Genomic DNA, 230,686 nt, shown 5'->3' on the forward strand with positions numbered 1-230,686 from the left:
GTACACCTAGCTCAACTAAATATTGGATTACAGTTTCCATGAATACTGTTGGACCACATACATACACTTCTGTACCAGGAACTAGGAATTCCTCGATTTGCGCTTTTGTAATATAGCCGTCTAAATCTGAATAAACCGCTTTATATTTACCGTCTGTCGCTGCAACGTTTTCTTCGATTGTTTCTTTAAATGCCGCTACATTTTCGTTTCGTGCACATTGGATAAATGATGCTTGGCGTCCTTCAATTGTTTTAAGCATTCTTTGTAATGGTGTCACACCAACACCACCGCTGATGAATAGAACTGGGCTTTCATTTTCCACTAGTGTGAACACACCTGCAGGAGCACTTACATCCACTTTAGTACCGATTTCTGCGTTGTGTAGGAAGTTAGAAACAATTCCGTTAGGTGTTACATCATCTTCACGTTTTACAGAAATGCGGAAATAATCTTCCGAACCGTCTGTTAATGTATATTGGCGGTTCATTAAGTATTGTTCGCCAGGTACTTGTGTGCGCAATGTAATGAATTGTCCTGCTTTGAATGGAGGTAATTTATCGCCGTTAACTGGTTTTAAATAGAATGATTTGACTGCTTCGCTTTCTTCCACAACTTCTGCAATAATAAATTCTTTAAATGCGCGCCAGCCTCCAGCATTTTCTGTTGCTTTATATAAATCTTCTTCAACTGAAATGAATACATCTGCAATTACGCCGTAAGCTTTACCCCAAGCGTCGATAATTTCGTCTGTTGCTGCATCTCCAAGAACTTCTTTGATCGCTTCTAATAAATATTTTCCGACAATCGGATAATGCTCCGGTAAAATACCTAAACTTACGTGTTTATGTGCAATTTGGACAACAGCCGGAACGATTGCCTCCAAGTTATCGATGTGAACTGCTGCTGCATATACCGTGTTTGCTAAAGCTGTTTGCTGACGATCTTTCTTTTGGTTTGTATGGTTGAAAATGTTTAGTAATTCCGGATTTTCTCTGAATAAGTTTGAATAGAAAGTTTTAGTAATTGCTAATCCGTGTACCTCCAATACAGGTACTGTTGATTTAATAATATTAATAGTTTGTTGTGCTAACATACATTGCACGTCCCCTCAAATTTGGTTGTCTGTTTCTTGCAACATCAATATACTGCTAAAAAAATACTAAAGCAATATCAAAAATACATCTTTAACAGATCTGTCACAAACATATATCAAAAATACATCTTTAACAAAATGGACACAAAACTATATAATGAATTCATCGATAAACATAAGCCGTTCTATTCGAACATTTTTGTTAAAATGTTATACTTAAGTTGAAGAAAGATGGTGAACAGCGTGCGGTTAACAGTATATACAGATTATTCTTTACGTACGCTCATGTATTTAGGTGTACGGGGCAGAGAAAATTTAGTTACGATTCAGGAAATTGCTAATGCATATCAGATTTCAAAAAATCATTTAATGAAAGTAACCCATGATTTAGGGAAACATGGCTATATTGAAACGATTCGCGGGCGCGGTGGCGGCATACGTCTGGCACTTGAACCTGAACAAATCAATATCGGTGATGTTGTCCGTAAAACAGAAGATGACTTTCACCTTGTTGAATGTTTCAATCCGGAAGGGAATCTTTGTAAAATATCACCGGAGTGCAGGCTGAAATTTGCTTTAAACGAAGCATTAAAAGCATATTTGGCTGTGCTTGATACCTATACATTGGCGGATGTTCTCGTATCGAAAGACATTTTAAGTGAATTATTCGGCATTACCCAAACTAGTAAATAGCCATTTACTAGTTTTTATATTACCTGAAAATAAGATAATAAAGAGGGAAGCTATGAAAAAGACAGTTTTTATTACAGGTGCGACAAGCGGTATTGGGCGCATTATTACAGAAATGCTCGTAAAAGAAGGACATACGGTTTATGCAACTGGAAGAAATGACAGTGCCATTAACTATTTAAATGGGATAGGGGCGGTTGCCTACAAAGCTGATTTAAGAATTCCATCTCATATTGATGAAGTCGTATCGCAATTACCGACAATCGACATCGCCATTTTAAACGCCGGATTAGGTTATTTTGAAAGTGCAGTTGATTTAGCAGACCAGGAAATCGACCAGATGCTCGATGTAAATGTTCGTGCACCGATCTACTTGGCAAAACGTCTGGCACCGGCAATGATTGAAAGAAGGAATGGTCATTTTATCTTTGTCGGCTCACAGGCAGGCAAGGTCGCTACGAAAAAAGCGAGTGTTTATGCAGCGAGTAAACATGCAATTACCGGTTTTGTGAATGGCCTTCGTCTGGAGCTGGCAGAATACAATATACACGTTACCGGAATTTATCCGGGACCAATCGATACACCGTTTATTCAGAAAGCCGATGCAACAAATGCTTATAAAGAAGCGATCGGGAAATTTCTGTTACCGCCTGAAAAAGTCGCTAAAGAAGCTATCCATGCAATCGGGAAACGTCCGCGGGAAGTGAATCTACCTCGTATTATGAGTGTAACGAGTAAATTATATGCCGTAGCGCCAGCACTTGTAGAATTTGTCGGCAAAGGTTTCTTTAATAAGAAGTAAGTGTGAGAGCATTCGATTTTTCAGTCATAAAAATTGATATGCTCTCTTTTGTAATCTGCTGCAATTAATAGCATATTTATGCATGAACGAGAGCTTAGGAAAACTTCCTCAATGAATGTTTTTAGATTGTATGAAAAAGTGAAAAAATTTATATAAATGCAGTTGCGTTTATTTTTATAACGTGTTACTATTCGTGTATAAACTATTAATTAAATGTATAAACATACATCATTTGGGGGCAATTAACATGGCGAACAAGAAAGTCGTATTGGCATATTCAGGTGGTCTTGATACATCAGTAGCAATTCCATGGTTAAAAGAACAAGGTTGGGACGTAATCGCAGTCTGTCTTGATGTTGGTGAAGGTAAAGATTTAGATTTTATCCGTAACAAAGCACTTCAAGTAGGTGCTGTTGAATCATATATGATCGATGCAAAAGATGAGTTTGCGGAAGACTTTGCATTAATCTCACTGCAAGGCCACACTTGGTATGAGCAAAAGTATCCATTAGTTTCTGCTTTATCTCGTCCATTAATTTCTAAGAAATTAGTAGAAATCGCAAATGAAACAAATGCTGATGCAGTAGCACACGGTTGTACTGGTAAAGGGAATGACCAAGTACGTTTCGAAGTTTCGATTAAAGCATTAAATCCGGACCTAGAAGTATTAGCACCTGTACGTGAGTGGGGCTGGAGCCGTGACGAAGAAATCGAATACGCGGCAAAACACGGTGTTCCAATTCCTGCAACAATCGATTCACCATTCTCAATCGACCAAAACTTATGGGGCCGTGCAAACGAAGCTGGCGTAATGGAAGATCCTTGGGTTGCACCACCAGAAGAAGCATACGGCTTAACAGTTTCTTTGGAAGAAGCACCGGATACACCGGAATACGTTGAAATCGAATTCGTTGAAGGTAAACCAGTTTCTATTAACGGTATTCAAATGAAACTAGCAGACTTAATTCAAGAATTAAATAAAATTGCCGGTGAACATGGTATCGGCCGTATCGATCACGTTGAAAACCGTCTAGTTGGTATTAAATCTCGTGAAGTATACGAAATTCCAGGTGCAAAAGTATTATTAACAGCGCATAAAGAATTAGAAGATATTACATTAGTAAAAGAATTGGCTCATTTCAAACCAATCATTGAACAAAAACTATCAGAAATTATCTATAACGGTCTTTGGTTCAACCCGATCCGTACAGCTCTTGAAGCGTTTTTAAAAGAAACGCAAAAGTATGTAAACGGAACAGTTCGTGTAAAACTTTACAAAGGCCATGCAATTGTTGAAGGGCGTAAATCTCCAAATTCTCTATACTCTGAAGAATTGGCGACATATTCAAAGCATGACCAATTTAACCATGCTTCTGCTGTAGGCTTTATCGAATTATGGGGTATGCCAACAGTTGTTGCATCAGAAGTAGCAAAAAGCACAAAACAAACAGTAAATAAATAATTAGATATACGGTTAATGAAGTGAGCGATTCGGAACCCGAGTCGCTTCTTCTATTATTAGGAACATTAGTTGAGGAGTGAGAGTACTATGGCAAAATTATGGGGCGGTCGTTTCCAAAAGTCTGCAGAAAGCTGGGTTGACGAATTCGGTGCATCGATTGGCTTTGATCAGCAGTTAGTGTTGGAAGATATTGAAGGTTCTGTAGCACATGTCACAATGCTTGGTGCACAAAATATTTTACCAAAAGAAGATGTCGAGAAAATTCTGGACGGCCTTGCACAATTAAAAGTAAAAGCCGAAGCGGGTGAACTGGAGTTTTCAGTTTCAAATGAAGACATCCATTTAAATCTTGAAAAAATGCTGATTGATTTGATCGGTCCTGTTGGCGGGAAGCTTCATACTGGACGCTCACGTAATGACCAGGTCGCAACAGATATGCACTTATTCTTAAAAAAACGCGTACCTGAAGTAATCGGTTTAATCGAACATTTCCAAAAAACGATTGTCGAGCAGGCAGAGCATAATGTGGATACGATTGCACCTGGCTACACGCATTTACAGCGCGCACAGCCAATTAGTTTTGCCCACCATTTAATGGTGTACTTCTGGCAGCTGCAACGTGATAAAGAGCGTTTTACAGAATCGATGAAACGCATTGATATTCTGCCTTTAGGTGCCGGGGCGATGGCAGGTACAACATTCCCGATCGATCGCTTGAAATCGGCTGAACTGCTTGGCTTTGCAGAAGTGTATGCCAATTCAATGGACGCGGTAAGTGACCGTGACTTTATCGTTGAATTTTTATCGAATTCAGCACTATTGATGACACACTTATCACGTTTTGCTGAAGAAATCATTATTTGGTCTACGGATGAATTTAAATTTATCGAGCTGGATGATGCATTTTCAACGGGGTCATCCATTATGCCACAAAAGAAAAATCCGGATATGGCGGAACTGATTCGTGGGAAAACAGGCCGTGCATACGGGAACTTAATGGGTCTGTTAACAGTTTTAAAAGGTACGCCGTTAACATATAACAAAGATATGCAGGAAGATAAAGAAGGCATGTTCGATACGATGGAAACGGTATTAGGTTCACTGAAAATCTTCGAAGGTATGGTTCGTACGATGACGGTCAACAAAGCGCGTCTACACAGTGCGGTACATTCAGACTTTTCTAATGCGACAGAGCTTGCGGATTATTTGGCGACAAAAGGAATGCCGTTCCGTGAAGCGCATGAAGTAACAGGAAAGCTTGTATTTACATGTATCCAGCAAGGAATCTACTTACTGGATCTGCCATTGGAAGAAATGCAGAAAGAATCAGCATTAATTGAAGAAGATATTTACGCAGTACTTGCACCGCAAGCTGCTGTGAGCCGACGTAATTCATTAGGTGGCACAGGTTTTGAACAAGTGGCACTTCAAATTCAAAATGCGAAACAGCTATTAGTCTAGCAATAGATGATGATGTCCTGTAAAAAATTTTTACAGGGCATTTCTATGAGACTCGTCTTGAACGCCGTGGAAGGGACCCGATTTTACCGGTGGCGTTAATGCGTCAGCCAACTTATTTACTAACATTACTGTTAGGTCTTCTATCTGGTGCGATGCTTGCAGCAATGATTTTCATTCCAGCTTTCTTTGAGCAAGTATTGGGCATTAAATCCGAGCATGCCGGGTACTGGATGACATCGCTTGCACTGGCTGCAGGTGTTGGGGCAGCGGTTGGCGGTATTATAGTAGATAAAAGAGGCCCGGTTTTAGCAGTACTGCAGTTGGATTGATTTTAAAACCAATTCAAAAAAAACATTGGAAATTTAAAAAAGTGTTTTAGCTTGAGCAATTTGGGGTAATTTATCTTTAGACTCATGCAAAGCTTGTGTGGGTGTGAAGTCTCTCCCCCAATAGTAGACTTACAAAAAGTGTCCTTTTGCGCATAAAAGGGCATTTTTTGTTGTCTAAAAGCGATGCATTTGTTTTTGGGTAGTCTCAAATTAGAATATTCACAATGTTTTGCGTTATAATTAGCATCAACAGCATGAAACTTTTCATTAAAATTTACGTAAATACTAGTAATACATAGAATGGGGGAATCGAACATGGCTGAAAATCCATTATTTGAAGATTTAAATAAACGTGCTGAGCAAGAGCCGGCACAAACGACTGATATTGTCGAACAACCACAAAAACAACTTGTTTCGGAACAGGAGCTTTCTCAAATCCGTCAGCGTCAAGAACAGCTAAAACAACAGCCGCAAGTTCAGCAGCTTGCAGAAAAAATTGACGTGAAAAACCAAATCGCGGTTCTCGAATTCGGTAAAGAAACGGCTCAGGGTATTTCAACGTTTTCAGACCGTATGCTCGCTACAATTAAACAAAGCAATTTGGAGAAATCGACTACATTACTGAACAATTTAAATAAAATTATGGACCGCTTTGATCCCCAGGATTTCCATGAGGAGCAGAAAAAAGGCTTCCTGAAAAAGCTGTTCTCAAAAAGCAAAGAGCAACTGGAGCGTATTTTATCCAAATATGACACGATGAACAAAGAAGTCGATGTCGTTTATAACGAAATTCAGAAATACGAAGTGGAAATGAAACGAAACACCGTACAGCTGGAACAAATGTATGATGAAAATTTAAACTACTTCCATACGCTAAGCGAGCATATTGCGGCTATCGATATTAAAGTAAATGATTTACGTCATCAGCTGCCAGCATTGTCGGCAAGAGCGGATTCCGGTGACCATGAAGCGATCATGGAGCTTGAAACAGTTACACGCGGAATCGAGTTATTGGAGCAACGTGGCTACGATCTTGAAATGGCGCAGCAAGTATCATTCCAGTCCGCACCGCAAATTCGTTTAATGCAACAAGGGAACAACCATTTAATCGGAAAAATCAACTCGGCATTCGTGACGACAATTCCAATTTTCAAACAAGGTCTGATCCACGCCGTTACAATGCAGCGACAAAAGCTTGTTTCGGATTCGATGGCAGAACTGGACCGCCGTACGAATGAAATGCTTGTACGAAACGCAGAAAATGTCCGTCAGAACTCGGTGAACATTGCTCGTCAGGCAGGCAGTCCGAGCATCAAAGTCGAAACAATCGAAACGACTTGGAAAACGATAATTTCCGGTATCGAAGAAACAAAACAAATTCAGGCAGAAACAGTGCGCAATCGTGAAGAAGGACGTAAGCGTATTGAACAATTACAGCTTGAATATGAAAAATTAAAGAGCATGTAATCAAATAAATTATTCTTACAGGCATCGAGTATCCTTTGCTCGATGCCTTTTATCATCTTTCGGTACACATTAGGGGGAGTATTATGCAAGTTTTAAGTCGCAAGTTTACAGTAGCGCTCATTTCTACATTTATTTTCAGTTTTCTGTTAGCGCTTATCGTTACATTGACGGCAAGCGAACAATATTTAACTTTTAGCATGACCGTGCTGACATTTATCGTATTAAGTGCACCAATGTTTCTCGTTGTAGGGGTTGCAGTATCTTTTCTGTTTGAAAATAATCTGCGTTCCACAAAAATGAAATGGTTCAGTTATATTGTTATTGGCGTGGTATTTACGGTTCCATACGCCCTTTACTTTTTTGAAAATGCCAATCTTTTAATATTTTCAATTGTAGGAGGGTTGGGGGCTGCCATCTATTGTGGCATACACCTAATATTCGAAAAATATATATTCAAAAATACGGATTAACATTCAATTTAAAAGCTTGTTATATTAGGCATACAAGTCGTCTAAAATTTCCTCTTGGTGATTAATTAGGGGTGAATTTGGTGAAATTGGGTAAATAACAACAAAAGAAGATTTACACAAGTATTGCCATGAGGGAAAGGAAGACAAAGATGGAAAAGAACTTAATGAAAATCGACGAATTTCTTAAAATGCCGAAAAGTGTTATACGCAGAGCAAATGAACGTGACGTATTGAGTATAAAGAATGAATTGCTTATATTAATGAATGAAAAAAATGATATGTATGATAAAGCACATATTCGAAAATTAATTAATGAAATTCAATTTTTAAATGTGTTTGTTGTAAAGGATGATTTTGATAAAACCGTATTTTCCTACGAACCTCCAAAGTACGCATCACCCCGTGTAACGATTAAAGAAAGTGGCTGGATCGAGTTAATCAAATAATAAGTACTATATTCCCAACAATGGAATCATGATAAAATTTTATTATGAATAGAGCGTTGGAAGAAGGTAGTATTAGTGGAACGATTGAAAGGCATAGCGATGATTATAGTAGGTTCGATGTTTTGGGGGGCTACCGGTCCGATGATGGAATGGCTCCTGCAAAAAACGGCCATGACCGCTGAGTTTATGCTTGCAGTAAGATTAACGATTGCAGGTATTTTAATACTTAGCATTGTAGTTATGCAGAAAAAATCGGTATTCTCCATTTGGAAAAACCGGAACCATTCCGTCCAATTACTTATTTTCAGTGTGATCGGAATGGTAGGGTTACAATTTACGTTTGTAAAGACGATAGAAGTGAGCAATGCGATAATTGCAACACTATTGCAGTTTTTAGCGCCAATCTTCATCGTCATCTATACATCGGTTATTGGGAAGGTTCTTCCACCAAGCAGTCAACTGATAGGTATTTTCGGTACGCTTGTCGGGCTGTTTCTATTGCTGACAAATGGCTCGGTTTCAGGGTTACTTGTGAGCAATGAAGCGCTTGTTTGGGGACTGCTGTTAGGATTTACGTATGCATTTTATACACTGTATCCTGTTCGGTTAATGGCTGAAGTAGAGGTAATCATTATTATCGGCTGGGGTATGATCATAGGCGGGCTTATATTCTCGGTAACGGGGCAGCTTTGGAAACCGGAGCAATGGCTGTTGCTGCTGAATCCGGTAAATGTTATCATCATTATTGCTACGGGCATTTTGGGATCCTTCGCCTATATTTTATTTTTAACAAGCCTGAAATACATATCACCAGTTGAAACGAGTATTTTATCAAGTATCGAACCATTGACGGCAATGGCGATTTCCGTTTTCTGGCTCGGTGCCACATTGTATAACTGGCAGTATGTCGGTATTTTATTAATGCTAGTATTTGTCGCCTATTTATCAATTGCCGGGAGCAAAAAGTCTCCCACTTCGAATGTCTAAGTGAATGTCACTTAGGCATTTTTGGGTATAGAAAACGAAGGAGGCGTTGTTATGGAAGCATTCGATTTTTTTACATTGCATGAAAAAGATATTAAAGATGATATTAAACGCTTAGTATTGGCCGATTCACCTTCGCAAAACAAAGAGCTGCTTGATCTGTGCAAAGATGTACTCCAGTCGATGTTTTATGACTATTTTCATGTAAAGGCAACGGAATATACGATGGAGCATAACGGCAATCATCTCCGCTTTGAAATGGGAGAAGGAACCGAACAGATTTTAATGATCGGTCATTATGATACCGTTTGGGATAAAGGGGCCTTGCCGTACCGGGAGGAAGAAGATAAAATTTTCGGTCCAGGTATTTTGGATATGAAATCAGGTCTCGTCAGTGCTATCTGGTTTTTTAAATATGTTCAAAAAATGAATCTGCCTTTGAAACGTCGAATTGTTTTTTTCCTGAACAGCGATGAAGAAATCGGAAGCCCTACATCCAGAGCGCTAATTGAGGCAGAAGCGAAAAAATCAGTGGCCGCATTTATACTGGAGCCTGCTGTTACCGTTTCGGGCGAACTGAAAATTGCACGGAAAGGCACTTCCAGATATTTACTGAACATTCGAGGGCTTGCATCGCATGCGGGCAATAATCCGCGAGATGGTGTCAGCGCGATTACTGAAGCAGCAAGGCAAATCCTGAATATTGATGCGCTCAATGATTACGAGAAGGGGACAACGCTGAATGTTGGTATGGTGCAGGGCGGCGGCAAATTGAACGTCATCCCCGACGAGGCACATGTAGGGGTTGATGTCCGATCGGTCACACGAACAGAGCAGGAACGTATCGACGATTATTTTGAAGAGCTTAAACCATATGATCAGCGTACGAAAATCGAAATCGATGGGGGAATTAACCGGCCTCCGATGGAACGTGATGAAGACAGCGAAGAATTGTTCGAAATTGCACAGGAAGAAGCCGAGGAACTTGGATTTGATGTGGATGAAGCGTCAGTCGGCGGTGCAAGCGACGGCAATTTTACTTCGTTATACACGCCGACATTGGATGGTCTTGGACTAGTTGGGGACGGTATTCACGCAGAACATGAGCATATTTTAAAAGAACATATCATTGAACGTTTCGCACTTTTGACGAATACATTGTTGGAAGTTGTGAATGAGATTGAGATGGAGGGAAATCGGGATGACGGCTGAAACACTGGCTCACTTGATGGAAGAATCGAATCGTACGGTCTTGCTGACAGGTGCGGGGATGTCGACTGAATCGGGCATACCGGATTTTCGCTCGTCAACAGGCTTGTGGCAAAATATTGATCCGCGTATTGTTGCCTCTACAGAAAGTCTGCAAAAGAACTATGAACAGTTCCGCAAGTTTTACCAGATGAGGATTACCGCACTAGACAACTGCAAACCGCATCAAGGACATCTAATATTGGCGGACTTCGAAAAGCGCGGACTTGTTTCGCTTATCGCTACCCAAAATGTCGACCAGCTTCATCAGCAGGCAGGAAGTAGAAATGTAGCGGAACTTCATGGAAATATCGTGTCAATCCGCTGTCAAAAATGCGGAAAACCCCATGGAAAAGAGCAGTTTTTGAATAACAGTATGTGCACATATTGTTCGGGAAAATTACGGCCTAATGTAGTACTGTTTGGTGAAACATTACCGACGGAGGCATGGGACCGTACGCTACATGAAATACACGAGGCAGACCTTGTTATTGTGATTGGGACAAGTTTGGAAGTATACCCTGTCAACCAGTTGCCTAGCATGTCTAGAGGGAAGCTCGTCTATATCAACCGTGAGCAAACATCCACTAGTGCACATTATTCGTTTGACTTAGTGTTGGAGGGGACGGCCGGTGAAATTTTGACGGATGTTCATCGAGAGTTGGGGGATTTTAAAAAGTTATAACAAAGCCTGTATGGAAAATGCAGGCTTTTTACTTTGGCGGTAGTGGAAAGCCTGAAACAACAAACTGCAAATTTACAAACATTTACCCAAACACTCATTTATAATAGAAATAGTAATTATATCTTAAGGAGAACATTAAACATTATGCAGTTATCTATTTACACGAAAAATCCGCATGCGAGAGCAATTTCGCATTTACTGGCGAAAAATCCGGCAACCGTTTATGAACGTAAAGTAAAAGGGCACGCGGTACGATTTGTTTATCATAAAATGACAGATGACGAATTATTCGCTTCTATCTTTGTTACACCTGATTCATTGGCGCTTGTAAAAGACAATGAAGCATTTGATATTACCCATTACATTAATGACCGTGAATTTGCTGTAAGCACTATTTTCTTATCGCTTATTCGTTCAGCTTTAGGCACAGCGCTGAACGGAAAACCTAAGGAAGAATATATAAAATTTGCAGCAATGGACTTTCCGTTTACGTTTGAATTTGGTCCAATTTCATCAAGGCTCACAGAGGAAGAAATTCGAAATTTATGGGAACCGTTAGGCTATGAAGTAACGATCAACACAATGGCGGACGCTAAACGTGCACGATTCTTAACGCTTGCAAGCACCATTACTTTAAAGAAAGCACTTCAACAAATTTTTATATTAATACCGGTTATGGATGACTATAAACATTATTTTATTGATGAAACAGAGCGGGAGCGGTTGGAAAATTACGGAGAGGGCTGGCTTGAAGCTCATCCGATGCGTGAGTTTATTTACAAAAAAGCATTGCGCTTTAAGCAATTGTTCATGACAGAAGTGAATGCGCAAAAAGTCGACAAGCCATCTTTAAATACCCGGCGCTATGAAACGATTGCCGGGACAGTTAAAGCATTAAAATCTAAAACGGTCATCGATATGGGGGCAGGAGAAGGAAAATTATCGATGCTTCTTGCGCAAATTGAATCAATTACAAAGCTGTACAGTGTCGATCCTAGTACTCATGCACTTGCTAAAATGCAAAAACGATTTGCCGATCAGCAATTTGCCGCGACACCTATTATTAAGTGGGGATCACTTTACTATGAGGATCAAGAGTTAAGAGAGGCGGATGTATTTATTTTATGCGAGGTAATAGAGCATATTGATGAGGAACGACTGCCTCAAATTATGCAGCTCATTACGCAAAACTACACGCCAAAGCATTTAATTATTACGACACCAAACGCTGAGTATAATACGGTGTACGAACTTGAAAAAATGCGCCACGATGATCACCGCTTTGAATGGGACCGCAAGCAGTTTCAGGCGTGGTGTAAAGCTGTTGCGCCAAACTATGACTTACAATTTGAAAAGATCGGTTCTGTACATGAACAATATGGCGCTCCTACTCAAATGTGTATCATGACAAGGAGAGATTCACATGCAATTTAAACTTCCAAACGGGGCCATCGTACTTTTAATTGGGCCATCAAATAGTGGGAAATCCACATTACTGCAGTCACTAGTCGATTCAGGTCAGCTCCTTGAAAGCGAGATTATTAGCTCTGACTACTATCGTCGGCTAGTAGCGGATATAGATTTTATCGATTTTACAGCTTTATCAAAAGATGATGAAGATATTGTTTACGAAGAATATCAGCGCATTTCAGAGCAGGCGTTTCATGCGCTTCATACAATTGTGGAAGCACGTGCAAAATTAAATAAAATATCGATAATTGATGCAACAAATTTACGCGGCTTTGAACGCTCTAAATATTTTGAAATGGCTAAGCGTAATCATGTACCTGTTTTAGCGCTTATTTTGAATACACCAAAAGAGCAGCTGCTTGCACGTGATGTGTTGCGTGATAACCCTAGAGGTCGTAAACGCGTGCTTCAGCAATTTAATATGTTGAACTATGAGTTGAAAGCAATAAAGAAAGAACCCTTTGCCAAAATTTATAAAATAAATGACGAAAGTGTCGAGATAGTGCGTGAACCGAATAAGCTTTATTTAGAAATCGAAAGCGGTTTTGATATTATCGGGGATATTCATGGCTGCTATGACGAGATGCTTGTGCTCTTGAAGGATCTTGGCTATGAGCAGCGCGGCAATGTATATGTTCACCCAGCTGGACGCCGGTTAATTTCTGTAGGCGACATTATGAGCCGTGGTCCTAAATCAATTGAAACGATGCAATTTTGGTTAAATCAGATCGAAGCAGGATTAAGCTATATGACAGACAGTAATCATGGCTGGAAAATAGCGCGCTGGCTAGAAGGGAAAAACGTTACTCTTAATCATGGGGATGAACTTGTCGAGCAAGAATTTAACAAGTATGCAAAAGTCCATGGCGAAGAGGCTGCTAAGGCACTAAAAGAACAATTTGCTAACATGCTTTTAAAGGCACCGTCACATTATATTTTAACGAAAAATAATATGACAAAAGCTGTTGTTACACATGCCGGCATAAAGGACCATTATATCGGTAAAGAATCTAAACGGATTTCGGATTTTTGCCGTTACGGTGATATTCAGCAAACAGAAGACACCAGTAAACCTGTTCGCGGGGACTGGTTCTCGCAGCATAAAACGAGCGAACTGATTATTTGGGGACATGATGTGAAAGTACAGCCGTTTAAAGCAAACCGAACAATTAATATTGACCAAGGTGTTGTATTTGGCGGGGAGCTTACGGCATTTCAATATCCTGAGCAGACATTAAAAAGTGTAAAAGCATTCGCAAACTATGCCGAGAATGAGGACAATCCTATTTTAGAGGCGAAAAACAAGAGGTTCAGCCCGCCGAATGTTGCACAATTTATAAATGGCTTTGCGGTTCATACAACGAGCGGGGATCAAATAATCATCCCGAAAGAAAATGCATTAGCAGCAATGGATACATTTTCTCTCTATACATTGCCTTTGGAGCAAATAATATACATCCCGCCAACAATGAGTCCAACACCACAAACATCAGCATTACCGGATTACTTGGAACATCCTGAAGAGGCGTTTAATTACTATAAGAAAAACGGTATTCAAAAAATGATTGCCCAGAAGAAGCATATGGGTAGCCGCGCTGTCATCTTTATTGCAAAAAATAAAGAAGTTGCAAAGGAGCTCATTAATAGTGATAGCCTGGGTTACATTACAACGCGTACGGGTCGCGCCTTCTTTGAACAAAAAGAGCAGCAACAGATGGTGGAGAAAATTCATGCTGAGCTAGTCGGTAAAAATTACTTCGAGCAATTTAATACAAGCTTCGTCTTAATGGACGCCGAAATTTTACCTTGGAATTTAAAAGCACAAAGATTAATCGATCAACAATATGAAACGGTCGCTGAAAATGCGTTGATGGATCGCTATAAAATCATCGAAAAGTTAAAAGCAACAGAGCATGTGGACGTGACGAGCTGGTTGGAGGAATTTACCGATAAATATAAGAATGCTGCACGCTTCGATGCGGTTTTCAAAAACTATTGCTGGCCAACAAATGAACTTTCAGGCATACATATAGCACCGTTCCATATTCTTGCACACAGCTCAACGACAAATTTCCACCAGCCTCACAGCTGGCATATGAAAATGAATGCGTATTTGGCTGAAAACAGCTCGCTATTTATAGCGACAGAATACCGTTTGATCGAAAGCGAGCAGGATGAACAGGAAGTAATGAATTGGTGGAAGGACATGACTGAAAATGGTCATGAAGGCATTGTTATTAAGCCATTCGATTTCCTCGCTTATCATAAAGGGAAATTATTGCAACCAGCTATAAAAGTGCGCGGCCGTGAATATTTACGCATCATTTATGGCATGGACTATACAACTGAAGACACGATGAAGAAGTTAAAACAACGGAACCCTTCCCGTAAAATGAAGAACGCTTTATTGGAATTTAAATTAGGGATAGAAGGTATTTCACGCTTTGTAAGTTTGGAAAGCAGCAACCGTGTACATGAATGTGCACTTGCCACACTTGCGTTAGAAAGCGATACAATCGATCCGCGTTTATAAATTCTTAAAAGATTCCCTTCAATTCAGCTAATTGGATTGGAGGGATTTTTGTTTTGCTGTAAGACTGTTTAGTGATACGGATAGCAAGAAGAAATATGGTTCACTTTATATTAATATACAGGTAGATTTTCCACTATAAGGAACTTATTTGAAATTATTTCGTTATAGTAACCAGAACTTTTAATATATGAATCGATACAAAAGGAGTGTAGAAAGATTGAAAAAAGCTATAATTTCAGGGGTTGTATTGTGTTCATTCCTGTTAGGTGGATGTAATAATATCGAGGTAATAGAAAGCGAGCAGGAAGTTGTAGTTTCTTATAAGACCTTATTTGCCGAATTACAAAATGAACTAATAAAATCGATTACAGAGCTAACGGAACTTGATAGTGATGCACTCGCAATAATGATAGATGGTGGCGGGGGTGAATCAACAGTTGCAGTAGGCTTCCCAAAGGATTCAAAAATTGAAGGTACGTTGATTCAACAAATAGTAGAAGATTCAATCAAGAATATTTCTGAAACAGAAACAACTAGCGAAGAGAGTATGAAAATAACTATTAAAATCGAGAAATACTAACAGATTAGTTCTTGGTTGTTATAAAAGTATAAGGGGGCGTGAAGTTGTTTAAGTATGGGTGCAAATTATAGCTGGTAGAGAGATTATTAATGGGCATGAGATTAGCTAACTCGATTACTTCGTATATGCAGATAAATTTCAGCCTTTCTTTCCTACAATTATGATTGTAAGTGTCCTCTATATTCTTAGTGTAACTGGCCATTTACTAGCTAAAAGGAGTTCTAAATGGGTAATTGGTTACAGTGGATTAATAGGTTTTATACTCTTATTATTTAGTAGTTTGTTTTATAGTTCCACAAGTATGGGAGGTAGTATTTTTTTCTAGATTTCTTCAATAAGCGGACTTTTATTTATCGCAATTGCAGGTTTACTGTTTAAGTTGCATAGCACTAAAATGTTAAGCGAGGTTAAAAAATGCCAGTAATTCTAACAAGTGTTTTTTCGGCAATCATCATCTTTATTACTATTTTTTCTATGATTAAAGTTTTAAGTATAGCTTATAAAAGAAAAGAGATTTCTATGACAAAATATAGAGTATATGCAGCTTCTTTTATAGTGGCAGGAATTATAATTGCTTCAATATTACCTTTTGGCAATCAAAAAATATACGAAATAATCCTCTGATTGCGCCTTGTAATTAAGTATAGTGAATTCCAGATTGGAGCTGGTTAAAGAGTGAAGTTATTAATACCTATGAATGAAAATGCATACGATGTATACGTAAAAGATAAAATAAAGAGGTATGCTCTTACTCTTGAAAAAAATGTTTTTGAAATAATAGATGAACCTTCTTTTGTTAGAGCGGAAAAGGCGATAAAAGGATATTTGCCAAATGGATTCAACACTGAAAACCATGAATTCTATAATATTATAGAAAATGGAAAAGTGGTTGGTTTTGTATGGATAAAAATAGTAGAAGAAAACAAAAGTGCCTTTTTATATGAAATCTACCTCAAAGAAGAGTTTCGCTCTAAAGGGATTGGGAAAAAGGTGATGACTGAACTTGAATCCCTTTTAGCTGTTCGTAAAATTGCTTTTTTTAGATTACATGTTTTCGGAAAAAATGAACATGCAATAAATTTATATAATAACCTTGGATTTCAAGTAGCAGGTATCAACATGTATAAAGAAATAGACAAATAAATAACTATTTTAATCTGTGAGTTAATTCTAATATAGGGAGGGGTAGTCATTAGCCCAGCAGTGATTATTGGATTATTTATAGTTACAAGCGGTGTCCTTGCTGTTAGCTTGCTAGCTTTTATTTTACCTAGAAAAGTGAGAAAGTTTATTTGGATTTTATTGATTATTTTTCTAATAGGTTATTATAGCTATTACGGAGCGATTAGGCCGTTTATAATACAGAATCAAACGCATCAGGCTATCGAGGTATTAGAAGAACATTTAAAAGAGAAGTATCCTGAAGATTCCTGGAATATAACCGATACGGATCAAACTATTATAAAATCTGCCATATTTCTTCATGTGATTTTTGAAAGTGAACCAAGAATAGTTTATGAATATAAAGTTAAAGACATAATAATAAGTCAAGAGGATATATGGACTGTAGCAGGCAGTCCTATTGAAGAAACAGATTTTGATCCACAACATAAAGAATGATCTCTTACTTAAAAAAATGTCAATTTTTATACCAAACTATCAAACTAGCGTGACAATCTGTAAGAAGGTGAGTAATAAAACCAATGAGTCAGCATATGGATACAAAAATTTTGTATTATAAAAAATTTAAAGGTGAAGAAATGCCTATTGATTACATTAGTTGGGCTAACAGTATGTTGGAAAACGAAAATTCTACAACATCCCTAAATATCCTTGCTTCTTTGAGAGAACCGTTAAATATTTTTGAAATTGAAGAATATTTCAAAAGAGCTTTGGGTGAATTAAGTATGAAGGAGCCTACAAATGAAGAATGTGCTAAACACTACATACGTAATTTATTGAAGGAAATATTAAATGATAAAAATAATGCAATAAACTTAGCATATGAAATATATGAAGTGGTGCGCGAACACTTCTTTAATGAGGAGTTAGAGATATGGTATATATGGTATGAAATAAGTGAAATGATAGACGACTTCCGATATGGAGATAATTCAAGAAACATCGCTCATGAATTCCTAATTGCCATTATTGTACACGAAACAAATAAACAATTAAGCTTGGAAGCTGATCCTAGAGGAGTTACCGTAAGCGTTCAAAAATTGTCTAATTGAGGTATCAATGCCTATAAAGTTTTATATTATAGGCTTCTTCGATTGCCCTTCGCACTCACTTTAACTCATTGGAGTACACAATACAAATGTCTTGGTAAAACTCTTCTTCTGATTTTTGGGTACAGCTATCTATACACCTAGCCATACTATTTAAAAAGGTGACACCCCTATTTACTTTTTCTTTTAATCTTCATTTGTTATTTCAACTAATTAGATTTATGGACATTCTTTTTTACAGAAAATTTGATTTTATTGTACTATTGTAAATTTAATGGTTAAACTAATGGTGAAATAAAAAGTGTTAATCAAATTGGAATTGGAGGTTACAATTCACAATGTCAGCTAAAAAACACTCTTGGAAAAGTTATTTATTTTTAATATCAAGTGTATTAGTTACAGCAGCTATGTTTCTATTAGATCCAATAGCTAGAGCAACTTCTGAAACACTTACGCCAGTGATTCTAGCATTTATTGGTCTTGGCACAATTTGTTCTATTGTGTTGGCTATTTTCTGTTTTCGTACTTTAAATGAAAAAAAGACTTTACCAATATTGGGTTTGCTTTTTACTAGTTTAAATGTTATTCTAATTGTTTCGTTTTTATGGATTGGTGCAAATATAGCATAGAACGGAAAGCTAGGGAGTTACCCTAGCTTTTCTTTTTTTAGAGATAACATCCGTCAATTACCTTTGCACCCCGAATGCCATTCCGAATTGTTGTATCCCCAGGACCTGTTTTATTTGCAGCACAATCAAGGAACCCATCATGGCAAACGCATCGCTCTTTGCCTTTCTTATTCCCTGACCAAGCATCATGAGTTAAGCAGCACCTATCAAGTTCGTTAATCGCCTTTCCACCACCTGCATTTTCCAAGCGCCACAGTACTTACCGCAATGTTGATAGGTTTGTTTTTCAAAAGTACAGCAAGTACCCTCTTTAATACAGGAAGCTGGATTCTAAAACGGTGTGATTTTATGTTCATTACCCTCCATTACCAAAGGGAATTGTTCAGAAATCTGATCATCCATTGAGGTAATACCATCAGAATAGACTGCCTAAGTCAAATCTCCATTAACAAATTTTTTATAATAAAGGTTTTGGTTTTCAAGTTGCCAAATTTGAACTACAAAGCCTTGTTCATTTGTCTCTACATTTGTATAAAGAGAAAGTAAAACTTTCAAATTCTCATCCACGACAAGTAATTTTGATGCTTCACTTACTTTAAATTCACCTGGGGTACCCTCTTAACATCGGTATAAAATGCTGTATAAGAAATATCAAAAGAATAGGCATGAAACGTTGATATAACAACATTCGTGCCTTACTGCTGTATTCCCATTCTTTTATTTGGAAACGTTATTATGATTGAAGGTGTGTAAGCGTATATTCCATAAGAGGATATATTCTCCCAGGTATAACTGTTGATTCAACATAAATTATTCTTTTTGCACCCATCTTTAAGTAAAATTCATACGCGTTTGGATCGCTATTAAAATGGAAGCTACTTAATTCAAATTCTTCCGCCTTCAGTAAAATATCTTTCCATAATAATTTCCCTAAGCCTTGTTCAATGTATGTAGGGGCAACAAATAAGGTTTCTAATTCTTTCGTTTCTATACACAAACAATAGAACCCTTTGATAGCCTTATCATCTTCTAGCAGATAAATAACTTTAGACTGGATATCATCTACAGTAATTGTTAAAACATCTTTCCATGCATTCATAAAATCATCTGAATAACCCCAATAGCCTTTTGCTTTAAAAGCTATATCCGTCAGTATCGCTGCATCCTCGATATTTGCTTTTCTTATCTTATTCATAACTTATTCCTCTTGATTCATATTTTCAATATGTTGCATTCATTGCAATCGACAAAACTTTATCTTGATTGAAGGAATGGGCTAAAAATTTCACGCACCAAACATTTAATTAAGTAATTGCTTTGTGATTGCTGCTGCGCCTAAAGGCAAGCTGCATGCCAGTGCAAGCCCACTAATGATTTTAAGTATTTTCTTCATCGTTTAGTCTCCTTTATTTTGAAATGCCTCGTACAGACGGAAAAAACGAGAAATAGTTTCAATATATTTTAGATTTTTATGAAACGCCAATATCCCCATATATGTCAGTCCTTGAATTAGAATGGTACCTTGTCATTATCTGGCGCTTTCCTTGAATAAGGAAAGGGTCTTTTTTTATTAAAAAGCCACACATTCATTTAAGAATAATTGAGGAAAATTTTGGATAATAGTTGTAAAATGGTAAAGGAAAGAGAGTGTTTAGTTATAAAAGGGGGATTCAAGTTGTCATATTTTAAAGTAATCGTTGATGGAAATTCTAAACAAGGTTTAACGGAAAGAGAACAACTAATTTTAAAAAATTCAATTTTACATTTTTCAGCAATGACAAATGCAATTATTACTGGCGCAGGTGTAAAGTTAAACCCGCCAGATGAAGGTACGCTGGGGATTACTTTTGCATATCCTGAAGCGCTAGATGCTGAAAAGGAAGTTGAAGTTCGTGAAAGTATTGTTAAAAGATTGAACAGCTTTTTTGTATTGTCAAATCTTAAGTTAAATGCAGTTATTATTTAAAAAACATTCTTCAACAATCAGGCGGTTACAAGATATCGGAGTTGCCTTGTTCTTTTGAATAAAAATTTTAGGAGGAAAAATGAAAAACAAAAATACTCTAAAAACGATCAACTGGGTAACATTCATTATTATTTTAATGGTCGGAATTTTTACAGCCGGCTTTACGCTGTATGAATTAAATACACAGGTTGCCTTTGGTGAAGAAGGGCAGTCTCGTGCAGGATTTCGTTGGGGGACATTCCACATAATCCTCTTAGTTATAATACTATTGTCAGCTTCCTTTTTAGGTTTTGCTTGGAAATTCTTATTCCCATTTAATATGCCTATTGCAATAATAATAGCTGGTTTATGCTATCAACTATTTTTCCTTACGTTCACTATCGGATGGGTCGGTTTAAATGGGACATTTGGCTTCCTTATAGCATTTCTGATTGGAATAATATTAATCATTTCTTATTCAGTTTTCAATTTACTTAAAATCCGTAAGCCAAGTGAAAGTTAAGAGGGTATTATTATGGGCGGAGATTCTATTGTTTGGCTGGTTATAATTTTGTCTCTTTTAATTTGTGATGGAATAGCAGTGTATTTATACCGTAAAAAAAGAATCCCTTTATGGGTTTCGGCAATTATTATAGCCCTTTTAGTTCCAGTGATCGTTTATAGTTTTGTTTCTTTAGGAATTGATTATTTTAAAAGAACCAATACCGATCCGGATAATACAGGAGAAGGAATCGCCTTTGCAGGAGGATTTATTGCAATAGTACTGGCATTCAATGCAATAGTTATATTTGTTATCGGAGTTATTTTAAATATCTACACTTTCATTAGAAAGAAACATTGGAAAGACTAACACAATTAAATCGGGGTGTAAAAGTGAAAACTCTAAGGAGGTAAATTAGTGAACTCGGACAATCTAATAATAACTCAATATCAACCAAAATATGCTGAACAGACAGTGGAGATGTGGCGAGAAAGTAAGGAACGGGCTATAGGTCAGAAAGAAATGCATACCTTTGAAAGTCATATATATTTTTTGAATAATATATTGCCTGAACATTATCAAATAGAGGTAGTGCTAATAGATGACAAAGTAGTTGGTATGATTGCCTATAATGAAAGGGAAATCAGCCAACTTTATATTCATACTGATTATCAAGGATTTGGTATAGGTTAAACATTACTTGATAAGGCAAAAGAACAGTCGAGTGGGAAACTAACATTATATACATTTGAGGTAAATGAAAACGCGCGGCGATTTTATGAAAAGAATGGCTTTAACATCAAATCCAGAGGGCACGAAAATGAAGAGAATTTACCTGATATTCTTTATGAATGGATTTCCAATAAATAATTTAATAAAGAAAATGGGGTGATAGTTTGTTGAGAATAATTTTTTCAGTAATATCGGCACTTCTATGTTTGGTATTAATTTCATTATTTAACGAAATGCCTTTTCGTTTGGAGGAAAAGATTTTTAACTTAATTGTTGCTCCTAATTTATACTTACCATTTGGATTAGGTGTTTTAGGATTTTTATTTGCCTTGTTTGGTGTGAAAGGCTATATCAGAATTACATTACTAGGATTAAATATAGTTGGTTTGGTTGGCTATCTTGTTATATTTATAATGGCAACAGTGGGTTTTCAAGAACCATAAGATCTTCTAGTTATAAACTAAATTAGCTTTGTGTTATGTAAGCACTTTTTTCAGTGAGCGTTTCCTCGATTAATGGCCCAATTTATAAAAACCATTTATACGCAAATGTGTATACAAGTAAAAAATAACCAAGACAATGCCTTGGCTATTTTATATTTCCATACGGAATGCACATAGGTGTTCCATAGATCGGATCCTCTATAATCTCGCAATTCAGTTGAAAAACGTCTTGAACGAGCTTTATTGTGAAAATGTCCTCAGGTTTTCCTTGTGCATATATTCCTTTATTGACGAGGGCAATAATATTGGTAGCATAGCGGCAAGCCAAATTGATGTCATGCAGTACCATAACGATTGTTCGATTTTTTTCTTTGTTCAACTTGTATAATAAATCTAATACTTCAATTTGATGGGTGACATCTAAATAGGTTGTAGGTTCATCAAGTAAAATAATATCTGTTTGCTGTGCCAAAGTCATCGCAATCCATGCACGTTGTCTTTGTCCACCTGAAAGATTATCAACTTCGATATCTTTGAATTCCGTTAAACCTGTGGCAGCAATCGCTTGTTCAACAATTAGTTGATCCTCATTAGACCATTGTTTGCGCCAGTTCTGATACGGAAAGCGTCCTTGCTTCACTAATTGTAGGACGGTTAAACCTTCAGGTGCCATTGGCTGCTGCGGTAAAATGGCTAGGCTCTTAGCAGTATCTTTTGCGGACAATTTCGTAATATCCTCATTATTTAAAAAGATGGATCCGCTTTGCGGTTTCAATAATCGGGCAATGGATCTTAGAAGTGTAGATTTCCCGCAACCGTTTGCACCAATTAATACGGTGATTTCTCCTTTAGGCAAAACTAAATCTAAAGGCTCGATAATAATTTTTTCACCGTAATTTAACTGAAGCTGCTTTGTTTCAATCATTCTTATCAGCCTACCTTTTTTGCATTTTAATTAACAAATAAATAAAGTAAGGAGCTCCTATTGCTGCAGTAAAAACTCCAGCAGGAACAACAATAGAACCAAATAAGCTCCGTCCGATTGTATCAGCAAGGACAACTAGTATCCCACCGATACAAGCTGATGCAGGAACTAGCGAGCCAAAGGATGATCCTACTAATTTACGAGCAATATGTGGAGCCATTAATCCTACAAACCCAATTGTACCGGCAAATGAGACTGCACTCCCTACAAGAGCTGTACATAAAAGTAACAATGCCAGTCTAGTTTTTTGCACATGCTGTCCTAGGCTAGTTGCCACGTCATCACCAAATTGCTGTAAATTTAAATGGCGAGTAACGAGCAGGGTAATAATGAACAGGCAAGTGACTACGGGAATAATTATTTTCACCTGTTGCCATGTTGCACTATTCACACTTCCGGTAATCCATACATTTGCTTTGCTTGCCTGATAAATCGGGCCGATTAGCATTAATACGGTTGTTAATGCCTGCATCAATGAAGCAATACCAACCCCGATCATGACGAGCCGAGTCGCTGAAACACCATTTTTCCAAGCTAAACTGTAGACGAGTAGTGCCGTAGCTAAAGCACCAATAAACGCGGCAAACGGCATCCATTCTATACTTACAGTTAGTGAATTGTTAGCATCGCTAAATAGTGCCAAAAATGCAACAACTGCTGTGCCTGCACCAGTTGAAATACCGATTACATCTGGTGAAGCTAAAGGGTTACGAATAATTCCTTGTAAAATTGCACCTGAAATTGCTAACGCCATCCCGGCAAATAATGATATAAAAATTCGTGGCATTCGAAATTCCTGAACGATTAATGTGTCAAATGCAAATCCATTGCCAAAGAGTATTGCAACAACTTTAAGCGGAGAGATAAAGGAATCACCAATCGATAAACTCAAAATAAACGTTAAAGCAACTAAAAGCATTAGTATTAAAAGCTTTTTTACAGTGCTTAAATCTACTAGTTGTGAAAAATAATTTGATTGTAAGTTCATTAACTTTTTCATCCTTTATTAAATCCCTTTCTCGCTATATATACAAAGATTGGCGTACCAATTATGGCAGTCATGACACCTACGGGTACTTCTTGTGGCATGATGATATAACGTGCACCTAAATCTGCAAACAGTAATAATATTGCTCCAAGAAGTGCAGCTAACGGTATATACCATTGATGTTCCGTTCCAATTATTTTGCGTGCAATATGCGGTATGATCAAACCGATAAAGCTTATTGGTCCAGCTATTGCAACTGAACCTCCAGCTAGTAGCACAACGATTAGTACAATTAATAACTTGGTTCTTAAAACATTCAATCCTAGCCCTGTTGCGACATCCTCACCTAAAGACAGCAAATTCAATTGCTTCGCCATAATTGCAGTAATAATCCAGCCTATAGCAAAAAAAGGCAGTACTACCCATAGCATTTGGAGATCCCTTCCTTGTACAGATCCCGCAAGCCAAAATAATACCTGATCGAGCTGTGCTTCATTGATCGCTAACAACCCTTGAGTGATGGAATAAAACAATGCACCCAGGGCAGTCCCAGCTAAAGTCAAGTTCATAGGCATCATCTCTCCATGACCAATAGAACTAATCGCTAAAATACTAAGGGCAGATACAGCCGCACCTAAAAATGCTATTAATGTAAAACTAAAGAGACTTGTCATTTGTAAAATACTTATAGCAAGTACTACAAATAAGCCAGCGCCAGCATTGATTCCTAAAATACCGGGAGAGGCTAAAGGATTTCTTGTCATTGTTTGAAGCAAAGCACCTGCAATTGCAAGGGAAGCCCCAACAAAAGTGGCAATAAGCGCCCTAGGTAACCGATGATTAATGATAATGATATGTTCATTACTTTTGTTGAAATGGAAAAATGCTTCCCAAGTTGTATGCAGATTAGTATTAGCATAGCCGTATGTAATACTTAGCACGATTCCTATTATCATCACAATAAAACCAAATAATAATAGAATTACTTTCGATAAGTTACTTTTCATCATATGAATTCCTTTGAGTAGAATGAATATTTAAAAAATATTGTTGACAGAAGATTCCTAGTCAAATATGATTTAAATTGTTAGAAAATGATAATCATTATCAATTATATGTTGGCACAATAATACTAACATACATATCGGAGGAAAAAAAGTATGAAAATATCATTTAGTAAAGTCTTAGGAATTTTATTACTGTTAACAGTTTGTGTTCTAGCTGCATGTAGCGATTCAGAAAAAACGCAGGAGGTAAGCGGTGCGGAGCCAGCAGAGGGGAAATCTACTTCATATACAGTACAGCATGCGATGGGTTCTACATCTATTACATCAACACCTGAAAAAATCGTCGTACTAACAAATGAAGGTACAGAAGCATTACTTGCTTTGGGAATTAAACCGGTTGGCGCGGTATCTTCATGGTCAGGTGAACCTTGGTATGAACATATTACAGATCAAATGGATGGAGTAGAAGTTGTGGGGCAAGAAACAGCAATCGATTTAGAAGCGATTGCTAAGTTAAAGCCAGATTTAATTATTGGTAATAAAATTCGTCAAGAAGCTGATTATGAAAACTTAAGTAAAATTGCGCCGACTGTTTTTGCTGAAACATTAACAGGTCAATGGAAAGATAATTTCTCATTATATGCAGAAGCCGTTAATGCTGTAGATAAAGGCAAAGAAGTATTGACGAATTATGATGCTAAGATTCAAGAAACAAAAGAAGCTTTAGGAGATGCAACAAATCAATCTGTTTCTGTTGTTCGTTTCTTATCAGGCACTTCTAGAATTTATTTCACAGACTCGTTTTCAGGAGTTATTTTAGAAGAATTAGGCTTTAATCGCGTAGAAGAGCAAGCGGATTTATTTACTAATGACAATCAAATGGCAGTAGAAGTTGGTAAAGAATTAATACCTCAAATGGATGGAGATTTGCTATTCTACTTTACTTATCTGCCAACAGGCGACGATTCCGCATCTGCAACAGAAGCTGAATGGACAGCTGATCCATTATGGAAAAATCTTAACGCAGTAAAAAATGGAAAAGCGATTAGCGTGAGTGATGCTGTGTGGAATACAGCAGGCGGCATTTTAGCTGCTCAAAAAATGCTCGAAGAGATTCAAGAATTATTAGCTCCTTAATACGATAAAGCAGACGTTTAGAATTGATTATATTGCAATTCTTAACCGTCTGTTTTTTTATTTAGGCTGTAGTTAAACATGCTTGGTGAAGCTATTTGAAAAAAATTACAAACAATTAGAGGGATATAGCCCCTTCTTATCTAATCATTATGTAATATCTACACTGAAAGGAGCAGCGCAATTGTATCAATATTTTAATAGTTTCGTCATTCGAGAAGGTACTGAAGGGATTCCAGCTGATTTTGTTGAGTCCTTGTTTAAAGACGCAGGATGGGCAAAAAATATTCCATCGTGGCAAAAAGAAAAGTACTCACTAATCTTTAAAAATTCAACTTGGGCATTTACTGTTTGGGATAATGAGAGAATGATTGCGATGGTTAGAGTGATATCCGATCAAATCATGGCAGCGAATATTATGGATTTAGTCGTTTTATCAGAATATAGGGGCAAAGGGATAGGTAAAAAACTTGTTGAGTTATGTATTCAAAAACTTCCGCATGGAGATTGGTTTGCCCACACTTCAGCAAATAACTTCAAATTTTATGAGGGATGCGGAATGGAAGTGAAAGATTTATCAACCCATGGGACTTGTGTCTATTATGGTTATATCCAAGCAAGGAAAGATGGACACCGATAAATAATAGCCATAATTGTGAAGAAACATGGAAATGAGGCGGTTTCGATAGAGAATGTTATATGGATAAATGGCAGCCATAAAGAGGATAACCGTATTTTTGATTCAGAGTTTGAAGTGGAAGAATGGGCGCGAGCGTTATATCCAGATTTTGCTGCGTACTTAAGTGACCAAACGAATGTAGGTTATGCAACACCTGATAAGAAAGTAATTAACTACTTAGCATTTCTTTTTCCTACATGGATTGATTATATCAATTTGCAAGTAGGAATCTGTACGGGGAAAACAGAAATAAATGGTCAAATCATTTATAAATATGGACGGTGAATTTATAATTTCGAGCGCAATTCTTTTATAGGAATTGTGTTTTTCCGTAATATGGTGAAAATTCGAATTCAGGTAAGATACCATTTGAAACCGAAATACAAGAAGCATTGGATAGTCTAGTGGAAGAATAATTAGGGAGCTGATCTGTTGATTATAATGATAAATGGAGCATTTGGCGTAGGCAAAACTACAATTGCAAATAGGCTACTAAACGAAATTGAAAATAGTATGATTTTTGACCCGGAAGAAATTGGTTACATGTTAAGAAATGTTATTCCCATTGATATCAAAAGAACTGAATCTGTTAAAGGAGACTTTCAAGATCTGGATTTATGGAAAGAGTTAACAGTTGATATGGGGAAGAAGTTAAGTACTAAATATAATATCAATCTAATCGTACCAATGACAATCAGAAAAATAGAATACTTTGATTACATTTACAACGGATTTAAAAGTATTGATGAACAAACCTATCATTTTTGTTTGAATGCAAGTAAAGAGACAATTTACGAAAGGTTAAGACTACGTGGTGAGGAAGAAGATAACTGGTGTTTTCAACAAACCGATAAATGCTTAGAAGCATTCAATCAATATGATTTTGGAGAGTACATAGATACTGAAAGAAATAGTATCGATGAAATAATAAAAGATATAAAAGGAAATTTAAGTCTTCTTTAAATTAAAGTATATCGATTAACAACTACTGGAGGAGGTGTACTCAATTGCTGCCATTTAGTGTTGAAGAGATTCCAAGTGAAATATACATGTTTCTTAAAAAGGTTAATTCAATGAGCTTTCCACGACAAGGTTATACTTCCAATGTTGGATTAATTGAAAATGATCAAGGGATTTATGCACTCAAGAGAACTAAGGGAGAGTTAAACTGTGCTTTGCTAAAACGAGAAGTATCGGTAATTAACTGTTTGACTCAAAAAACAAAATTACCTATTCCAAAGGTGAAAAATTTCGTTGAACAAGTATCCGTAAAGGAATCTTGGGCTCTTATTGAGTTTTTAGAAGGGGAAACTGTACGATCCGCTTTATATAACGAAAAAAGTAAGGAGAAACGGCAGGAAATAATATATAACTTTGGTAAACTCTTGTGGCAAATTCATTCAACACCTTGTCCTGCTGAACTAATAGGTAAACTTCCTTGGATCGATGAGAGGTTATGTCAGGCAGAATTTAATTTCAGAAAATATCATGTGGACGGAACTGGGGAATTATTAGAAAAAATCAAATCTATTAAACCGAAAGAATATAATCAAACACTCATACACGGGGATTTTACAATTGATAATGTTTTAGTCAACAACGGCAAAATTACAGGCGTAATAGACTGGGGTGGTGGTGCATTCGGGGATCCAAGATATGACGTATCATTAGCTATACGCCCTAAACCCAATGCCTTTGAGGATGAAATAGATATACAAATTTTCTTTGAAGGGTATGGGGACAAAATCATTGATGATAATGAGTACGATTATTTTGTAAATGGGTTATATGAGTTTTTTTAATTATGCTGTGCTTAATAAATAGGCACGGTTCTATTTGGGAGGATTGTTGAGAAATTTGTCGGAGAATTGGATATATATGTTAGAATAACAATGATATGATTTTAAGAATAAACTGAAACTTAACAGGAAACTGAAGGTTAAATAAATGTGAGGTGATAATATGAAATATACTTGTCCTTGTTGTGGCTATAAAACGTTAGATGAAGAACCTCCGGGAACATATAATATATGCAGTATCTGTTTTTGGGAAGATGACGGAGTTCAATATGATGACCCAGATTATGAGGGCGGCGCAAACACGCCATCTTTACGAAAAGCACAGAAAAATTACCTGTTATTTGGAGCTTGTGAAGAAGGGTGTAAGGAGTTTGTTCGAGAACCAAATGATAAAGATGTAAAAGAATTTAATTGGAAACCATTATAGGTAAAATTACTTTCTAATATAAAGGGATATATTGGTAAATTAAATAGTGTAGCAAATCCGTGGCAACAGAAAGATGATGGAGAAATTATCGAAAAGATGATTCAAATTGGAGATTACTTTCAGGATAAGCGCTAACTTATTCTACGTAAAGGATGATGTTATTATGGAAATGTTATATCTGGTAGGTGCTTTATTGTTCTCGATCTTATGGTTTCTAAATTTGGTTCAGCTCTTAGAAAAGTTACATCAAGGGAAAAATATACATAATCAAAAGATATTAGGCTGTGTTTGGAGTGCTTGTTTAATTTTGTTTATAATCATTACAACATCTATAGTTTTATAGCACTTTAAACTGATAGAATATGAATTTATTAGTATCGTAGAGGTGGCTGCCGGAATAGCTAAACAAAGGTAACGATACTGATTCGCAGGTCAGGTCAAACAGTTAACGCTGCTATTTGACCAATGGAAAATAATTTTACAGAGAAAGGCGGGAGAACGTCATTTCGGAAAATAAGAGAGCGATTATGCTGTTGGAGCAAAATAATTATGATGAAGCCTTTTTACTATTTAAAAAGCTGGTAAGAGAAACACCTTCTGTTCAAAGCCTTAATAATTTGGCATGGTTTATGCTGCGTGAAGAAGAGAACCGAGATGAGGCAAAGACATTATTAGAGCAAGCACTTGTCCTTAACCCACAGTCCTCATTTCCATATATGATGCTCGGTGAAATCGCCTTACATAACAAGCAAGACATGGAAGCTAAAAACTATTTACAGAAAGCACTCATGTTTAACGAGACGGAGGAAGCGACCTATAATTTAGCAATGGCGCATTTTCAGCTTGGTGAGTTTGAGCAAGCAGCGAAAGCCTTTTCTCGCTGTATGGGTGATTCAGGTATGACGCAATTACACGAGGTCGTATCTTGGCTGTATGCAGGTCATATTGATAAGGCAAAGGCGCTTTTAGCCAATTGGAATGATGAAGCGGATGATTACACGGGTGCCATAGAAATTGCAGATGTTTACATAGAACTTGGTTGTTACAATGAAGCACGAGCACAGTTTGAAAAAGAATGGAACAATTATTATATTTCACCTTATAGCGTCAGTCGCTATACGTATACGTTGTATAAATTAGAGGACTACGACGCTTGCAGAGCAATCATCCAACAAGCAATCCAACAGAATAAAGAAGAACAAATTGATGAACAGCAAAGTGAGCTAGATGAGCATTGGACAGCGCAGGATCGTGACGAGTACATAATTGAATTAACCGAACAGCAACAAACCCTCGAAAAGCTATGGCAGTTTTTAGAAAACGAAGATGTGCCTCCTTTTGAATATGATATATATCCTATTGGCGGCTGTCAGCTATTTGGTTGCATGCAGCATGGCAATCCTGAATACGAAGAGGTGACAAATTAATTAAGCACTATTTTTACGAATTACATTGGTACTTACAAGGAGAAATCTTTAGGCAATAGAGTCCGGGGTGCATAAAATTTAAGCTATAAAACTGGCTAGCAACCAGTAGTGATTTAATATGTTAGTTGAAATGGATGGGTATGATCAGCAAGTGCTGTTATCTGGACCAAGCTATACATTAGGGCAGTTAAACAAATTTTATAAACAAGCAAAAAAGCAGGCATCCTCAAGCCCAGAAATTGCGAAGTTTATGTGTTCATATTATCAATTTAGCCGAATTCCGTATGATGCAACGATTCAGGTTGCGTTTGTGATTGATACGGATACAGGGAGGATTTATTCACCGACATATTAACCAATTTATATACTATCCAACAAAATACGCGAATCTGTATTAAGATTCAGCGCTCGGTTTCATTATAGGGTTATTTGACAACAATCCAAACAGAACATTCTTTTAAGGGAAATGGAACTATATTATTACAATTCATGTCTATATTAGAAATGGAAGTAAAATGGTTTGGAGGCAATATTATGTGGATATTAATTGGTCTTATTGCAATAGTAGCAACTTTTATAAACCTGTATATGTACATGACAGGTAAAGATTACAAACTAGCGATGGCAATGGGATTATCATTTACAGCACTTACCCTCTGTGCCGAATACACGCTGATTTCGGATTGGGTAGAGGTAAAAGATTGGGCGGCTATAGAAGATGTAGTACCAGGTATGGAAAGGGCATTATGGTTTTTAACAAGTGTTTCTATCTTGTTGAATATAGCACCGATATTTCTAGAGCGAAAAAGAAACAAAAACAAATAGCCTAGTTCTACAATCGGCGCTCCTCTACACAATGTATTGGATAGCATAAAAAGATTTTAAAAATCTTTTATGCTATTTTTTTTCACAAATCACCGGAGACCAAAACCCATCTTTCTTTATCGCCACTTCTTCCACTTGATCAAAGTTTTCAAAGCATTTCTCAATAATAAGTTCATTTGCCTGATGATTCTTATAAATTTGGTTAATTGTTATACCGCCAATAGTTAGAATAAGGATACTTCCAACTAATGCAATGGCCATATTAAGTTTATTTTTATTCAAAGACTACCTCTCCTTTCTTATAATTCAATTTTAACATTATCAAGTAATTTATTTAGAGGGAAAATTTGAAGCGGTGTTTAGTATTGTATTGAAAAGACTAGCAAGGGGTTTATTGTAGTGTTTTATAGAATTTAATACTGTCGAAAATTTTTATAAGAGGAGTTAGAAGAGCATGGGTAATGGAGACGGTTTAGAAATTAAAATTGCAGCAATTGAAGATAGTAGCGCAATAATAAAATTATTAAAGCAGTTAGCTCAATGGATGAAGGAGAATGATATAAACCAATGGCGGTATTTATTAGATGGTGATGATGAAGAAATCAAGCAAGCTATTATAAATAATGAAACTTACATCGTATTGAAAGAAAAGGACATAATAGCAACTTTTTCACTATCATCGAAACAAAGTGAATGGGATAGACAATTATGGGGGAGTGAAACTAAGTTATCATCCCTTTATTTGCATAGACTTGCAATAATTCCTGCTTATATGAAAAAAGGTATTGGTAAAAGTATTTTGATGTGGATACAAGAAAATGTGAGTGACAAAGAATTACTTAAGTTAGATTGCGTTGCGAATAATGTCAAACTAAATAATTTTTATAAAAGTAAAGGATTTAAATTTATTGGTGAAACTGATGGACATAGTAAATATCAAAAAAGGATTGGAGAGCCTATAAATAAATTAATGGAATGATAAAAAAATATAAGGAGCTAGAAATTAATGCTAGATAAAGAACTTTATAATGCTGTAAAAGAATTAGTGGATGTGAGATATCCAAGTGGTTGGGGAGGTGCAGCAGCGGTTCGTGTTGGAGATGGATAGATTTATATAAGTGTGTCACCAGAAGTGATCAATGATTCAACAGCTCTTTGTATGGAAACGGGTGCTATTTTAGAAGCGCACAAATTTAATAGAAAATTTACACATAGTCTTTGCTTAGCTCGGGAAGATGAACATTCACCATTAAAACTACATTCACCTTGTGGTATCTGCCAAGAACGCTTATTTTACTGGGGATCTCAAGTTCAGTGTGCGATTTCAAGTGATACAGAAGCAATTATTTTTAAAACATTAAAGGAACTGCAACCTTACCATTGGACAGATACATATTACGATGAAATGGTTGAACATTGGCAGCAATTATTGTTACCATACAACGCTTTCTTAGGATAATAAAAAGTTTGAGGAAACCCGTGTATGGATTTCCTCTTACGACGTATTGCGGTTAGGGACTATAAAATAGCTTTCCTAATGCCTATCAAAACGACTTAGTTATTTCTCTTTTGTATTTAATATACATATTTAAGGAGATTAAACCGAAAATAAGCATTAGCCATGGAGATCCGAATCTTGTAATGGCAAAAGGTGTTTCGAATAAGAGTGCACTCCAAAAATCAAAGCCATTTTTGTTCCATAACCCTGGTGTATAATAAGCCTCTTTAAGAGTGATAAACTGGGTTGAATTTTGGAATACACAAAATGTAATAAAAAGGGCAAAGCATGCGTATGCTCCATATATTTTGCTGAGCCGTTGAAAGTAGTGTTTTATAGAGGAATGATCGGAAAACAGGGAATCGTCTTTATTAGTTGGATTTAACCAATACTGTAACGTCGAGAACCGTGTCCCTCCCACATGTATCCAACCAAAATCCTCAAAAAATGCTTTGTATTCCTGAAATTTTTGTTCAGATGTGAATGATTGGCAATCTAATCGTAAAATTTGTTCTTTATTTGAAGTTTTTTCAAATGTATAGACATAAAGGGCATTTACACGTTTTAATTGCCAGCCTTTTTGAAGCATGTTATTTAACCATTGTTCTTCTCTTTGAGCGTTCGAAAATAATTTAAGCATTTTCATTATTAAAACCTCCTTCATAAAGTGAAAGAATATGCATGAATCGTCTTTTTTCAATTTCTAATATCTCTAAGCCCTCATCCGTAATCCGATAAACTTTTCTTCGAGGGTCGTTTGAAGGAACGAGCACAATCCAGTTGTACTTCAATAAATTTTCAATAGCACCGTACAAAGTACCTGCAGCTATCCGTACCTCACCTTTACTCATCGTTTCAACCTCTTGCATAATTGCGTATCCATGCAAATGCGTTCTCAAAGCGAGTAATATATAGTGCATCGTTTCTGTTAAGGGTAATAACTTATGTCTTTTCATTACAACGCTCCTTGCCAACAATTTACAGTTGAACTTTATTTTATTATATACAGTCCAACTATACATTTCAACTGTATAAATAAACTAATAAGTAAAGTGCGTGAAAGTGCATGATGTACCGAGATTTATTGTAGGGGTAGTTTCTTTTAAATTAACAGCAGGTATTAAACTTTTTCTATAGAAGTATATTTCTATACATAAAAATCGAATTTGTAGAGGTGAGTGGGGATGTTAATTAAGCCTGAAAAATTACAGCCGGGGGACCAGATTGCTACAGTAAGTCCCTCATGGGGTGGTGCAGGTGATCCAGCACTTAAATGGCGATATGAACAAGGGGTAAAGAGATTGGAGGAAGTGTTTGGACTCGAGGTAATACCAATGCCGAACAGTTTGAAAGGTGAGGAATATCTTTATCAAAACCCACAGGCTCGAGCAGAGGATTTAATGACGGCATTTAAGGATGAACAGATTAAAGGAATTATTGCAAATATTGGGGGAGAAGATAGTATCCGCCTACTCCCTTATATTGATTTTGATGTCATACGCAAAAACCCGAAAATATTTATGGGTTACTCTGATGTAACCATTTCTCATTTATTTTGTCATAAAGCGGGAATCTCTTCATTTTATGGTCCTGCAGTCTTAACCGATTTTGCTGAAAATGTGAAGATGGATCCTTATACAATTGAGATGGTAAAACGGACACTATTCTCAAATGAGATAATTGGTGAGATTCAACCTGCAAACGAATGGACGAGTGAGCGTTTGGAATGGTTAGAAGAAAATAAAAACTGTCGCCGAAGTATGCGGAAAAATTCAGGTTATGAAGTACTTCAGGGAATGGGTGTAGCGCAGGGATATTTAATAGGCGGTTGTACTGAAGTTTTAGAGTTTGCTAAGGGAACTGAAATTTGGCCAGAAAAAGAATATTGGGAAAATAGTATCCTTTTCTTTGAAACATCTGAAGAATATCCTGAACCCAATCTTATTAAATATTGGTTACGAAATTACGCAGCACAAGGCATCTTGCAAAAAACAAATGGGATCATTTTTGGTAAACCGCAGGATGAGAAGTACTATGAGGAATATAAAGTGGTAATTCTTCAAGTAATGAAAGAATTTAATTTAGAAAATCTGCCGGTACTATACAACTTGAGTTTTGGTCATACAGAACCAAAATTTATTTTACCTTATGGCGCTAAAGCAGAAATTGACTGTGAACAGGGGAAGTTCAAAATTTTAGAAAGTGGCGTTAAATGAACTAACTGTAGTAAAACGTTAAAAGGTACGAATGTTGATCCAACAATATTCGTACCTTTCTATTGTTTAAAACAGACATTTTGTGGGAGAATTGAGTTTGTTTCGGTATATTAAATGCAAGGTAATTTAAAGAATACTATATTTTTTATTTTAACGGTTGGATTAATAGAAATATCACATGTTAGTGAAGGGAGGATCTATGGGGAGTTTTAATACTTTTAAAGACAAACGTTACTGGATTCTTTTAGTTCCTTTCATAATCATATTAGTCCTATACATTTATTTTACTCCAAGTTATATGCTTGAAAAGCCGTATATTTCATCACTTTCGATTCTTATTTTTCCGACATTATTTTGGTCTACATATCATCTTTGGAAATACTTTGGAGATATAAAGAAGAGAAATGATATGGAAAGTTGAAGCGACTTGTAATTTGTTTCAGATATCATCGGAAAAGCTTGTACGAATTTTTAATATAGTAAGCATAAATAGCCCCCAACGTTAGATGGGGGCATGATGTTATTGCCGCTTTTTCGTTTTCTTATTATTAAGTCTCTCGGCAGCTGTCAATGGTTCATTTGCTAGTTCGTGATCAAGCTCCCTAGATAAATTCTTTCTAATTGCTTGTTCATCACTTGTGCTGCGATTGTTTTTATTGTTAGTACTCACTATATACACCTCCATGATGGTAGTTTGCCACGTGGTGTCATGAGTATGCATTTTAGTTAAAACTATCATATCACTGCATTTTATATTTAAAACATTAAAATAGTCTTTGTGAAGTTGTTTTAATTTACTGCGCTAGCTATAGGAGGGAATGACACTTGGAAAAAGTAAAATTTGGGGTGATTCTTGGGATTTTTTCGATGTTACCGGTAATCCTAAGCGTATTTTATTTTTATTCTGTACGAGTGCCGAACACTGATATTTATAGGACAATTACAGTGTTAACCATTTTATCTTATGGGTATTATAACTGCTGGAATATCTTCATGGATATTAAAGGGACGCCTAAGTAGATAAGTAATCGGATTAATTGGAATTATCGCCAATCTTGCGGTGTTAGCTGTTGCATTTCTTTTAATATTAGCTATGAGGATAAGTGAACCATGACTTTATTAGGGGGTACGAATGAGAAAAACGACGATACTGCCTTGGACAGAAGATTGGGTAAAACAATTTGAAAAGGAAGAAAAAATTCTTAAAATTATTTTTGGAAATGAATTACTTGAAATTTACCATATTGGCAGTACTACTATTCCAACTATCGGGTATGCAAAGCCTGTTATAGATATTTTGATTGTTGTAAAAGATATTGAAAAAATTGATTTATATGATGAAGCAATGATAATACAGGGATATGAACCAAGAGGTGAAAATGGAATACCAGGTAGAAGATATTTTCCAAAAGGTAAGAATAATAGAACACATCATATTCATATTTATCAGGATGGACATGAAAATATAGATATACACTTAGATTTCAAGGAATACTTACTCCATTTTCCAGAAGACGCAAAAAGTTATGGGGAATTAAAATTAAAATTAGCGAGACAGTTCCCGAATGATACGCATCAATATCAGGATCATAAACAGGATTTTGTTAATGGATTGGTTGAAAGCGCAAAGAACTGGAGCTCTCTAAAAAAGAGAAATAAATTATGAGTAAAAGTAGAAGCCAGTTTGATTAATCAAACTGGCTTCAAGTTATTTTACAAATCAGCACACAGTACAAAACTATTTAACGAAAGAAGGGGCTTTGATTGCTCCTTCATTAAATAGGCATAACTTTGGATTAAGGACTGAATTTTAGTCGGAACTTCCGAAAATTCATTTAGCAAGTAATTGCTGTAATCGACTTCCCATGATCCGTCCTGCAAATAGCTGGCATCGACTGTTTTCTCAACATTGATCGAAAAGGCTTCGCTAAGCATAAGTTTCTTTATTTGCGTTTTATGAAAGAGATTTTGGATATTCCCTTCATTTTCTGTAAATGCTGTATAGAGCGCCGCAATATTGGCTGCACAAAAATGGGCACGCTGAGCGTCCGATGTATAATCGATGTCCCATTCAGCAAAACAGATTCGATCTGCTACTTGTTTGATTTTTTGCAAATAATTCTTTAGTAGCTCAATACTTTCGAAATACCATGAACAATGGGATAGAACGACGACATCAAATTTCTTGTTGAACTCCATTTGCAAAAAGTCGGTTTCGTAGTGGAAATCGATTCGCTGTCCTAATGGGGATTGTGAAATCGTTTCTGCTGCTTCACCTAATGTGATTGGTGCACCATAATCAGTTGATGCAATATCGATGGCAACAATATGTCCTGTTTCTCCGACGGCATCTGCTAATACAATAGTTGTGTCACCTTGACCGCATCCAATTTCAAGTACTTTCATGCCTTTCTTAATTTGAAAGGTTTTTACTAGCTCAATACGATGTGTTAATTGTGTACGTTGTATTGTATCGTCCCCGATAATTTTCATGCAGTTTAATAAATGTTCCAATGTTTTTCAGCTCCAATAATGATTGATTATTGAGCCAATTTTTCAGCTCAATATTAATTCTGAACGTTCAACCATTTCTCTAACATCAATTCATCGACTCCTTTTCAATAATTCTATTAAAACATTGCATGGAGTCAGTGGACAATAGTTATTTATTAACAAGGGGAAATTTAAATTTTTTTACGTTTACAATGAAGAAATTTGTTTAGACTCCTTAAAAACCGAACATTTATATTGAAATTAAATAAAATATTCGTTTTATGGTTGACAATGTTTTCATTGTTTTGTAAAGTAACAGATGTCGAATGATTATTATAAAAAACACGAAAAATGTTCGTATTTAGGAGTGTAGTGAAATGATAGATACAGTTTTTGATTATGAAGATATTCAATTAATCCCTGCAAAGTGCATAGTGAAAAGTCGTACAGAGTGCGATGCAACAGTAACTTTGGGTAATCATACATTTAAACTTCCGGTAGTTCCGGCAAATATGCAAACAATTATTGATGAGCAATTAGCTGAAAAATTAGCTGCAGAAGGCTATTTCTATATTATGCACCGTTTCCAACCTGAAAAGAGAGCGCAGTTTATCCGTGATATGCACAATAAAGGCTACATTGCATCGATTTCTGTTGGTGTAAAAGATGAAGAATATACGTTCATCGAAGAGCTGAAAGATGCTCAGCTTGTACCGGATTATATTACAATTGATATTGCACACGGTCATTCAAACCAAGTCATCGAAATGATCGGTCATATTAAAAAGCATTTACCGAACAGCTTTGTTATTGCAGGAAATGTCGGTACTCCTGAAGCAGTACGTGACCTAGAAAATGCAGGTGCGGATGCGACAAAAGTTGGGATTGGTCCAGGTAAAGTTTGTATTACGAAAATTAAAACTGGCTTTGGTACAGGCGGCTGGCAATTGGCAGCGCTTCGCTGGTGTGCAAAAGCTGCTTCAAAACCGATTATCGCGGACGGCGGTATTCGTACACATGGCGACATTGCCAAATCAGTGCGTTTCGGTGCATCTATGGTAATGATCGGTTCACTATTTGCAGGTCATGAAGAATCACCTGGCCAAACAGTGGAAATCGACGGCAAACAAGTGAAAGAATACTTCGGTTCTGCATCGGAATTCCAAAAAGGCGAGCGTAAAAACGTTGAAGGCAAAAAAATGTATGTCGACTCAAAAGGTTCGATTTTTGATACGCTAACTGAAATGGAACAAGATCTGCAGTCATCAATTTCATACGCAGGTGGTAAAACATTATCTGCGATCCGTAACGTTGATTATGCGATTGTTAAAAATTCAATTTTCAATGGCGATAAAATTTAATTTTATATAGCCTGCTTAAAAAGATAGCTATGGCTGATTTCAACATCAATACGCTAAAGTGAAATTTAAATTTTCTGATAATAAGTGTTGACATTTTATTTCATTGCCGGTAAACTTCATTTCAAGGTAATATCTAGGCAATGATTGGAAGTAGTAAATAGCTTGTATACTTTAAGAGAGCCAGTGGGTGGTGCAAACTGGCAGATACAACTGTTGAACTCGTCCATGAGCTACGACCCGAAATTAAGTAGGGAAGTCGGAAGTCTCCGTTAAAAGACAGGCAAACTATTTGTCGTTAAGTGGAATGTTTCAGCAATGGACATTCAATTTAGAGTGGTACCGCGAGTTTAACCTCGTCTCTATGGGATTCTTCATAGAGGCGAGTTTTTTTATTTTTATTTACTGTTTTTAAATCATTTGAGAAGAAAAGGGGTTATGAGAATGAGTAGAAAAATTTGGGTTTTTGATACAACATTACGTGATGGTGAGCAAGTGCCCGGGGCTAAACTGAATTTATATGAAAAAGTGGAAATTGCCCAGCAGTTAAAAAAGCTCGGTGTTGATATTATTGAAGCCGGATTCCCAGCGTCTTCACAAGGTGATTTTGAAGCGGTAAAAGCTGTGGCCCAGAAGGTTGGCCAAAATTCGAATATGATGATCACTGCACTTGCCCGTGCTGTTAAAGATGATATTGATTCAGTATATAATGCAGTGAAATATGCCAATAATCCAATGATCCATATGGTTTTAGGGACATCCGATATTCATGTGGAGAAGAAGTTCAGTAAGTCGAAAGACCAGATTCTGCAAATCGGGGTAGATGCAGTAAAATATGCGAAATCGTTACTGCCACAAGTACAATATTCAACGGAAGATGCATCCCGCTCTGATTTTGAATACCTTTGGAAAACGATTGAAGCAGTCATGAAGGCCGGCGCTACGATGATCAATGTACCGGATACAGTCGGGTATGCCGAGCCGGAACAGTGGGGCGAGATGATTGCCAAGCTGAACTACCGAATGAAAAACCTGGACGATTCTGTACTGCTTTCAGTGCACTGTCACAACGATTTAGGTATGGCGACTGCCAATACATTAGCGGCAATAAAAAATGGTGCCGATAAAATAGAAGTGACGATGAATGGTATTGGCGAACGTGCCGGAAACGCGGCATTAGAAGAAGTTGTTATGGCGATTAAAACGCGCGGGGACGTTTATGATGTGTTTACAGATATTAATACGAAAGAAATTATGAATACGTCTCGCTTAGTTTCAAGCTTTATGGGACTTGATGTGCAAGTGAACAAAGCGATTACAGGTGACAATGCCTTTGCCCATTCATCAGGTATTCACCAGGACGGCTTACTAAAATCACGTGATGCATATGAAATTGTTCATCCGGAAGATGTAGGCCTAGATGATATGGAACTAGTATTAACAGCGCGCTCTGGTCGTCATGCAGTGAAAAATGCGCTGTCTAAACTTGGATTCGATGATTTCACGGACGAGGAGTTTGAAGGTATTTTTGAAAGCTTCCTGAAATTAGCTGATTCAAAAAAAGAAGTTTACAACCATGATTTATATGTCATTGTTGAAAGCTACTACGAAAAAACTGATAAGAACAATCCAAATAAGGAATCGTACTCTGATCAGTTTTATGATATTGAAGACTTACAGATTATTTCAAACGCTGCCTTCCCGTCTGCCAGCGTAAAAATTCGCCGCGGAGAAGATGTCTTCAAATCAAGTGCGGTCGGTTCCGGTCCGATTGACGCTCTTTACTCAGCCATTGCGGATGTTACAGGAATCAAGGTGAAGCTTGTTGAATACAACATCAGCTCCGTATCACGCGGCCAAGAAGCGTTAGGGAAAGTAAAAATAATTATTGAATACGGCGGAGAGAAATATATCGCAAAAGCAGCAGATACTGATATATTAAAAGCTTCTGCAATGGCCTATATTAATGCTGTAAACAGTGTCATCGTCGCAAAAATTGCCCCGCAACCAGTAACGACGACAGCTACAGTATAAACAGGTTGAAGTGAAAATTACAGGCAGTCCAGATTTTACGAAATGTAAAGTTTGGATTGCTTTTTTATTTGTAATGCTACTGTTGTTTACCGGCTGCACTGAAATGAATCCGACCTCACCAAAAAAAGTAGTGCCATTGACGAATCAATTGGCACTACTTAATTAAAACTATATTATTTATTGAACTGTTCTATTAATAGTCGGTAGCTGTTCAAACGCTGATCGATTGTATATAAATTACAGTTGATCATCGCTTCATCAAAGCCGTAATATGCCTGTTCTTCTTTAATCTGATTCGCAACATCTTCGGCAGAACCGATCAGCATTAACGAACGGTTTTCTTCCAAAATCATTTTATCCATCTCAGTAAGCGGATAGTCATTTGCTTCTTCAGGAGAAAGTACAGTCAGGAGCTTACCACGCATTAAATTCAGGCGGGTAATTTGCATCGGCATCGATAAGTATTCCGCTTCTTCAGCCGTTTCAGCTACACTGATTGCATAAGTCGTAATAATTTGCGGCTGTTCCATAAAGTATGAAGGCTGGAAACTGTTACGGTATGCATCGAAAATCCCTTTAGACATTTGTCCATTGAAGAACTGGGCAAAGGAATAGCCGACACCCGCTTCCCCAGCTTTTTTCGCACTTTGGCCGCTTGATCCAAGCAGCCAGCTTTGCGGAAGCTGTATTTTGAAAGGAGCGGCTACAACATTATCATAAACCGCTTCACCTGTACGCTGTTCATTCATTAAACGTAAAATGACTTCGAGTTTATCATATTGTTCCGTCAGGTCAGGTCTGCGTCCACTTGCAAGCGCGGTCATTGCGGGCATATCCCCGCCTGGAGCGCGGCCTGCACCGAAATCTATACGACCTGGTGCCAATGCTGCCAATGTTTTAAACACTTCAGCCACTTTATATGGAGAATAATGCATCATCATAATGCCGCCCGTTCCTACACGGATACGCTCTGTTTTCGCAGCAACATAGGCAGCTGTTACTTCAGGAGCGGAGCTGGCAAGGGAAGTTGTATTATGGTGCTCTGCAAACCAGATTCGTTCATAACCGTGCTCATCACCAAGTTGGGCAAGCTTCACTGCATTAGCTAGTGCTTCGGTTGATGTCATGCCTTTGGAAATAGGTACTTGATCTAATATACTAAGTTTCATTGAAATTCACCTCAACTGTTCGTTACAGTTTACGATAACGAATTGAACGGCAAATGTAAAATTATTGGCCTCTCGTATAGGCCTTAATGATCGCAAGACGTTCGCGGATACGTGATTTTGTGTTGACGACTTTTGGAGTAGGGGCTGCCACCACATCTGCCTTTAGACCGAGTTTTCGTGCGAGAATTGTCGCACGTTTCAAATGGAAATCATTTGAAATAATCGTGATGCTCGCTGTATTTTCGGGCAAAAGTTTTTTTGCGAACAACAAATTTTCATAAGTCGTTGTAGACTGATCTTCCAATAAAACTCTATCTTCAGCAATCCCATTTTTGATTAAATAGTCAGCCATGACCGATGCTTCTGTACGATCTTCATCAGCACCCTGACCACCTGTAACAATCGCTTTTACAGTGGGATATTTTTGTAAATAATCCACTGCTGCATCTAAACGGTTTTTTAGTGACTGGGAAGGGATGCCGCCTGGTTTCACTTTTGCGCCTAAAATGACAACATATTCATTTGAACCGTCTGCCTCATTTTTTAATGCTGCATTCATTTCATAGTCAAGCCAGTAGAAAATTAACACGAGTATAATTAGAATAAATAATAGTGCAAAAATAATTCTTTTCAAAAAAATCCCCCCTTTATATAGTATACGATGCATAAAGGGGGAATGTTTCGCTATTACGGAAGAATTATGAAATGGCTTCTTTTTCTTCCCTTATGACTCTACGCTGTTGTCGTACTTGTACGGATAAGTAATTGATATAGCGGATAAAAACGTAAAATACAATAATTGCAGAGAAAGTTAATTGAAAATAAAAATACGTTTCCAGCCAATTTGTAGACAGCCCATTTTGCCCGAAATAATGAATGACACCATAAGTGGCAGTAGCAGAAATAACTAAAGGGAATGTAAAGGCAGCATAACTTGGATAAAAAGGCAGCTGTAATGCACTCGGTAATTTCGACAGTACTAAAAGATACAATATTTGCGCGACAATGAATAATGTCATGACAATACCGAATTGACTTTCAAACTGCTGGAAATAAGCAGCTAAACTGATCGAAGCGGGCGCGGTTAAAATCGTCAACATCGGAATCGTAGGCACCGGCAAATCTTTTCTAATAAATATACGGAAAATTAGAATTGGCACTAACACAATAAAAGAGCATATCGCGAAAATAACAATCGCTTTTGTGAATACGCCTGATAGATCACTCGCTGTTAAAGGCATAACTGCTGTTCCGACAAACATAATAAGCCAGCTTGGATAAATATCCGAAATCGAAATCCGTTTTTTCCAAATAAATGTTCGAATGAAATAAAAGATAATAAAGATTTGAGTCGTTGCAGCAAGAATCCAGATCATATGTATAACGAATTCACTTACACCGTAATAGTGCAAACCACTACTTATCGATAAAGTCCCCATCGTAAAAGTGGGGGATACTGACGCAATAATCGGGTTTTGCATTTCTGCAAGGATACTGGAAAATGCAAAAATCAGTTTTCCAATGACTAATAGAAATAAAAAGATTCCTATAAAAAAACAGACGTGACCGAAAATTGCTTTGTCCATGCTTAAAAATAAATTTCCCAATGAAACCAGTCCGAGCATTAGCCCACTGATTGGAATTGGGACTATTTGAAATAAATTTCTCACAATGGCCTCCAAAATATAACAACAATGTGCACAAACTATGAAAATATTCATGAAATGTACACATTGATTCTACTAACTCTATTCTACTGCGTAATTTTTAATCCGACAACCGCAATAATAATAAACGAAATAAATAGAATTCTCTTCCAGTCTTTGGATTCGTTATATATAAACATACCTACAAGGGTGCCGCCGACTGTACCGATCCCTGTCCATACAGCATAGGCAACTCCCATAGGCAATTCTTTCATTGCCATAGAAAGGAGCGAGAAACTGATAATAAAGGAGCCAATTAGAAATGCATAGGAGCCGAGTGACTTTTTCTGGGCAACCTTGTTCATTCCGATTACACCGCCGACTTCAAAAAGTCCGGCAAAAATTAAAAATACCCAAGCCATTATGCATCCCTCGCTTCTTCCGGTTCATTTGAAATGAGTTTTAACCCGATGACACCGATTAATAATAATCCAATAAAGCCGATTTTCGTTAAGCTGAACGGCTCGTTGAAAATGACCGTTTCCGCAATGACTGTACCGGCAGTACCAATTCCCGTAAACACCGCGTAAACGGTAGCAACCGGCAGTTTCTCCGTTGCGATAATTAAAATATAAAACGATATAACGATCAATGCGGCAACTCCAATCCATAGCCACACTGTATTTGCGTATTTCAGTCCCATTGCCCAAACAATTTCAATGATGCCTGCCAATAGGACGAGTATCCAGTATTTTGTCATGATGTCTACACCTCAGCTCTTATTCCTCTATAAAATATTGTCCATCCCGCCTGCAAACGTTTTTCACACCGTTCACTGCCGCCATAAAGCATTTCGACATACAGGCTATCAAGCAAAGCCAAAAAGCCGATTGCTGCTTCATTCGCTGATACGGACAGTTTTTGTTCTTTTAAATATTCCGTGAATAGCCTTTCTAATTCGTCCAAATAAATGTACGTTTGTTCACTTAACTGCTGCTCCAAATGTTGCGGCATTAAGAAAATCGAACGCATGAAAAATTTAGTTTCAGCAATGGACTCAAAGCGATGTTGAAAAGACTGCAGAAATGGCAGCAATACTTTTTCGACAGGAAGATGCTGATGTTTTGCGATAAATTCTTTTGCAAATAACAATTCAGCTTCCATTGCCTGTTTCGAAATCGATAAATAGAGCGCATCTTTACTTTTAAAATACGTATAGATCGATTGTTTCCGTATTCCTACTTCTTCCGCGATCTGGGCCAATGATCCGCCGCTGTATCCGTGTTCGCTGAAATTAAGCAGAGCGGCCTGTATTATTTTCTCTTTAGTCATGTTATCACCTTCCTGACGTTCGTAAGGTAAGGGTAACAAAAATTGATTGCGATTGCAAACGAGTTGGATTACAGTGGTTAAAAAGAGGTGAGGACAATGGAGCGTTGCAGTTGGGTAAAGCTGGATGAACCTATCTATGTGAAATATCATGATGAAGAGTGGGGCGTACCTGTTTATGACGACCGGAAGCTATTTGAAATGCTCTGTCTCGAAGGGGCACAGGCAGGCTTAAGCTGGTTGACAATATTAAAAAGAAGAGAAGGGTATTTAGCTGCATTTGATCAGTTTGATGCGGAAAAGATTGTACAATACGATGAAGAAAAACTTGAAGCATTAAGAAATGATGAACGCATTATCCGCAATCGGCTGAAAATCAAAAGTGTCGTCACAAATGCCGAGAGCTTTTTAGCTATTCAAAAACAATACGGCTCCTTTTCAAACTATATTTGGTCTTTTGTTGATGGTAAGCCGCTGACAAATTCATGGGAATCATCCGAACAAGTACCTATTACGACAGAAATAAGCGACCGTATGAGCAAGCAGCTGAAAAAAGACGGTTTCAAATTTGTCGGCAGCACGATCTGCTATTCCTATATGCAGGCAGTTGGCATGGTGAATGACCATACAACGAATTGCCACTGTTTCAAAAGGTAAAAGAAGGGGCGGGCTCCAACTGGAAACGGACGCGGAGTTTCTGACCCCAATTTTTATAAATAAACGATTTGAGGATTATATACTTGAAAGTTGGGATTAACAAACAAGAACTGAGGATTAAGCATGAGCAAGTGAGGATTATATAGCTCGAAGTGAGGATTATTTTGCTGGAACTGAGGATTATAATGAGTAATAAAAGAAGTTTTTTCAAATTATCTCCTCTGAAATTTTTAATCTACGCGTGCACGTTAAATCGAATTAAAACAATAAATGTTGAAAAAGGGATACAGTTAAAATAATTGCAGTTAAAGTTCCTGCGGATAATAAAGTGATCATCTTTCGTCTATCAACCTCTTTAATAGGTTTTATAGCTTCTTTAGATACCGTAATCCATATTACAGTTGATACTATGGCTAGTACTATTAAAGCTTCATTGGCCATAAATAGTTCCCCCAGTAAATCTAGTTTTTTATCGCTTGTTCTACATATGCTAAAAAATTATTATAGTTGGACTTACCTTCAAAATATAGCTTCACTTCATAGATGGGGCACAATACGTTATCCATTTTTTTAGAATAAAGAACAGATTCATCTTCAACACTCGATACATAATTATTTAAATGTACGGTATTTGCTTTTACTGAATTAAAATCAAACCAGCGATAATGCCCGTCTTTGTGATTTTTTATTACTTCGCCTAAATAGGCACCGATACGTGTGATGAAATTATCTGAGTGCTCTTTTAAAAGCTGCTGTCCAAATTCTGTATGGATTAACCGTTCAGCGTACTCATTGACGAGACGAACACTATCTATTGAATAATCCAAATTAGCTTTTGTTAAATGATCCTGATCCCATTGATCTGGTGAAACATCTTTAAATAACAATTCCGCGTTAAATTTCTTATCATTTTTAATTAGTTTAGGTTTTAAGAAAAACATAGTTTCCACCTCATCCCCAATCTGAACTGTTGACCCCAATTATATCAGTTATACATAAAAAAAAGACAAAACATTTTTAGTCGCACTAAAAATGTTTTGTCTTCTCTTTTTTTAGTTTTGCCTTACTTCACAAGCATTGCAGGGCATTGGACGCGCTTCATCACTTTATGTGATACGCTGCCTAGCACCATTTCCTGAAGACTGTTTAAGCCGCGACTTCCGATCACCACTATATCGACATTTTGCGTGTTGGCAAATTTGATGATTTCAGGTCCTGGTGAGCCGTGAATGATTTCCACTTTATAACGGACTTGATGCTCATTGAACAGTTCCTCGATCGGCACGAGCTTTCGACGACGTTCCATGTAAAGACTTTCGATGGAGCTTGAATGCAATACATCCGTTTTCGCTTTTTCCATATCGATGATAAAAATGATTGTCACCAATGTTTCAGCATTTATTTGGGCTATTTTTAAAGCTTCTTTTGCCGCACGTATCGAGTTTTGCGAACCATCAGCGGCCAGTAAAATATGTTGATACATAAGCCACCTCCTAATCGATTAATGTCGTACCGGTTAACTTCTTCAATAGCTGTTTACTTGATTCATCAATATTCAAGTAGGTTACTTCTATATTTTTCGCTTTCAACTGGTCTTTCACCTTCATTAAAGCACCGATTGCCGAGTCATCCCACACTTTACATAGTGAGAAGTCGATGACAATTGATGACTGCTCCTCTTGAACAGTTTTGAAATAGTCAATAAAACCTTCCGTTGAAGCGAAGAATAGTTGCCCTTTGACAAAGTATGTTTTCCCTTGCTGTGAAATACTTACACGTGAGATTTCGTTTACGAAAAACAGGGCGCTGACAATAATACCGGCTACAACACCTAACGCTAAGTTATGTGTATACAGGACAACCGCGATTGTCAGAAGCATAACAAACACATCTTTTTTCGGTGCTGTCACAGCATATTTGAATGATTGCCAGTCAAATTGGGTAATACATACAACAACCATTACACCGGCAAGTACCGGCATTGGAATTTGAACGACATAATCGCCCAATACGAGTATTAAAAACATTAAAAATACACCAGCAACAAATGTGGAGAGTCGGCCACGTCCGCCGGATTTTACGTTAATAACAGATTGTCCGATCATCGCACAGCCGGCCATACCACCGAAGAAACCGTTAATAACATTGGCGATTCCTTGTCCGCGCGCTTCTTTATTTTTATCGCTTTCAGAAGCCGTCATATCATCCAAAATGGATGCAGTCAGTAATGATTCGACCAATCCGACAACAGCCAGAGCCAATGAATACGGTAAAATAATCATTAACGTTTCAAAATTAAACGGAATATCCGGAATTAAAAATGATGGCAATGACTGTGTAATTGTTCCCATATCTCCGACTGTATTTAAATTAAAGCCTGAATAAATAGCTACTGCCGATAAAATAACTACGGCAATGAGCGGGGCGGGAATACCCTTAATGACAAAAGGAATTAAGTAAATAAGTGCAATTGTCGCCAGAAGAAACGCCCACGTAACGAAGTCGCCGCCAATAAAGTGCGGTGTTTGGGCCATGAATACCAAAATCGCCAATGAATTCACAAAGCCGATCATGACCGCATTCGGGATAAACTTCATCAGGCGTGCAATTTTCAGCATTCCGAAAATGATTTGGATAACTCCAGTTAAAATTGTTGCAGCGAGTAAATACTGCAATCCATGGTCTTTTACAAGAGAGACGATAACGAGGGCCATCGCTCCTGTTGCGGCGGAAATCATCGCAGGACGACCACCGACAAAGCTGATTGTTACAGCGATTACAAATGAGGCATAGAGTCCGACCATCGGATCTACACCAGCTAAAATTGAAAAAGCAATTGCTTCAGGGATGAGGGCCAGTGCGACAACAAGTCCTGCCAGCACATCTGAGCGTACATTCCCAAACCATTGCTCACGGATATTGTACATATATTGTGTAGCTCCTTTTAAATATTCTTCTACTATAATAGCACGCAAACAATGTTTAGTAATAGCAACATTATGATGGATTTTAATTTCCTTAATAAAATTTCCATGTGTTAATACCTAGTCGACGTTTTATTGATTAAGTATGAGGAACCAATTATTTCGATTTTCGTAATTACTTCTCCAAATGGAAATCACTGCGTTTATAATAGAATAACAATTGTTTGTAAAGGAGTGACCCGTATGACTGAGCGATTCAGCGAACAGCTAAACAACTTTGTTGAACATAATCCGTTGGAACAATTAATTGAACGGTTAAAACCTTTGCATAGTATTCTGTCTCGAAATAGTTATGTAAAAGATACGACAACCCGTTTAAAACAGATTATAGATGATGCAAACAGTCAGCCAATCGTGCTCTTTCTCGGAAAAGAGCGGGTTGGGAAAACGACAGTAATCAACAGCTTAATCGGCAGAAATCTGCTGGAAGACCGCCCATCAGAACCGACGAAGACCAATACATTTTTAAAATACGGTGATAAGGAATATATAAAAGCCGTATTTTCAAATGGCATGGAAGTGACACTTAATATTGCCGAACTCTCATTTTTTACGATTTCAAATACGGAAAGTGCCCAATTAATTCGTAAGCATCTGGATTATTTAGAGGTATATATAACATGTGAGCTGTTAAAAAAAGTGACAATTGTCGATTCGGTTGCGCTCGAAGCAGGCGCAAACAATACAGCATACTTTTCACCAGCTTTATTACAGCGCTGTAATGAAGTTTTCTGGGTTCTGCAAGCGGGTTCACCGGCTACGGAAACTGAATTGAATTTTATCGAAAAGCTGAACAAAATGGGGATTACTGCTCATTTAGTCGTAAACGGGATTGACCGGGTAGATGTGAAAGTGGAAGCCTTTCTTGATATGGAGAAAGAACGTTACGGCTACTTTATAGGGGAGGATGTACCGGTATCGGCTTTACAGGCCCAGGAAGCACGTAATACGAACAGTACACAGCTGCTTATTGATTCCCGTATTACACTGCTATCTCAACTGATGTTTCAGCTAATTGATAACAAGCAAAAAAAGACGCGCCATATAACGGAGCGATTTATTCAATGGCTGGAACGTCTTCGTGTCGAAATTAATACAATTCCTGCAAGAGAACCGTATGTATCGGCATTTGAAAATGTCATACAGCATCAAAGTAATTTTAATAGCGACCCAGCCCAATTCCAACAGGATAAGGCGCTCATCAACTCACTAGACAAACAATATGAATCGGTCAGTAAAGTGTTCAAAGAAGTACAAACTCTTTTTCAGCTGTTACAGACACTGGAAAGCCATTCCTATTTACGTGATCCGATCATCGATATGTATGAGGAAATGGCGGTACTTTATCAAAAAAATGTGCGTGATTACCGAAAGTTGCATGTAGAATACTCTATTGAGCATGGACAACTTGAAAATCAGTTCAAAAAACAATCGGGGATGACGCTCACATTCCCGTTAGAAGAGAGTGAACTTACACCACTTTTGTCCAAGCAAATTCAAACGTTGAATAAAATCCAGAAAAATTGTGAACAGAAACTGGTGTTTATTAAAAAATACGAGCAATTTGTTCTGGAAAAACTGGGTGCAGTACAAAGCCGACTAAACGAGCTGGTGAAAAATCGGCTATTATCAATACACAAGCAGTTAAACGAATTGGAAGAGCAACGGATTCGCGAACGGTCCTATATAACAGCCTCTGTAAATAAACTTGCTGAATTCAATTGCATTGCCGAAGCGCAAAGCTTTATAAAAGATGCGATAGAGCCTCTATTACTGGAAAGAATTTTGCCGATTAAAGAGCAGGAAAAAGGGCAAATCCAACAGACGATTGATCGTATTATAACGGTTGATTATAGGTATGAAACACCAATTCCAACAGAACCGGATGAAATGTTGGCACAGCTGAATTTGAAAGAAAAATACCAACTATTTGAGCTGCGGTTAACTGAAGAAGATATAGTATCGGATATTCCGGAGTTACCAGAAAAAATTGAAATCTAAAAAATTGGCTGCGCGGGATTTTATCTCATGCAGCCATTTGCTTTTTCACGGTGTCGTCCTTATAAACAATAGCCTTTCCAATACAACGTTTTTATGAGAAAATTGTACTCGCAGAAAGGAAGTATTTAAATGAATACAATTTTTAAACCTCATGATGAATGGGAACCATATATTGATATCGATCAACATGGTAAGCTAACTTTATCTAATATAGAGTTTACAACAACAAACTTATGTAATATGAGATGCTCGCATTGTGCAGTAGGATATACGTTATTAACGAAAGAATTACCGGCCATCCCGGCAGACGAAATTATTCGGAAACTGGATGAGGTTGAATCCTTACGAACAATGAGTTTTACAGGTGGAGAACCATTACTAACTAAAAAGGGAATTAAGGATAACCTGTTACCGCTATTGAAATATGCGAAAAGCAGGGGGATTAAGACACAAATTAACTCCAACCTTACTTTACCGATTTCTCATTATGAACTGGTTGCACCTTATTTAGATGTCATGCATATTTCGCACAACTGGTGTGATGAAAGAGAATTTGTTGAAACAGGATTTGCAATGATGGAGAAAACGCCGTCAGTTGAATATAGAGGGAACTTATATCGCAATATTTTTGACAACGCAAGAGAACTATCAAAAGGCGGCATGTTCGTTTCCGCAGAAACAATGTTAAATCGCAACACGGTGCCGTTTATGGAGAAAATCCATCATGAAGTAGCCAATGAAATGCAATGTAAACGGCATGAGATTCACCCGATGTATGCAAGTGATTTCGCTGAAAGTTTAGAAACGATCGGTTTGGATGAATACAGAACAGTTATCAATGAAATCCTAGATTACAGGAATAAAGATATTTGGGTTTTATTCGGAACATTGCCGTTCTATCCGTGCAGCCGAGATGAGCGCGATATCGCATTAATCAACCGAATCAATAATGCACCGAATACGACAATGAGAAATGATGTTGACGGGCGTTCAAGAATGAACCTGAATATCTTCTCAGGTGATATTTCGGTTACCGATTTCTCGGATGACGGTCAGGCGTTCGGTAATATTAAAAATGAATCATTAACTCAAATATACAAGAGATGGCTCGATTCAAATATTTCCAAATCAATCAATTGTCATTGTCCTGCTGTGAAGTGCTTAGGGGCAAACGTCATTGTTAAAAATATGTATTATCCGTCTACTGAATTTGTCAGTGGGATTGTGAAATAAATAATTTAAATATAGCAATCTATCCATATGTGGGTAGATTGTTTTTATTTTTTGCTTCGCCTACAATGAAAAACTACCTGCAACTGAAAAAGCCGCAGGTAGTAATGCAATTAGCTGATCTCATCCAAATTCGATGAAATTTCGCTGTTATTTTCACTGTAAAACTTTGAACCAAACGAGTTGTCGACCATTGTTTCGGACAGATAAATTTTTGAATAGTTGACCGCTTGGATATTAAAGTCAAACTTCGCATTTTGGATAATGCATTTCGAAGCATGGAGAACCGATTTGTTTTGAACAAATATATCGGATTCATGTCCCTCAATAATCTGTGTTGCGTTCAGCTCAACTGAAGATTCGGAGTCAATCCATAACTGGGAATACATATGATTGGAAATGAATGAATCCTGAATCAACGCCTCTGCATGGTTTTCAATAATTAAACCGTTACGCTCTCCTTCCATCAACTCGCTGTCTTTTAACACAAGAGAACTGTCATTGATGATGATTTGCGGCATTTTATGACACGAAATTTGGCTTTCGATAATGTGGACCGATGTATCTTTCATCGCCACAATTCCGTTCGTTTCGCCACCGCTAATCTGGGAATGCTGAATTGTTGCATTCGTATTGCCGACCATTTCAATTTGAATTCCCGTACCATCTTTAACAACCGATTCGGTTACTTCAAGCTCGCATGCATCCATGACAAAGATACTTTTGCCGCCGATTAATTCGCTTTGATAAATCGTGACCGTACTGTTGTTTTTCCCGGCTATATGTGCCAGATCATTATGATTGAAATGGCAATTGTCCACAGAAGTTTTTGCATGATTGACCGCTAAAATGCCATTGCCTTTATTTTGATGAACCGTCGTATTTAATAGGAATAATTCCGCCTCCATTACCGTTAGCGCCGCATTTTTATGACCTGTAATGGTACTGGAAACTATTGAACACGAAGCACCTTTTTCTGTATAAACCCCAATCTGTTTTCCTTCCTGAATTGTCGCATCTTTTATTGTACAAATGGAGTTTTCGGTAATGAAAAGCTGCGGCAGCACATTATAGGCAAACACCGTACTATTGAAGTTGGCGATCGACTTTTCCTTTATATGAATCCCGACGCCTTGGCAGCTGTATACTTCACAGTTCGTCATATTAAGGAAAGACTCGAGCAATAGCTGGACATTTGCAATTTTATGAAAAGCAACCAGTGAATTCTCGATCATTGCTTCAGAATAGTCCCGTAAAATAATACCGGATTCATTGCCGTATTGAATTTGGCAATCTGTCACGTTTAGGGAACTTCTTTGCATCCAGATTTGGGGAAGGTGATGGTGTTGAATTGCTGTTTTCGTTAAATGAATGTTTGAATGGTCTGATGCATATATACCATTACCTTCGCCGTGCATTACTTCGCAGGCATCCATTTCCAATAAGGCATGGTCCTGGATAATGAGCTGTGTGCCGGAATGGTGCTGGACTTTCACACGAGTTAAATATGCCTTTGCATTAGATTTAACCCAAAGTGCCTGGTTTGCTTTTGAAAGGGTACAGTCTGTTAAATGAAGCGTTGAGCTTTCCGCTAATATATGGACCTTTTTATTGTTTTCAAAATGACAATCTTCAAAATGGGCTGCACTATTGTAAATTAATGTGACGGCTGCATCCGATGCATCCTTGAATACCGTGTTTTCACAATGTAATGTTCCGCCGTTCATTGCTAACAGTACATTCGTACGTCCACCTTGAATGACGCAGTTTCTTAATATAATTTCACCTTCGACGTAAATTTGCGTTGCAGGTTGAATCGTCATGTTCTCAAATGTGACTGCCGCAGACTCAGCGATCACGATAGATCCTTTTAAGCAGACAGTTGCATCCTTTTGTGCTGCAACCGTTCTGTTTTCCTCAAAAGTTAAAGTTTCTTTATATGTCCCGGATGCAACGATAATTTCATCAAAGCGCGTTGTTCGCTGCACAGCTTTTTGAATAGTTTTAATGCGTGAAAAAATTGAAGAAGACACTCTTACTAACGCCATACGATTCCTCCTACAAAACATGCTATATGTAATATGTTCACGTAAAATAACAAAATTAATCATTTGCAACTTAAATTGTGTAAAAACATGAAAAGATTTTTTTCATATGCTCTTACTAAAATAGTGCAAAGTCACCTGAAATATTCCTAGTTATTTATAGGAAGAAATGTAAGAGGCAAAGGTTTAAAAACCGTACAGGACGTGTAACGTTATAAGGAGAGGATTATATAAATGTGCGGGTAAACGGATTCACGGAAAAAGGGAAAGGTGGTCAATCAATGTGTGAACAGCTGCAAACAATTCGTCAGCAATTGAATGAACGTTTTTATGATCGGGAAGAAGAAATTGAAGCATTATTAATTGCCTTATTATCAAGGCAGCACCTTTTATTTATCGGTCCGGCGGGGACGGGGAAAAGTGTGTTATCGTCCATGCTTGGTTCTATTGTAGAGGGAAGTCATTGTTTTCAGCATTTATTGACACCTTTCAGTACGCCTGAAGAATTGTTTGGTGTCCTTTCTTTAAAAGATTTGGAGCAGGGAATTTATAAACGGAATGTAACTAATATGCTGCCGGAAGCACATTTTGCGTTTATTGATGAAATCTTTAAAGCAAACTCCGCGATTTTGAATTCATTGCTGACTCTAATCAATGAACGAATATATTATAACAACGGGGTTCCGATTGCTTCTCCACTTTTGACGATGGTCGGTTCATCCAATGAATATATCGAAGAAGGGGAAGGGCTGGAGGCATTATTCGACCGTTTTTTGCTGCGCTATGAAGTAAATTATATTCGTGAAGAAGAAGCCTTTATTGCAATGCTAAAGGACGACAGGGAAAAGGAAGTATCGAAAATAACGTTGGACGAGCTTTATGAACATCAGCAAAAGACGAATAAGGTTGCCATTTCGGATACGATTTTTAAAGTACTCGCTAAAATTAGGCAGGCACTTCAAGATGAAGGCATTCGTCCGTCCGATCGACGTTTTAAACAGTCACTGTCGGTTCTAAAAGCGAAAGCATATTTAGACGGGCGGACAGAAGTAATCCGGGAAGACTTGTCGATTTTGACGAATATCTTATGGGAAACGGTTGAACAAAAATCGTTAACAGAACAAATCATTAAAGAAGTGGCCTTTGATACGGTCGAAGCGTTTATTCACAGGACATCGACCGAGTTTGAGATGATTATTTTAACTGCGAGAAATGCGATGCTTCAAAAATCTCCGTTTGCTAAATCGGAGCTGAGTCAACTGCTCCTGCAGGGGAAAACATTATTTATGGAAGTACAAAATATGAGCCGTCAAATTCCGAGTCGCCCGGAATTAAACAGTCTAAAAACTGAAATGCATAAACAATTGCTTCGAATAACTTCAGATGTTATCGGATTTTAAAGAATACAGAAGGTGGGATGCTTTTTGAGTGAGAACATACATGTAATCTACAGCCGAACGGTTTTTGAGGGCAGCGCTGAGCAAAAGGCACGGTTTAATGAATTGTTGAAAATGGCCACTTTGTTGAATGACAGCTGCATTGCAGGAGAAAAAATTGTTCCCGGCTTTACGAATATCATTGGGGATTGCTGGCATGCTTTCTATTATAAAGCGCCTGTATTAAACGAAAATGCATTGCAACTGGATAAAATGCAATTTGATTTTATGAAAGAGCTGCTGAAAAATGAAGAATACATCCAATGGCATGAGCTGACAAAGGGTGACGAGCTATTAAGTGTCCTTACTTCTGTCAGCATTGCAGAACAGCTTCTTAAAAGCTTCCAATATTATGAGGAGCAAAAAAATCCATTTCAGATCGAGCAGCTGGAAGCTTTTCAAAAACAGCAGCAAATGTCAAATGTGACAAATGATTTACCGGAAAAAAGGGAATATTTAAAGCAGTTATCCAAAACATCAATCGGCATGATGCTGCAGCAAAATAAAAAGACTATTCATCACACAAAAGCTGCGGTCATGAAAGTCGGGACGATGGACGGCAAAAAAATGGATCAAGTACCTTTAAGCGATCAGTTTAAACTGGCAAGAATGATTAGCGAGCGCAAGGAATTGCATAAAATTGCCGAATTAGTCGGCCGGTTTAAAAAAATTGCGACAAAAAAGCAGAAGTCCAAACAAGATGAGACGATCCAGCATCAATCGGTGACTTTTGGGCATGAGCTGTCCCGACTGTTGCCGGCCGAATTGGGCAACTATATGCTCGGACATAGCAAGCTCGATTTTTTAAAGCGGTTAAGCGAGCAGCAAACACTTGTTTTTAATAAGAAGGGAAAAGATCGGCAAGGAAAAGGACCGATCATTGTGTGCATGGATGAGAGCAGTTCCATGACATCGATTAAAGCCCAAAGTAAGGCGTTTTGTATTGCTTTGCTGAACATCGCTAAAAAACAGAAAAGAGATTTTGCGATTATCCCTTTTGCAACAAATGTAGGGGAAATTAAATTTTTCAGAAAAGGTCAGGCAAAGACTCAGGATCTCATTCAGTTCAGTGATAGCTTCATCGGTGGAGGTACAAATTATGAGCTGCCATTACGAGAAGCATTGAAGCTTCTAAAGAAAAGTGAATTTAAAAAAGCGGATTTGCTGTTCGTAACGGACGGGTCCAGCTTTTTACCATCGCGTTTTATAGAAGAATTCGCGCAAACAAAAAAGCAGAAGCAGTTTGAATGTACTTCAATTGTATTAACAAATTTATTCAATACTGTCGATCTGAATGTTGTAGACCGATTTTCGGATCGTGTTATTGAAGTAAATGAATTATTTGAAGCAGAAGATGCATTTGTTTTATAAAAAACGGGTATATTCAGAAGGTGTGCGTCTATTAGAAAAGCTTTTACCTAGTCAAATGATCGTACGTCTCTTACAATATTGTTAGGCATTTGGTTAGGAGGCGTCTTTTTGTTAGTGGAAGATTATGAAAAGTTTTTTGAAATGACGACGGAAGAGCGAAAACAATCTATTCAGGAGCATCCGTCGATATTGAATGATTTACTGGAGACAATTGGTCATGAAGAAGCAGCAATCCGTGACCAGCTGAATTATCGTCTGTTCATTTTGCTGTTGTCGGAAAATGCACTTGGTGAGGCGGTTATTGCCGATTTTGTGAGCAAACTTTCTTCAACAGACGGTTTACTTTATAATATCGGTGAAAATGGGACAATTTCCGTTTTCCAGCGTTCCTATGCGGCTCTTTATTTAGCGGCAATCGTGAATGCCGATCGACAGCTTGCCATTTTAACGAGTGAGCAGTTGGAGCTGCTTGCACAAAATGCGGTGGCATTGTTAACGAAAGAGCAGGATTTGCGAAGCTTCGTCGATACGAAGTCAGGCTGGGCACATAGCGTTACAAATACAACCGAGTTAATTAACGCCATTATTGCGCATCCGCTTTATCCAATCCGCTTCACCGCCCAAATATTGCAGGCAATTCGCGCAAATATTTGGAAGGGCTATGTATTTGTCGATGACGAAGAAGAACGTTTCTGCAATATCATTCAGGCATTGTTAGCCAAAAAGATTGACGAAGAACTGTTCATCGAATGGTTTGAACAGCTGTTTGACCAGCTGGAAATGGTCGCCTATGAGCGCGGCTATGATGCACTTTCGTTTAAAGCGAGAACAAACCAGCTGAACTTGGCGAAAACGCTTTACTTTTATTTGAAATTTGCCAATCGGAATGAAAAATTACGCAGTATTGTGTCAACTTTCATTCAGCGCTGGCTCAAATTAAACTAATACCTTTATTTTAGTACAATAATAAATATATTTAACAGATGTACTAAAAAAGTATGCCTTTTTAATGCATGATGAAATTGTTCAGGAAAACAGTGTGAGAAGAACTTTCTGACAAAGTAGGATTTCTAAATGTATTGCAGAAGAAAATGGCATTTCCGATAGGTCATAATTTTAACTTATCGCAAAAGATAATAATAATGCAATTTACTTATGTATGAATGTGCGCTATTATTGACTGTGGAGAAAAGAGCATTACAACCTTTTCAATTAAGAAAAACTAGGGGGAACACAACATGGCAAACTTACACAACAGTCGTTCGACTTTTGAAGTTAACGGTAAAACTTATAACTATTTCCGTTTAGCTGCAATTGAAGAAGCTGGTATCGCAAAAGTATCACGCCTACCTTATTCAATTAAAGTATTATTAGAATCAGTATTACGTCAATACGATAACTATGTAATTAAAGACGAGCATGTTAATGAATTAGCTAACTTCGGTAATCACAATGCAGATGCTGAAGTACCATTCAAACCTTCTCGTGTAGTATTACAAGACTTCACTGGTGTTCCAGTAGTAGTTGACTTAGCTTCATTACGTTCTGCAATGAAAGAAATGGGTGGAGACCCAGCTAAAATCAACCCTGCAATTCCGGTTGACCTTGTAATTGACCACTCAGTACAAGTAGATAAATACGGTAACGCAGCAGCATTACAAGCGAACATGGATTTAGAGTTCGAGCGTAACGCTGAACGTTATAACTTCTTAAAATGGGCTCAAACTGCTTATGATAACTTCCGCGCTGTACCACCAGCAACTGGTATCGTACACCAAGTTAACTTAGAGTACTTAGCTCCAATCGTTCACGTTAACGAAACAGAAGAAGGTTTAGTAGCATTCCCTGACTCAGTAGTAGGTACTGACTCTCACACAACTATGATCAACGGTATCGGTGTTCTAGGTTGGGGTGTTGGTGGTATCGAAGCTGAAGCTGGTATGTTAGGTCAACCATCTTACTTCCCAATTCCTGATGTTATCGGTGTTAAATTAGTAGGCGAATTACCAAACGGTACAACAGCTACTGACTTAGCATTAAAAGTAACTCAAGTATTACGTGCTCGTGGTGTAGTAAACAAATTCGTTGAGTTCTTCGGACCTGGCGTACCTGGTTTACCACTAGCTGACCGTGCTACAATCTCAAACATGGCTCCAGAATACGGTGCTACTTGTGGTTTCTTCGCAGTTGACGAAGAATCATTAAACTACATGCGCTTAACTGGCCGTGACGAAGAGCACATTGCTGTTGTTGAAGCTTACTTAAAAGCTAACGACATGTTCTTTGATGCTGACTTAGAGCCAGTATACACTGACGTATTAGAAATTAACCTTGCGGACATCGAAGCAAACCTTTCTGGTCCTAAGCGTCCACAAGATTTAATTCCTTTAACTGAAATGAAACGTGTTTACCGTGAATCAGTAGTAGCTCCACAGGGTACTCAAGGTTTCGGTTTAACAGAAGAAGAATTCTCTAAAACATCAACTGCTAAATTTGCAGAAGGTGACTTAGAAGTTCCTGCTGGTGCTGTAGCAATCGCTGCCATCACTTCTTGTACAAACACATCTAACCCATACGTATTATTAGCTGCTGGTTTAGTTGCTAAAAAAGCGGTTGAGTTAGGCATCAAACCTGCTAAGTGGGTTAAAACTTCATTAGCACCAGGTTCTAAAGTAGTAACTGGTTACTTAGAAGAGTCAGGCTTACAAGACTACTTCGACCAAATCGGTTTCAACACTGTAGGTTACGGCTGTACAACATGTATCGGTAACTCAGGTCCGTTATTACCTGAATTAGAAGACGCAATCAAATCAAACGATTTATTTGTAACTTCTGTATTATCAGGTAACCGTAACTTCGAAGGCCGTGTACACCCATTAGTAAAAGCTAACTTCTTAGCTTCACCACCATTAGTTGTTGCTTACGCTTTAGCGGGTACTGTAGATATCGATCTACAAAAAGACGCAATCGCTGTAACTCCAGAAGGCAAAGAAGTATTCTTCGCTGATATCTGGCCATCAACTGAAGAAGTTAACGAAGTATTAAATAAAGTTGTAACTCGTGAATTATTCCAAAAAGAATACGAAACTGTATTCACTGCTAACGAAGCTTGGAATGCAATCGAAACTTCAACTGAAAACTTATATACTTTCGATGAAAAATCAACTTACATCCAAAACCCACCATTCTTCACTGGTCTTTCTAAAGAGCCAGGTGCTATCCAAACATTAGCTGGAATGCGTGTAATGGCTAAGTTCGGTGACTCTATCACTACTGACCACATCTCTCCTGCAGGTGCAATCGGTAAAGATACACCAGCTGGTAAGTACTTAATCGAAAACGGTGTTGCGATCCGTGACTTCAACTCTTACGGTTCTCGTCGTGGTAACCACGAAGTAATGATGCGCGGTACATTCGCTAACATCCGTATCCGTAACCAAATCGCTCCAGGTACAGAAGGTGGTTTCACTACTTACTGGCCAACAGGCGAAGTTGAGTACATTTACGATGCTTGCATGAAGTACAAAGAAGCAGGTACTGGCTTAGTAGTATTAGCTGGTAACGACTACGGTATGGGTTCATCTCGTGACTGGGCTGCTAAAGGTACATTCTTACTAGGCGTTAAAACTGTAATCGCACAATCTTACGAGCGTATTCACCGTTCTAACTTAGTAATGATGGGCGTATTACCATTACAATTCATGGCTGGCGATTCAGCTGAAACTTTAGGATTAAAAGGTGACGAAACAATCGACGTTAACTTAACTGATGATGTTAAACCACGTGATATCCTAACTGTAACTGCAACTTCTCCAGAAGGAAAAGTAACTGAGTTCAAAGCGTTAGCTCGTTTCGACTCTGAAGTAGAAGTAGACTACTACCGTCACGGTGGTATCCTGCAAATGGTATTACGTGCTAAAGCTGCACAACAATAATTCCATTCTATAACATGAAAGACAAAGTCAATTTCGGTTGGCTTTGTCTTTTTTTGTACAAAAAGGACCTTAAGAATGTATTTTTTGTTAATTAACAGTAAAATTTTCCGGAAAATGTAGAAATTTTTATAATATTTCGTTACTATCAAAAGGTAGGTTAAAAATATTGGGGGGTCTTTTGGATGAAGAAAAAAAGAATGTATTCGGCAACAGCTCTAGCAGCATTTACGGCAGTTGCTGTAGGAGCAACAGGTGTTATGGCAGAAGAGACAATTTTTACGGATGTAACTGTTAGCCATCCATATGCAGAAGGGATCAATGCTTTAACCTCTGCAGGTATCGTAAAAGGATTTGGAGACGGTACTTTTAAACCAGATGCAACGGTTACTCGCGGACAAGCTGCGAAAATGATTGCGGGTGCTCTTAAACTTGATACAACTAATGTAAAAAATCCTAACTTTAAAGATATTAAAACGTCAAACCAGTATTATAGTCAAATAGCGGCATTAGTCGCTACTGGATTTGTAAATGGTTATGAAGACGGCACATTCCGTACAGCGGATAAAATTACACATAATCAATTAGCTAAAATTTTAACGAACGTTTCTGCGGTATATCCGATTGATGCTACGGCTTTATTAACAGAGGCTAAAGTTGTATTCAACCCTACGAAACAACTTACTCGTGGTGAACTTTCTAGCGTATTGGCAACAATGCTTGCAGCAGCTGCACCAGCACCACAACCTGAGCCACAGCCTGAACCAGAAACAAACAATTATAAATTATCCATCATGCATGTGAACGATACTCATGGACGTGTTGAGGCATTTCCAAAATTAATGACGGCGGTTAATGAACAACGCGCAAAAACACCGGATGCGCTTTTATTGCATGCGGGTGACGTTTTCAGCGGAACTTTATACTTCAACGAATTTGAAGGACAAGCAGATCTGCCGTTTTTAAATGCATTGAAATTTGATGCGATCACATTAGGAAACCATGAATTTGACTTAGGTTCTTCACCAGAAGGACATAAAGCATTAGCAGAATTCATTAAAGCTTCACAATTCCCGGTTTTAACGGCGAATGTTGACTTTACAAAAGACAGCCTGTTTACAGGTATGTTCTCGGATTTAGTTTCAAGCGAGCCAGAAAACGGCAAGATTTACGCTGGTATGGTTAAAGAAGTAAACGGCGAAAAAGTCGGGATTTTCGGTTTAACGACAGCTGAAACAAAAGACATTGCTTCACCAGGCAGTGTAGCATTTGAAAATTATATCGACGAAGCGAAAAAAGCGGTAAAAGCATTTGAAGATATGGGTGTCGATAAAATTATTGCTTTAACACATATCGGATTTGACGATAACCCTGCATATGACAATGATCAAATTCTAGCAAAATCAGTACCTGGAATTGATATTATCGTAGGAGGTCACTCACATACTGAGCTTAAAGAACCATTCGTAGTTGATACGAACACAGTTGGTGAGAAAAAGGACGCAACATTAATCGTTCAAGCGAAAGAGTATGCTGGTTTCCTAGGTACAGTAAATGTTGAATTTGACGAAAATGGTGTCATCGTTAAACATGACGGTCAATTAGTTGAAATCGGTAAACTTGCAGATGACGCTGAAGGTTTAAAAATGCTTGCTCCATTTAAAGAGAAGGTGGACGCAATTTCTAAAGCAGAAATCGGTGTTACTTTAGCAGAAGAATTAGTAAGCCCTCGTGCATCAGACGATAATCCAGTGAGTGTACGTAATAGTGAAACGGTATTAGGTAATATCATTACAGACGGTATGCTTGCAAAAGCGAAACAGTATACGGATAAAAAGGTTGTAATGGCATTGCAAAATGGCGGCGGTATTCGTTCTGCAATTCCTGCTGGCAATATTACGACTGGACAAGTTATTACAGTGTTACCGTTTGGTAATACATTAGCATTAATGGATGTTACAGGTGCTGAATTAAAAGCTGCATTTGAACACTCTGTGAAAGATGCTCCTAAAGAGAATGGCGGATTCCTGCATATCTCAGGTGCTAAACTAGAATACGATTCTTCTAAAGAAGCGGGTTCTCGTGTGGTTTCATTAAAATACTATGATGAAGCAACAAAAGCATATGTAGATGTAGCGGATAACGAAACTTACACAATTGCTACAAATGCTTTCACAGCTAAAGGCGGAGACGGCTTCAGCACGTTTGAGAAAGCATATGGAGAAGGCCGTGTAACAGACTTAGGTCTATCGGATTGGGAAAACTTAAAAGAGCAATTACTATCAATGAAAGAAATTAAGTTTACTACTGAAGGCCGCATTGTAGATACAGCTGCGCCAGTAGAAAAATAAGTCAACAGCTATACCACTAATTTGGGCAACCATTTTAGTGGTTTTTTTATTTATTTTTTTTTGCAAAAATCATTGTGTAGTCTGCAATAAGCTGGTTTGTCAGTAAATGGCTGCAATTAGCACTGTTTGCTACAATTCAGGCTGTATTGGTTATGGTATTTACATTAGTCGTATTACAGCTGTCGGTAGATCATGTGGTGAAATTTATTTTATTCGGAATTTTTGTCAGCATTGTTTTCATGTCGATTATTTTCTTCCTTGTATCGGTTGCAGGCAATATTGGGCGATTTATCGCACTTGTACTGGCTGTCGCACAATTATCGATTACAGGTTCGAATTTACCGATTCCGATGCTTCCTGAAAATTTACAGGCTGTATGTGCATATTTACCGTATACGTATTCAATTTCAGGATTTAAATCGGTTATTTCTTTCGTTATTATCCTCAAATGCTTAACCCTTATCATTCATTTAGTCGTTGCTTCTGTATTGGCACTGATTGCATTTTTCGTAAGCTATAAATCTCTAACGTCGAAGTACACACCGGAAGTACAGCCGACTGCATAACAAAAAAGACCCATCTACTCTCAAACTATAGAGTGACGGGTCTTATATTGTTGAATTAAAATTCTACGTGAGCAATCATGCCTTCTTCATCATCAATATCAAGAGTAATACGCGCTGACATTGAATCACGGCCAAGCTGCTCATCAATATATAGGCGAAGTGCCATGATGAAGTTCACAGAGTTGTAAACTTCCAGTTGTCCGTTGTAGAAAGCTTCCGCTGAATAACCGGCAACATCATCATACATCAGCTCTGCTTCCACTTCTTCAGGTGCTGTGTTTTTGAATTTTGCATGGAACAGACAAACGGCATTAATTAAATCTTGTTCAAGTAATGTTAGTTTTTCCACGAATCAGTAACCTCTTTATCTTTTTTGCGTTTGATTAACTGGTAAATCTTCACTAGGAAGAAGACTATCGCCGCAATTGCTGCTACGTTGATTAACAGGCCTAAAATGTTACCTAACATACCCATGCCGGCAAATAAGCTACCGAATAGTAAACCGGCTAAACCACCAAGCATTAAGCCTTTCATTAAGCCGCCTTTGTTTGATGAAGCTGTATTTGAATCATTTTTTTTCGTTGTATTGTTATTTTGTTTTGTTGTTGTCGGGTTTGTTGCATCATTATTGTTTTTTTGAATATTAGTATTGTTATTGTTGCTGTTGAAGCCTTTTTTACCTGACTTGTAACCTTTTGCTTCAACTGACTGTGCATCATTAGCAAATAAAATCGTAGTCCCTACACTTGAAAATACAAGTGTGAATGCTAATAAAACTGCTGATAATTTCTTCATGTTTCTCCCCCAATTAGTCTATTTATTTACTTTATCAGTATATCAAAAATTCATCTAAATAGAAAATGAAAACACTTTCAGCAAATAATACAAGCTTTGCGCGAAAGATAACATTTCTTGTGAAAATCACAAAAATTATTGTATTCATAAATATGAAACTGTAAGATGAAATATAATTTAGACGAAAATTCTGAATTTACATGAGTGTGTAAAGAATAAACGTCGAATAATTAAGTTGGGGGAATAAATGATGAGTAAAATTCGCATTGGTATTGTAGGTTACGGAAACTTAGGTCGAGGCGTGGAAGCAGCAATCAGTCAAAATGCTGACATGGAATTGGTAGCTGTATTTACGCGTCGTGATCCTGCTTCAGTTGCCATCCAATCACCAAATGTACCGGTTTATTTAGTGGATGATGCACCTAATTACAAGGAACATATTGATGTCATGATTTTATGTGGTGGTTCTGCGAAAGATTTACCTGAACAAGTTCCGCATTTTGCACAATGGTTCAACACTATCGACAGTTATGATACACATGCAAAAATTCCGGAATTTTTTGATGCAGTTGATGCTGTTGCACAAAAAAGTGACACTGTTTCGATCATTTCAGTTGGCTGGGACCCGGGGCTATTTTCATTGAACCGTCTGTTAGGTGAAACAGTTCTGCCTGAAGGAAATACATATACGTTCTGGGGTGACGGTTTAAGCCAAGGTCACTCAGACGCAGTACGCCGTATTAAAGGTGTAAAAAATGCAGTGCAATATACCTTACCGATTAAAGAAGCGGTAAACCGTGTGCGAAATGGTGAAAATCCTGAGCTGACAACACGTGAAAAACATGCCCGTGAATGCTTTGTTGTATTAGCTGAAGGTGCAGATGCAGCAACGATCGAAAAAGAAATTAAAGAAATGCCAAACTATTTTGCTGACTATGATACAACAGTGAACTTTATTACAGAAGCAGAATTTACAGAAAATCACCAAGGTATGCCACATGGCGGATTTGTTATTCGTTCGGGTCAATCAGGCGAGTCAGACAAGCAAATTATGGAGTTTTCATTAACGCTTGAATCAAATCCGATGTTCACATCAAGTGTTCTCGTTGCCTATGCACGCGCTGCATACAAATTACACGCAAAAGGAGATAAAGGTGCAAAAACTGTATTCGACATTCCGTACGGTTTATTATCACCAAAATCCCCAGCAGATTTGCGCAAAGAATTACTGTAATTTCCAAACGAGCGTCGTCTAATAAATTTAGGCGACGTTTTTTCGATTTTTGCTAGACAAATCGTCGATAAAGTCTTTTCTTTCACGGTTTAGCAACGTAGAATAGAGAGGTTAAGTCTCTGAAAGATGGTTGTCCACATTAGAGCGAGTTAAAATTCCCTCATGAATCTGAAATTACAGCAGATTCTATGGTATACAGAAAGGATGTTTAATGTGCAGGATAAGCGTTTTAAAATCGCACATAAAGAAGCACTGATCGGTGTCGTGCTTGTTATCATCAATTTTGCAATCTGGTTCGGATTTGCATATGGGCTCGGTTCGGGTGACCCGCTGGAGTATGATTACGTATTCGGATTCCCGGCATGGTTTTTCTATAGCTGTATCGCAGGAACAATTTTCATGATTATCGCAATCTGGCTCGCGATGAAGCTTTTCTTCAAAGACATTTCACTTGAGGAGGAGGACGGGCAAAAATGATACATTGGTCAGTCATTATACCATTACTCATATTTTTAATTATCATTTTTGGCATCGGTATTTGGGCAAATCGCCAAGTACGCACATCTAATTCTTTTTTACAGGAATATTTTTTAGGCGGACGCGAAATGGGCGGGTTCATCCTGGCGATGACGATGATGGCGACATATGGCAGTGCCTCAAGCTTTATCGGGGGACCGGGTGTTGCCTATAATACAGGACTTGGATGGGTTCTGTTAGCAATGGCGCAGCTGCCTGCAGGTTATTTTGTGCTAATGGTGCTTGGCAAGAAATTTGCGATTGTTGCACGCCGTATTGAAGCCATTACACTAATCGATTTTTTAAAGAAACGCTATGATAGCCATACGATTGTTATTTTATCGGCAATCAGCATCATCATTTTCCTTTTTGCATCAATGACTGCGCAATGGGTAGGTGGTGCACGTCTGATTGAATCGTTGACAGGACTTTCCTATACAACCGCATTGCTCATTTTTGCGGTAGCCGTTTTGGCATATGTAATTATCGGCGGTTTCCGGGCTGTTGCGTTAACGGATGCATTGCAAGGATCCATAATGATTGTTGGTACAGTTATCCTTCTTATTGCAACGGTCATTGCCGGTGGTGGTGTTGACACGATCATGCAAGGACTGGTAGCAGAAAATCCGAATTTAGTGACGCCATTTGGTGCAGAACAAAATCTGACACCATTGTATGTATCAACATTTTGGATTTTAATTGGACTAGGTGTCATCGGTTTGCCTCAAATTGCAGTCCGTGCGATGAGTTACAAAGATTCGAAAAGCTTACATAAAGCAATTCTAATAGGTACTATCGGAATCGGGACAATCATGTTCGGCATGCATTTAATTGGTGTATTTGCTCGTCCGGTTATGCCAGGAATTGAAGTTGGCGACAAAGTAATGCCGTTGCTGACATTGGAAGTGCTGCCGCCGGTACTGGCAGGAATCGTACTCGCAGCTCCAATGGCAGCCATTATGTCGACGGTTAATGCATTGCTGATTCTAGTAAGTTCAACAGTTGTAAAAGATATTTATTTAAACTATATCAATCCGAAAGCAAGCGATTCACAAATTAAAAGCCGCAGCTTCTGGGTGACAAGCATTATCGGGATAGCGGTAGTTATTTTCGCTGTTAAACCACCGGAGCTATTGATCATGCTGAACTTGTTTGCGTTCGGCGGATTGGAATCAGCCTTTTTATGGAGTGTCGTATTTGGACTGTACTGGAAGAAGGCTAATAAATACGGGGCAATCAGCTCGATGATTGTCGGCCTGACATTATATATTGTCATCTACCGCTTTGCGGAAAATATTTATGGCATGCATTCCGTTACAATTCCAATCATCGCTTCACTTATTACATTTGTAGCAGTAAGTATTATTGCGCAAAAAATGAAAAAAATAGAAGATTATCATTTCTAATAGCCAGAACCGTTTTAGGCCTGTATGATAGAAGAAACAGATATTTTACTTCACCAAAAAAACAACATTTTTCTCTGTGAGAAAGATGTTGTTTTTAGATTAGATACCAATCTCTTATTTGACGTTATAAGCTTATTATTGTAAACTAGGTTACATAAAGTAACTTAATAAAAATCAAAGGTGATCAGATGAAACAATTAATGGCTATTTTAGAAGATAAAATTCAGCTTGTCCGTCGTGATGATCTGCAAAATATTGCAGTAGTCGGACCGGTAAAGCTACCTATAAGACAAGAAAATTTAGAAGCGACGTTTCAATGGTATTCATGGACGACTGTTGAAAAAAATCAGACGAAAGAACAGGTAGTAGAATCTGTATCGTCAATGCATTTAGCATTTGGCCAGCAGTCTTCTGTACTTGTATATGGAGATTTTGCCAACCAGGATGATGCATTGATCCGTATGCACAGTATTTGTCATACAGGTGATATTTTCGGTTCACAGCGTTGTGACTGTGGCTATCAGTTGCATGAATCGATGAAGATGATTGTCGAGCATGGCTGTGGCGCAATCTTTTATTTAGCGGATCATGAAGGGCGCGGTATTGGGCTGTTCTCAAAATCACTAGCTTACCTATTGCAGGAAGAAGCGTATGATACAGTGGAAGCCAATCATGCACTCGGATTTGAAGATGATGTCCGTTCATATGATGATGCAATCCGTGTACTACAGGTGCTTCGTTCAAAACCGGTAACACTTATTACGAACAATCCGAAAAAGCTTGCAGCGCTGCAGGAAAACGGATTACTTGCGGATGGCCATATACCTTTATGGGGCGGCCTGACGGAAACGAATGAACAGTACTTGAAAACAAAAGTAGAAAAGTCTGGGCATATCGGGATTGTTGAAAAGCTAACTGTGTAAGGAGAATTTCGAATGAAAACTGATCAGGACTATATGCAACTTGCGCTTAAAATGGCGGCAAGTGCCAGAGGGAATACAAATCCAAATCCGTTAGTCGGTGCCGTTATCGTAAAAGATGGTGTCATCGTCGGTACAGGACTTCATCGAAAAGCAGGGGAACCCCATGCAGAAGTACATGCGGTGAACATGGCAGGCGAGCATACAAAAGATGCGACCATTTATGTCACACTGGAACCGTGTTCGCATTACGGCAAAACACCACCTTGTGCGAAGCTGTTGAAAGAAAGTGGATTTAAGCGCGTCGTCGTTGCCACGGAAGATCCAAATCCTGAAGTAGCAGGGCGCGGTATTCGTCTTTTACGGGATGCGGGAATCGAAGTGGAAGTCGGTGTGCTTCAAGAGGAAGCACAAAAGCTGAATGAACGCTTTATTCATAATATGCTGACAGAGCGTCCGTTTGTAGTTGCGAAATTCGCCATGACACTTGACGGCAAAATCGCGACATATAGCGGACATTCGCAATGGATTACAGGTGAAGAAGCACGTGCGGATGTCCATGAATTGCGTCATGAAGTGGACGGGATATTAGTAGGTGTTCAAACAGTTTTAAATGACAACCCGAAACTGACTACACGTCTAAAGGATGATCGGCAAGGTCGTAACCCGATTCGTGTAGTCATGGACAGTACTTTAAAAACACCGGTTGATGCGCATATTGCAGATACGACCGAAGCTCGTACAATCATTGTTACTTCACTTGATTCAGATGCTGTAAAGGCACAGCAACTGGAACGTAACGGTGTTGAAATTATTCGGGTGGAAAAAGATTCAACAGGCTTGAACATAGAGGATATGTTGAGTGCATTATATAAAAAGGGCATTACGCATCTGCTTGTTGAAGGTGGCGGCAATGTGAACGCATCATTTTTACGAGGCTGCTTCATTGACCAGTATATGGTATATGTTGCTCCGAAAGTATTGGGAGGGAAAAACTCCATTACGCCGTTTACCGGATCTGATGTGGAAACAATCGATTTGGCAAGCCAGCTTGAATTCGGCGAAGTCACTCGCATCGGGGAAGATTTGCGTATAATAGCCTATCCAAAGAAGGCTGGTTTACATGAATAGAAAAGTGGATGTTTGCATTGTAGGTGGTGGTCCGGGCGGTGCACTGCTTGCCAATATATTGGCGAAAAATAATGTGTCGGTTCTTTTAATAGAGCGGACTAATGACTTTGCGAAGGCATTCCGCGGGGAACATTTAAATGAGGAAGGCGAGCGGATTCTAAAACAGTACGGGCTTTTTGAACGAATTGAACAGCTCGGTTTGCTGCGTATGGAAACATTGGAATATTGGATGAGCGGTGAAAAGTTTAAAACAATTGAACCGGATCCGGCTGTAGGCCATTTAGGCATCCATGTTCCGCAAGCTCATTTGCTTCAAGCGATTATCGAGCAGGTAAAAGGCTATCCAACTTTTAACTATTTATTGAATACGACGGTTAAAGAGCTTATTCAAAACAAGCATGGACAATATACTGCTGTTCGTGCTAAACAAGGTGATGCTGATATTACAATTGAAGCACAGCTGATCATTGGTGCGGATGGGCGCTATTCAACAGTGAGAAAATTAGCGGATTTGGATGTAACGATTCGTGATCATGGCTATGACTTGCTTTGGGCGAGAATACCGGCACCTGAAAATTGGACTCCTTCGATTAAAATGGCCTTAGTTGACGACATGCAAATTTCCTTATTTACGCAGGCAAAAGGATTTGTCCAAATCGGCTGGAATATCGAAAAGGGAAACTTTCCGGAATTACGCAAACAGCCGTTTATACCATTTATAGAAAAGCTCATAAAAGCATTTCCTCAATTGGCACCTGTCGTACAGGAGCACATTCAGTCATGGAAAGACTTTGTGCTGCTTGATGTATTCAGCAGTACGACCGAACAATGGGGAAAAGAAGGTGTCGCATTAATTGGGGATGCTGTTCATACGATGACCCCGACAGGCGCTTACGGATTAAATAGTTCGTTAATGGATGCCCATGTGCTGGCACAAATGCTGCTGGAAAATGAGGAATTTGATTTTGTTAGCTGTGCAACGGCACGAAAAAAACAAATCGAAAAAATTCAGGCTATACAAATAGAAAAAGAGCAAAAGTTCCATGAAGCTTTTCTCGTATTAAGTTAGGTGAGATATATGAAATTTGGTTTTGATATTGATGATACGTTAATCGATTTACGTCGACATGCATTTCATTTATATAATAAGAAATTGAACAAGACGATCAGCGAAGATGTTTTCGATACAATCCCGACTATTGAAATTCACGCACCATTTGGATTAACAAACGAAGAAGGCAACCAAATGTGGAGAGATACGATGGAAGAAATCTACTTTACGGACTGTCCAAGCTTTGAAGGGGCGAAGGAAGTTTTACATGCTTTGGCGGATGAAGGACATGAAATTTATTATATAACGTCTCGTCCGAAAGGGTATTGTGAAAAAACCCGTGCATGGGTAAAAGCACAAGGATTCCCGGTTGTTGATGAGCGTTTTTACTGCGGAATGGCAGACCATGAGAAAATCGATATCATCAAAAGTTTGGAACTTGACGTATATGTAGATGATAAGCCGGCTGTATTAAATACATTGACGGGAAGTACAACAAAAGTTATTGTGAAAAATCAGTCTTACAATCAGGCAGTAGAATATACGCGTCTTACATGTTGGGCCGAATTCAATAAACTGATCGGTTATGCCTCGGTGTAATCGGCAGAGAAAATTCCCGGAGCTTTTCCGGGAGTTTTTTTATACAAAAAGTGAAAATAGTTTGAATTTTTTCCTTTCAAGTGAATGAATATGTGGTATTGTTAACAGTGTATAGACATACCGGTTGGAGGATTTTACTATGATAACACAACAACATTACGAAGCAAGCATTCATTACAATGGGATTATATTACTTTCGGCTTACTTACAACGCCAGTATGTATATCGTACAATTCAAGTACGTCTGAACGGAGCAAGTGAAGAACCGTTAATTAAAGTGAAAAATATGCTTGAACATACAGAGCTGATGCTCAATATTTTTGAGGAATCTAAAGATCTGATGGATGGGCAACGCAATAAACTTAAATCATTTGCAGATGAAGTAGCCCTTTTGATGCAAAATTATATTAAAGAAAATCCGGATTTTAAAGAGCGTCTAGCAGTTGTCGGCTCAACACTTTATTCAGAGCAGCTGATGAATAACGGAATTATTAAACTCGGCTATATTTTCAAGCAAAATATTGGCAAAGATTTCCCGGCACGCGTTAAGTTTTATGAAGAACGTACAAAGGTAATCGACGTGATGGTACAGCTCGTATCGGAAGGAAAAGAAATCGAAAAGGGCATGCAGGACATTTTAAACAAGTGGTATGACGGCATCGCCAACCAGAAAAAAGGCATTATGGAAGATTTATCGAAAATTAATGAAATGCTCGATTTTAAAGCAGAGTAATAAAAAGAACACCTTGCCGGTATAGGCAAGGTGTTCATCTGTTTATGCGCGTTCGAAAAATACTTTATCGATATTGTATTTTGACTGGAATTGATTGATCGCATATGTTTCGTAAATTTCACGTTCCATTGGATCTTCAATTTCATATACTTCAATTTTGTGGATTTCAGCACGGTGGTTTTTCATTGGAGATACATTGTCTTCAAAATGCTTTTTAATACGCTGACGGATTTTACGTGCTTTCCCTACAAATAAAAGCTCGTTCTTTTCATTGTAGAAGAAGAAGATTCCGCCTTTATCACGCGTAATTTTATGGAAATCAATAAATCCGAAGTATGGAGTAATTTCCACATCACCTGGTTTTAACACTTGTTCGCGTTGACGAATTACTAAATCTGGTTTTGGCATTTCAATTTTAATCAAACTGTTCACGTCCCTAAATTATTCTAAAAGTTTATTTTACACGATAATACAGTAAATAGCTATTGATATAGTAGTCCAAGCATTGGAGAATTAAAAAATAAGCGGGGATTTTACCGTTATTTTCAAAAGAAAAGGCACTACTAACTATATAATTATACAGATTATCCGACACAAATGATTAATTAATTAAATCATCCCTTCGAACAAAACAAACGCTATAAAAATTTTACCTACTCTTAAGTTAATAAAAAAACATGTTTAACAATCATAGGTCAAGCAGAAAACTCTAACTTATAAGCTTGTTTGGATAGATTTTGAATTTTCGCTTTCTTTTTCATGGAAGATTGCTTATGGTAATAATAGTTTGTTCAGCAATAAAAAATTATACATATAAATTTTAAACAGCAGTTTCAACAGAGAGAAGGAATCGTATGCAAAAATTTAAAGGTGAGTTGCTCATGCTCATTACCGCTTTAATGTGGGGAAGCGGTTTTGTAGGAATGGCAAAAGGTCTTGAACATTGGACTGTATTTCAATTGATGGCGGGAAGATTTTTATTGGCTTCCATTATTTTAAGTTTCATTTTCTATAAAAAATTAAAACTTATTTCAAAGTCTGTATTATGGAAAGGTGCAGTTCTTGGTGCAATCCTATTTATCGCGTTTGCATTGCAGACAATGGGCTTGGAATATACAACAGCTTCTAAAAATGCATTCCTGACAGCGATTAATGTCATTATTGTTCCAATTATCGCTTATGTCATCTATAAAAGAAGAATTGATCGGTTCGAGTTTATCGCAGCTGGTGTGGCAGTTGTCGGAATCGGATTTTTATCATTACAGGATTCGCTGACGATCAATATCGGCGACTTCTTATCGATACTTTGTGCAGTCGGCTTCGCTTTCGATATTTTTTATACAAATGTGTTTGTAAAAGCGGAAGATGCTTTAGCGCTGACGATAGTTCAGTTTTATACAGCGACTGTACTCAGCGTAGTAAGTGTCATCATACTAGGCGAAGTACCTACGACTTATACTTCAGAAGGCTTGGGAATCATCGTTTACTTGGCAGTATTTTGTACTGCTGTTGCGTATGTATGTCAAAATATCGGAATGCAATATGCAAACCCAACGAAATCTGCCATTATTTTATCGACAGAATCATTGTTCGGTACTATGTTCTCTGTGCTTATTTTAAACGAACTTTTGACAGGTCGTATGCTTGTTGGATGTGTCCTTATCTTCTTTGCGATATTGTTTGCAGAAGTCAAACCGACCTTTAGACGAAAGAAATCTTATGTTTAACAAACAGACATTTTAAGCAATCACTAATATAGGATGAATAGTATAAAAAAACAAACTAGACTTTATGTTTAGAAAATTCAGTTTAATTATATAATCAAACTTTTATCTGTATATAAAAATACATCCATTAAATCTTTATTGAGATAATGGATGTATTTTTTATTGTGGTCTTTATATAAAAGTTAATAATTTATAATTAAGTTCGATCATTTATAATAAAGTTTGATAAAAAACTGTATGGAATGCTATTTTCTTATTCCACTGTCGGGCCATATAATAGAACAACATTTTTATAGGGGAGCGTCAGAATAATGGGGATTTACAACGTTAAGAAATATACTCCATTTTAAACAAGTTGAAGAACATACAAGCAAGCGTAAATACAGCTGCATCAACCATTAGAGCCATTTGTATAAAATACTGCATAAATTAGGTACCACAAAAAAGAGACAAACTTTCATTTGGAAAGGTTGTTAAGATTTTTGTAGGCTATATATTTTCTGAAATCTTTCGTTTCGTTGCTGCTATGATAAATAGCGTTTTGCTGCGGCCAGATCCATTACTAATAGCAAGAACAATAGAAGCGTCCAACAAAGAAAAGCATGAGAAAACACATCAAGCTATTATTGAGCAAGTTGAAAACAGAAGAGGCATAATTGTAGGTGCGACAATTATGGTTCTCACTCAAATTGTAATGGTAGCTATTATTACAATGACACCTGTTCATATGCGGCATCATGGGCATAGCGTAGGGGAAGTTGGTCTTGTTATTGGTTTTCATATAGGCGCCATGTATCTGCCTTCCCTGGTTACTGGTATCCTTGTTGACAAATTGGGACGTACTACTATGGCGATTACTTCTGAAATTACGTTGCTTGTGGCGGGTTTAACAGTAGCATTAGCACCAGGAGATTCCATGGTTTTCCTAGTGATTGCACTTTCTCTACTTGATTAGGATTGGCCCCTTTTGTTGAATAATATTTTTTCTTGGGGAGTGTTAGAAAAGATACAGATTTTTAACGATAAAAAAAATGATATACAATTTTTTATGCAAATTAAAAACACGCCCAGCAGGTATAAAACCTGCTTTAGTATCGTTTCAGCGCCTTGCATAAAATCCCGTATAACCAATGTTCCAATAAAAAATCGGTAAACGCTACAACAACAACAACGTTTACCGATTTTTCATTGCCCCCAAACTTTTATTTGGGAACGTTATTATGAATGAACATATATAATAACATCTATTAAGTGAATGCTTAATAATTTATATTTAGAAATAACAAAACATCAATAAGTTTCGATATTAAGAATAAGTAAAATTTGTACTGTAGCATATACTTTCTTTTAATGCTTTCGTAATTCATGCAAATTGAAGTCATTACTATTAATTTCAAGTATACTTACTTTTTCAAGCCCGGTAATATTAGATCGATTGCTAATCTATAAATATTTTTTTGCTCCTGTGGGGTGCTGTAGCCGAATAAATCAATGTGATCCAGCGATGTCATAAAATTGAATAAAAGTACTGCAATATCATCTACCTGCAATTCATTTTTAAATTCACCACTCTCAATACCCTCTACCAGAATATCTTTTACAATTTGAAATTCAGGCTCGTACAATTTTATAACAGCATCATAGTTATTTTTATTTGTTGCCACAAAATATTCATGTAATGTGTTCATAATCGGTTTTTGCACAACTAAATTATTTAAATCTGCCCAAATATACAGCTTCTTTTCAGCAGAATGTTCCGCTTTAGACATCATAGTCCAATTATGAAGAAATCCATTTGAAACTTGTTGAATACAATATAAATATAATTCCTCTTTATTTTTAAAATGGTAATAGATTGTACCTTTACTCAAATTCGTTTCGTTTTTTATATCTGCCATGGATGTGGCGCTATAGCCTTTTTGCTCGAAACATTTCGTTGCAATATCAACAATGAATTGCTTCGTATCCTCGCTATTTACTCCGGTAGGTCTACTCATTTTGTCTCCAACCTTTTTTCTTTATCATAGCGTATTTTATTTTATATCGCGAGTTAATCGGACGAACGGTTGTTAATTTTTAGTTTTGACCTTCAAATATTATTCTAATTATAATTAATTGACCGTTCGTCCGAATGGTGTTATTGTTTTTTCGAAGGGAGCGAATGAAATGAATGAAAAAGTAATCATTATTGGTGGAGGCGTAGCAGGGTTAGCAATGTCGTTATTTTTGAAAAAAGCTAATATTGAAAGCGTTGTGTATGAACAGGCAAAGGCATACGGCAAGGTGGGCGGTCACTTCGTCATGCACCCAAGCGGCATTGCGATGATGGAGCTACTAGGTTTAGGCGAGGAGCTTATGAACAACAGTCATACATTAACGGATTTCGATGTGATGGATAAAGACAACAACTCGGTATTCGGAGAAATGGAACAAGAGCGAGAGGGTGAACTGGTGGATATGCCAGTATTCGTCAACATTACACGTTATCATTTAATTGACGTATTATATAAAGAAGTACAAAAGCAAGGGATTGACGTGCAGTTTAATAAGCGATTAAAGCAGTTTACGCAGGACGTTGAGCAGGTTGTTGTGGAATTTGAGGACGGTACAGAAGCGATTGGCTCTATTTTAATCGGAGCAGACGGTGTACGTTCGAAAACGCGCCAGCAGCTATTCCCAGAAAAAGAGCTGCACTATTTAGGGAAAACAGGTGTGTATGCCATTGTGGAAAATGGAAAATTAGGGGAATTGCAGGAGTACTTTTCACAGGACGCAGCACTGATGTATTTTCACGACAACTTTAACTTTTTCGTTGCTAAGCATCATCCGACAGACGAGGCCATTTCTTGGTCGATTATTACTACGGATCCAGAGCAACCGTCAGTAGAAGCGTTTGATGAAAAGCCAATCAAACAGCTTCGTAAAGAGCTTGGTGAGCGTTTCGCAAGTTGGGAAATGCCAATACAGCAGCTAGTGGAAAGTACGGATCATTTAATTGCGAAGTCATTATTCCGCATTGAATTAATGCAGCAGTATTCAGTAGGGCGTGCCGTATTAATAGGAGATGCCTTGCATACAGCAGATCCAAACGCAGGAATGGGTACAACACTCGGCTTAGAGGATGCAATGGTGTTAGCTAAGCTTTTACGTGACAATGACTATGTGCAAGCCTTTGCCCAATTCCAGGAGGTACGTAAAGACCGAGCAGAGAAGGTATACCATAGCGCAAATCTTTTAGAATCACTTGAACTAGACAATGCAGATGATTATGCATTATTTGATGAAGGTATTGATGTAAGCTGGGAAAAGTAGTCTACTAATAGAAAGAGGACAATAGAGTATGGAAACTTTACAGCAAGATTTAATGAATAAACCGGTGAAAAAGCTATTTTTCCATTTCTTCTTTCCGGCAGTGTTCGGTATGCTACTTATGTCTGTCAACCTGCTACTCGATGGCATTTTTGTTGGGCATGGTGTAGGAGAAGTTGGGCTAGCGGGTGTGAACTTAGCGGCACCAATTTTCACGATTATTTTAGCGATTAGTCTATGGATCGGTATTGGCGGAGCAACGAATTTTTCAATGGCAATGGGTGAAGAGAAGGTTGATGAAGCAAGAAGCAGCTTTACGCTAGCGCTTGCTATTTTCACTGCTATTTTAGGCGTTATTAGTATTGTAGGTTACTTAAATTTACAAACAGTGGCAGGTTGGCTTGGGGCAAACAAGGAAACACTTGCACCGACGACGGACTATTTAGGTGTATTATTTGCGCTTGGATGGGTACTCGGGTTACAGCAACTACTTAGCATTTTCATCCGAAATGATGGTCGTCCAATGCTTGGCATGGTGTCGCTTGGGCTAACATCTGTTGTCAATGTAATACTAAATTATGTATTCATTTTTGTACTAGACATGGGTGTTTACGGAGCTGCACTTGCAACAATTCTAGGTGGAGTTGTCGGAGTACTCGTATTCGTACCTCACTTTTTCAACAAAAAAGTAGTACTCAATAAATGGCGTTTCAACTGGTCGTTGCCACTTGGGCAACGTATTCTTGCGATTGGCTTTCCAAGTTTATTAGCTGAATCGGGTGCCTTTGTGTTAGTTGTTGGTTACAACTTAAGCGTTGTTGCTGCACTTGGAACTGAAGGCGTTACAGCCTTTTCGGTCATCAACTATTTACACGGCTTCATGTTTTTAGCGTTCTTTGGCATTGAAACGGCCATGCAACCGATGGTAAGCTATTATCACGGATCGAAAAAGAAGGCACAGCTGAAGGAGACACTTGCTTTAGCGGAAAAAACAGCATTGATTTTAGGTGTCACATTATTTGTCATTGGCTATTTACTCGCACCGCAGCTTGTTCAATTATTCGGGGTGGATGATCCAGAGATTGTTCAACTAGCGGTTGAAGGAATTCGTCTATTCTTTATTGGTTACTTATTTATTGGGATAAGTTTCGTCTACATGACGTATTTCCAATCGGTTGGGAAAGTATGGTCAGCAACAGTCATTATTGTGATGCGAAGCTATATAGTATTTTTAATTTATTTGTTTGTCTTACCAAAAGTACTTGGCGTGAATGGGATTTGGCTAACGATGCCAATTGCGGAATTGACAATGGTTATTGTCATAGTGTTGTTTGTACAAAAACGTGTAAAGCAAACATTGATCTAAAGAGTAGCAGTATAGCTTTGTACCTTGCTACTTATGATGCAGAAGTGGGTTTACATATTTTAGTGAAAACACTAATACATCGTAGATTGGTTGGATATGTTTAAAAAATATTCAAGCTAAAAAGCTCTAAATGTTATGATCCAGCACTTAGAGCTTTTTAACGTTCTCAAACGTACGTTTAGGTACATTATAGTAATTCATAATTAATCCATCAAATCGGTGTGTAAAATCTAACTGGATATATGTTTGTTAATTGGTGAAAATAGGAAAAAACCACTGTGATTAATCTTCAGTGGCTTCTTTTTGTTGCTTTGATTCAAGAATTTTACGGTTATTATCTATTACTTCTTTATTCTTCTCTATTGTAACCTTGATATTTTCAAGCATTTCATTCTCTTCATTACTGTTAGTTTCAGAATTATTCTTTAGGTATTCATTTAAGTCGGATGGTTTATTATCTTTAATAACCATTTGATTCACCTCTCATAAAGACTATACTTTTAGTATAAATGATAGTAAACAATTTTTATATTAAATTTATGTAACATTTTCAGGATTTTGGTTATTCTGTTTGTTTACTGGGTATAGGCTTTCTGTTTTAGGAGAATGAAATAGCTTCTTTTCTAATCTGCGACTCCCCGTAAGGAAACACAGTTATTCCACTTATGGGAGTTCTGCACAACGAGTGGAAGGCTATTCAGGGATAGGATAATATTAGAAAGTATTCCTTTGGGATAATATATTTAAACTATCTGTCTTGTCTAAATCAATAACGTTATTCAACAATCGGACTCTTTCCTTGAATAAGGAAGGGGTCCTTTTCAATTAATGGGCCATATTGTTGAATAAACTAAATACCTTTATATATATAATCAAATCAGACAGGGTAATTCTTAAATAAGAAGCTCTTTTTTATTTAAGGGTAATTATTTAAATAAATAATAAAAACATGCAAACAATAAGATACAAACAGAATTCTGAGGTGTATCTTACTGGTTAAGCACTACTTGATCCTAATAGGATTTGTCTTTATTGGTCTTATTCTTGCGCAAAATACAAAACCTGAAGCTAATTCAGAAATGGAAGAGATGTATGTCACAACAGAGGACATTGTTTCGGATATTATCTTCCCAATTATCGATAAAAGAGTAATCATAGAGCATGGAGGAGATAGTCACCTTATTTGGCATTGGAAAAGGATTGTTGGTATTACTTACAATGAGAATCATTCTTATGATGTTACTGTAAGAATTGATATTCCTTCAAAAAAACCTACCGGGAATGTTAAAGAGGATTTGGTTAAGGTAAGAAAATCTCCGTCCTGTGAAAGTGAGAAAATAAATAAGCAAATATGTAATCATGAGTTTAAACTTGAAATCTTAGAGTACAAACATATATCACAATAAGAATTATTCTATTAAGTAAAAATAACTCGGGAATTATTTGCGACAATACTATATTTCGATATTTAACAATCGGTCGCTTTCCTTGAATAAAGGAAAGGCTCTTTTTCCTTTATGGGCCATTTAATTGAATAAAATACAATGTGCTAATATCAAGGGTATTTGGTACAATCCGTTAATGGAAAAAAATTTGACAACTATAAAACCATTTGCAGAAATCAATTCAATTGATAGTATATTAAGTTATTTTACTTCAGAATCTGATTAGCTAATAGAAGCATCCGAACACTATATAAATCTTGATTCTTTGGATGTAGATGATTACAACTAATAAACTAATTTAGATTTAGTTAAGCAGGTGTATCTAAATAGTGGAAAGTAAGGAGAATTGCTTCATACTTAAGTCATATTAATCGTAAAATAAAAAAGCTGCTTAGTGCTGGAACACTAAACAGTCAGTATCAAATAAGGCGATATAGAGGGTGGTTTACTTTCTTTGGAAAAGTAAATGACAATGCAAGAATCGTTACAATAAGTGTAGCGAAATTAACATGAGCGTTATAGACTCATAAACGGTAATGGGATAATCTTCTTCACCTCCGTTTGAAACGAAGTTTTGGAATAAAAGATGACCAATCTCCCTTAATACCTAGACCTACTACATATGGTAATTATCCCATTATTCTCATTTAATAAAAAGCGAACAATAATTCTCTTGTGCTTTAATAATGAAATTAGTGTTTTTTAATTTTTTATGATACTTTCTGCAATCTCTGGAAAATCAATAAATGGGTTCCGATTGCCTTGAAGTTCTTGGATAGCTTGGTTGCGATGCTTTTCATAGATGGATACTGGAAAAGAGTGATGCCATTTTAACAATAAAGAGACATTCTCTAGTTCTTTTTTTATGGTGTTTGGATAGCGAATTAGGAAATAAAGTGTTGCTCTAGCAACGATTCCTTTGCCGTATTCTGGTTCGAATTTACTTTCTTCAGTTTTGCCGCAGCCATCTTTGATTCCTAAAATTAATCCTTCAGGGTTATAATTGTGGAAATCATAGTAGGGGTAGTTGCTACGACTGCTATTGCAGGTGGGTTCGCAGGCGAATAAATGATGCAAGTCTCCTCTCATCGGTCCTTTTTTATCGAACCATGATTGAGGCACTACATGTTCACAGTTAAATAGATTATCCGAAAAGATGCTGATTAACCCTTTTGCCTGCATTTCATGGAGCTGAATGTCCTCCTCTATGACAGAAAGTGGATCCATCCTATTTCCAGAATAAAGGCTTTTTAATAAACCGTTTTCCTGCAAATCTACCCAAGGGTACACATAACGGTGTGGGCTGTAGTTTAACCGATTTGTATGTGTTTTTTCAAGCAATGTGTGAAGGCTATCTAAAAGATTGGCATCCGTGAATGAAATGCTCTGATAGTATTGATTTCTGACTCCCTCATCTTTCTTTTCGTCATAGTAAAGGTCGAATTTCCTTATTAAAAAGTCAGACTTGGCCGCTTCCCATTCACAGTATAGCAAATTTAGTTTTTCCATTATATTTTCAACGCCTTTGTAGATAATTCTTGGTTGAACACCTCCGATAAGTATTTCTCTGTTGTTAAGTACAGCAATCCGTTGCCTTCGAGTTTTGGCGAGTTTCCTAAAGGAATGGTTCTTTTTATTAATTGTGCATACAGCTCAGTCTCTGTCAGATTTCGTTCAAAGTTTCTGTTGGCATTCACTTTTATGAGTGCAAGTGCACCGGATACATGCGGTGTTGCCATCGAAGTTCCGCTTAGTTTTGCATAAGTTCCGTTTAAATACGTTGAAAGGATTCCTTCACCAGGGGCTACTAAGTCGACTTCATTATTCGAATTTGAAAATTCAGAAGAACTGCGTTGCAGGTTAATGGATCCGACGCTGATGACTTCATTGTAGCAGGCGGGAAAGGCAAATTCATTTGAAGAACCCTGTCCATCTCCCTCATTACCAGCGGCACAAACTACTAGAATTTGATTAGTGATTGCATTTTGAATAGCCTGGTGTAACTCAGGTACATCGAAAGAACCTCCGAGGCTCATCGAGATGATATCCACCTTTTGTTCAACTGCATAGTTAATACCATTTATGATCCAGTCGTATTGCCCTGATCCATTTTTATCAAGCACTTTTAAAATCAATAAACTTGCTTCAGGTGCAACACCAACTACTCCCGTGCCGTTATGAATTGCAGCAATTGTGCCAGCTACATGGGTTCCATGGCCACTATAATCAATGTATACATCAGGTTGTCCATCATCATCAAGAGTAAAATTCCGTCCGCCAATAATACGCTCACTCAAATCAGGGTGGGTGACGTCGCAGCCTGTGTCCAATATCGCAACAGTGATTCCCTTCCCCTTAGAATTCTCCCAAATTTCTGGTGCTGCAATAAGTTCAATACCTTTTGGCACCACTTCGACCATTTCGACCACTTCATCCACTTTATATGGTAATAAATGTAACTTTTGTTCCATTTGTATCCCTCCTGAAAGAATTAAGTTTTAAGTGTATTCTTGGTAGTTAATAATATTCTAACAATTCTGAATAATTATTAAAAGTTACATTAGATGTGTTTTTATCTAACTATCGGAATTTTAAAAGTGAAAATAGTATTGGCATCTATTAGTCAACCACGCAATTGGGTATAGCGAAGAATCACAACGTATTCGAATTATGGAAGAAAGCATACGGTAAAGAACTGCCGGAATCAACATTCAAAGGTGCAAAAGAAAGAATCTATTAAGTGTGTACGGTATGGTTTACCTCTTGTTAATTTCATTTAGCTGAAATTAGAAAAAGCAATTATAGGAACCCTAGGGAAATTTTCCTAATAACCCCGATTGAAGATAACACTATTTCTAATGATGTACTTATAGAAATATCAATATTTTGGTTAAAGAAATTTGGGATAGTAGGGGAAGAGTTAAATAAAATGTTGGCTGTATAAGGAGTTATATACGAAGTAAAAAATATACAAAATGAAATTTCACCAAATTAGATGTGAGGCTAGTGCTTTTGTTAAATACATTCTACATTTCTTAGATTTTTCTTTAAATATTGTATTATTCCTTTTTGCACTAATACTTTAATTAAATGTGCATTAGTTAAAAATAATCTTCAACACACCGGCGCGATTCTTCAATAAGAAGGCGTTTTTACATTATATGGCCATATTATTGAATAACTTATTTTTAGTAGTGTCATAAAAATATTCATAAAAATACAGTTTTTAGCGGTAATATATACAATATTATATGCTAAGTGAAGAACAAACTCAGCGAATGAAAGCACTGCAGGATTGCATATAGAAAGCTCATAAGGAAAGTCACGAAATGTTGATTTAAAAACATTCGTGACTTTTTAATGAGTCCACAAAATTTTAGTACAGCAGCTGCTTCATTAAAAATTTTTTCAAAAGTTTATAAGAATTATATTTTTCTACTTTAAACTTGTATCTATAATTGAAAGGGGCAAGTAGAAAATGAAAAAAATAATGAAGTGGTTTTTGATAGTTTTTCTTATTTTATTGATTGTACTTAGCGGCTCTGTATATAGCTTCCATAAGTTCAAAGAGAATCAAGAGACAGCTTTATTAGAGAATAATAAGGGCAAACTAATCGATTTTAACGGGAAAAAGATTAATGTTTATTCTGAAGGTAATGGCGCAGATACATTTGTATTTATGGCTGGATCAGCAGTAGCAGCACCTATGTATGAATTAAAAAACTTTTATCGTAAGTTTTCAAAAGAAGATAAAATCGCCGTTGTGGAAAGAGCAGGGTATGGGTATAGTGATGTATTTAACGACAACCGAGATATTGATGTAATATTAGAACAAACTAGGGAGGCACTTATTAAAGGCGGAAATAAGCCCCCTTATATCTTAGTGCCACACTCTATTTCAGGAATCGAAGCTATATATTGGGCGCAGAAATATCCAGATGAAATAGAAGCAATCGTGGCGTTAGATATTGGTTTACCATCTCAATATATAAAACATCCCGTGGATTTAGTTGAGAAGACTTTTATGAAAGCAGGAAATGTATTTAGTGAATTAGGATTTCAAAGAGTGTTTCCGGTTTTAGCTTATAATGATGCCGTATTAGACAAAGATTATCTAACTTCGAAAGAAAAAGATATATTTAAGGCGATTTCAAATAAACAGGGAATCAACAATGATATGAAACAAGAAATGCTAAATTCTGTAGATAACAGCAAAAAGTCTACAGCATTACCTGTTCCCAAAACAACCCCTATCTTATTTATTGATGCTTACCTTGATAGAAATTCTGAAGCTGCAAAAGCATCACTAAAAGACTATCGGGCTTTTGCGAATCAGTTAGATGCTTCAAGTGTAATTCAAATAAAAAGCAAGCATAGCATTTACTTGTATCACCCCACTAAAATCTACGAAGAAACTCAAAAATTCATGCAAGAGATTGTCGGAAATTAATTAGGAAGGAACTAAAACGTTGTTTACAATTTTACTTGTAGAAGATGATAAAATGATTGGAAGTTTATTGGAGAATATACTTCAAAAAGAAGGCTATAAAGTGATTTGGCTAGAAAGTGGCGCTTCCGTATATACAGTTATTAAGCAAGTGGATATTGTTATTATGGATATTATGCTACCAGGCGAGGACGGATATCAGATTTCAACGCGAATTAATCAGTTAGGGCTTAATATTCCTGTAATATTTTTAACTGCTAGAAGTGACATTGATAGTAAATTAAGAGGGCTTGAAATCGGAGAAGATTACATGGTGAAGCCATTTGATCCGAGGGAATTATTAATACGAATAAAAAATAAACTAGTTACTTTTTATGGAATTTACAAACAAATACAGCATTTATCAATTGATGTTACTCATATGCGTGTCGTTAATAATCAAAATAATAAAGAAGTCGAATTTACAGCCATTGAAAAGAAAATATTCTTTTACCTCTATGATAATGCAAATTTTATTTTATCTAAAGAACAATTCATGGAATACCTTTGGCAGCTAGAGGATCGTAATCCCAATTTAGTTAATGTGTATATCCAAAAGATACGCAACAAGATCGATGATACAGATGGTATGATTATTCAAAATGTATATGGAGAAGGGTATCGTATGAATACCCGTGTTAAACAATGAAACTAAAAAAGAAATATCAATTATTCCTATTGTCAGTAATATTTAGTGTTCCTCTTTCTGTAGTAGTGATTAATGTAATTGTAACCGTAATTTACAATCATTTTTCAACTGATACAGAAACCCGCTTTTTTGAGTCCAAAGCCTATCCGGTTATGCTAGGATTATTTATCGTCTGTTTCTTTATTTTGGCTATTTTATTCTCAAAATCGATTAATTCATTGATTAAACGAATCAATGAATTAAACCAAACCATTATGGAGTTGGCGAGTGACGACAAGAAGAGACTTCTAAAGATTCCATACTCTAAAAATGATGAATTAGGGGATTTAACCAAGGCCGTAAACCTTCTCATTGACCGGACGATTTCGAAGGAAATTGAAATAAAGCAACAAGAGCGAATGAAACAAGAACTTTTAACTCAGTTGCGCCATGATATTAATACGCCCTTAACAGCTATGCGCTTACAACTTTACACAATAGAAAATGATTTTTCACAACATCAGGATATTTTCAATTCACTAAACGAACAAATAAACTATATTTCAAAGCTATCCAATGAATATGATTTTGAGCGCTTATCTCGTGTTGATAATTCATATGTAATTATGGGAAAAGTAAATGTTTCAAGACTTATAAATACAATCATATCAAAGTGGAATTTTTTATATAAAGTCAACCAAATAACTATTGTGTCAAACGATTCTTCAACTGAATTCCATTGGAGAAGTAATGAAATTTGGTTGCACCGATTATTTGATAATATCTTCCAAAATATATTGCGTCATGCAGCGTGCGATACATTGGAAATTACTTTGCAAAAAAACTCAATTATCTTTAAGGATAATGGTATTGGGTTTAATGTGGAGGAAAAGGGTACTGGCCTACGAATCATCGAAGATATTTGCCGAATTCTTGAACTTCAGAGTACAATCAAATCTAACAAAAAAGGTACTCAAGTTACCATTAGTTATGCCCAACATTCATACTAGTGGTAATTGCCACACCTCCAAATAAAGCTTCCCAAAATCATATTTGAGAAAACTTTTATGTTTAACGTTGTATATACATAAATCTGGTGCCACCTCTTATACAACAATCGGTCGCGTTTCTTCAATAAGGAGGCATTAAAACAAATAATGCATCAGGAAATAAAAAACGCTACTATGAATGGAATCATACTCACCAAGATATAGAAGTATATGATAGTAAAGGTAAACACTAAGGTGGTATGGATCCTTTTGATGGAGAAATGTATAAGCCGGCTGTAAAAGGTCGTACTATTGACTTGTAAGAACAAGTTTTCTTGTAAATAATTTTGAAGGTGGAATAAAACTGTATGAAGAAGCAACGAGGCTTAAAAAGAAAAATTCGGAACGTAATCTTGGAAATCCAAAAAAACACCATGAATTTTCCAAGTGAATTTTATTATGACTCTTATTTCAATTATTATGTGCCTGCTTCTAGTGAATTATTAGATTACTCACATAAGGTACGTAGTCTAATTTTACAAGAGCTAATTGAAAATACAAATTATTTAATTCAAAAAACCTTCTGAATATACTGTTACATTAATTACATTAATAACTAAACCTGATGAATTTAGAAATACTCAAATTATTATTCATAAAAATCTAGAAAGTTATCGAGATTTTTATTTTAGAAATTCATTGTGGCAGCGTTGGAAAGTTGTTGTTCCAGAGCATGATTTTAAAAAAACTCTGAATATCAATTACCCTCAAAATGTAAGTGTAGTAAGTATTGAAGAAATTTTACTTGAAGAAGAAGATGGGTGTGAACATGAAATAACAAATAAATATTTTGTAATAGGTGAAATCATACCAGAAGTTTTTTCTTTATGAATAAAAGTTTATCAGATTTACATTTTAAAATACGCAACAGTTATTATTGATGACTGTTTTGTTTTTTTATATTAGCTAGAAAGAACAACAATAAGCAAATTGAATACCGAAGATATAAGTGTTGTCTTTTAAAGAAGAACGATAATTTATAATTAAATACGAACATTAATAATAAAGTTTGATAAAAAAACCTGTATGGAATGAAATGCAGAGTTTTACTTATTCAGCAATCGGGCCATATTGTTGAGTAACATTTTTTCTTGGGGGAGTGTTAGAGAAGATGCAGATTTATACCGGTAATAGAATGGCTATACAAGTTTTATGCAAATTAAGATCATGCCCAGAAAGTATAAAAGCTGCTTTAGTACGTTTCATTGACTTGCATAAAATCTAGTATAAACAATGTTCAATAAAAAATCGGTAAACGCTGCTACAACAACGTTTACCGATTTATCTTTTGACTCCAAACTTTTATTTGGAAATGTTATTTAGAGCTAACTTTGAATGTCCATACAATCTTTTCTTAATTCATTATTTATAAATTAATCGTCATAAATACACTGTTGGGGTCTTCTAAATAATTATCGAAAGGTTCACAATATCTAAACCCGAAACGTTCGTATAGACGATGTGCCGGCTTAAATGCATCCATTGAGCCTGTTTCTAGACTCAATTTCGTGTAACCATGTTTTTTAGCTTCGTTAATAATATGTTGTAATATCGCTCCAGCCACACCTTTTCTCAAATGTTTCTCTGCTGTTCGCATAGATTTTACTTCCCCATGCTTTGATGTTAATTCTTTTAACGCTCCACATCCCATAATGTCATTATTTTCCCATGCACTATAAAAAGTAATTTTAGGTTGTTTGAGTCCTTCAATATTTAATGCGTGTCTACTTTCAGGGGGAGAATTTTCTGCCATACCAGCTAGGTGTAATTCAATAAGTCCTATTGTACGAGTTTCTGTTAAGTCGTCAATTTTTATTTCCATAATCATCCTCCTCTTGTTTAATTATATTTTAAAAGAAGATTAAAAAACCACAATATGAAAAATGTCGCTAAAGCATCGTTTGGGAATATTGTTGTTCATTACCTTGTATATATATAAACTATAATGATATTCGTTCTTCAACAATTGGGCGCGTTTCTTTAATAAGAAATGCGTCTTTATTCATGAAAGGGCCATATTGTTGAACAACACCTAGATATCTAGGCTAAAACTTTAAAAATGGTTTTGAAATTTTGTACTTAATGTAACGGCAGGTTGTTTAAGTAGAATAACAAAAACCTACGAGAAGATCCCTTAGCATTCCTATGTTCTTCCTAATTTAAGAGGCATTCCCAATAAGTGAAATATATAGAATTTAGTTGTTTTATAGTTAAACGATTATAATTGATTGTTGTTAGCAACACCAAACATTTCCTACATTAATCGCTTAAATGTATTGAAATTGTATTGACAATCAGATGTTCACACCCTACTATTGATAAGAATTATCATTATCAAATTTGGAGGAACAACTTTTTATGATAAACCCAAAAAGTAAAAATCGATTTATACTTATGTCTGTAATGGTTCTTATTTTAACCATAGCTTTACTTGGATGTTCAAGTGAATCCGTAGAAAATGAAAAATCTGAATCTACTTCTGACAGTGACAATATGATTACTTTTGCTTGGCCAAGGGATATAGGTGAAATGAATCCGCATATCTATAATCCGTCACAATTATTTGCTCAATCCATGGTATATGAACCTTTAGTTAGCTACCAAGAAGGGGGAGAGCTAAAACCGTATTTAGCAGAGTCATGGGAGATTTCTGAAGATGGAAAGGAATATTTGTTCCACTTACGTCAGGGTGTAAAATTTACTGATGGCTCAAGTTTTAATGCAGAGATTGTGAAGAAGAACTTTGATGCAATATTAACAAATGTAGATTTACACAGTTGGTTAGGATTTATTTCGAAGATAGCAAAAACCGAGGTTATCGATGAGTATACATTTAAATTAACATTAACTGAAGCATATTACCCTACGATTCAGGAGTTGGCAGTTGTACGCCCGGTACGATTCCTAGGGGAAGCTGGTTTCCCTCAAGACGGCGACACTTCAAAAGGTGTAGAAAAGCCAGTTGGGACAGGCCCATGGATATTAGAAGAGTATAAAGTAGATGAATTTGCTATTTTCAAACGCAACGAAAATTATTGGGGAGAACTTCCAAGTGTAGAGAAAATTAAAGTTAAAGTTATTCCTGATGCTGATACACGGGTACTTGCTTTCGAAAAAGGTGACTTAGACCTTATTTATGGTGAGGGTGTTATCAGTATAGATTCTTTTAAGCAATTAGAATCCACAGGTTCCTATGAAACTAGCATTTCTGAACCAGTAGCTACTAGACAGCTAGTTATGAACACGAATAAAGAACAGTTTTCAGATTTACGTGTTCGTCAAGCATTACATTATGGATTTAATAAACAAGCAATGGTTGAGGGCGTGACATCTGGTATGGAAGAGAAGGCTGACTATATCCTACCAACAAACTTCCCTTATACATCAGATGTTGATGCAACCACAATTGATTATAATATTGATAAAGCAAAAACATTATTAGATGAAGCAGGCTGGAAGTTGCCAAAAGGTAAAAATATTCGAGAAAAAGATGGGAAGCCATTTGAAATCGAGTTAATGTATAACTCTGCTGAATCCATTCAAAAAACAATGGCTGAAATATTACAATCTGAGTGGGCAGGATTAGGTGTGAAATTAAATATTGTTGGGGTTGAGCTTACCACTCAAGTTGAAAGATTTAAAGCGAATGAGTTTGATATGAACTTCTTTAGTAACTATGGATCTCCATATGACCCACATACTTTCGTAAACATAGTTGCTACAGAAGGGTTTGGATTTAGAGAAGCTATTTCAGCTTATCCTAATAAAGAGGAATTACTGAACCAAATTGCTAAGGTTAAACAAACAACTGATGAAAAAGAGCGTCAAGAACTATACACGGAAATTTTAGGGTCGCTACAAGAACAGGGTGCCATTGTACCTATTTCGTATATTAAAAAAATAGCAGTTTATCAAAAGAATGTTTCTAATTTTGAATTCCCTGCAAACCGCGATGAACATCCTTTTACTGGAATTAGTATAAACAAATAAGCGACAGGAGAGTTTTCATGGGTACGTATGTCTTGAAACGAATAATCACCATCGTTCCAGTCTTTCTTTTGGCTTCTTTACTAACATTTGGAATGATAAACCTATCACCAGTGGATCCAGCTGAGGCATACTTTGCTGCGGCACATATCCAAGCAACTGATGAGATGTTAGAACAAAAAAGACATGAGTTTGGCTTAGATCAGCCTCTCCTTATCCAATATGTGAACACCCTTAGTAAAATATGCCAACTTGATTTTGGCATATCTTATGTTACGAATAAACCTGTTTGGGAAGAGATTTATTCTCGAATGCCGGCAACTATTCAGTTAACTATAGGTAGTCTTTTGATTGCAATCTTAATAAGTGTTCCTACTGGTTTTTTAGCAGGCATAAAAAAGAACAGTGGAATTGACCATTTTAGTCGATTCCTCTCTTTTATAGGGGCATCCATCCCATCATTTTGGCTAGGATATTTAATGATTTTTTTCTTTTCTGTAAAATTGGATCTTTTCCCAGTAGAAGGCACGGGCACTTGGAAACATTTAATTTTACCTTCAGTCACGTTGGCTTTTCCTTTAATAGCCTTATATACCCGACTATTACGTGCAAGTGTTCTTGAAAATTTACAAGAGTCTTATGTGCTTTTCGCACGGACGAGAGGGCTACAAGAAAAAGTCATAATGGGCAAACATGTTTTAAGAATTGCCATTTCTCCTATGATTACTGGACTTGGGATGAATTTAGGAAACTTAATGACTGGAGCTATAATTGTAGAGGCAGTTTTCTCATGGCCAGGGTTTGGACGGTATTTTATTGAGGCTATTTTTAACCGTGATATTCCTGTAATACAAGGCTATGTATTATTAGCAGCTGGTTTATTTCTTATAAGTAACTTAATTGTAGACCTTATCCAAATGTATATAGACCCACGTATTTCTAGAAAAGGAAGGCAGTATAAATGATTGTAAAGTTTCGTGATAAATTAAAAAGTCAAAAAGTGATTGTCATTTGTTCTCTAACGTTGTGCGTGTTGTTTTTAATCACAATCTTTGCACCGTGGATTGCACCTAATGACCCTATAGCTATCAATTTGGCTCATAAGTTACAGCCTCCTTCTATGGATTACCCATTTGGAACAGATCATTTAGGTCGATGTATGTTTTCTCGTATCCTATATGGTGCTCGTATCTCACTAGGGTTTGCCATGCTAATTTTTATATCAGCCTTAAGTATTGGGTTGATTATTGGTGTCATTGCTGGGTATAAAGGTGGTTGGGTAGATCAATTATTGATGAGATTCGGTGATGGTCTGATGGCAATCCCAAGCCTTTTATTTGTTCTCGGTTTTGTTGGTATTTGGGGGGCTGGTCTTAAACAAGTGATTCTAGGATTAATTCTCGTACAATGGGTTTATTACGCAAGGGTAATTCGAGGAATGGTCCTAAGTCTAAAAGAACAGAACTATATTACAGCAGCTAAAATCAGTGGCTCTTCTACATGGACCATCATGAAGAAACATATTATTCCGAATGTTCTTCCATCACTAGCGGTAATGGGAACATTAGAAATGGGTTGGTCGATTATGAATTTATCATCCATGTCTTTTTTAGGCTTAGGTGTACAACCTCCTATACCTGAATGGGGGGCAATGATACTTGAGGGGAAGTCATTTATTAGAACAAATCCAGAATTAATGATTTATCCTGGCTTAATGATTATGCTAGTTGTTGTTATCTTTAATTTATTAGGTGAATCACTATCAGAACGTTTTGGGGTTAAACGCCGCTAATGAAAAGGATTGATGAGAATGGAAGCTAATAATCGAGACATTTTAAATGTAAAAGACTTACATGTACAAGTATCAACCGACGAAGGTTTTTCCACACTTGTTCAGGACATTAACTTTGGAATAAAAAAAGGGGAGATTCTAGGTCTGGTAGGGGAAAGCGGTAGTGGTAAAACCATTACAAGTATGTCTATCCTTCAGCTACACGATAAGAAGCATATGGATATTAGAGGGAGCATTACATTAAAAGGTAGGGAATTGAATGGTCTAGAAAATAAAGAAATGCGGAAAATTCGAGGAAAGGATATTGCTTATATTATGCAAAATCCGATGAATGCTTTTACTCCCGTTTTCACGATTGGCCATCAATTTATTGAAACGATTAGATCCCATACTTCATTAAATAAAAAGCAAGCAAAGGAGCTTGCAATTGATATGATGGAAAGTGTAAATTTACCAAAACCCAATAATTTATTAAAGAGCTACTCTTTTCAATTAAGTGGAGGTATGCTTCAACGAGTGATGATTGCCATGGCAGCATGCTTACAGCCCTCCGTTATTATTGCAGATGAGCCAACTACAGCACTTGATCTTCATAGCCAATTATTAGTACTACGTCTTTTAGACAAGATTCGTACTGAATATGGAACCTCTATATTACTCATTTCTCATGATCTTGGAGTTATTTCAGAGATGGCTGATGATGTAATTGTAATGCAACATGGGAGAATAGTAGAAACAGCAAATGTGTTAGAATTATTTGAGACTCCACAACATGAATACACTAAGAAGCTGTTAAGGACAAGACCGACCTTATATTCTCAAAAACAACCTTATACATATATGTTGTGACAGATAGATTGAATTTACCAGGGGTGAAATCATTGAGCTTATTACAAGTAAAACAAGTAAATTTTAGTTTTAATTCAAGAAAGCTTTTTAAAGGGAAGGATCAAACAAATAAAGTTCTTAATGATATTTCCTTTGCTATAGAAGAAGGAACATGTTTAGGCTTAATTGGTTCAAGTGGTGCAGGTAAAAGTACCTTAGGGAAAGTAATTCTCGGGATTCAACGTCCACAGCAAGGTCAGGTTTTGTTTAAAGGACACGATATTTATAATGCGGATAAAGCTACCCAAAAAAAAATACGTCGCGACCTCCAAGTTGTATTTCAAGACTCATATTCAGCTGTTAATCCCCGAATGACAGCCGAACGTATTATAAGCGAGCCGTTAGAGAACTATGAAAAACTAACTTTAGACGAACAAAGAAGACGGGTTATTGAACTATTAGAAAGAGTAGGCTTAGATGAAAAGGATTCAAAAAAATATCCATATCAATTTAGTGGTGGGCAATTGCAAAGGATAAATATTGCTAGAGCAATTGCACTAAAACCGAAGTTAATCGTCCTTGATGAATCAGTAAGTAGTTTAGATATGGTTACACAAAGCCTAATATTACAATTATTAAAAGAATTAAAGAATGATTTTGGCTTATCTTATCTTTTTATTACACATGATATTAAAGCTGCTTTTTCAATTTCTGATCATATTGGCGTACTTGAAAAAGGAGAATTAATTGAACTTTACAATTCAAAAGACCAATTTTTCTCTTCCAAAAACCCTATAGTTAAACAATTAAGAGACTCCATTCTTGCAGAACACCCACGTTTTCGAACACTTCCAAAACATGGCATAATAGAAAACAGAGAAAAGATTACCTAAATATCGAAAATTAACGAATCCATAATGTCAATGTCACAACATATTAAAATGCTGTGACATTTTTATTGTTTGAAGGGGAAGTAATGAGTTTACAAAGTTCTACATATAAAAGCACTTTAAATGCATCTCTGACGAATAAGCAATACATGGCTTTAGCCTTGCCAATTTTTTTATCGCAAATGTCGACACCACTCCTTGGGGCAGATGATTCGATAGCTTCATTTAATGCCAACAAATTTGTTTTAGATGCAATATACCGAATGGTTTTATAGGCATTTGCAGTCTGTGTATTTCAATAGGTAAATGTATAGATGTTATTGTAATGGGGTAATGCCATAACCCAAACCAAACACCGAACACGTCTGCATATATTACTACTGTCCCTACAAAAAATCCGTATGTCATAATCTCGAACATTCTTTTTTTATCTAAAATAATGGATCCATATAATAAATAAAACTATAGATGTAACTAAAAGAATCCACCAACTCAAGGTATATAAGTTTTCACTAAGCCAATACTCTATTTTTGTATATCTATATTTCTGCGTTATATCAAGAACGTCTTGCCGAATTGTTTGCTTCACACTCCTCCTAATTCAAAACTAATGCCCATTAATTATTGAATGATTTGAAGCCCGCTTATGATGGATGTAGAAAATAATAAATAAAATTCAATCCTCGACATATGAGAATTCTATGGTCCACCACAATCCATGTTTTATGAAGCCTAGATTCAAATAAAGCAGCTCAAGTAAAATGGCGAATATAGACCAATAAAATATATGTCGTGTAAGCGATAAAATAGTTTCCTATTCAGGTAATGTCTGAACTGACATTTTAGAGGAGTTGATATAAATGTTTAGCCTTGTTCAACAATCGGGCCATATTGTGGAGCAACATTTTTTCTTTGGAGAGTCTTAAAGAAGATGCAGATTTATACAGATAAAAGAATGGCTATACGTTTTTATGCAATTTAAAGATAATACCCAGCAAGTATAAAAGCTTCTTTAGTAACATTTCATTGGCTTGCATAAAATCACGTATAAACAATGTTCCATTGGAAAAGGCAGAAACGCTCTTACATCAACGTTTCTGCCTTTTATGTTCATTCCCAAACTTGAAGTACCCCCTAAAAGTTAGACACGGTAATTTCAGGCAACCATTTGGGCATGAGTTCGATATTGTGAACTGCTCCCTGTCAAGTAGACAGCGGAAATATTAAAAATGACTTACGCGGCTTGAGCTCTGTATTCTAGAGGGCTCAAGCCGTTTAATGTTTCTTGGTAACGTTCATTGTTATAGAACTTGATGTACGTATCAATGGCCTGCTTTAATGCTTCAAACGACTCGAACTTATATAAATAATACTTCTCTACTTTTAAGGTTCCCCAAAATGCTTCAATCGGACCGTTATCGATGCAACGGCCTACTCTAGACATACTGTGAATCATTTCTGATTGATCCATGATCTGCTTAAATTCTTTCGATGTATATTGATAACCACGATCGCTATGTAAAAGAGGGAATTCCTTCTCTTTTAATGTTCGTATAGCGGGTCTTACTGTCTTAAAAACTAGGTCATTATTATTCGAATGTCCCAATACGTAACTCACAATGGACTTATCATAGAGGTCAATAATCGCACTTAAATAAGCCTTTTTCCCACTACCATATTTAAACTCTGTGACGTCTGTACACCACTTCTGATTCGGTTTTTCTGCAGTGAATTCACGTGCTAATACATTTTCAGCCAAGTAATCCGGCTTTACTTTAGGGTACTTTTTCCGGCGACGTCGAATAACCGCCTCCAAACCGCAAATTTGCATCAGGCGATAAATTCGTTTCTTATTCACTTTCTTTAAACCTTCGGTTTTGCGTTTGCGGTTAATCGTCATCGTAATGCGACGATAGCCGTATATGCCATCTACTTGTGTATATAAATGTTGGATAGACTTCACCAGCTGTTTGTTTTCCAGTTCCTGCGCAGTTGGTTGACGATTTAACCATTTGTAGTAAGCTGCTCGGGATACCTTGGCGATTTTACATAATAAAACGATTGATATTTTTTCATTTTTAGCTAGCTCTTGTATTGCTATATAACGGTTTTGAATACGAATTCTACTTAACGACGCCTCCTTTCGATTTCCTCTAACTTTTTTAAAAGTAAATTTTCTGCACGTAATCTTTGATTTTCACGTTCCATCTCTTGAATTTTTAAGCGTAATTCATCCTCTGGTGTTCTTTCTTGTACTGGTTTTGTGCGACCTCGTTGATCTTGAAGTGCTTCTTCACCATTTTGTTCAAATTTACGTACCCATAGGTAGACTTGTTGGTAGGATACCTCATATTGTGCTGCTGTTTCTTGATAATTTTTGTCGTACGCTAGGCAGGCTTTTACAATTTCAATACGTTCTTCTACTGTTGTTTTTCTCCCTTTAGTCATAGTTTGGATCATTCCTTTACCCGTATCATTTAAATTACTATGACTAGTATAGAATTTTAACCAAGTATTGAAAACTGATAAACTACTAATCCCATATTTAGCTAGGATATCGAACTGGGAGTAGTTTCCTGATAAATAATCTTTAATAGCACGTTGTTTCAATTCTTCTGAATATATCTTATTTTTTACAGGACGTATGAGCGCTTCTACTCCACCATATTTATAAATAGCGCGCCAAACTTGTAGGGTTCTCATATTGACTGAAAACATTGTACATACTTTTTGGAGTGTATAGCCTTCTTCTAAATATTGAAGTGCTAATAATTTTATATCTGGTGAAAACGATTTTTTTGACATGAAAAAACTCCCCATTTGATAAACAGATTTTATTTTTTAATCTGTCTACCTAATGGGGAGCATATCATTGTATCGGGCTCATGCCTTTTAATTTTGCCTTAATCCGTTTTGTATTGTAGTAGTTGATATATTTTTCTAGTTCTCTTTTGAATTGCTCGATATTTTCAAATTCCTTTAAATAGAGGAATTCAGATTTCATGATGCCAAAGAAATTCTCCATCACGGAGTTATCGTAACAGTTACCTTTACGGGACATACTTTGCGCAACGCCTCTTGTTTCAAGACTGTGGCGATATTGTTTCATTTGATAATGCCAGCCTTGATCCGAATGCATTAATAGCTGGTGGTCTTCTGTTAAGCGTTCTAACGCCTTTTCTAACATGTCAGAAACCAATGAATACGTGGGTCTTGAGCCAATCGTATACGTAATAATTTCACCATTAAATAGATCTAAAACAGGCGATAAATAAAGCTTTTCTCCGAATAATTTAAACTCTGTAATATCGGTTACCCATTTTTCATTTGGAGCCTCTGCGGTAAAATTACGAGCTAAAATATTTGGCGCAATTTTACCGACTGTGCCTTTATACGATTTATATTTTTTCATGCGTACTAAGCACTTTAAACCTAGCTCTTTCATGATGCGTTGAACCTTCTTATGATTCACTTTTTGCCCACGATTCGCTAACTCATCACGAATACGACGATAACCATAACGGCCTTCATGTTCATCGTAAATCGCTTGAATTTCGACCTTTAACTCAGCGTTCGGATCGGGTTGATTCATCTTCTTCACTATATCATAGTACGTACTGCGTTTAATTTCTGCGAATGCCACAAGTGCTTTCACTGAATATTTATGCCTTAATTCACAAATGACTTTTACTTTGTCTTTCGTGGTGATTTTTCTTTGGCTTGAACTAAGACATTCAACTTTTTTAAATACTCGTTTTCCATTTCAAGCTGTTTAATGCGAGCTTGAAGTGCTTGAGTAGAGCCTTCTACTGGTGTTTTCTTAGATTGTTTAGCCGTTTCTTTTTTCATGGATAGACGCCCCTTTTTCTTTGGCTGAAGGGCATCCTTTCCTTGTGCTTCGAATTGTTTTTTCCAATTTCGTATCGTTGAAGCAGCCGCTATTTTAAAAATAGCAGCGGTTTCGTATAAGGACGTACCGTGTTCAGTCATGTAGTTAAGTACGTTTAGTTTAAACTGCTTCGTGTAATTTGTATATCGTTTTACAAAGGCCTCTACACCGTTATGTTCATATTGTTTCACCCAGGTTAATAGGTAACGATGGGATACCCCTATATCTGCCGCTACTTTCCTTGAACTTTCTTTTCCATTTACATATCGTTGAACCGCTGCTAATTTATCTTCTGGATTCATTTTAGCCATAGAAAAAACCGCACCTCCTTGTTAGATGTGTCTAACAAATGGGGTGCAGTTCAACTTGCGTTTGGGAACGTTATTTTGTATGGAAATGAATAGAGAAATAATTTAATTACTTACAGGGATATCCAGAGGTTCTGTATTAGGAATTACTTGATATTGCCTGACTTTATTATCTTCGTTCGCCCAAATAGAAATAAGAATACATTAATGCTTTTTCGTATCAATTTATTTATTTTATCTCTTTGAAATAGCTCCGATAAAAGTACCTATCCATACTCCTACAAAAATAGTAACCGTTAAGAAAGCCAATCCGATACCATCGAACCACCAACTACATTCCTGCTAAAAATAATTAATCCGATACAAATTAGACTTAATACAGTGGCGGTTAAAAGTAAAACTTTTCTTGAAACTTTACGGGATATAATAAACATCCCAATTGCAAACACAATTCCGAAAAGCAATATAGGAGTCCATCCCTCTAACATCAAAGCATCCATTTGATTACCTCCTGTTATTTTTTTCCGTAAACTAACCAAATTTCTAGAGTTATTTATTAGTTATATTACTAACTACGATAAATTATATAGCATAAAATTTCCAATTTGTGGACTTACCATTCAAAGAGGGAAAATTCCCATTCAATTAAATGGGGGGATTGGTTACCAAAGTATCATTTGGGAACGTTATCTTATATGAAAATGTATATTTTATTCATCAAATTTTACTGGAATATCAACTAATGAATAGTCGCCAGTCCACTTTTGTGTTGTAACAATCAAGTCCTCGCTTTGTTTAACAAAAAAGAGCCCACTTCCTTCTTTTTCTTTGAAAACCCAATCTTTTTGATTTAACAAGTCTATGATTAATTCATCAACAACAGATTGATTTCGTTCGTTCACTATGTACCATTCTTTTCCGTTCTCACTCGTTAATTTAATTATTTTTTCATCAGAATGATTTAGTTTTTCAATCACTTCTTTTTTGCTTAGAGTTTCTATTGGTAATGAAGGGTAATAAAGCTTGTTGTAAAATACAAATGCTCCTGCTAAAACTATGAATAATCCGATTGTTATTAATATTTTTCTCATAACTCACCAACTTTTAATTAGTTATAGAACTATTCGAATTAAAATTGTAAATTCCTTTTAAAATCGTTCCCAAAGCGACGTTTGGTAACATAATTATCTAGTCCCGTACTCAAAATCGTATTTGGTGCTTCTTTTTATGTAAGGTAGTATACCACACGAATATGACGATCCCTTATTCCACAATCGGGCGCTTTTCTTGAATAAGCTGTATTCAATTATAGGGCCATATTATTGAATAACTTTTTTAATAATTCTCAACACAGCTTTTTAAACTTATAATTAAATTAATTTATAAGTATTGAAGGGAGATAATTATGAATATATGCCCAATGATATTAGATGATGTTACTAAGTTAGAGAATTTAATGAACCATTTAGGTTATCCATCTACCAATTTAAAGATCCAAGAAAGATTTAAAAAAATTTTAAAATTGCCTGATTATCAAACATTCGTCGCTGAAATAAATGACAAACTAGTTGGGTTTGTTGGAATGTGTAAACAAGCTGCATATGAATTTGATGATCCGTATGTAAGAGTTTTAGTATTAGTCGTTCACGAAGACTATCGTAGGAAAAATATTGTACAAGATCTAATGCTAACAGTTGAAGATTGGGCAAAAAAAAATCAATGTACCTTAATTACATTGAATAGTGGGAATAGGGAAGAAAGGATTGTTGCACATAACTTTTATAAAAATCTAGGATACGTAGGGAAAAGTACAGGTTTTAGTAAAGTGTTATAAAACTGATGTTTTTAGATTTTGTCGATAACACTCCAAATCTGTATATTTTAATTCCAAATGGTTTGACGCATAATGTTATTCCACAATTGGGCGCTATTCTTCAATAAGAAAATCTCTTTTTTCCGTTATAGGGCAAGATTGTGGAATAACAGTTTTTGTGCAATGTTACCAAACATGGCTTTGGGAAGATTATTGTAATTAAATAACATAATTTAGTTGAATTACCCTACAAATAAAAATATGTGTAACATTAGGAGAATTCTACACGTCTATGTTTTACAAGGGGGGAAGTGTATGAAAAAGGTATTAATTTCTTTATTAGCTGTAGTTGTGTTAGTAGGTGGGATTTATTTTGTACTTAATCTTAAACCACCTAAACCACCTAAAGCAAGCATAACTATTGAAAATAATACTGTAGAAGTAGCACAAGGTTCTTATTGCTGGGGCGGGTTTATTAAATTTCAATGTGTTGATAAGATTTCGCCACCAGATATTATTAAACATCACGGACTTAAACCCGTTGTTGTATCACCTGGAGCTGAATTTAAAATAGAATTTAATCGTAAACCACTAGAAAATACGTTGGACGCATCTATATGGTTTAGTAACGATGAAATAGAAAATGCCCCATTAAATGACAATGTATTAGTAGTGCCAAAAGAAAAAGGTGTTTATATTTATAGTGTTTCTGCAAATTGGGAAAAGGGAAGTTCGAGTTATGTCTTTGTAATTGAAGTTAAGTAAGTTTTTTTCACTAACAGAGTACTTTAATGCAACAAGGGTTTATTACGAATACATAAATAAACCTAATATCGTTCCCAAATGAAAGTTTGGAAAGAAGACGAAACCCAAGAAATCGTTAAACCAACATTTCTTGGGTTTTATTTTTGAAGTTGTATATATAACTTTTTATGCAGATATATAAACAGCGCTACAATAATACTTTTCAAGGTTATGAAGATTGTGATATCTGAATAAAAACCTGTATATTTAATTGAAAAAACAATCTTCAACAATCGGGCGCAATTCTGTAATAAGGATTAGCGCTAATTTTTATTATAAAGAAAATAACATATTCTTAATGAAAGTAACCAATGGTCACTTCTAAAGTGATCATTGGTTACGTAATTCATTCTTTTATCAAATTAGTGATTGAATAATGTAGTCATTTACAAAAGCCTTAATAAAAAATAACTCATCATCATTTGGCGTTCTGTTATTTTCTAGCTTGAAGGACTCTAATGCCTTATCTAACGAAGAAGAATTAACCGCTTTACTTGCTGCTCTTAAATCTTTCCAAAAAGTCATCATTTCTTCCAAATCACAAATAGATTCATGGCCAAGAAGGAACGATTCCGCATGATATTTTTGAACGTCTTCAATCATCGGAATTAATAATGATTGCTTATAATGGAATAAAGAATCTTTCGTTGTTCCATATACACAATCTCCTAAAAAAATGACTTTCTCATCAGGCACATAAATGATTGTAGCATCATTAGAATGTGTACTGTTAATTTTTTCAAGTACACATAATTTATTTCCTAAATCAAGCGTTAATGTTTTTTCAAAGATGATGTGTGGAGAGTTTAATTTAAAGTGATCTCTATTTGGAATTTCTGTTTCAATAATCTCGATACATTTATCGCTCATCACGTTAGATTGTGCATATGATTGTAGTGAACTGTCATCAAATGTGTAACCTTGCCATACTTTTAATAATTCGTTTGTTTGGCTGTTCACGATAATCGTTGCATCAAATTCATTCATGCCAAGGAAATGATCCCAATGTGCGTGGGTAATGACCACATATTTAATTGGGGGCACATTTAGTTTCTTAATTTCATTTAAAAAATCCTTTGCATGCTGCGTAGAGTTACCACAGTCTATAAGTAGACTATATTGTTCTCCACAAACCATTCCTAGAGTAGGGCGGTCGTTTTCATCTTGATTAGGCATATAATATATAGAATCACTGAATTTATTTAACATGTTTTATTTTCCTCTTTTCTAGGTTGTTGTAAATCGAAAGAGAAAATCTACATGTTTATCCTATATTTAATAAAATAAGTTAAGATTTTCTCAGATTATTTGTTTACCATTGGACTAATACCCCCTTTACAATATGGAAAAGTATAACATAAATGTTGATTTAAAGGATGTATAATTAACGATTTTTGAATAATAATCTTAAACAATCGGGCGCGATTCTTCAAAAAGAAGATCGCGTTTTTCCGTTTTAGGATCATTTAATTGAATAAAATTATTGGATATTTATGTTAAAATAAAGAGGATGTTACTTACACTTAGCTACGGGGGTGCTTATGAAAATTCACTATTATTTAGGGTGGTTTAACAATTTTTTCCCAGAGAATCTGGGCATGGTGTTACAGGAAGATATTAAGGATAGAAAATCGCTTGCTATGATTAGCTCGAATCCATCGATTTATGAAGAGAGTGGTGCTACTGAACGCTCGTGGCTTAATCAGGCTGGCATTATTTTTGATGAATATCATTTAATCAATTATCGCGTACAGAAGGAAGATGCCCATAAAATAATTCAAGATGCTTCCGTCATTTTCTTGTTGGGTGGGAATACGATTATACAAAATGATTTTTTGATGGAATATGAATTATCAGATTCGATTAAAGAAAGCAAGGCAGTTGTGATGGGGGCAAGTGCTGGTGCAATTAACATGTCTGCTAAGTGGTTATGCTCGGAAAACTTTGGCTATAAAGTTGAAAAAAGCTATGTTTACGATGGAATCGGCCTTGACGATTTTTCCATCCTGTCTCACTTTGATCTTGAAAAAAACATGGCGTTGGTTCAAGGCGAATTGTCCCCTTTATCGGCAGAGATAAATATTTATGCTTCGAATAAAGATTGTGCTGTACGTATAAAGGGAGATAAAATCGACATTTTTGGCAATGTATATTTAATTTCGCACTCAAAGATTCAGAAAATGCATGAGACACTCTAGTTAAGATGAGTGGCAAAGCGGCATATAGAATTTTATGGATAATTGTATTTTCGACAATCGGGAGCTTTCCTTGAATAAGGAAAGGCTCTTTTTATACATTTATGGGCTAGATTGTAAATAAAAGTTTTTTATGCAGTATTACTAAACGATGCTTTGGGAAGGTTTAAAGGAATTTATTGAACTCTGCTAGAAATACTAATATAACAACTTAGGAGGTGTTTAGATGTTTAGAAAAGAAACACCAGAACAGGAAAGAGAGCGTTTATATCAAGAAGAACAAAAAAAGAATCCTGCTGGAAATTTCAATGATAATCTTAATCGCACACAAGCAGGTATGCCTAATACTACGGGGATGAGTATCAAAGAAATCGGAGTATTAATTATAATCGTCCTTGTAATATTTATTGTATATAGTATATATAAGCCATTATAATTCCCAATTGAAAGTACGGGGACACTGAATAACTATCTTCAATAATCAGGCGCTTTTCTGGAATAAGGTTATTTATGTATTTTAAATGTTATATATAAGTTATCATCATTACACTCTACTTTACATGGATTAAAATCTATGATTCGATTTTCTAAATTAAGCATCAGACTATTAGAAAAATCACTAGGTGGAGTTGAAGAAAAAAGTACTCTATCTAAAAAGATTTTTTCATTAGTAGGTAACTTTTCAATGAGTCTGATATGAGTCTGATTTTTTACTGGGAGTTCTCGTTGATTAAATACAGATAAATTATTTTCTGGGGTTGCAAAAACTAAAATATGTAGGGGTTTTTCACTGGAATTGTGATAACCATGTACATAATTTGTCCATCCAAAGACAAGATTATTTTTCTTAGCAACTATTTGCTCTTCAAATGAAATATCATAAGTTAATTCTCCTTCTAAAATTAAAGCGTGATCTTCGCCTATAGGATGAAAATGTGCATCTATTCCTTCATCATCATTATTAATTTGGAAATATAGAACACGATGATTTTCACAAGAACTTTCCCAAATCTTTTTAAACTTAATGTCGGATTTCATTATTTTTGTTAAATCTATCATATGTATCACCTCATTCTGTATTATAAGTCATTTGTTGTGTAGTTAAATCATTCTTAGGAATGATTATTTAAAAAAGCTAAATAATCTTCAATTAAAGTGCACGATTCTTAATTAAGGATCTCATCACTTTTCATTAAAAGGCAGCAAACTTAAATAAAATATTTTTATTTTTTTAAATATTATGGTAAATTATAGTTGTAATATTTAGCGTTGATAAGGAAGAGTAAGTATTGGAGTTTTTATAGAGAGCTTCTGATGGTGGAAATGAAGCAAAACGAATTTACTGAACATGGCCTTTGAGCTTCGTACCGATATGTAGGCTACGACGAGAAGAGCACTCGTTACAACAGCGGCAGTATGAATTTGTACTGGCAGAGGCAAATAGTGTAAACTATTTGTGAAAATTAGGTGGTACCACGAGATAATTCGTCCTAATCGCAAATTGCGATTAGGGCTTTTTTTATTATAAGGGGGAAACATAGAATGAATATATTAATTGGAGGCGCTTGGCCTTATGCAAATGGTTCTTTACATTTAGGTCATGTAGCAGCACTTTTGCCAGGAGATATTTTAGCAAGGTATTATCGCTTAAAAGGCGAAAAGGTGCTTTATGTATCAGGTAGTGACTGTAATGGTACGCCAATTTCAATCCGGGCTAATCAAGAAAATACTACAGTAACAGCAATTGCGGATCGTTATCACACTGAATTTTTACAATGCTTTAATGAATTAGGATTTACCTATGACCTATATACAAGAACTGATGCATCACATCATCATAAAGCTGTACAAAATATATTTTTAAAGCTTTTAGAGAATGGTTTTTTATTTAAAAAAAGGGTTGAGCAAGCATACTGTACAGTAGATGATCAATTTTTACCAGACAGATTTGTGGAAGGAATATGTCCAAATTGTGGAGCAAAAGCACGTGGAGATCAATGTGACAATTGTTCAACCATTCTAGATCCACTTGATTTGAAAGATAAAACATGCAAAATTTGCGGAAATGAGCCAGAAATCCGAGAAACTGAACATTATTATTATGAGTTTAGTCATTTTCAAAAGCAATTAGAGAACTTTGTCGATGAAGCATCTATAGAAGGAAGATGGCGAGAAAATGCCGTACAGTTAACTAAACGTTATTTAACTGAAGGATTACCAGATAGGGCTGTCACAAGGGATTTACCTAATGGAATTTCTGTACCTGTATATGGGTTTGAAGAAAAGAAAATCTATGTTTGGATTGAAGCAGTAGCAGGATATTATACAGCAAGTTTAGAATGGGCAAAACAAAATGGAAAAGATGTTTCCGAATGGTGGAATGAAGAAGCCGTTTCCTATTATATTCATGGCAAAGATAATATCCCATTTCATACAGTAATTTGGCCAGCAATCTTAATGGGTCTTGGTCAAGAGGGATTACCAACACATATTGTTTCAAATGAATATTTAACATTAGAAAAAAGGAAACTTTCAACAAGTCAAAATTGGGCAGTTTGGGTACCAGAAATATTAAAAGATTATGATCCAGATTCGATTCGCTATTTTTTAACAATCAATGCTCCAGAAAATCGTGACGCCGATTTTTCTTGGCGAGAATTTATCTACAGTCATAACAGTGAACTATTAGGTGCATTTGCCAATTTTGTGAATAGAACATTGAAATTCATTGCAAAATCCTTTAATCACAAAGTCCCTCAAGCAAAAGTAAACAACAATATTAAATTAGATGTGGAAAACTTATATGCCAAAGTTGGAGAACATATCGAATCAGGTGAAATGAAACAGGCAATTGAAGCTATTTTTAACTTTATTCGCAGGTCAAATCGCTACTTTGATGAAGAACAACCATGGACTACTGTTAATAATCATATTGAAAAATGTGAAGAAACGCTTGCAACTTGTGTTTACATTATTCAAAATTTAGCTCAATTATTACATCCCTTCTTACCATTCGGTTGTGAAAAGATTCGTCAAATGTTAGGTACCTCTTTAAACGGATGGGCTGAAGTTGCTGACTTACCAACTGAACTAAATAATATAGAACCCCTATATGAAAGGATTGATGTAAAAAAAATAGAAGAAGAACTTCAAAAATTAGAAGAAGCATCTAAACGAATTTAAGTTAAACAACCAATAAAACTAGTTTGTATTATGTAATTCTCATTTTATTGTATTATTTTAAGTTTTATTCAGCAATCGGGCGCGATTCTTCCATAAGAAGAACGCGTTTTTCCGATATATGGCGCATTTCTTAAATAAGAAAATGCTTTATTTCATTATAGGACAATTTAATTGAATAACACTTCTAAATTAAATAATGGGATTATATGTTCATGTTGATGAGGGTTTGTGAACCAGTATACTTAAGCTAACGATGCAGTTTAGTTGAATAAAAGGGTTTTTTGAAACAGTGTAGAAAGTTAATATTGGTTGATAAATTGTATTTAACAGGGAGATGGTATAAATATATGCAGACAATTATTGTCGACTGGGGTGGAAATAATGTGAAGCTTACTTGGCTGCCTCAAATGAAATTAACAGAATCTTTAATAGTGACGAGTGTTCATGCAGTATGCTTTAAAGATGGGAAAGTGTTATTAGCACAAATAAAAAATCGAGGGTTTAATTATCCAGGTGGACACGTAGAGATTGGGGAGAAATTAGAAGAAGCTATACTACGCGAAACATATGAAGAGGGGTATGTAAAGGGAACGATTAAATACATAGGTTCAATTGAAGTAAGCCATAAAGAAAATCTGTCTTTTGATTCAAGTGGAAAATATCCTTTGATTGCTTATCAGGCATTTTATAGAATGGATGTTACCGAATGTTTACCTTTTCTCCGAGAACATGAATCATCTGCACGAATTTGGCTAGAACCCTCTGAAATACCATTTGTAATTACTGACCATAAACTTTCAAAATTAATCTTAGACGATGCGTTAATCTTTTGTTCTTCATAAACTAACGGGGTGCTTTAGATCAACTTGTGCCAACACATTCGAAAGAGGTGTGAAAATAAACCCTGAAGCCAGAAACAGTGCTGCTGCTACAGAAGTAAAATACGTCATGCGCTTTGTCATCTTTTTACGTTTCACTTTTATCCAAGCTGTTGCGCTTGCTCAATACCTAACTGAATTGCCTGGAAAACTTCATCTGTTGGCACTTCAATCTCATGTAAATCTATGCGCATAGTAATCGTCTCCTAACTTTTGTTTTAATTCCAACTTTGCTCGGCGTAAATATGTTTTAATTGTAGAAGGGGTTTTTGCAGAACCTTCTTTAATTAGAAGATTACATTTTTCCGTTATATGGCCATTTAATGGAGTAAGGATTTCTGAATTGAAGGTGGGAAATAACAAAAATTATATTTTTTTCTATCTATAAAGTGTATAATCTGAGCTAATAGGGGAGGGAATCAAATGGAAATATATCAAGCTACGAATGAAGATTTAGAAGGAGTATCAAATTTATTTAATTTGTACCGTGTGTTTTACCAACAAACATCGGATTTGGAAGGTGCTACGGCATATATAAAGGAACGTTTAGAAAACAAGGATTCTGTGATATTCGTTGTTAAAAATAAAATAGATTATGTAGGTTTTATTCAACTTTATCCTACATTTTCCTCAGTATCTATGAAAAGAGCATGGATACTGAATGACTTGTATGTAGATGCAGAAGCCAGAAAAAAAGGAGTAGGAGAAATGCTCTTACAAAAAGTAAAAGATTTCGCTACTGAAACAGGTGCTAAAAACATTAGTCTAAGTACAGCACCAGATAATTATTCTGCTCAAAGACTATATGAAAAAAATGGATATATACGAGATTCACAATTTTATCAATATGAATTAAGTTTAGCTAAATAATCGTCTGCCTAATCCGTAAAAAAAGTAATTCCGCTTACTTAAATTTTTCATCATAACTTTTTAGACATTATAATATGCGGAATTCCATCCTCCATAAATTCATTTGAAGTAGTTTGGTAACCTAGCTTTTTATAAAAACCTTCTGCTTGTGTTTGACCATGTAACTTTACTTGTGTAACCCCATTGTCTCTTGCTATTTCTTCCATTGCTTTTACTATCTCTTTCCCTAAACCGTATTTACGGTAAGGTTGCAATAAACAAATTCTCTCTAACTTTCCATACTTGTCAACAATACGGAGCCTACCAGTTCCAGCTGGTTGTTCATTAAAATAGATTAAAATATGTTCACAAGGTGCATCTAGATTATCAAATTCATCAAATTCGTCTAACAGTGGTACTTCCTGCTCTTTTACAAATACTTCTTTTCTTATATCAAATGCAATCTTTAAATCCTTTTTAATTGTAATTTTTTTAAAATTCATCTGTCTCCTAACCTTCCTAGATTTATTTGTATAAACAAGTCATAATACTAATATATAATAAATGATATATTGTTGTAAATGCAACATAAAATTTGGAGGATCTTTAGATGAAAGAAATTCTTCGTGAAATAGGTATGATTGCAAGGGCGTTAGATTCTATTAGTAATGTTGAATATAAGGAATATGATTTAACTAAGGGACAGTATCTTTATCTTGTCAGAATATGTGAGAATCCAGGGATTATTCAAGAAAAGTTAGCAGAAATGATTATGGTGGATCGAACTACAGCAGCACGCTCAATAAAAAAATTGGAACTTCAAGGATTTATTGAAAAGAAAGACGATAAAGTTAATAAGAAAATTAAAAAACTCTACCCAACAGAGAAGGGAGAGAAAGTATATCCTTTTTTAATGAGAGAAGGAAATCATTCTAATATGGTTGCATTGTCTAGTTTCTCTGAAGCAGAAGTAGAACTATTTTATGACTTTTTATCACGCGTTAGAAAAAATATTGTTGTCGATTGGGAAAATATAAAGAATGGAAATAAAAGAGAGTATTAATCTTCAATAATCTGGCGCGATTCTTGAAGGTGAAGCCCAAAAAGTTATACTTTATATTTAGTTAAGTAGCTATGGAGGATTGAATTCGGTATTGTACCGGACTCAATCCTAATGGAGTAATACCATTAATGAAATTAGCTAATCCTGAAAGGCTTATTTTTTAAGGATGCGTAGTATTTTAAGAAGAATTATTATTCAAAACTAGTAATAATATCATCCCTATGATACATACTTTACCAACCCATTGAAAAAATTCAAAAGGCTCTTTTATCCAAAAAACTGTTGTTAGAACAGCTGCTATTGGTTCTAAACTACCTAAAAGGCTTGTTTCTTTAGGGGAAAGACTTTGTGAGCTTTAATAAATGCCTTAAAAGTAATCAAAGAAGAGATAAGATTAAGTTTTGGTGGTTCGATGAGACCAGTTTTAATTGAACCTATTAACAATCCTTCTTATAATTATCTTTTATCTCCAGTACGTACATATTAACAAAAGTACTCCTTATTGTAAGAATGAGATATTAAATTGATAGGATATTTATTTTAATACTATTCAGGCGCGATTTTTTAATAAAAAGATCGCGTTTTTCCGTTATATGGTCAGATTGTTGAGTAAATATTTACTTGTAAAGCATTTCGTGGGGTTAGCCGTATTATAAGTAAGTGCGGTTTTTTCTACGTTTTATTAAATGACAAGTGTCATCTGTACCCATTGACGCCTGTCGATATTTTCATGGATGCCCTGTAATGTACGATAAAAGTACAGAAATGGAGGGGCATTTATATGGAACGTATAGCATTGGTCGATATATTAAGAGGAATCGCTATTTTGGGTACACTTGGAACGAATATTTGGATTTTTGCCCATTTAGGGGATCTAAAGTATATAACAACTACGGATTTTATCAGTTGGTCGAGTATGGATGATATTTTACGCCTACTTATACTGTTCATATTTAACGGCAAGCTGCTTGGCATGTTAACAATAATGTTCGGAGTAGGAATGGAGATAAAATATCAGCAGTCCATTAGACACAATAATCCTTGGATTGGTATGTATAAATGGGTAATCGTATTTTTAATGGTGGAAGGTCTTCTGCATTACGTACTTGTAATGGAGTATGATGTGCTCATGAGTTATGCCGTAACGGCAGGAATTATTGCTGTCATATTAAAACGTGGGAAACGGGCAATGACGCGGGCGTTATGGGTTGCTGGAACTTTACATTTAGGAATGCTTGCCTTAATTTTTACTTCAATGCTGTTGGGACCGGCGTTTTCATTGGCAAGCTCTCCACAGCTGATTGCAATTTATGCTGAGGGAACATGGCTGGATCAGGTCCAGAATCGTCTCATATATTTTATGTTCTTTAGAGCAGAGGTAATCTTTATTATTCCTTTAAATGTAATTTTATTTATTGTTGGTATAAAGCTGATGCGCAGGGGTGCGTTCTCCTTTACTGAGTGCGGCATTGCCATTCAACGAAAGCTACTCATTTGGGGGTTAGGTCTAGGTCTGCCTTTGAATATGTTGACTTTTGTACCAGGCGGTCTATTTGATTTACCTGTCCGTTATCTGTTTGCCCCTATCCTGGCATTAGGCTATATAGGACTGATTGCTTTTATTGTTCGGAAGTGCAGTACTTGGGGAATGTGGAAGTGCCTTGAGAAAACGGGTCGAATGTCTTTAAGCTGTTACATTGTGCAAAACATTACTGCTACAGCTATTTTCTATGGATGGGGTTTAGGGCTTGGAGGTACTTTAAATAGTGTGGAAATTATAATGGTTTTTTGTATGATTGTAGTAGGACAAATTATACTGGCGAATATGTGGTTAACTAAATTTCCTTTTGGACCGGTCGAATGGCTGAGGAAGGGACTGCTACAGAAGCTGGAAAGATAGGGGTGTTAGATGCTGGAATGGTATCCTAAAAGTCAGGCAAGATATTATTTAATTATTGATGTATTGACCGTCCTGCTATTTAGCTATGCGGTTGTCGTCTCGGAGCAGATTCCGTCACTTGTTTTTAAGGTTGTATTAATCATCATTTATATAGGCGCCTATTACACGGCACTATGGTATCAGGATGGTTTGTTGCTTCCTGCTGTTGTCCTTGGTTTTGTTATGACAGCATATTTGGCTTATTTAAGTGGTCCACAGTGGATTTTCTTTCAGTTTGCCTTTGCAGATTTTGTCGGTCGCGCTGTCAATCGGCATATTTTATGGATTGCTACATGTGTAAATTTTCTCCTCCTATTAAGTCTCGTTTTACGCTATCAGGAGGTACTGTTTTCAAATTCACAGTCAATTGTACTGGCGGTTATGCTTTTTCTTCTGCTGGTGCCGTGGCTACGCTATTATATTGAAAAATCCAAGCTGCTTCAGCGCGAGGTTGATGAAGCGTCGGTTCACATTGCGATGCAGCAGGACCGTCAGCGGATTGCCCGCGATCTGCATGATACTTTAGGGCATACGCTGACGGTTATAAAGGTAAAAACAGAGCTTGTTTCCAGGCTGGTGCCAAACGACAATCACAGAATTCATAAAGAACTTGATGATATGATTCTAACAGTCCGAACAGCACATAAGCAGGTGCGTGAAATTATATCGGAAATAAATTTTATATCCTTGCAGGAAGAGCTTAAGCATTGTGAGCAGTTGCTTAAGAATGCCGGTATCCGTGTGCAGATTAATCATCAGGTTACCAATATTTTGCTTTCTAGTGTGCAGGAAACGATGCTTGCCTACAGTATCCGAGAAGCGGTAACGAATGTTGTAAAGCACAGTCATGCTGCTGATTGCAGAATGCATTTATATCAGAAAGAAGACCGGGTAGAAACAGTTATTACCGATAACGGAATCGGTTTATCCGAAAAGCAGCATGGCAATGGGCTGTTTACAATAAAAGAACGGATGAGGTCATTAAAGGGAAAAGCTGAAGTGACGTATAATGAGGAAGGAACAAAAGTGCTTCTGACTTTACCACTGGATCCGATTCAGGAGGGCGTGAAATGATTAGACTTAGTATCGCTGAGGATCAGCAACTGCTGAGAGGTGCCTTAATTTCCATTATGGAGCTTGAGGAAGATTTACATATTGTGGGTGAAGCATCAGATGGAGCTGAAGCATGGGCTTTAATTGAAAAGGAAAAGCCGGATGTATGCATTTTGGATATTGAAATGCCGCATTTTTCCGGGTTGGAAGTAGCTGCGAGAATACGCCATCACAATTATCCATGCAAAATTATGATTATGACAACTTTTGCGAGAGCCGGTTATTTGCAGGAAGCAATGGATCTAAATATTGAAGCATATGTTCTGAAAGACGAGCCTATCCAATATGTAATTGGTGCAATACGCAAAATTGTGCAAGGTGAAAGGGTAATCAGTCAGGATCTTGCCGCTTCTTTATTTATGAATAAAAAAAATCCTCTAAATGACCGGGAAATCAATGTACTGAAGCTCGTGAAGGAGGGCTATACGACGAATGAAATTAGTAAAAAGTTATTCCTGACTAAAGGCACAATTCGCAACTATTTATCTTTATCCATTCAAAAGCTCGAAGTTAAAACAAGGCAGCAGGCTGTACAAAAAGCAACTGAAAAGGGCTGGATATAAATTGTAGTTCAAATTGAAATGGGAACCATAATTTTTTAATTTACATAAAGGAGCTGAAGGTTATGCCTGTCTATAATAAATTAGTAAGAGATAGGATTTTAGAGATTATCGAATCAGATGGGTTAGCTTATAATGCTCGAATACTAGAGTCAAGTGAACTTTTAAAGGAAATTAGGGCGAAAATGATTGAGGAAGCTAAAGAGTTTCATGCAGCAGAAACTGCTAATGAAAGCGTGGAAGAATTAGCAGATGTATTAGAATTATTACATACGGCTCTTAACACATTGGGTGTGACTTATGAAGAGCTAAATGAAGTACGGTTGCAAAAAAAGGTGAAACGTGGTGGTTTTGAAAAAGCTATTTACTTGGTTGATATAGAGGATAGGTAATCTGTGATTTTCTCCAAGACCTCCGTATATAACAATCTGGCGCGATTCTTCAATAAGAAGATCGCGTTTTTCCGTTATAGGGCCAGATTGTGGAGTAAAAGTTTTTTATGTTTTTATCAAGTAAATTTTAACGTTATAATCACTTGTATAAAAAACCTTTGGAGGGCTGTATGGAGAAAACAAGTTTATATGCATACATTAGTTTTACTGGTAAAGATGATGTTGACGATTTTCCTGTAGAAGTAGTAACAGAGATGTTGGGTGTACAGCCAACAAGAATATTGCGAATGGGTGAAAGAATAAATGATGTACGTACACGTTCATTTACATCGTGGCAATATGAATCTGAAACATTAGAAACACTTGATGTAGATGATGTTTTACTTCCCATTTTATATGTTTTCCAGGACAAAACAGATTCAATTAACCGTATAAAAAAAGAGATGAATTTGAATGTAAAAGTTGCATTAGTAATAACAATGATAGATGGTTTTACACCTGGTTTGGTAATCTACCCTGAATTTAGTAAATTTGCTTCCGATATCAATGCATTTATTGATATTGATATGTATGTATATCCTTTTAGTGAACCTGAAGAATAACAACTCATATTATGAATAAATATAAATCTTAATCTCAATAACGTTTCCAAATAAAAGTTGAAGTGACCCCTAAAAGTTAGACACGGTTATTTCATTTAGGCAGCTTGGGTAAATTGAGTTCGGTATTGCACCGGACTCATTTTTAATTTTGCCTTCATGCGTTTCGTGTTGTAATAATTTATATATTTATCAAGTTCCAATTTAAATTGCTCTACACTTTCAAATTTCTTAAAGTAGAGGAATTCCGACTTCATGATGCCAAAGAAATTCTCCATGACTGAATTATCGTAACAGTTACCTTTACGCGACATACTTTGTACAATGCCTCTTGATTGGAGCTTGTGGCGGTATTGCTTCATTTGATAATGCCAACCTTGATCGGAATGCATTAATAGCTGATGGTCTTCTGGTAAGTGTTCTAACGCCTTTTCTAACATCTCTGAAACTAATGAATAGGTAGGTCTAGAGCCAATTGTATAGGTGATAATTTCTCCGTTAAACAAGTCTAAAACAGGCGATAAATAAAGCTTTTCGCCAAATAATTTAAACTCCGTTATATCCGTTACCCATTTTTCATTTGGTGCTTCTGCAGTGAAATTGCGATTTAAAATATTTGGGGCGATTTCACCAACCGTCCCTTTATACGATTTATATTTTTTCATGCGTACTAAACACTTTAATCCAAGCTCTTTCATGATGCGCTGAACCTTTTTATGATTCACTTTTTGCCCACGATTCTCCAGCTCATCACGAATACGACGGTAGCCGTAACGACCCTCGTGTTCGTCGTAAATCGCTTGAATATCGGCTTTTAAATCAGCGTCTCGATCTGGTCGATTCATCTTCTTCACTAGATTATAATACGTGCTGCGTTTGATTTCTGCGAATGCCACAAGCGCCTTCACCGAGTATTTATGCCTTAATTCATAGATGACCTTTACTTTGTCTTCTTTGGTAATTTTTCCTTGGCTTGAACTAAGGCATTCAACTTTTTTAAATACTCGTTTTCCATGCGTAGACGGTTGATCTCTGCTTGAAGTGCTTCAGGTGAACCTTCTACTGGTGCTTGTTTTGGTTGTTTAGTCGATTCTTTTTTCATGGATAGACGCCCCTTTTTCTTTGGCTGAAGGGCATCTTCTCCTAATCTTTCGAATTGGTTTTTCCAATTCCGTATCGACGAACTAGCTGCTATATTGAAAATCGCTGCCGTTTCGTGTAAGGACGTACCGTGTTCAGTCATATAATTAAGTACGTCTAGTTTAAACGCTTTTGTATAATTTGTATATCGTCTGACAAACACTTCTACGCCGTTATTTTGATATTGTTTTACTAAAGTTAATAAATACCGGTGTGAAATACCAAAATCCGCAGCGACCGTTCTTGAGCTTTCCTTGCCATTTACATATCGTTGAACCGCTGCTAGTTTATCTTCTGGACTCATTCTAGTCATAGAAAAACTGCACCTCCTTGTTAGATGTGTCTAACAAATGGGGTGCAGTTCAAGTTTGGGAGACACAAACAATCTTCAAAAATCGGGCGCGATTCTTTAATAAGAAGGTCGCGTCTAAATAGATTCAAATTTTGCCGGTAAGAAATATGTTATACAAGTTTTTATACAAATAAATGAGCCTGTCGTTCTTCCTTATCCATTATAAAATACGCATTGTAAGAAGGATAATCGGTATAACCCATATTAGTATAACATATAAAATCTGCATCATTTTTATGCCCCCAAACTATCATGTTTTGCAATCTGGTCCGTTATTAGAAATATATCCTTCAAAAACCGTCGTTTGATGACATTAATTATAAACTAGTCCAGTCCCAAAATCGTATTTGGGAACCTCTTTGTATCTTCAGTTTAAAATGGCTGTTTTTGTTTATTATTATAGAAATACGGAAAAGGATAAGAGATGAAATAAGGGGAGGACTGGTTAAATGTTAAATTATACTCGAAATGGTTCAGGGGAAGTTGTCGTATTAGTACATGGATTTTTAGGGAGTACAGCAATATTTGAAAAAATTATGGAGCCATTAACAAAACAATTTGATTTAATTGCAATCGATTTGCCCGGGCACGGTAAAAGTGAAATGCCGGAAGGGGAATATACAGTATATCGCTATGCCGAAGATATTATCGATGTATTGGTAGCTGAAAAAGTTGAAAAGGCTTATTGGATCGGGCATTCGATGGGTGGCTATATTACATTGGCCGCAATCGAAAAACAATATTCTAAAATCGAAAAGGCTGTCCTACTGTATTCCTCCGACTCATCGGACACCCCTGAAGCAATCGATAAGAGAACGAAGCAGCAAGAAGAGATTCAGGAACATGGAACAGGATCGTTTGTAGATGGAATTATTCATAATTTCCTTGCGGCTGATGCAAAAACGGAAGATGTACTATTTGCAAAAGAAGTCGCCTACGAAGCAAAGGAAGAAGGGCTCGTTGCGGCACTTGGTGCAATGAAATCACGTCCAAACCAACGTGATCTGGTCGATACGTTACCGATCCCAATTCTTGTAATCGAAGGAGAACAAGATAAAGCTGTTACACCGATTACGACATCGAATCCGAATGTGGAAAAAGTAAAAACAAATACAGGGCATCTCGGTATGGTGGAAGATGCTCAAACAGTAGCAAGAGAAATCATTCGTTTCCTGAACAGCGAAAACTAAAAAAAGAGGGATCCATATTTATTGGATCCCTCTTTTTTTAACTGTACTGCTTTTTCAAATATAATGTAATCCAATTAAAGCCTTCGTTTTTCTCTAAATTGGCGACAAGACCAATAATGATCGCATTTCTTGGATTTTCGCTTTTAAGTTCTTCTATTAATAACTGTATGGAATCGAGTTCTAAATTGTTCGTTGTCTGTTGTTGAAGTGACAACAGATCCTCCATTATATGGTCACTCGAATAATTTTCGATCCGTTTGTAAAACTGGGAAGGATGTTGCAGCAGTGCGATTTTGCTTTTAGTCGCTAATAAAGTGGTCTTTTCAACGAGTGACTCAGCAAATTTCCCCGAATCGAATGGCTGGCACGATTCGAAAATATACTGCATATAAGATTGAACCATCCCGTTTATAATAACAACTAAATCATATTGTCTTCCTTTAATCTGGTCGCCAAATACTTCGAATAACAGCTTCTCCAAATTTTTATTGGAAAGCTCTACATAATAATGAATTCGTTCAATTAACGCTTTATTGATGGCAGATACATTTTCCTTCATCAAAATATCCGCAAATCCCGCATATTGTGATAATACTTTCATTGTTTGAACAAAGTAGATATGGAGCTTTTCTGAAGGGTTTTGTCCTTCACTGACTGCTTGGTCAACTTCACGTATTATATTGTTCATAAAATGTTCAATTATAGAAAAAACGAGCTCATCTTTCGATTTGAACGATAAATAAAATGCACCTTTGGAAATGCCGCAATGGTCGGTAATTTGCTGTACAGACGTAGCTTCGATCCCTTTTTCAGCAAATAAATGAAGTGCAGAATCAATTATCAATTGTTTTCTTGTCATAATAATTTAAAGCTCCTTTCAATTGACACGTGACCGACTAGTCATTATTATAGAATGGTGGTTACATATAGTCAAGAAAGGTAAGGTGGAACCGTGAAAGGCCTAGTTAATTTCGTATTAAAAAATAAGCTTGCCGTATGGTTACTAACAATCATTATCGTGTTTTCTGGTATTTATTCATCCACACGTATGAAAATGGAATCGATTCCAGATATTTCGATTCCGTTCTTAATCGTTATGGGTGTTTATCCTGGTGCAACACCAGAGCAAGTAATGGATGATCTTTCAATACCTTATGAAAAGGCAGTTGAAAGTTTAGAAGATGTAAAGGCTGTATATTCTACATCTTCATCAAATGTTTCACAAGTTCAAGTGGAATATGAATATGGCGTGGATATGGATGAAAAGAAACGTCAATTAGAAGCTGCTTTAGATAATATTGAGCTTCCAGAAGGTGCACAAGAGCCTTCAATTATGGCGATCAGCATGAACATGATGCCTGTCATTGCATTATCAGTAAGTAGTTCGGAAGAAGATATTGTTGAACTGACGTCAACAGTAGAGAAAACAATTCTGCCGAAACTAAACAAAATTGACGGTGTTGCATCTGCGACAGTTACAGGTCAACATCTTGAAGAAGTAGCCTTCACTTATGATGAAGAAAAAATGGCACAACTAGGTTTAACGGAAGACTCTGTTAAGCAAATGATTCAAGCTAGCGACCTTGCAGTCTCGTTGGGATTATACGAGTTTGAAGATGGTGAGCAGGCTGTTGCAATTGACGGCAAGTTCAAAACAGAAGAACAGTTAAAAGAAATGCTGATTCCTGTTACACCTTCTGAAACAAACCCGGTTCCTTTCGTGAAACTGGGGGATATTGCTGAAATCGAAAAAGTAGGTAAAGTGCAATCCGTATCTCGAACTAATGGTAAAGATGCGATTGCCATTCAAATCGTAAAAGGTCAGGATGCGAATACGGTTACTGTAGCTAATGCAGTAAAAGATTTAATCGAAGAAGAGCAGGAAGCAATTTCAGGTCTTAAAATCGATATTTCTTTAGACCAAGGGAAACCAATTGAAGATTCTGTTTTTACTATGGTTGAAAAAGCGGTATTTGGTGGTTTAATTGCAGTATTGATTATTCTATTATTCCTGCGAGACTTTAAATCAACAATCATTTCGATCATTTCAATTCCAGTGTCAGTATTCATGGCATTAATGGCATTGCACTGGTTGGATATCACGCTGAATATTATGACGCTTGGTGCGATTACAGTTGCAATCGGACGTGTAATTGACGACTCGATTGTAGTAGTAGAAAATATTTATCGACGTATGCACTTGAGAGAAGAGAAATTACAAGGCCGTGCGTTAATTCGTGAAGCAACAATTGAAATGTTCAAGCCGATCATGTCTTCAACATTAGTAACAATAGCGGTGTTCGCACCACTTGTATTTGTAGGCGGTATGGTAGGGGAATTATTCGTACCATTCGCATTAACCATGTCATTTGCATTAATCGCATCATTAATCGTAGCGATTACAATCGTACCAGCACTTTCACACACATTATTCCGTAAGAAAATTTACGGTGAAAAGTCTGAAAGTCAGCATAAAGAAGTTGGTAAGCTTGCAGTAGCATACCGAAATTTCTTGGAGAAATCATTAAACCATAAATGGATTTCATCAATTATTGCGGTTGTTCTATTAGTCGGTTCACTAGCGTTAACACCATTAATCGGCTTTAGTTTCATGGGCTCTCAAGAAGAGAAAGTGATGTATTTAACATACACACCAGGTACTGGCGAATTAATGGATGAAACACTGGAAAACATTGAAGAAGTAGAACAGGAATTACTGAAGCGTAAAGATATCGATGTTTTACAATTATCGGTGAACACTGAACCTTCTACTGATGCTGCTGCGATGATGACTGGCGGCGGTGCAGGCGGTGGTTTAATCTATGCGATTTTCGATCCGGATATGGAAGATTTCCCGAAAGCTAAAAAAGAAGTAGAAGACTATATCTTTAACATTGGTCAATCAGGCGAGTGGAAAACTCAGAACTTCGCGATGGGTATGTCATCAAATGAAGTTAGCTACACACTATACAGTGAAGATTTAGATAAGCTAAACGAAGCTGTTGCTCAAGTGGAAGATGTTCTAGTTGATGTTAAAGGACTTGATGAAATTGAGTCTAATGCTTCTGCTCCATATGTAGAAAATGTAATCAAAGTAGATCAGGAAAATGTATTACAATACGGTCTGACTACTGCCCAAATTTTAATGGCTTTACAAACAAATACAGCAAAAGAAGTACTGACAACTGTTGAAAGTGACGGCGCTGATATTAATGTAGTTGTACAACGTGAAGCAAAATCTGCAGCAGCGGATATTGATGAATTATTAGAAACACCGATTCAAACGGCAACTGGTCAGACAATGACAATTGGTGACATTGTTGAGCTTGAAGAAGGTACGACTTTAAATTCATTATCTCGTCAAAAAGGTGAATACTTTGCGACAGTATCTGCAACGATTACAGATAAAGATATTTCAAAAGCAACATCTGCAGCAGATGAAAAAATTGCTGATTTAGATTTACCGAAAGGCGTTACAACTGGTGTAGGTGGTGTTGCGGCAGATATGGCTGAAACATTTACACAACTAGGTGTTGCAATGATTGCAGCAATTGCGATTGTTTACTTCATCTTAGTAGTAACATTTGGTGAAGGTTTAGCACCATTTGCGATTTTATTCTCATTACCATTTACTGTTATCGGTTCATGGATTGGATTATTCGCTACAGGTCTTACAATTTCAGTTTCAGTTATGATGGGATTACTGATGTTAATCGGTATCGTAGTCACAAACGCAATTGTACTTGTTGACCGTATTATCCGTATGGAACATGAAGGTATGAACATGCGTGAAGCGATACTGGAAGCCGGAGCAACTCGTTTACGTCCGATCTTAATGACGGCGATTGCAACAATTGGTGCTATGTTACCAATGGCATTCGGTGGAGCTGGCGGCGGTCTGATTTCTCAAGACCTAGCTGTAACAGTAATTGGTGGTTTATTATCATCAACATTATTAACATTGATCATCGTACCGATTGTATATGAAGTATTATCAAAAATGCTGAAGAAAAATCGTAAAGATGTAAAAGACAATTAATACGAGCAGCCTGTAAGAAGTCATTTTTCTTACAGGCTGTTTTTTAGTGTAAAGTAATGGGTATATAAGAAAAGTTTTGATATACATAAAAGGAGGTATGAGATGAAGAAATTATTGTTGTTAAGTCTGGTAGTTGCAGCGATTTTCAGTTTCAATTCTATTTCTGCCGAAGCCGCTTCAGACACAATCGGGCTTGGCAAATATCCTGTGAAAGTTACTGCGAAGAAGAATACGGAATTAAAAGATGAAAATGGCAAGGTCATAAAAACTGTTGCAAAAGGAGACAAGCTATTACTGCAGGCGATAAAAGGGAAGACCGGAATGATCAATTATTCTTCCAAATCAGCTTATATCCCTTTAACCGATGTTCATTATATCCAGTTAGTTGATGGTGCGAAAACAATCACATATGACGAAGTGGCAGCAAAGCTAAAGCTTGTTTCAATAATGTATCCATCACTGACGAAATTGCAGGAAATCGGAAAATCGGTTGAGGGACGGCCTTTATATTCATTAAAAGTTGGAACAGGCAAAAAAGAAGTTTTACTGGATGCCTCTTTCCACGGACGTGAACATATGACGACAAATGTTTTGATGGAGATGATAGATACGTATATAAATGCTTTTGTAAATGGAACAAAAATTGAAAAATACGATGTAAAGAAAATATTAAGTGAAGTGAGCGTCGTATTTGTTCCAATGGTGAATCCGGATGGAGTAACACTTTCACAAGGCGGCAAAGTAAAAACATCGATGACAAAACTAAAAGCGATGAACAATAACAGCACCAATTTTAATCGCTGGAAAGCAAACATTAACGGTGTCGATTTGAATCGTCAATTTAATGTAAATTGGCATTTAATTAAAAAGACAAAGCCTTCATTCAAAGAATATAAAGGAAAAGCGCCAAATACAGAACCGGAAGCGCTCGCAATCAAACGACTGATCGATCGCGGCAATCATTTGGCGTATGTTTCATATCATTCTTCCGGTCAGATTATTTATTGGAGCCAAACGAAAACAAAATTCAGCCGAACGCAAAAGTTGGTAAAAGGGGTATCGAACATTACCGGTTATAAGTTGATGCCTGTAACCAAAAAAAATGAGCCGATTGCGGCATCTGAAGATTACTTTACAAAAGTTAAAGACCGCCCTGCGATGACGGTCGAAATTGCACCATTTGCAGGGGAAGCATCCGTCCTGTTAAAACGTTGGAATAATGTATGGAAGCAAAATAAAACAGTCGGACTGTATGTAGCCAATGAAGCGCGAAATTGGTAAAAAAACTGGTGAATCTCAATTGCGGAGGTTCACCAGTTTTTTAGTTTGCTTATTGAGTTGGTATTTTCCGATTATGTTTTGGAACGAAAAGTACGATGATAAAGGCAATGATCGCTAATATGAACATATAGAAATACGTCGAGCTTGCCGCATTTGCATAACTTTCATTTGCCAGTACCGAAGAGTCGATTAACTGTAGTGAATACACTGTTACGATAACAGCTGTTCCGATTGCCCCTGCGAGTTGACGGATTGTATTATTCACAGCAGACCCGTGTGATGCCAATTCTCTCGGAATCGCATTAAGCGCAGCCGTATTTAGAGGCATTGTAATGAACGCTAAGCCGATCCGCAAAATAATGGTACGTACAAGGATGTATACATATGAAGTGGTAGAAGAAAGGTCAATGACAAGCCACATCGAAAGAGCAATTAACAATAACCCGAATATAAATAATAGTTTCGCACCGTACTTATCAAATAGTTTTCCTGTAAGCGGCGACAATAGTGCATTAATAATCGCACCGGGAAGCAGCAGCAACCCTGCATCCAATGCAGAAAATCCTCGCCCATCCTGTAAATACATCGGCAGTAAAATCAGGTCTGCATACATAATGATTGTTATTGCGACATTGACAATTGTCGTCATGGAATACATTTTAAAACGAAATACCGATAAATTCAGTAAAGGATCCTGTGTAGACAGTTGACGTTGGCAAAACAGAAAGATAATGATCAATCCGGCACCAATCGTTGTTAAAATAACTCCATCATCCCATCCACGACTTCCGGCACTACTAAAGCCGAACAACAAGAAACCAAAGCCGAACGTTGAGTAAAGTAAGCTGATTAAGTCGATTTTTGATTTCGCGCCTTCATTTACATTCATCAAGTATTTATACGCTAAACCAATAATAATAACGATGAAAGGAATTAAACTGATAAACAGCCAGCGCCATGTTAAATAATCAATAATAAATCCGGCCAGCGTCGGGGCGATGGCAGGTGCGAATATAATTGCAAATCCCACTTTTCCCATAATCGCGCCCCTTCTTTCTTCAGGGAACAAGTAGACGATTACGGTCATCATTAATGGCAGAATAATACCTGCCCCAACAGCCTGAATCATACGTCCTGTTAAAAGCATGCCAAAGTTCAAAGCACATGCTGCGACAACAGAACCGACCAATAAAAAGAGCATCGCACTAATAAATAGTTGGCGTGTTGAGAAGCGCTTCATTAAAAAAGCAGTGATTGGAACCAAAATTCCGTTTACGAGCATAAATCCGGTTGCCAACCATTGGATTGTAGTAGGCGATACTGAAAAGGTGTTCATTAAGTCACTTAAAGCCACATTGAGTAATGTCTGATTTAAAGTGGAGAAGAAACAGCCTGCGATCATGACAATCAGCAGTATTTTTCTTGTTTGTTCCGATAATTCATTTTGCATTTTAAAACCCCTTACGCTACGATAACTTTATAGACAATTTGTCTAATAAGTATCATAACAAGTAAAACAAGTATTTGACTATAAACAATAAAACACGAACTGTAGACTAATCGACACATCTGTAAAATATGTAGATATACTAGCATTTAATAGACAGGAATGATAAAAATGAAGAAAACGGATCCACGTACAATCCGGACGAAGGAAATGCTGAAGAGAGCGGTATTTGAACTTTTGGAAGAAGGAATAATGCTTAATCAGTTGTCTGTACAAAAAGTAACCAATCATGCAACGTTAAATCGGACAACGTTTTATTTGCATTATGAAGATATTAATCATTTGCTGGATGATTTAACAAAGGAAATTTTCAATGAAGTAACAGAAAAAATAACGGATTTAAACCATATCCATTTGTTAAATGAAAAGGAACATTTAGTTGAGCTGCTCAATTATTTGACCTCACAAAAAAACGCTTTACGATTGCTTTTCCAGTTTGAACAATTTGAGAAAGTGCTATTTCAATTAATGAAGCAATTAATTGATACAAGAAGGCTGAACATTGGCCGTGTTACAACGAATTCTCTTGTTGACAGCCATATAAAAGCAGCTTCCATTGTTGGCGTCATTTCTTGGTGGTTAAAAGAAGGCGGGCATTTTACTGCGGCATTTATTGCAGATCAGATTCATCTCATGTACAGAACATAGTTTAGCTGCTCCTCGCAACTAAACTAATTGCTGATTTTCGGTATAACCTGTTCCGTTAAAATGACTTTTCTGAGAGAGGGTCACCATATATGGGCATATACAATTGACAATTATCATAAATCATAATATGTTAATATATGAGTATATGTTCATATATAAAAGATAAATGGGGGCGTTATAAATGGGAGAGCACCATCATCACCATCATTCACATAGTACGAACAAGAAAGTTCTTTTTATATCCTTTTTAATTATTACCGGTTTTATGATTGTCGAAGCGATTGGCGGGGTGCTGACGAACAGTCTTGCACTGCTGTCTGACGCAGGGCATATGTTAAGCGACGCCGTTTCACTTGGAATTGCATTAATGGCCATTATATTTGCGCAAAAAGTAGCAAATGCCAGTAAAACATTCGGCTACAAACGTATTGAAATATTAGCCGCCACACTGAATGGCCTGACATTAATCATCATCGCGCTGTTTATTTTTTACGAAGCAATTGGACGTTTTATGAATCCTCCTGAAGTTGCTTCAACCGGAATGCTTATCATCAGCAGTATCGGATTGGCGGTAAATATTTTAGTGGCTTGGATTATGATGCGCGGTGCAGATACGAAAGATAATTTAAATATGAGAGGCGCGTATCTACACGTAATCAGCGATATGATCGGTTCAATTGGTGCCATTGTTGCTGCTTTACTTATTCTGTTCTTTGATTGGGGATGGGCGGATCCATTAGCCAGCGTTTTTGTAGCTGCACTTGTGCTTCGTAGCGGATATCATTTAACGAAAGCTTCATTGCATATCTTAATGGAAGGCACACCTCAGGATGTAACTGTCGATGAAATCATTGAAACGATTGAAAAGTATGATGAAATAACAGCGCTTCATGACCTGCATATTTGGACGATTACGAGCGGATTAAATGCCTTGTCTTGCCACGTTGTTGTAAACGATGACTTGACGATTAAAGAAAGCGAGCAACTTTTAGATAAAGTAGAACATGACTTGCTTCATCAAAATATCCATCATGTAACGATTCAAGTAGAGACAAATACTCATCTGCATGATCGTTCGGTTTATTGTACTGCAAAACAAGATATAAGCCATCAGCATCATCACCATCATCATTAATTAATTACGCCTGGCGTATAGGAGAAAAGAGTGCTTAATCGTATGACAATGAAAAAAAGAACCCAACATGAATTGGATGAAGAAACATTGTTTGTTGTTTCGCAAACGTTCAAGGCGTTAAGCGATCCGACACGAATCCGTATTTTAAACATGTTATGCTGTGAAGAACATTCGGTAAATGACATTGCGGAAAAGCTCGATTTAAATCAGTCCGCGGTTTCCCACCAATTGCGATTTTTGAAGAACTTGCGTTTAGTAAAGTTCAGGCGTGAAGGAACGACATTGTACTATACAAGCGCAGATGACCATGTTATCAACTTGCTTCATCAGGCAATTGATCATGCCCATCATTAATTAAATAAAATACCAGCATCACGTAAAAGTTTGATTTCATAAACTTTTACGTTTTTTTCATTGGTTTCGTCACTTTAGGATGTTGGGTATATCTATAAACGGAAGTCGCACACTAAACTCATTACCCATTTAAAGCAGCAAGGTATTTATCGATTAATTCTAAAATAATGGAGGTTTTTTCTATATGAAAGTTGTAGCAATTGTAGGAAGTATTCGTAAAGAATCATACAATCTAAAAATCGCAAAATATATTCAGGGTCGTTATGCTGATAAATTTGATTTGGAAATTCTGGATTTGGCACCTCTACCAATGTACAACCAGGATATCGAAATGGAAGCTCCCGAAGCGGTACGTCACTTTAAGGCAAAAGTAAAAGAAGCAGATGCAGTGCTTTGGATAACACCTGAATACAACTCCACAATACCCGGTGTTTTAGGAAATGCGATCGACTGGCTAAGCCGAGTGGACAAGGTAATGAACGGCAAACCATCTATAATAATGGGGTCATCAATGGGAATATTAGGTTCTGTCAAAGCCCAAATGCATTTACGCGATATTTTATTTGCAATCGGTCTAAATTCTCCGGTTTTACCTGGTAATGAAGTATATATTGGGGCTGTTCATGAAAAAATTGATGCGCAAGGAAAAATAACAGACGAAGCGACAATCACATTTTTAGATGGTGTCATTGCAAACTTCCTGGAATGGATGAAACAGTTTTAGTATTGTTTGCACCTCTTTTTAAAGAAGAGGTGTTTTTTATGAGATGAGTTTATATGAAAATGTTACCGCTAAAATAGGAACGTAGAGTGTAAGACAAAGTGTGCAAGGTAAAAAAGTAGCCATTTGTCAATAGATTAATGTTGCGAAAAAGCAGGTTTTTAAGTGAAAGAAAACTCCCTAAATCCGCTTTTTTATTTACTATAGTTTTTTTCTATCAAAATTATAGAAAGTATCTAATGGACGAAAGACGAATCTCTCATTACAATGTAGATAAGGCGATTAAAAAATAAGCTGTAACGGATTTTTTAATTAGCTATATGGATTTACAGAAATTCATCGTAACAACGAACTAAAAATACTATTTTGGGGTGATTGTTAATGGGAAAAGATTTAAGTCAATTCATCAGAAATGAAGCGTTTTTAAACAAAGTTGTATCAGCGGAGGAAGCCGCGTCTTGGATTGAAGACGGCATGAATCTGGGTATGAGTGGTTTTACGCTTTTCGGAGAGCCAAAAGAATTTCCGCTTGCACTTTCTAAACGAGGAGAGCAAGAAAATTTCAAAGTAAACCTTTATACAGGTGCATCATTAGGGCCAACTGCTGACCAATCAATGGCAGAAGCAGGAATTATCAACTTACGTGTGCCTTATCAAGGAAATGCGATTATGCGCGGTAAAATCAATAACGGAGAAATTTTCTATATTGATCAGCATTTATCACATACAGCGGAAGAAGTTCGTAAAGGTTCACTTGGCAAAATTGACTATGCAATCATTGAAGCAGCAGCAATTACAGAAGACGGTCTAGTCATTCCAACAGGTTCAGTTGGGAACTCACCGATCTTTGTAGAAAAGGCTGAAAATGTCATTATCGAAATTAATACAACAGCCCCAAAAGCATATGAAGGGCTCCATGATATTTATGTTCAGAAAGCACAAGGTGAGCGTAAAGAGATTCCTATCTATAATACAGGGGATCGCATAGGTGAAATAGGAATTAAAGTAGATCCTGCAAAAGTAAAGGGCATTGTTTTATCGGAACAGCCGGATATTCCTTCTCCTTTATTCGAACCAAACGAAGAAACACAGAAGATTGCCGATAATTTATTAGCATTCCTGGCAAATGAAGTGGAAGTGGGGAATTTACCAGAATCTTTAGCACCGCTTCAATCAGGCGTTGGATCGGTAGCAAATGCCGTATTAAACGGGATGCAAAAATCTCAATTTAAAGATCTTGAAGTATTCTCTGAAGTACTGCAAGATGGCGTGTTTGACCTGATCGATGCGGGTATTGTTAAATTCGCTGCAGGTACGGCATTCTCACTTTCTAAAAAGCGTGTGGACTCACTAGCGGAAGACTTAGAAAAGTACAAGGATAAAATCATGTTCCGCCCACAGGAAATTTCGAATAACCCGGAAGTCATTCGTCGCTTAGGCGTTATTTCGTTTAACACAGCAATTGAAGTAGACATTTACGGTAATGTCAATTCAACGCATGTAAACGGCACGAAAATTATGAACGGTATTGGCGGTTCCGGGGACTTTGCCCGAAATGCGCGCATTACAATTTTCGTAACATCTTCATTAGCGAAAAACGGGGCTATCTCAACAATCGTTCCGTTCGTTTCACATATCGACCATACAGAACACGATGTAGATGTAATCGTCACGGAGCAAGGCTATGCAGATCTTCGTGGTCTTCCGCCAGTGAAGCGTGCAGAGAAATTGATTGAAATTGCACACCCGAAATATAAAGAACAATTACGTGCTTATTTCGAAGAGGCAAAAGAGAAAGTAGGCGGCCAAACACCGCATATCCTCGAAAAAGCATTCTCATTCCACAACAATCTAAAAGAGAATGGGACAATGTTATTTGAAGACGACAAAATCAAACACTAATAAGTAAACAAATAAAGGTGGCGTTTTAACATGGACGTAAGATTTCCAATCGGTACATTGCAAGTACCTGAACAGGTGACACTTGACAATGTAAAGGAATGGTTACAACAAACGGAATCGTTTACGACACGTTTAAGAGAAGTTGTCGATTCATTAAATGAAGAACAGTTAAATAAAACATACCGTGAAGGTGCGTGGACAGTTCGTCAGCTCGTTCATCATATTGCCGATTCACAGCTGAACATGTATCAGCGACTGAAGCTGGCGCTAACGGACGACAATCCGACAGTACCGGGGTTTAATGAAGAGAAGTGGGCTGTTCTGCCAGATAATGACTTACCTGTAGAAAGCTCGATTAAAATGCTTGAAGGAATTAACGAACGTATCGTTTCGTTAGGTCAACATTTATCTGTAGACCAGCTAAAGCGGAAATTTACCCATGAAACAAACGGGCCTGTCACAATTGCTGCAAAAGTAGCAAAATTGGCATGGCATGAGGAGCATCATTTCGCTCATATTAAAATTGCGCTATCAAATTAATCTGATTTTTATCGAATTGGCTTACCCGAATAGGTAAGCCAATTTTTTAATGGAACGTACTATTTTATCTCCTTGTATAAAAAGACGAGGCGTTCAATTTCTTCAAAGCCATTATTTTTATAAAACTGTTCTGCCGGTATATTTCGGTTTGTGAGCAGTGTCATCGATTCTACGGATTTATCTTTCAGCTGGATTTCTAAATAGTTCAGCATCGCTTTACCAATACCTTTATTTTGCAATGTCTGATCGACGCACATTTCATGGATAAAATATTCATCGCCACTATACCATTTCCGCTGTATCCCCATTATAAAGCCAAGCAGTTCACCATTTTCTATAGCGACTACGCCTAGAAAGTTCGGGGTATTGTAGTAATCGGATAAATACTGGTGTGCACTTTCATAGTTCCAGTTGTCATTCCATGGCTCTGCATTAAATACTTTGATAAATGTTGCTGTGCATGTTGCTAAATCAGTTGCTTCCATTCTTTTAAACTCCACAATCAACCGCTCCCTTTATAGATTCTTTGTAAAGCATATAATGCGATTTGCTTCTGTAAAGCCTAGTTTAAGATGAACGTTTAAACTATCTATATTAGACAATTCACAGTCGCTTGCAAACTCCTGACATCCTTTTGTTTTAGCCCACTTTTCACACGCCTTCACTAAATGTTGTGCGAAATGCTGTCTTCGGAAGGGCTCTTCAACATACAAGCCTTCCAAATAACCAACCGGACTGGAATGTGTTCCTTCGACATAATCGAAACGGAGCTGACATTGTGCAAATCCAATCGGCTGTTCATCATCAAATGCTAAGAAAACGGTACTGTTCGGATTTGTAATAACGTCTTCCATGTTCTGTACGAATTCATGTAAATCATTGCCTGGCCAAAGGAGTAAAGCAAGTTGAGCTGCTGGGATGCTTGGTTTAGTGCCGCTTCGTTAATCATATGTTCCTCCTATTTTATAAAGATTAGTATGTTTACTATTATAGAATAAAACGGAAGGAGATAGTGGTTATATACCGAATAGTCAAAAGTTTATTGTTAAGTTAATGGAGTAGTTAATTCAATAATCGGAAGGGGAAATGCATATAGAAAGGGAAATCTTTTATGTAGCCGATAAAATAAAGGGGAGAACTTGCTTTGAGTAAATCATTTATTGAACAAGTACATTATATTCGAATTACTGTAAAACATTTGGATTTGTCTGGACAATGGTATAGAGATGTATTAGGGTTCCAATTACTAGACAATACTCAGGAAAGAGCAATTATAAAAATGAAGAGCCGTTCTTACTGACTTTAGTTCCTACTGGTGATGAAACATTTTCACATTTTACAATTGATAATAGACAAGAATTCAGCATTGGCTTTACCAGTCCTGAACTAACCAAATTTCATCAACACTTAATTGAACATCAAGTTAAGGTAGAGGAAATAAAAGAAGATAATGGTCATGCCTTTTTCCACTTTTATGATCCAAATGGTAATAAACTTCAAGTTCACTGGTGACTTTAAATTATGCAATAAGTTAGATAGATAAGAAGAAAACCTTATTAGAATTTGATCCTAAAAAAAGCAAGCCATACGATAAACGTAGGCTTACTTTATAATGGCTTTAATGCTTTTGTCTGTTCAATGTAAATAAAGGCATCATATCTTGAACCGACGTTGGATGGAACATAATTCCCGTATGCTTCATATTCAGGGTGATAGACGACACCAATTGCTCGATGCCCAATCCGGTCATTGAACAATTCCCGATTTTCATCAGTGAAAATCAATACTTTATCTTGCGCGCCAGCTGCATGGAGCTGTCCTTCCCATGTGTTAAGTTTGGAAGAGGGGACTGGGATTACTTGGAGAGGATCTCCCCAGCTGTCAGCAGCGATGACCATTCCTTCATATGTTCCGAATCCGATGGCATAAGTATTGTCTTTTCCATACTGTTCACGGATAAGTTGACCGACGTTAATCATTTGTTCGTCTTTCATACTTGTAGCGGAAGCATCCCCGATATGTGTATTATGTTCCCAAATAATGATTTTGGCATCTTCACCGTGGTACTTTAATAATTCGTTGATCGCTTCAACCATATGCGAATCACGCGTATTCCAGGAGATGGCGTCCTGCATCATTTCCCGGTAATATGTTTCGGCGTTCTTGGCGACAAGCGCATTCATCATAATATTTAAATCTTCTTCATGTTTGTTGGAGTACTGTTCCTTATTATTTCGTAATGACTTCAGCAAATCCGTTACTTCACGGACACATTCATCCGTAAATTGAGCAGTGGATAGGGCATAGTGCTCAGGCATTCTGTTGTAAGGCTCAAAGCAGGAAAATGCTTTCTTTGCATGTTCAAAATCTGCTTTGTACTTAGGGTTTTCGGATAAAAAGAGCATCACTTCATCCATCGATTCAAAGAGACTGTATAAATCAATGCCATAAAACCCGACTTTAGTGCTCAAAGTATTATTTTTATCCTTTAGCCACTCTACAAATTGTTCTATTTCTTCATTTGCCCACATCCATTGTGGCCAACGATTAAAAGATTCCTTCAAAATTGCAGCAGCATTTGCATTATCCTCTTCATAACCTTTTACGTAGCGGTTCACTGCCTGTGCAGACGGCCAGTCTCCTTCTACCGCGATAATATTGAATCCTTTTTGATTGATCAGCAATTTCGTTAACTCGGCGCGGACTGTATAAAACTCCGATGTACCATGCGAAGCTTCGCCGATTAACACAATTTTGGCATTTCCAATCGACTCGACAATTTTATTTAAGCTTTGTTCATTAAAGGGAAGTGCATGCTCTTTTATTGCAGTTACCAGTTTTCTTGGCATGTTTTATTCGCTCCTTTCATACAACGTTATCTTTCCCGTGCTACTCATATGAATACCCTGATGCGTGTAATTTACTCTGGAACCAAATATAAAAAACAATTTATTTTTTAATTATTGTGTATAAAAGTAAATTTATGTGGTGATACTATTATCGATGGTCGGTTAGCCATCGAATGATTTGGCGCATGATTCCTCGTGAATCTGATGCGCCTTTAATTTTGCCCATTTTTACATAAAGTAGACAATCTCAATCTTTAACTTCAGGATAGTAATTTTGGACAATGCAGCAAAATCATTTATGCAATACAATTCAAACAAACTATCCGGATTACTTAATCGGCCGCAATATTCGCTGGAATTTCACGAAGTTCCTAGTAGACGGCAGTGGCCGCGTCATCCAGCGTTTTGAACCGGATGATTCATTCCTTGATATCGAGAAGGCTATTGAAGAGTTATTGGTAACGGCGGCTGTAAAATAACCTTGAATGCATTTAAAGCCCATTTCTTCGTTTGAAATGGGCTTTGAATTATGCATTTTTCTTTGTTCTTGTAGTTGTAGTTCTTTTTCTCGTTTTCGGTTTCTTCGTCTTATCAAGGGATGCTTGCAATGCGGACATTAAATCGGTCACATTATCAGGCAACGGTTGTTTTTCGTTTGAAACAACGGTACTTTCCGCTTTCTTTTCCTCGATCAGCTGCATAAGCGCTGTCCGGTAATCATCCGTGTATTTGGTCGGATCGAATTCGGTTGTCAACTGTTCAACAAGCATAAGGGCCGTATCAAGTTCCTTTTGCACGACTGCTTCAACACTCGGTATATTCGGTACGTCCCCGACATTTCGTACTTCATCAGGGAAATGAATGATTTCCATCACTAATGTGTTTTTATAAACACGGACAATAGCCAATTGCTCTTTCGATCGAATCGTAATTTTAGCCACACCGATTTTACCAGATTCCTCCAACGTTTTTCGTAATAGGACATATGCTTTTGCACCCGTATTGTCAGGGGATAAATAGTACGTTTTTTCAAAATAGATCGGGTCGATTTCTTCCAGCTTCACAAAATCTATAATTTCTACAGATTTATCTTCATTTTCTTTGCGCAAATTTTCCAGGTCCTCTTCATCCAAAACAACGAATTTGTTCTTTGTATACTCGTACGCCTTTACGATATCTTCATCTTTTACCTCTGCCTGACAACCTTCACACACCTTTTTGTAGCTGATTGGTGTATGACATTCCTTATGGAGCTGTCGAAGTTTAACGTCTTTATTTTCAGTTGCAGCATGAAGTTTTACCGGAATATTTACTAAGCCAAAACTAATACTACCTTTCCAGACAGTATGCATGTTGTCACCTCATTTTTCCTTACTATGGGACTAAAAATTTAATTTATGTATCGTCTTCAAAAAAAAACAAAGGATAAATAGAAAAAAGAAAGTTGGCCTTTATGTGAAACCAATGTTATTAACCGATGCACCGGAAATTCCGTTAGGTGATGATTGGTTATACGAAACTAAATATGACGGTTATCGTTCTGTTTTAATTTGGGAAAAAGGGAATCAATCACCTATACTGAAAAGCCGAAATGGTAACGTTTTAAATGAAAAATTCCCTGAAATTATCCGTTACTGTGAGAGTATTTATGACAAAATCAAAGCTTATTTACCGCTTACTTTTGACGGGGAAGTTGTTTCTTTGATAAACAATTTTCAAAGTAAGTTCTCGTTTGTGCAAAAGCGGGGAAAAATGACGAACCTAAAAAATATTGAATCAAATGCAGATACATTTCCCTGTCATTATATTGTGTTTGATTTACTGAAACTAAAAGGGAAAGATAAGGGAAATAGCCGGTTAACAACAAGAAAACAATTACTATCCGACTTTTTTAGACGTCTCAATTTACCTGGAACGGTCCAATATACTGATTCAAGAAGACTCCAAATGATTGATGTATTTGAAGATCCGCATTTACTTTGGCAAAAAGTAAAGGCCCATAATGGGGAAGGAATTATCGCAAAAAAGCACTACAGCAAATGGTTGGAAGATACTAGAACGAGAAGCTGGCTGAAAATAAAAAACTGGAAGCACGTAAATGTTATTCTTACAAAATTTGATCAGTCAAACGGTTTCTTAAATGGTGCAATATATAAAGAAGATACGCTTATGGAGATTGTGTCGTTTAAACATGGTTTATCTGAAGAAGATAGTAAGACATTAATCGCCTTTTTTAAAACAAATGGAACACTGGTGGCGAAAAGTATATTTGAAATTCCTCCTTCAATTTGCGTAACCGTTGCCTGTATTGATTTTGACGGCAGTAAATTGAGAGAACCGCGCTTTCATTCTTTCCAGCATCATTTGGAAGTATCAGATTGTAACTGGCAGCAAATGCATAGACAATTAAACCCGATTCCGGAAAATGTAACAGTCACAAGTCCGGATAAACCGGTTTTTCCTGCAAGTAATATTACGAAGGATGATTATTTGTATTATTTGCAGACGGTTGCACCCATGATGCTGCCTTTTCTGCAGGACCGGTTATTGACGGTCATCCGTTATCCGCACGGTGTTCCAGGAGAAAGCTTTTACCAGAAAAACTATACCGAGAATTTGCCGGATTTTATGACGACACAGTTAGTAGACGACACCCATTTTATTTTGTGTAATAATGTTGAATCCCTTTTATGGTTGGGCAATCAGCTTGCTTTGGAATTTCATATTCCGTTTCAGCCAGTCACTTCAGAAGAGCCGACAGAAATTGTATTTGATTTGGATCCACCATCCGTTGATGACTTTGGACTGGCGGTAGATGCCGCATTAAAGTTCAAAACGATAATGGATTATTTTGAACTGACAAGCTTTGTTAAAACGTCAGGCGGAAAAGGTATGCAAATTTATATCCCGTTGCCGCACCACACGTTCTCCTATGAGGAATCGGGTGTATTTACGGAGTTTATATGCCGATTCCTTGCACAGCAATATCCTGATTCGTTCACAATCGAGCGGATGAAGAAAAACAGAGGAAAAAGGCTCTATTTGGATTATGTCCAGCATAGGGAAGGGAAAACGATTGTAGCCCCATATTCAGCACGCGGCAATAATAAAGGATTGATCGCCACACCGTTATTATGGGAAGAAGTAAACGAAAAACTAACGCCCGATCTTTTCACGATACAAAATGTAATGGCGCGTTTAAATAGCATAGGCAATCCTTTTAGAGATTTTAGGCAAGCGGGTGGACGGCAGCCATTCCGAACTGTTCTTGATCAAATAAAGGGGAAGCAAATGTAGTTAGCAGCGTAAGGAGTCAACTAAAAAAAGCCTTTCGCAAATTATGCGAAGGCTTTTACCTGTTAAGAAGGATTGATCACTATTGGAGCGTCCTCATGATGGGCTTGATGAGGAGGGGATAGCTCATATGCAATCAGCGTGACATTTAATTTTTGTTCCAATTGTTTAATGGCTTCGAGTTTATTCATATCCAGTTCCGCAAATTTCGTTTCTTTCACAAAAGCACATCCTTTCCATTCTAGCTTTAGTATGAAAAGTTAATTTATATTTATCCATGCTGTATGTTATTGGTAAACCGGAGGAGACAAATAAAAAAGAGAGATATAATTATCTCTCAAGAATTAATTGCATTATAGTTTAATGGATGAAGAATATTAGTAAATACGTCCTTTTTTACAATAAAGTATGTATTCTTATTATATGTAACGACTACTTGCCCTGGTTTAACAAACACTTTGGCTGTTTTTAAATTTGCATATGGCACACCTAATAATTTTTTAATGTTCATGATAATTACCCCTTTTTAAGTTTCTAGTTTTGTTATTCCCAAAATAATAATAGCTTTAAACTATTTCAGATAGATTCATGCTATAAAAAGGTCTTAAGTAACAAATCAAATCCACAAACATATAAAAAAAGACCTGAGCGACCACTCAAGTCCATAAAATGACCACTTATTTTAATATATGTTTCTTAACTACAAATTATTACTGCTTCAAAACTTTATTTTTGTGTCTTAACAACCGGAATATAAATATCACAAACTTTCCCTTCATCAAGCATACAACGGTCATCGTACAATTCAAAATCGTTACAACCCGGTGCGTACTCGTAACCAGACTTAAGGAACCATTCATTAAAAATATAATTCCATGTTCCTTGAATAGCAGCTACAAAGTTTGTGGCATCAGAAGGTGGTGTTGAAAAGACTGCGTAAGTTGCGGGAGGTACTTCACTAACATGGTATTCGCCAGCAATTTTAGCACCGTCTTTAGGTTCGACGCCGATTACATACTCAAATTCTCCGGTTGTCGGGTCTTCCGGGAAGCATACCCCGTATTCATCGTGCTTTTTAATAAAGTTTTCCGAATGAAGCTTTTCCATTCTTCCGCCACTCATATAGTCGTCCCAAAAAGCCGGGATTGCGGTAGAGTTCTCACCGCCCGTTGAAGTCGTTTTAATAGCATAGCCCGCAAGTTTAATAGCAGGTAGTGTAACAAATTTAGGTTCCATAACAATTCCTCCGATAAAGTATTTGTACGTGCAGGAAAGGCTTGGCGGAAACGGACGATTACTGTGCGCATGTAAACGGTAAGTTCCGGGTGAACAGCCGTAATAACGCCGAAAAGCTTTACTGAATCCAGAGTGAGTTTCAAACCCATATTCTATTGAAATATCGAGAATCCGCTTGTCCGAAGAAAGTTCATGTGCGGCAAACGCAAGTCGGCGGTTCCGAACATAGTTCATCACCGAATATCCTGTACCCCATTGGAATACTCGGCTGAAATGCCAAGTTGAATAGCCGGCTTGTGCAGCCAAAATATCCGGACTAATATTCTCCGTAATATTCTCGTCAATAAACTCTAAAATCATCTGTAAAGTATCTCTTGTGTCCATTTAAATTCCCCCAGCTGTAAAGTGATTCGTACAGTAAAATCAGTATACCAAAGCGTTGGTGGAAAACTGTTCCAAAATTGCGGTATTTCGAAATTAAATGAAAACGAAAATCTAATTTTTTTAAAAGAGAATATCGATTCATTATCCTTACAACTCATTCACTTTAGCGCTATAATACCTCTAGAGGTGAAGAGAATGTATATTTCAGAAACAACAGTAGAAGTACGCTATGCCGAGACAGATCAGATGGGTGTCGTATATCATGCCAATTACATCATTTGGTGCGAAATCGGGCGTACGCAAATTGTGAAGGATTTAGGATTTAACTATGCAAAGCTTGAAGAAGACGGCTATTTATCGCCTGTTATGGATTTTTCGATTCAATATAAAGCGGCGATGCGCTATGGACAAACGGCTACGGTTCGCACATGGATTGAGGAACATACGAAGCTGCGCACTACATACGGCTATGAAATTCTGCATGAAGACGGTACCGTTGCAGTAACGGCGAAGTCTCAACATATTTTAGTGAAAAAGGAAAACTTCCGTCCGGTCGCTTTGAAAAAGATTGATGCGGCATGGGATACCAAATATGCGGAAGTTGCGAAAATTCAAAGTTAATCGACATGTCCTGTTAAATTGATAACAGGGCATTTTTTCTTTAACGAACAGACGAATATTGTTATAATCATATACGACCAAACGGAACTGTATATAAAAAACTATGAGGGAGGTGTGTTCATGGCACCAAAAACAATCGCAAATATTCAAACCCGCTGTCATATTTTATTGACGAATACGGCACGTGAAGCGATGAAGGAGCATGTTCCAGATGAACACGCCTTTTTTAATTTACAGCAATATTTCATTGTCGCAATTGAAAAAGTATCGGTCGATGCAGAACAAACGCATTTGAGCATCTTTTTCGATAATGATAAAAACGTCAAACTAAAAAACAAGTTTGAAGAACGCGTCGTCATTATGGACTGTGTATTTGACCGTAAAAACGGACTTGTGGCGAAAAGCTTTCGAACACGCGGCAAAGGGACACCGGTTGTCACAAACCGCCGCGCCACAATGAAAATCCACTTCGTTGCATCCCGTATTAGCGGCCATACATACCAGGAGCCGTTCCTAAAAGCCATAGATGAACTGCCGATTGCACAGGAACGCTTTGACTATGTCAATAAGCGGATCAGCAGCTGGGAAGGCTATTTAAAAGTGTTAAACAAAAACGCGGACATCGAAGATATTCATGCCCGTTTTTCAAGTGTCACGTTTGATGCCGATTTTTCTCATATGACAATTCGCATTAACAACCTCGATAAAAAGCAGTGGAAACAGCTGGAGGGCCTTAGTGCGCGTTTGCGCGGCTATGTTCAGGAAATTGGGGATGTTGCCAAAATCCGCCGCAATGAGAATACCGTTGAAATTGCATTAAAACCGTATTACAGCAATTTGGCGCGAAGAAATGAGCTTCAGTTCCAATCAGAAGATATCGAATTCTCCAATGCTGCGACGAAATCACAGCTAAAACGTCTGTTAAAAGGGTTTGAACGTTTAAAAGAAGGCTTGGCCGCAAATGCGAACCTCGAAACGATTTTATTTGAAGATAAACCTGTCATTGCCGAGCGCAGAAAAACGGTTCCTCTCGATTTTCATAACCGGCTGAATCCGTATCAGCAGCAGGCAGTCGAAGGGGCGATGAGTTCCGAAGACCTGTATGTCATTCAAGGTCCGCCGGGTACTGGTAAAACGACGGTAATTTCGGAAATTTGCTATCAAAATGCGAAAGCGGGACTGAAAACCCTTGTCGCTTCACAATCGAACTTAGCGGTCGACAATGCATTAAGCCGGCTTTTATCGAACAAAGATATCCGGATTTTGCGTTACGGCCGTACAGAAAGCATTGAAGAAGAAGGGAAAAAGTTCATTGAGGAAAATGTAGCATCGTATTGGCAGGAGCAGACATTTGAAGCAATCGGCCATGAAATTTCGCTGCATGAAAGAAAAGAACAGCTTTTAAATGATGAAATCGGTGAGGCACAAAACGAAATAGCCGCGCTTGAACAAAAACAAAAAGAGCTTGAACTGCAAATTGAGCAAAAAGAAGCGGCAAAAGCAGAATTGCATGTTCTGGCCGAAAAGATTCTGGCATTAAAAAGAGAATTGACCGAATGCAAAAAAGAACTGGAAGACAATGAACGCAAACTGGAAAAACTACAGGCAACACAGAGCACAGTAGCAGAAACCATTGCGAATTTTGAACAGCAGGTAAAAGACGGCTTGACTGTCGAGCAATTGACTGAACAAGCACAACAGCTAAAAGAAGCGAGAGAAAACTTCCAGCAGCAACTTACGCAAAGTCACTATAAAGCGCAACTCGAACAATTCCAGCAGCGTTTTGATGCTGTTAAAACGAAAGTTGAAAAGGCCAATGAAACGTCACAGTATGATTTGCTGGTAGATAAAATTGCGTCGTTGAAAAAAGTATACGAAATTGAAGCGTTTATGAGTGAATACAATATTCGCCGAAACTATGCAATGGACCGTTTACTTACAGCACTTGATCGAATTCAGCCGCAAATGGAGCAGTATAAGCCGATTAAAGATGTGAAGGAACGTCTGGAAAAGGCATTGCACTACAGCGAAACGGCGTTAGGTATCCATGTAACACCGGACAGGCTGGATATGGGTCATCATTATACGCTTGAAGAGATTCAGGAGTTTTTGACGAAGCTTAGTATCGCTTTTAGAGACCGTCGCGTAAATGCTCAAAACGGTACCCGCTCCATTCAGGGGATTCATTTGCGCATGCAATATATCGAGCAGCTGAACAATAAATATATGGATGCGATACGTGAAACGGTGCTTATTTTCGAAAAGCTGAAAGAGGAAATCATTCTTCAGTTTAAAGAACAAAATGATGTCAAAGCACAGCACCTTCAGCAGCTCGAAGAAGAGGCAACAGCGGTGAAATCCCAAATGGATGCGATCAATGAAAAAATCGATCCATCGATTACGCTGAACCATTCCACAGATGAGCTGGAAGAACTGCTCGCAACAAATGAACTGGATCAGATGAAAACTGAAACACAGCACCAAAACCGTGAAAAAGTGGAACTACAACTGAACAAAAAAGCGGAAGAGCTGGCAGTTTTAAATGAACAGATTGCCCTTGGTACTGAGACTGTAGAACAGTTAACAGTGCGCTTTAAAGGAATCAACAGCGAAGGCGTCCAGCTTGAAAAACGCCGGACAGAACTCGAACAGCTGACAAAACTGAACCCTGAGCAGGCGATCATTGAAGTAAACGAAAAGATTACACTTCTTACAGAAAAGATCGAGACGCTTGAAGTGAAAATTAGTTTGCTTCCGGTAACGGCAGAACTTCAAAATGAATGGCACGGTTTACTGAAAAATGCCAATGCCCATGACTTGGACGAAATCCGCAAATTGTATGTGAAACATGCCAATGTGATCGGCACAACTTGTGTTGCATCGGCAAATAAAGAGTTTATGGACAACTATCCGACATTTGATGTCGTTATTATTGATGAAGTTTCGAAAGCAACACCACCGGAACTGTTACTGCCGATGTTAAAAGGCGCAAAAATTATTTTAGTTGGGGACCATCACCAGTTGCCGCCGCTTGTAGGCGATGCGACATTTGAAGAGACATTGGAGCAAGTTGTGAAGGAAAGTACAACATTTGAAGAAAAACGGGAGCTTGAAAAGTTACTGGAAGAATCATTGTTTGAACGTCTTTATAACAATTTGCCGTCCCAAAACAAAACGATGCTCGCCCTTCAATACCGTATGCATAAAAATATTATGTCAACTATTACACCGTTCTACGAAAATGAATCCGAACAGCTGCAATGTGGTTTGGAAGATTCGGATGCCGTACGCGATCATTTCCTTGAAACTTCAAAAATTACACGAAACCACCATTTACTATGGCTTGATATTCCGAACGCCAAGCCGTATTTTGAAGAGCGTATGAAGGAAGGTTCGAGTTTATTCAATTTAGCTGAGCTGGAACAGATTAAACAGCAGCTGCTAGAATTGAATGCCGCAACAGAACAGGCGAAAGCACAAGGGCTGATTCCGCAAGACGCATTAAAATCGGTAGGTGTTATTTCATTCTACGCGGAGCAGGTGAAGCGCATCAATCGTCTGATTGAACAGGAAATCAGTGTACCGCATTTACACATCCGTACAGGATCTGTCGATAAATTCCAAGGGATGGAGATGGATGTGATTATCGTCAGTTTGGTGCGGAATCATGACAATGAGCGTGGAGAAATCGGGTTTGCGAAAGATTACCGACGCTTGAATGTTGCATTATCACGCGCACGGGAACTGCTCATTATGGTCGGCAGTACGGAAATGTTTACAAAGCGTCCAAAGAGCGCGAAAACACGGGATATGTATGCCCATGTATTAACGACAGCAAAAGAGCAGGACGGCTATTTTGCTGTGTAGAAACAGGGGGATTGAATGGACTTACAAAATACAGTGATACAACTGCAGAAAGAACTCATCCAAAACCCGTCCATTGAAATCAAAAAGCAAATCCAATATGCCATTCCGATTCACACATTGGAAGTGAAATATCATCCGGTAATGCGCAATGCCATGGATATTTTAATGAAGATGATGCTCATTTCATTTGAGAAGGCGAAGCTGAAAAATGTAGAGCTTTTAGCTGAAATTTTATTGGTGGAACCGTTATTTATTCATGATTTGACGAATAAAATGTTACGACTGGGCATGATTGTGAAGGAACAGGAATTTGCACTTACTGCTAAAGGAAAAGCACAGCTGGAATCGGGCATTTTTGAAGAGGAACTTGAAGAAACAAGTTATTTTATTCAATACAGCCCGATTCATGAAAAGCCTTTGGAGGGCAATCTGGAGGAATTTGCGGATTTGGAAGAGTTTCCGGAGCCTTTTCCGACAATCGAAACAGAAGAAATCGAAGCGATTGAAGAGACGGTGCTGATTGAGTTCATTCAACAGCAACTTTCCGAACAACCGGTGGCAGATGATGAAGTACCGCACTATATTACAAGTGTTGTTTCAACGGAATCGATCCAGATTAATGATATACCGGTCCTATGTTTTTTACTGTTCGACCAAAAAGAAAACAGGCATTTTGTACGGGTATACAATACTTTGACACGTGTTTGGGATGAACGGCTGGAGACAATCTTATTTACTATAGAAAAAGAGCAGCTGCAGGAAGAGTAAAATAATATTTTTGGAATTATTGCAAAATTACAAAGTACATGATACACTAATGACAATTTAATAGTCTTATCAAGAGAAGCGGAGGGACTTGGCCTTATGATGCTTCAGCAACCTCTAGTCCAACTAGAAAGGTGCTACTTCCAGCAAGGTGTTGACCTTGGCAGATAAGAACGGGTAAAAGCCCCTCTCAATTCTGTTTTGCTGGAGTGAGAGGGGCTTTTTATATTGTTCTGGAACGGTTCGTATCGCTCGTAAAACAATGCATTGCCTGAACACGACAGATTATTAAAAGTTTATTGAAATAGTTTATGAGGGGGAAAGTGGAATGCCGATTAATATTCCGAAACATTTACCGGCGGGTGAACTGCTTAGAAAAGAGAAGATTTTCGTTATGGAGGAAGACCGTGCGAAAACGCAACAAATTCGACCGTTAAATATTTTAGTGTTTAATTTAATGCCTGAAAAAGAGAAAACCGAACTGCAATTGCTGCGCTTACTCGGTAATACTCCGTTACAGGTAGATGTGACATTTTTAAACACGGCTACATACGAATCAAAAAATGTCTCCAAATCGCATTTAGATACTTTTTACCGGACGTTTGACCAAGTGAAGCACCGTCGTTTTGATGGACTGATTATTACAGGAGCGCCAGTAGAGAAAATGGATTTTGAGGATGTAGGTTACTGGAATGAAATTACGCATGTGATGGACTGGGCAAATGAACATGTCACTTCAATCATGTATATATGTTGGGGCGCTCAAGCTGCCCTGTATCACCATTTTGGCATTGGAAAATTCGAATTGCCGAAAAAGTGCTCCGGTGTTTATTCCCATGTAATCACGGATTTAACAGTAGATTTAGTAAGGGGCTTCAGTGATGAGTATGTGGCACCTCATTCACGTCATACATCGGTTTCGATTGATGAAGTGAGGGCACATCCTGACTTGCGTTTACTAAGCTATTCGGATGATGCGGGCGTGTTTATCGTTCAATCGAAAAACAATAAACATATAATGATTACAGGGCATCTGGAATATGATGCAACGACATTATCAGATGAGTACTTCCGCGATGTTGAGAAGGATCCGGACAATACGGAAATCCCAATCAATTATTTCCCGAATAACGACCCGCTGCAGTCACCGAAAAATGTTTGGCGTGCCCATTCGCATCTGTTGTTCTACAACTGGCTGAACTACTACGTATACCAAGAAACACCGTATGAATGGCATTACGTCGATGAAAATATTGAATATCATATTTAATGCTTATAAATGAAATGAACCAGCAAGAGACGGACTCCTGCTGGTTCGTTTTATTTAATTGCGACCCAGGCACGTTCGCGTTCAATCTGCAAACTGATTTCCCGCCCGAAGAAATCGCTTAATAATTCGTCTGTTAAAACAACTTCGCGTGCATTGGCTTCGACATTTTTTCCGTCTTTCATTAAAAGCACATGGCTAAAACAAGGCAGAATTTCTTCTACATGGTGCGTTACATAAATAAGGGTAGGGCCGTTTTCTGCTTCAGCAATCTGTTCAATCGTTTGCAGCAAGTTTTCCCGTTCGATCAAGTCCAGACCGCCACACGGCTCATCCAATATTAAAATTTCCGGATCTGCCATAATGGCCCTTGCTATTTGAACACGCTGGCGTTCACCTTGTGACAAATGCTCGAATGATTTATTCGCTAAATGGTCACAGTGAAAATGCTTCATAATTGAAACCGCATGATCAATTTCTTCTTCCGTCACATCATTGAAGAGACGAAGGGCACCGAATTTGCCGCTGAGCACGATTTCAATCGCGTTATCCTGCCAGTTGAAGTTATCGATCATCGCATTACTCACCCAGCCAATTCGTGTCCGCAGTTTCGGTATATACGTCTTGCCGTATGTTTCACCAAGTACTTGGACTTTACCTTCATTTGGCCAAATATAGCCGTTAATTACTTTCAGCAACGTTGTTTTACCCGAGCCGTTTAACCCTAAAATGGCCCAATGCTGACCCTTTTGTACATGCCAGCTTAAATCGTTTAAAATCTGTTTGTCATTGCGATATAAATGGATATTTTCAATATGTATCATTTAAAAACACCTCCACTTACTACTATGCACCTTTTTCCATTGTTACGAAAGTATTTTTTGAAAATTATAATAATTTAAATGTAAAAAAAGAAAGCAAACGCATTATGCTTGCTCTCCCCATAATTTATATAACAACACTTTCAACACCTGCAGTGCGGTGGAACAGTTTTCCGTTCCATTTGAGCGCCCACTGTACAACAGGCCCTAAGCCGAACGCCATAAATACAGTACCGACTCCGACTGGTCCGCCCAATACAAAACCTAAGACAGCAACCGTTACTTCCATTGTCGTACGTGCGCGGTTGACACTCCATCCAAGACGATGCACTAACAGCAGCATTAACGTATCACGAGGTCCTACACCGAGGTTTGCGACCATATACATCCCGCAGCCGAAGCCTAGCAGGACAACGCCAACAACAAACGCCAATGTTTGTTCTAACAGCGTATTCGCATCCGGTAATACAATCAAAAATATATCAATAAAAATCCCTGTCAGGAACATATCCAAATAAGTTCCGACTTTCGGCAATCTTTTCGTGAATAACGTATCGACAGCCAGAATAAGCAAGCCTAAAATAATAGACCACATACCGACCGTTAAGCCCAAGTTTTTTTGTAGTCCGATATGAAGGACATCCCATGACCCAACGCCAAGTATTTGTCCTTTAATCGTCAATGCGACGCCTAATGATAAAACAATGATGCCTGCAATAAAGAATACGCAGCGCCAATAAAATTCCTGTTTCACTTTCACATGTAATCCCTCATCAATCCTCGATATAATCCTTACTCATTATAACGATTGAATCAGGAAAAATGGATTTACAATAAATTCGAAACATTTGAACTTTTTGAACGGCAAATTGTTCGTATTAGGAAGCGGAAAAAGGGCTTTTATTTTTCATACGAATAAGTTAATTCATCGGACGAATCGGCGACATCTACAACTAAATGATGTTCATTAAAAAACCATTCATCGGTTTTTTCGATGTAGAAATGAATATTTTCCACAACCGTTTCGATGCCTATTTCATGCGGCTGCTCCCGTGTCATCCCTAACGAAAACCCTTCATGAAAAGGTGAAGAACCTCCATATCGTGCATAAAAGCGAATAAAATCGCCTTTTTCTACTTCCATCTCTTGTTTAAACCAATTGAGTGCTTTTTCTGATAGTTTGATTTCCATATATTTCACCTCTACAGTCATTATGCAGTAAATAAAAAAAACTTACAAAGCTCGCGTTCTGAATTTTAAGTACAAAAAAAGACTGAAAGGAAACCCCTTCAGTCAATAAGTTAAAATCCTTTAATTTTCGGTTCAGTACCGGCTTTAATCCGCTTAATATTTTCACGGTGACGGTAAAAAATGAAGCCTGCCAGAACAACAACTAAAATGAATAATGCATATTCACCTGTTACCATCCAATGACCAATTACATAAATAACCGCTGCAGCGGATACAATCATAGATGACAAGCTGACCATCTTAGTTAACTTTAAGGCGATGACAAATACGATGATTAAAATTAAAAATAACGGTAAATTATAGCCTAAAATAACGCCGCCGCTTGTAGCAACCGCTTTTCCTCCACGGAAACTAGCGAAAATCGGGAACATATGGCCCGCAGCCGCGATTACACCTAAGATTAAAGGATGGACGGTGCTGTCTGCGAAAAACGGCAATAACGGTAGCAAGACCGCAGCCGTTCCTTTCAATATATCAATAAGCAATACGGCGATGCCCGGTTTTTTGCCTAATACTCTAAATGTATTGGTCGTTCCTAAATTGCCGCTGCCTTGTTGTCGAATATCCATTTTGTAAAAAATTTTGCCAATCCATAAAGCTGATGGAATGGAACCGATTAAATAAGCACAAATAATAATTAATGCGTTGATCAAGTGTTGTGCTCCTTTCGAATTCAGAATTACTACTTGGTACTAATAGTATGTATTGAATATTTTACAATGTTTCTTAATAGAAGGAAAGAGGTATTATTTTTTCGTCCATCGCAAAAAACAGGGAAAAAGTTACATTTTATTGTTTGCTGCTGAAGGATATGCTTTTAAACGTTCGTTTTTGATGATACAATTAATCTTTGCAAAGCCTAAATCAGTACCTTTAAACATTGACATCATGCATATATGAGCGTACGATTAGGTAGTAAATAGAACGTTTGTTTGTATTTTTGGAGGGGATTACATTTGGTAAAAAACCAAACCGGTATTTCGTATAATGAAGATGCCATTCAAGTATTAGAAGGTTTAGAAGCCGTACGCAAAAGACCAGGGATGTATATTGGTTCTACAGATAGTCGAGGTCTTCACCACTTAGTGTATGAAATTGTTGACAATGCAGTGGATGAAGCGCTTGCTGGATTTGGACATCATATCATCGTGAAGATTCATGAAGATAACAGTATTAGCGTGCGTGACCATGGACGTGGTATGCCAACAGGTATGCATAAAATGGGTAAACCAACCCCTGAAATTATTTTCACCGTCCTTCATGCAGGCGGAAAGTTTGGACAAGGCGGCTATAAAACTAGTGGCGGTTTACATGGTGTTGGTTCATCAGTTGTAAACGCTTTATCAACATTTTTGGAAGTAACAATTTATCGTGACGGCCAAATTTACCGCCAGCGCTTTGAACAAGGCGGAAAACCGGCTACATCGCTTGATATGATCGGAAAAACGAAGGGAACAGGAACACTCGTACACTTCCTGCCTGATCCATCGATTTTTTCTGTCGTTAAATATAATTATGATACATTGGCAGAACGCTTACGTGAATCTGCGTTTTTATTGAAAGGATTAAAAATTGAACTAATCGATGCCCGCGGAGAAGGAAAGCATGAAATTTTCCATTATGAAAGCGGTATTGAAGCGTTCGTCATATACTTAAACGAAGAAAAAGATGTATTGCATCCGGTTAAATATGTAGAAGGCATCATTCAGGAAATTGAAGTGGAGTTCGCGCTGCAATTTAACGACGGCTACTCTGAAACGATTTTGTCGTTCGTCAACAATGTTCGTACACGTGATGGCGGTACGCACGAAACGGGTGCTAAAACAGCGTTGACACGTGTATTTAATGAATACGCCCGAAAAATCGGATTACTGAAAGAAAAAGATAAAAACCTGGAGGGCACTGATATTCGGGAAGGCCTGACAGCAATTGTTTCTGTGCGTATTCCTGAAAATCTATTGCAATTTGAAGGTCAGACAAAAGGGAAGCTTGGTACATCTGAAGCACGCTCTGCCGTTGATACCGTTGTTTCAGAGAAGTTAATGTATGTACTTGAAGAAAATGCGGAGCTGTCGGCTTCTTTAGTGCGTAAAGCAATTCGAGCCCAACAAGTACGTGAAGCTGCACGTAAAGCACGTGATGATGCCCGTAACGGTAAAAAGAAAAAATCAAGTACGCTTCTGTCTGGTAAGCTGACACCTGCACAGTCGAAAAATGCTTCCAGAAATGAATTATACCTGGTAGAGGGTGATTCGGCGGGCGGTTCAGCGAAGCAAGGCCGTGACCGTACATTCCAGGCGATTTTGCCATTGCGCGGTAAAGTAATCAATACCGAAAAGGCCAAGCTGCAGGACATTATGAAAAATGAAGAAATCGCGACAATCATCCATACGATCGGTGCCGGTGTCGGAGCTGATTTCTCGGTGGAAGATGCCGCTTACGATAAAGTTGTCATCATGACCGATGCCGATACAGATGGTGCCCATATTCAAGTATTATTGCTGACATTCTTCTACCGTTATATGCGTCCGCTTATCGAGGCAGGAAAAGTGTATATCGCGTTACCGCCTCTTTATAAAGTATCAAAAGGGTCGGGCAAAAAGCAGGAGCTTATGTACGCCTGGACTGAACAGGAGCTGAGTGCCGCTACGAAAAAAATCGGCAAAGGCTATATTATTCAGCGCTATAAAGGTTTAGGTGAGATGAATGCCGACCAGCTTTGGGATACAACGATGAATCCGGAAACACGTACATTAATCCGTGTAAAAATTGAAGATGGTGCACGGGCAGAACGTCGTATTACAACATTGATGGGCGATAAAGTAGAGCCCCGCCGTAAATGGATCGAATCAAACGTCAACTTCGGCATGGAAGAGGATGCAAGCATTTTAGAAAATGAATTCATCCAGCATGAGGAGGTTAACGAATAATGAGTTTTGTAGAAAAATTTCAAGATCTGCCATTAGAAGAAGTTATGGGTGACCGTTTTGGTCGCTATTCGAAATATATTATTCAAGACCGTGCATTACCGGATACGCGTGACGGGCTAAAACCTGTTCAACGTCGTATATTATATGCGATGTTCCATGAAGGTAATACTTTTGACAAACCGTTCCGTAAATCGGCAAAAACAGTCGGAAATGTAATCGGTAACTACCATCCGCACGGTGATACTTCGGTATATGATGCGATGGTCCGTATGAGTCAGGACTGGAAAAGCCGTCATATGCTGATCGAGATGCATGGTAACAACGGTTCTGTCGATGGTGACCCGCCAGCTGCAATGCGTTATACGGAAGCACGTCTTTCGGCAATTGCCGCAGAACTATTACGTGATATTAATAAAAATACAGTTGAATTCGTACCGAACTTTGATGATCAGGATATGGAACCGACTGTATTGCCATCTCGTTTCCCGAATCTTTTAGTTAACGGCGCAACAGGGATTTCGGCTGGTTATGCGACAGATATTCCGCCACATAATCTGCAGGAAGCACTTGATGCGGTTTTAATGCGTCTGGACAATAAAAACTGTACAGTCGATGAATTGATGACTGTCATTAAAGGTCCCGATTTTCCTACGGGCGGGATTATTCAAGGTGTTGACGGCATTAAAAAAGCGTACGAAACAGGAAAAGGGAAAATCATTGTCCGTTCACGTACAGAAATTGAGCAGTTAAAAGGCAATAAAGAACAGATTATCATTACCGAAATCCCGTTTGAAGTAAATAAGGCCAACATGATCCGTAAAATGGACGAACTGCGCGTAAATGACCGCCGTTTAGACGGTATTTCCGAAATTCGCGATGAATCGGACCGTGACGGTTTACGAATTGTTGTAGAGCTGAAAAAAGATGTGCCTGCACAAGGGATTTTAAATTTCCTATTAAAATCAACGGATTTGCAAGTTTCATATAACTTCAATATGATTGCGATTCATAACCGTCGTCCGATGATGATGACATTGCCGCTCATGTTGGACGCGTACATTGATCACCAGAAGGAAATTGTACGCCGCAGATCCCAATATGACTTAACAAAAGCAGAAGATCGCTTACATATCGTTGAAGGTCTTATGAAAGCCTTATCCATCTTAGATGAAGTGATTGAAACAATCCGTGCATCGAAAGATAAACGCGATGCGAAAAATAACATTATCGAGAAATTCGGCTTTTCGGAAGAACAGGCTGAAGCGATTGTCAGCCTTCAACTTTACCGTTTAACAAATACTGATATTACACAACTGCAAAAAGAACAAGATGAATTACATGAGCTTGTTGTGAAATTGAAAGCTATTTTAGAGGACGAAAAGAAATTGATCCGTGTTATTAAATCTGAATTGAACGATATTAAAAAACGTTTTACTGTTCCTCGTCTTTCTACAATTGAAGCAGAAATCGAAGAAATTAAAGTAACGCGTGATGTATTGGTGCCAAGTGAAGAAGTAGTCGTAACCGTGACAAAAGACGGCTATGTGAAACGGACAAGCCTTCGTTCACACAGTGCGTCCAACGGCAAGGATTTTGCGATGAAGGATTCCGATTACTTGCTGTATGAAGCCAACTTGAATACGCAGCATCATTTACTCCTGTTTACGAGCAAAGGTCATTACATTTACCAGCCGGTACATGAATTGCCGGATATTCGCTGGAAAGATCTCGGACAGCATATTTCAAGTATTGTGCCGATCGATTCAAATGAAGAAATTATCGAAGTCATCGGTATTGAAACGTTCGAGCAACCGAAGATGTATGTATTTACCGCTACAAAAGAAGGGCAAATTAAGCGTTCGGCACTTGCCGATTATATCGTCACTCGTTATTCGAAACCGATTAAGACAATGAATTTAAAAGGTGAGGACGAGATGATTTTTGCCCGCCTTGTTACAGATCAGGAAGAAGTATTGCTTTCTACGAACACGAGCTATACAATTCGTTTCCCTATGGAAGATCTTCCGGTAACAGGGGTAAAAACGGCAGGAGTTAAAGGAATTATTGTTAAAGAGGGCGAGTATCTTGCGGCGGTTGCATTGTTAAATCCGGAGCAGGAACAAGAACTCGTTATTGTAACACAGCGCGGTGCCGTTAAACGAATGTTGTTGTCGGAACTTGAACTTGGTAACCGTGCAAAACGCGGTGTCGTTATTTTAAAAGAGTTGAAATCGAACCCGCACCGTATTTATACAATTTTAGTTGTTAACTTTAGAAATACGTTTACAATCGAGACCGAAAAAGGCATACAGGAAACGATTTCAGTGACATCCTTAACGAGAGCGGACCGTTATTCAAACGGTTCACTGCGGATTGATACAGAAGCTGATGGGGCAATCTGCCGCGCCTATGTTGAAAAGACAGAGTAGGGATTCATGTATATTAGACGGAATCCAAACATATGATAAAAGTAATTCATTGACATGAAAGGCATACTTTCATACAATGAAGTTAGTAAGATTCATGCGTGATGGATCTACAGTAGTACAGAGCGGTTGGGTGGCCCCCAAACGCTTTTTTATTTGGGTTTTTACCTTGGCGTATTAAAAACACCACCTAGATGGCTAGTCTAAGTGGTGAAAATAAATTTTTTACAGCATCATTCGGAAAAAACGATAAATAGTATCGACAATACGAAAAATGTCTGTCGCATAACGAAAAATGGCGAGTTTTTCCTCACGCTTTTTTTCCGAAACAGCCTTAGCCTTTTCTTTGCGTGATGGATAAGACACAGTAGTACACCTCCTTTACAAAAGGAGTCAGCTGGATGCTGCTTTTCTATTGTACCATGAAATATTAAGGAGAATATTCCTGTTTTTAATAGAAAAAAGCATAGTAAAAGCGTCAAATTCCGGAAAGAAATTCTCCGGATTTTGACGCTTATTATTCGTGAGGGTTTTTACAAAGGTCCATTTTTGATCAGGCGGTAAAAGGATATTATTCTGCTTGACCGCACCGATCGTAAATCCCGTATAATCTTCCTTGACGACAAACTGGTAAATATCCTGCTGTTCATCGTTCGTTCCTGTCAACTGGACGACATGCTGGCCATTTCGGGCGGTAAAGTACTCCCAATACGTCACTTCATAATGGCCATCAAATACTTCAGCAATGTGCAACTCTTCGTTAAAAGGCCATTGCTGCGCTTTTACATAATCGATATAAGGGGAGTCCGTTTCAATTTCTTCCCCGTTCAGTACAAAGCCGACAATACAGCCCATCACTACGACACAAATGAATACGCGTATATGTTGACCAAGCGTCATCGCCTCACTCCTCAAAATAGAATAGGGGAGATTTCATAATAACAGTGAAGTTATAAAAAATCAGCCTCTAACATTGTTAGAAGCTGATTTGTCTTTCCTCAACTTGTCAAAGTAAGGAAGGTTAATATTAGTGAGAAGCGTCTTGTACAGAAATACCAGTTTGCGCTTTTACTTCAACTTCACGGTATTTCAGATCATTTCTTTCTTTAGAAATTAATGTACCGATAAATCCGCCTAAGAAACCAAGAGGTACAGAAATTAATGCAGGGTTCGTTAACATAATTAACGGTTCACCAACAAAGATTGCTTTACCTTCAACCGGATTCCATACGTTTGGAGAAACGGCAACTAAAATCAATGCAGAGATTAAACCTGTTAACATCGCTGTAACAGCACCTGATGTGTTGAAGCGTTTCCAATAAATTGTGTAGATGATTACCGGTAGGTTCGCTGATGCCGCGATACAGAATGCTAATGATACTAAGAATGCTACGTTTAATGTTTGAGCACCTAAAGCTAATAGAATCGAAACAACAGAGATGATGATTGAACCGATACGAGCTGCTTTAACCGCTTCTTGTTCAGTAACTTTACCTTTTTTAATAATCTGTCCGTAAATATCATGAGATAGGGCAGATGCACCAGAAAGTACTAAACCTGCTACTACCGCTAAGATTGTCGCGAATGCTACCGCACACACGAATGAGAACAGAATGTCGCCACCAAGTGCTTGTGCTAATAGTGGGGCAGCCATGTTACCAGCTGGGTTCGCTGCTACGATTGCGTCTTTACCAACGAATGCTGCTGCACCGAAACCTAAGAAAATTGTTAATACATAGAATAAACCAACAATCCAAGTAGCCCAGATTACTGAAGAACGTGCTGTTTGTGCGTCTTTTACTGTGAAGAAACGCATTAGGATATGTGGAAGACCCGCTGTACCAAGTACTAACGCAAGCAGCATTGAAATTGTATCAATACCATTTGTATAACGTAAACCTGGATTTAAGTAAGCTGCACCATGTTCAGTTTCAGTTGTCATTTGCGTAAACATTTGTGCAATCGAGAAGTCGAATTTTGCTAATACTAAGAATGAAATAATGACAGTACCTAACATTAAAAGACATGCTTTAATGATCTGTACCCAAGAAGTTGCTGTCATACCACCGAATAATACGTAAACCGTCATCATGACACCAACTAAAAGTACCGCCATCCAGTATTCAATACCTAACAGTAATTGAATAAGGGCACCTGCACCTACAAGCTGAGCGATCATGTAGAACAATACAATAGTAATTGTAGATAAAGCTGCTGTACCACGAACTTTTGCTTTATCGAAACGAGCTGTAATCATGTCGGCTAATGTGAATCGGCCGAGGTTACGTAATGGCTCTGCTACGATATATAAAACTACTAAATAGGCTACTAGGTAACCGATCGAGAAGAAGAAGCCATCGAATCCGAATAATGCAATCGAACCCGCGATACCTAAGAATGATGCTGCTGACAAGTAGTCACCTGCAATTGCAAGACCATTTTGCCAGCCCGTTAATCCGCCGCCAGCTGTGTAGAAATCCGACGCACTGGATGTACGCTTGGAAGCCCACCAAGTAATGACCAGTGTTAATCCTACGATTGCCACGAAGAAGAAGACGGCTGTAAAACTCATCCCATTCATAATTAGCGACCTCCTTCATATTCCGCAATAATCGCTTTCGCTTCTGCGTCATATTTATTAGCACGGGCTACATAGAAGTGAGCTAATCCCCAAGTCATGATGAACAAACCTGCTGAATAAATCCATACCCATGTAATATCACCAATCGCTTTTTGATGTAAGATTTCTGTAAACGAAGTTAAGATTGGTAATAACATATAAAGTACTAAAAAGATTGCGGTAATCGACCATAAAAATGAATTCTTTTTCCTCGCCAGTTGCCTGAAAGATTGCTGCGATGCAATTCTCTCATAATCAATAATTGGCTTTTGATTATTCCCCATAAACATTCCCCCAGTTTGTGATAATTATTACTGCTTAATGTACGTAAAATTCTGCTTTTAGGATTTTACATTTTCATTCTATTTTAGCTGTAACAAAATTGCAACACTTTTTAAATAAATTATGTGGAAAAATTTTTTGCAAAAATAAGTTTAATAGAGAAAAAATAATACATTAAGGGGAGAATATTAAATTGTTATATTTTGGATAATCGATAGAAAGGTAGTATTTACATGGGTTTGAAGGGTTCTAAACGTTAGAGAATTACAAAAAATCTGAAAACTAAGTATAAGAAAATGTTATTCAAATCTATAAGTAAAAGTAATATTCAAAAAATGATTTATTTTACAAAAAAATAAATTCAGTATATTCGAAAAGTTATATTCATGTAAAAAATGGTATAAAAAAGCAAAAAACTGCTCGAAAATAGAAAATATTTCCGAGACAGTTTTTATTTTTTTTAATCTATTGTTCTAATTTATTTTCTTATAATAATTAATGAGAAACATCTTGTACAGAAACACCTGTATGTGCTTTAACGCGGATCTCTTTATAAACACGTTCCGCCTCTGCTTGTTCCACTTTGTGTGCTGTTAATATCGAGCCTAGGTATCCCGCAAAGAAGCTTAAAGGAATTGTAATGATGGCAGGAACCGCTAAGTTTACGATTGGTTCACCAACGAAAATTGCATTTCCTGTAGGACTCCAAATGTTTGGACCAAGCGCACCTAATACTAGACAAGATACTAAGCCAGTTACCATTGCAGCAACCGCGCCGTTTGCATTGAATTTTTTCCAATAGATCGTATAGAGGATAACTGGTAAGTTTGCCGATGCCCCGATACAAAAAGCAAACGATACTAAGAAGGAAACATTTAAGCTTTGCGCAAATAATGCCAAAAGGATTGAAACAATTGCAATGGAAATAGAACCGATTCTTGCAGCCAATACTTGTTGCTTTTCCGTTAATTTCCCGTCTTTCAGAATCTCACCATAAATATCATGCGAAATCGCTGATGCACCTGTTAATACTAATCCGGATACAACCGCTAATATAGTAGCAAACGCAACGGCACAAATGAATGATAATAAAATATTGCCGCCTAAAAACTCTGCCAATAGTGGGGCAGCCGTGTTACCTGCAGCATTTTCTGCGATGATTTTATCAAATCCGACGAAATGCATTGCACCAAAACCTAAGAAAATCGTCAGCGAGAAGAAAATCGCCGTAATCCATGTTGTCCATGAAATCGATGCACGTGCCGTTTTCGCATCTTTTACTGTAAAGAATCGCATTAAAATATGTGGTAGACCTGATGTACCGAGCACTAACGCAAGCATCATCGAAACCGAATCGATCGTCGATGTGTACTTCATGCCAGGCACTAAATACTCATCCCCGTAATTTGTGCTGACCGTATCAAACATTTTCACTAAATTGAAATCAAACTTCGAGAATACTAAAAATGCCAATAATGTCGTACCGAATAATAATAGACCCGCTTTAATAATCTGTACCCAGCTTGTTGCCGTCATTCCACCGAACAGTACATACGTCGTCATCATGACACCGACAATTAAAACAGCCATCCAATACTCGATACCGAATAAAAGTTTAATTAACGCACCGGCACCAACTAATTGGGCGATCATATACAAAATTACGATAATAATAGTACCTGTAGCCGCCACACCGCGAATCCGTTTTTCATTAAAACGAGCTGTCAGCATATCCGCCAATGTATAGCGTCCTAAATTACGCATCGGTTCTGCTATTATATATAGAAGAACTAAGTTTGCTACAACATATCCGACAGAGAAGAAGAAGCCGTCAAAGCCTGTTAATGCAATCGCTCCGGAAACGCCTAAAAACGCGGCTGCAGATAAGTAGTCACCAGCAATGGCAAATCCGTTTTGCCAACCTTTTAAACCACCGCCAGCTGTATAGAAATCACTTGCTGAAGAAGTTCTTCTAGCAGCGATATATGTAACGATCAGTGTTAAACCTACGATACCAATAAAGAAACCTGCTGAAACGAGATTCATCGTTATGCACCTGCCTTTTCATATTCTTGTAAAACAGCGGCAGCTGCTTTATCGAATTTAGATGCCATTTTTACGTAGAGTGTACATAAAATAATTGTCATAATGAAAAGGGCAAGTGAGTATACCCATACCCAAGTAATACTGCCGACAGCCTTCTGTTGTAACACAGGTGTGAATGCCAGCACCGGTAGTAAGATGTAAAATGTCAAAAACGTTATAGTCATTCCGAATAAAAATGTGTTTTTCTTCTTTACAAACTGATTGAATGTTTCCATGCGATCGATTTTATCATAGTTAATGCCATCACATTTCGCTGAGATTTTGTCCCCTAATTGACTCAACGGAATTCCCCCCTTATGAAAAATTATTCTGTTTTAAACGGCATATTACTATTTGAATCCGTTAATAGTAATCATTGTAAGAGGGGATAGAATATAATGCAATAACATTTTTCCAGAAAAGTTGGAATGTTTAAAATCTGAATGAAGTAGAATTATCAAGTTTTAAGGAGATAAAATTGAAGGGGCTGAATTTGAAATTTACAAAGGATTATTATTTGCGAAAAGGAAAGTAATGAAATACATATTTTAGCTAGAAATTAAATCACATAAAGCACAATATTATATTTCGATACTTAAAATATTTGTAATTCAAGTTAATATCGAGTCCTTCAGCACATTGTACTATAACACAAAAGGGATAGTAAAAATCTGATATACTTACAATGTGAAAATTTTTATTTTATTGTAGGAAATTTATTTATATAAAAGAAAATTAGTTATTTACAAAAAATGAAAGTGAAATAATAATATTTTGACTATGTATAAGAAAAAACCCGAGATATTATAAATAACCAATCAAAAAAGTATTAAAATGGAGGGATACGATGTTGAATTTGAATACGAAGCGGTTAACATTTGAACGTTATACGGAAAAGGATCTTCCTTATGTGATAGACCTTGTTTCGGACTCTTTCATGATGAAATTTATTGGCAATGGACAAATAAAGGATAAACAATATGCGATTCATTTAATCGAGCGGATGATTGAACAGTATCAAAACTTTGGGGATTATGGGTTACATAAACTGATTCATCGTCAAACGGGAGATTTTATCGGGCATGCGGGGCTTGTTGCACAAGTCATTGACGGTACATTTGAAATAGAACTCGGCTACTGGATTAAACGTGCTTATTGGGGACAAGGCTATGGGTTTGAAGCAGCACAGGCCCTTGCGAAATATGCAGATGAAGAAATGTGGTTGCACCGGTATATTTCAGCGATTCAAGTAGGAAATGAAGGATCTAAAAGAATTGCATTGAAAAACGGGATGCATTTGGAAAAAATCATTGAAATGGACGAGAAAATGGTTGAAATATATGTTAAGCTCAATTCATTTGAAGAAGATGAAACGGAATCGTTATAAGAGGAGTATCGACATATTGTGAAAACGTATTTTGAAAGCTATGAACAGTACAAAAGGCAAGGAAATTCAATTAAAACAACGACCATTACAGCAAAACAGTTGCTGCCGGCGCTTATTGCCCATATGGAGCGCATGGACAGACAGTTTACGCTTCATATTAACGGCCAGCTTCCAATACCGATTGATTCTTTAATTAAGGAAGCTTTTGATCAGTGCCATCTTGAACAGCCATTTTATACCCAGCATTGTGAAAAGCGGACCTACAAATATCGCCAATTAACGAAAAATCGGATTAAAGTGGAGTTTACGATGCGTTACCGTATGGCGCGGCAGGAAGAAAAATGGATCGTTGATGAAATACAAGCCATTTTAAAGAAGCGGATTCTTCCAGACATGACGGCGTTGCAAAAGGTTTTCATTGTTCATGACTATATTGCAAGAACGTATAGCTATGAACGTCATACAGAAGGTTCGCCGTTTGCTGTGTATACGTTTATGAATGAAAAACACGGTGTTTGTATGGCGTACGCACTTCTTTTTGAAAAGATGATGGAAGCACTTTGGATTCCTTGTTATTACGTAATCGGAAAAGCGGCGGGTGAGGGAACAGAGGGGCATGCATGGAATATGGTGCAGATTGATGATCATTGGTATCATGTGGACGTGACTTGGGATGATATCGGTTCGATTCGTGGAAAAGAAGTTCGCTATCGTTATTTTTTAGTTGCGGATGAGAAAATGCGTCTTGATCATGAATGGATTGAAAATCATTATCCAATCTGTACGAGTAAGAAATTTGAAGTAATTCATCGTTTATATGATGGCTGTCACGTTAATACTAATTTATATTATGCTCATCCTCGAAATGGTCATTTGTATGAAATGAACTTTGCTGATTATCCTTTTCAGGCAAAACAGAAACTTGCTGTTAAAATTCAATGTTGTTTCTATATAAATGGATTTTTATATTTCAGGAATGATTCTCATAATGGTTATTTGTATCGGTTGGAGCTAGATGCTGAGGAACTAACACAGCTAAGCGCGGAACAAGTGATACGAATCTATGAAACTGATAAGACATTAGAAGTCTTGTATGCAGATCAAACGACTGAAAGCATTCAGAAATTGATTTCTGTGGATGCAGTAAGTGAAGATTCACTATCAGTTGAAACTACTGAAAACCGCTTGGAAGTCCCGTTAAATACATTTGGGGACAGCTGGGTAGCGACAGTAGATCAGCAAGATGATTGTCAGCCAATTGTGTTTAAAAGCGCGGATGGAATCGAATTGAATGTAGATGATCATTATAAACAAATAACGGTAGATTTATATATTAATAGAGGTTTACATATTCAACTGACGAGTAACCGAAAAAACGTGGAATTTAAACATCCGGCACAATTGAAAATGCCAATCACGTTAATACCAGGCTTGGAGCAGCAATTAAATAAACAAAACGCGTTGGAGTATTTTGTTGGTGATGAGTTTATTTATATACAGTTATATAAAAGTGTAACAATCCAACTGAAAAAGTAAGCAAATGGCCATAATTTAACCGGACCCGTTATATTATGGCCATTCCAGTAAAAAACGCATTTTGTCTCACTATTATAAGTATACTTTTGAAACGAGACTTAACTTCCTATAATATTTATTATGACCGTGTCCCTAATTTATATTTCTATAAATAAATCAATATAGACTTCCCTTGATGTAAAAAGACAGGAATCTTTAACTTTTTGGGACAGGAATCTCCAACTTTTAAAATCCCCTTATTTTTATAGACAGGAATCTTTAACTTTTTTTCATTCCATGATATTTTTCTTAAATTCAATATTAAGCCCTGTTGAATTTTATTTGCAGCCAAAAATGTATAAAATCTGCATATTTAGTTGCTACTGTTCATTAAAAATAAAATCATTCATTTTATACATAGAACTTATTAATAATTTATTAATTTAAATTAAAAGGATTGAGTCCGGTACAATACCGAATTCAATCCTCCATAGTTTTAAAGCGGGTTCACATATGTTTATTTAAATTCCATATTTACTATGAAAGCTATTTTAAAACCTATTTACTTCATCCTCATTCAAATAAGCATTAAGTGTTTTAGGGATATCTTTGTTAGATTGAATAATAATGTTAAAAGGTACAACCTCACTCTCATAATTATTGCCAGTCCGCCAGTCTCTAATAGACAACAACAAAATTTCAAAAAAATCTTCCATTTCGCTTAATTCTTTTGATAACAATAACTCAAAATTCTTAATAAATATTACAAAAAAATTACTTTCCAACCATTCTAAATCATTAATACATTCATCAAAAGAATCCCAATTTTCCGAAAAGTAACTCGGGAAATTTAATTTTAGTTTAAACTGTTTTAACAATTCCTCTTTTGTCAAACAAACTTCTCCATTGAATATCGTATGAAATAATTGAGGTTCTTTCACAGAATCCACTTGATTGTATACATAATTAAACTTCTCGATATCTCTAGTAAAATGTATATATGGACCTTCTAGACGTTTTATATTTATATTGTATTGTTCCATTTTAATCACCGTCACCTTCTATTAATTTTTACAAATGATTTATAATGATTTTTTGTGTAATATGCCTTTCCATTTTTACCAATAACAAGTCGTTGTGCCCCTCTATTTACCCCCTTTTGATAAGGATTCACATCATATTCTCTATAACTTGTATTGTTTGGAAGTCTGTTCTCTTTATTTTTAAAAACGCGACCACCTTTATAACCATTTGGTGCTTTCCCACCTTGCTTATTGACTACCTTTAGTACTTTATATGCTTTTTTAGGAGCTTTATATTTTTTTATTGGTTTAAAATTCTTTAATGCCTTAACATTTTTCACCTTATTATAAGCTTTATAGCCTTTATAAAGTCTATAACCTCCAACTGCAAGAGGAATAAATTGTGCAAAATGTCCATCTGGGTCTGTCATCATTACAGGATTACTATCCGCATACGTATAGCCGTTCATCGTAATTGGATCATCTTCATCACCTGCGTCTGGGTCACGCGAAAGGAAACGTCCTGTTTGTGGATCATAGTAACGAGCTTGTAAATAGTATAGCTTCGTTTCACTATCATACACGTAGCCTGCGTAGCGAATTGGTTGCCCTTTAATACGACTATCGGTTGGTTCAGTTGAAAGTTGATTGCCCCATGGATCGTAATCGTACGATGCAACTGTCGCACCATTTGCATCTAAAATACGCACAACATCTCCGCGGTAATTAGTCACATATTCAAACGTTTCCCCCGCTGCATTTGTTAAGCTTACAACTTTGCCATTATTCCATGTGATAGACCAAATTGTATTTTGCCCCCAGTTAAACTTTCCTGTCCTTTTACAATCATTATGAATCTAAATTAAGCTAAATACGGTTATTGCAGAAAACAAAAAGAGTAATACAGACCAACTGTTTACTCTTTTTTAAAAGAAGTTTATTTGCATTACAATAAGCTCTATTCCTTGCTATATATCATTTAAAAGCAACAACATGTCCTTTTCTACTTGTAATAATACTCGTGGTGATACCAATAGAAAGTATTGTTATAACGGAGAGGTAAAACGTCTCTGAAGATAATAATAAACCACCAATAATTATAATGATTGAATCAATAAGCAAAATATAAATCCCTACATTTATCCCCGTCTTCTCACATAAAAACTGGGCGATAAAATCCGTCCCTCCCGTACTTGTCTGAATATTCAACATCAAACCATTTCCAATTCCAACAAGCATGCCACCTAGTAATGAACTGTATATAGCTTCTAATTCAATTAGTTTATTTAATGGTGATAGAAAATCGATAAAAAAGGCGTATAGAATCAGACCATGTAAGCTGTTATAGAAATAGTTTCTATAAAAAAACCAAGCAAAAATAAAAATGGGAATACTAACTATTATAACTATTAATCCTGTATTAAAACCCCATAAGTAATTTGCTATTAATCCTATTCCTAATGTTCCTCCATCTAATATTTCATGGGGTACTATAAACAGATTTATACCTAGCGATATAAAAATGCTTCCGATAATTAGCGCCAAACCTTTTTTAAAAAAGTACAGGGAACCACCTCTTATTTCTACTTTTCAGAACACCTATTAGTACAATTCAAGGAATGGAAATACTTAAAAATATATGTTCATTACTCAGTTTAAAGAAGAACCCCCAAAAATTTTTATACTAAGAATCGAGTCAGTACATTCCTGCTCCCACAAAAATCACTGGATCTATACCACTTACTACAATGGACACCAACTTCTATACTTGAATTCACGTATCCAACACAATCGGTTACATCGTCCTTCTTCTCTCCATTAAAACATTGTCTTTCCAATCGCCGTCTAGTAGTGCAATTTTTTCTCGAATACCCACGATACGAAAGCCATTTTTTTCATGAAGCTTTAGACTAGCGATGTTTTCTTTAAAGATTTTGGATTCCAGTGTCCAAAATCTTTCATTTTCAGATGCTAAAATCATATTTTTTAGCAACAAATTTCCAATTCCCTTTCCTTTCGCATCAGGGGCAATATAAATGCTTACTTCTCCTACCCCTTTGTACACCTCACGTTTTGAAACAGGTGTTAATTTACACCAACCTAAAATTTGATTTTCTTCCAAAGCAACAAATGAACACGTTGGAATTGCTTCACCAAACCATTCATTATAAGATTCTGGTGCCCTCGATTCGAATGTTGCCATTTTAGTATCGATCCCTGCTTCATAAATTCGTTTTACATCTAGCCAATCTTCACTTGTAACAAATCGTATTTTAATAGTCATTTATCAACCTCCAAGTGACTGAATATTAAAATAATAAAACAGATAGTTGCATTTTACAAGTATTTTTGTTTTACTTTAAATTAGAGGTGATTGAATGGAAAACAAACGCGAAATTTTTCACATACTAACACGAAGATTTGGATTATTAAACAAAAATTGCTGCTCTGTTGGATCGTTTGAAATATCCACTATTCAAAGTCAAATTCTTTACGAAATTGATAAACAGCATACACCTTCCATGCAACAAATTGCTGAAACACTTGCAATGGATATTACGACATTCAGCCGACAAATTCAAACACTAGTAAAAATGGAATTAGTAAAAAAAACACCTTCTCTTCAAGATAAACGTGTATCAATTTTAACGTTAACAACTCAAGGGAAATTTGTCGCAACCACGATAGATGAGTCAATGAATGCCTACTTAGAAGAAGTCTTCTCTCATATGAACGACTTTGAAAAAGAAACTGTTCTCCGTTCAATTCAGCTTCTAAACGAAGCAATGTCTAAATCGACGGTTTGCTGTACCCCAATTTACTAAGCAAGAACATCTTGCTTTTTTATTTATTTGATAGTTGCAAACTACAAGTGATTTAGGAGGATGTTAAAAATGAACATACCGTTAACTATTAAAAATCAAAATTCAGGCTGTTGTGCACCTGTACCAGCATCAGGTACACCAAAAGAGTCACTCCCTAAAGAGTCACCTTTTAAATTAAATAAAACGTATCCTGTTGCTATTCTTGGTGCAGGTCCTGTTGGTTTAGCTGCTGCTGCCCATCTATCTTTAGCTGGTAAAGGGTTTATCCTTCTTGAAAAGGGCTCAGAAGTTGCTGAAAATATTAAATCTTGGCAGCACGTTCGTCTATTCTCACCATGGCAATACAACGTAGATAAAGCTGCTAAACAATTGCTACTTAAATCGGGTTGGACTATGCCAGAAGAATCCGTCCTACCCACTGGCCAAGAAATTCGTGAGGCATATTTACAACCATTAGCAAATCTACCTGAAATCAAACCTTATATTTCCTTTAATACAACCGTTGTAGGGATTAGTAAAAAGAATCACGATAAGTTGAAATCTGCAAGTCGAGATGCTCCACCATTTGTAATTTACACAGAACAAAATGGAGAAACTCAGCGTATGCTTGCAAGTGCTGTCATCGATGCAACGGGCACGTGGAACACACCGAATTCTGTTCATGCAGATAATGTTTGGACATCAGCTGAACGAAAGCTTGCTGACAAGATCTTTTACGGTATTCCAAATATCGAAACATTAAAAGAACGCTATACAGGCAAACGTATCGCAGTTATCGGAGGTGGGCACTCAGCCATTAATACGATTTTAGAATTGGAAAAGCTTGAAGATGTTGAAATTACATGGGTTTTACGTAAAAAGCGAGTAGAAGATGCTTATGGCGGTGAAGAAAAAGATGCTCTTGCTGCTCGAGGTGAATTAGGAAGTCGTATTCATACATTGGTTGATGAAGGAAAAGTAAAAGTCTTTACCCCATTTTATATCGAAGAAATTGCACAAACGTCAGCTGGTATAATCATTAAAGGCGAAGGCGTGACTGGCGAACAACAACTTCCTACAGTTGATGAAGTCATTGCGAATACAGGAAGCCGTCCAGACTTCTCGTTCTTAAAAGAAATCCGATTATCGATTGATGCGTTTGTTGAAAGTGTCGAAGCATTAGCACCCCTGATTGATCCGAACGAGCATAGCTGCGGTACGGTTCGTCCGCATGGTGAACTAGAATTACGTCATCCTGAAACAGGCTTTTATATTGTCGGTATGAAAAGCTACGGACGTGCGCCAACCTTCTTAATGGCGACCGGCTATGAGCAAGTTCGTTCAGTTGTCGCTTACTTAACAGGTAATCCCGAAGGAGCTCGTAAAATAGAGCTAGACCTTCCTGAGACGGGTGTATGTAGTTTAGATTTAAATAGTAATAGCACTTCTAATTGCTGTTAAAAAAGAGATCCCCTTGAAGACATTTCAAGGGGATCTCTTTATACTCGGAATACTATTTTTTTAACTCTTCGTTTACGAATTGCTCAATACGTGCACCGATTGCATCACGGACTTGCTGGAACACTGCCCATTTCTCTTCCTCTGTCCCTGTAGCTTTTGCCGGGTCTTCGAATCCCCAATGCTCACGTCGCACACCTGGAGGAGTCATTGGACACTTATCGGCTGCATCCCCACAAAGTGTTACGACTAATGTTGCTTTGTTTAAAATTTCTGGGTTAATTAAATCTGACGTATGGTGAGAAATATCAATTCCAACTTCATTCATTGCCTTGATTGCATTTGGATTGACACCATGTGTTTCAATACCAGCTGAATATACTTCCCAATCTTCCGGTAATAACTTTTGTGCCCATCCATCTGCCATTTGTGAACGGCATGAATTCCCTGTACATAAGAAATATAGTGTGTTTTTTGTCATTTGAAAAACTCCCTTATTAAAAGATTAGTAATGTAATATATAGTCCAATTAAAGTAAAGATAAGAATAGGCACCGTTAACACAATCCCGGTTTTAAAGTACGTACCCCAAGAAATTTTTACGCCTTTTTGAGATAGTACATATAACCACACCAGTGTTGCCAGTGACCCGATTGGTGTAATTTTTGGTCCTAAGTCTGACCCGATAACGTTAGCATAAATTAATGCTTCACGTAACGTACCATCCGTCGTTGTTTCAGCGATGGCTAATGCATTGACCATCACCGTTGGCATATTGTTCATGACCGAAGAAAGGAATGCCGCTATAAAGCCCATGCCGACCGTCGCCATAAATAATCCTTGCTCGGCTGTCCATTCAATTACGCTAGCTAAAGCAGGCGTTAATCCTGCATTGCCTAGTCCGTAAACAACAACGTACATCCCAATTGAGAAGAATACGATATTCCAAGGTGCACCTTTCACAACGGCTTTTGTATCAACGACAGCACTTTGTCGTGCCATGACTAAGAAGAATATTGCAATAATGCCTGCTATAAACGATACCGGTACACCAATAAATTCACTTGAGAAATAGCCAATAACTAAAATTGCTAAGACAAACCAAGACAACTTGAACATTTTCATATCTTTAATCGCTAGACGTGGTTCCTTTAACATCGATTCATTGTATTCACGTGGAATCGACTTATTGAAGTAAATCAAAAGCACAACAATTGTTGCCACAAGTGCGAAAAGGTTTGGAATGACCATACGAGAAGCATATTCCACAAACCCAATGTCAAAGAAATCTGCAGAAACGATGTTGACTAAGTTACTCACAACAAACGGTAAACTCGTCGTGTCCGCAATAAAGCCACTTGCCATAATAAACGGGAAAATCATCTTTTCGCTAAACTGTAAATTACGCACCATCGCTAACACTATTGGCGTTAAAATTAGTGCCGCACCGTCGTTCGCAAATAATGCAGCCACAACCGCTCCAAGCAAACTGACATACACAAACATTTTCACACCATTGCCTTTTGCAGCACGTGCCATATGGAGTGCAGCCCACTCGAACAAACCAATCTCATCTAATACAAGTGAAATTAAAATAATCGCAATAAACGATAATGTTGCATTCCACGTAATATCAATTACTGCTCCGACATCGTTCAAGTCAACAACACCAACAAGTAATGCGATGATCGCTCCAGCCATTGCCGACCAGCCAATATTCAATCCATTTGGCTGCCAGATGACAAAAATCAGTGTGATGATAAAAATGAGTGCCGCAATAAAAAACATATTCAATTTTTAGCCCTCCACACATTCAGAGTTAATTTTACATCCACAGGTCGTATCTTCATTAATTGAAGCAAGAATATTTTGCATTAACGAAGTTTGATTTTCTTGAATACGATAATGCTTCCATGTTCCCACCTTGCGTTCTGTAATAATGCCTGCTTCCTTTAGTTTGCGTAGATGCTGACTCACTGCAGGTTGTGAAATGTTAAGGACATCCGTAAAATCACAGACGCATACTTCCCCTTTTTTCAGACAAGCTAAAATGCGTAAACGATTGGCGTCCGCAACAGCCTTCAACTGCTTTTCCATTAAATCGAGCTCCATTTGTACCCCTCCATTACTATATAATAATATGCTTATATTAAGTTTAAAAATAAATCACTATATAATGATATGCTTATATTATGTTATGGACATTATTTTTGCAACCATAATATTTAATTTAATGGTTTAATTTGAAAGAATGTTTGAGCAATTATACTTCTTCAATTCTTATATTGTATAAATAAGAAGAACCCATTTTGAAAAAAATTTATCAAAACAGATTCTTCATTAGCAGTTTGTGTAATACACCTTGGTTTGTTTCTATGTAAAATACGTCCTGTTTTTGTTGCACCTTGATTACTTCATTTTGGAACTGAAGTGGTAGATCGAATACAGACGCATATTGCTTTAAATAACGAACTATTTCTTGCTTTGTAGGGAAACCGTGAGCCTCTCCTTCAAATGATAATCCTGGTAAGGCATTATACATTCTTGGTGTGAACAAAACTAAAGAATCATATCGGTTGATCCAACTTTCGCCGACTTCTTTTGCTTTATCTAAAATTAAAAAGTTCTGCTTGTGTTGTTTTAAATAGTAATTGACAGCAAGACCTGCTTGTCCAGCTCCTATAATTATCGTTTCATACAAAACTTATCACTCCAATTTTTAAAATTTGTTACGAATAAATCCTGAACAAACACCCCAATTTAGTAGAATGACTCCCTTCCGTATTCGATTTCCCCTTAAAAAGATTGGTTTTTGAAAGAAAATTGACACACATATTAGAAACGGCTAATATGATAGTAACATAACGTATTCGTTTTTACTAATATGTAGGAGGTATTTTATGCAAATAATGGATGTAGACATGAAGGTTAAGTTAATTCATGGGTTTTCAAATAAAACAAGAATTCAAATTCTTGAATGTATAAAAGAACAAGAAAAAACAGTTTCCCAAATTATAGAAGAAATTAATGGGAATCAGTCGAACATTTCACAACATCTAACTTGTTTAAAAGGTTGTGGAATCATCGTCGGTCGAAATGAAGGAAAATACGTTTACTACAGCTTACGAAATCAACAGATAAGAGATTTATTAACCATGTTTGATGTTGTTCTTGAAGATGTAGAAAATGATATGGCATGTTGTGATCGTCATATAGATTAGGAGGAAATTACATTGGTTAAAGAATGCTGTAGCTCAAATAATAGTTCAAAAACAGTCGAAACTAGTTGTTGCATTTCAACTGTTAAAACGGATTCAAATCAAACAAAGGTAAGTTGTTGTTCAAGTGTCAAGGATTCAGAAAATTCGTCTATCCCGGTTTCAAATCAAGAACAATTGAGTTGTTGTAGTACTAACAGTTCAAATGAATCAGAAGATGAAGAAGAAGCAAGTTGTTGTAGTGAAACACCGACTGAACCAGATAAAACATTAGAACAAACGAGTTGTTGTAGTCATTCATCAAAGGAAGCAAGTTCAAGCACTCTTGAACAACAGTCATACGGGTCCGATTTAGCTTCTTCATTACCTTTAGAAAAAATGTCATATCGAGTTCATGGAATGGATTGTGGTGCATGTGCTGTAACGATTGAAAAGGGCCTGAGCAAACTTAAAGATATTGCAGAAGTGAAGGTTAATTTCAGCACTGGGAAAATGCAGGTTGCTGCTACTAGTGCTGATGCTTTACTTCCAATTGAAACAGAAATCAAAAAACTAGGCTTTTCCGCAGAATCTTTAAACCAAAAAGAAAAAATGAAAACATTTAATATTGTTGGAATGGATTGTAGTAGTTGTGCAAAAAGCATCGAAAATCACATAAGTTCCCTTCCATCGGTTAAAAGTGTGAATGTCAATTTCTCTACAGGGAAAATGAAAATTGAACATTCGAATAGTGTACAAGAGATTATCTCAGAGGTTTCTAAAATTGGTTATCAAGCATCAATATTAGGAAATGAACAACAACATTCCTCAGAAAACAAAGGAAAAAAAATTAACGACAATATTTTTGTGATTTTGTCTGGTGTATTGTTGGCATTCGGATTTATTGGATCATTTACAGGAATGCCTCCATTAATTTCTACCACTCTTTATGCTATTGCAATGGTGATTAGTGGAGCTAAGCCAGTTAGAAGTGCTTTCTATGCAATTAAAAGTCGTTCTTTGGATATGAATGTACTCATGTCTGCTGCGGCTATTGGGGCTGCTTTGATCGGCGAATGGTTTGAAGGGGCAACCGTTGTTTGGTTATTTGCTATTGGGAACTACCTTCAAAATCGTTCAATCGAACGTACTCGAAATTCAATTCGTAATTTGATGGACTTAGCTCCTGTTGAAGCATGGGTTAAAGTTGGAAGCGAAATCTCAAAAGTATCGGTTGAAGAAATTAGCGTCGGTGACATTATCGTTGTGAAACCAGGTGAAAAAATCCCACTCGATGGTGAAATCGTCATTGGAGAATCTAGTATAAATCAAGCACCGATTACAGGCGAATCGATTCCTGTTGATAAAACGATTGGTGATGCTGTCTATGCAGGAACAATCAACGAACACGGCTCCCTTGATATTAAGGTAACGAAGCTAGTTGAAGATACAACGATTTCAAAAATTATTCAATTAGTCGAAGAGGCACAAGAGAAAAAGGCACCAACAGAAGCCTTTGTCGATAAATTTGCAAGTATCTATACACCGATCGTATTTATTGTGGCATTAGTCATGATAGTTGTCCCACCCCTACTCGGCTTTGGCACTTGGAGTGAATGGTTCTATAAAGGTTTGGAACTACTTGTTGTCGCTTGTCCTTGTGCTTTAGTTATTTCGACTCCAGTAGCCATCGTTTCAGCTATTGGAAATGCGGCGAAAAATGGTGTTCTTATTAAAGGAGGCACTTTCCTTGAAAAAGCAGGTGCAATCACTGCTGTTGCATTCGACAAAACTGGTACGTTGACTGAAGGGAAACCGAAAGTAACTGAAATAAAAACCTTTGACAATTCTGAAGAGGAATTACTTTCAATTGCACTCACTCTTGAAGAATATTCAACACACCCTATTGCAAAAGCTATCGTGAATCATGCGAATGACAAAGGAATCAAATCTAAAAATGGTGATTCCTTTAAGAGTATTGTAGGGAAAGGTGTTCAAGCGACGATTCATGAGGAAATATATTACGCAGGAAATTTAAAATTATTCGAAGATCTCCATGTATCCTTAGAAAATGTGTTTGCATATGTGCAAGATATCCAAAGTAAAGGTAAATCTGTTGTCATCATCGGATCACAACAAGTAATCATCGGAATTATTGCAGTTTCGGATACAATCCGTGAGACATCCGCCTCTGCCTTAAACGCTTTAAAACAAAGTGGCGTTAAGCAAACAGTCATGTTGACAGGAGATAATGAAGGAACAGCGAAAATGATTGCATCCGAATCAAATGTAAACCGATATTTTGCAGAATTATTACCTGAAGACAAAGTAGAGGCGGTTAAGCAATTACAAAATGAAGGTCATAAAGTAGCAATGGTTGGTGACGGTATAAATGATGCTCCTGCACTCGCAACAGCCGATTTAGGTATTGCAATGGGTGGTGCTGGAACGGATACAGCTATGGAGACGGCCGATATTGTTTTAATGGCTGATAACCTTGAAAAACTACCACATACAATGAAGTTAAGTAAAAAAGCGATAAGGATTATTAAACAAAATATTTGGTTCTCTATCATTATTAAAGTCGCTGCTTTAGCCTTAATCTTCCCTGGATACCTTACACTTTGGATGGCTGTATTAAGCGATACAGGCGCTGCTTTAATTGTAATTTTAAATTCTATTAGATTACTGAAATTTAAGGGTTAGAACAGAAAAGAGATGCTTCTAAATGAAGCATCTCTTTTAAATAAAAATTGTTTTTTATACCTAAACTAAGAATTTATTTAATCTGATTAATCTTAGACTATCAATTATTTATTACTTTTTCAAATTTCTTTATAACAGGATAAATAAACTCTCTATAACAGTTCATAAAGTCTTCCCAAGGTGATAAGGAGCAGTACCCCTTATCACCTTTTTTACATTGTCTAGATATATTCATTATTAACTCCTTCCATTCCTATTTACAATTAAAGTATACTAGTAAAACGATAAAATGGTAATATAAGTATTTACATCTTGTGAAATCCGCGCTTTGCTTTTTTTAGTTTCCTCGATAACTCGCCCATTCACTTAATTATCCCACCCACCGTTTTTAATAACCCAAAACAAAACTGAAAATACGAATTTGTATAAAGAGAATTGCTCCAGGGTAAACTTTTTAAAGAAAAATCTGGAGGTGCGTTTACCGTGTTAGAGAAAAAATTAGCTCTTCATGAAACAATGGAATTTCATGAAGTTATAAACTTTATGACAACTAGTTTACTCAAATCAAAGTTAAGTCAAGGTGTCGTCTTTGATGATGATTTAAGAGCTTTATTAGACAAAAATGTAAAATTATCTACCCCAGCACTTGCCGCAATGGTTAAGCTCTACTCTAAATCGGAACTGGTATATTAGGAGGTCAATTTTATGGAAGATTATTTAGATCCTATCAATTCAATTGGAATGCCTGAACTAACGGATTCTGGAGTTGCGCTTGAGTTTTTGCTTACAACAAAGACCGGAATTCGAAATCTTTCAATCGCCTTAACCGAAACAGCTTCCCCAGCACTCCAAAAAATCATGAGAACACAACTGAATGTGATGATTGATCTATATTTTGAGATTTCTGAGCTTATGATGAAAAAAGAATGGCTTAAGCCTTATCATCTGGAAGGTCAAAAAGAGTTGGATATTAAATCTGCTGAAAATGCGATAAGTATTGCACAGTTGGATTTATTTCCTAAGAGCATGAACCGCAAAGGAATGTTCCCTACCCCACCAAAAAAGTAAACGGAAAAGAGGGATTTTTTAATGAAAGCTGTTACTTTTCAAGGTATAAAAAATGTTGAGGTCAAGGAAGTAAAAGACCCTAAAATCAAAAAAGCCGATGATATTATAGTCCGTCTAACAACAACAGCTATTTGCGGATCTGATTTGCATTTGATGCATGGAATGATACCAAATATCGGTCAAGATTATGTCGTTGGCCATGAACCAATGGGCATTGTAGAAGAAGTCGGCAAGGATGTAACGAAGGTAAAAAAAGGTGACCGGGTTGTCATTCCCTTTAATGTCGCATGTGGTCAATGCTGGTATTGTAATCACGAGCTGGAAAGTCAATGCGATAATGCGAATGACAATGGTGAAATGGGTGCCTACTTCGGTTATTCAGACACAACAGGAGGTTTTCCTGGAGGCCAGGCAGAGTATATGCGTGTTCCCTATGGCAATTTCCTCCCTTTTAAAATTCCGGAGAAATCTGAAGTTCCTGATGAAAGTCTCGTTCTCCTTGCTGATGCTGCCTCTACTGCTTTTTGGAGTGTAGAAAATGCCGGTGTGAAAAAAGGAGATACGGTTGTTATTCTTGGCTGCGGACCTGTTGGGCTATTGGCGCAAAAGTTCACTTGGTTAAAAGGTGCAGAAAGAGTAATCGCAGTTGACTATGTAGGATATCGTCTCAAACACGCTAAAAAGACAAATAAAGTTGAAATCGTTAATTTTGAAGACCATGAAAATTGCGGTGAATATTTAAAAGAGATGACAAAAGGCGGCGCGGACGTAGTTATTGATTGTGTCGGGATGAGCGGAAAAATGACGCCATTAGAGTTTCTGGCAAGTGGTATAAAACTGCAAAGTGGCGCTATGGGAGCGATAGTCACAGCAAGTCAAGCAGTACGCAAAGGAGGAACGATTCAAATTACCGGTGTTTATGGTGGTCGATACAACGCTTTCCCACTCGGTGACATCTTCCAACGCAATGTAGCAATACGTACTGGACAAGCCCCCGTTGTACATCTCATGCCTCATGTCTACAACTTAATCGCTGATGGTAAAGTGAATGCAGGTGATATTATTACACATGTTCTCCCGCTTGAAAAAGCAAAATATGGCTATGAAATATTCGATACAAAACAAGAAGATTGTATAAAAGTTGTGTTAAAACCTTAAATATAGTTTGGGTACTTTTGTAACTCTTTGCGAAAGTGCCTTTATTATTATAATAGTTACCTTCACTCCATCTCCTTATTACATGAATAAGCCTCAGCAGCTCTCCCTATTGGAGTTTGACTGGAAAGCGAATGCATTAGAAAAAGCAAAATCATACGCTGAAACAATGGCGATGTCTGACTCTGCCATTTACGATCAATTGACTTCCGAATACGGAGGGAAATTTACGGCTGAAGAAGCTCAGTACGCGATTGATAACTTAGAATAAATTGAAAGCCTTCCATCGATTCAGTGGAAGGGTTTTTTCGTTAAAATTCATCGATTTCCTTAATGACCGTTTTTAATAGATCAATTGAACGGACAGGATCCTGCTTATACTGCAGGCTGTGATCCGCTCCTTCGAGTAGTCTTGTGACCAGTTTTGGATTATTGGGGAATTGGCGATATCTTTCCGCATTATAATGGGTGTCATCATCCCCAATAAAACATAAACTTTCGTTACGACTGTGTAACATCGATTCAAATGAAACTCCTTTAAATGATTATTTATTACTCGGTTCAGTTGCATTTTGATCGACATCAACGGTCCATGAAACAATCGTTGTACTGTCACGTACGCCCTTTGCTTCAATCTCCTTTAATAGCTGCCATATAGAATCGTGTGGAGACTGGGAATGGTCAAATACCTTCATGATATCCTTCGGGTTATCAAATGTAGTATGGGGACATTCCGTTAGTCCGTCCGTTGTCATAAAAAGCTGATTCATTCCTTTTCTTAACTCTCTGCGACCCGTACTGTAACACGGTACATCCAATTCAAATGTATTAACATTCCCGATCCACTCGTAGAAATTTCTTTGATTTAACTGATATTGCTGCATTTCAGCCAGTTCAGGATGAAATAAATGAAGAATACAGTCCCCGACTGAAAACCACCAAATATATTTGTCTTTCCTTAACACGATCAGACATGCCGTTTCCCCTTGTACTTCACAGCAACGGGCTAAAAAGAACGGATCTTGAAAAATATGTAGGATATGATGATCTAATTCCAGAAAAGCTTCGGAAAGTGGCTTGTTAAAAATTGAAGTCAGGTTATGTTCTTCTTTCGATATAGTCTCTACGACAAGTTCGGCACTTTCTGCACTGTTATGAGCGTCCAAAATCATGACAAATTCCCAGTTCTGTTCTTCGTTCACCCAGACGATACACCCATCTTCGTTTTTGTATTGCCCTGCTGATGAATTGCCGCCAAATCGTCCAATCGTAAGGTTCTTGTATTGCTGAATATGCGGTAAATCAACAAAATGCTTTTCGCTCCCTACCCAACTGAATTTGAACATTTCTACTAACCTCCTTATTCTCTTTATGGATTTCCATATTATAGCACCTATAAAATAAAATTTGTAAAATATGGAATAACTTTATGCGAAAGAGGTAGGAAATGAAGAAAATTTCTTTATTCGCAACTTTATATAACAAAAAAGCAATCGGTTCCCCAATTGCTTTCATCATTTTTCTTATTAAACTTCTACACGGTAACGCCAATTTGCGTGTTTAACATCCTCATAATTGATATACGCAACACTTGCTTCAATGACGTCGTTTAAGTTCAGGCTATGATCCTTTGCAAATTCCTTCAGGCTATCCAGTAATTCTTTATCGCATGTCGTCCGGAATTCGATGCGATCTTTAGGTCGGTTTTTTTTGTCGTAAACGATTGTACCGGATTCGATTAAATTACTATAACCATTTTCCAATAAATAACCGATATGTGTGTCATATTTTACGGCAAGCTGCTTTAAACTGTTAATAATTGCCGCGCTCATTCGCGTTTTGTACCGGACTCTTGATTCATCCGTTGTTTGAATCAGTTTCCCATTATGTATCTTCCACATTGTCATTCTCCTATCAGCAATTCATTACGTATATTATAGCCATTATTGCACAAAAGAAAACACTCCTTATGGCATAAGGAGTGAAAGGCGTAAAGTTGCGGTCGATATTGCCTATTAAGTTGTAATGTTTCGTACGTTAGTTTAACATCTTATAAAACGTTTGAGCCGAAATTTTCAATGGTATATCTCAATTCGTGTTTCGCTCGCCTAACTTTAGTTGGCATCTTTCGAAAATCTTCGTTAAAGCATTTTGTTTATTAATTGCCTACAATAAACTGTGAATGTTGCTTGATAAACGCATACAACGAAGCTAATAGAAATCATCATATAAACAATCTAAACTAGTGGTTAACTTACATCTATACTCTTCAGTGACCGCAACTTTACTTACAAGTAATATACCACATCAAAACATCCTTAAACCTATTTTGCGAACTTTTTTTTCGGAATTTCTATGATTCAGGTATATAATAGTAGGAACGGAGGTGTCTTAGCATGCTAAAAATTAAAAAGATCGAGTTCATTAAAGTTCTGTATGATGACGCATTAGCGCAAAATATCTTTTCAATCGCGAATATTACGTTTTCTAATAGAAGTCCGATACAAGGAGCCCTCCTCTACTGGCAGCACAATGAATCAAAGGAACCTTATACAAAAGAAGGCGACTACAAGTTTTTCTATGACTTGGCAAAAGCACAATATTTTGCAGCTGTAAAGTTTCCGAAAGACTGTGACTTAACACGGGATGAACGTCAGGAACTTGCCTATATACTACTGGAAGAGCGCGGAGCAATCGGGACATACAGTTTTGTTTCGACGAAGCCGAAAGCAACTTTCCATTTAAATAAGGCTTTTCAGGAAATCCCGTTCCCTGCACAGTTTTCAGTAGATGATTTTAACGATTTGTCCATTGTGAAACAGCTGGAATCGAATGATGAAACAGTTTACGAGCTGCTTCCATATGACCGTGTATTTTTAGAAGCTTATAGAAATTGGTGCCATCAGGCTGTCCAGTTGCATCCTTCGCGCTTAACGGCTTATTTCCAATACTTGCCGTTCACGTATGTAAGTTATGCAAATCCTCTTCTATCAGAGCAGTTTTTAATTGATTATTTACCTGAAGTGGATCTGGAAGCTCTCCAGTATAACAAGCCGGTACTTGAGCGGTTGTCGATGTCGTTTAAACGCTATTTAGTAACAACCTTAATGGCCAACAAAAAGCGTCTGAATCCGGACTTTGTCGATCAGCTGGATGATTTCATTGAAAGCAACGTTTTTTATAATTCCTTTGAGCTTATTTATTTGCCGGAAGCCGATGAAATCCCTGATATGGATTTGCAGCTTTTCGAATATGACCGTGGTTCGTATAAATGGGCTGGCAGTGAGCATTTAGTGAAAGGTATTCCGTCACTAGTCAGTCAGAAGTATAACCGGTATGGGGATCGACGTTTAACGAATGCCGAAATGGATAAAAAGTTTAAGGCATACAGTGACGAACAAAAACAGTTATTCACCGCTATTGCGGAGCTGCATTGGCTGAATAAGTACAAGAATGAGCTGGATTGGTCTTACATTTGCCAATATAATGTGCATTTGACGGAACAGTTTATAACAGCGCATATCAATTATGTCGATTTCAATGCGCTGGGTCTAAATACGGATATCGCAGTAAATGAAGATTTTTTATCAACTAATTTACACCGGTTTAACCATCAAAAAGCGGTTCCGTTAATTATTTCTCATTTAACAGAACAGTTTTATTTAACACATAAAGACGAAATTAAAGTCGACCTCGATTTGCTGTATAAATATATGGACAATATCGATGAGGAAGAGTTTTTACGAATTGAAAGTTATTTACTTGATTAATATAGGGCTGCTTTGTAACGCAATTACGAAGCAGCCTTTTGATTTATAAACAATCAACCGAAAAAATCAACCTACAACGGATTCGTAGATTGATTTAATACAGTAGATTAAGTTGTAATTTCATAAACACCTCGATGCAGCATGGCGTAATTAGCACATATATGGGACATTTCCATCGTCAGATCTGGCTGGATATAGTGAATGTTCACAAGTTCGATTGAATGAATCGGGATTACATCCTTATAATAAACAGTTTCGGTTTGAGGACTAATCATTTTGTCTCATCTCCTGTTCCAGTGCATAGCCGTTGTACGCAAGTAATTGCTGATAGGAAAGCTGATTTACGTAATACCGGAAGTTCAACGGCTGTAATCCAAACTGTTCACACTTCTCTACATACATTTGATACCCTTTTTCAAAATAACTCATTGTTCTTCTCTCCTTTGTTATATAACAGTTTTTATTTGTAGGATAAATATATAACAGTTTATGAACAGTGTCAATAAATTATCTGAATTTTTATTTTACTTTTTAATTTTCGTCAATGGTTTTTTATTAGAAATCCGCGGTAGACAATCATTTCATCTTATCGACATCTTTGTTACCATAGGAGTCGGGAGGAATTAGATGAATCTTATTTACAAAAAACTTATTGAATTTGGATTAAGTCCATTATTTGCTGAATATCTTTCGGTAGCGCTTATGATTATATTTATTGTAATCATTTGCTTAATAGCAAACTTCATCACGAAAAAGATCGTCATCCGATTTATTACACATATTGTGAATAACAATAAGTATCAGTGGGATAACATACTGTTGGAAAAGAAAGTGTTCCATAAGTTATCTCATATCGTGCCGGCGATCATTATTTATTATTTTGCAGAAGCCTTTACGTATCAAGCCCTTATCGAAAAAGGAGCTGTTACGTATATCATAATAGTAGTATTAAGCCTAATAGGTAGTTTATTAAATGCTGTTCATGATATTTATCAAACGTTTGAAATTTCAAAAGTACAACCGATTAAAGGCTATATTCAAGTCGTGAAAATAATTGTCTATGTCCTCGGTATTATACTGGTCATAGCAAACTTAATCGGTGAAAATCCGTTGATTATCCTAAGTGGACTAGGTGCACTGTCAGCTGTATTGCTGCTTGTTTTTAAAGATTCCTTATTAGGTCTTGTCGCTGGGATCCAGTTAACATCAAATGATATGGTGCGTGTAGGTGATTGGATTGAAATGCCGAAATACGGCGCGGACGGTGATGTCATTGATCTTTCATTAAATACAGTGAAAGTCCAAAACTTTGATAAAACAATTACGACGATACCTAGTTATGCATTGATTTCGGATTCTTTTAAAAACTGGAGAGGCATGCAAGTTACTGGTGGCAGAAGGATCAAACGCTCGATCTTCATTGATACAACAAGTATCGCGTTTTGCTCGGGGGAAAAGATCGAGAAGTTACGAAACATCCATTATCTTACGGACTATATTGATACAAGACAACAGGAAATTACGGAATACAACATTAAACATCGTATCGATACTAGCAATCAGGTGAATGGCAGAGCACTGACAAATGTCGGGTTGTTCAGAACGTATATTAGCAACTATTTAAAAAACCATCCAGGAATTCATAAAGACATGACTACGATGGTAAGACAATTAGCGCCGAGTGAACATGGATTACCAATTGAAATCTACGCCTTTTCAAACGATATCAACTGGGCGGTATATGAGTCAATTCAAGCGGATATATTCGATCATCTCTTTGCAGTCGCAACCGAGTTTGACCTAAGACTTTTCCAAAATCCAACCGGCAATGATTTTAAAGCAATGAGTTCCTTTCAACTAAATAGTAATGAAGGCGAATCATAATAAAAACACCCATTTTCTCTTGGATAGAAAATGGGTGTTTTATTGATTTTAACACGGGGCGTGCCGCTCGCCTTTCTTGTTATGACTCTCGTATAATTATTTAGTTTACATAATATTATTATTATAAAGTATTGAATGGATTGTTTTTCAGTACTTCCTGAATTTGTTCGTCTTCAATATGCGTATAGATTTGCGTTGTTGCTACACTTGAGTGGCCTAGAATATGCTGCAATGTTCGAATGTCCGCTCCGGATTTGTACATCATTGTCGCAGAAGTATGTCGAAGTTTATGCGGTGTCAGTTTCTCTTTCGGTGACTGGCTGTTGGCATTGATTACTTTCACAATCCGTGCAATCGACTGTCTGGCAAAACGTGTTCCTTTTTGAGAAATGAACAGCGGTTCTTTTCCTTCTCCTTTATATGCATGCCGTTCCTGTAAATACTTTTCCAGTGCGTTTATACACGCATCATTTAAATAGACATGGCGTTCTTTATTCCCTTTCCCGATTACCGTCAGCATCCGTCCATTGATAGAATCGATATTAAGGGAACACAACTCGGAAACACGAATGCCGAGGTTCAGGAAAAAGACCATCATGCATTCATCGCGTGCACTGTACGACTGTGTCTGTACAGCGCCGATAAAATCCTTTGCCTCATTATAGTTTAAATAAACCGGTTGGCGTCGGCCGATTTTTGGTGTTTCCAAATGTTCGGCAGGGTTTTCATCAATGAGACGGCGCTTCCCTTTTAAGTATTTAAAGAAGGCTTTTAATGTTGCTACTTTACGAGCACGGGCTGCTGACGAATTGCCGCGCTGTACCTCGCAATATTCCATAAACAAATATAAGTCTTCCAGAGACACTTCTTTAATTTGATCGATCTTAACTTCAGAAATGTCAATTGTATGTAAACGGTCTAACGGAATATCTTCTTCAATCGCTTTTAGAAAACGCATAAACAAAATAAGATCATATTCATATTCTTTTCGGGTTCTTTGGGACTTTCCCGTAATCGTTGTTAAGTAAATTAAAAAATCACGTAAAAATTTTGGCAGCTTCATTTTCGTCCAATCCCCCTCTATTTAGCTCTTATTATAGCATAAAAAATGTTCCCAAATTTATATTTGGGAACATTCTTGGTAATTTAGGAGATTTAAGCGGTTTTTCGACATTAAAAGGAAACATACGTTCCTCTTTCGCGATTTCGTTCTCAGACGAAGTGAAATGTCGATTCGTGGATGATGACCCGTGTCGAATCGTCTGAGAGCGATTTTTGTCGAAGTACTTTTTGGTTAAATTTATCGAATTTTGGGAATAGATGTTCCAGGAGGTGAAAGGATGAATTCGCTAAAAACCCATTATGTTTTTTATTATCCTTTCAATTATCGACAGTACGATTTTGAAAAGTTACAGCAAGTATTAAAACGCAACAAATTTTATCATTTTACGATCGATGAAGAGGAATTTAACGAAACGCTTTACGGACCCGATATTAAAGTATCCCCCCAATTGTTAACGCAATTCTTTTATCCTTTCATGGAAGAGAAATTATTGAACGACGAAATTTCCGTACGAAACTTCAACCGCTACTCAAAAAAAATCCAATGCGAAGGAAAAATGAAGACGGCAATCGATGAAGTTCCATTTACGTTATTGAGCGCGGATATTAATCTGTGTCCATTTGGTATTGGAATTTTAGCGTTAAGAATTCAATTGGAAGATGATGTGGATATGAATGCTACGTTATCATTTGGTCATTATTTTAGGGTGCTGCGGCCAAAAATTGATGAAGAGCTAGGTACGGAAATTTATTACGACAATTTTGTCTTTAATAATACAGATGAATTATTATTAAAGAAAATCGCTCCGTTTTTGGAGAATTATTTTGTTGATTATTCATCAATTCACAAAAACATAAGTAAAATACCGTTTTTCGAAGATGAGCGTATGTATGTCAGTGCTTTTTTTCATATGGGAGAAGACGAGGAAATCGACGAATATTTACTGTATCGAGCAGGACAGTTAAATGGATGGGATAGCAATGGAGACCCTTATATTTCGAGTACAAATGAGGAATATATCAAACGCTTTGTTGAGGAACATTGCTACGAAAGATGGGCACCAAAATTTCATATTATTACAACCTTGCAAGGCCATATTCATCTATCATCCGTAGATGACAGAAGCATGTATAAATATTTAAACAGCTTTCACTCTGTCTCTTACTATACATTGCTCATCCACTATTTTTATAAGCTGATGTTGTTGAAACTCGTTTTCGAACATAGTGAATTAAAGTTTTCAAAAGATAAGGACATTGTAAAGGAATTAATCGAACAGATTACTAAGTTTGCATCGAGGTATTATTTTTCGGAGGTATCGGCACGTACAGAGGGGAAAGAAATTTCGCATTATTTCAGGAAAGCATTCCGTATTGACGGACTATACCGCGAGACGAAAGAAACGCTTGAAGAACTATACCGAATCCAGGAAGACCGTTCAACAGACCGGTTAAATAAACTGATTTTTATTTTAACGATATTCAGTATGATTTCCGGTATATACGGAATGAACCTGGTCATAGAAATGCTGGCAGAGCCATTTAAAATATCTGAAATTTTTAGTTTCACTTTCTTTGAATGGATCGCACTTATACTGATGGTTATTGGCTTACTGACGCTGGCGCTGCTTATTTTAAACCAAGTTTATAAATATTCAATTAGCTATTACGGGAAAATAAATAGGCGACGACAACGCTAAAGGGGATATGGGATGAGTCGATTGACTGTTCCCATATCCCCTTTTACATCAACTAGACAAATAATGTAATTAGTTCCCCATTTCGCTCGACTTTCCAGTTTGAAGAAAGCATTCCGCGAATTAGCTGTTCAGTGATCGGATCGACTTGTATCGATTGCAGACCGTTCCCTTCAGGTAGCAGTTCGTACTGGTCGTCGGAAATTTGAAAACGCATGCGAAGCAAGTTTTTCAAACCATTGATCGTTACAAATTTCACTTCATAGTTCCCTGCAAAAGCCTGTTCCATTTCTTCGGCATTTTCATTCAATAAAATTTTCAAACTCTCTGGATCTATATCATAAGTATCTGTTAATAGATGAAGTTCATCATTTTCAATATAGTGTTTTATTTGTTCGAATGTATAAGGATGGGTTTTCAGTAATTCTATCGTATATGCTTCCATCATTGAAATTGCCATTATGTTCCCTCTCAATCTTTTATCAATCAAATTATTTACTAGCCGTTTTTCGGGAATCGTTGTTCTCGTTCAAGCAGGACGCCTTTTCTCGCATAGCCGAACTGCTCGTACAAAACTTTTGGATCCTCTTTTTTTGTTAATAGTTTTTGAATTGCGTGATAGCGCATATTGGTTGCGGTCACTTTAAATTGGAGCTGTTCGGACATCGCCTTAAAAATCCGTTCGATCGTTTTGACGGTAACCGGCTCCCCCATTTTATTGCCGACACCGAGCCAAACATATGGTGATTGCTCAGTTAGCGGCATGAATTCAATTGTATGGCGTTTATAGTCCTCCAGCAGTTCGAGAAGTTTTTTAGAACACAGCAAAACACGGTAACTTTTCGAAGCCAGTACAATGATTTCACGCTTTTCGGCATTTATATGCTTCCATTCCATCCGCACAAGCTCTGCTGGTTTAATACCAAGCTCCGCAACGGTAAACACAATGACAGTATTGCGTAATGCTAGCCATTCATGTTCCTCATTCAAGGCAATCCCATACTGTTTCGGCCAATAGGCTAATGCCCGATTAAATTGCATTTCCTTCAGCACATTCAGCTCCGTTTCCTGCTTTGTTAAAGGAGCAATGATTTCTTCGCTATATACGGAAATCACACCGCGTAGCTGCAAGAAAGTAAGGAAATGACGAATGGATGCGAATTTGCGGTTGACCGAATTGAACGAAGGGTACTTTTCCTGAATTGTTTTTGAATAAAGTTGCAATGCATCATTAATCTGATCTTCATGCCGAATAATCTCCGCGAATTGCTTTGCGTCCAATGTATATTGTTTTGTCGTATGAAAGGATTTATTTAATGACTTCAAGTAAGCTGTAAACGCTTTAACATACGGTAGGATTTCTTCCACATTTTTCGCCCCTTTCTTTATATTGTAACATGCGAAGTGGTAAGAATTACACGGATTTCATACATGAAATTGCTGAATATTCGATATATTTACTTGAACCATCCGGAATGCATGTTATTGTATATTTTTTCGTCTATAATGACTATGTATACATAGTTAAGGGGGACCATAAATGCAAGTACGTACGACAAGACTTGAAGCGGAAGAAGCAAAAATCATTTATCAGGAAACAGCAGGACTCGCCATTATTACGATTCATCGCCCGCAACTTAAAAATGCATTAACGGCGAATATGTGGGATCAGCTTGCAAAAATCGCATTGCGCACATTGGAAAATCCAAAAAACAAAGTGCTGTTATTGCGCGGTTCCGGGGAGAACTTTACAGCGGGCTCGGATATTAAAGAATTTAATTCGATTTCGCTGGAAACAGCGGAAGAAGCTTTCGTGCATATGGAGAGAACGATTTCGACAATTGAAAACTTGCCGATTCCGGTGATTGGTGTCATTAACGGACCGGCAATGGGTGCTGGGCTGGAGCTTGCCCTTGCATGTGATATTCGGATCGGCTCGGACAAAGCGAAAATGGGGATTCCGGTCGGTAAGCTCGGCATTACATTGAATAACAAATTTGCCAAGCGATTAGTCGATTTGATCGGACCATCCGCAACAAAAGATTTTGTATTCACTGGACGCATGTATAAAGCAGAAGAAGCGTTTAAAGCCGGGATGCTCAATTATTTAGTTGCCGAAAAAGACCTGAACCGTTTTTCCATCCGTATGGGTAAGCTTGTTGCCGGTATGTCACCCGATTCTTTATTGGCAGTAAAACGTTCGGTTAAGGAATGTGTGGATTCAGCCCCTGCTTTATGGGAAGGATCAACACCGTTCGTTTCCGAAAGAGACTTTTCTGAAGGTGTCCGGGCATTTGTTGAAAAACGTCAGCCTGTTTTCACAAGACAGCTTCCAAAATAATAAAAAACTGCCTCCATTGCGAGAGGCAGTTTTTTATTGTTAAATTGATAATTCGGATAGTTCTTGTCTGATCGTTCGAATATGGCCCTCCATCAGGGCTTTTGCCCGCTTGCTTTCACCGCGGCTAATCGCAATAAATATCGCACGATGTTCTTCTAAAGTCCGGGCAAAATTTTCTTTAGAGGATAGTCGATGTTTTCTTGTTACTTCAATCGTACTTCGCATATGGGGTGCTAATGACGAAATCAGTTCAGCAAGCACACTGTTATTCGCTGCTGCTGCAATAGCCATATGGAATTCCAAATCAGCTTCTATCCCGATTTCTTCATCATCAGTGTTTTTCATCGCTTCCAATGTACGCGCCATTTTTTCAATATCTTGTCCTGTAGCGCGTAATGCAGCAAGTGCAGCACATTGAGACTCCAAGATTAGACGTAATTCGAGCATTTCATACAAAGTCGTTTGGTCTGTTTTTAATACAACGCTTGTCAGTTGCTGCTGAACGGTCTGGTTTGTCTTATTTTTAACGAAAGTTCCATCACCATGGCGTATTTCAACAAAATCGCTTAGCTCCAGTAGTCGTAATGCTTCACGTATAGATGTCCGACTGACACTGTATCTTGCTGCTAGTTCGCGTTCCGGAGGCAATTTATCTCCAACGTTTAATATACCGGAAGTGATTTCAGACTGAAGTTTCTGAAATATATTTTCGTACACTCTTTGCTTATTTGCGGAAATCACTTTCTTCACACCTTTACTATTTTACTAAAAATAAACTTAGGGCCGGAACAAATGAAATAAGGAGAACACATACAACCATTACAATGATAAATGGAACGATGGCACGCATGACTCCTTCAAATTTTGTTCCTGCAATTTTATTTGCCACAAATAAGTTTAATCCGACTGGAGGTGTAATGTAACCAATTGCCAAATTCACAATCATAATAATACCGAAATGCACTAGGTCCAATCCAAGTGCGGTAGCAACCGGTGCTAAAATCGGAGTTAATATTAAAATCGCTGCCGCTGTTTCCATAAAGGTACCGACAATAAGCAAAATGAAATTAATGATGAGCAATGCAAAAATCCAATTATCCGTAATGCCGAGTAATGCTTCCGTAATTTGCATAGGTATACGTTCGCGTGTCAAATAGTAGGCAAAAATTGAAGCACCTGCAATAATGAAGAGAATTGTTGCACTCATTATTGTTGCCGATGAGAAAATGTGATATAAATCTTTCAATGTAATTTCACGGTAAATAAATACCCCGACAATCAATCCGTAAACGACTGCAACGAGCGCTGCTTCTGTTGCCGTAAATATTCCACTATAAATGCCGCCTAAAATAATGACAGGCATTAAAAGAGCTAAAATCGAATCTTTGAAGGCAATGAAAAACTCTTTGAAATTATATTTTTCACCACCACCATATCCTTGCATTATGGAAATAATATAAACAAGAATCATTAGCGCAATTGTTACAAAAATACCCGGAATAATACCAGCCAAAAACAGGTCACTAATCGAAACACTTGCTGTTACGCCAAACAATACGAGCGGTACACTTGGAGGAATAATAACACCAATTGTTCCCCCGGCAGCTTGAATGGCTGTGGAAAAGTTTTTATCATAGCCTTTTTTTACCATAGCCGGTATCATAATCGCTCCGACAGCCGCCGTTGTTGCAGCAGCACTCCCGGATAATGCCGCAAAAAAGGCACAGGCAACAATGGAAACGAGTGCCAAGCCTCCGCGAACCCGACCGAGCATTACTTCTGCTAGGTGAATCAAACGGCGGGAAATTCCCCCTGACTCCATCAACTTACCGGCTAATAGGAAAAATGGTACCGCCAGTAATGGAAATGAATCAATAGAATTAAACATACGCTGGAAAATCGCCACAATGGGCATTTCACTTTGCGTCACAAAAAATAGTGTTGCCGCCATTGCAAGTGCGATTGCAATCGGTACATTAATAAAAATTAATGCGAGTAAAACAACGAAAAGAATAATATCTGCCATTAGGATAATTCTCCTTTCAGTTGTTTAATCGTTACATGAAACAGATTCACAACGAGAATTACACCGCTGATCGGAATAACGGAATATACAATCCCCATTGGAACTTGCAATACAGCCGATGGCTGATCCATCACTCTCATCGACAGCTCAGACCCTTTTACGACCATCAACACGAAAAACACTAAACATACTGCTGCCGCAAGCACAATCAAAACTTTTTTCAATATGCCTTCTGTGCGATCAACGAAAAGTTCCATTCCGATATGTGCGCGTTTGGCCAATGCATACGCGGCACCTAAAAAGGTCATCCAAATCATCGAGTACCGTGACAGTTCTTCGGTCCATGCAATGGAATAGTTGAAAAAGCGCAATGTAATTTGGCAAAATACAGATACCACAAGCACTACCATTAAGGCAATCAATACAATATGTAAAACTTTATTAATCCCTTCTACTAATTTCACCATATTCTTTCTCCCATCCTACTGCTCACTTAAAATACGCTGCAATAATTGTTGATTTTCTGCACGATCGTATACATTCATAATCTTTTCTCGGAATGCACCTGTATCCACTTCTTCCACAATTTCCATTCCGTTTTCCTCAAGTCGCTGAAGTGCCTTTTCCTCCATCTCGACAACAAGTTGACGCTCATAGGCACCGATTTTTTCGCCTTCTTCCATGACAATTTGACGAAGATCCTCCGGCAAGCGGTTATAGGCATTTTCACTCATCATAAATACGGCAGATGAATAGGCATGACTCGTTAAAGTCATATAATGCTGGTTGGCATCGTAAAGTTTGTAGCTGTCTATTACTAGAATAGGATTTTCCTGTCCATCCACTACTCCGGATTGAAGTGCTGTCAATGCTTCTGTCCAAGCCATTGGAGAAGGTGTTACACCTAGTTCATTAAACGCAGAAATGAAAACTTTATTTTCCTGTACCCGTAGTGATAAACCTTCCAGATCTTCAGGTGTCGCAACCGGTTTTATGCTGTTTGTAACATGACGGAAACCATTTTCCCCCCAAGACAAACCGACGATTCCTATTTCACGTAATTGGGCAAATAAATCCTCACCAATTTCTCCCTCCAAAATATTAACGGCCGCTTTACGGTCATTAAATAGAAACGGTAAATCGAGTACAGCAAAATCTTTTACAAAGTTCATGATTGGTCCTGATGTTGAAACGACAAGGTCTACTGAACCTAACATGGCTCCTTCAATCAACTCTCGCTCAGCACCGAGCTGGCTAAGCGGAAAAGTCTCGATAATTACGCGACCATTTGTTCGTTCTTCCACCCGCTCTTTTAACTCTTGCATCGCCAATTCAAACGGATGATCTGCTGCCAAAGAATGCCCGGCATATAACACATACTGCTCTTTTTCATCTGAGGTGGAGCATGCGGATAAAAACATGCTCCCTAAGATCAGCCCAACGATATATATTATTTTTTTCATCTTTTAATCCCCTAATCAATAAAAATTTTGCCAGGATTCATAATGTTATTCGGATCGAGTACCCGCTTAATCTCTTTCATCAAATTATAGGCAAGTCCGTGTTCCTGTTGTTGATACTTGGCCTTGCCGACCCCTACACCATGTTCGCCGGTACAAGTTCCTCCTAATGAAAGCGCATATTCAACGACATGCTCATTCAATTCTCTTGCTCTTGCAATCTCTTCTTTACTGGCCATATCAACCATCAGTAAAATATGATAGTTGCCATCTCCTACATGCCCGACAATCCCTGCGTCAATCTGCATACTTTCAATTTTATCGCGGGAATTTTGAATGGCATCAGGTAATGAATTTATCGGCACCACAACATCTGTAGACATAAGTCGTTTCCCAGGAGCGGAATGAATGTATGTATAGGCCAAGTTATGACGAAGCTCCCATAATTGGTTACGTGCACGTTCATCCTGTTCAAATGCTAGCTCAATACAGGCATTGTCATTCAATAATTCAGATGCAAAAACGATATCTGACTGCAAACCTGCCTCATTTCCATGGAACTCCAAAAATAATGTCGGCGTTTCGGCAAAGGTTGTACTGGAAGCAAAGTTTACTTGTTCAATACTGCGCTTGTCGACAAGTTCAATGCGTGCCATTGGAATTCCAGCTTGTTTTAATGAAACGACAGCATCAACCGCTTGCTGAACTGTCACAAATGTAGCGCGGCCGGCAACAATTTTTTCCGGAATCCCGTAAACTCTTAATGTTAATTCAGTGATGACTCCGAGTGTTCCCTCCGAACCAACCATTAAACCATTCAAGTGATAGCCTGAAGAAGATTTCGCGGCCAATCCCCCAGTATGGATCACATCCCCATTTGCTAAAACAACTTCTAAGTCACGGACCTGATCACGCATGATGCCGTAGCGTACAGAAGTTGTTCCACTCGCATTGGTCGCAGCCATCCCGCCTAAAGTCGCATCGGCACCCGGATCAACAGAAAAGAATAAGCCGTATTTTTTTAATTCTTTATTAAGCTGGCTGCGTGTTACACCTGGTTGGACCTTTACAAGAAAATCATCCGGACGTACTTCTAATATGCCATTCATAAGCGATAAATCTAGGGAGATTCCGCCTTGATAAGGGATCACATGTCCTTCTAAACTCGTACCTAGCCCAAATGGGACTACTGGAATTCGCTGTTCATTTGCGAGGGCAACAATTATGCTGACTTCCTCTGCTGTTTTCGGAAATACTACTACATCCGGTAAGTGCGGCTCATGATACGATTCATCTTTCCCGTGTTGGGTACGTAACACTTCATTCGTAGTTACTTGCTCATGTGATAATAGTTGCTGCAATTTTTCAATGTAATTCAATTCAGTTCCTCCTAACTATTGTTGTTGGACCTTTGGAAATTTGGTCCAACAAGTACATAATAATTAGAATATATTTATTTTTCTAAAAATACAAACTATTTATTTTTTATACTATATTTTCCATTAAAAAGAGCTGACATAAAATTGTCAGCTCCGGTTAATTTTATTTAATTCCTTTTATTTGAATATGAATCGTTTCGGGCTCAATGCCGAAATGCAATGAAAAATCTTCCGCGATTTCTTTTTGAAGATTATATAAAAAGTTCGGTACAACATAGTTAACTGGTGATTTTAAATAAAGTCCAATTGTCATTTGGGGTATGCCGTCTGTATGAATATGGGTTATTTCGAATTTAGCCAGTTTATCCTTTTTTTCAAGTAAATGGTCCAACACATCGGTAAATACATTCCGAGAAATATAAACACTATTTTGATGAAAATCCGGCTGCACAATAGTCGTTTCTCCAAGTTTGACCTGTGAGGAAGAGAAAATTTCCTTCCCCCGCTGAATAAGGCGTTTGAAAAAGTTCTGTTCTACTTGGCGATACGGAACAGGCATAACATGTTTGCCCTGAATTTCCCGCACATATTTGGCAATACGAATTTCCTTTTCCGTTCGGATATTATGGACATAGTGAAATTTATCGATTTCCCCAAGCTGTAACCGAGCTGCAATTCTTTTCGTCATTTTGTCGGATGTGCCGATCAGTAACATGGACTTCACCTCATGGGAGCTAATCGCCTCCAATATTTCCGTTTTATGTATGTCATCATCCAAAATGGCGCGGCGCACTGCTTTTAATGTGTTTTTCTCAAATTTAGCGGATGTCCCCGCCACTTTTTCCCCGTTTACGATTAATATGCCGTCGTCAATGATGGCCTCAATTTCATTGTCATGTGCGAATTGTAATGCACTCGTACTTTTCCCTGTACCGCTTGGCCCGCTTAATGAATAGATTTTCATCCTACACCTCTTAATCATTTATTTTGCTAGGAATAATATTTTCCAGTACTTATATTGCTTTCCCACTACGGTTTCGTGCTGTATGTAGTGAATTAATTCTCTTTTCTGATTTCATCCCCATTATACGTGATGTGTGTGATAAAATGGTGCTTACAATTGAAAGTTTTAAGGAGTGTTAAAGATTGAATATCCAACCGTCTAAAAAAATGTCATTATTTGTGCCGGCTATATTTGGTGACTTAAAAAAACATGCCAAATTGCAAGAGCAAAAAGGAATGGAACTCATTGATTTAAGCCTTGGGAGCCCTGATATTGCTCCGGCAGAGAATTTACGCCAAAAAATGTCTGAGCTTACGGCACTCTCGTCTTCTTACGGCTATACTCTAACGGGTATTCAAAGATTCAATGAAGCGGTATGTCGTTATTATAAACGAGTAAACAATGTTGAGTTAGATCCGGAAACTGAAGTTGTCCAAACAATCGGCTCTCAGGAAGGTTTAGTCCATCTGCCCGTAGCGTTCTGCGATCCTGGAGATATCGTACTTACCACAAACCCGGCATATGTTGCATATGATGCAGGGATTCATTTGGCAGGTGCAACACCTTACTATATGCCACTAACAAAGAAAAATCAGTATTTGCCGGATTTAACAGCCATTCCAGAAGAGATTCGTCAAAAAGCAAAATTACTAATTTTAAACTTGCCGGGTAACCCGGTACCAGCCATGCCATCAATCGCATATTTTGAAGAAGTCGTGGCATTCGCGAAAAAGTATAATATTATCGTTCTGCATGATGCGGCCTACTCCGAATTTTACTTTAAGGGAGATGCCCCAATCAGCTTCCTTGCAACACCAGGTGCGAAAGAAGTCGGTCTGGAAATCAACTCTTTATCTAAAAGCTTCAGTCTTGCTGGTACTCGTATTGCTTACATAGTTGGAAATGCAGAATTAGTCGGGATTATGAAACAGCTGAAGTCGAACTTGGATTTTGGTATTTTCGAACCGATACAGCAAGTAGCTGCTTTAGCGTTGGACAATGCCGAGCAGGTTACAAATGTTCTAAGAGATACCTTCTCTGTCCGTCATAAAACACTTATGGAAGGCTTAACATCGATCGGCTGGGAAGTTGCACCGAGTGATGGCGGGATGTTTGTTTGGGCAAAATATCCTTATGCTATTAAATGCATCGACTTTGCTTATAAAGCAATCGAACAAACAGGTGTCGTTATGGTGCCGGGTACGGTATTTGGCACAGCCGGCGAAGGTTATATGCGTCTCGCATTAGTGCAGCCTGTCGAACAACTACAAGAAGCTGTTAAAAGACTTTCAACAATAAAACTATAAACGAAAAGGCGTTGCTGTATACAAGTATCAGCATCGCCTTTTCATTTATTCAATGGCGCTATACGTAATAACACCTTTTTCTTCGATTTCCACACCATCTAAAAACACAACGGTCGTTTGCAAGATGAGCTGTTCATCTTTTCCGCATACCCAGCGCTCGTCTGGAATAATCTCAAATGGAATAATTTCGCCATCTTTTGATCGAATCCCGCCAACTAGCTGAAACGAGTGTTTCCCGACAATCGATAATTCGCCGTCCATTTCTTCACAAAGAACTTTTAATGAAATGAAATCGATTTTATCCTCTTCGTCTTCTGTAAGTGTTGTCACATAAACAGAACCGTTTAATATGTCACCTTCTACAAGCTCCGTCTTTTCAATGACGGTTTCAACCTTCACGCCATTCTCTTCTAGTGATGTTAGCCATTTGCTTAACATGTATACTCCTCCATTTAAATATGTAATTGGTAAAAGATTTTAAAAAGGGAGCATGTTAAAAGTTTTCCCTTTTAACATACCCCATCTTTACAATTTTCCTGTTTAATCTTATTTCAATTCTTCATACAGGTTCGTCTCGTCTGACTGGAAACGATTGTAGCGTTCTTTAAAGAGTCGATACGTATGGGAAATGAGAACTTTTATTAAAGCATAACCAGGAATACCTAGCACGACACCTGGAACACCAAATATAGCTCCAGCTGTTAATAATACAAAAATAATCGTAATAGGATGGATACTTAATGATTTACCCATAATTTGAGGGGAAATAAACTTCCCTTCGATTAATTGTACAATTGTCCATACAATAGCTAACTTTACTAACAGCCATGGTGAATTTACAATCGCAATAATGGCTGCAGGTGTAGCTGCGATGGCCGGTCCCAAATATGGAACAACACTTGTGATCATCGCGAGGAAGCCAAGTAATAGAGCGTACGGCATTCCGATAATTAAAAAGCCGATTGTCATCATGACACCAATACAAAACGATACTAAAATCTGGCCTTGTATGTAGGAGCTAATTTGCTTGTCCATATCATGCAGTACATTTCCAATTCGCTCACGCATACGTGGCGGAAATAGGAGTAATATGAAGCGCGGCATTTTCTCGCCTTCATATAATAAATAAAATGTAATAAACGGCACTATTACGAGCGATAAAATGATGCCAGTAACTGTTGATAGGAAACCTGTTATCCCAGTAGCTACACCAGTGGCTAAACTGCCTAAAGTTACTTTTACCGTTGTAATAAAACTATCCGTAAAGTCCGTTAAAATCTGATTGTAGTCAAAGTTGATCTTTTCAAAATACTCGCTGAAATGAGAGTTATTTAAAAAGGCTAATAAATCATTGGCAAGCGCCATTAAAACAACAGGAAATTCTTGCACTAAGTTTGTAAACTGATCACGTAAAAACGGAAAAACAAGTAAAACAAGTAAAGTGATCAATGCTACGACTACAATATACAAAATTAGAATCGCCAATGCACGCGGCACTTTCCATCTCACTAAAAGCTTCAATGGCGGGCGTAATAAGTAAAACAAGATGACCCCTAGTACACCGGGCAGTATGATGACTTCAAATAATACATGTAACGGTTCGAATATAAAGGAAATTTTATCGTACACGAATACCGTACAGCCAACTAATAAGATGATCACTAATAAGAATAATAAATTTTTACCACCTAAGAATCGAATAAATTTAGAAGAGAAAAATTTAGACGTTTCCTGGGGTAATGAATTCACTTTATTCATTTCATTTTTTCTCTCCAAAAGACCACCTCAATGTTTCAACAATATTTAATTTATACTTTATTTTAGCATGAATAACCAATGTACATATAATGCTTACTCGTTTAAATTTAAAAAATCATGTAAAATTTGCGAATTTTTCGCCACATCGATTTCCAGTACTTCCCCGGCGTGTCGGTAATTGTTAATTTTGTAAGTACCCTTTGCTGGAATCGTCATTTTTTCAACGTTGATTTCCCCGCCTGATACGGCTTTTAATGCAGTTGTCAGCTGGTCTTTGCTAGTTAAATCTGTCGTAATGTAACCTTGAGTAGCACCGATGAATTTAGGTATATTCGCTACATTTTTTGCAGAAAATAGCTGATCTTTTAAAGCTTCAATTACTTTTTGCTGACGGGCTACACGTCCAAAATCACCTTCAGCATCACTACGGAAACGGGCATAGCCGAGCAATTCTTTACCGTTAAGATTCTGAATACCTTTTTTAAGTTCAACATAGATTAATCCGCCCATGTCTTTTTCAACATCCATTTCAATACCGTTTGGAGCTAAAATATCAATTAATGTTTCAAAGCTTTTAAAATCAATCATGGCATAATGGTGGATTGGTATATCGAACATATTATTTAACGTTTCCTGAAGTAACGGTACCCCACCTAAATAGTAGGCAGTATTCAGTTTATATGATTGATAACCAGGTATGTCCGCATAAATATCACGCATAAAAGATACGAGCTTCATATCATTCGTTTTTCTGTTCCAAGAAAGCAGCATCATCGTATCGGAACGCGATTTTTCTTCACCTCGAGTATCAACACCTAATATTAAATAATTTTCTATAGTCGGATGATTATCATCTGGTTCAAAACCTTTTACTTCAATTTTTTTATCGCTTGCCAAATCCTTCCCCTTATTATATTGGACATAGCTATATCCAATTACACTTAAAAGTAAAAGAAATACACTTACGAATAGTACCCGGCCTTTACGCATTTTTTTCTTTCGATAGCGGGTTTGTCGCGTCTGTTCTTCCATTCCTACAACTTCCTTTCTATTTCTGTGAAGTTTAGACGATTTACATTAAATTTAGTTGCAAATTACTTATAGTATACCATTTTATGCAGATTTTCTTCCTAACTAATGAAATGTCCGCATATCTTTTTTCTTTATTTTTATTACGCAACAGAATATTATATGCTATTAAAAGATTAATAAATTGAATGTCATTCTTATCCATGTTAGAATACAGCATATTTAACAGCTTTATTGAAGTAAGGTACATGTTGAATATGTTTACTGGTTTATGAGGAGTGATACAAAATGGAAAAGGCAACATTTGCAGGCGGTTGTTTTTGGTGTATGGTCAAACCTTTTGATCAATGGGAAGGCATCAGAAAAGTAACGAGCGGTTATATGGGTGGTCATGTGGAAAACCCTACATATGAAGATGTAAAGCGTGGAGACTCTGGACATGTGGAAGTTGTCGAGATTGAATTTAACCCGGAGATTTTCAGTTATGAAAAACTCTTGGATATATACTGGATGCAAATCGATCCGACAGATGCTGGCGGACAGTTCCACGATCGCGGCGAGTCTTACAAAACAGTGATTTTTACGCATAGCGCTGAACAGTATGCGGCTGCATTGCAGTCCAAGAAAAATCTGACGGAAAGTGGACGTTTTAAAAAGCCGATTGTTACTGAAATTAAACAGGCAGAAACTTTTTGGCCAGCAGAAGACTACCATCAGGATTATTACAAAAAAGAAGAAACTCATTATCAAGAAGACCGTGCAAAATCCGGGCGCGATGAGTTTATTGATGCTCACTGGAAAGAAAGTTAATATTTCTGCATATAAAGAAACGTACCATTCGATATTTCGAGTGGTACGTTCTTTTTTGTATAACGTTATTGCAAGTTACATGAATATTTCATTGAAAGCTTTGTAAATAAATTTTTTGTAAATCGTCTCGGGAAAGTCCTCTACGCCATTTTTCGCGAAAATGATATCACGTTTTGCAGCAACTTCATCTTTATCATAGTAAGAAGCTAATGCCCGTACAGCATAGAACTGATAATATTTAGCTAAATCAATGGGATGGTGTAAGTAGTCAGGAATGGTTAAAGCAGTACCGATTTGGAGTGCTTTCGAGTAGTTTTGTAATTTAAATTCCGCATACATCTCTTCACCGATGAAGATTGGATTTATAAATAAAAATAAATAATCCTGCAGTTTTGTTTTATAATGATCAATTTCCGGAACGATTTGTGCGTATTTCTTTTCTACAATGTTCATATAATGAAGCTTACTGTATAAATAACGCACCGATATTGCTGGATCATCAGCAAACTCCGATAAAAGCATTAATTTTTCTATGTACTCTTTACTCTTGTTAATATCCTCTTTCGCAATCGATTGAATAAACAACAAATGATAAAAGCGGTCCATACGATAAAATATTTGCTTCTTTTTTGCCATGTCTAATGCCTTTTGTAAATAGTGATCAGACATTTTGGTATCATCAGCTGCTGAATAGGAAATTGTTAAATTATAGTACAAATCAAGGATTACCATCGGATCCATCATCAGCTCATATGGTTCGATACGTTTTTCTCCAGACTTTAAAATAGCTAATGTTTCATTGTAATTACGCTGGTCGATCGCAGCTTGGCATAAATAAAAATAGCAACGAAGCATTCGACTATATGCATGGATTTCTTCGTACTGATCGATAAACTTCCAATATTCGTCGAGTGATTTGGCCTTGTTAATTGTACGATTCATTAAAAAATAAACTTCTCTTAAACGAATTTGTTCATAGTTCGTGCCTTGAATTTCCGATAAATAAGGTTCAATTTTTTCGATTATTTTAATCGTAAGTGATTGGAGCTCTTCAGGGTCGCGTATGAGTTTTCTACGCTCTACATCTTCTTCGATTGTAGTATACAAGTTTCTAAGCATTGTGAGTGTCCCGTCATCCAGAAGATAATCGACATCGACATTTAGTCTTTTGGCAATAAAACGAAGACTCTCCATTGAAGGCTGTGCTTTACCGTTCTCAATTAAACTTAGCATACCTTTCGTTAAACGTTCACCTACTAACTCGGTCTGAGTCAATTTTTTCTGTTTCCTCAGCTTTTTGATGCGTTCTCCTAGTATATTCAATATTTCACCTACACTTCTTAACTGAATATTCTTATTAAACTATGAATACAGAATTTTTACAATATCTTAACTTAAAGTTTAATGATTTAAACCGTAAAATAGTTAAAAAAGAATGTACTGCACTTGGCAATACATTCCTTTAGTATAGTGAGATAGCAAATTTAATGAGTAAATTGAATTTATTCGTTAAAAGTATTTTTTAGAACAGACTGGATATCTTTAAAATTATTACGAAAAGTTTAATTTTGAGCAATCATTAACCTTGTAATTATTTAACAATCTATTGTGAATTTGCAATAATCGCTTCAATAAAAGTTTTACCGTATTTTTCTAGTTTACTCTCCCCTACACCGCTTACCTCTAAAAATTGTGTACTGTTTTTTGGTTTACGAACACACATATCTTTTAATGATTTATCAGAGAAAACAACAAAAGGTGGAACTTTCTCACGATCGGCAATTTCTTTACGTATTTTACGAAGAATTTCAAATAGAGGATCGTTTGGCTCTACTGTTGATTCAATAATGCGGGCTTCTTTACGCAATACCTTTTTTTGACCAAGCAGTACTTCTTTTCCTGCATCGGAAATGGATAACGTCGGGAACTGTCCATTATTTACGACAATAAGCTTTTCTGAAATTAAAAACTCGATAAAACCGGCAATCTCTTTCGCATTCATTGCACGTAAGATGCCATAGGTCGGCAACTTTTGGAAATTAAATTCAAGTACTTTCTTACTGCGCGAGCCAGCCAAGACTGAAGCGGTTAATTGTTTACCGAATTTTTGCCCCATTCTTACAATACAGGACAATACTTTCTGGGCATCAGTTGTTACATCCAGCTGCGGACGGTTATCTGTGCAATTCGCACATCTGCCGCAATCTTCACCTGCCTCGTCTCCAAAATATTCAATAATATAACTTTGTAAACAGCGCTCTGTATGACAGTAATCAATCATCGCATGCAGCTTTTGAAGTTCAAAAGGAATTCGAGAGCGATCTTGTGCCTGATCTATTAAGAAACGCTGTGTTTGTTCGTCGGAAGAGCTGTAAAGCAATATACACTCACTATCCAGTCCATCACGCCCGGCACGGCCGGCCTCCTGATAATAGCTCTCCATATTACGAGGCATATTGTAATGAAGCACATAGCGTACATTTGTTTTATTGATTCCCATTCCAAAAGCATTTGTAGCGACCATTATTTGAACTTCATCATTTAAAAAGCGATTTTGCTCATATGTACGGTCTTCTTCAAACATACCACCATGATATTTTGCTACTGCAAAACCGGCTTTGTTCAGCATTTCATAGACGGCTTCCACGGATTTTCGAGTCGCTGCGTAAATAATCCCTGCTTCATTTTCATTTGCTTTCACATATTTTTTAATATAGGTTTCTTTGTTTTCTCCAAGTAAAACCGAAAATGATAAATTTTCACGTGCGAATCCGGTAATGAATGTATTTTCTTTTTCGATAGAAAGAAGCTGTTGAATGTCTGCACTTACCTCTTCAGTAGCCGTTGCCGTCAATGCAATAACGGTCGGTTTCTTTTTCCATAAATGCAGCAGTTCCTGAATTGAACGGTAACTTGGACGAAAATCATGCCCCCACTGTGATATACAATGTGCTTCATCAATTGCCAAAAGTGGCACATTTATATGAGAAAGTTCCATACAAAAACGCTCATTTTCCAGTCGTTCCGGAGCGATGTAAAGCAATTTAATTTTACCGCTTTGTACCCCATACATAACGTCTTGCACTTCTTCATAGCTTAGCGAACTATTAATATAAGCCGCTGTAATTCCGCTGGATACAAGCATATCTACCTGGTCTTTCATAAGGGAGATCAATGGTGAAATTACAAGTGTCGTTCCTTCCATACACAGTGCTGGAATCTGATAGCAAAGGGATTTCCCGCCACCTGTCGGCATAATAACAAGCGTATCGTTGTTATTTAATACGTTATCGATAATTTGGGTTTGACCAGGACGGAAAGAGTCATAACCAAAATTTGTTTTTAGATGTTGTAATGCTAGTGAAATCATAATCCCTCCTCAATAACTTCAATTTCTTCATTATACATGCAAATAAAAGTTCGTAAAAGAGACTTTAGTTTACATAATATATTTATAGATATATTGTTCAAAATAATAGATGAGCTATTTATATCCCCTATTTCCATTATTTTCGACATATAAAAATAGAACCCTTTATAAAAAGGGAAACAATTTATTTGCATTATTTTTTGGGTTCCTTTATTTCGTATAAGCTTTATTTATTACTAAAATTTTTGAAATATATTGTCGGATAATATGTTTATTAATCAATAGTTCACCACTTTATTTCAAAGGGCTATCCCCTTTTCTCTTTTCTTATAAGAGATAAGACGGTATTGTTGTTAGATTTTCTATTATAATTGGTAATGCTCTAATATCATTTTATTTATTCTAATAAAACTCCGATTTTCTAATATACCCTGGTAATGTTCTAATATGTATTAAGGAAGTTCTAATATCTCCTCCTGATGTTTTAATATCATCTAGACTTTTTCTAATAAAGCTCTAAGTTGTTCTATTAAAATCCAAAGCGAAATACCGCCTTAACGAACCCTCAGTATAAGCAGTAAGTTGAACGCTTTATTTTAATTTCGTTTTAAAATATTCTAATATCGCTCCGAATTGTTTTAATAACACCCTGAAATATTCTAATAAAACCTCTGCCCTAACTATCTGTTTTTCCAATTTACCATAATAGTATTATGTAAACTAATGTGGCTTAAAAAAAAGAAGTGACTAAACGGATTCAGACACTCCTTCCATTATACTGATTTCTTTTGCCTTTGCATTCCGATGATCGAAAGTGACATAAAACCGAATAATATAACGATAATCCACTTCGTAACGTAATGAGTACCGGTCATATCATACACAATACCAATGATAAGCGGGACGATCGCACTCATCATAAAACCGCCTGACAATACCATAGAACTCCATTCATTTGCTTCGGCTTTGTTTTTTGCCTCATCTAAAGGTAGCATTAATCCGATCGGGAATAATCCGCTTAGAACAAAACCGAATACTACCGCGCTGTACCAAATTGCCCAATTCTCATTTATAAAGAATACGGCTGAACCAACCAATCCAATCATAATTAAACTATGCAGCCAAATGATTCGATTAGGATAACGGTTAATGAGAGACGGAATAAGTAAATTTCCTACTAACTGAACGATTGTCATCAATGTTAAAACAGAACCCGCCGTTAACAATGCCATCCCCTGTTCCAACGCTAAAGATGTCAGCCATGTCGTCAAACTGAAGAACAGCGATGTTTGGAAACCGAAGTACAAAAGAATCGACCATGCTACTTTATTTTTCCAAGGATTCCGCTTTTCCTTGGTTTGAGAACTTTTGATGGGTGTAACACCCGAATCTTCCACTGTAGTGAACCAGCTGATTATTGCTAATATTGCCAAAAAACCCCAAATTCCTAATGTCAGTGCCCAATTCCCATCAAATGTTTTATAGATAATGGCCGTGAAACCAGCGCTTAACGTAGCCCCAAACCCCATCGCAAAGGAATAGACTCCAATGACCGGTTCCATTTTTTTCGGATACATTTCTTTTATATAGGCGTTAATAATCGGACTAATGATAGCGATAGCAAATCCTGCAAAAAAACTCGTTATTACAAGTGCAATATAATTCGAAAATAGAATTCTTGCCGCCGTAGCAAGACCGATTAACGCAATTAAAATAGTTACCGATAAGCGATAACCGTATTTTTTTTGTATAGGAACTGCCAGAGGTGCAAATAAACCCATACAAAATACCGGAATCGATGTCAGTAAACTCATATGGGTACTTGACACTTGTAAAGCATTCCTAATGGTAGATAATATCGGACCTACAGAAGTAATGGCCGGACGGAAATTGATGGAAACAAGTATGATGGAAAAAATGATGAAAATAGATTTCCATTTTGATAATTGCTTCATATTCGTTCCTCGTTTCTCTTTTAATAACTCGTTAGTAAAACATACAAAAAATGTGTGACAACTAAATGATTCTGCTTTATAAGATTCGTTTATTTCCGATGCGCTGTTATTTAATTTACCAGTAAGACATGCTATAATAGAAACATTGTGTGCAAAAGAGAATTCTCTTTTTTAAGCAATCGAAAATACAAAGAAACAATTCAAGGAGGTACTTGCATGATTCAAGTATCAGGTGTAGGTCTACGTTATGGTGACCGTAAATTATTTGACGATGTAAATATTAAATTCACACCAGGTAACTGTTATGGTCTAATTGGAGCAAACGGTGCTGGTAAATCGACATTCTTAAAAATCTTATCTGGTGATATTGAGGCACAAGAAGGCCACGTATCAATGGGTAAAGATGAGCGTCTTTCAGTATTAAAGCAAAACCACTTCGAATACGATGAATTCAACGTATTAGATACAGTTGTAATGGGTAACAAACGTCTTTGGGAAGTAAAAGCTGAAAAAGACGCTATCTACATGAAACCGGAAATGACAGATGAAGATGGTATGCGTGCTGCTGAACTTGAAGGCGAATTCGCTGACATGAACGGTTGGGAAGCTGAATCTGATGCTGCCACTCTTTTAAACGGTCTAGGTATCGGCGATGACATGCACTACATGATGATGGCTGATTTAGAAGGTTCTGACAAAGTTAAAGTATTACTGGCGCAAGCGTTATTCGGTAAGCCGGACGTATTACTGCTGGATGAGCCTACCAACCACTTGGACTTAAAAGCGATTAAATGGCTGGAAGAGTTTTTAATTAACTTTGAAAACACAGTTATCGTTGTATCCCATGACCGTCACTTCCTAAATAAAGTATGTACACATATTGCTGACTTAGACTTTGGTAAAATTCAGCTTTATGTTGGGAACTACGATTTCTGGTATGAATCAAGTCAATTAGCGCAAAAAATGATGGCAGACCAAAACAAGAAAAAAGAAGAAAAAATTAAAGAATTAAAAGAATTCGTTGCACGTTTCTCTGCAAACGCATCGAAATCTTCTCAAGCAACTTCTCGTAAAAAAATGCTTGATAAAATTGAGCTGGATGACATCCGTCCTTCAAGCCGTAAGTACCCGTTCATCAACTTCCAAGCTGGTCGTGAAATCGGGAATGACGTATTAACAGTTGATGGCTTAACAGCTTCACAAGATGGCGAAATTTTATTCAAAGATATCCGCTTCTCTATGAACAAAGAAGACAAAATTATCCTTTTAGGTTCTCCTAATGCAAAATCAACATTAATGGATATCTTAATGGATCGTCAAAAAGCTGATGCCGGCACTTACAAATGGGGTGTTACAACATCTCAAAGTTACTTCGAAATGGATCATGACCAATATTTCGGCGGTAACGAAAAGTCATTAGTTGAATGGTTACGCCCTTATTCTCCGGAAGATGAAACTGAATCGTTCCTACGTGGTTTCTTAGGCCGTATGCTGTTCTCTGGTGAAGAAGTGAAGAAATCTCCGGCTGTATTATCCGGTGGTGAAAAAGTGCGCTGTATGCTTTCTAAAATGATGCTTTCTAACTCGAACGTATTATTACTAGATGAGCCAACAAACCACTTGGACCTTGAATCAATTCAAGCATTGAATGAAGGCTTAATCCGCTTCAAAGGTGCGATGATCTTTACATCACATGACCACCAATTCATTCAAACAATTGCAAACCGTGTTATCGAAATCCGTGAAGACGGTTCTATTTTAGATAAACCATTAACATATGATGAGTATCTAGAGTGGAAAGATGCACAAGGCTTAAGCTAATAAACGAAAAGAAGGAGGCAGCTATTCTGCACTCCTTCTTTTTATTTGGAAACTTATTCGATAATCGTATTTTTATAAATGTCTAGAATTTCAAGCAATTGCTTTTTCTTTGTTTCATCAGCCTTTAATTGATCCAGTTTGTCTATATATTGTGTGATTGAATAACGGGAAAGGACCGGTAAATCATACGTTTCGGCAAGTAAATCAAATAATGTTTGCAGTTCATCGGTTAAATAAAACGGAAGTGTTGATATAGAAGTGAAAGCATATTGTCCTTCTTTATTTATACCTATTTGTGGTGTATAAACCGGTAAAGGAAATGATAAATCAGGCTGCGGCTCGAGTGGTTCCACAATTTCTTCATCATCCATCGACCACATTTTCTCAAATTTATCTTCCCATGTAAAATCTGCAGATATTCTGTAGCGCGCTTCGACCCAGCCTTTATTATAGCGTCCTTTATGATCAATACCGATATTTTGATCTTTCATTAACTGTAAAAGAAGTTTATATTCTTCTTTCAATAATAAATAATCATCTATATACGTGGATAATGGTATATCAAATGTCTTGAGTATTTCATCCATATACTTTTTAAAATAAGGATTTTCCATTTGCTCATCTAGCGACTTTTCAAGCTGTAATCGTGCATTTGAACGTGCTGCTTCATCTAATTCAACTTCAAAATCCTGTTTCAAATAATTAAATAAACCATACATCGCCCCTACTTCTTCATTGGCAATTCGGTAAGCATAGGATTTATCAGGAACGTTCTCATCTAAATAATAATTTTCATACTCATACAACTGTAATGTAATATCTTTATGTCTCCGCAGCTGGTTGTTGTCATATGAAGGTATTTTACCGAACTCATAATTTGCCACTTCATCAAGCTCCATATCCAAACTCCGCTCCACGATAATGAATAGTTCCAGCAGTTCGTTTGCAACCGGTGCATTTTCATTTCCTAATGCCGCTTCTAGCTGCAAGGCTTCTTTATATTGACTGAAATTATACCGCGCCAACTCCTGCAGGTTATTTTTTTCACTAACTTCGTGAATTAAGGTATTCTGTTCATCTGTTAAACCCATTATATTAAAATCTCTTGAGGTTAGAACAATACCCCCCTCCCGAGTTTTAGCGAACTTGAAATGATAAGAATCCACTATAAAAGGCAATTCCAAATCAGTAATCGAAGGCTCGATATGGACGAATTCGCTTTCTGCTAAATATTCAAGGTAATCGAATGATATTCCCATCTTTTTTGTATACAGTTCTTCCTGGTCACTAACCGGATAGCTTGAAGTGCCCCATTCATCCAAAACCAAGCCTTTACCAGTATTATGCATCTCCCTGTATAAAATATCATGTTCTTTATTAACAAGTAAATATTCCTCGATATAGTCCTGTTTGCTAATATCAAGCTCTTGGAACATCTTTTCAAAATATATTTTTAATAGTGGATTTTGCATATCATATGTAATCTGCTCATCTAATATTTTCAGCTGTAATTGGCGCTTTTCATCACTTAGTGTAATATTTTGCTGCTGTAAATAATCGATAAGCGTAAATTTAGATATTGCTTCACTTAATGCAGAAGATTTTACAGCTTCTTTTGAGCGAATCCAATTGTCCCGGTAAAAAAGCTCATATTGATGTATCTTTAAATATGTTTCGCTTATAGGTCTGAAATTGCTTTCACTATCCGCCAGTGCGTTCGCTTGTTTGTCTGACTGCTCACTTTGTTTTTGCACGTATAACAGTACGAATAAACTGGCCAATATTAATATAATAATTGTTCCCCATTTTAACTTCCTGTTATTGTTAGCAACTGAATTATGTACTTTTCGTATCGGTATCGCAACCTCCCTTATGTTTCTTCCAAATTATAGCATTCTATTCAAATATGTGTAATAGCAAAGAAAAAGCTACGTACAATGATACGCAGCTTCGGAATTTGTACTATTATAGTTTGATTACATTAGATGCTTGTGGTCCGCGGTTGCCATCTACAACTTCGAATTCCACTTGTTGTCCTTCTTCCAATGTTTTGAAACCTTCACCTTGAATTGCAGAGAAGTGTACGAATACATCGTTTTCCCCATCTACTTCGATGAAGCCAAAACCTTTTTCTGAGTTAAACCATTTTACTGTACCTTGTTTCATCAATAAATACCTCCAAAAATAAAAGTTAACAATTAAAAAACCAAATAAAAAAACACATATTACAAGAGTACCGATCCACTAACTCGATTACTGTTTGTAATATGTGAAGCCATTGTATTCGGTCAATCTTTCAATTGTTAAATATAGTATATATATCATATTTATGACTGTCAATTACCATTTGGTGAATTAAGCGAATTTTCAATCAAATGTAGTTTTGTGTAATTGCTTCTGGCGTCAATACAATAATGCCATGATAAATTTGGGCATCATCATCACAGGCTTCACAAAATTCACATTCATCTTCTGACCAAAATGCATAAAATCGTTCGTTTTTATGTGCTTCAAAATCATATTTATTTCGAAATTGAGCAAGCAAATGATTCAATGCCATTTGGAATTGATGCTCTGTATCATATTGCTCTGTTGATACGATATACTCTTCCCAACCGTCAAATTGCCACCAAGGCTCATAATCTGCCTTCATATAAATAATTTTATACATATACATTATCCTTTCTTTCTCTATATTTTATACACTTTTGTCCGCGATGTCTAATAATGCTCATTATAATTAGGGGAAGAATGGAAATCATAATAATTGTTCATCTTTCCAAATCTTTTTACTTTTTAATAGAGCCAAAACTTGTTACGATTAATAAAAAGCTGCCATTTCAATTTCTTAAGGAATGTCTGGTGTGAAATACTTAATTCCGCTGATTTTTCTGCAATTAAGTAAGTAATACTGAAACTTTTTTACGTTTCATACGTATCAATAGTATCGAGTAAAGGAGGTATGACAATGCTTGGTCCTATAAATTTTCTAACACGACATCTAATTAATGTATTAGTTTTTTCGACAGCGGCTACACTTACGTTTGTTAATTTTACCGGCATAACAACGATGCTGGCATTACCTCTTGGAGCAGCAGCATATTTCATCAGTAATAAAGTAACCTACGCCATTCAGAAAACGGCACAAAGTAAAAAAGTTGGGCTTTCAAAATCGGAATACAATTTAATCGAAGCACAATTAAAACAGGCCCGTTCACATATTCAGGCATTAAATCAGCAGTATGTCAGAGTGCGTTCGGTACGTTCTTTTAAGCAAATAAATGAAATGTCAAAACTAGCAAAACGCATTATCAATATTGTGCAGACAAACCCGCACAAGTTTTATGCAGTGGAAGATTTCTTCTATGCACACTTGCCGTCAGCCGTACAGCTTTCTGATAAATACACGTTACTGACAAAAGAACAAGTACCTGGTACGGAAGTTCACTTAGCGTTGGAAGATACGCGCAGAACTTTAAAAGAGCTACAAATAACGATGGAATCAGATTTGAAAAGTGCTTTATCTTCGGATATCGAAAACTTGAAAATCGAACTCGACTTTGCAAAATTGTCGAATGAAAAGCGTAAAGATCGATTAAAAATCGGCGGTGAGTAACAAATGACTATGACCAATAATCCATTTGATGCCTTTACAGCGAGTGAAAACGTTGACTTGCAAGTAAGTAAGGAACAGTTTGCGGTGAATGTTGCAAAAAATGCAGCCTCACCGCTTTTCGCATCATTATCAAATGATATGAAACAACGGGCCCTGCAATTAGCCCATAATTTAGAGCCGAAAAATTACGAAAAGGTTCTGGCATTTGGTTTACCTGCACAAGAAGCACTGAAAAAATTCACGACCCAGATGCTGCAGTATATTCAGCGCAAAGATGTACGGAAAGTCGGTGAAGTATTATCCGATTTAATGCAGCATTTGGAGATGATTGACCCGGATGCATTAATTGAACAGGAAAAAGGTTTTTTTGCTAAACTGTTTAGCCGTTCCACACAGTCTATTCAAGAAATTATGACCCATTACAATAAATTGAGTAAACGCATTGATCGCTTAAGCATTCAACTGGAATATAATCAAAATGCTTTATTAAACGATTACCAGTTTTTAAATAAACTCTATGCGATCAATGAAGATTATTTCCAGGAAATCAATGTTTATATTGCCACACTGGAAATTAAAAAACAGCATATGCGAGATGTTGTCTTACCTGCACTGCAAAAAGAAATTATAGATGGACAAAATCCGTTTAAACAGCATGAATTGAAAGATATTGAAATGCAAATCGAGTGGATTGACCGCCGTATGTATGATCTCGAACTATCTCGTGAAGTGGCAATACAATATGCACCGCAAATTCGGATGATTCAGCAAACAAATCAAATGTTAATCGAAAAAATTCAAAGTTCGATTATGACGACAATCCCTTTATGGCAGTCTCAAATAGCGATGTTATTAAATATGAACAATCAGCGTCGTGCGATACGGTCCCAGGAACGATTAATGGATGCATCGGAACAATTGATGCGTAAAAATGGTAAGATGCTTGAAGTGTCCAAAAAAGCAGCGAATCGACCAGCATTATCCCATAGTGATATTGACCGGTTTAAACAAACCCAGATGCAATTGCTGCACGATATTGAAGATACATTACGTGTGCATGTAGAGACAGATGAAAAGCGCCATGAAATCGAGCATACGATATTAGAACAGAAATAAAAAAGGTGTGTGAAAAGCCATTAAGACTTTTCGCACACCTTTTATTTTTAAGCGAAATATTCTTTGTAGAATCCGCCAACTTCACCTGTGTTGTCGATTACAAAGATGAATTCTTCAGTTTCGTTTTTCACTTCATATTCTTTGCCTACTGTTAATACGTTTGATACTAAATATTTCGATGCATCTGTATGTACACATTTTACTGTACGAATTGTCGGTGCATCTTTCCAATTTAAATGTAGCATGTTGTTCCCTCACTTTTAACTAATATCGGTACTTTCCTATTTTATATGATTTTCTTGTCAGTGGAAAGCGCGTTGTAGTAAAAATCAACTTTTCTTGCTTCTAATATAAATACATAGAAGCCTAACTCAGTCAATTAGTTTTAATTTGTCGCTGTTTTAGATATTTGATAGAACGACTTTTCCATGTTAAACTCACAAACAGAGGTGGAAATTATGGCATTTGGTAGTCTTCCAATGTGGTTTTTCGCAATTGTAATTGCTTTTGCAATTGTTTTTATTTTAATAAGCGAATGGAACTCACGAAAATAAGCTCGCATTTAACTGCGAGCTTTTTGCTATTATCGTAATGTTCTTTTCAGGAACTCTTTTGTCCGGTCGTGTTTTGGGTTTACAAGCAATTGTTCTGGATGGCCTTCCTCAACGATAACCCCTTTATCCATGAATACAATTCGGTCCGATACTTCCTTTGCAAACTCCATTTCATGTGTAACGATCAGCATCGTATTCCCTTGATCTGCCAGATGGCGCATTACCTTTAATACTTCCCCTACCATTTCAGGGTCAAGTGCTGATGTCGGTTCATCGAACAACATTACATCCGGATCCATCGCTAATGCACGTGCGATTGCGACACGTTGTTTCTGTCCACCAGATAAGTGTTTCGGTTTCGCATTTTTATAGGCGCTCATTCCGACAAGCTCCAAATATTTCATCGCATTCCGTTCTGCTTCATCTTTAGAACGCTTTAACACTTTGATTTGGCCAACAATACAGTTATTTAGTACATCCAAATTATTGAACAAATTGAACTGCTGGAATACCATACCTAAATGCGTACGGTACTTTTCAATTTGATGCCCGTCATTTAGAATATTTTCACCATTGTAGATTATTTCCCCTGCTGTTGGTGTTTCCAGTAAATTAATACAGCGTAACAGTGTTGATTTCCCGGAACCTGAAGAACCAATCAATGTTACGACTTCCCCTTTGTTTACTTGGAAATTGACATCTTTCAATACTTCGTGATCACCGAATTTTTTATTTAAATGGTTAATATCAATTACAACTGTCATTTTATTCACCATCCTTATCTAGCTTGTTGCCTGTAATGAGCTCCACTTTATATGAAGACGGTCCGTCCATCTTTTTCTCGAACAACAGTAAGAAGCGCGTTACAGTAAATGTCATAATAAAGTATAATACCGTCGCAATAAAGAACGCTTCAATATATTTATAGTTACTGCCCGCAATCGAATTCGCAGTAAAGAACAGTTCCACTACCGAAATAACACTTAATACAGATGAATCTTTAATATTCATAACGAACTGATTCCCTGTAGCAGGTAAAATATTGCGTGCTACTTGCGGCAGAACAATATGGATCATTGTTTGCAGGTGATTCATTCCAATCGCTTGTGCTGCCTCAAATTGGCCTTTATCAATCGATACGATACCTCCACGCACATACTCGGCCATGTAGGCTCCTGTGTTTAAACTAATTACGATGGAGGCTGCTAAAAAGCGATCAATATCGATTCCTAAATAGACAAGACCGTAAAATACGACCATCGCCTGTACCATCATTGGCGTGCCTCTGAAAATTTCCACATAAGCCGTTAAAATAAAATTAATGACTTTCAGAATTGCTGATTTAATATTTTTTTTACGTTGTGGAATTGTGTGCATAATTCCGATGAAAAATCCGATTAGTGTTCCACAAATTGTCCCGATTATTGCCAGGAGAAGTGCAGTCCAAGCTCCGCGTACAAATAAATCCCAGTTGTCCGTAAACAAGTTCCATGATGATTCTAAAAATGCCATCGCCTTGTCCTCCATTTCTTTGTTTCTACTATTTATGTATGAAACCATAATTTTAATAGAAAAAGGTTGTCTTCCGTTTGCCGGCAAGACAACCTCATTAAAACTGTTGATGCTACACGATTATTGTGCTGCAGGTTGATTTGCAATTGCGTCTTCCATTAATTGTTGACGCTCTTCTTCCGAAATTTCAGCTAAAACTTTGTTAATTTGTTCACGTAAATCTGAACCCTTTTTCAAACCTACTGCTACAGCTGTTGACGCTTCGTCAGCTTCGAAGTTTGGCTCAGGTACAATATATTTAATATTATTCAAAGCCATCTCAGCAGAGATACCTTCCGGACGTTCTGAAACATATCCATCAATTGCGCCTGACTGTAATTGCACGCGCATTGCACCAAAATCAGTTGCCGCTACTTGTTTTTGAACACCTTCGATTTGATCGATTACATCATAGTGTGTTGTCGCTTGCTGACCTGTAATTTTTGCACCTGCAAAGTCAGATAATGAAGTTGCATTTGCATATGGGCCGTCTTCTTTTACAACAATGACATAGTCACTTGTGTAATAGTTCTCTGTGAAATCAATTACTTCCTTACGTTCAGGCATTGGTGACATACCAGCAATAACGAGATCAATGGCACCTGATTGTAAAGATGGAATTAAGCCATCCCAGTCTGTTTTAACAATTTGTAATTCCATGTCCAGACCTTCAGCAATTTTCTTCGCGATTTCAACATCATAGCCTGCTGCATATTCCTTTGAACCTGCAATTTGAACTCCGCCATTGGCATCATCTTTTTGTGACCAGTTAAAAGGTGCATACGCTGCTTCCATACCGATTTTAATCACTTTTTTGTCTGAATCAGAACCGCTTGTAGTACCTTCATCGCTTGAACCACATGCTGCTAGCAATAGCATTGTCATGGCAGTCAGTAAAATTAATAGTTTCTTTTTCATAGAAATTCTCTCCTTATTTGTTAAATATCGGGCGTTATATATGCAAAAAACGACCTAAAAGAAGAACTTTAGGTCGTTTAAATTATAATTAGCCCGAATCCTCTACAGTTCCCATTTTGAGATAGCACAACTCAACCATCAGGGATATAGATGATTGAGACAGTTCTGCAATTATTCACTGCAGACCCAGCATTGTAAAATTGAGCGTTTACAACACTTCGGCGATATTTCCTTCTCTTATATTTCACAGCCAGCTCATGGCTCCATATAAAACTGTTAAGTATCGCGCCTCTACCTCACAAGAGTGTGAGGTTTTAATATGAAATTGATATGTTTATATTACATTATTGTGACATTTCCGTCAACACTCATTTTTCTGAAATTTAACTGTAAGAACAAAAGCGCTAAAGCGCCCGTTCAACTCCGAGTGGGCAAAACGCCACATCCATGTGGCATGCCCCCAATGACTCACATCGTGTGAGCCTCAGACATTGGAGGGCCCGACGCAAAAGTAAACGCTCCACCACTTTTGCACGGAGGGACCTAATGGTGCAAGGAGTTGGTGCTTTAGCCTAGACGTGGATAAAACTTTATTTTTACGTTATCTACAATGTGATATTCTATAGTTTCCTAAAAAAAAAGCTAATGCGCAATACATAAAGTATCGCGCATTAGTAGAATAAATACTATTAAGAATTTAATAATAAATCTTCTGGGTTTTCGATCATTTCTTTAACTGTTTTTAAGAAGCCAACAGAATCTTTACCATCGATAATACGGTGGTCGTAAGATAATGCTACATACATCATTGGACGAATTTGAACTTCACCATTAACAGCTATTGGACGGTTTACGATTGAGTGCATACCTAAAATACCAGCTTGAGTACCGTTCATAATTGGTGTTGACATTAATGAACCGAATACACCACCGTTAGTGATTGTGAATGATCCGCCAGCCATGTCGTTTAAGCCTAATTTTTTGTCGCGTGCTTTACCAGCTAATTCTGCAATGTTTTTCTCGATTTCAGCAAAGTTTTTCGCATTTGCATCACGAACAACTGGTACTACTAAACCTTCTTCAGTTGATACAGCAATACCGATATCGAAGAAGTTGTTTAAGTGAATTTCATCACCGTTAATTTGTGCATTTACATATGGATATTTCTTTAATGCTGCTACTACAGCTTTTGTGAAGAATGACATGAAGCCTAATTTAATATCGTTAGCTTTCACGAACTCATCTTGTTTACGTTTACGTAATGCCATAATGTTCGTCATATCAATTTCGTTGAAAGTAGTTAACATTGCAGTTGATTGTTTTACTTCTAATAAACGTTTTGCAATTGTTTGACGACGACGGCTCATTTTTTCTACTGTTACACGGTCTGTATCAGCTGCTGGCGTAAAGATCATTGGACCATTACCTGCTGGAGCTTGAGCAGCTTGTGCTGCTGGAGCCGCTGGTGCTGTACCATGTGCTGCAACGTCTTGTACACGTACGCGACCTTGTGGGTCAACAGGTGAAATCGCTGCTAAGTCAATGCCTTTTTCACGAGCTAATTTACGAGCAGCCGGTGAAGCGATCACACGCTCACCTGAAGTTTCTTCAGCTGCAACTGGTGCAGGTGCTGCTGCTTTAGGGGCTTCTTCTTTTGCTGGAGCCGGAGCTGCTGCTGGAGCTTCTTCTTTAGCAGCTGGTGCAGGTGCTGCGCCTTCGCCAGCTTCAACTACTGCGATTACTTGTCCTACTAAAACAGTATCGCCTTCTTCAGCTAAAATTTGTTTTAAAACGCCTGCTTCTTCAGAGATGATTTCAGCATTAACTTTATCAGTTTCTAACTCAACGATGAATTCGCCTTTTTCTACGCGATCTCCAACTTTTTTCACCCACTGGGCAATTGTACCTTCAGTAATTGATTCTGCTAATTCAGGGACTTTAATTTCAGCCACGTTCATATCCTCCTTTAATTACGCTACACATTCATTGTATAGCAAGCCACTTCTATTTTAAATAGAAGCAGCTCTTTTTAAACAAATCATTTATTACTTTTCAAGTGCTTCGTTCACTAATTTAGCTTGCGCTGCTTTATGTGAATCGCCATCGCCTTCAGAAGTTGAGCTCATTGCAGGACGTCCTACATAGCGTACTTTTTTGCCTTCTGCGATATCATATAATGTTTCAAGAACATATGTCCATGAACCTTGGTTTTTCGGTTCTTCCTGTACCCAAACGATTTCTTTAACATTCGGGAAACGAGCGATAATATCTTTCACTTGTTGCGCAGGGAATGGATAAATTTGTTCAACACGAATAATGTGTAAGTGATCAAGCCCTTCGCCGTCTTTCACGCGTTCCGCTAGATCGATCATTACTTTACCTGTACCAAGTACTACTTTTTCAACCGCTTCTGTGTTTTTGCCTAAACCTTCTTGCTCGATTACTTCCTGGAAGCGACCAGTTGCAAGTTGTTCAGCAGTAGCTGCAGCAAGTGGGTGACGTAAAAGTGATTTTGGAGAAACCACTACTAATGGACGTACACCTTCTGTACCTAGTAATGCAGCTTGACGGCGTAATAAGTGATAGTAGTTGCCTGCATTTGAACAGTTTGCTACGAACCAGTTATTTTCTGCAGATAATTGCAGGAATCGTTCCATACGGCTTGATGAGTGTTCCGGACCTTGACCTTCATAACCATGTGGTAAAAGAAGTACGAATCCAGATTTTTGACCCCATTTAGCGCGGGCACTTGAGATGAAGTTATCAAACATTACTTGCGCCATGTTTGCAAAGTCACCGAATTGTGCTTCCCATACAGTTAGTACATTTTGGTTTTCTAAATTGTACCCGTATTCAAAACCTACTACACCCGCTTCTGTAAGTGGTGAGTTGTAAACTGTGAATGATGCTTTTGCACCTTCAATGTGATGTAATGGTGTGAATTCAGAACCATTATTTTTATCATGTAATACTAAGTGACGTTGAGAGAACGTACCACGCTGTGCATCCTGACCAGTGAAACGAACCGGTGTGCCATCTTGTGTGATTGTTGCATATGCTAATGTTTCAGCATGACCCCAGTCAATTTTACCATCTGCAAAAGCATCACGGCGTTTTGCTAAAATTTTACCTAACTTGTTTTGCGGTTCAAACCCATCTTCAAATACCAGTAGATCTTCATTAACTTTAGCCAGACGCTCAGCATCTACTTTAGTATCGATTTCAGGAAATTCGATTTTTAGTTCTTCCGGCATATTAGGCGTTAAATGCTCGTCTTTTTCAGCCATTTCTTTTACATGATCATATGCAGCTTGCATTTCCGCATAAATAGCAGTATCTAAAGCTTTTACTTCATCAGCAGATAAAATACCAGCTTCTGCTAATTCTGCACCATACAATGCACGAATTGGCTCATGTTTTGCTACTAATTTATATGTTTCAGGGTTTGTTACTGTTGGATCATCAGTTTCGTTATGACCGTAACGGCGGTAACCGATTAAGTCGATTACGATATCCTTTTTGAACTTCTCACGGTATTCCGCTACAAAGCGACCAACAGCTGCCACTGTTTCAGGGCTATCAGCGTTTACATGAATTACCGGAATATCATAACCTTTTGCAGGGTCAGATGAATAAGTAGATGAACGTGAATCATGTAACTCAGTTGTGAAACCGATCATGTTATTCGCGATAATTTGTACTGTACCACCTGTTGTGAATCCTTCTGTTTGAGAGAAGTTGAAGCCTTCAGTTACAATCCCTTGACCAGCGAATGCCGCGTCACCGTGCATGATGATACCAAATGCATTTGATGGATCATGTTTAGCAACACCTGACGCTGATACATCATCTTGTGCAGCACGTACAGAACCAATTACAAGCGGGTTCCCTACTTCTAAGTGAGAAGGGTTGTAGGCTAATTTAACGTTCAATCCAGAATCATATGTGTAAGATGCACCCATATGGTATTTAACGTCGCCAGTCCAGCCTTTTGTAATTTCTAATTTACCATCTTCAGGGAAGAAAAGATCGTTAGAAACGTGGGCGAAATCAGAGAACATCATATCGTATGGTTTATTTAATACGTGAGTTAACACGTTTAAACGACCACGGTGGGCCATACCAATTCGTACATTTTTTACACCTTTAGATTCAGATGATTTGATAATTTCATCTAATAAAATGATTTGAGTGTCTAAACCTTCTCCAGAGAAACGTTTTTGACCAACAAATGTTTTATGAATGAATTTTTCAAAGTTTTCAATGCGTGTTAAACGCTCTAATACTGCTTTCTTTTCTTCAGCAGATAACGTTGTTTTGAACGTTCCGCCTTCAACTTGAGCTTCGATCCAAGCACGTTCTTCCGCATTTTGTAAATGTGCGACTTCCACACCTATTTTATCTGTGTAAACAGATTTTAAATAATCAATTGCTTCCTTACCGTTAGTAACACCTGCAGGAACATTTGCAAAAAATACTGATGCAGGAATAGCCTGAAGATCTGCTGCTGTTAAATTGAATACGCTTTCTTCAATCCGTGAAGTATCTAATTGACGATTTTTTAATGGGTATAAGTCTGCTGCTAAATGGCCGTATTCACGAATTGATTCTGCCAACTTAACTGCGGCTAATACTTTTTTGTAGTCTCCAGTACCTGTTACTGCTGCTGTTGCAACCGGTTGTTGACCATCTGCAAATACAGGACCACCGTAAGCTTGGAATAATTCTACTAGTTCCGGTTCCACTTCTTCAGGAGATTGCAGGAATAAGTCATACTGCTCTAATACATAACCTAAGTTAGGACCAGAAAACGCTGACCATGGAGAACCTGCAGGTAATACATTGTTCGACATGAAAATAACCTCCAAATTTTGCCTTATGGCTGTTCCAATAATTTACTTAAAAAGGTATAATATTGTATATTGCAATACAAAAATTACCTTCTTTTGTAAGTAGATAAATTAAGTACCCTCTTTTTATCTACCAAAACAAAGCAAATAATATTTTATCATTCTTCCACATGGACTAAAAGCACATTTATAAACGGCGGAAGAACATTTTTTCCATCTCAATCTTACTACTCTTCACAAAAAATACAACTCTTTTTATCAAATTAAGCAATTTTTTTCGTGAACTATTGAAATAGTAATTAGATTGACTAAAATTATTCATTTTTTAAGAAGTTTAAGGTAAAAAAAGGTACCTTTCTGTAATTTACTTTCCACATCAATTTCCACTTCATATTTATCAGCGAGCATTTTCGTAATACTTAACCCTAGTCCAGTACCTGCAACTTTATTTGTTCGGGAAGCATCCACTCGATAAAACCTGTTGAAAATATGTGGTAAATGCTGTTCGGAAATACCGATACCATTGTCTTCTATCGTAACTGAAATTGGCGACTGTAATTCGTTATAGTCGATTGTTACATGAAGATCTGGAACATTGCTATTATATCGTATACTATTACTTAAAATATTTCTAAAGATTTGCGCTAGAGCATGTTCGGTAATGGCGGCAGCCGTTTTATCACCGTTAACAGTTAGGTGAAACTCAGCGGTAGGATAAAGCTGCAATAATTCTTCTTTTACTTGTTCGTATACTTGTTCTATATCAGCAGAAGCCTGTTCATCCGCTTGCTCCCTTCTTGCCAATTGCAACAGTTCTTCGATCATTTTCCTCATTCGCGCGATTTCGGTTAACGAAGTGTTTAATGATTCTTCCAATACTTCCGGTTCATCCTTACCCCACCGTTTTATTAATGATAAATGGCCTTCAATAACTTGAATCGGTGTTCGCAATTCATGCGAGGCGTCTGCGACGAATTGCTGCTGCTTTGTAAATGAAATTTCAAGTTCATTCATTAAAGTACGATACATATGAAGTAAATCGCCAATTTCATCTTTAGCCGCATAATCAAATTCAGGCTGTGCAGTAAATCCGTTTTTTCTGACAAAACTCATTGCGTCCCGTAATTGGACAAGTGGTTTCATAAGCATATTCGCCAAGTAATAGCTGATCATAACCGAAAATAAAATGGCACCGAAACCAATAATAAAAATTGTCGTTAAAATATAATTCATCATCGATTGAAATGCTGCTAACGGGTGAATCAGCTGCATAATCCCTTGAAATTGCCCGATTTGTACGACTCTGTGGATGACATAGCTTTCAGATCCTGAAATCGTCTGCTTTTCAATGAACGTTGAAAAATAATTTTGATTTTTTGGCAGTTGTGCAGCCGGCGCAGCATCATTGATACGCATTACCTCAATACCATCGAGATTAAAAACACGTACAGTTTGTTCTTGGTTTAAAATGGCCTTCATCAATGCGGTGTTGTTTTGGAGTGCCTGTACTGTAACAGTGTTCTTTTGTGATTCGAAGTAGGTTGTCATATCATCAACCGTCCGTAATGCATTTTTTTCTTCATTATGAATCAGCCATGTTTGCAATGCGATATAAAGTACAACAGATATAAGGGCATAGCTTACAAAAATCGTTACACCGACCGCAAGCATCCACTTGGATTTTAATGAAAGGTTTAATAATTTGTTTTTCATCATCCTCACCCGCGCATCACATATCCAACACCACGTACAGTTTCAATGTACGGAGTATTTTCTGTTTGCAGTTTTGAACGTAAATGGCGAATATATACATCGACTACATTAGTTTCTATCTCTGAATCAAATCCCCAAACTGTTTCTAAAATACGCTCACGTGTACATACATGGTTTCTGTTCTCCACAAGGAGCTTCAATAAATCAAACTCTTTTCTTGTAAGCTCGATTTTATTATTTTCAAATATTACTTCATATGCATGCACATCGATTTCCAAGTCTCTTAAAATGAGTTGTTGAGATTTTTGAGTATGCTGTACTCTCCTTAAAATTGAACGGATCCGTGCTAGTAGCTCTTCTATCGCAAATGGCTTCACAATATAATCATCCGCTCCCGCATCCAATCCTGAAACACGGTCCATGACTTCATCACGTGCAGTAATTAACAGGATCGGTACATCGCTTGCTTTTCGAATTCTTCTGCATACTTCAATCCCGTTTAATTGAGGCAGCATGACATCGAGTAAAATACAGTCGAATTGTTCACTTTCCGCCAATTTCAGACCAGTCCTCCCATCATATGCCACAACAGTTTCAAATTGCTCGTGCTTAAGCTCCAGTTCAAGGAAACGTGCAATATTTTTTTCATCTTCAATTATTAAAATCTTTTGCTTCATCAGCTTCCCTCTCTATCAACAATATCTATTCATTAGTGTACCATTTGTATTTTACAATAAAAAAAGAATACGGAGTATATTTCCGTATTCTTGCACGTGAAATATGGATATGAAGAAAGCGTTAATTGGAAGATTGTTTCGCCTTGTATAATGCCTGATCCGCCAAATCGATTAGCACATCCAAGCTTAAACTGTGCTGTGGATAAATCGATAGACCCATCGAGGCAGTAGGTGAAAAATGCGCCCCTCTAATCGTCCATCCGATTTGCAGATTTTCTTTGACCCTGTCCATAATATGAGATAATTGAACAGAGCGCTCTTTTTCGTAAATGGACAGCCCTGTTAAAACAATTAAAAATTCGTCTCCGCCCAGCCTTATAACGAGGTCTTCATTTCGGACACTGCGAACGAGCGATTTCCCGAATTGAATTAAAAACTCATCCCCTACATCATGGCCATATAGATCATTTACTTGTTTAAAATTGTCTCCGTCAAGATATAAAATCGCCAGGCAAGTGCCTGTTTCGTCCGCTTCAGCCTTAAGCAGCGGAAAGTCCTTGTACAGTTTCCGGCGATTACCTAGCTGTGTCAGGCTATCATGATACGCTAAATATGTTAGTTTATCTTCCAGCTGCTTGCGCTCAGTAATTTCTCTTGAAACCATAACAATTTCCGTAATTTCATGATTTGCCAGATTAAACGTTAACGTATAATTCCCTTCCGTCCATATCGTGCTATTATCTTTTTTATACAAAAGCAATTCTATTTTCTGTTCTACTACTATATCAACCGTTTCCGGATTTAATGCTTCATGCCACAGTTGAACACTTTCAGGCTTCAGCAATCGATCGTACGGTACGCCTATCAGCTCATCTTCCCGATAGCCAAGTTTCCTTGAATAGGAAGGTGAAGCGTACTTAATTTTGCCGTAACGGTCTGTTACCACGATAAAATCATTCGTATTTTCAGTAATCGCTCTGAAATTACGTTCAATTATATATAGTTCGGACATTAATTGCTTTTCAGACGAAATATTATATTGAACCATTAATAATTGCTCAACATCCCCTAGTTCATTTTTCAAAGGAATCATAGTGGAGTCCACCCAATAGGTCTCGCCATTCTTTTTACGATTGCACACTTCATCACGCCAAATTTCTTCTTTACTGACTTTTTGCCAATTACTCATTGAAGCCGTATCAGGGTGATACGTTGAATGAAGAAAATGGTGTGGCTTACCGATTAATTCCTCATGGGTAAAGCCTGTATTTTTAATAACTCTTTCATTTACATCTATTATATTTCCGTCAGCATCTGTAAAAATAACGTCAGCAAATGAATTGATCGCATTTTTGAACATTTCCAGGCCGTGCGATGCGGTGCGTAATGCCTGTTCTTGTTTTATAAACTCCGTAATTTCTTGCAATATAATAAATACAGCAATATTTTCACCGTTACTTGTCAGCGAGGAAAAAGAAGCAGTAAAGCATCGCTGCTCATTATGTTTATCGATAAAGAACAGCATTTTTGATTGAACATTTTCACCGAGCTGAGCACGTTTCAAATAGCTTTTTAATTTTTTGGCCATTTTTCTATCTATAAAAGGCATGTCTAATATATTTGTACGGGACGCATCTTCCACTTGAATATTAAACTCATCCAAAAATTTTGTGTTTGCTTCAAGCAATTGCAGGTCATTGGAAACTAATATCGTTGATAAAAATGAATTAGAAAATAAGGAACGCATAAATAAATATTTATCTTCTAAATCAAGACTCATCGATACTTCTTTTGTCATCGCTAAAATATAATTTTTCCCGTCTTGTACTACTGGAATAGTTGTGGTTCTTTGTTTGCGAACGTTCATTCTTTCATAAGTAAAATCTTCAAATTCAACTTGTTTATTTTGTTCGATTGTTAAGTCATAATGGTGAATAATCGTTTTTGCCAAATGGGACGGGATTACCTGTTCAATCGTTTTGCCGCAAGGATTCGTATTAATCAATTTTACTGCAGTATCATTGACAAAAATATAACGATACTTCTCATCTATTTTTTCCATAAAGAATACAGCATCATTACTATTTTTGAATAACAAATTCAATAGATCCATTGAAAAAATGGAACTCATCATCCTTGTCCCCCTACTTTACTGATCTTTACAGAAAGCTTTCTATTTTATCATTCACAAAAAGTTTGCATTTCTCATATTGGATTTGCTCTTCAGATGGCCGAACATGAACTAACTGTATTTTTTCATCTTGAATTTCGAATTCATATTCCCCTAATATCGTAGCATTTCCAATGAGTGCTAATTCCCAGCTTCCTTCATTATTTGAAACTTCACATTGAACAAAGCCACCTGGGTTATAGACGGTTACTTTACTATTCGTAACGAATCCTTCAATAGAGGCAATTAGTGCAGAGGCAGTCATTGCAGTACCGCAAGCATTTGTAAAGCCTACACCCCGCTCATAAGTTCTGACAAATATTTCATCAGGCGATAATGGCTGTACATAGCTGACATTTACCCCATCAGGGCAATATTCATTATCACTGTTCAAATAGGCTGCGAGCTGTTGTTGGTGTGTCGTGTTTTCGATATATTTTTTATCAACGATTCCGATTAAATGCGGGTTTGGTACAGAAATCGCAGTAAAAGGAATTTCTTCTGAGAAAGCATTTATAATTTCATGGCACAATTGTTGTTTGTTATCTACCTTCATTGGTAATGATGATAATTCAAATGAAATGGGCGAGATTTCTACAGAGTATGTAGGAAGCTGTTCAAAAATGGAGTCCTCTCGTTTCACTTTCAAACAAGCATGCATTGTTTCGATAACTGCTTCATTAACATTTAATCTTTCACAGACATATCGCGCGACGCAGCGCAATCCATTTCCACACATCGAAGCTTCCGAGCCGTCTGCATTGATGACGCGCATTTTTGCATCTGCAACGGAAGATGGAAGCACCAATAATAAGCCATCTGCACCACCTTCATTGGAAGTATGACATAATTGTTTTGTTATATTCACAAAATTAAATTGTTCATCATATAATGCTTCGTATAAATAAAATGTATTTCCAGAACCATGAACTTTCTTTAATTGGATATTCATATTTTGTGCCTCCGCGTTCTCTCTTATTTTATTATATTATACTTTTAAAAAATTCATCTTGTCATTAGTAGTTTTTATTTACACATTTTTCTGAATATATTGACATTCAACAGAAAAAAATGTTTTTTTCGAGCTTGAAAGTTGCGACAAGAGAATATATTATAATAAACTGTAGATATATTTCTTATTTCGATATTGTTATTAATTGTCTAGGATAGAGCGAGACATACGAATTATGTATAATAGTTTAACGTCAAATTCTTTTAGGTAAGATCAAGCTCGAAATGACTACTGCCTTATGATAAAGAACCTTTTAGCATCAGAAGATTATTTGCACTATTTCTTTAACAACAGGCTCTACCATTTTCTTCTTAAAAGGAGGCGTTTCACATGTTAAAACAGAGAGAACTTCATGAAACAGCAGAATTATACGAATTATTACGTCATCCGTCTGTGTTTCCATTCGTACGTCAGAAAGCGACTTCAGCTGAAGAGTATTTATTTATGACTAAACAATTAATAGAAGAAGAACAAAACGGATTAACGATTTCACGTACAATTGTAGATGATTGGGGTGCCCCAATCGGAACAATCAGTATTTTTGATATTCAAGATGGCGCCGGCTTTTTAGGAACATGGATCGGCAAACCATATCAAGGCATCGGTTATAATCAGAAAGCGAAATTAGCATTTTTAAATGAACTATTTTTCGACTATGATTTCCATACAGTTTTCTTACGCATCCGGGAAGAAAATGCACGCTCACAAGCAGCAGCATTAAAATTACCTTATGTAGTAGATGCCGAGCAATCAAATCCATCTCTTTTCGCAGAAATTAATCAAGGCGTAAATAAATTTCGTCTTTTTAAAATTCCAAAAGATCTGTTCTATTTAACAACTGCAAATACGCACGAGGAAACAGAAGAACAGGCAATGTAAAAAGGAAATTTTTACTAGTAACGTGATTACCTTCTTTACGCTTATATGTTAGAGGCGTCAAAAATATTCCTTAAACAAAACAAGGGGCTACCTTAAAAGTATGAACTTTTAGGTAACCCCTTTTTTAGTTATTATTTTTCATATTGAGTAATTAAGGCAACCATTTCTTTCGGAGTTTTCGGATGTTCGACTTCAAGCATGTGGTCGATCATTTCTTCCGCTTTCTCTTCAAGCTTTTGAATCGCTTGCATGAATGATGTTTTTGTCAATTTTTCCTCGTCCAATACTTGTGCAAAGCCTTGTTTTTTAAATAAGTTGGCATTTAAAATCTGATCGCCACGGCTTTTTGCAGCAGAAAGAGGAATGAGCAGCATCGGCTTATGCAATGCTAAAAATTCGAATATCGAGTTTGAACCAGCACGCGATACAACAAAATCTGTAGCATACAGTAAATCAGGCAATTCTGTCGTTACATATTCAAACTGAATGTAGCCTTGCAGATTTTCAAGTTTTTTGTCGGCGTTCCCTTTACCGCATAAATGGATAATCTGATATTTTTCAAGTAGCGCAGGCAAATTTTCACGAAGCACATCATTAATAATGACTGACCCTAAGCTGCCTCCCATGATAAGCAGAACTTTTTTTTCTGTTGTGAAGCCACATAATGTCAAGCCACGTTCACGATTGCCTTCAAATAGTTGCTGACGAATAATCGAGCCTGTGCAAGTCGATTTGTCGTTCGGTAAATGTTTCATCGTTTCTTTGAAAACCGTAAAGATATGGGAAGCGAACGGTAATGAAATTTTATTCGCTAATCCAGGCGTCACGTCCGATTCATGGACAACAACCGGAATATTTGCCAACTTTGCCGCAATAACGACAGGCACTGATACAAATCCGCCCTTAGAAAAGATGACAGTCGGCTTAACTTTTTTGATAATCGAAAAGGCTTGTGTAACCCCTGCCATTACTTTAAACGGATCTGTAAAATTCTGTACTGAAAAGTAACGACGCAGCTTTCCGCTCGAGATACTGTGATATGGTAATGAAGGAAAGGCGTTTGTTATAAGTTCCTTTTCAATCCCATCATGAGAGCCTATATAGTGGACATTATACCCCGCTTCCTGCAATGAAGGAATAATCGCTTCATTTAGTGATACGTGACCGGCCGTACCCCCGCCTGTTAAAATAATTGTTTTTTCGTTCATAAATTTCTCCTAACAAAGCAAATGTCATTGCCCCTATTTTATGCAACATGACATTTCAACATGCTTCGATAAATATCTTATTTATTTGATGTGATATTTTATTTTCAATGATTTTTAATACTATACTTTTTAATAGTTCATTTTAAATATTCAATAATCGTTCTAGTTTTACTATTCTAAAAAAATGATTTTATTTTTTATCACTTCTATTCCATCGAATTCTACACCCTTTTTTAAAAGGCTTTTAAAAGTATACCGTATATTGTAGCACATTTTGGCACTTTATAAAGCATTTCTCTAAAAATGAGTGTATTCGCATATAAAATTATAAAGTCCAAAAGAAATAATAAATATTCGATAAAAGTATTTTTATTGTTTTAAGAATTCGATCATTAATTAAATAATAAAAAAACTACCCTTTTCATTGCGAAAAGGATAGCATCAGCAAATTATTTTTTAATAAATTGTTGTGTCCAAAAATTACCGTCCTGCACATAGCCTACACCAATATGAGTGAAGTCTTTATTTAAAATATTCGCTCGGTGACCTTCTGAATTCATCCATTCTTGTACAACTTCTTCAGGTGATTTTTGACCTTTAGCGATGTTTTCACCGGCAGATTTATAAGCAATACCTAATGCTTTCAATCGATCAAACGGGCTGCCGAATGTTGGTGATGTATGAGAGAAGTAATTTTTATCTTTCATATCTTGAGATTTCTCGCGTGCCGCTGCCATTAATGGACGGTCGATTTGTAATGCACTTAAACCGTTTTTAGCACGTTCTGCGTTTGTTAATGCAACAACTTTTTCTTCAATCGCTAAAATTTGATCTGTAGCTGTCGTTTCTTTATCTTCTTGAGCTGGTGCCAGTTCAGTTTTAGTTTGTGTAGCAGGTGTTTGTGATGTTGTTTCAGTCGTTGTAGGAGCTTTTGGAGTTTCGTTGTTTACAACATTTGTTGGCTTTTTTCCTACTTCCTTGCTAACCTCTTTGTTTGTTTCCTTATTAACTTCTTTATTTATTTCTTTGTCAGCCTCTTTAGAATTCTCTTTGCTTACTTCTGCTGAAGCCGGTTTTTTAACTTTATTTGATGACACTTCCTGTTTAGTAACTTTCCAATTTTGAGGTGTCGTTTTTACAAGTTTATAGAAATTGTTAAGATTTATATTATAGTCATTCGCTAATTGAATGTGATTTGAAGTTGTTGTTGTTTTGCCCCCTTCAGTTGCATTTGCACTTGCATTCGCAACGGGTGCTTGAGTTGCAAAAAGTATTACTGCACAAAATGGTAGAACTAATTTTTTCATTTTGTACGCCTCCTTTCGTGATTTCATCGTAAATGAAAAATCGAAGAAAAAAAGGCCTATAAATTGGTAAACTGTCCATCTACCAACTTATTAGCCTTAAAATCTTATATTTTATTCATATTTTGCGATAAATTTTTCCAATTTCCTCAAACATTTCATTTGAAAAGCTATTGACGAATTATGATAGAGAGATAATTTCTAGTTTATTAATGTTTTCACCAATGATGACTAAGTTCGGTTCCATCTTTATATATTCCGGCAGCCATTGGACCATTCCATAAGCATATTGGAACAGCAACGGATTTTTGATTCCCTCAATTGGAACATAGCCTTTCATACGGTAAACTGTATCCGGTAATGAGCGCACCCAGTTTTCAAACTGTTCTTGTGTAAAGCTTGTATCAAATCGAACGAGTCGAGAGCCTAAATTGAAGCTTTCACCAATACGGGCTGTCACGATGTCGCCTTTTGATATACGAGCAGTTGACTGCATATTTTGCAATAGCTTTAACGGAACACGGCCATTTGTCGTCTGAAGGATAAAGGCATTTGCATTAAACCCTTGCAGCTCATAAACTACTTTCGCTTGTTCCGATTCCGTAAGCAAGTCCGTTTTGTTGGCCAATAACAGATGAGCATGACGAATTTGCTCCATAAAAAGAGCGCGTACTTGCGGAGTAAGGCTTGTTCTGTCTAACCATAACCGACTGTCCGCCACCGTCACAATTCCTTTAATATTTAACTTATCCGCAAATAAAGGCGAATAGACCGCATCCAGTGCTTCCACAGGGTGTGCAGCCCCGGTTGTTTCTATTATAAGTACATCAAAATCCTGATCGTGTAAAAGCGATTGGATTTGCGCTTCCGTTTTTTCCGCCCCGCTACAGCAAATACAGCCTTCCAACATTTCCTTCAACGGAACATCCTGTTCCACCGCCTGTGAATCAAATGGCAGCTTGCCTAATTCGTTCATAATAACAGCAGGCTTCAAATTGGCCTCTTTCAATTGACGAATGACGTCGGTTAACATGGACGTTTTGCCGCTCCCTAAAAATCCGCTAAATAAATATACATCTTTCATATTTCCACTTCCTATAATAATGGGCTGGCAATAAAGTGTTTGTGCACTTTTTGCCAGCCCGCATTTTTTATTCGTTTGTTGTTTCTTCAGGCTTTATATCCAGTAATTCTTTCGCCTTTAAAATTTGAGGATCTTCTGTTTTCAGCTTTTCACTAATTGCATCCATTAAGGCATATGTTGTATCACCTGTTAAAATACCTGTCACTTCTAATTCATTATCTTGTTGATATGCTTTTATTGCCGCTTCAGTCTCTTCATCAAATTGTGTATCGACTTCACCTGGCTCATATCCTAATACTTCCAGAATACGCTCAGCTGTTTTGATTGACGCATGATTGGCATCCTGTTCATATTGCTGGCTCGGATCGATATATGGTAATGAAGCATAATCTGGATAGTCAACTTTCACATCCGGTGCAATTCCTTTTTCATTCACCCAGTTACCGTCAGGAGTTAACCATTTACCTGTTGTGAACTTCAAGTTTGCTCCGTCTTCCATATAAATGATTTCCTGCATCGTCCCTTTACCAAAGGAATTTAATCCAACGATTAGGGCACCTGCAGACTCTTTTAGTGCACCTGCCAAAATTTCAGAAGCAGAAGCACTTCCTTCATCGATTAATACTGTTATTGGAAGATTATATTTAGAACGATTGTCCGCGGCTACAATTTGTGGCGCTTCATCTCGTTCTTGAATTTGAACGATTTTTTTTCCTTCCTCTACAAACAAGTTTGAAATATCGATTGCCGCCTTTAAATAGCCGCCTGGATTTTGGCGTACATCTAAAACAATCCCTTTCATCCCTTGCTTTTCATATTCAATTAGCAGCTTTTCAAGTTCCACTGCTGTTTTTTCGCTGAAAGAAGTAATTTGGAAGTGTGCAATTCCTTCATCATCAATATCACCATATACAGTTTCTACAGGAATATCATCACGCACGATTGTCATATCAAAGCTTTCTGCATCTCCGCGTTGAATCGTCAGAGTGACTTCAGAACCTTTTTCACCGCGAATCAATAACACAGCTTCTGTAGAGCTCATGCCTTTGACACTTTTCCCGTCAACCGCCAGTACCATATCTTTCGGTTGTAAACCGGCTTTTTCGGCAGGTGTATTTTTAATAGGGGAAACAATCATTATATATCCATTTCGTTCTTGGATTTCCGCACCAATTCCTTGAAAACTTGAAGACAGGCTTTCATTAAATGAGCTTGCCTCATCTTTATTCATATAATCAGAATAAGGGTCACCCAATGCATCAAACATTCCGTTGATTGCACCATATACCACTTCTTCTTCATTTACGTCTTCATAATATTTTTGCTGAAGTGCATCATACGCATCATAAAGTTTTTTGAATTCCGCCCGTTCCACCGGTTCCTTTACATCCACAACTTTCTTTTCACCGAATGTTAATGCAAAAATTGTTAAACCGGCTGTACATAAAATTGTCAGGAAAATAACCATTATGAATGCAAATGGTTTCATTCGTAAATATTTCCCTGCCGGCTTTGTAATTTGCTCTTCGTTTAAACCGTTTTGATCCTCATCTCTTTTTTGTTCATCCATTTCAATTTCACCACTCTCATTTTTACACTGTCTGATGTCACACTATACCAATAATATCAGTTTACAAGCGACTAGAAAAGGATAGACGTCAATTTTTTTATTTCATTTCATATTAAATAGGAAAAAGCAGCGAATTCCGCCATAAAGCGGTCTCGCTGCTTGATTTATTATTCAGTTTTAGCTTCTTTTATAACTTCATTGGGTATATTGATCTCTTTTACTTCATCAAATTTCGAATAGACAATGTTCGCATCATTTTCAATCGTTGTTTCCTGACCTTCGACATTTGTGATGATTTTCAGATCCATATCCATTTCTTTTATATCAAACGTATCTTTGGCGACAACAATATTATATTGTGAATCTTCAAAGGACATATTTTCAAGAATTTCACCATCCATCTCAACTGATTCACCTAAGCTAGCACCCATTTGTGAAAGTATGAACTGCTTGAACTGGTCCCCTTCAATGTTCAGCGTCAACAAATAATTTTCATCATCCTGTTCAAAGCTGAAATCTTCGATAAATTGTTCCAACTGTTCGAGTTGCTCTGACGCATCTGCCTGGGCACCTGTTTGCGCTAATAGTTGTTCATACTGCTCATCAGGCAATTTCAGCCATTCATTCGTATCGCCATTAAACATGTAAAAGCCGTCTTCTTCTGTCATATACATTTCAATCGGCATTTCCATTTTATCATCGCCCATATCCATCTCAACTGTGCCTTTTGAATACATTGCCATCGGATTTTGCTGAATATCCATGGCCAAATTTGAGTTGCTCGTCATTTCCATCGTCTGACCATCCATCAAGAAGCTCGTCACTTGATCCATCTTTGTTTCTGCATGAACACTTTTCAAATTTTGCTGGCGCTGCATGGCATTCTCATATACTTGCTGTAACGTCAAATTGGCTTCGCTATCTGTACCTTCAACCGGTTCTGCTGTATCTCCACATCCTGCAACTAGTGCAATCGATAAAGTAGACATCGCGAATAAGTATCGTTTTTTCAAATGATTTCAACCCTTCCTGGATAAACTTCCCCTATCCATACCCTAATTTGGTGTATTAATATCTTTTATATGGAAATAAGATTAAATGAATTTTATTGTGGATTGAAAATATTATATGGATAGAGTGCATTTTATTAGAAAAGACGGATAAAATAAAAAGTGTCTACAGGCATAGACACTTTTTATTATTTACCAATTTAACTTAATACCGTATTGTTCATTCAAGAACACATGCAACTCTTTGTACGTGCAAAGGGCAATCCCGATGACAATTTCGTTTTCATTCATATCTTTTTCGATTTTGAGGTTGTTATCAAAAATGTGAAAGTTCATCGGCAAAGCTTTAATATCCACACTAATGTTATGTGCGGCTTTGTTGCGCCAATAATTCAGCAACCATAAGTTTTCGAACAATTTTTGTTCGATTAAGCCTAATGCATAAACAGAATATACTTTAGTGCTGTAATTGGAGCTCGCCATCGGGATATAAGCTGTCTGATCCTTGAAGCTGCGTACTTTCGGCAGCTTTTCCTGGATCAAATGGTTAATGGCATTTTCACAAAACAGACTAACTGTGACAATATTCGCTAATGGATCCACTGTGCTTGAGATTCGATCAACAAATTTCTTCGCTACTTCCTGACTCATCCCCTCACTCCTTTTACTTTTTTTGGCCGTCATCTTATGTGTTTTAAAATTGTCGGTATCTCAGTTTGCCCAGAACACAAATTCGATATGCCAAACATCCGCTAAGAAATTTTTTTGGAATTTTATACGGTTCATTTTAGAAAAAACACATCGTAGTTGATGATGTGTAAGAACATACAGGATTAAATTACTAAAAATAAAAAAAGCACTTAATAAGCGCAAGTTGGCCTATTAAGTGCTTATGATTTTGTGATTAGTCTTGAATCGCCGCTTCCAACGCAATTACCATCATATCATTGAATGTTGTTTGGCGTTCTTCTGAAGTTGTTACTTCACCTGTTAAAATGTGGTCAGATACTGTTAGGACTGTTAAAGCTTGACGACCGAATTTAGCTGCTAATGTGTATAGTGCTGATGTTTCCATTTCAACAGCTAATACGCCATATTGCGCTAATTTTTCGTTTTGTGCTTCGTCAGAATAGAACATATCTGCAGTGAAGATATTTCCTACACGTACGTTTAAGTTCGCTTCTTTAGCAGCATTATAAGCTTTTAGTAGTAAATCAAAGTCTGCAGTTGGTGCATAGTCGATTGTACCGCCGAAAACAACTCGATTCATGTTTGAGTCTGTAGATGATGTTTGTGCAATAATAACGTCACGTACTTTCACGTCTTTTTGAATCGCACCACAAGTACCTACACGGATCAGTTTCTGTACACCGTATTCTTGCATTAATTCAGTCGCATAAATTGAAATTGATGGTACACCCATGCCTGTCCCTTGTACAGAAACACGTTTTCCTTTATACGTACCTGTGTAGCCAAGAATATTACGTACTTCGTTATATTGTACAACATCTTCTAAAAATGTTTCGGCAATATATTTTGCACGTAATGGATCTCCTGGTAATAGTACAATTTCTGCAATGTCGCCTTTTTTGGCATTAATATGAACGCTCATCAAAAAACCTCTTTTCATCATAATTCTTTTAAATTGTAAACGTTTTCGTATAAACATTCAATCGTTAGACGTCTTGCATCACAAAATAATTTGCATAAAAAACAATATTTGGACAAAATAACGAATTTTTTACGAAGGCGCGTCTTATTTCACTATACCCCATTTGGCGTATTGCATGCAAAACATTGCTTATGCTGAAAATTTATTTTCATATAGGTCCCATAATTGGTCAAAAGCACCTATTGTCATATATTCATCGGATTGAAATTCAATATAATTCGTAAGTTCTTCGAAGCTGTCGGACATTTTTGGAAAGGCATGATCGAGAAACATGCTTTCGGCAAAACGTACTTTTTCGTCCGACCACTCTCCCCCTCTAAATGTTAGTGCAAAATGATAAAATGATTTTTCCAAAATTTTCCCTCCTTTATACATTTTTTCACAATATATAGTGTAAATTTCCCATTCATGTAGTAAAATAGTTAAATATTGATTTTTCAGAAAGTGGTGAATTATTTGCGAAATAGCAAGAAAACTAAACCTAATAAAGAAAAACTAAGGAAAAATCCTATTAAACCGAAAGCCCTACTTCACTTCTTCCACCTAATACGAGGGAAGATTTTAATTACTTTCACTATTCTAATGGCAATTATTATCTCTATGCAAATTTTGTCGTATATTAATATAACAAACTTGGAAAATAACTTGCGAGAATTTGCAGCAGAAAATTTAAAACAGCAAATGCATATTAATAGTTTAGCTTCCGATATTGCGAAGCTTTCAAGTCATGAACAAACTTACTTAATTACAGGCGACGAAAAATTTCTTCAATTATATGAAGAGACAAAGGAACGAATACATACAAATTTAACATCCGTTGAAACGTCATTTAAAAATCAGGATGAAGAGCTTAAAATCGTCGGGTTAATCCAACAGTTTTACGCTAATTATTTATCCTATTCTAAATCGACAATTGAAGTCCGTCAAAAATATGGCTATGAAAATGCCGCTAAACTTTTTGCAAATAGCGGAAGTCAAAATTTCAAAGGTTATATTGATGAAAACACAGAAAAACTGATTCAAATACTTGAACAGCGCAATGAAAAAACCATTTCAGACTTGGAACAGTTTGCATTCGCCTCTAAAATAATGATTTCGGCCTTAACAGGTGTTGCAGTTATTTTAACTATTTCATTAGGTTATATATTATCGAAATCAATCCGGAGAAATACGAAAAAGATCAATGAATCAATACTGGATATCGCCCAGGCTGGCGGTGACTTAACACGCCGCGTAAATGTTAAAACAAAGGACGAATTTTCTATTATAGGAGATTCCACGAATATTTTAATCGACTCGATCTCTGCATTGATTAAACGCGTTTCAAACCTTGCCGATAATGTTTCCGGTAGTTCACAGGAATTAATGGCCCTTGCTGATGAAAACGCTCGAACAATTGATTTTATTGCTGATTCTACGATGAACATCGCGAGCGACAGCAGTGAGATTCTAAACAGTATAGGGAGTGCGGGTAATGAAATGCAGAAATTGGAACAATCGATGCACGTATTAGACGAAAAAGCACGAGAAGTTCAGCAAGCTGCATCTGAAATGAAAGAAGCTGCCCATAAAGGTAGCAGATCAGTAAACCATTCATCAATTGTCATGCTTGAAATCGAGGAAACAATGGCAACAACTTCTGATACGGTTGAAAAATTAGGGGAAAAATCAAAAAATATTACTTCAATTATTAGTACAATTACAGCGATTGCCGAACAAACAAACTTACTTGCTTTAAATGCGGCAATCGAGGCTGCTCGCGCCGGAGAACATGGACGAGGTTTTGCAGTTGTAGCGGCTGAAGTTCGTAAACTAGCCGAACAATCCCAAAAGGCAGCAAAAGAAGTTTCGGCAATAGTTGGATCTATTCAAACAGAGGTTAAGTCCATTATCGAACAAAATCACACAGGGGTAGAAAAAGTAATTCGTGGTGTGGAAGTGACGAATGAGACGACTAATTCTTTACAAAATATATTACTGCAAACAGAAAAAACATCTGATATCTTAACACAGATGGTTACTCAAATTGAACAAACCTTAAAAAATAGTCACGGTGTGACAACTTCGTTCGTACATGTTGCCGCAATTGCTGATAATACTGCTGTCAATACGGAACGCAGTGCAGCTGCCGCATCTCAAGGATCTGCTTCCATGGAAGAAATCAATGCATCCGCCGTGGAATTGGCCTCACAAGCGGATCACCTGCGAAGTGTTGTCAATGAATTTAAAATCTAGTATAGAAAAACTCGCTCATGGGTCATTCCATAAGCGAGTTCTTTTTATTCAAACAGTGATTTATATTCACCGAAGCCTTCTTTTTCGAGGTCCTCCACCGGTATAAAGCGCAATGCAGCTGAATTGATGCAATAACGCAATCCGCCTAATTCTTGCGGACCATCCGGAAATACGTGCCCTAAATGGGAATCGGCTGTTTTACTGCGGACTTCCACACGACGCATACCGTGCGACGTATCAAAATGCTCAGTTACCTCTACTTGCTCAATCGGCTTTGAAAATGATGGCCAGCCACAGCCTGCATCATATTTGTCTTTTGAGCTGAAAAGAGGCTTTCCTGAAACGATATCCACATAAATACCATCTTTGAAAACGTCATTGTATTCATTGCGGAATGGAGGTTCCGTTCCTTGATTTTGTGTTACATGATACTGCATTTCTGTTAACTCTTTTAAACGTTGCTCTTTATTCATTTATTTCGCCCCCCAGTATTTTTCAATAAATCCTGCACGCCCAGAACCAACCGAATATCGTTCGTAATGTGCCGGGTTCTTCTTATAGTAGTGCTGATGATAATCTTCCGCTGTGTAGAACGGCTTCGCTTCAAGGATTTTAACGGTAATCGGTGATTTGAATTTTCCGCTTGCCTCCAGTTTGGACTTGGATAATTCGGCAATCTGCTTTTGGACATCATCATGGTAAAAAATTGCCGTTGTGTATGATTCGCCACGATCATAAAATTGACCGCCCGCATCTGTCGGGTCGATCAGTGTCCAATAAAGTTCAACCAGTTTTTCGTATGGATAAATTTCAGGATCAAACGTAATTTGAACTGCCTCAAGATGGCCCGTTGTTTCACTGCATACTTGTTCGTATGTCGGGTTTTCAACATGCCCGCCCGTATAACCGGAAACAACTTCTATAATACCGGGCTGTTGATCAAACGGCTTTACCATACACCAGAAGCAGCCCCCTGCAAATGTCGCTTTTTCATATGCCATAAAAATTACCTCCTATTTTACTTCGTCTGGTTTGGAATAACTACTTCCAATTCTATTTTATCATTTGGTAAATCAATTTCCTTCGCCCGCACTCTGGAACCACTTGCGATATTTATGCGAGACAGATCCACATAAATTTCTTCGTCATTTGGTTTAACCGTAATCCAATTTGGAAAATTAACCGCATCATCAATCATTTTCAGAACGGTTTTCGGAGGAATATTTACCTTGCCGACGTGAACAGCTTCTTGACTCAGTGTAATATTACCGTTATTTACAACAGGAATAAAGTCCATCTGAATCGGCAAATCGATATTAAAAACAGTTAATGTACTGTATAAATAAATTTTATCATCCACTGTAAGCTCTACCGGAACCGGTGACTGGTTCATAGCTTCTGATAAATATTGTTTTGCGATTGCTTCAAATTCTTTAGCTGTCGTTTCCACAGTCAATATATTGCCCTCAACCGGGAGTGATGGCTGTTCTGTTGCTTGTTTAACGTCAGCAGTTATTAAATAGAGCAATGTGGCAAATGTTATGAGTACTGCTCCAGCCAATAATAAAAATGCGACTTTCCATTTGTTCATCTTCTCACTCCTCAAATCCTAATAAACCGTCTGACATCTGCTCAATATCACATTGTTGCATGGTTTCAATGATGCGTTTTGTCATACCATCATATCCTGTGCTATTCGGATGAAAGAAGTCTACATGATATACCATATCCTCATTTGAGACAAATAAATCCTCTACAGATACGAAACACGCATTTTCATCTGTGGCAGC

The 230,686-nt window shown here is 37.2% G+C and carries 227 protein-coding genes, 11 pseudogenes, 2 riboswitches and 2 other annotated features (2 of these 242 running past the window's edge); of the genes and pseudogenes, 127 read left to right on the top strand and 111 right to left on the bottom strand.

Going from position 1 to position 230,686, the window contains the following annotated elements; all coding sequences use genetic code 11:
- On the bottom strand, nt 1–1,093 hold the 5' portion of the coding sequence (gene hmpA, locus AC0VXV_RS08745) for an NO-inducible flavohemoprotein (protein WP_475531198.1). 68 nt of this gene lie to the left of the window's left edge; the window shows 1,093 of its 1,161 coding nt (coding positions 1–1,093); the start codon lies at nt 1,091–1,093; the stop codon falls past the left edge of the window.
- Nucleotides 1,094–1,336: 243 nt separating this feature from the next.
- Between hmpA and AC0VXV_RS08750 the strand changes: the two genes are divergently transcribed.
- From AC0VXV_RS08750 to AC0VXV_RS08845, 20 genes and pseudogenes are all read left to right on the top strand, one after another.
- Nucleotides 1,337–1,786, top strand: coding sequence for an RrF2 family transcriptional regulator (locus AC0VXV_RS08750; protein ID WP_475531199.1), 450 nt, complete (start codon nt 1,337–1,339; stop codon nt 1,784–1,786).
- 52 nt (nt 1,787–1,838) lie between these two features.
- Nucleotides 1,839–2,585: an SDR family NAD(P)-dependent oxidoreductase gene (locus AC0VXV_RS08755; protein WP_475531200.1), complete on the top strand. Its 747-nt coding sequence runs from the start codon at nt 1,839–1,841 to the stop codon at nt 2,583–2,585.
- A 247-nt stretch (nt 2,586–2,832) separates the two neighbouring features.
- A complete protein-coding gene (locus tag AC0VXV_RS08760) occupies nt 2,833–4,047 on the top strand; it encodes an argininosuccinate synthase (RefSeq protein ID WP_475531201.1) in 1,215 nt (404 codons plus the stop codon).
- Between the two features lie 87 nt (nt 4,048–4,134).
- Complete coding sequence (gene argH, locus AC0VXV_RS08765) at nt 4,135–5,508, top strand: argininosuccinate lyase (RefSeq protein ID WP_475531202.1); 1,374 nt, start codon at nt 4,135–4,137, stop codon at nt 5,506–5,508.
- Nucleotides 5,509–5,606: 98 nt separating this feature from the next.
- Complete coding sequence (locus tag AC0VXV_RS08770; RefSeq protein WP_475531203.1) at nt 5,607–5,837, top strand: hypothetical protein; 231 nt, start codon at nt 5,607–5,609, stop codon at nt 5,835–5,837.
- Between the two features lie 315 nt (nt 5,838–6,152).
- On the top strand, nt 6,153–7,304 hold the full coding sequence (locus AC0VXV_RS08775; RefSeq protein WP_475531204.1) for a toxic anion resistance protein: 1,152 nt from the start codon (nt 6,153–6,155) through the stop codon (nt 7,302–7,304).
- An 83-nt stretch (nt 7,305–7,387) separates the two neighbouring features.
- Nucleotides 7,388–7,774 (top strand): hypothetical protein, encoded by a 387-nt coding sequence (locus AC0VXV_RS08780; RefSeq protein ID WP_475531205.1) that lies wholly within the window; start codon nt 7,388–7,390, stop codon nt 7,772–7,774.
- Between the two features lie 149 nt (nt 7,775–7,923).
- A complete protein-coding gene (locus AC0VXV_RS08785; protein WP_475531206.1) occupies nt 7,924–8,220 on the top strand; it encodes a cytosine deaminase in 297 nt (98 codons plus the stop codon).
- A gap of 75 nt (nt 8,221–8,295) precedes the next feature.
- Nucleotides 8,296–9,207 (top strand): DMT family transporter, encoded by a 912-nt coding sequence (locus AC0VXV_RS08790; protein ID WP_475531207.1) that lies wholly within the window; start codon nt 8,296–8,298, stop codon nt 9,205–9,207.
- A gap of 51 nt (nt 9,208–9,258) precedes the next feature.
- On the top strand, nt 9,259–10,416 hold the full coding sequence (locus tag AC0VXV_RS08795) for a M20 family metallopeptidase (RefSeq protein ID WP_475531208.1): 1,158 nt from the start codon (nt 9,259–9,261) through the stop codon (nt 10,414–10,416).
- Nucleotides 10,406–11,137 (top strand): NAD-dependent deacylase, encoded by a 732-nt coding sequence (locus AC0VXV_RS08800; protein ID WP_475531209.1) that lies wholly within the window; start codon nt 10,406–10,408, stop codon nt 11,135–11,137. Before AC0VXV_RS08795 ends, AC0VXV_RS08800 begins: the two co-directional genes overlap by 11 nt.
- A gap of 144 nt (nt 11,138–11,281) precedes the next feature.
- On the top strand, nt 11,282–12,571 hold the full coding sequence (locus AC0VXV_RS08805; RefSeq protein WP_475531210.1) for a methyltransferase domain-containing protein: 1,290 nt from the start codon (nt 11,282–11,284) through the stop codon (nt 12,569–12,571).
- On the top strand, nt 12,561–15,140 hold the full coding sequence (locus AC0VXV_RS08810) for an AAA family ATPase (protein ID WP_475531211.1): 2,580 nt from the start codon (nt 12,561–12,563) through the stop codon (nt 15,138–15,140). Before AC0VXV_RS08805 ends, AC0VXV_RS08810 begins: the two co-directional genes overlap by 11 nt.
- A 217-nt stretch (nt 15,141–15,357) precedes the next feature.
- Entirely contained in the window at nt 15,358–15,720 is a 363-nt protein-coding gene (locus tag AC0VXV_RS08815; RefSeq protein WP_475531212.1) for a topoisomerase, read from the top strand.
- Between the two features lie 121 nt (nt 15,721–15,841).
- A pseudogene (locus tag AC0VXV_RS08820) lies at nt 15,842–16,045 on the top strand (DUF4306 domain-containing protein); the annotation flags it as partial.
- Between the two features lie 89 nt (nt 16,046–16,134).
- Nucleotides 16,135–16,344 (top strand): hypothetical protein, encoded by a 210-nt coding sequence (locus AC0VXV_RS08825; RefSeq protein WP_475531213.1) that lies wholly within the window; start codon nt 16,135–16,137, stop codon nt 16,342–16,344.
- Nucleotides 16,345–16,395: 51 nt separating this feature from the next.
- Nucleotides 16,396–16,863 carry a GNAT family N-acetyltransferase gene (locus AC0VXV_RS08830; RefSeq protein ID WP_475531214.1) on the top strand — a complete coding sequence of 156 codons (468 nt, stop codon included), beginning with the start codon at nt 16,396–16,398 and terminating at the stop codon, nt 16,861–16,863.
- A 60-nt stretch (nt 16,864–16,923) separates the two neighbouring features.
- The gene (locus AC0VXV_RS08835; RefSeq protein WP_475531215.1) at nt 16,924–17,340 is read left to right on the top strand and encodes a hypothetical protein; all 417 of its coding nucleotides are present in this window, start codon (nt 16,924–16,926) and stop codon (nt 17,338–17,340) included.
- 95 nt (nt 17,341–17,435) lie between these two features.
- A complete protein-coding gene (locus tag AC0VXV_RS08840) occupies nt 17,436–17,954 on the top strand; it encodes a hypothetical protein (RefSeq protein ID WP_475531216.1) in 519 nt (172 codons plus the stop codon).
- A gap of 335 nt (nt 17,955–18,289) precedes the next feature.
- Complete coding sequence (locus AC0VXV_RS08845) at nt 18,290–18,580, top strand: hypothetical protein (protein ID WP_475531217.1); 291 nt, start codon at nt 18,290–18,292, stop codon at nt 18,578–18,580.
- Between the two features lie 733 nt (nt 18,581–19,313).
- Here AC0VXV_RS08845 and AC0VXV_RS08850 read toward each other — a convergent pair.
- Nucleotides 19,314–19,775 (bottom strand): GNAT family N-acetyltransferase, encoded by a 462-nt coding sequence (locus AC0VXV_RS08850; RefSeq protein ID WP_475531218.1) that lies wholly within the window; start codon nt 19,773–19,775, stop codon nt 19,314–19,316.
- Nucleotides 19,776–20,255: 480 nt separating this feature from the next.
- On the opposite strand from AC0VXV_RS08850, the gene AC0VXV_RS08855 reads away from it, so the two are divergent.
- From AC0VXV_RS08855 to AC0VXV_RS08875, 5 genes and pseudogenes are all read left to right on the top strand, one after another.
- A complete protein-coding gene (locus AC0VXV_RS08855) occupies nt 20,256–20,546 on the top strand; it encodes a hypothetical protein (RefSeq protein ID WP_475531219.1) in 291 nt (96 codons plus the stop codon).
- A gap of 79 nt (nt 20,547–20,625) precedes the next feature.
- Entirely contained in the window at nt 20,626–21,048 is a 423-nt protein-coding gene (locus AC0VXV_RS08860; protein WP_475531220.1) for an RND transporter, read from the top strand.
- Between the two features lie 12 nt (nt 21,049–21,060).
- Entirely contained in the window at nt 21,061–21,396 is a 336-nt protein-coding gene (locus AC0VXV_RS08865; RefSeq protein WP_475531221.1) for a hypothetical protein, read from the top strand.
- A 111-nt stretch (nt 21,397–21,507) separates the two neighbouring features.
- Nucleotides 21,508–21,897, top strand: a pseudogene (locus AC0VXV_RS08870) (GNAT family N-acetyltransferase).
- Nucleotides 21,898–21,923: 26 nt separating this feature from the next.
- On the top strand, nt 21,924–22,202 hold the full coding sequence (locus AC0VXV_RS08875; protein WP_475531222.1) for a hypothetical protein: 279 nt from the start codon (nt 21,924–21,926) through the stop codon (nt 22,200–22,202).
- 145 nt (nt 22,203–22,347) lie between these two features.
- Here AC0VXV_RS08875 and AC0VXV_RS08880 read toward each other — a convergent pair whose 3' ends face one another.
- From AC0VXV_RS08880 to AC0VXV_RS08890, 3 genes are read right to left on the bottom strand one after another with little or no spacing between them, the layout of a single operon-like run.
- The gene (locus AC0VXV_RS08880; protein ID WP_475531426.1) at nt 22,348–23,136 is read right to left on the bottom strand and encodes an ABC transporter ATP-binding protein; all 789 of its coding nucleotides are present in this window, start codon (nt 23,134–23,136) and stop codon (nt 22,348–22,350) included.
- Between the two features lies 1 nt (nt 23,137).
- A complete protein-coding gene (locus AC0VXV_RS08885; RefSeq protein WP_475531223.1) occupies nt 23,138–24,175 on the bottom strand; it encodes a FecCD family ABC transporter permease in 1,038 nt (345 codons plus the stop codon).
- Between the two features lie 8 nt (nt 24,176–24,183).
- Nucleotides 24,184–25,185 carry a FecCD family ABC transporter permease gene (locus tag AC0VXV_RS08890; protein ID WP_475531224.1) on the bottom strand — a complete coding sequence of 334 codons (1,002 nt, stop codon included), beginning with the start codon at nt 25,183–25,185 and terminating at the stop codon, nt 24,184–24,186.
- A gap of 150 nt (nt 25,186–25,335) precedes the next feature.
- Between AC0VXV_RS08890 and AC0VXV_RS08895 the strand changes: the two genes are divergently transcribed.
- The 9 genes from AC0VXV_RS08895 (at nt 25,336) to AC0VXV_RS08935 (ending at nt 31,473) form a co-directional block, all read left to right on the top strand.
- Nucleotides 25,336–26,319, top strand: coding sequence for an ABC transporter substrate-binding protein (locus tag AC0VXV_RS08895; RefSeq protein WP_475531225.1), 984 nt, complete (start codon nt 25,336–25,338; stop codon nt 26,317–26,319).
- A 181-nt stretch (nt 26,320–26,500) separates the two neighbouring features.
- Entirely contained in the window at nt 26,501–26,956 is a 456-nt protein-coding gene (locus AC0VXV_RS08900; RefSeq protein ID WP_475531427.1) for a GNAT family N-acetyltransferase, read from the top strand.
- A 15-nt stretch (nt 26,957–26,971) separates the two neighbouring features.
- Nucleotides 26,972–27,280: a hypothetical protein gene (locus AC0VXV_RS08905; RefSeq protein ID WP_475531226.1), complete on the top strand. Its 309-nt coding sequence runs from the start codon at nt 26,972–26,974 to the stop codon at nt 27,278–27,280.
- Between the two features lie 156 nt (nt 27,281–27,436).
- Nucleotides 27,437–27,958 carry an AAA family ATPase gene (locus AC0VXV_RS08910; RefSeq protein ID WP_475531428.1) on the top strand — a complete coding sequence of 174 codons (522 nt, stop codon included), beginning with the start codon at nt 27,437–27,439 and terminating at the stop codon, nt 27,956–27,958.
- 44 nt (nt 27,959–28,002) lie between these two features.
- A complete protein-coding gene (locus AC0VXV_RS08915; RefSeq protein ID WP_475531227.1) occupies nt 28,003–28,797 on the top strand; it encodes a phosphotransferase family protein in 795 nt (264 codons plus the stop codon).
- Nucleotides 28,798–28,957: 160 nt separating this feature from the next.
- Nucleotides 28,958–29,221, top strand: a complete 264-nt coding sequence (locus AC0VXV_RS08920; RefSeq protein ID WP_475531228.1) for a CPCC family cysteine-rich protein — start codon at nt 28,958–28,960, stop codon at nt 29,219–29,221.
- A gap of 527 nt (nt 29,222–29,748) precedes the next feature.
- A complete protein-coding gene (locus AC0VXV_RS08925; protein ID WP_475531229.1) occupies nt 29,749–30,648 on the top strand; it encodes a tetratricopeptide repeat protein in 900 nt (299 codons plus the stop codon).
- A gap of 118 nt (nt 30,649–30,766) precedes the next feature.
- A complete protein-coding gene (locus tag AC0VXV_RS08930; protein WP_475531230.1) occupies nt 30,767–31,003 on the top strand; it encodes a hypothetical protein in 237 nt (78 codons plus the stop codon).
- Between the two features lie 179 nt (nt 31,004–31,182).
- A complete protein-coding gene (locus tag AC0VXV_RS08935; RefSeq protein ID WP_475531231.1) occupies nt 31,183–31,473 on the top strand; it encodes a hypothetical protein in 291 nt (96 codons plus the stop codon).
- Between the two features lie 72 nt (nt 31,474–31,545).
- On the opposite strand, the gene AC0VXV_RS08940 is transcribed toward AC0VXV_RS08935, so the two are convergent.
- The gene (locus AC0VXV_RS08940) at nt 31,546–31,755 is read right to left on the bottom strand and encodes a hypothetical protein (protein ID WP_475531232.1); all 210 of its coding nucleotides are present in this window, start codon (nt 31,753–31,755) and stop codon (nt 31,546–31,548) included.
- Nucleotides 31,756–31,927: 172 nt separating this feature from the next.
- Here AC0VXV_RS08940 and AC0VXV_RS08945 point away from each other — a divergent pair, with 172 nt between their 5' ends.
- Nucleotides 31,928–32,452 carry a GNAT family N-acetyltransferase gene (locus AC0VXV_RS08945; protein ID WP_475531233.1) on the top strand — a complete coding sequence of 175 codons (525 nt, stop codon included), beginning with the start codon at nt 31,928–31,930 and terminating at the stop codon, nt 32,450–32,452.
- A gap of 27 nt (nt 32,453–32,479) precedes the next feature.
- Nucleotides 32,480–32,932 (top strand): annotated as a pseudogene (locus AC0VXV_RS08950) (cytidine deaminase).
- Between the two features lie 85 nt (nt 32,933–33,017).
- Here the strand turns inward: AC0VXV_RS08950 and AC0VXV_RS08955 are convergent.
- Nucleotides 33,018–33,617, bottom strand: coding sequence for a DUF2812 domain-containing protein (locus AC0VXV_RS08955; RefSeq protein WP_475531234.1), 600 nt, complete (start codon nt 33,615–33,617; stop codon nt 33,018–33,020).
- A complete protein-coding gene (locus tag AC0VXV_RS08960) occupies nt 33,604–33,927 on the bottom strand; it encodes a PadR family transcriptional regulator (RefSeq protein ID WP_475531235.1) in 324 nt (107 codons plus the stop codon). Before AC0VXV_RS08960 ends, AC0VXV_RS08955 begins: the two co-directional genes overlap by 14 nt.
- 228 nt (nt 33,928–34,155) lie before the next feature.
- Between AC0VXV_RS08960 and AC0VXV_RS08965 the strand changes: the two genes are divergently transcribed.
- On the top strand, nt 34,156–35,187 hold the full coding sequence (locus AC0VXV_RS08965; RefSeq protein ID WP_475531236.1) for a S66 family peptidase: 1,032 nt from the start codon (nt 34,156–34,158) through the stop codon (nt 35,185–35,187).
- A 520-nt stretch (nt 35,188–35,707) separates the two neighbouring features.
- Here AC0VXV_RS08965 and sspO read toward each other — a convergent pair.
- The gene (sspO, locus tag AC0VXV_RS08970) at nt 35,708–35,857 is read right to left on the bottom strand and encodes a small acid-soluble spore protein O (protein WP_340718189.1); all 150 of its coding nucleotides are present in this window, start codon (nt 35,855–35,857) and stop codon (nt 35,708–35,710) included.
- 462 nt (nt 35,858–36,319) lie between these two features.
- Between sspO and AC0VXV_RS08975 the strand changes: the two genes are divergently transcribed.
- The gene (locus AC0VXV_RS08975; RefSeq protein ID WP_475531237.1) at nt 36,320–36,853 is read left to right on the top strand and encodes a GrpB family protein; all 534 of its coding nucleotides are present in this window, start codon (nt 36,320–36,322) and stop codon (nt 36,851–36,853) included.
- Between the two features lie 47 nt (nt 36,854–36,900).
- On the opposite strand, the gene AC0VXV_RS08980 is transcribed toward AC0VXV_RS08975, so the two are convergent.
- Entirely contained in the window at nt 36,901–37,701 is an 801-nt protein-coding gene (locus AC0VXV_RS08980) for a class I SAM-dependent methyltransferase (RefSeq protein WP_475531238.1), read from the bottom strand.
- A gap of 359 nt (nt 37,702–38,060) precedes the next feature.
- On the opposite strand from AC0VXV_RS08980, the gene guaC reads away from it, so the two are divergent.
- Together guaC and AC0VXV_RS08990 are read left to right on the top strand one after the other, a co-directional pair.
- Nucleotides 38,061–39,041, top strand: coding sequence for a GMP reductase (gene guaC / locus AC0VXV_RS08985; RefSeq protein ID WP_475531429.1), 981 nt, complete (start codon nt 38,061–38,063; stop codon nt 39,039–39,041).
- A gap of 131 nt (nt 39,042–39,172) precedes the next feature.
- Nucleotides 39,173–39,405: a binding site (T-box leader), on the top strand.
- A gap of 77 nt (nt 39,406–39,482) precedes the next feature.
- Nucleotides 39,483–41,072 carry a 2-isopropylmalate synthase gene (locus tag AC0VXV_RS08990; RefSeq protein WP_350479929.1) on the top strand — a complete coding sequence of 530 codons (1,590 nt, stop codon included), beginning with the start codon at nt 39,483–39,485 and terminating at the stop codon, nt 41,070–41,072.
- A gap of 173 nt (nt 41,073–41,245) precedes the next feature.
- Here the strand turns inward: AC0VXV_RS08990 and AC0VXV_RS08995 are convergent, their stop codons facing one another.
- From AC0VXV_RS08995 to AC0VXV_RS09020, 6 genes are all read right to left on the bottom strand, one after another.
- Nucleotides 41,246–42,241 carry an LLM class flavin-dependent oxidoreductase gene (locus tag AC0VXV_RS08995; RefSeq protein WP_475531239.1) on the bottom strand — a complete coding sequence of 332 codons (996 nt, stop codon included), beginning with the start codon at nt 42,239–42,241 and terminating at the stop codon, nt 41,246–41,248.
- Nucleotides 42,242–42,302: 61 nt separating this feature from the next.
- Entirely contained in the window at nt 42,303–42,875 is a 573-nt protein-coding gene (locus AC0VXV_RS09000; RefSeq protein WP_475531240.1) for a YdcF family protein, read from the bottom strand.
- A gap of 64 nt (nt 42,876–42,939) precedes the next feature.
- Entirely contained in the window at nt 42,940–43,911 is a 972-nt protein-coding gene (locus tag AC0VXV_RS09005; RefSeq protein ID WP_475531241.1) for a TDT family transporter, read from the bottom strand.
- 83 nt (nt 43,912–43,994) lie between these two features.
- Nucleotides 43,995–44,309, bottom strand: a complete 315-nt coding sequence (locus AC0VXV_RS09010) for a DMT family transporter (protein WP_475531242.1) — start codon at nt 44,307–44,309, stop codon at nt 43,995–43,997.
- On the bottom strand, nt 44,309–44,647 hold the full coding sequence (locus tag AC0VXV_RS09015; protein ID WP_475531243.1) for a DMT family transporter: 339 nt from the start codon (nt 44,645–44,647) through the stop codon (nt 44,309–44,311). The genes AC0VXV_RS09010 and AC0VXV_RS09015 overlap by 1 nt, the downstream gene beginning before the upstream one ends.
- A 5-nt stretch (nt 44,648–44,652) precedes the next feature.
- Nucleotides 44,653–45,219: a TetR/AcrR family transcriptional regulator gene (locus AC0VXV_RS09020; RefSeq protein WP_475531244.1), complete on the bottom strand. Its 567-nt coding sequence runs from the start codon at nt 45,217–45,219 to the stop codon at nt 44,653–44,655.
- Between the two features lie 96 nt (nt 45,220–45,315).
- On the opposite strand from AC0VXV_RS09020, the gene AC0VXV_RS09025 reads away from it, so the two are divergent.
- The gene (locus AC0VXV_RS09025) at nt 45,316–45,873 is read left to right on the top strand and encodes a DNA-3-methyladenine glycosylase I (protein ID WP_475531245.1); all 558 of its coding nucleotides are present in this window, start codon (nt 45,316–45,318) and stop codon (nt 45,871–45,873) included.
- Nucleotides 45,874–46,131: 258 nt separating this feature from the next.
- Here the strand turns inward: AC0VXV_RS09025 and AC0VXV_RS09030 are convergent, their stop codons facing one another.
- The 4 genes from AC0VXV_RS09030 to AC0VXV_RS09045 form a co-directional block, all read right to left on the bottom strand.
- On the bottom strand, nt 46,132–46,314 hold the full coding sequence (locus AC0VXV_RS09030; RefSeq protein ID WP_475531246.1) for a hypothetical protein: 183 nt from the start codon (nt 46,312–46,314) through the stop codon (nt 46,132–46,134).
- 20 nt (nt 46,315–46,334) lie between these two features.
- The gene (locus AC0VXV_RS09035; protein ID WP_475531247.1) at nt 46,335–46,814 is read right to left on the bottom strand and encodes a hypothetical protein; all 480 of its coding nucleotides are present in this window, start codon (nt 46,812–46,814) and stop codon (nt 46,335–46,337) included.
- A gap of 122 nt (nt 46,815–46,936) precedes the next feature.
- The gene (locus AC0VXV_RS09040; RefSeq protein ID WP_475531248.1) at nt 46,937–47,356 is read right to left on the bottom strand and encodes a universal stress protein; all 420 of its coding nucleotides are present in this window, start codon (nt 47,354–47,356) and stop codon (nt 46,937–46,939) included.
- Nucleotides 47,357–47,366: 10 nt separating this feature from the next.
- Nucleotides 47,367–48,800 carry a SulP family inorganic anion transporter gene (locus AC0VXV_RS09045; RefSeq protein ID WP_475531249.1) on the bottom strand — a complete coding sequence of 478 codons (1,434 nt, stop codon included), beginning with the start codon at nt 48,798–48,800 and terminating at the stop codon, nt 47,367–47,369.
- 240 nt (nt 48,801–49,040) lie between these two features.
- Here AC0VXV_RS09045 and AC0VXV_RS09050 point away from each other — a divergent pair, with 240 nt between their 5' ends.
- Together AC0VXV_RS09050 and yfkAB are read left to right on the top strand one after the other, a co-directional pair.
- Nucleotides 49,041–50,858, top strand: a complete 1,818-nt coding sequence (locus AC0VXV_RS09050) for a dynamin family protein (RefSeq protein ID WP_475531250.1) — start codon at nt 49,041–49,043, stop codon at nt 50,856–50,858.
- Between the two features lie 129 nt (nt 50,859–50,987).
- A complete protein-coding gene (yfkAB, locus tag AC0VXV_RS09055; RefSeq protein ID WP_475531251.1) occupies nt 50,988–52,091 on the top strand; it encodes a radical SAM/CxCxxxxC motif protein YfkAB in 1,104 nt (367 codons plus the stop codon).
- 110 nt (nt 52,092–52,201) lie between these two features.
- On the opposite strand, the gene AC0VXV_RS09060 is transcribed toward yfkAB, so the two are convergent.
- Nucleotides 52,202–54,136 (bottom strand): right-handed parallel beta-helix repeat-containing protein, encoded by a 1,935-nt coding sequence (locus AC0VXV_RS09060; protein ID WP_475531252.1) that lies wholly within the window; start codon nt 54,134–54,136, stop codon nt 52,202–52,204.
- Between the two features lie 278 nt (nt 54,137–54,414).
- Between AC0VXV_RS09060 and AC0VXV_RS09065 the strand changes: the two genes are divergently transcribed.
- From AC0VXV_RS09065 to AC0VXV_RS09090, 6 genes are all read left to right on the top strand, one after another.
- Nucleotides 54,415–55,533 carry an AAA family ATPase gene (locus tag AC0VXV_RS09065; protein WP_475531253.1) on the top strand — a complete coding sequence of 373 codons (1,119 nt, stop codon included), beginning with the start codon at nt 54,415–54,417 and terminating at the stop codon, nt 55,531–55,533.
- A gap of 24 nt (nt 55,534–55,557) precedes the next feature.
- A complete protein-coding gene (locus tag AC0VXV_RS09070; protein ID WP_475531254.1) occupies nt 55,558–56,940 on the top strand; it encodes a vWA domain-containing protein in 1,383 nt (460 codons plus the stop codon).
- A gap of 114 nt (nt 56,941–57,054) precedes the next feature.
- Nucleotides 57,055–57,885, top strand: coding sequence for a DUF2785 domain-containing protein (locus AC0VXV_RS09075; RefSeq protein WP_475531430.1), 831 nt, complete (start codon nt 57,055–57,057; stop codon nt 57,883–57,885).
- A 293-nt stretch (nt 57,886–58,178) separates the two neighbouring features.
- Nucleotides 58,179–60,875, top strand: coding sequence for an aconitate hydratase AcnA (gene acnA, locus AC0VXV_RS09080; RefSeq protein WP_475531255.1), 2,697 nt, complete (start codon nt 58,179–58,181; stop codon nt 60,873–60,875).
- 182 nt (nt 60,876–61,057) lie between these two features.
- Nucleotides 61,058–63,223: a 5'-nucleotidase C-terminal domain-containing protein gene (locus AC0VXV_RS09085; RefSeq protein ID WP_475531256.1), complete on the top strand. Its 2,166-nt coding sequence runs from the start codon at nt 61,058–61,060 to the stop codon at nt 63,221–63,223.
- Nucleotides 63,224–63,375: 152 nt separating this feature from the next.
- A complete protein-coding gene (locus AC0VXV_RS09090) occupies nt 63,376–63,789 on the top strand; it encodes an ABC-2 transporter permease (protein ID WP_475531257.1) in 414 nt (137 codons plus the stop codon).
- A gap of 55 nt (nt 63,790–63,844) precedes the next feature.
- Here AC0VXV_RS09090 and AC0VXV_RS09095 read toward each other — a convergent pair whose 3' ends face one another.
- Nucleotides 63,845–64,138: a YxcD family protein gene (locus tag AC0VXV_RS09095; protein WP_079526626.1), complete on the bottom strand. Its 294-nt coding sequence runs from the start codon at nt 64,136–64,138 to the stop codon at nt 63,845–63,847.
- Entirely contained in the window at nt 64,126–64,584 is a 459-nt protein-coding gene (locus tag AC0VXV_RS09100; protein ID WP_079526628.1) for a hypothetical protein, read from the bottom strand. The genes AC0VXV_RS09095 and AC0VXV_RS09100 overlap by 13 nt, the downstream gene beginning before the upstream one ends.
- A gap of 250 nt (nt 64,585–64,834) precedes the next feature.
- Between AC0VXV_RS09100 and AC0VXV_RS09105 the strand changes: the two genes are divergently transcribed.
- The 8 genes from AC0VXV_RS09105 to AC0VXV_RS09140 all read left to right on the top strand — a co-directional run bounded on the left by AC0VXV_RS09105 (nt 64,835) and on the right by AC0VXV_RS09140 (nt 72,175).
- On the top strand, nt 64,835–65,818 hold the full coding sequence (locus tag AC0VXV_RS09105) for a diaminopimelate dehydrogenase (RefSeq protein ID WP_475531431.1): 984 nt from the start codon (nt 64,835–64,837) through the stop codon (nt 65,816–65,818).
- 204 nt (nt 65,819–66,022) lie between these two features.
- A complete protein-coding gene (locus AC0VXV_RS09110) occupies nt 66,023–66,295 on the top strand; it encodes a YhdT family protein (protein WP_475531432.1) in 273 nt (90 codons plus the stop codon).
- On the top strand, nt 66,295–67,740 hold the full coding sequence (gene panF / locus AC0VXV_RS09115) for a sodium/pantothenate symporter (protein WP_475531433.1): 1,446 nt from the start codon (nt 66,295–66,297) through the stop codon (nt 67,738–67,740). Before AC0VXV_RS09110 ends, panF begins: the two co-directional genes overlap by 1 nt.
- Before the next feature lie 188 nt (nt 67,741–67,928).
- Nucleotides 67,929–68,663 (top strand): GTP cyclohydrolase II, encoded by a 735-nt coding sequence (locus AC0VXV_RS09120; RefSeq protein WP_475531258.1) that lies wholly within the window; start codon nt 67,929–67,931, stop codon nt 68,661–68,663.
- Between the two features lie 12 nt (nt 68,664–68,675).
- A complete protein-coding gene (gene ribD / locus AC0VXV_RS09125; protein WP_475531259.1) occupies nt 68,676–69,791 on the top strand; it encodes a bifunctional diaminohydroxyphosphoribosylaminopyrimidine deaminase/5-amino-6-(5-phosphoribosylamino)uracil reductase RibD in 1,116 nt (371 codons plus the stop codon).
- Nucleotides 69,784–70,860: an FAD-dependent monooxygenase gene (locus tag AC0VXV_RS09130; protein WP_475531260.1), complete on the top strand. Its 1,077-nt coding sequence runs from the start codon at nt 69,784–69,786 to the stop codon at nt 70,858–70,860. Before ribD ends, AC0VXV_RS09130 begins: the two co-directional genes overlap by 8 nt.
- Before the next feature lie 9 nt (nt 70,861–70,869).
- Nucleotides 70,870–71,442 (top strand): 5' nucleotidase, NT5C type, encoded by a 573-nt coding sequence (locus AC0VXV_RS09135; RefSeq protein ID WP_475531261.1) that lies wholly within the window; start codon nt 70,870–70,872, stop codon nt 71,440–71,442.
- A 139-nt stretch (nt 71,443–71,581) separates the two neighbouring features.
- Entirely contained in the window at nt 71,582–72,175 is a 594-nt protein-coding gene (locus AC0VXV_RS09140; RefSeq protein WP_475531262.1) for a transcriptional regulator, read from the top strand.
- Nucleotides 72,176–72,217: 42 nt separating this feature from the next.
- Here the strand turns inward: AC0VXV_RS09140 and AC0VXV_RS09145 are convergent, their stop codons facing one another.
- A complete protein-coding gene (locus AC0VXV_RS09145) occupies nt 72,218–72,598 on the bottom strand; it encodes a nucleotide excision repair endonuclease (protein WP_079526647.1) in 381 nt (126 codons plus the stop codon).
- A 431-nt stretch (nt 72,599–73,029) separates the two neighbouring features.
- On the opposite strand from AC0VXV_RS09145, the gene AC0VXV_RS09150 reads away from it, so the two are divergent.
- Nucleotides 73,030–73,902, top strand: coding sequence for a DMT family transporter (locus AC0VXV_RS09150; RefSeq protein ID WP_475531263.1), 873 nt, complete (start codon nt 73,030–73,032; stop codon nt 73,900–73,902).
- 541 nt (nt 73,903–74,443) lie between these two features.
- Nucleotides 74,444–74,851, top strand: a pseudogene (locus AC0VXV_RS09155) (MFS transporter); the annotation flags it as partial.
- A 454-nt stretch (nt 74,852–75,305) separates the two neighbouring features.
- On the opposite strand, the gene AC0VXV_RS09160 reads toward AC0VXV_RS09155, so the two are convergent.
- Nucleotides 75,306–75,899: a TetR/AcrR family transcriptional regulator gene (locus tag AC0VXV_RS09160; RefSeq protein WP_475531264.1), complete on the bottom strand. Its 594-nt coding sequence runs from the start codon at nt 75,897–75,899 to the stop codon at nt 75,306–75,308.
- Nucleotides 75,900–76,068: 169 nt separating this feature from the next.
- Between AC0VXV_RS09160 and AC0VXV_RS09165 the strand changes: the two genes are divergently transcribed.
- Together AC0VXV_RS09165 and AC0VXV_RS09170 are read left to right on the top strand one after the other, a co-directional pair.
- Entirely contained in the window at nt 76,069–77,214 is a 1,146-nt protein-coding gene (locus tag AC0VXV_RS09165; protein WP_475531265.1) for an FAD-dependent oxidoreductase, read from the top strand.
- A 28-nt stretch (nt 77,215–77,242) separates the two neighbouring features.
- Nucleotides 77,243–78,577, top strand: coding sequence for an MATE family efflux transporter (locus AC0VXV_RS09170; protein ID WP_475531266.1), 1,335 nt, complete (start codon nt 77,243–77,245; stop codon nt 78,575–78,577).
- 282 nt (nt 78,578–78,859) lie between these two features.
- On the opposite strand, the gene AC0VXV_RS09175 is transcribed toward AC0VXV_RS09170, so the two are convergent.
- The gene (locus AC0VXV_RS09175) at nt 78,860–79,048 is read right to left on the bottom strand and encodes a hypothetical protein (protein ID WP_475531267.1); all 189 of its coding nucleotides are present in this window, start codon (nt 79,046–79,048) and stop codon (nt 78,860–78,862) included.
- A 536-nt stretch (nt 79,049–79,584) separates the two neighbouring features.
- Here AC0VXV_RS09175 and AC0VXV_RS09180 point away from each other — a divergent pair.
- The gene (locus tag AC0VXV_RS09180) at nt 79,585–79,983 is read left to right on the top strand and encodes a hypothetical protein (RefSeq protein WP_475531268.1); all 399 of its coding nucleotides are present in this window, start codon (nt 79,585–79,587) and stop codon (nt 79,981–79,983) included.
- A 136-nt stretch (nt 79,984–80,119) separates the two neighbouring features.
- Nucleotides 80,120–80,248: pseudogene (locus AC0VXV_RS09185) on the top strand (HAD family hydrolase); the annotation flags it as partial.
- 476 nt (nt 80,249–80,724) lie between these two features.
- Here AC0VXV_RS09185 and AC0VXV_RS09190 read toward each other — a convergent pair.
- Together AC0VXV_RS09190 and AC0VXV_RS09195 are read right to left on the bottom strand one after the other, a co-directional pair.
- Nucleotides 80,725–81,531, bottom strand: a complete 807-nt coding sequence (locus tag AC0VXV_RS09190; RefSeq protein WP_475531269.1) for an endonuclease I family protein — start codon at nt 81,529–81,531, stop codon at nt 80,725–80,727.
- Nucleotides 81,531–82,493, bottom strand: coding sequence for a S8 family peptidase (locus AC0VXV_RS09195; protein ID WP_475531270.1), 963 nt, complete (start codon nt 82,491–82,493; stop codon nt 81,531–81,533). Before AC0VXV_RS09195 ends, AC0VXV_RS09190 begins: the two co-directional genes overlap by 1 nt.
- Nucleotides 82,494–83,500: 1,007 nt before the next feature.
- Here AC0VXV_RS09195 and AC0VXV_RS09200 point away from each other — a divergent pair.
- The 6 genes and pseudogenes from AC0VXV_RS09200 to AC0VXV_RS09225 form a co-directional block, all read left to right on the top strand.
- A complete protein-coding gene (locus tag AC0VXV_RS09200; RefSeq protein ID WP_475531271.1) occupies nt 83,501–84,472 on the top strand; it encodes an alpha/beta fold hydrolase in 972 nt (323 codons plus the stop codon).
- A 19-nt stretch (nt 84,473–84,491) separates the two neighbouring features.
- Complete coding sequence (locus tag AC0VXV_RS09205; RefSeq protein WP_475531272.1) at nt 84,492–85,157, top strand: response regulator transcription factor; 666 nt, start codon at nt 84,492–84,494, stop codon at nt 85,155–85,157.
- Nucleotides 85,154–86,146 carry a sensor histidine kinase gene (locus tag AC0VXV_RS09210; protein WP_475531273.1) on the top strand — a complete coding sequence of 331 codons (993 nt, stop codon included), beginning with the start codon at nt 85,154–85,156 and terminating at the stop codon, nt 86,144–86,146. Before AC0VXV_RS09205 ends, AC0VXV_RS09210 begins: the two co-directional genes overlap by 4 nt.
- A 152-nt stretch (nt 86,147–86,298) precedes the next feature.
- Nucleotides 86,299–86,448, top strand: a pseudogene (locus AC0VXV_RS09215) (colicin E3/pyocin S6 family cytotoxin); the annotation flags it as partial.
- 45 nt (nt 86,449–86,493) lie between these two features.
- Complete coding sequence (locus AC0VXV_RS09220; RefSeq protein ID WP_475531274.1) at nt 86,494–86,712, top strand: DUF3916 domain-containing protein; 219 nt, start codon at nt 86,494–86,496, stop codon at nt 86,710–86,712.
- 10 nt (nt 86,713–86,722) lie between these two features.
- Nucleotides 86,723–87,016, top strand: a pseudogene (locus tag AC0VXV_RS09225) (DUF3916 domain-containing protein); the annotation flags it as partial.
- Nucleotides 87,017–87,551: 535 nt separating this feature from the next.
- Here the strand turns inward: AC0VXV_RS09225 and AC0VXV_RS09230 are convergent.
- Nucleotides 87,552–88,007, bottom strand: a complete 456-nt coding sequence (locus AC0VXV_RS09230) for a GNAT family N-acetyltransferase (RefSeq protein WP_475531275.1) — start codon at nt 88,005–88,007, stop codon at nt 87,552–87,554.
- Nucleotides 88,008–88,543: 536 nt separating this feature from the next.
- Between AC0VXV_RS09230 and nikA the strand changes: the two genes are divergently transcribed.
- The 6 genes from nikA (at nt 88,544) to AC0VXV_RS09260 (ending at nt 93,957) form a co-directional block, all read left to right on the top strand.
- Nucleotides 88,544–90,175, top strand: coding sequence for a nickel ABC transporter substrate-binding protein (nikA, locus tag AC0VXV_RS09235; protein ID WP_475531276.1), 1,632 nt, complete (start codon nt 88,544–88,546; stop codon nt 90,173–90,175).
- 17 nt (nt 90,176–90,192) lie between these two features.
- Nucleotides 90,193–91,137, top strand: coding sequence for a nickel ABC transporter permease subunit NikB (gene nikB / locus AC0VXV_RS09240; RefSeq protein ID WP_475531277.1), 945 nt, complete (start codon nt 90,193–90,195; stop codon nt 91,135–91,137).
- Entirely contained in the window at nt 91,134–91,964 is an 831-nt protein-coding gene (gene nikC, locus AC0VXV_RS09245) for a nickel ABC transporter permease subunit NikC (protein WP_475531278.1), read from the top strand. The genes nikB and nikC overlap by 4 nt, the downstream gene beginning before the upstream one ends.
- A gap of 18 nt (nt 91,965–91,982) precedes the next feature.
- Nucleotides 91,983–92,813: a nickel import ATP-binding protein NikD gene (nikD, locus tag AC0VXV_RS09250; protein ID WP_475531279.1), complete on the top strand. Its 831-nt coding sequence runs from the start codon at nt 91,983–91,985 to the stop codon at nt 92,811–92,813.
- A 32-nt stretch (nt 92,814–92,845) separates the two neighbouring features.
- Nucleotides 92,846–93,685, top strand: coding sequence for a nickel import ATP-binding protein NikE (gene nikE, locus AC0VXV_RS09255; protein ID WP_475531280.1), 840 nt, complete (start codon nt 92,846–92,848; stop codon nt 93,683–93,685).
- A gap of 83 nt (nt 93,686–93,768) precedes the next feature.
- Nucleotides 93,769–93,957: a hypothetical protein gene (locus AC0VXV_RS09260; protein WP_475531281.1), complete on the top strand. Its 189-nt coding sequence runs from the start codon at nt 93,769–93,771 to the stop codon at nt 93,955–93,957.
- Nucleotides 93,958–94,916: 959 nt separating this feature from the next.
- Here the strand turns inward: AC0VXV_RS09260 and AC0VXV_RS09265 are convergent.
- The 4 genes from AC0VXV_RS09265 to AC0VXV_RS09280 all read right to left on the bottom strand — a co-directional run bounded on the left by AC0VXV_RS09265 (nt 94,917) and on the right by AC0VXV_RS09280 (nt 98,970).
- A protein-coding gene (locus AC0VXV_RS09265; RefSeq protein ID WP_475528134.1) for an IS3 family transposase occupies nt 94,917–96,487 on the bottom strand; the annotation gives its coding sequence in 2 pieces (ribosomal slippage) (nt 94,917–95,851 and nt 95,851–96,487; 1,572 coding nt in all).
- 64 nt (nt 96,488–96,551) lie between these two features.
- Nucleotides 96,552–97,882 (bottom strand): IS3 family transposase gene (locus AC0VXV_RS09270; protein WP_475531282.1). Its coding sequence is split into 2 segments (ribosomal slippage): nt 96,552–97,429 and nt 97,429–97,882, totalling 1,332 coding nucleotides; the frame shifts between segments, so codons are not numbered across the junction.
- Between the two features lie 293 nt (nt 97,883–98,175).
- The gene (locus AC0VXV_RS09275; RefSeq protein ID WP_475531283.1) at nt 98,176–98,379 is read right to left on the bottom strand and encodes a hypothetical protein; all 204 of its coding nucleotides are present in this window, start codon (nt 98,377–98,379) and stop codon (nt 98,176–98,178) included.
- 210 nt (nt 98,380–98,589) lie between these two features.
- The gene (locus AC0VXV_RS09280) at nt 98,590–98,970 is read right to left on the bottom strand and encodes a hypothetical protein (protein ID WP_475531284.1); all 381 of its coding nucleotides are present in this window, start codon (nt 98,968–98,970) and stop codon (nt 98,590–98,592) included.
- Nucleotides 98,971–99,284: 314 nt separating this feature from the next.
- On the opposite strand from AC0VXV_RS09280, the gene AC0VXV_RS09285 reads away from it, so the two are divergent.
- Nucleotides 99,285–99,713 (top strand): GNAT family N-acetyltransferase, encoded by a 429-nt coding sequence (locus tag AC0VXV_RS09285; RefSeq protein WP_475531285.1) that lies wholly within the window; start codon nt 99,285–99,287, stop codon nt 99,711–99,713.
- A 294-nt stretch (nt 99,714–100,007) separates the two neighbouring features.
- On the top strand, nt 100,008–100,457 hold the full coding sequence (locus tag AC0VXV_RS09290; RefSeq protein WP_475531286.1) for a hypothetical protein: 450 nt from the start codon (nt 100,008–100,010) through the stop codon (nt 100,455–100,457).
- A gap of 396 nt (nt 100,458–100,853) precedes the next feature.
- Here the strand turns inward: AC0VXV_RS09290 and AC0VXV_RS09295 are convergent, their stop codons facing one another.
- Nucleotides 100,854–101,705, bottom strand: a complete 852-nt coding sequence (locus AC0VXV_RS09295; protein ID WP_475531287.1) for an MBL fold metallo-hydrolase — start codon at nt 101,703–101,705, stop codon at nt 100,854–100,856.
- A 332-nt stretch (nt 101,706–102,037) separates the two neighbouring features.
- On the opposite strand from AC0VXV_RS09295, the gene AC0VXV_RS09300 reads away from it, so the two are divergent.
- Complete coding sequence (locus AC0VXV_RS09300) at nt 102,038–102,694, top strand: Type 1 glutamine amidotransferase-like domain-containing protein (protein ID WP_475531288.1); 657 nt, start codon at nt 102,038–102,040, stop codon at nt 102,692–102,694.
- 223 nt (nt 102,695–102,917) lie between these two features.
- Entirely contained in the window at nt 102,918–103,127 is a 210-nt protein-coding gene (locus tag AC0VXV_RS09305; protein ID WP_475531289.1) for a DUF6366 family protein, read from the top strand.
- A gap of 68 nt (nt 103,128–103,195) precedes the next feature.
- On the opposite strand, the gene AC0VXV_RS09310 is transcribed toward AC0VXV_RS09305, so the two are convergent.
- The gene (locus tag AC0VXV_RS09310) at nt 103,196–103,750 is read right to left on the bottom strand and encodes a cupin domain-containing protein (protein WP_475531290.1); all 555 of its coding nucleotides are present in this window, start codon (nt 103,748–103,750) and stop codon (nt 103,196–103,198) included.
- A gap of 201 nt (nt 103,751–103,951) precedes the next feature.
- Nucleotides 103,952–104,187, top strand: a binding site (T-box leader).
- Nucleotides 104,188–104,233: 46 nt separating this feature from the next.
- Here AC0VXV_RS09310 and metG point away from each other — a divergent pair.
- Nucleotides 104,234–105,874, top strand: coding sequence for a methionine--tRNA ligase (gene metG / locus AC0VXV_RS09315; protein ID WP_475531291.1), 1,641 nt, complete (start codon nt 104,234–104,236; stop codon nt 105,872–105,874).
- 347 nt (nt 105,875–106,221) lie between these two features.
- Nucleotides 106,222–106,716 carry an NUDIX hydrolase gene (locus AC0VXV_RS09320; RefSeq protein ID WP_475531292.1) on the top strand — a complete coding sequence of 165 codons (495 nt, stop codon included), beginning with the start codon at nt 106,222–106,224 and terminating at the stop codon, nt 106,714–106,716.
- On the opposite strand, the gene AC0VXV_RS09325 is transcribed toward AC0VXV_RS09320, so the two are convergent.
- Entirely contained in the window at nt 106,711–106,851 is a 141-nt protein-coding gene (locus tag AC0VXV_RS09325; protein WP_475531293.1) for a hypothetical protein, read from the bottom strand. The genes AC0VXV_RS09320 and AC0VXV_RS09325 overlap by 6 nt on opposite strands.
- A 324-nt stretch (nt 106,852–107,175) precedes the next feature.
- On the opposite strand from AC0VXV_RS09325, the gene AC0VXV_RS09330 reads away from it, so the two are divergent.
- Nucleotides 107,176–107,622: a GNAT family N-acetyltransferase gene (locus AC0VXV_RS09330; RefSeq protein WP_475531294.1), complete on the top strand. Its 447-nt coding sequence runs from the start codon at nt 107,176–107,178 to the stop codon at nt 107,620–107,622.
- Between the two features lie 50 nt (nt 107,623–107,672).
- Here the strand turns inward: AC0VXV_RS09330 and AC0VXV_RS09335 are convergent, their stop codons facing one another.
- The gene (locus AC0VXV_RS09335; protein WP_475531295.1) at nt 107,673–108,104 is read right to left on the bottom strand and encodes a GNAT family N-acetyltransferase; all 432 of its coding nucleotides are present in this window, start codon (nt 108,102–108,104) and stop codon (nt 107,673–107,675) included.
- Nucleotides 108,105–108,211: 107 nt separating this feature from the next.
- Between AC0VXV_RS09335 and AC0VXV_RS09340 the strand changes: the two genes are divergently transcribed.
- Nucleotides 108,212–108,664 carry a MarR family winged helix-turn-helix transcriptional regulator gene (locus AC0VXV_RS09340; RefSeq protein ID WP_475531296.1) on the top strand — a complete coding sequence of 151 codons (453 nt, stop codon included), beginning with the start codon at nt 108,212–108,214 and terminating at the stop codon, nt 108,662–108,664.
- Nucleotides 108,665–108,842: 178 nt separating this feature from the next.
- Here the strand turns inward: AC0VXV_RS09340 and AC0VXV_RS09345 are convergent.
- A pseudogene (locus AC0VXV_RS09345) lies at nt 108,843–109,019 on the bottom strand (EamA family transporter); the annotation flags it as partial.
- Nucleotides 109,020–109,445: 426 nt separating this feature from the next.
- On the opposite strand from AC0VXV_RS09345, the gene AC0VXV_RS09350 reads away from it, so the two are divergent.
- The 5 genes from AC0VXV_RS09350 (at nt 109,446) to AC0VXV_RS09370 (ending at nt 113,270) form a co-directional block, all read left to right on the top strand.
- Nucleotides 109,446–110,564 carry a DUF418 domain-containing protein gene (locus tag AC0VXV_RS09350; protein WP_475531297.1) on the top strand — a complete coding sequence of 373 codons (1,119 nt, stop codon included), beginning with the start codon at nt 109,446–109,448 and terminating at the stop codon, nt 110,562–110,564.
- 9 nt (nt 110,565–110,573) lie between these two features.
- Entirely contained in the window at nt 110,574–111,677 is a 1,104-nt protein-coding gene (locus tag AC0VXV_RS09355; RefSeq protein ID WP_475531298.1) for a sensor histidine kinase, read from the top strand.
- Nucleotides 111,674–112,279, top strand: coding sequence for a response regulator transcription factor (locus AC0VXV_RS09360; protein WP_475531299.1), 606 nt, complete (start codon nt 111,674–111,676; stop codon nt 112,277–112,279). Before AC0VXV_RS09355 ends, AC0VXV_RS09360 begins: the two co-directional genes overlap by 4 nt.
- A 62-nt stretch (nt 112,280–112,341) precedes the next feature.
- Nucleotides 112,342–112,668, top strand: coding sequence for a pyrophosphohydrolase domain-containing protein (locus tag AC0VXV_RS09365; RefSeq protein WP_475531300.1), 327 nt, complete (start codon nt 112,342–112,344; stop codon nt 112,666–112,668).
- 170 nt (nt 112,669–112,838) lie between these two features.
- Nucleotides 112,839–113,270: a DUF4279 domain-containing protein gene (locus AC0VXV_RS09370; RefSeq protein ID WP_475528129.1), complete on the top strand. Its 432-nt coding sequence runs from the start codon at nt 112,839–112,841 to the stop codon at nt 113,268–113,270.
- Between the two features lie 95 nt (nt 113,271–113,365).
- Here AC0VXV_RS09370 and AC0VXV_RS09375 read toward each other — a convergent pair.
- A protein-coding gene (locus AC0VXV_RS09375; RefSeq protein WP_475529255.1) for an IS3 family transposase occupies nt 113,366–114,720 on the bottom strand; the annotation gives its coding sequence in 2 pieces (ribosomal slippage) (nt 113,366–114,267 and nt 114,267–114,720; 1,356 coding nt in all).
- A 488-nt stretch (nt 114,721–115,208) separates the two neighbouring features.
- Here AC0VXV_RS09375 and AC0VXV_RS09380 point away from each other — a divergent pair.
- Nucleotides 115,209–115,949: an alpha/beta fold hydrolase gene (locus tag AC0VXV_RS09380; RefSeq protein WP_475531301.1), complete on the top strand. Its 741-nt coding sequence runs from the start codon at nt 115,209–115,211 to the stop codon at nt 115,947–115,949.
- Between the two features lie 37 nt (nt 115,950–115,986).
- Here AC0VXV_RS09380 and AC0VXV_RS09385 read toward each other — a convergent pair whose 3' ends face one another.
- On the bottom strand, nt 115,987–116,808 hold the full coding sequence (locus tag AC0VXV_RS09385; RefSeq protein ID WP_475531302.1) for a TetR/AcrR family transcriptional regulator: 822 nt from the start codon (nt 116,806–116,808) through the stop codon (nt 115,987–115,989).
- A 93-nt stretch (nt 116,809–116,901) separates the two neighbouring features.
- On the opposite strand from AC0VXV_RS09385, the gene AC0VXV_RS09390 reads away from it, so the two are divergent.
- Complete coding sequence (locus AC0VXV_RS09390) at nt 116,902–119,988, top strand: efflux RND transporter permease subunit (RefSeq protein ID WP_475531303.1); 3,087 nt, start codon at nt 116,902–116,904, stop codon at nt 119,986–119,988.
- 102 nt (nt 119,989–120,090) lie between these two features.
- Nucleotides 120,091–121,269, top strand: a complete 1,179-nt coding sequence (locus AC0VXV_RS09395) for a M14 family zinc carboxypeptidase (RefSeq protein WP_475531304.1) — start codon at nt 120,091–120,093, stop codon at nt 121,267–121,269.
- Nucleotides 121,270–121,318: 49 nt separating this feature from the next.
- Here the strand turns inward: AC0VXV_RS09395 and AC0VXV_RS09400 are convergent, their stop codons facing one another.
- On the bottom strand, nt 121,319–122,719 hold the full coding sequence (locus tag AC0VXV_RS09400; protein WP_475531305.1) for a DHA2 family efflux MFS transporter permease subunit: 1,401 nt from the start codon (nt 122,717–122,719) through the stop codon (nt 121,319–121,321).
- A gap of 159 nt (nt 122,720–122,878) precedes the next feature.
- On the opposite strand from AC0VXV_RS09400, the gene AC0VXV_RS09405 reads away from it, so the two are divergent.
- The 6 genes from AC0VXV_RS09405 to AC0VXV_RS09430 all read left to right on the top strand — a co-directional run bounded on the left by AC0VXV_RS09405 (nt 122,879) and on the right by AC0VXV_RS09430 (nt 128,076).
- The gene (locus AC0VXV_RS09405) at nt 122,879–123,424 is read left to right on the top strand and encodes a TetR/AcrR family transcriptional regulator (protein ID WP_475531306.1); all 546 of its coding nucleotides are present in this window, start codon (nt 122,879–122,881) and stop codon (nt 123,422–123,424) included.
- Between the two features lie 181 nt (nt 123,425–123,605).
- Nucleotides 123,606–124,559: a cation diffusion facilitator family transporter gene (locus AC0VXV_RS09410; protein ID WP_475531307.1), complete on the top strand. Its 954-nt coding sequence runs from the start codon at nt 123,606–123,608 to the stop codon at nt 124,557–124,559.
- 42 nt (nt 124,560–124,601) lie between these two features.
- Nucleotides 124,602–124,913, top strand: a complete 312-nt coding sequence (locus tag AC0VXV_RS09415) for an ArsR/SmtB family transcription factor (protein ID WP_475531308.1) — start codon at nt 124,602–124,604, stop codon at nt 124,911–124,913.
- A 184-nt stretch (nt 124,914–125,097) separates the two neighbouring features.
- On the top strand, nt 125,098–125,637 hold the full coding sequence (locus AC0VXV_RS09420; RefSeq protein WP_475531309.1) for an NADPH-dependent FMN reductase: 540 nt from the start codon (nt 125,098–125,100) through the stop codon (nt 125,635–125,637).
- A 378-nt stretch (nt 125,638–126,015) separates the two neighbouring features.
- Entirely contained in the window at nt 126,016–127,536 is a 1,521-nt protein-coding gene (locus AC0VXV_RS09425) for a succinate CoA transferase (protein ID WP_251688032.1), read from the top strand.
- A 30-nt stretch (nt 127,537–127,566) separates the two neighbouring features.
- On the top strand, nt 127,567–128,076 hold the full coding sequence (locus AC0VXV_RS09430; RefSeq protein WP_475531310.1) for a YfiT family bacillithiol transferase: 510 nt from the start codon (nt 127,567–127,569) through the stop codon (nt 128,074–128,076).
- Between the two features lie 59 nt (nt 128,077–128,135).
- Here AC0VXV_RS09430 and AC0VXV_RS09435 read toward each other — a convergent pair whose 3' ends face one another.
- Nucleotides 128,136–128,576, bottom strand: coding sequence for a GNAT family N-acetyltransferase (locus tag AC0VXV_RS09435; RefSeq protein WP_475531311.1), 441 nt, complete (start codon nt 128,574–128,576; stop codon nt 128,136–128,138).
- 15 nt (nt 128,577–128,591) lie between these two features.
- A complete protein-coding gene (aac(6'), locus tag AC0VXV_RS09440; protein WP_475531312.1) occupies nt 128,592–128,930 on the bottom strand; it encodes an aminoglycoside 6'-N-acetyltransferase in 339 nt (112 codons plus the stop codon).
- A 290-nt stretch (nt 128,931–129,220) separates the two neighbouring features.
- On the opposite strand from aac(6'), the pseudogene AC0VXV_RS09445 reads away from it, so the two are divergent.
- Nucleotides 129,221–129,588, top strand: a pseudogene (locus AC0VXV_RS09445) (VOC family protein).
- Between the two features lie 95 nt (nt 129,589–129,683).
- Here the strand turns inward: AC0VXV_RS09445 and AC0VXV_RS09450 are convergent.
- The gene (locus AC0VXV_RS09450; RefSeq protein WP_475531313.1) at nt 129,684–130,925 is read right to left on the bottom strand and encodes an erythromycin esterase family protein; all 1,242 of its coding nucleotides are present in this window, start codon (nt 130,923–130,925) and stop codon (nt 129,684–129,686) included.
- 281 nt (nt 130,926–131,206) lie between these two features.
- Here AC0VXV_RS09450 and AC0VXV_RS09455 point away from each other — a divergent pair, with 281 nt between their 5' ends.
- Complete coding sequence (locus AC0VXV_RS09455) at nt 131,207–131,404, top strand: hypothetical protein (protein WP_475531314.1); 198 nt, start codon at nt 131,207–131,209, stop codon at nt 131,402–131,404.
- A gap of 48 nt (nt 131,405–131,452) precedes the next feature.
- Here the strand turns inward: AC0VXV_RS09455 and ku are convergent, their stop codons facing one another.
- Nucleotides 131,453–132,277: a non-homologous end joining protein Ku gene (ku, locus tag AC0VXV_RS09460; RefSeq protein ID WP_475531315.1), complete on the bottom strand. Its 825-nt coding sequence runs from the start codon at nt 132,275–132,277 to the stop codon at nt 131,453–131,455.
- Nucleotides 132,278–132,380: 103 nt separating this feature from the next.
- Here ku and AC0VXV_RS09465 point away from each other — a divergent pair, with 103 nt between their 5' ends.
- The gene (locus tag AC0VXV_RS09465; RefSeq protein WP_475531316.1) at nt 132,381–134,222 is read left to right on the top strand and encodes a DNA ligase D; all 1,842 of its coding nucleotides are present in this window, start codon (nt 132,381–132,383) and stop codon (nt 134,220–134,222) included.
- A 62-nt stretch (nt 134,223–134,284) separates the two neighbouring features.
- Here AC0VXV_RS09465 and AC0VXV_RS09470 read toward each other — a convergent pair whose 3' ends face one another.
- From AC0VXV_RS09470 to AC0VXV_RS09480, 3 genes are all read right to left on the bottom strand, one after another.
- Nucleotides 134,285–134,440: a uroporphyrinogen-III decarboxylase gene (locus AC0VXV_RS09470; RefSeq protein ID WP_475531317.1), complete on the bottom strand. Its 156-nt coding sequence runs from the start codon at nt 134,438–134,440 to the stop codon at nt 134,285–134,287.
- Nucleotides 134,441–134,556: 116 nt separating this feature from the next.
- Nucleotides 134,557–134,730 carry a hypothetical protein gene (locus tag AC0VXV_RS09475; protein WP_475531318.1) on the bottom strand — a complete coding sequence of 58 codons (174 nt, stop codon included), beginning with the start codon at nt 134,728–134,730 and terminating at the stop codon, nt 134,557–134,559.
- Nucleotides 134,731–134,945: 215 nt separating this feature from the next.
- Nucleotides 134,946–135,839, bottom strand: a complete 894-nt coding sequence (locus AC0VXV_RS09480; protein ID WP_475531319.1) for an AraC family transcriptional regulator — start codon at nt 135,837–135,839, stop codon at nt 134,946–134,948.
- A 195-nt stretch (nt 135,840–136,034) separates the two neighbouring features.
- Here AC0VXV_RS09480 and AC0VXV_RS09485 point away from each other — a divergent pair, with 195 nt between their 5' ends.
- The 4 genes from AC0VXV_RS09485 (at nt 136,035) to metA (ending at nt 142,362) form a co-directional block, all read left to right on the top strand.
- Nucleotides 136,035–136,460, top strand: coding sequence for an acyl-CoA thioesterase (locus tag AC0VXV_RS09485; RefSeq protein ID WP_475531320.1), 426 nt, complete (start codon nt 136,035–136,037; stop codon nt 136,458–136,460).
- 120 nt (nt 136,461–136,580) lie between these two features.
- Nucleotides 136,581–140,327: a DEAD/DEAH box helicase gene (locus AC0VXV_RS09490; RefSeq protein ID WP_475531321.1), complete on the top strand. Its 3,747-nt coding sequence runs from the start codon at nt 136,581–136,583 to the stop codon at nt 140,325–140,327.
- Between the two features lie 15 nt (nt 140,328–140,342).
- Nucleotides 140,343–141,095: a nucleoside-diphosphate sugar epimerase gene (locus tag AC0VXV_RS09495; RefSeq protein ID WP_475531322.1), complete on the top strand. Its 753-nt coding sequence runs from the start codon at nt 140,343–140,345 to the stop codon at nt 141,093–141,095.
- 63 nt (nt 141,096–141,158) lie between these two features.
- A riboswitch (SAM riboswitch) is annotated at nt 141,159–141,266 on the top strand.
- 154 nt (nt 141,267–141,420) lie between these two features.
- Entirely contained in the window at nt 141,421–142,362 is a 942-nt protein-coding gene (gene metA / locus AC0VXV_RS09500; protein WP_475531323.1) for a homoserine O-acetyltransferase MetA, read from the top strand.
- A 50-nt stretch (nt 142,363–142,412) separates the two neighbouring features.
- Here metA and AC0VXV_RS09505 read toward each other — a convergent pair whose 3' ends face one another.
- From AC0VXV_RS09505 to plsY, 4 genes are all read right to left on the bottom strand, one after another.
- Entirely contained in the window at nt 142,413–143,183 is a 771-nt protein-coding gene (locus AC0VXV_RS09505; protein WP_079526702.1) for an ABC transporter ATP-binding protein, read from the bottom strand.
- Nucleotides 143,184–143,307: 124 nt separating this feature from the next.
- Nucleotides 143,308–143,934 carry a YczE/YyaS/YitT family protein gene (locus tag AC0VXV_RS09510; RefSeq protein ID WP_475531434.1) on the bottom strand — a complete coding sequence of 209 codons (627 nt, stop codon included), beginning with the start codon at nt 143,932–143,934 and terminating at the stop codon, nt 143,308–143,310.
- 146 nt (nt 143,935–144,080) lie between these two features.
- Nucleotides 144,081–144,371: a HesB/YadR/YfhF family protein gene (locus AC0VXV_RS09515; protein ID WP_475531324.1), complete on the bottom strand. Its 291-nt coding sequence runs from the start codon at nt 144,369–144,371 to the stop codon at nt 144,081–144,083.
- Nucleotides 144,372–144,481: 110 nt separating this feature from the next.
- Nucleotides 144,482–145,084: a glycerol-3-phosphate 1-O-acyltransferase PlsY gene (gene plsY, locus AC0VXV_RS09520; protein WP_475531325.1), complete on the bottom strand. Its 603-nt coding sequence runs from the start codon at nt 145,082–145,084 to the stop codon at nt 144,482–144,484.
- Between the two features lie 303 nt (nt 145,085–145,387).
- Here plsY and parE point away from each other — a divergent pair, with 303 nt between their 5' ends.
- Nucleotides 145,388–147,361 (top strand): DNA topoisomerase IV subunit B, encoded by a 1,974-nt coding sequence (parE, locus tag AC0VXV_RS09525; protein ID WP_475531326.1) that lies wholly within the window; start codon nt 145,388–145,390, stop codon nt 147,359–147,361.
- Nucleotides 147,361–149,790 (top strand): DNA topoisomerase IV subunit A, encoded by a 2,430-nt coding sequence (gene parC / locus AC0VXV_RS09530; protein ID WP_475531327.1) that lies wholly within the window; start codon nt 147,361–147,363, stop codon nt 149,788–149,790. The genes parE and parC overlap by 1 nt, the downstream gene beginning before the upstream one ends.
- A gap of 222 nt (nt 149,791–150,012) precedes the next feature.
- On the opposite strand, the gene AC0VXV_RS09535 is transcribed toward parC, so the two are convergent.
- The 6 genes from AC0VXV_RS09535 to AC0VXV_RS09560 form a co-directional block, all read right to left on the bottom strand.
- The gene (locus AC0VXV_RS09535; RefSeq protein WP_475531328.1) at nt 150,013–150,153 is read right to left on the bottom strand and encodes a hypothetical protein; all 141 of its coding nucleotides are present in this window, start codon (nt 150,151–150,153) and stop codon (nt 150,013–150,015) included.
- Between the two features lie 27 nt (nt 150,154–150,180).
- Nucleotides 150,181–150,687, bottom strand: coding sequence for a hypothetical protein (locus tag AC0VXV_RS09540; protein WP_475531329.1), 507 nt, complete (start codon nt 150,685–150,687; stop codon nt 150,181–150,183).
- Nucleotides 150,688–150,814: 127 nt separating this feature from the next.
- Nucleotides 150,815–152,359 carry a solute symporter family protein gene (locus AC0VXV_RS09545; protein ID WP_475531435.1) on the bottom strand — a complete coding sequence of 515 codons (1,545 nt, stop codon included), beginning with the start codon at nt 152,357–152,359 and terminating at the stop codon, nt 150,815–150,817.
- An 11-nt stretch (nt 152,360–152,370) separates the two neighbouring features.
- Nucleotides 152,371–152,691 carry a DUF485 domain-containing protein gene (locus tag AC0VXV_RS09550; RefSeq protein WP_475531330.1) on the bottom strand — a complete coding sequence of 107 codons (321 nt, stop codon included), beginning with the start codon at nt 152,689–152,691 and terminating at the stop codon, nt 152,371–152,373.
- A gap of 493 nt (nt 152,692–153,184) precedes the next feature.
- Complete coding sequence (locus AC0VXV_RS09555) at nt 153,185–154,735, bottom strand: solute symporter family protein (protein WP_475531331.1); 1,551 nt, start codon at nt 154,733–154,735, stop codon at nt 153,185–153,187.
- A gap of 2 nt (nt 154,736–154,737) precedes the next feature.
- The gene (locus AC0VXV_RS09560) at nt 154,738–155,076 is read right to left on the bottom strand and encodes a DUF485 domain-containing protein (RefSeq protein ID WP_475531332.1); all 339 of its coding nucleotides are present in this window, start codon (nt 155,074–155,076) and stop codon (nt 154,738–154,740) included.
- A gap of 545 nt (nt 155,077–155,621) precedes the next feature.
- Here AC0VXV_RS09560 and AC0VXV_RS09565 point away from each other — a divergent pair.
- Together AC0VXV_RS09565 and AC0VXV_RS09570 are read left to right on the top strand one after the other, a co-directional pair.
- Nucleotides 155,622–156,161, top strand: a complete 540-nt coding sequence (locus AC0VXV_RS09565) for a GNAT family N-acetyltransferase (protein WP_475531333.1) — start codon at nt 155,622–155,624, stop codon at nt 156,159–156,161.
- 18 nt (nt 156,162–156,179) lie between these two features.
- Entirely contained in the window at nt 156,180–157,697 is a 1,518-nt protein-coding gene (locus tag AC0VXV_RS09570; protein ID WP_475531334.1) for a transglutaminase domain-containing protein, read from the top strand.
- Nucleotides 157,698–158,227: 530 nt separating this feature from the next.
- Here AC0VXV_RS09570 and AC0VXV_RS09575 read toward each other — a convergent pair.
- The 4 genes from AC0VXV_RS09575 to AC0VXV_RS09590 all read right to left on the bottom strand — a co-directional run bounded on the left by AC0VXV_RS09575 (nt 158,228) and on the right by AC0VXV_RS09590 (nt 160,982).
- Complete coding sequence (locus tag AC0VXV_RS09575) at nt 158,228–158,719, bottom strand: barstar family protein (protein WP_475531436.1); 492 nt, start codon at nt 158,717–158,719, stop codon at nt 158,228–158,230.
- Nucleotides 158,720–158,730: 11 nt separating this feature from the next.
- Nucleotides 158,731–159,555, bottom strand: a complete 825-nt coding sequence (locus AC0VXV_RS09580; RefSeq protein ID WP_475531437.1) for an RHS repeat-associated core domain-containing protein — start codon at nt 159,553–159,555, stop codon at nt 158,731–158,733.
- Nucleotides 159,556–159,673: 118 nt separating this feature from the next.
- Nucleotides 159,674–160,264: a YitT family protein gene (locus tag AC0VXV_RS09585; protein WP_475531438.1), complete on the bottom strand. Its 591-nt coding sequence runs from the start codon at nt 160,262–160,264 to the stop codon at nt 159,674–159,676.
- A 229-nt stretch (nt 160,265–160,493) separates the two neighbouring features.
- Nucleotides 160,494–160,982, bottom strand: coding sequence for an N-acetyltransferase family protein (locus AC0VXV_RS09590; RefSeq protein ID WP_475531335.1), 489 nt, complete (start codon nt 160,980–160,982; stop codon nt 160,494–160,496).
- Nucleotides 160,983–161,076: 94 nt separating this feature from the next.
- Between AC0VXV_RS09590 and AC0VXV_RS09595 the strand changes: the two genes are divergently transcribed.
- Nucleotides 161,077–161,523 carry a MarR family winged helix-turn-helix transcriptional regulator gene (locus AC0VXV_RS09595; protein WP_475531336.1) on the top strand — a complete coding sequence of 149 codons (447 nt, stop codon included), beginning with the start codon at nt 161,077–161,079 and terminating at the stop codon, nt 161,521–161,523.
- Between the two features lie 69 nt (nt 161,524–161,592).
- A complete protein-coding gene (locus AC0VXV_RS09600) occupies nt 161,593–162,963 on the top strand; it encodes an NAD(P)-binding domain-containing protein (protein ID WP_475531337.1) in 1,371 nt (456 codons plus the stop codon).
- 52 nt (nt 162,964–163,015) lie between these two features.
- Here the strand turns inward: AC0VXV_RS09600 and arsC are convergent, their stop codons facing one another.
- From arsC to AC0VXV_RS09620, 4 genes and pseudogenes are all read right to left on the bottom strand, one after another.
- Entirely contained in the window at nt 163,016–163,441 is a 426-nt protein-coding gene (arsC, locus tag AC0VXV_RS09605) for an arsenate reductase (thioredoxin) (protein ID WP_475531338.1), read from the bottom strand.
- A gap of 16 nt (nt 163,442–163,457) precedes the next feature.
- Complete coding sequence (locus AC0VXV_RS09610; RefSeq protein ID WP_475531439.1) at nt 163,458–164,747, bottom strand: arsenic transporter; 1,290 nt, start codon at nt 164,745–164,747, stop codon at nt 163,458–163,460.
- 9 nt (nt 164,748–164,756) lie between these two features.
- The gene (locus AC0VXV_RS09615) at nt 164,757–165,071 is read right to left on the bottom strand and encodes an ArsR/SmtB family transcription factor (RefSeq protein ID WP_475531339.1); all 315 of its coding nucleotides are present in this window, start codon (nt 165,069–165,071) and stop codon (nt 164,757–164,759) included.
- 250 nt (nt 165,072–165,321) lie between these two features.
- Nucleotides 165,322–165,660, bottom strand: a pseudogene (locus tag AC0VXV_RS09620) (NAD(P)-binding domain-containing protein); the annotation flags it as partial.
- Between the two features lie 199 nt (nt 165,661–165,859).
- Between AC0VXV_RS09620 and AC0VXV_RS09625 the strand changes: the two are divergent.
- The 6 genes and pseudogenes from AC0VXV_RS09625 to AC0VXV_RS09650 form a co-directional block, all read left to right on the top strand.
- Entirely contained in the window at nt 165,860–166,180 is a 321-nt protein-coding gene (locus AC0VXV_RS09625; protein ID WP_475531340.1) for an ArsR/SmtB family transcription factor, read from the top strand.
- Between the two features lie 150 nt (nt 166,181–166,330).
- Complete coding sequence (locus AC0VXV_RS09630; protein WP_475531440.1) at nt 166,331–168,862, top strand: heavy metal translocating P-type ATPase; 2,532 nt, start codon at nt 166,331–166,333, stop codon at nt 168,860–168,862.
- A gap of 483 nt (nt 168,863–169,345) precedes the next feature.
- Nucleotides 169,346–169,555, top strand: coding sequence for a spore coat protein (locus AC0VXV_RS09635; RefSeq protein WP_079526732.1), 210 nt, complete (start codon nt 169,346–169,348; stop codon nt 169,553–169,555).
- Nucleotides 169,556–169,567: 12 nt separating this feature from the next.
- On the top strand, nt 169,568–169,930 hold the full coding sequence (locus AC0VXV_RS09640; protein ID WP_079526734.1) for a spore coat protein: 363 nt from the start codon (nt 169,568–169,570) through the stop codon (nt 169,928–169,930).
- Between the two features lie 21 nt (nt 169,931–169,951).
- Nucleotides 169,952–171,088 carry a zinc-dependent alcohol dehydrogenase gene (locus tag AC0VXV_RS09645; RefSeq protein ID WP_475531341.1) on the top strand — a complete coding sequence of 379 codons (1,137 nt, stop codon included), beginning with the start codon at nt 169,952–169,954 and terminating at the stop codon, nt 171,086–171,088.
- 109 nt (nt 171,089–171,197) lie between these two features.
- Nucleotides 171,198–171,356 (top strand): annotated as a pseudogene (locus AC0VXV_RS09650) (Ltp family lipoprotein); the annotation flags it as partial.
- A 40-nt stretch (nt 171,357–171,396) separates the two neighbouring features.
- Here the strand turns inward: AC0VXV_RS09650 and AC0VXV_RS09655 are convergent.
- The 3 genes from AC0VXV_RS09655 to AC0VXV_RS09665 form a co-directional block, all read right to left on the bottom strand.
- On the bottom strand, nt 171,397–171,603 hold the full coding sequence (locus AC0VXV_RS09655; RefSeq protein ID WP_475531342.1) for a hypothetical protein: 207 nt from the start codon (nt 171,601–171,603) through the stop codon (nt 171,397–171,399).
- 27 nt (nt 171,604–171,630) lie between these two features.
- Entirely contained in the window at nt 171,631–172,431 is an 801-nt protein-coding gene (locus AC0VXV_RS09660) for a PP2C family serine/threonine-protein phosphatase (protein ID WP_475531343.1), read from the bottom strand.
- A 180-nt stretch (nt 172,432–172,611) separates the two neighbouring features.
- Complete coding sequence (locus tag AC0VXV_RS09665) at nt 172,612–172,986, bottom strand: rRNA methyltransferase (protein WP_475531344.1); 375 nt, start codon at nt 172,984–172,986, stop codon at nt 172,612–172,614.
- Nucleotides 172,987–173,481: 495 nt separating this feature from the next.
- Here AC0VXV_RS09665 and AC0VXV_RS09670 point away from each other — a divergent pair, with 495 nt between their 5' ends.
- Entirely contained in the window at nt 173,482–174,855 is a 1,374-nt protein-coding gene (locus AC0VXV_RS09670; RefSeq protein WP_475531345.1) for a nucleoside-diphosphate sugar epimerase, read from the top strand.
- 107 nt (nt 174,856–174,962) lie between these two features.
- On the opposite strand, the gene AC0VXV_RS09675 is transcribed toward AC0VXV_RS09670, so the two are convergent.
- Nucleotides 174,963–175,130 carry a hypothetical protein gene (locus tag AC0VXV_RS09675; RefSeq protein WP_475531346.1) on the bottom strand — a complete coding sequence of 56 codons (168 nt, stop codon included), beginning with the start codon at nt 175,128–175,130 and terminating at the stop codon, nt 174,963–174,965.
- Nucleotides 175,123–175,284, bottom strand: coding sequence for a transcriptional regulator (locus tag AC0VXV_RS09680; protein ID WP_475531347.1), 162 nt, complete (start codon nt 175,282–175,284; stop codon nt 175,123–175,125). Before AC0VXV_RS09680 ends, AC0VXV_RS09675 begins: the two co-directional genes overlap by 8 nt.
- Before the next feature lie 198 nt (nt 175,285–175,482).
- On the opposite strand from AC0VXV_RS09680, the gene AC0VXV_RS09685 reads away from it, so the two are divergent.
- A complete protein-coding gene (locus AC0VXV_RS09685; protein ID WP_475531348.1) occupies nt 175,483–176,739 on the top strand; it encodes a mechanosensitive ion channel family protein in 1,257 nt (418 codons plus the stop codon).
- A gap of 121 nt (nt 176,740–176,860) precedes the next feature.
- On the opposite strand, the gene AC0VXV_RS09690 is transcribed toward AC0VXV_RS09685, so the two are convergent.
- On the bottom strand, nt 176,861–177,802 hold the full coding sequence (locus AC0VXV_RS09690) for a tyrosine recombinase XerC (protein WP_475531349.1): 942 nt from the start codon (nt 177,800–177,802) through the stop codon (nt 176,861–176,863).
- Nucleotides 177,803–178,079: 277 nt separating this feature from the next.
- On the opposite strand from AC0VXV_RS09690, the gene AC0VXV_RS09695 reads away from it, so the two are divergent.
- A complete protein-coding gene (locus tag AC0VXV_RS09695) occupies nt 178,080–179,501 on the top strand; it encodes a sugar phosphate isomerase (RefSeq protein ID WP_475531350.1) in 1,422 nt (473 codons plus the stop codon).
- A gap of 52 nt (nt 179,502–179,553) precedes the next feature.
- Here AC0VXV_RS09695 and AC0VXV_RS09700 read toward each other — a convergent pair whose 3' ends face one another.
- Both AC0VXV_RS09700 and AC0VXV_RS09705 read right to left on the bottom strand, forming a co-directional pair.
- Nucleotides 179,554–179,958, bottom strand: coding sequence for a hypothetical protein (locus AC0VXV_RS09700; RefSeq protein ID WP_475531351.1), 405 nt, complete (start codon nt 179,956–179,958; stop codon nt 179,554–179,556).
- A gap of 38 nt (nt 179,959–179,996) precedes the next feature.
- Nucleotides 179,997–180,866 carry a tyrosine-type recombinase/integrase gene (locus tag AC0VXV_RS09705; RefSeq protein ID WP_475531352.1) on the bottom strand — a complete coding sequence of 290 codons (870 nt, stop codon included), beginning with the start codon at nt 180,864–180,866 and terminating at the stop codon, nt 179,997–179,999.
- A 172-nt stretch (nt 180,867–181,038) separates the two neighbouring features.
- Between AC0VXV_RS09705 and AC0VXV_RS09710 the strand changes: the two genes are divergently transcribed.
- Nucleotides 181,039–181,839: an enoyl-CoA hydratase/isomerase family protein gene (locus tag AC0VXV_RS09710; protein WP_475531353.1), complete on the top strand. Its 801-nt coding sequence runs from the start codon at nt 181,039–181,041 to the stop codon at nt 181,837–181,839.
- A gap of 39 nt (nt 181,840–181,878) precedes the next feature.
- On the opposite strand, the gene AC0VXV_RS09715 is transcribed toward AC0VXV_RS09710, so the two are convergent.
- The 6 genes from AC0VXV_RS09715 to AC0VXV_RS09740 all read right to left on the bottom strand — a co-directional run bounded on the left by AC0VXV_RS09715 (nt 181,879) and on the right by AC0VXV_RS09740 (nt 187,668).
- On the bottom strand, nt 181,879–182,580 hold the full coding sequence (locus tag AC0VXV_RS09715) for a FadR/GntR family transcriptional regulator (RefSeq protein WP_475531354.1): 702 nt from the start codon (nt 182,578–182,580) through the stop codon (nt 181,879–181,881).
- 16 nt (nt 182,581–182,596) lie between these two features.
- Nucleotides 182,597–183,865 carry a TRAP transporter large permease gene (locus AC0VXV_RS09720; RefSeq protein WP_475531355.1) on the bottom strand — a complete coding sequence of 423 codons (1,269 nt, stop codon included), beginning with the start codon at nt 183,863–183,865 and terminating at the stop codon, nt 182,597–182,599.
- Nucleotides 183,865–184,332 (bottom strand): TRAP transporter small permease, encoded by a 468-nt coding sequence (locus AC0VXV_RS09725; RefSeq protein WP_475531356.1) that lies wholly within the window; start codon nt 184,330–184,332, stop codon nt 183,865–183,867. Before AC0VXV_RS09725 ends, AC0VXV_RS09720 begins: the two co-directional genes overlap by 1 nt.
- A gap of 15 nt (nt 184,333–184,347) precedes the next feature.
- On the bottom strand, nt 184,348–185,328 hold the full coding sequence (locus AC0VXV_RS09730; RefSeq protein WP_475531357.1) for a TRAP transporter substrate-binding protein: 981 nt from the start codon (nt 185,326–185,328) through the stop codon (nt 184,348–184,350).
- Nucleotides 185,329–185,339: 11 nt separating this feature from the next.
- Nucleotides 185,340–186,704: an FAD-binding oxidoreductase gene (locus AC0VXV_RS09735; RefSeq protein ID WP_475531358.1), complete on the bottom strand. Its 1,365-nt coding sequence runs from the start codon at nt 186,702–186,704 to the stop codon at nt 185,340–185,342.
- A gap of 163 nt (nt 186,705–186,867) precedes the next feature.
- Nucleotides 186,868–187,668: a hypothetical protein gene (locus AC0VXV_RS09740; protein ID WP_475531359.1), complete on the bottom strand. Its 801-nt coding sequence runs from the start codon at nt 187,666–187,668 to the stop codon at nt 186,868–186,870.
- 182 nt (nt 187,669–187,850) lie between these two features.
- Here AC0VXV_RS09740 and AC0VXV_RS09745 point away from each other — a divergent pair, with 182 nt between their 5' ends.
- The gene (locus tag AC0VXV_RS09745) at nt 187,851–189,014 is read left to right on the top strand and encodes an aminotransferase class I/II-fold pyridoxal phosphate-dependent enzyme (RefSeq protein ID WP_475531360.1); all 1,164 of its coding nucleotides are present in this window, start codon (nt 187,851–187,853) and stop codon (nt 189,012–189,014) included.
- A 45-nt stretch (nt 189,015–189,059) separates the two neighbouring features.
- Here the strand turns inward: AC0VXV_RS09745 and AC0VXV_RS09750 are convergent, their stop codons facing one another.
- From AC0VXV_RS09750 to AC0VXV_RS09760, 3 genes are all read right to left on the bottom strand, one after another.
- Complete coding sequence (locus AC0VXV_RS09750; RefSeq protein ID WP_475531361.1) at nt 189,060–189,452, bottom strand: cysteine synthase; 393 nt, start codon at nt 189,450–189,452, stop codon at nt 189,060–189,062.
- 108 nt (nt 189,453–189,560) lie between these two features.
- Nucleotides 189,561–190,772: an AI-2E family transporter gene (locus AC0VXV_RS09755; RefSeq protein WP_350479565.1), complete on the bottom strand. Its 1,212-nt coding sequence runs from the start codon at nt 190,770–190,772 to the stop codon at nt 189,561–189,563.
- Between the two features lie 93 nt (nt 190,773–190,865).
- Nucleotides 190,866–191,804, bottom strand: a complete 939-nt coding sequence (locus tag AC0VXV_RS09760) for an LCP family protein (RefSeq protein WP_475531362.1) — start codon at nt 191,802–191,804, stop codon at nt 190,866–190,868.
- 285 nt (nt 191,805–192,089) lie between these two features.
- Here AC0VXV_RS09760 and msrA (AC0VXV_RS09765) point away from each other — a divergent pair, with 285 nt between their 5' ends.
- Nucleotides 192,090–192,611 carry a peptide-methionine (S)-S-oxide reductase MsrA gene (msrA, locus tag AC0VXV_RS09765; protein ID WP_475531363.1) on the top strand — a complete coding sequence of 174 codons (522 nt, stop codon included), beginning with the start codon at nt 192,090–192,092 and terminating at the stop codon, nt 192,609–192,611.
- Between the two features lie 75 nt (nt 192,612–192,686).
- Here the strand turns inward: msrA (AC0VXV_RS09765) and AC0VXV_RS09770 are convergent, their stop codons facing one another.
- From AC0VXV_RS09770 to AC0VXV_RS09780, 3 genes are all read right to left on the bottom strand, one after another.
- Entirely contained in the window at nt 192,687–193,934 is a 1,248-nt protein-coding gene (locus tag AC0VXV_RS09770) for a helix-turn-helix domain-containing protein (protein ID WP_475531364.1), read from the bottom strand.
- 280 nt (nt 193,935–194,214) lie between these two features.
- Nucleotides 194,215–195,981: a DNA helicase RecQ gene (recQ, locus tag AC0VXV_RS09775; RefSeq protein ID WP_475531365.1), complete on the bottom strand. Its 1,767-nt coding sequence runs from the start codon at nt 195,979–195,981 to the stop codon at nt 194,215–194,217.
- Between the two features lie 773 nt (nt 195,982–196,754).
- Nucleotides 196,755–197,936 (bottom strand): MFS transporter, encoded by a 1,182-nt coding sequence (locus AC0VXV_RS09780; protein WP_475531366.1) that lies wholly within the window; start codon nt 197,934–197,936, stop codon nt 196,755–196,757.
- Nucleotides 197,937–198,152: 216 nt separating this feature from the next.
- Between AC0VXV_RS09780 and AC0VXV_RS09785 the strand changes: the two genes are divergently transcribed.
- Entirely contained in the window at nt 198,153–199,757 is a 1,605-nt protein-coding gene (locus AC0VXV_RS09785; protein WP_413078792.1) for an ABC-F family ATP-binding cassette domain-containing protein, read from the top strand.
- 53 nt (nt 199,758–199,810) lie between these two features.
- On the opposite strand, the gene AC0VXV_RS09790 is transcribed toward AC0VXV_RS09785, so the two are convergent.
- The 3 genes from AC0VXV_RS09790 to AC0VXV_RS09800 all read right to left on the bottom strand — a co-directional run bounded on the left by AC0VXV_RS09790 (nt 199,811) and on the right by AC0VXV_RS09800 (nt 202,428).
- A complete protein-coding gene (locus AC0VXV_RS09790) occupies nt 199,811–201,511 on the bottom strand; it encodes a hypothetical protein (RefSeq protein ID WP_475531367.1) in 1,701 nt (566 codons plus the stop codon).
- A gap of 211 nt (nt 201,512–201,722) precedes the next feature.
- Nucleotides 201,723–201,923 (bottom strand): cold-shock protein, encoded by a 201-nt coding sequence (locus AC0VXV_RS09795; RefSeq protein ID WP_475531368.1) that lies wholly within the window; start codon nt 201,921–201,923, stop codon nt 201,723–201,725.
- Nucleotides 201,924–202,128: 205 nt separating this feature from the next.
- On the bottom strand, nt 202,129–202,428 hold the full coding sequence (locus AC0VXV_RS09800) for a DUF1033 family protein (protein WP_475531369.1): 300 nt from the start codon (nt 202,426–202,428) through the stop codon (nt 202,129–202,131).
- 297 nt (nt 202,429–202,725) lie between these two features.
- Here AC0VXV_RS09800 and AC0VXV_RS09805 point away from each other — a divergent pair, with 297 nt between their 5' ends.
- Nucleotides 202,726–203,373, top strand: coding sequence for a 5-bromo-4-chloroindolyl phosphate hydrolysis family protein (locus AC0VXV_RS09805; protein WP_475531370.1), 648 nt, complete (start codon nt 202,726–202,728; stop codon nt 203,371–203,373).
- 3 nt (nt 203,374–203,376) lie between these two features.
- Nucleotides 203,377–204,489, top strand: a complete 1,113-nt coding sequence (locus AC0VXV_RS09810) for a toxic anion resistance protein (protein WP_475531371.1) — start codon at nt 203,377–203,379, stop codon at nt 204,487–204,489.
- 47 nt (nt 204,490–204,536) lie between these two features.
- On the opposite strand, the gene AC0VXV_RS09815 is transcribed toward AC0VXV_RS09810, so the two are convergent.
- From AC0VXV_RS09815 to dapF, 10 genes are all read right to left on the bottom strand, one after another.
- Nucleotides 204,537–204,734 (bottom strand): DUF6501 family protein, encoded by a 198-nt coding sequence (locus AC0VXV_RS09815; protein WP_079526794.1) that lies wholly within the window; start codon nt 204,732–204,734, stop codon nt 204,537–204,539.
- Between the two features lie 338 nt (nt 204,735–205,072).
- Nucleotides 205,073–205,807, bottom strand: coding sequence for an amino acid ABC transporter ATP-binding protein (locus tag AC0VXV_RS09820; protein ID WP_475531372.1), 735 nt, complete (start codon nt 205,805–205,807; stop codon nt 205,073–205,075).
- A gap of 1 nt (nt 205,808) precedes the next feature.
- Complete coding sequence (locus AC0VXV_RS09825; protein WP_079526798.1) at nt 205,809–206,555, bottom strand: amino acid ABC transporter permease; 747 nt, start codon at nt 206,553–206,555, stop codon at nt 205,809–205,811.
- Nucleotides 206,556–206,675: 120 nt separating this feature from the next.
- Nucleotides 206,676–207,512, bottom strand: coding sequence for a transporter substrate-binding domain-containing protein (locus tag AC0VXV_RS09830; protein ID WP_475531373.1), 837 nt, complete (start codon nt 207,510–207,512; stop codon nt 206,676–206,678).
- Between the two features lie 114 nt (nt 207,513–207,626).
- A riboswitch (Lysine riboswitch) is annotated at nt 207,627–207,814 on the bottom strand.
- Between the two features lie 387 nt (nt 207,815–208,201).
- Nucleotides 208,202–209,464 carry a 2-oxoglutarate dehydrogenase complex dihydrolipoyllysine-residue succinyltransferase gene (gene odhB, locus AC0VXV_RS09835; RefSeq protein WP_475531374.1) on the bottom strand — a complete coding sequence of 421 codons (1,263 nt, stop codon included), beginning with the start codon at nt 209,462–209,464 and terminating at the stop codon, nt 208,202–208,204.
- A 93-nt stretch (nt 209,465–209,557) separates the two neighbouring features.
- Nucleotides 209,558–212,365, bottom strand: a complete 2,808-nt coding sequence (locus AC0VXV_RS09840; RefSeq protein ID WP_475527958.1) for a 2-oxoglutarate dehydrogenase E1 component — start codon at nt 212,363–212,365, stop codon at nt 209,558–209,560.
- A gap of 315 nt (nt 212,366–212,680) precedes the next feature.
- Nucleotides 212,681–214,078: a HAMP domain-containing sensor histidine kinase gene (locus AC0VXV_RS09845; protein ID WP_475527960.1), complete on the bottom strand. Its 1,398-nt coding sequence runs from the start codon at nt 214,076–214,078 to the stop codon at nt 212,681–212,683.
- 2 nt (nt 214,079–214,080) lie between these two features.
- Complete coding sequence (locus AC0VXV_RS09850) at nt 214,081–214,752, bottom strand: response regulator transcription factor (RefSeq protein ID WP_475527961.1); 672 nt, start codon at nt 214,750–214,752, stop codon at nt 214,081–214,083.
- A gap of 121 nt (nt 214,753–214,873) precedes the next feature.
- The gene (locus AC0VXV_RS09855; protein ID WP_475527963.1) at nt 214,874–216,886 is read right to left on the bottom strand and encodes a diguanylate cyclase domain-containing protein; all 2,013 of its coding nucleotides are present in this window, start codon (nt 216,884–216,886) and stop codon (nt 214,874–214,876) included.
- 25 nt (nt 216,887–216,911) lie between these two features.
- Complete coding sequence (gene dapF, locus AC0VXV_RS09860) at nt 216,912–217,874, bottom strand: diaminopimelate epimerase (RefSeq protein WP_475527964.1); 963 nt, start codon at nt 217,872–217,874, stop codon at nt 216,912–216,914.
- Between the two features lie 390 nt (nt 217,875–218,264).
- Between dapF and AC0VXV_RS09865 the strand changes: the two genes are divergently transcribed.
- Nucleotides 218,265–218,813, top strand: a complete 549-nt coding sequence (locus AC0VXV_RS09865; RefSeq protein ID WP_475527965.1) for a GNAT family N-acetyltransferase — start codon at nt 218,265–218,267, stop codon at nt 218,811–218,813.
- A 131-nt stretch (nt 218,814–218,944) separates the two neighbouring features.
- Here the strand turns inward: AC0VXV_RS09865 and AC0VXV_RS09870 are convergent, their stop codons facing one another.
- The 8 genes from AC0VXV_RS09870 to AC0VXV_RS09905 all read right to left on the bottom strand — a co-directional run bounded on the left by AC0VXV_RS09870 (nt 218,945) and on the right by AC0VXV_RS09905 (nt 227,015).
- Nucleotides 218,945–220,021 (bottom strand): undecaprenyldiphospho-muramoylpentapeptide beta-N-acetylglucosaminyltransferase, encoded by a 1,077-nt coding sequence (locus tag AC0VXV_RS09870; protein ID WP_475527966.1) that lies wholly within the window; start codon nt 220,019–220,021, stop codon nt 218,945–218,947.
- 449 nt (nt 220,022–220,470) lie between these two features.
- Nucleotides 220,471–221,328 carry a CAP domain-containing protein gene (locus AC0VXV_RS09875; protein ID WP_475527967.1) on the bottom strand — a complete coding sequence of 286 codons (858 nt, stop codon included), beginning with the start codon at nt 221,326–221,328 and terminating at the stop codon, nt 220,471–220,473.
- A gap of 178 nt (nt 221,329–221,506) precedes the next feature.
- Nucleotides 221,507–222,409 carry a CobW family GTP-binding protein gene (locus AC0VXV_RS09880; protein ID WP_475527968.1) on the bottom strand — a complete coding sequence of 301 codons (903 nt, stop codon included), beginning with the start codon at nt 222,407–222,409 and terminating at the stop codon, nt 221,507–221,509.
- A gap of 67 nt (nt 222,410–222,476) precedes the next feature.
- The gene (locus AC0VXV_RS09885; protein WP_475527969.1) at nt 222,477–223,979 is read right to left on the bottom strand and encodes a lmo1851 family serine protease; all 1,503 of its coding nucleotides are present in this window, start codon (nt 223,977–223,979) and stop codon (nt 222,477–222,479) included.
- Between the two features lie 167 nt (nt 223,980–224,146).
- Nucleotides 224,147–224,992 (bottom strand): DUF6612 family protein, encoded by an 846-nt coding sequence (locus AC0VXV_RS09890; RefSeq protein WP_475527970.1) that lies wholly within the window; start codon nt 224,990–224,992, stop codon nt 224,147–224,149.
- 189 nt (nt 224,993–225,181) lie between these two features.
- Nucleotides 225,182–225,640 carry an RND transporter gene (locus tag AC0VXV_RS09895; RefSeq protein ID WP_475527972.1) on the bottom strand — a complete coding sequence of 153 codons (459 nt, stop codon included), beginning with the start codon at nt 225,638–225,640 and terminating at the stop codon, nt 225,182–225,184.
- Between the two features lie 253 nt (nt 225,641–225,893).
- On the bottom strand, nt 225,894–226,601 hold the full coding sequence (deoD, locus tag AC0VXV_RS09900; protein ID WP_251687817.1) for a purine-nucleoside phosphorylase: 708 nt from the start codon (nt 226,599–226,601) through the stop codon (nt 225,894–225,896).
- A 189-nt stretch (nt 226,602–226,790) separates the two neighbouring features.
- The gene (locus AC0VXV_RS09905; RefSeq protein ID WP_475527974.1) at nt 226,791–227,015 is read right to left on the bottom strand and encodes a YozE family protein; all 225 of its coding nucleotides are present in this window, start codon (nt 227,013–227,015) and stop codon (nt 226,791–226,793) included.
- A gap of 93 nt (nt 227,016–227,108) precedes the next feature.
- On the opposite strand from AC0VXV_RS09905, the gene AC0VXV_RS09910 reads away from it, so the two are divergent.
- A complete protein-coding gene (locus tag AC0VXV_RS09910; protein ID WP_475531441.1) occupies nt 227,109–228,896 on the top strand; it encodes a methyl-accepting chemotaxis protein in 1,788 nt (595 codons plus the stop codon).
- 44 nt (nt 228,897–228,940) lie between these two features.
- Here AC0VXV_RS09910 and msrB read toward each other — a convergent pair whose 3' ends face one another.
- The 4 genes in view from msrB to AC0VXV_RS09930 are tightly spaced (at most 17 nt apart) and all read right to left on the bottom strand, a layout consistent with a single transcriptional unit that may run on beyond the window.
- Nucleotides 228,941–229,369, bottom strand: a complete 429-nt coding sequence (msrB, locus tag AC0VXV_RS09915) for a peptide-methionine (R)-S-oxide reductase MsrB (protein ID WP_475527976.1) — start codon at nt 229,367–229,369, stop codon at nt 228,941–228,943.
- Nucleotides 229,370–229,897, bottom strand: a complete 528-nt coding sequence (gene msrA, locus AC0VXV_RS09920; RefSeq protein WP_475527978.1) for a peptide-methionine (S)-S-oxide reductase MsrA — start codon at nt 229,895–229,897, stop codon at nt 229,370–229,372.
- 17 nt (nt 229,898–229,914) lie between these two features.
- The gene (locus AC0VXV_RS09925) at nt 229,915–230,487 is read right to left on the bottom strand and encodes a YpmS family protein (RefSeq protein WP_475527979.1); all 573 of its coding nucleotides are present in this window, start codon (nt 230,485–230,487) and stop codon (nt 229,915–229,917) included.
- Nucleotides 230,488–230,491: 4 nt separating this feature from the next.
- Nucleotides 230,492–230,686, bottom strand: partial view of a GDSL-type esterase/lipase family protein gene (locus AC0VXV_RS09930; RefSeq protein WP_475527980.1) — the 3' portion only. It continues 717 nt past the right edge of the window; only the last 195 of its 912 coding nucleotides appear in the window; the start codon falls outside the window, past its right edge; it ends in the stop codon at nt 230,492–230,494.

The organism is Solibacillus sp. iso_87 (genome assembly GCF_056173085.1).

Excerpts from the sequence above, each read along its gene's own strand:
- AC0VXV_RS08755 (WP_475531200.1), top strand. The coding sequence starts at position 1,839 with ATGAAAAAGACAGTTTTTATTACAGGTGCGACAAGCGGTATTGGGCGC.
- AC0VXV_RS08760 (WP_475531201.1), top strand. The coding sequence starts at position 2,833 with ATGGCGAACAAGAAAGTCGTATTGGCATATTCAGGTGGTCTTGATACA.
- argH (WP_475531202.1), top strand. The coding sequence starts at position 4,135 with ATGGCAAAATTATGGGGCGGTCGTTTCCAAAAGTCTGCAGAAAGCTGG.
- AC0VXV_RS08770 (WP_475531203.1), top strand. The coding sequence starts at position 5,607 with ATGCGTCAGCCAACTTATTTACTAACATTACTGTTAGGTCTTCTATCT.
- AC0VXV_RS08775 (WP_475531204.1), top strand. The coding sequence starts at position 6,153 with ATGGCTGAAAATCCATTATTTGAAGATTTAAATAAACGTGCTGAGCAA.
- AC0VXV_RS08780 (WP_475531205.1), top strand. The coding sequence starts at position 7,388 with ATGCAAGTTTTAAGTCGCAAGTTTACAGTAGCGCTCATTTCTACATTT.
- AC0VXV_RS08785 (WP_475531206.1), top strand. The coding sequence starts at position 7,924 with ATGGAAAAGAACTTAATGAAAATCGACGAATTTCTTAAAATGCCGAAA.
- AC0VXV_RS08795 (WP_475531208.1), top strand. The coding sequence starts at position 9,259 with ATGGAAGCATTCGATTTTTTTACATTGCATGAAAAAGATATTAAAGAT.
- AC0VXV_RS08800 (WP_475531209.1), top strand. The coding sequence starts at position 10,406 with ATGACGGCTGAAACACTGGCTCACTTGATGGAAGAATCGAATCGTACG.
- AC0VXV_RS08805 (WP_475531210.1), top strand. The coding sequence starts at position 11,282 with ATGCAGTTATCTATTTACACGAAAAATCCGCATGCGAGAGCAATTTCG.
- AC0VXV_RS08810 (WP_475531211.1), top strand. The coding sequence starts at position 12,561 with ATGCAATTTAAACTTCCAAACGGGGCCATCGTACTTTTAATTGGGCCA.
- AC0VXV_RS08825 (WP_475531213.1), top strand. The coding sequence starts at position 16,135 with ATGCCAGTAATTCTAACAAGTGTTTTTTCGGCAATCATCATCTTTATT.
- AC0VXV_RS08840 (WP_475531216.1), top strand. The coding sequence starts at position 17,436 with ATGGATACAAAAATTTTGTATTATAAAAAATTTAAAGGTGAAGAAATG.
- AC0VXV_RS08845 (WP_475531217.1), top strand. The coding sequence starts at position 18,290 with ATGTCAGCTAAAAAACACTCTTGGAAAAGTTATTTATTTTTAATATCA.
- AC0VXV_RS08850 (WP_475531218.1), bottom strand. The coding sequence starts at position 19,775 with ATGAATAAGATAAGAAAAGCAAATATCGAGGATGCAGCGATACTGACG.
- AC0VXV_RS08860 (WP_475531220.1), top strand. The coding sequence starts at position 20,626 with ATGAAAAACAAAAATACTCTAAAAACGATCAACTGGGTAACATTCATT.
- AC0VXV_RS08865 (WP_475531221.1), top strand. The coding sequence starts at position 21,061 with ATGGGCGGAGATTCTATTGTTTGGCTGGTTATAATTTTGTCTCTTTTA.
- AC0VXV_RS08885 (WP_475531223.1), bottom strand. The coding sequence starts at position 24,175 with ATGAACTTACAATCAAATTATTTTTCACAACTAGTAGATTTAAGCACT.
- AC0VXV_RS08890 (WP_475531224.1), bottom strand. The coding sequence starts at position 25,185 with ATGATGAAAAGTAACTTATCGAAAGTAATTCTATTATTATTTGGTTTT.
- AC0VXV_RS08895 (WP_475531225.1), top strand. The coding sequence starts at position 25,336 with ATGAAAATATCATTTAGTAAAGTCTTAGGAATTTTATTACTGTTAACA.
- AC0VXV_RS08910 (WP_475531428.1), top strand. The coding sequence starts at position 27,437 with ATGATAAATGGAGCATTTGGCGTAGGCAAAACTACAATTGCAAATAGG.
- AC0VXV_RS08920 (WP_475531228.1), top strand. The coding sequence starts at position 28,958 with ATGAAATATACTTGTCCTTGTTGTGGCTATAAAACGTTAGATGAAGAA.
- AC0VXV_RS08925 (WP_475531229.1), top strand. The coding sequence starts at position 29,749 with ATGCTGTTGGAGCAAAATAATTATGATGAAGCCTTTTTACTATTTAAA.
- AC0VXV_RS08930 (WP_475531230.1), top strand. The coding sequence starts at position 30,767 with ATGTTAGTTGAAATGGATGGGTATGATCAGCAAGTGCTGTTATCTGGA.
- AC0VXV_RS08935 (WP_475531231.1), top strand. The coding sequence starts at position 31,183 with ATGTGGATATTAATTGGTCTTATTGCAATAGTAGCAACTTTTATAAAC.
- AC0VXV_RS08945 (WP_475531233.1), top strand. The coding sequence starts at position 31,928 with ATGGGTAATGGAGACGGTTTAGAAATTAAAATTGCAGCAATTGAAGAT.
- AC0VXV_RS08955 (WP_475531234.1), bottom strand. The coding sequence starts at position 33,617 with ATGAAAATGCTTAAATTATTTTCGAACGCTCAAAGAGAAGAACAATGG.
- AC0VXV_RS08960 (WP_475531235.1), bottom strand. The coding sequence starts at position 33,927 with ATGAAAAGACATAAGTTATTACCCTTAACAGAAACGATGCACTATATA.
- AC0VXV_RS08965 (WP_475531236.1), top strand. The coding sequence starts at position 34,156 with ATGTTAATTAAGCCTGAAAAATTACAGCCGGGGGACCAGATTGCTACA.
- AC0VXV_RS08975 (WP_475531237.1), top strand. The coding sequence starts at position 36,320 with ATGAGAAAAACGACGATACTGCCTTGGACAGAAGATTGGGTAAAACAA.
- AC0VXV_RS08990 (WP_350479929.1), top strand. The coding sequence starts at position 39,483 with ATGAGTAGAAAAATTTGGGTTTTTGATACAACATTACGTGATGGTGAG.
- AC0VXV_RS08995 (WP_475531239.1), bottom strand. The coding sequence starts at position 42,241 with ATGAAACTTAGTATATTAGATCAAGTACCTATTTCCAAAGGCATGACA.
- AC0VXV_RS09010 (WP_475531242.1), bottom strand. The coding sequence starts at position 44,309 with ATGGCTTGGGTATTTTTAATTTTTGCCGGACTTTTTGAAGTCGGCGGT.
- AC0VXV_RS09015 (WP_475531243.1), bottom strand. The coding sequence starts at position 44,647 with ATGACAAAATACTGGATACTCGTCCTATTGGCAGGCATCATTGAAATT.
- AC0VXV_RS09020 (WP_475531244.1), bottom strand. The coding sequence starts at position 45,219 with ATGACTAAAGAGAAAATAATACAGGCCGCTCTGCTTAATTTCAGCGAA.
- AC0VXV_RS09025 (WP_475531245.1), top strand. The coding sequence starts at position 45,316 with ATGGAGCGTTGCAGTTGGGTAAAGCTGGATGAACCTATCTATGTGAAA.
- AC0VXV_RS09030 (WP_475531246.1), bottom strand. The coding sequence starts at position 46,314 with ATGGCCAATGAAGCTTTAATAGTACTAGCCATAGTATCAACTGTAATA.
- AC0VXV_RS09035 (WP_475531247.1), bottom strand. The coding sequence starts at position 46,814 with ATGTTTTTCTTAAAACCTAAACTAATTAAAAATGATAAGAAATTTAAC.
- AC0VXV_RS09040 (WP_475531248.1), bottom strand. The coding sequence starts at position 47,356 with ATGTATCAACATATTTTACTGGCCGCTGATGGTTCGCAAAACTCGATA.
- AC0VXV_RS09045 (WP_475531249.1), bottom strand. The coding sequence starts at position 48,800 with ATGTACAATATCCGTGAGCAATGGTTTGGGAATGTACGCTCAGATGTG.
- AC0VXV_RS09050 (WP_475531250.1), top strand. The coding sequence starts at position 49,041 with ATGACTGAGCGATTCAGCGAACAGCTAAACAACTTTGTTGAACATAAT.
- yfkAB (WP_475531251.1), top strand. The coding sequence starts at position 50,988 with ATGAATACAATTTTTAAACCTCATGATGAATGGGAACCATATATTGAT.
- AC0VXV_RS09060 (WP_475531252.1), bottom strand. The coding sequence starts at position 54,136 with ATGGCGTTAGTAAGAGTGTCTTCTTCAATTTTTTCACGCATTAAAACT.
- AC0VXV_RS09065 (WP_475531253.1), top strand. The coding sequence starts at position 54,415 with ATGTGTGAACAGCTGCAAACAATTCGTCAGCAATTGAATGAACGTTTT.
- acnA (WP_475531255.1), top strand. The coding sequence starts at position 58,179 with ATGGCAAACTTACACAACAGTCGTTCGACTTTTGAAGTTAACGGTAAA.
- AC0VXV_RS09085 (WP_475531256.1), top strand. The coding sequence starts at position 61,058 with ATGAAGAAAAAAAGAATGTATTCGGCAACAGCTCTAGCAGCATTTACG.
- AC0VXV_RS09090 (WP_475531257.1), top strand. The coding sequence starts at position 63,376 with ATGGTATTTACATTAGTCGTATTACAGCTGTCGGTAGATCATGTGGTG.
- AC0VXV_RS09100 (WP_079526628.1), bottom strand. The coding sequence starts at position 64,584 with ATGAAGAAATTATCAGCAGTTTTATTAGCATTCACACTTGTATTTTCA.
- AC0VXV_RS09105 (WP_475531431.1), top strand. The coding sequence starts at position 64,835 with ATGAGTAAAATTCGCATTGGTATTGTAGGTTACGGAAACTTAGGTCGA.
- AC0VXV_RS09110 (WP_475531432.1), top strand. The coding sequence starts at position 66,023 with ATGTTTAATGTGCAGGATAAGCGTTTTAAAATCGCACATAAAGAAGCA.
- AC0VXV_RS09120 (WP_475531258.1), top strand. The coding sequence starts at position 67,929 with ATGAAACAATTAATGGCTATTTTAGAAGATAAAATTCAGCTTGTCCGT.
- ribD (WP_475531259.1), top strand. The coding sequence starts at position 68,676 with ATGAAAACTGATCAGGACTATATGCAACTTGCGCTTAAAATGGCGGCA.
- AC0VXV_RS09130 (WP_475531260.1), top strand. The coding sequence starts at position 69,784 with ATGAATAGAAAAGTGGATGTTTGCATTGTAGGTGGTGGTCCGGGCGGT.
- AC0VXV_RS09135 (WP_475531261.1), top strand. The coding sequence starts at position 70,870 with ATGAAATTTGGTTTTGATATTGATGATACGTTAATCGATTTACGTCGA.
- AC0VXV_RS09140 (WP_475531262.1), top strand. The coding sequence starts at position 71,582 with ATGATAACACAACAACATTACGAAGCAAGCATTCATTACAATGGGATT.
- AC0VXV_RS09150 (WP_475531263.1), top strand. The coding sequence starts at position 73,030 with ATGCAAAAATTTAAAGGTGAGTTGCTCATGCTCATTACCGCTTTAATG.
- AC0VXV_RS09160 (WP_475531264.1), bottom strand. The coding sequence starts at position 75,899 with ATGAGTAGACCTACCGGAGTAAATAGCGAGGATACGAAGCAATTCATT.
- AC0VXV_RS09165 (WP_475531265.1), top strand. The coding sequence starts at position 76,069 with ATGAATGAAAAAGTAATCATTATTGGTGGAGGCGTAGCAGGGTTAGCA.
- AC0VXV_RS09170 (WP_475531266.1), top strand. The coding sequence starts at position 77,243 with ATGGAAACTTTACAGCAAGATTTAATGAATAAACCGGTGAAAAAGCTA.
- AC0VXV_RS09175 (WP_475531267.1), bottom strand. The coding sequence starts at position 79,048 with ATGGTTATTAAAGATAATAAACCATCCGACTTAAATGAATACCTAAAG.
- AC0VXV_RS09190 (WP_475531269.1), bottom strand. The coding sequence starts at position 81,531 with ATGGAAAAACTAAATTTGCTATACTGTGAATGGGAAGCGGCCAAGTCT.
- AC0VXV_RS09195 (WP_475531270.1), bottom strand. The coding sequence starts at position 82,493 with ATGGAACAAAAGTTACATTTATTACCATATAAAGTGGATGAAGTGGTC.
- AC0VXV_RS09200 (WP_475531271.1), top strand. The coding sequence starts at position 83,501 with ATGAAAAAAATAATGAAGTGGTTTTTGATAGTTTTTCTTATTTTATTG.
- AC0VXV_RS09210 (WP_475531273.1), top strand. The coding sequence starts at position 85,154 with ATGAAACTAAAAAAGAAATATCAATTATTCCTATTGTCAGTAATATTT.
- AC0VXV_RS09220 (WP_475531274.1), top strand. The coding sequence starts at position 86,494 with ATGAAGAAGCAACGAGGCTTAAAAAGAAAAATTCGGAACGTAATCTTG.
- AC0VXV_RS09230 (WP_475531275.1), bottom strand. The coding sequence starts at position 88,007 with ATGGAAATAAAAATTGACGACTTAACAGAAACTCGTACAATAGGACTT.
- nikA (WP_475531276.1), top strand. The coding sequence starts at position 88,544 with ATGATAAACCCAAAAAGTAAAAATCGATTTATACTTATGTCTGTAATG.
- nikB (WP_475531277.1), top strand. The coding sequence starts at position 90,193 with ATGGGTACGTATGTCTTGAAACGAATAATCACCATCGTTCCAGTCTTT.
- nikC (WP_475531278.1), top strand. The coding sequence starts at position 91,134 with ATGATTGTAAAGTTTCGTGATAAATTAAAAAGTCAAAAAGTGATTGTC.
- nikD (WP_475531279.1), top strand. The coding sequence starts at position 91,983 with ATGGAAGCTAATAATCGAGACATTTTAAATGTAAAAGACTTACATGTA.
- AC0VXV_RS09260 (WP_475531281.1), top strand. The coding sequence starts at position 93,769 with ATGAGTTTACAAAGTTCTACATATAAAAGCACTTTAAATGCATCTCTG.
- AC0VXV_RS09275 (WP_475531283.1), bottom strand. The coding sequence starts at position 98,379 with ATGGATGCTTTGATGTTAGAGGGATGGACTCCTATATTGCTTTTCGGA.
- AC0VXV_RS09280 (WP_475531284.1), bottom strand. The coding sequence starts at position 98,970 with ATGAGAAAAATATTAATAACAATCGGATTATTCATAGTTTTAGCAGGA.
- AC0VXV_RS09285 (WP_475531285.1), top strand. The coding sequence starts at position 99,285 with ATGAATATATGCCCAATGATATTAGATGATGTTACTAAGTTAGAGAAT.
- AC0VXV_RS09290 (WP_475531286.1), top strand. The coding sequence starts at position 100,008 with ATGAAAAAGGTATTAATTTCTTTATTAGCTGTAGTTGTGTTAGTAGGT.
- AC0VXV_RS09295 (WP_475531287.1), bottom strand. The coding sequence starts at position 101,705 with ATGTTAAATAAATTCAGTGATTCTATATATTATATGCCTAATCAAGAT.
- AC0VXV_RS09300 (WP_475531288.1), top strand. The coding sequence starts at position 102,038 with ATGAAAATTCACTATTATTTAGGGTGGTTTAACAATTTTTTCCCAGAG.
- AC0VXV_RS09305 (WP_475531289.1), top strand. The coding sequence starts at position 102,918 with ATGTTTAGAAAAGAAACACCAGAACAGGAAAGAGAGCGTTTATATCAA.
- AC0VXV_RS09310 (WP_475531290.1), bottom strand. The coding sequence starts at position 103,750 with ATGATAGATTTAACAAAAATAATGAAATCCGACATTAAGTTTAAAAAG.
- metG (WP_475531291.1), top strand. The coding sequence starts at position 104,234 with ATGAATATATTAATTGGAGGCGCTTGGCCTTATGCAAATGGTTCTTTA.
- AC0VXV_RS09320 (WP_475531292.1), top strand. The coding sequence starts at position 106,222 with ATGCAGACAATTATTGTCGACTGGGGTGGAAATAATGTGAAGCTTACT.
- AC0VXV_RS09330 (WP_475531294.1), top strand. The coding sequence starts at position 107,176 with ATGGAAATATATCAAGCTACGAATGAAGATTTAGAAGGAGTATCAAAT.
- AC0VXV_RS09335 (WP_475531295.1), bottom strand. The coding sequence starts at position 108,104 with ATGAATTTTAAAAAAATTACAATTAAAAAGGATTTAAAGATTGCATTT.
- AC0VXV_RS09340 (WP_475531296.1), top strand. The coding sequence starts at position 108,212 with ATGAAAGAAATTCTTCGTGAAATAGGTATGATTGCAAGGGCGTTAGAT.
- AC0VXV_RS09350 (WP_475531297.1), top strand. The coding sequence starts at position 109,446 with ATGGAACGTATAGCATTGGTCGATATATTAAGAGGAATCGCTATTTTG.
- AC0VXV_RS09355 (WP_475531298.1), top strand. The coding sequence starts at position 110,574 with ATGCTGGAATGGTATCCTAAAAGTCAGGCAAGATATTATTTAATTATT.
- AC0VXV_RS09360 (WP_475531299.1), top strand. The coding sequence starts at position 111,674 with ATGATTAGACTTAGTATCGCTGAGGATCAGCAACTGCTGAGAGGTGCC.
- AC0VXV_RS09365 (WP_475531300.1), top strand. The coding sequence starts at position 112,342 with ATGCCTGTCTATAATAAATTAGTAAGAGATAGGATTTTAGAGATTATC.
- AC0VXV_RS09370 (WP_475528129.1), top strand. The coding sequence starts at position 112,839 with ATGGAGAAAACAAGTTTATATGCATACATTAGTTTTACTGGTAAAGAT.
- AC0VXV_RS09380 (WP_475531301.1), top strand. The coding sequence starts at position 115,209 with ATGTTAAATTATACTCGAAATGGTTCAGGGGAAGTTGTCGTATTAGTA.
- AC0VXV_RS09385 (WP_475531302.1), bottom strand. The coding sequence starts at position 116,808 with ATGACAAGAAAACAATTGATAATTGATTCTGCACTTCATTTATTTGCT.
- AC0VXV_RS09395 (WP_475531304.1), top strand. The coding sequence starts at position 120,091 with ATGAAGAAATTATTGTTGTTAAGTCTGGTAGTTGCAGCGATTTTCAGT.
- AC0VXV_RS09400 (WP_475531305.1), bottom strand. The coding sequence starts at position 122,719 with ATGCAAAATGAATTATCGGAACAAACAAGAAAAATACTGCTGATTGTC.
- AC0VXV_RS09405 (WP_475531306.1), top strand. The coding sequence starts at position 122,879 with ATGATAAAAATGAAGAAAACGGATCCACGTACAATCCGGACGAAGGAA.
- AC0VXV_RS09410 (WP_475531307.1), top strand. The coding sequence starts at position 123,606 with ATGGGAGAGCACCATCATCACCATCATTCACATAGTACGAACAAGAAA.
- AC0VXV_RS09415 (WP_475531308.1), top strand. The coding sequence starts at position 124,602 with ATGACAATGAAAAAAAGAACCCAACATGAATTGGATGAAGAAACATTG.
- AC0VXV_RS09420 (WP_475531309.1), top strand. The coding sequence starts at position 125,098 with ATGAAAGTTGTAGCAATTGTAGGAAGTATTCGTAAAGAATCATACAAT.
- AC0VXV_RS09425 (WP_251688032.1), top strand. The coding sequence starts at position 126,016 with ATGGGAAAAGATTTAAGTCAATTCATCAGAAATGAAGCGTTTTTAAAC.
- AC0VXV_RS09430 (WP_475531310.1), top strand. The coding sequence starts at position 127,567 with ATGGACGTAAGATTTCCAATCGGTACATTGCAAGTACCTGAACAGGTG.
- AC0VXV_RS09450 (WP_475531313.1), bottom strand. The coding sequence starts at position 130,925 with ATGCCAAGAAAACTGGTAACTGCAATAAAAGAGCATGCACTTCCCTTT.
- AC0VXV_RS09455 (WP_475531314.1), top strand. The coding sequence starts at position 131,207 with ATGCAGCAAAATCATTTATGCAATACAATTCAAACAAACTATCCGGAT.
- ku (WP_475531315.1), bottom strand. The coding sequence starts at position 132,277 with ATGCATACTGTCTGGAAAGGTAGTATTAGTTTTGGCTTAGTAAATATT.
- AC0VXV_RS09475 (WP_475531318.1), bottom strand. The coding sequence starts at position 134,730 with ATGAACATTAAAAAATTATTAGGTGTGCCATATGCAAATTTAAAAACA.
- AC0VXV_RS09480 (WP_475531319.1), bottom strand. The coding sequence starts at position 135,839 with ATGGACACAAGAGATACTTTACAGATGATTTTAGAGTTTATTGACGAG.
- AC0VXV_RS09485 (WP_475531320.1), top strand. The coding sequence starts at position 136,035 with ATGTATATTTCAGAAACAACAGTAGAAGTACGCTATGCCGAGACAGAT.
- AC0VXV_RS09490 (WP_475531321.1), top strand. The coding sequence starts at position 136,581 with ATGGCACCAAAAACAATCGCAAATATTCAAACCCGCTGTCATATTTTA.
- AC0VXV_RS09495 (WP_475531322.1), top strand. The coding sequence starts at position 140,343 with ATGGACTTACAAAATACAGTGATACAACTGCAGAAAGAACTCATCCAA.
- metA (WP_475531323.1), top strand. The coding sequence starts at position 141,421 with ATGCCGATTAATATTCCGAAACATTTACCGGCGGGTGAACTGCTTAGA.
- AC0VXV_RS09505 (WP_079526702.1), bottom strand. The coding sequence starts at position 143,183 with ATGATACATATTGAAAATATCCATTTATATCGCAATGACAAACAGATT.
- AC0VXV_RS09515 (WP_475531324.1), bottom strand. The coding sequence starts at position 144,371 with ATGGAAATCAAACTATCAGAAAAAGCACTCAATTGGTTTAAACAAGAG.
- parC (WP_475531327.1), top strand. The coding sequence starts at position 147,361 with ATGAGTTTTGTAGAAAAATTTCAAGATCTGCCATTAGAAGAAGTTATG.
- AC0VXV_RS09540 (WP_475531329.1), bottom strand. The coding sequence starts at position 150,687 with ATGACGCTTGGTCAACATATACGCGTATTCATTTGTGTCGTAGTGATG.
- AC0VXV_RS09545 (WP_475531435.1), bottom strand. The coding sequence starts at position 152,359 with ATGAGTTTTACAGCCGTCTTCTTCTTCGTGGCAATCGTAGGATTAACA.
- AC0VXV_RS09550 (WP_475531330.1), bottom strand. The coding sequence starts at position 152,691 with ATGGGGAATAATCAAAAGCCAATTATTGATTATGAGAGAATTGCATCG.
- AC0VXV_RS09555 (WP_475531331.1), bottom strand. The coding sequence starts at position 154,735 with ATGAATCTCGTTTCAGCAGGTTTCTTTATTGGTATCGTAGGTTTAACA.
- AC0VXV_RS09565 (WP_475531333.1), top strand. The coding sequence starts at position 155,622 with ATGTTGAATTTGAATACGAAGCGGTTAACATTTGAACGTTATACGGAA.
- AC0VXV_RS09575 (WP_475531436.1), bottom strand. The coding sequence starts at position 158,719 with ATGGAACAATACAATATAAATATAAAACGTCTAGAAGGTCCATATATA.
- AC0VXV_RS09590 (WP_475531335.1), bottom strand. The coding sequence starts at position 160,982 with ATGACTATTAAAATACGATTTGTTACAAGTGAAGATTGGCTAGATGTA.
- AC0VXV_RS09595 (WP_475531336.1), top strand. The coding sequence starts at position 161,077 with ATGGAAAACAAACGCGAAATTTTTCACATACTAACACGAAGATTTGGA.
- AC0VXV_RS09600 (WP_475531337.1), top strand. The coding sequence starts at position 161,593 with ATGAACATACCGTTAACTATTAAAAATCAAAATTCAGGCTGTTGTGCA.
- arsC (WP_475531338.1), bottom strand. The coding sequence starts at position 163,441 with ATGACAAAAAACACACTATATTTCTTATGTACAGGGAATTCATGCCGT.
- AC0VXV_RS09610 (WP_475531439.1), bottom strand. The coding sequence starts at position 164,747 with ATGTTTTTTATTGCGGCACTCATTTTTATCATCACACTGATTTTTGTC.
- AC0VXV_RS09615 (WP_475531339.1), bottom strand. The coding sequence starts at position 165,071 with ATGGAGCTCGATTTAATGGAAAAGCAGTTGAAGGCTGTTGCGGACGCC.
- AC0VXV_RS09625 (WP_475531340.1), top strand. The coding sequence starts at position 165,860 with ATGCAAATAATGGATGTAGACATGAAGGTTAAGTTAATTCATGGGTTT.
- AC0VXV_RS09640 (WP_079526734.1), top strand. The coding sequence starts at position 169,568 with ATGGAAGATTATTTAGATCCTATCAATTCAATTGGAATGCCTGAACTA.
- AC0VXV_RS09645 (WP_475531341.1), top strand. The coding sequence starts at position 169,952 with ATGAAAGCTGTTACTTTTCAAGGTATAAAAAATGTTGAGGTCAAGGAA.
- AC0VXV_RS09655 (WP_475531342.1), bottom strand. The coding sequence starts at position 171,603 with ATGTTACACAGTCGTAACGAAAGTTTATGTTTTATTGGGGATGATGAC.
- AC0VXV_RS09660 (WP_475531343.1), bottom strand. The coding sequence starts at position 172,431 with ATGTTCAAATTCAGTTGGGTAGGGAGCGAAAAGCATTTTGTTGATTTA.
- AC0VXV_RS09665 (WP_475531344.1), bottom strand. The coding sequence starts at position 172,986 with ATGTGGAAGATACATAATGGGAAACTGATTCAAACAACGGATGAATCA.
- AC0VXV_RS09670 (WP_475531345.1), top strand. The coding sequence starts at position 173,482 with ATGCTAAAAATTAAAAAGATCGAGTTCATTAAAGTTCTGTATGATGAC.
- AC0VXV_RS09675 (WP_475531346.1), bottom strand. The coding sequence starts at position 175,130 with ATGATTAGTCCTCAAACCGAAACTGTTTATTATAAGGATGTAATCCCG.
- AC0VXV_RS09680 (WP_475531347.1), bottom strand. The coding sequence starts at position 175,284 with ATGAGTTATTTTGAAAAAGGGTATCAAATGTATGTAGAGAAGTGTGAA.
- AC0VXV_RS09685 (WP_475531348.1), top strand. The coding sequence starts at position 175,483 with ATGAATCTTATTTACAAAAAACTTATTGAATTTGGATTAAGTCCATTA.
- AC0VXV_RS09690 (WP_475531349.1), bottom strand. The coding sequence starts at position 177,802 with ATGAAGCTGCCAAAATTTTTACGTGATTTTTTAATTTACTTAACAACG.
- AC0VXV_RS09695 (WP_475531350.1), top strand. The coding sequence starts at position 178,080 with ATGAATTCGCTAAAAACCCATTATGTTTTTTATTATCCTTTCAATTAT.
- AC0VXV_RS09700 (WP_475531351.1), bottom strand. The coding sequence starts at position 179,958 with ATGGCAATTTCAATGATGGAAGCATATACGATAGAATTACTGAAAACC.
- AC0VXV_RS09710 (WP_475531353.1), top strand. The coding sequence starts at position 181,039 with ATGCAAGTACGTACGACAAGACTTGAAGCGGAAGAAGCAAAAATCATT.
- AC0VXV_RS09720 (WP_475531355.1), bottom strand. The coding sequence starts at position 183,865 with ATGGCAGATATTATTCTTTTCGTTGTTTTACTCGCATTAATTTTTATT.
- AC0VXV_RS09725 (WP_475531356.1), bottom strand. The coding sequence starts at position 184,332 with ATGGTGAAATTAGTAGAAGGGATTAATAAAGTTTTACATATTGTATTG.
- AC0VXV_RS09730 (WP_475531357.1), bottom strand. The coding sequence starts at position 185,328 with ATGAAAAAAATAATATATATCGTTGGGCTGATCTTAGGGAGCATGTTT.
- AC0VXV_RS09740 (WP_475531359.1), bottom strand. The coding sequence starts at position 187,668 with ATGAAAATCTATTCATTAAGCGGGCCAAGCGGTACAGGGAAAAGTACG.
- AC0VXV_RS09750 (WP_475531361.1), bottom strand. The coding sequence starts at position 189,452 with ATGTTAAGCAAATGGCTAACATCACTAGAAGAGAATGGCGTGAAGGTT.
- AC0VXV_RS09755 (WP_350479565.1), bottom strand. The coding sequence starts at position 190,772 with ATGAATAAAGTGAATTCATTACCCCAGGAAACGTCTAAATTTTTCTCT.
- AC0VXV_RS09760 (WP_475531362.1), bottom strand. The coding sequence starts at position 191,804 with ATGGAAGAACAGACGCGACAAACCCGCTATCGAAAGAAAAAAATGCGT.
- msrA (WP_475531363.1), top strand. The coding sequence starts at position 192,090 with ATGGAAAAGGCAACATTTGCAGGCGGTTGTTTTTGGTGTATGGTCAAA.
- recQ (WP_475531365.1), bottom strand. The coding sequence starts at position 195,981 with ATGATTTCACTAGCATTACAACATCTAAAAACAAATTTTGGTTATGAC.
- AC0VXV_RS09780 (WP_475531366.1), bottom strand. The coding sequence starts at position 197,936 with ATGAAGCAATTATCAAAATGGAAATCTATTTTCATCATTTTTTCCATC.
- AC0VXV_RS09785 (WP_413078792.1), top strand. The coding sequence starts at position 198,153 with ATGATTCAAGTATCAGGTGTAGGTCTACGTTATGGTGACCGTAAATTA.
- AC0VXV_RS09795 (WP_475531368.1), bottom strand. The coding sequence starts at position 201,923 with ATGAAACAAGGTACAGTAAAATGGTTTAACTCAGAAAAAGGTTTTGGC.
- AC0VXV_RS09800 (WP_475531369.1), bottom strand. The coding sequence starts at position 202,428 with ATGTATAAAATTATTTATATGAAGGCAGATTATGAGCCTTGGTGGCAA.
- AC0VXV_RS09805 (WP_475531370.1), top strand. The coding sequence starts at position 202,726 with ATGCTTGGTCCTATAAATTTTCTAACACGACATCTAATTAATGTATTA.
- AC0VXV_RS09810 (WP_475531371.1), top strand. The coding sequence starts at position 203,377 with ATGACTATGACCAATAATCCATTTGATGCCTTTACAGCGAGTGAAAAC.
- AC0VXV_RS09815 (WP_079526794.1), bottom strand. The coding sequence starts at position 204,734 with ATGCTACATTTAAATTGGAAAGATGCACCGACAATTCGTACAGTAAAA.
- AC0VXV_RS09820 (WP_475531372.1), bottom strand. The coding sequence starts at position 205,807 with ATGACAGTTGTAATTGATATTAACCATTTAAATAAAAAATTCGGTGAT.
- AC0VXV_RS09825 (WP_079526798.1), bottom strand. The coding sequence starts at position 206,555 with ATGGCATTTTTAGAATCATCATGGAACTTGTTTACGGACAACTGGGAT.
- AC0VXV_RS09830 (WP_475531373.1), bottom strand. The coding sequence starts at position 207,512 with ATGAAAAAGAAACTATTAATTTTACTGACTGCCATGACAATGCTATTG.
- AC0VXV_RS09840 (WP_475527958.1), bottom strand. The coding sequence starts at position 212,365 with ATGTCGAACAATGTATTACCTGCAGGTTCTCCATGGTCAGCGTTTTCT.
- AC0VXV_RS09845 (WP_475527960.1), bottom strand. The coding sequence starts at position 214,078 with ATGATGAAAAACAAATTATTAAACCTTTCATTAAAATCCAAGTGGATG.
- AC0VXV_RS09850 (WP_475527961.1), bottom strand. The coding sequence starts at position 214,752 with ATGAAGCAAAAGATTTTAATAATTGAAGATGAAAAAAATATTGCACGT.
- AC0VXV_RS09855 (WP_475527963.1), bottom strand. The coding sequence starts at position 216,886 with ATGATGAGTTCCATTTTTTCAATGGATCTATTGAATTTGTTATTCAAA.
- dapF (WP_475527964.1), bottom strand. The coding sequence starts at position 217,874 with ATGAATATCCAATTAAAGAAAGTTCATGGTTCTGGAAATACATTTTAT.
- AC0VXV_RS09865 (WP_475527965.1), top strand. The coding sequence starts at position 218,265 with ATGTTAAAACAGAGAGAACTTCATGAAACAGCAGAATTATACGAATTA.
- AC0VXV_RS09870 (WP_475527966.1), bottom strand. The coding sequence starts at position 220,021 with ATGAACGAAAAAACAATTATTTTAACAGGCGGGGGTACGGCCGGTCAC.
- AC0VXV_RS09875 (WP_475527967.1), bottom strand. The coding sequence starts at position 221,328 with ATGAAAAAATTAGTTCTACCATTTTGTGCAGTAATACTTTTTGCAACT.
- AC0VXV_RS09880 (WP_475527968.1), bottom strand. The coding sequence starts at position 222,409 with ATGAAAGATGTATATTTATTTAGCGGATTTTTAGGGAGCGGCAAAACG.
- AC0VXV_RS09885 (WP_475527969.1), bottom strand. The coding sequence starts at position 223,979 with ATGGATGAACAAAAAAGAGATGAGGATCAAAACGGTTTAAACGAAGAG.
- AC0VXV_RS09895 (WP_475527972.1), bottom strand. The coding sequence starts at position 225,640 with ATGAGTCAGGAAGTAGCGAAGAAATTTGTTGATCGAATCTCAAGCACA.
- deoD (WP_251687817.1), bottom strand. The coding sequence starts at position 226,601 with ATGAGCGTTCATATTAATGCCAAAAAAGGCGACATTGCAGAAATTGTA.
- msrB (WP_475527976.1), bottom strand. The coding sequence starts at position 229,369 with ATGAATAAAGAGCAACGTTTAAAAGAGTTAACAGAAATGCAGTATCAT.
- msrA (WP_475527978.1), bottom strand. The coding sequence starts at position 229,897 with ATGGCATATGAAAAAGCGACATTTGCAGGGGGCTGCTTCTGGTGTATG.
- AC0VXV_RS09925 (WP_475527979.1), bottom strand. The coding sequence starts at position 230,487 with ATGAACAAATGGAAAGTCGCATTTTTATTATTGGCTGGAGCAGTACTC.